Here is a 219277-nt window from a genome sequence, read left to right as displayed (position 1 = left end):
GGGCCGGCGGCCAGCAGGCGCACGTCCTGCACGCCGCGGCGCTCGCGCATGCGGGCCAGGCCCTCGGTGGGCGCCAGCGCGCGGATCAGCACGCCCGCGCCATGGCCCTCGGGGCCGCAGACGAAGTTCAGGCACCAGTGGATGCCATAGGAGCGATAGACATAGGCCCGGCCCGGCGGCCCGAACATGGCCGCATTGCGCGGCGTGGGCCCGCGGTGGCTGTGCGAGGCCGGGTCCTCGCGGTCGTAGGCCTCGGTCTCCACGATGCGGCCGCCGACGCCGTCGACCAGCACCTCGACGCCGATCAGAGATGGCGCTACCTCGTGGGCGGGGGCGAGGAAGTCGATGAAGGCAGCAGCGGGCGAGGGGGCGGTCACGGGGGCAGCGGGGCGAGGACGGATCGCACCAGTCTAGGAGGCGCGTCCCTGCACCGGCGCCGGACGAATGCCGGTGCGCCCGACAGCCCGCGCCCGGGTGCATCGCGCCAGAATCGCCGGTTCCTCGTCACCCAGCATCCGGCGCCACGCCTCGGCCGCCGTCCTCGCCTGCCATGCCCCAGCCGACCGACTTCGCCCCACTGATCCACCAGGGCGCCACCGCCTGCGCGCGTGCCGTCGCCGCGGGCGAGGCCACGGCGCTCGAACTGTGCGACGCCGCCATCGCCGCCATCGAGGCGAAGGACGGCGCCCTCAACGCCGTGGTGCTGCGCGACTTCGACCGCGCCCGCGACCAGGCCCGGGCCGCCGACGCGCGGCGCGCGAAGGGCGAGCGGCCGGCGCTGCTGGGCGTGCCGATGACGGTGAAGGAGTCCTTCAACATCGCCGGCCTGCCCACCAGCTGGGGCCTGCCGCCCTTCCGCGACTTCCGCCCGGCGACCGATGCGGCGGCGGTGCAGCGGCTCAAGGCCGCGGGCGCCGTCATCCTCGGCAAGACCAATGTGCCCGCGGCCCTGGCCGACTGGCAGACGGCCAACCCGATCCACGGCCGCACGGTGCATCCGCTGGACGCCTCGCGCACGCCGGGCGGCTCCTCCGGCGGCGGCGCGGCCGCGCTGGCCGCGGGCCTGGTGGCGCTGGAACTGGGTTCGGACCTGATGGGCTCGCTGCGCGTGCCCGCGCATTTCTGCGGCGTGTGGGCGCACAAGCCCAGCCCCGGCATCCTGCCGATGCGCGGCCAGGCCTTTCCCGGCACACCCGACACGCTGGGCCCGCCGCCCGACCTGCCCACGGTCATCGGCCCCATTGCGCGCACGGCCGACGACCTGCTCCTGGCGCTGGACGTGCTCGCCGGCCCGGAGATGCCCATGGCCCAGGCCTGGCAGCTGCAACTGCCGCCGCCGCGGCAGCCCGACCCGGCGCGCTGGCAGGTGCTGGTGCTGGACGCCCATCCGCTCGCCCCGGCCGATGCCGAGGTGCGCGGCGCGGTGGCCGAGGCGGCGCGGCGGCTGCAGGCGCAGGGCGCCCGGATCATGAGCGCGGCGGATCTGCCGCCCGGCGCCCTGCCCGACCTGGCGGTGCTGCACCGGGCCTACCAGCAGTGGGTGATGACGGTGCTCGGCGCCTTCGAGCCCGGCGCCGAGTGCGACCTGAACGCGCACGAATGGATTCGCCTGGTGGCCGACCGCGGCCGGCTGCGGGCGCAGTGCTTTGCGCTGCTGGAGCGGGTCGATGCCATCGTGATGCCGGCCTTCGGCTGCGCCGCCTTCGCGCACCAGGACGATCCGGACTGGGGGCGGCGCACCCTGCGCATCGACGGCGAGGACACCCCTTACGAGGCCCAGTCCGCCTGGGCCAGCCTCGCCTCGCTGGCCAGCCTGCCCGCCACGGCCGTGCCGGTGATGGCGGGGGCGGGCGGGCTGCCGCTGGGTGTGCAGGTGATCGGCCCGTGGCTGCACGACCGCGGGACCATCGACGTGGCGCGTCGGATTGCGGGTGCGGGCCCGCGGGCATGACGCCGGAGCGCCAAAAGAAAAGCGCGCCACGGGGGCGCGCTCTTCATCGCAGTCCAGGGGCCGCCGGGGCAGCCCGTGCGGCGCTGCTTACTTGGCGACGACGCGGGTCATCTCCAGGCACTTGTTGGAGTAGCCCCATTCGTTGTCGTACCAGCTCACCAGCTTGACGAAGGTGCCGTCCAGCGCGATGCCGGCTTCGGCGTCGAAGATGGAGGTGCGGGCATCGCCGCGGAAGTCGGTGGCCACCACCTTGTCCTCGGTGTAGCCCAGCACGCCCTTCAGCGCGCCTTCGCTCTGGGCCTTCATCTCGGCGCAGATCTCCTTGTAGCTGGCTTCCTTCGACAGCTCGACGGTCAGGTCGACCACCGACACGTCGGAGGTGGGCACGCGGAAGCTCATGCCCGTGAGCTTGCCCTTGAGTTCGGGCAGCACCACGCCCACGGCCTTGGCGGCGCCGGTGGAGCTGGGGATGATGTTTTCCAGGATGCCGCGGCCGCCGCGCCAGTCCTTGTTGGACGGGCCGTCGACGGTCTTCTGCGTGGCGGTGGCGGCATGCACGGTGGTCATCAGGCCGCGCTTGATGCCCCACTTGTCGTGCAGCACCTTGGCCAGCGGGGCCAGGCAGTTGGTCGTGCACGAGGCGTTGGAGACGATGTCCTGGCCGGCGTAGCCGCTGCTGTTGACGCCGTACACGAACATGGGCGTGTCGTCCTTCGAGGGGGCCGACATGATCACCTTCTTGGCACCGGCGGCCAGGTGCTTGCCCGCGGTTTCCTTGGTCAGGAAGAGGCCGGTGGACTCCAGCACCACGGTGGCGCCGACTTCGTCCCACTTGAGGGCGGCCGGGTCGCGCTCCTGCGTCAGGCGGATCTTCTTGCCGTTGACGATCAGCGTGTTGCCCTCGACGGCGATGTCGCCCTTGAAGCGGCCGTGCACCGAGTCGTACTGGAGCATGTAGGCCAGGTAGTCGGGCTCCAGCAGGTCGTTGATGCCCACGACTTCGATGTCGGGGAAGTTCTGAACCGCGGCGCGCAGCACGTTGCGGCCGATGCGGCCGAAGCCGTTGATACCCAGTTTGATGGTCATGCGAATGCTCCAGGAAGTTATGGAAAAACCAACTCAGTCGGCGAGGACGGCCTCGACCGTCGCCGCCACGTTCTCGGGCGTGAAGCCGAAGTGCTTGAACAGCACGCCGGCGGGCGCCGATTCGCCGTAGGTGTCGATGCCCACGACGGCGTCGACGCCGTATTTCCACCAGCCGCCGGTGCTGCCCATCTCCACGGCGATGCGCGGCAGGCCCTTGGGCAGGACGGACTTCTTGTACTTGACGTCCTGGCGGTCGAAGGTGGTGGTGCTGGGCATGGAGACCACGCGAACCGCAATCTTGCGGGCGGCCAGCAGCTCCTGCGCCTTGAGCGCCAGCTGCACCTCGGAGCCGGTGGCGATGATCACCGCCTTGGCCTTCTTCTTGAGGCCCACGCGCGAGGGCTCGGCCAGCACGTAGGCGCCGCGGCTGATGTCGGCCAGTTCGTCCTTGGGGGCGTAGTTCAGGTTCTGGCGCGACAGCAGCAGCGCGGTGGGCTGCGTCTTGTTGCGCAGGGCGCAGGCCCAGGCCACCACGGTCTCGGTGGTGTCGCCGGGACGCCAGACGTCCAGGTTGGGGATCAGGCGCAGGCTGGCCGCATGCTCGATCGACTGGTGCGTCGGGCCGTCCTCGCCCAGGCCGATGGAGTCGTGCGTGAAGACGTGGATCACGCGCTGCTTCATCAGCGCCGCCATGCGGATGGCGTTGCGGCTGTAGTCGCTGAAGGTCAGGAAGGTGCCGCCGTAGGGAATGAAGCCGCCATGCAGCGCCACGCCGTTCATGATGGCGGCCATGCCGAATTCGCGCACGCCGTAGTTGATGTGGCGGCCGATGCGGCCGTCCTCGGTGCGCACCACGGCGCCGTCGGCGGCGAAGCGCAGGTCGGGCGTGGCGGCGGTCTTGGTCAGGTTGGAGCCGGTCAGGTCGGCGCTGCCGCCCAGCAGTTCGGGCAGTTGCACCGTCAGCGTCTCCAGCGCCAGCTGGCTGGCCTTGCGGCTGGCCACGGTCTCGCCCTTGGTGTGGGCGGCCAGCACGGCGTCGACCACCACCTGGTCGAAGGCGGCGGGCAACTCGCCCTTCATGCGGCGCTCGAAGGCAGCGGCCAGGTCGGGGAAGGCCTGCGCGTAGGCGGCGAACTTCTCGTTCCAGGCGGCTTCGACGGCCAAGCCCTTGGCCTTGGCGTCCCAGTCCTGGTAGACGGCCTCGGGCAGCTCGAAGGGGGCGTGTTCCCAGCCCAGGGCCGAGCGGGTCAGGCCGATCTCGTCGGCGCCCAGCGGCTCGCCGTGGGCCTTGGCGGTGCCGGCGCGGTTGGGGCTGCCCTTGCCGATCTGCGTCTTGCAGACGACCAGCGAGGGCTTGCTGCCTTCGCCGGTCTTGGCCTGGGCGATGGCCGCGGAGACGGCGGCGGCGTCATGGCCGTCCACCGGGCCGATCACGTTCCAGCCGCAGGCCTCGAAGCGCTTGGGCGTGTCATCGATGAACCAGGGCGCGACCTTGCCGTCGATGCTGATGCCGTTGTCGTCGTACAGGGCGATCAGCTTGCCCAGCTTCCAGGCGCCGGCCAGGGCCACGGCCTCGTGGCTGATGCCTTCCATCAGGCAGCCGTCGCCCAGGAAGACATAGGTGTGGTGGTCGACGATGGCATGTCCGTCGCGGTTGAATTCGGCGGCCAGCAGCTTCTCGGCCAGCGCGAAGCCCACCGCGTTGGTGATGCCCTGGCCCAGCGGGCCGGTGGTGGTCTCCACGCCGGGGGTGATGCCCACTTCCGGGTGGCCGGCGGTGCGGCTGTGCAGCTGGCGGAAGTTCTTCAGTTCCTCGATGGGGAGGTCGTAGCCCGTCAGGTGCAGCAGGGCGTAGATCAGCATCGAAGCATGGCCGTTGGAGAGCACGAAGCGGTCGCGGTCGGCCCAGTGCGGGTTGGCCGGGTTGTGCTTGAGGTGCTCGCCCCAGAGGGCCGCCGCCATGTCGGCCATGCCCATCGGGGCGCCGGGATGCCCGGAGTTGGCTTGCTGGACGGCGTCCATCGCCAACGCGCGGATCGCGTTGGCCATCAGGGCTTGGTTGGCCATGAGAAAAGGCTTTCGGGGAGGTGTAGGAGGGGAGAACCTGGGATTTTAGCGAGGGGCGCCCGCGCCCCTCGCCGGGATGCTTCACGCAGGTCAAGCGCTGTCAGCCTTGGTACAAGGCAGGACACAATCGTGTCCAATTTGCGAATAAATCAGTCGTACACCCTCCCCGTGCCCCGCACGGGACTGCTAGAGTCCACGCATGCACGGCCTGCACCTTACTGCCGACCTTCACGATTGCCAGTGCGATGACTTCTGGCTGACGGACGGCACCATCCTCCTCGAGTGTCTGACGCGCGCCGTTGCCGTCGCCAAATTGAAGGCGGTGGGGCAGCTGGCTCATCACTTTCCCTCCACCCCTGCCGGGCGCGGCGGCGTCACGGCGGCGCTGCTGCTGGCGGAATCCCATGTGTGCATCCACACCTGGCCCGAGCAAGGCAGCGTGACCCTCGACGTGTACGTCTGCAACTTCGGCGGCGACCATTCCGACGCCGCGAAGGCCTTGCAGGAGGCGCTGATCGTCCTGTTCTCGCCGCGGCACGTCGAACGCAACGTCCTGCACCGAGGCAGCGTGTCCCGCCACCTCGTGTGACGGTGACGCCGGCCATGGTCCTCGCCGCGGGCCGCGGCGAGCGCATGCGCCCGCTGACGGACCGGCAGCCCAAGCCGCTGCTCGATGTCCGGGGCAAGCCGCTGATGCAATGGCCCATGGAGGCGCTGGCGCGCGGCGGTTTCACCCGGCTGGTGGTCAACACGGCCTGGCTGGGCGAGCAGATCGAACAGCGCTTCGGCACCGCGCCGCAATGGGGCGGGGGCCTGGGCTCGCAGATCGCCTATTCGCACGAAGGCCGTGACTTCAGCGCGGCGCTGGAGACCGCCGGCGGCATTGCCCGCGCCCTGCCGCTGCTGGACGCCGATCTCTTCTGGTGCCTGGCCGGCGACGTCCACGCGCCCGACTTCCATTTCACGCAGGCCCAGGTCCAGTCCTTCGCCGACAGCGGCCGGCTGGCCCATCTGTGGCTGGTGCCCAATCCGCCGCACAACCCGCGTGGCGATTTCGGCATCGGCCAGGACGGCGCCGCACTGAACCTGCCGGCCAACGACGCGGCGCCGCGCTACACCTTCTCCACCATCGGCCTGTACCGGCGCGAACTCTTCGCGCCGCCGTACTGCGACATCCCGCCCGGCAACCCGGCGGGCGTGAAGGCCGCGCTGGCACCGCTGCTTCGGCGCGCCATGGACAATGGCCGCGTCAGTGCCCAGCTGCACACCGGCCGCTGGACCGACGTCGGCACCCCCGAGCGCCTCGCCCAACTCAACACGTCGCCATGAACGCCAGTCCCTCCCTCTACGCCGGGCGCCGGGCCCGCCTTGCCGCCCAGCTCGGTGCCGATGGCATCGCCCTCATCCCCACCGCGCCCGAGCGCCAGCGCAACCGCGACAGCGACTTCCCCTACCGGCACGACAGCTACTTCCATTACCTGACCGGCTTCACCGAGCCCAACGCCTGGCTGGTGGTCGACGCCGCGGGCCGCAGCACGCTGTTCTGCCAGCCCAAGGACCTGGAGCGCGAGATCTGGGACGGCTACCGCCTCGGCCCCGAGGCCGCGCCCGAGCGCCTGGGCGTCGATGAAGCCTTCTCGGTGGCCGAACTCGACAGCCGCCTGCCGAAGCTGCTCGAGAACCGCGCCACCGTCTGGTACCCCTTCGCCACCCATCCCGGCCTGGAAGGGCGCGTCGACGGCTGGCTGCAGAAGGTGCGCGCCCGCGTGCGCTTCGGCGCCCTGTGCCCCGAGCAGCAGCGCGACCTGTGCGGCCCGCTGGACGAGATGCGCCTCATCAAGGACGCGCACGAGCAGGACGTGATGCGCCGCGCCGCTGACATCAGCGCCCGCGCCCACATCCGCGCCATGCAGCTGAGCGCCCGCATGCTGCGCGAGGGCCGGGACGTGCGCGAGTACCACCTCGACGCCGAGCTGCTGCATGAATTCCGCCTGGGCGGCTCGCAGTTCCCGGCCTACGGCTCCATCGTGGCGGCCGGCGCCAATGCCTGCGTGCTGCACTACCGCGCCGACGTGGCGCCGGTGCGTGCCGGCGAGCTGGTGCTGATCGATGCCGGCTGCGAGCTCGACAGCTACGCCAGCGACATCACCCGCACCTTCCCGGCCGACGGCAGGTTCACCGGCCCGCAGCGCGCGCTCTACGACCTGGTGCTGGCCAGCCAGGAAGCGGCCGTGGCCGCCACCAAGGCCGGCAACCGCTTCAACGACCCGCACGAGGCCACGGTGCGCGTGCTGTCGCAGGGCATGCTCGACCTGGGCCTGCTCGACGCCAACAAGGTGGGCAGCGTGGACGACGTGATCGAGCAGCGCGCCTACTTCCGCTACTACATGCACCGCACCGGCCACTGGCTGGGCATGGACGTGCACGACTGCGGCAGCTACGTGGAGCCGACGCAGGTGGGCGAGATCAGCGAGCGGCGCGACCCGCTTTCGGGCGAGGTGATCAAGAACCGCCCCAGCCGCATCCTCCAGCCCAGCATGGTGCTGACCATCGAACCCGGCATCTACGTGCGCGCCGGCGACGACGTGCCCGCGCAGTTCCACGACATCGGCATCCGCATCGAGGACGACGCCATCGTCACCGCCACCGGCTGCGAGCTGATCACGCGCGGCGTGCCGGTGGATGGCGACGAGATCGAAGCGCTGATGCGCGGCTGAGCGGGCGGCTTCCCGCGCGCAGACCGCCCGAGGTTCAGCCGAAGCGCTGCGCCGAGTAGGGTGCCGCATCCACCATCGTCGGCCCGCCGTCCATGAGCTCTGCCAGCAGCCGGCCGGTGGCCGGGCCCAGCGTGAAGCCCTGGTGCGCATGGCCGAAGTTGAACCACAGGCCGCGGTGCCGCGGCGCGGCGTCGATCACCGGCAGCATGTCTGCGGTGCAAGGCCGCGCCCCCAGCCAGGGTTCGCCTTCCACCGGATGCGGCAGGTCGAGCAGTTCGCGGGCATAGGTCTCGGCCCGCGTGAGCTGCCACGGCGTGGGCGCGGCATCCTGGCGGGCGAATTCCGCACCGGTGGTGATGCGGGCGCCGCGCCGCATCGGCGCGATCACGAGGCCGCGGTCCAGGTCGTACACCGGCCGGCGCAGCGTGGGGCCGCCGGTGTAGTGCCGGTGGTAGCCGCGCTTGACGAAGAGCGGCAGCCGGTAGCCCAGGGGCTTGAGCAGCCGGTCGGCCCACGGCCCCAGGGCGACCACGGCGTCCTGCGCTTCCACCGGACCGCGCGTGGTCTGCACGCGCCAGCCCTGGGCGGTCGCCGTCAGCGTGGCGGCGTCGCCTTGAACCAGCACACCGCCGAGCTGCTGGAAATGCGCGGCGTAGCGGGCCACCAGTTCGCCCGGGTCGCTCACGCACCACGGGTCCTGCCAATGCAGCGCGCCGGGCAGGCCCTGCGTCAGGGCGGGTTCTTCGGCGGCCAGGGCCGCGCCGTCGAGGGCACGCACCTGCAGGCCGTGCCGGGCCGCGGTGGCCTCGGCATCGCGGCGCGCCTGCGCAAAGCTGGCGGCGTCGCGGAACACGTGCAGGTAGCCGTCGCGCTGCACCAGGTCGTCGGCGCCGGCGGCCGCGATCAGCGGGGCATGCTCGCTCGTCGAATGTTCGATCAGGCGCGCATAGGCCGCGGCGATGGGCGCATAGCGCTCGGGCGCCGAGTTGCGCCAGTAGCGCGACAGCCCGCCCGCCACCGCCGGCAGTGCGCCAAGATGCCAGTTGACGTCGGCCCCCCGCTTGAGCGCCACGCCGGCCAGCTTGGCCAGGCTGCGCGGAAAGGCGTAGGGCGACACGGCTTCGCGCTGGATGATGCCGGCGTTGCCGTACGAGGTCTCGCGCCCCGGCAGGCCGCGGTCGACCAGGGCGACCGAATGGCCGCGCATCGCCAGATGCAGGGCGGTGCAGGTGCCGACCATGCCGGCGCCCAGGACGAGGATCTCGCGGCCCATGCGCCTCAGGCCTTCTGCTGGGCGATGACGGTCAGTTCCACCAGCGCGCCCGGCAGCATCAGGTCCGTGCGCACGGTGGTGCGCACCGGCCGCGGCTCGGCGAAGGCCGCGGCATAGACGCCGTTGAAGGCCGCGAAGTCGGCTGCATCGACCAGGTAGGCCGTCACGCTCACCACGTCCGACAGGGCCAGGCCCTGGCCGGCCAGCGTGGCGGCGATGCGCTCCAGGCACAGGCGGGTCTGCGCCTCGATGCCGGCCGGCACCGAGCCGTCGGCGGCGATGCCCAGTTCGCCGGAAAGAAAGACGAGCGGGCCGACGGTGCGGACCTTGGAGAAGGGCAGGGCGGAGGTCTGGGTCATGAACGATGCCGGCGCCGGGCGCCGGCCCTGAGGGTGGGGAAGGGGCGCCATTGAGCGCCGAAGGCGATTATTCCGCCGGCTGCGTTGCCGACCAATGTGCAGTTCGCAAGGTCACGTTGCCGCAAATGCAAGGCAGCGCATGGGGAGCGGGGCACCCGGTGGCCGCTGCCTTGCGCCCTCTCCCCTTGCGGGAGAGGGGCTCCAGGCTGCAGGTGCCGTGGAAGGCGTCACTCCAATGCCTTGCGCAGGTGGTCGATGAAGGCCCGGGCCGCATCTGGCAGGTGGCGGCCGGCCATGGTCTGCACCTCGAAGTGGCGCTCGTTCATCTCGCGGTCGCGCAGGGGGATGGCCAGCACGGTGCGGTTGTGCAGCTGCTGGCGCAGCGCCAGTTCGCCGCAGAAGGTGACGGCCTGGGTGTGGCTGACGTACTGGATCAGCGGATAGAGGTGGTCGCTGGTGATCACCGGCTGCAGGACCAGGCCCTGCCGGCTGCTGCTGATGTCCAGCAACTGCCGCAGCGTGGAGGTGCCGGCCGGCAGCGCCAGCGGCCAGGCCAGCAGCTGGGTGAGCGACACCTGCCGGCGATCCGCCAGCGGATGGGCGGGCGCCACCACCGCCATCACCGGCGAGGGATGGCGGAAGGCCACCTGCAGGCCGCTCTCCGAACTGAGGCTCACCGTCACGCCCAGGTCCACCAGCCCTTCGCGCACCCGGCGCGCCACCTCGCGCTGCACCGCCATGTCCAGCTGGAAGCGGATGCCCGGGCAGCGTGCCTGGAAGTCCGCCACCACCGCGGGCAGGAATTCGTAGGCGAAGCCCTCGGTGGCCACGATGCGCACCTCGCCCTGGCGCAGGCCGCGCAGGGCCAGGATGTCGTCGGTCACGCGCTCGATGTCCAGCCAGGCGCGGCGGGCATGGGCGGCCAGCAGCTCGCCGGCGGAATTGAGCGTCATGCCGCGGGCGCGGCGCTCGAAGAGCAGGGTGTCCAGCTCGCGCTCCAGCCGGCCGATCTGCCGGCTGACGGCCGAGGGCGCCACCTCCAGCCGGGCCGCGGCCTCGGTGACGGAGCCGGCGCGTGCCACCTCCAGGAAGTAGCGCAGGGCCACCTCCTGCAGCACGCGCTGGTTGGGATCGCGCCGCGCAGGCTTGGCGGCGGGGGTGGACGCGGGCGGGAGAGAGGCCATTGGATTGCGGTGCCGGAACATTGCCGAATCGGCAATGAAGCTTTAAGAGCCTTGTGCTTGCTGCACGGGAGGTGCGTTTCTAGCATGCGGCCATCGTCTTCCGAAAGGCCTGCGCCATGACCTTCGCGTCCATACCCGCTTTCCGTCCTGACTCGGTGTCCCGCCGTGCCGCCGTGTGCGGCCTGCTCGCGCTGGCCGCCACCGCCGGCGCGCTTCCCGCCATGGCGCAGCCGGACTATCCCAACCGTCCGATCACGCTGGTGATCCCCTTCCCACCCGGCGGCAGCGCCGACGTCATCGGCCGGCTGATGGGCCAGCGGATCTCGACCGCCCTGGGCCAGCCGGTGGTGGTGGACAACCGCCCGGGCGCCGGCACGGCCATCGCCGCTGGCTACGTGGCCAAGGCGCCGGCGGACGGCTACACGCTGCTGCTGGGCTCGCCCTCCACCTTCACGGCCAACCCGGCCATCCGCAGCAACCTGCCCTACGACCCGGTCAAGAGCTACGACCCCATCGCCATCGTGGCGCGCATCCCGCTGGTGCTGCTGGCCAACAAGGACGTGCCCATCAACACGGTGAAGGAGTTCGTCGCCGCCGCCAAGGCCTCGCCCGAGAAGTACTCGTACGCCTCCTTCGGCGCGGGCACCACCTCGCACTTCGCGGGCGAGATCATCCTGGGCGCCGTCGGCGCGAAGATGCTGCATGTGCCCTACAAGGGCAGCGCCCCGGCCATGACCGACCTGATCGGCGGCCAGGTGCCCTTCTCGGTGGACACGGTCACGGCGGCCATTCCGCAGCTCAAGGGCGGCAAGGTCAAGGCCATCGCCGTGACCACGGCCAAGCGCTCGTCGCAGCTGCCGAACGTGCCCACCTTCGCCGAGGCAGGCTACCCGGACATCAACGTCGACACCTGGATCATGCTGGTCGCGCCCAAGGGCACGCCCGCGCCGGTGCGCGAGCGGCTGGAGAAGGCCATCGAACAGATCGTCGCCTCGCCCGATGCCAAGGCCGCGCTCGCGGCCCAGGGCGCCGAGCCCGCTTTCGCCGGCCAGGCCGCGTCCGCGAAGCAGATCGAGAACGAACTCCCGCTGATGCGCGCCGTCGCCCTGCGCGCCAACATCAAGGCAGATTGATGGCCGGACTCGTCGAACTCTCCGCCGTCGAGCAGCGCCGCCTGATCGGCGCCCGCCAGCTCTCGCCCGTCGAACTGCTGGAGGCGTGCATCGCGCGCATCGAGCAGGTCAATCCCTTCGTCAATGCCGTCACCGCCACCTGCTTCGAGCGGGCGCGGGGCGAGGCCCGCGCCGCCGAGCAGGCCGTGATGCGCGGCGAGCCGCTGGGGCTGCTGCACGGCCTGCCGCTGGGCGTGAAGGACCTGGAGCCCACCGCCGGCCTGCTCTCCACCTCGGGCACGCCCAGCCTGCGCAACCATGTGCCCGCGCAGGACATCGAGCTGGTGCGCCGCCTGCGCGCGGCCGGCGCCATCGTGGCCGGCAAGACCAACGTGCCCGAGATGGGCGCGGGTGCCAACAGCCGCAACCCCGTGTGGGGCGCCACGGGCAATCCCTTCGACCCCAACCTCAACGCCGGCGGTTCCTCCGGCGGCTCGGCCGCGGCGCTGGCGCTGGACATGCTGCCGGTGTGCACCGGCTCCGATACCGGCGGCTCGCTGCGCATCCCGGCCGCCAAATGCGGCGTGGTGGGCCTGCGGCCCTCGCCCGGCGTGGTGCCCAGCGTGCGCAAGCCGATGGGCTGGTCGCCCATCTCGGTGGTCGGGCCCATGGGCCGCAGCGTGGCCGACGCCTGCCTGCAGCTGGCCGCCACCGCCGGACCGCATGCGGGCGATCCGCTCAGCCATCCGCTGGACGCCATGGCCTTCCTGGCGCCGCGCACGGCCGACCTGTCGCGCCTGCGTGTGGCCTGGACCGAGGACTTCGGCTGCTGCGACGTCGACCCCGTGGTGCGCCGCGCCTTCCGCGAGAAGATGGCCGCCATGCGCCACCTGTTCGCCGCCTGCGACGAGGTCCGCTTCGACCTGGGCGAGGTGCACCGCTGCTTCGACGTGCTGCGCGCCGAGGCCTTCGTGGCGGGCATGCGCGAGACCTACGAGCGCAATCCCGAAAGCCTGGGCCCCAACCCGCGCGCCAACTACGAGATGGGCGTGCGCATGAGCCTGCTCGACAGCGCCTGGGCCCAGACCGAGCAGACGCGCATCATCAACCGCTTCCAGAAGGTGTTCGAGGGCTACGACCTGGTGCTGTCGCCCACCACGCCGGTCTCGCCCTTCCCGTGGACGCTGCCGCATGCCGCCGAGGTGGATGGCCGCCCGCAGGAGAACTACTACCGCTGGCTGGCGCTGACCTATGTGGTCACGCTCACCACGCATCCCTCCATCAGCCTGCCCTGCGGCCGCGACGAGCGCGGCATGCCCTTCGGCCTGCAGGTGACCGGCACCTTCCGCGGCGACCTGCCGCTGCTGTCGGCTTCGCTGGCCATGGAGCAGGCCTTTGCCGCCACGCCCGTGCTGGCGCGGCCGCGGCCGGACATCGCCAAGCTGCGCCCGGCCGATCCGCCGCTCAAGAGCATCGTCACCGCCGCGCCGGACGATCCGCGGGCCAGCCGGCCGACCGAAGCGGGCGCCGCCTCGGTCGTCTGAACGCCCGGGCGCGCCGGCCGGCCTTCAGTCGAAGGCCCCCGCCGGCGCATCCGCGGCCACAGCCTCCATGTGCCGCGCGATGGCGCCGGGCGTGGTGAACCACACGCGGCCTTCGTCGCGCGCACGGGCCAGGTGGCCCAGCACCTCGCGCAGGTGCCGCAGCCGGTAGGGCTGGCCCACGATGTACGGATGCAGCGCCAGGCCCATCACCAGCGGCTGCGCCTGCGACTGGGTGAGCATCTCCTCGAAGTTGTCCACCACCATGTCGCAGAAGGCCCGCGAGTCCATCTGGCGCGCCACGATCATGGGAATGTCGTTGAGCTCCTGCGGATAGGGCACGGCCCACAGCCGCCCGCCGCCGCGGGTGCGCATGCGCAGGGGCTGGTCGTCGTGGCACCAGTTGAGGGTGTAGCCGTAGCCCGTCTGGGCCAGCAGGTCGGGCGTGAGGTGGCTCTCCGAGATCCACGGCGACAGCCAGCCGGCCGGCGCCTGGCCGCTCTCGCGTGCGATGCGGTCGCGGCAGCGCTGCAGCAGGGCGCGTTCCTCGTCCTCCGACAGCTGGCCCTGGCGCTCGGCATTGCTGTGGCCGTGGCCGATCAGCTCGTCGCCGCGGGCCGCGAAGGCCTGCACGAGTTCGGGGCAGTGGTCGTACAGGGCGGTGTTGATCAGCGTGCCCGTGGGCAGGCCCAGCTGGTCGAAGAGCTCCAGGCAGCGCCAGGCCCCCACGCGGTTGCCGTATTCGCGCCAGCCGTGGTTGAGCACGTCGGGATGCGGCGAGGCCGGGCCGATGCAGGCGCCCAGGCCGTCGCCGAAGGCGAAGTGCTCGATGTTGAAGCCCAGGTACACCGCCAGCCGCGCGCCATTGGGCCAGACGTAGTCGTGGCGGCGGGTGATGGGCCGGTAGTCGAAGCGGTCATGCCCGGGCAGGCGCTCGGGCCAGCGGGTGCGGGCGGGGTCGTGCGGTGCGGTCATCGGCAGTCGGCTCACAGCGTGGCCAGGCCGGCGCGCACCAGCAGCCATTCGGCGCTGTCGTTCCACACGTCCATCTGCACGATCAGGCCGCGGCGCACCACGTAGCGGTCCACGTAGCGGTTGCCCTCGAAGGCCGTGCCGTCGGGCCAGGCGCCGTAGAGCGTGCCCAGGCTGTAGACCACGGTCTCGTCCTCGGTGCCGCCGGCCACCGGCTCGGTGCGCTCGATCTTCTTCTTGACCCAGGCGTAGCGCTGGGCGTTGAAGGCCGAGGTGTCGCCCGGTGCCGTCATCGGACGGTTGCCGGTGAAGCGGATGCGGATGTCCGGCGCGGTGTAGCGCGAGGCCGAGGCGGGGTCGGGAATCATCACGAGTCGCAGGAACTCGTCCACGATCTCGGCGGGGGTGGTGGGCGGGGCGGTGGTCGTCATGGGGGGCTCGGTGCTTGGACGAAAAGGGGTGGGCGCGTGCAAGCCACGTGCCCGGCGGGATGAGGCAGTGTCGGGCCGCATGCGGTCCGGGTCGAGTCGTGGGCGCCTTTGCCCCCGCTCCCCCACCCTCTCCCGCGAGGGGAGAGGGTGCCGGGCCGTGCAGCGTGGCGGAACCCATGGGCGTGCCCGTGTCCACCCCTTTCCCCATCCTCTCCCGCGGGGAGAGGGAGCCAAGCCGTGCCGCGTGGCGGAACCCATGGGCGTGCCCGTGTCCGCCCCTTTCCCCATCCTCTCCCGCGGGGAGAGGGAGTCAGGCCATGCCGCGTGGCGGGACCCATGGACGTGCCCGTGTCCGCCCCTCTCCCCTCGCGGGAGAGGGGTTGGGGGAGAGGGGGCCGCCCGCCGCGCCCCTGACGCCCGCCCGGCACAATCGCCGGCTATGCGTTTCTTCCGGGATGTCAACCTGCCCGCCTTCACCGCCGGCTTCGTCGCCGTGCTGGTGGGCTTCACCAGTTCGGTGGCCATCGTGTTCCAGGCCGCGCAGGCCTTCGGCGCCGATTCCGCCCAGATCGCCTCCTGGATGTGGGCGCTGGGCCTCGGCATGGGCCTGGCCACCGCCATCCCGTCGCTGTGGCTGCGCAAGCCAGTGATGGTGGCCTGGAGCACGCCCGGCGCGGCCGTGCTGGCCACCGCCGGCGCGGGCTATTCGATGGGCGAGGCGGTGGGCGCCTTCATCGTCTGCGCCGCGCTCATCACGCTGGCCGGTGCCACCGGCTGGTTCGAGCGGGTGATGAACCGCATCCCCATGGCCATCGCCTCGGCCCTGCTGGCGGGCGTGCTGGCGCGCTTCGGCCTGTCGGCCTTCACGGCGGCGCAGACGGCGCTGCCGCTGGTGCTGCTGATGCTGGCGACCTACCTGGCGGGCAAGCGCTGGCTGCCGCGCTACGCCGTGCCGCTGACGCTGGCGGTGGCCATCGCCTATGCGGCCGTACGCGGCCAACTGGCGTGGAGCACGGTGCATTTCACGCTGGCCATGCCGGTCTTCACGATGCCGCAGTTCGGCTGGCAGGCGGCCGTCAGCCTGGCGCTGCCGCTCTTCGTCGTGACCATGGCCTCGCAGAACCTCCCGGGGGTGGCCGCCATCCGCGCCGCCGGCTACGACATGCCCATCAGCAAGCTCATCACGCTCACCGGTGTGGCCACGCTGCTGCTGGCGCCCTTCGGCGGCTATGCGCTCAACCTGAGCGCCATCACCGCCGCCATCTGCATGGGCCGCGAGGCGCATGAAGACCCGCACAAGCGCTACACCGCCGCCGTGTGCTGCGGCCTCATCTACGTGCTGATCGGCTGCTTCGGCGCGGCGGTGGCGGGCCTGCTCACCGCCTTTCCCAAGGAACTGGTGGCGGCCATCGCCGGGCTGGCGCTGCTGTCCACCATCGGCGGCGGGCTGGCCACGGCCCTGCGCGACGAGGCGCACCGCGAGGCGGCGCTCATCACCTTCCTGGTCACGCTTTCGGGCGTGACTCTCTTCGGCATCGGCTCGGCCTTCTGGGGCGTGGTGGCCGGCGCGGCCGCGCTGCTGGTGCAGCGGGCCGGCCGGCCAAAGGCCCCCGCCGGCAAGGACATCGCGCCTGCCTGCAAGATCAGGCTGGACGCCCGCCAGGGCGGCCACGACAACACGCACAAGCCATCATGAACTTCCTCTTCGTCGCCGATCCGCTCGACCTGTTCAAGACCTACAAGGACACCACCTTCTCGATGATGCGCGAGGCCCAGCGCCGCGGCCACCGCATCGCCGCCTGCCTGCCGCAGGACCTGGGCTGGCGCTCCGGCGGCGCGGTCGAGGCCGAGGTGCTGCGCATCACCCTGACCGGCGATGCCAAGGACTGGTACACGGTGGACGTGCGCGAGCGCGCGGCCCTGAAGGACTTCGACGCCGTGCTCATGCGCAAGGACCCGCCCTTCGACGCCGAGTACATCTACGCCACCCACCTGCTGGAGCAGGCCGAGCGCGAGGGCGCGCGCGTGGTCAACAAGCCCCGGGCGCTGCGCGACCACCCGGAAAAGCTGGCGATCATGGAGTTCCCGGAATTCACCACGCCCACGCTGGTCACGCGCAGCGACGCGGCGGTGCGCGCCTTCCATGCGGAGCACGGCGACATCATCCTCAAGCCGCTGGACGGCATGGGCGGCATGGGCATCTTCCGCGTCAAGCAGGACGCGCTGAACCTCGGCTCCATCATCGAGACGCTCAACAAGGGCGGCGCCGAGACGATCATGGTCCAGCGCTTCGTGCCCGAGATCAGCCAGGGCGACAAGCGCGTGCTGGTGATCGCCGGCCAGCCGGTGCCTTACTGCCTGGCGCGCATCCCGCAGGGCACGGAAGTGCGCGGCAACCTGGCGGCCGGCGGCAAGGGCGTGGCCCAGCCGCTGTCGGCCGACGACCGCCGCATCGCCGAGGCCATCGGCCCGAAGCTCTTCGCGCGCGGCCTGCTGCTGATCGGCCTGGACGTGATCGGCGGCTCGCTCACCGAGATCAACGTCACCAGCCCCACCTGCTTCCAGGAGATCCACGACCAGACCGGCTGCGACGTGCCGGCGCTGTTCGTCGACGCGCTGGAGGCGCAGGTCACCGCAGGCTGAACGGCCCCAGCCAGCCGGTGGACCCGCTGGCCCCGAGCCTGGCCTGTCCTGCGCTTGTCGAAGGGTCGAAGGGCTTGCGCCAGGCTTCGACAAGCTCAGCCCGAAAGGACTTTGGTGAACTGACGGGCGTGGGGCTGAACGGCCTTCTTCCAGGCGCTCAGACCACGCCGCGGGCGCGCAGCCTGGCGATGTCCCCGGCGCCCAGGCCCAGGCGCTCGGCCAGCACGGCGTCGGTGTGCTGGCCCAGGGCCGGCGGCGCATGGCGCAGCGTCGGCGGCGTGTCCGACAACCGCAGCGGGCTGGCGGCCGTGACCACGCGGTCCACCGCCTCGCCGTCCGGGCGTTCCCCCTCGGCATAGCGACGCTGCGTCACCGCGAGGCCGCGGGCCCGGGCCTGCGGGTCGGCGAAGGCCTGGCCGATGTCGTTGATCGCCCCGCAGGGCACGGCCTTGTCCTCCAGCAGCGCGATCCAGTCGGCCGTGGGGCGCTGGCGCGTCACGGCTTCCATCCGCGGGACCAGCGCCGCACGGTGCACCACCCGCGCCGCGTTGGTAGCAAAGCGCGGCTCCTGCGCCCAGCCGGTGCCGGCGGCGGTGCAGAAGCGGGCGAACTGCCCGTCGTTGCCGATGGCCAGCAGCATGCGCCCGTCGGCGGTCGGGAAGTCCTGGTAGGGCACCACGCTGGGATGGCTGTTGCCCAGGCGGCCCGGCACCTGGCCGCTGTTGAGGTAGCCCGCACCCTGGTTGGCCAGCACGGCCATGGCCACGTCCATCAGCGCCATGTCGATGTGCTGGCCGCGGCCGGTGCGGTGGCGCGCCTCCAGCGCGCCCAGGATGGCGGTGGTGGCGTACATGCCGGTGAACAGGTCGATCACCGCCACGCCCACCCGCAGCGGCCCGCCGCCGGGCGCGTCGTCCGGGCGGCCGGTCACGCTCATCAGGCCGCTCATGGCCTGCACCAGCAGGTCGTAGCCGGCGCGCGGCGCATAGGGGCCGGTGTGGCCGAAGCCGGTGACCGAGCAGTAGACGAGCCGCGGGTTCAGCGCCGACAGGCTGGCGTAGTCGAGCCCGTAGCGCGCCAAGCCGCCGGTCTTGAAGTTCTCCACCACCACGTCGCTCTGCGCCGCCAGCGCGCGGATCAGCTGCTGGCCCTCGGCGGTGGCCATGTCCACCGTGACCGAGCGCTTGTTGCGGTTGCAGGCGGCGAAGTAGCAGGCCTGGTCGGTGGGCTGGCCGGTCGCGTCGGCGAAGAAGGGCGGTCCCCAGCGGCGGGTGTCGTCGCCTTCGCCGGGCTTCTCGATCTTGATGACGTCGGCGCCCAGGTCGGCCAGGTTCTGCGTGCACCAGGGGCCGGCCAGCACGCGCGAGAGGTCCAGCACCCGCAGGTGCGACAGCGCGCCGGCAGGCGCTTCGGGGGCAGGCGTCGGGGCAAGGGTCATCGCAGGCTTGTCTCCACGGCGCAGGGCAGGCCGCCGGCCCATGCTACGGGCGGCGGCGGCCGGGCCGCTTCTCATTTGTGGAAGGCGGGCTTCCACCGAGGCGGGCGGGGCCGGCGCGTCCAACGCCCTTCCTAGAATGCCCGCCCATGGCCATGCACTTCGACCTGGTGGACCTGCGCCTGATGGTGCACATCGCCGACGCCAACAGCATGACGCGCGGCGCGGAGCTGTCCTTCATCTCGCTGCCCGCGGCCAGCACCCGCATCAAGAACCTGGAGGAGAGCATCGGCACCAAGCTGCTCTTCCGCACCAACCAGGGCGTGACGCTCACGCCGCCCGGCCAGGCGCTGGTGACGCATGCCCGCGCCGTGCTGGGCCAGATCGAGCACCTGCGCGGCGACATGCAGGAATACGTGCGCGGCATCAAGGGCCATGTGCGGGTGTTCGCCAACACCACCTCGCTCAGCGAATTCCTGCCGCCGGTGCTGCGGCACTTCCTGCGGCGCAACCCCGACGTCAACATCGACCTGCGCGAGCGCCTGTCGCACGACATCGTGCGTGCGGTGATGGACGGCCAGACCGACATCGGCATCGTGGCCGGCCTGGTGCGCACCGAGGACCTGGAGACGCTGCCCTACCGCCGCGACCGGCTGGTGCTGGTGGTGCCGCAGGGCCATGCGCTGCAGGCCGAGGCGCAGATCGACTTCGCCGACACGCTGGCCTTCGACCACGTGGGCCTGCACGAATCCAGTGCCATCCACGCCTTCCTGCGGCAGGCCAGCGACCAGCTTCACAAGCCCATCAAGCAGCGCATCCAGGTGGGTAACTTCGAGACCGCCTGCCGCATGATCGCCTCCGGCGTGGGCGTGGGCGTGCTGCCCGAATCGGCCGCCAGCCGCCATGCGCAGGCCATGGCCATCGGCATCGTGCCGCTGTCGGACGCGTGGTCGGTGCGCGAGATGCAGATCTGCATGCGCCGGCGCGAGACGCTGCCGGCCTTCGCGCAGGAGCTGGTGGCGCTGCTGGTGGCCGACGCGCAGGGCCGGCTCGACCCCGACTGAGGCAGCCGGCGTCGCGGTCTTCCTTCAGGCCACGCGCCCGTCCCGCGCCATGGCCCGCGCGATGATGATCTGCTGGATCTGCGTGGTGCCCTCGTACAGGCGCAGCAGCCGCACGTCGCGGTAGAAGCGCTCGATGCCGTACTCGGCCATGTAGCCCGCACCGCCCAGGATCTGCACCGCGCGGTCGGCGATGCGGCCGCAGGCCTCGGTGGCGAACATCTTGGCGCTCGACGCCTCGATGGCCACCGGCAGGCCGTCGTCGCGGCGACGCGCGGCCTCCAGCGTCATCGACTCGGCGGCGAACAGCTCGGCCTGGCTGTCGGCCAGCAGGGCCTGCACCAGCTGGAAGTCGGCCACCGGCTGGCCGAACTGCCGGCGGTCCATGGCATAGGCCAGCGCATCGCGCAGGATGCGCCGCGCCAGGCCCACCGCCACCGCCGCGATGTGGATGCGGCCCTTCTCCAGCACCTTCATGGCGGTGCGGAAGCCCTGGCCCTCGCGGCCGCCGATCAGGTTGGCGGCCGGCACCCGCACGTCGTCGAAGAGCACGTCACAGGTGTGGGCGCCGCGCTGGCCCATCTTGCGGTCGGGCTTGCCGAATCGGATGCCCGGCGTGCGCGCGTCGACGATGAAGGCCGAGATGCCGCCCGCGCCCTTGTCCTGCGGATCGGTGCGGGCCATGAGCGTGAACATGCCCGCATGCGGCGCGTTGGTGATGTAGCGCTTGCTGCCGTTGACCACGTAGTGGTCGCCGTCGCGGATGGCGGTGGTGCGCAGCGAGGCGGCGTCCGAGCCGGCCTCGGGCTCGGTCAGCGCGAAGGAGGCGATCAGCTCGCCGCTGGCCAGCCGCGGCAGCCAGTCGCGCTGCTGCTCGGGCGTGCCGTCGATCAGGATGCCCTGCGAGCCGATGCCCACGTTGGTGCCGATCACCGAGCGGAAGGCCGGCGAGGTCTGGCACAGCGCGAACAGCACCCGCGCCTCCTCTTCCATGGTCAGGCCCAGCCCGCCGTGCTGCTCGGGGATCGACAGGCCGAACAGGCCCAGCGCGCGCATGTCCTGCACGATGTCGGCGGGCACGTTGTCCGTGCGCTCCACGGTGTCTTCGGCGGGCACGAGGCGCTCGCGCACGAAGCGTTGGACGCTGTCCAGCAGCGCCTCCAAGGTCTGGGGATCGCGGATCATGGGTCTTCCTTACAGGGCGTCGGCCGTGCCCAGCACGGCGGTGGATTGGCTGGAGAGCGTGCCGCCGTTGCCGTGGACCACGGCCGTGCGGTGCGTCGCCAACTGGCGCTGGCCGGCCTGGCCGCGCAGCTGCCGCACGGCCTCGACCAGGGCGAAGATGCCGTACATGCCCGGGTGCACGCAGGACAGCCCGCCGCCGTTGGTGTTGACGGCCAGCCGCCCGCCCGGGGCGATGGCGCCGCCTTCCACGAAGGGGCCGCCCTCGCCCTTGGCGCAGAAGCCCAGGTCCTCCAGGAACAGCAGGGTGTTGATGGTGAAGGCGTCGTAGAGCTGGGCCATGTCCATGTCGGCCGGGCCCAGGCCCGCCATGGCGAAGGCCTGCGCGCCCGATTGCGCGGCGGCGGTGGTGGTGAGCACCGGCATGCACGAGATCTGCCGGTGCCACACCGCCGTGGCCGTGCCCAGCACATACACCGGCGGCTGCGGCAGGTCGCGCGCGCGGTCGGCGCGCACCAGCACCAGCGCGCCGGCACCGTCGGTCACCAGGCAGCAGTCGAGCACGCCCAGCGGGCTGGCGACGGGGCGGGCCGCCAGCACGTCGTCCACCGTGAGCGGATCGCGTCGGAAGGCTTCGGGGTTGCGCTGGGCCCAGGCGCGGGCGGCCACGGCCACCTCGGCCAGCTGGGTGCGCGTGGTGCCGAACTCGTGCATGTGGCGCGCCGCGGCCAGCGCATAGGCGGTCACGGGCAGCACCGGCTCATAGGGAAACTCGAAGGGCTGCGGATCGAGGAAGCGCCGGGCGGCCTGCATCTCCCGCCGGCCGAAGCTGGCCGAGCGCTGCGCGCTGCCGTAGCACACCAGCACCGCCCGGCACTGCCCGGCCTCCAGCGCGCGGAGGGCCGGCAGCAGGTGGGCGATGAAGCTGCTGCCGCCCAGCATGGTGCCGTCGATGTAGCTGGGGTTGATGCCCAGGTGCTCGATCACCGGCATGGCCCACATGCTGGCCGACACGCTGCAGGTGGCCAGGCCGTCGATGTCCTGCATCGTCAGGCCCGCGTCGGCCACCGCGGCATGGGCGGCGCGCACCAGCAGCGTCATGTCGTCCATGCCCGGCGACTCGCCGCAGCCGTAGGTGGCGGCACCGGCGATGGCGACGCGGCCGCGCAGGCCGCGGTTGGCGGCGGCGGCATCCAGCGCCGAGCGGGGGAGTTGTCCGGCCGTCGTCATGCGCCACCGCCTTCCTCGGGATGGAAGAGCACCAGCCCGCGGCCCTCGCGCTGCACCACGCGGGCCTTCACCCGCTGGCCGATGCGCACGGCCTCGGGCGCGATGCCTTCCACGCGGCTCATCATGCGCACGCCTTCGTCGAGGTCGATCAGCGACACGTTGTACGGCCCGCCGTCCTCCGCCTTGCGGTGGACCGTGCTGGCCGAATGGACCTCGCCGGTGCCGCGCGCCCGCACCCAGCGCAGCGGCGCCGCGCCGCAGTGGGGGCAGAGTTCGCGCGGCGTGAAGACATGGCGGCCGCACTGCGGGCAGTGCTGCAGGCAGAAGCGGCCGGCATCCAGCTCGGCCTGGTAGTGGGCGCCGGCGCCGACGTGCATGGTGGAAAGGGGGGTGCTGGACATGGCGTCAGGACACCGTGATGCCGGCCGTCTTGATGACCTTGGCCCACTTGGCCATCTCGCTGTGCAGCCGCTGGCGCAGGGCCGCCTGCGTGCCGGGGTCGGCCTCGGCACCGGCCTCCAGCAGCCGCTGGCGCACGGCCGGGTCGTTGAAGGCGGTGTTGAAGTCGGCGTTGATGCGGTCCAGCACCGGCTGCGGCGTGCGCGCCGGCGCGAACAGCGCCGCCCAGGAATAGGCCTCGTAGCCCGGCAGCCCGGACTCGGCCACCGTCGGCACCGCCGGCAGCATGGCCGAGCGCTGCGGACTGGCCACGGCCAGCACCTTGATGCGGCCGGAGCGGATGTGCGGCAGCGCCGTCGGTGCGTCGCTGAACATCAGCTGCACCTGCCCGCCGAGCAGGTCGTTCATGGCCGGCGCGCTGCCCTTGTAGGGCACGTGCAGCAGCTTCGTGCCGGCCTCCATGTTGAACAGCTCGCCCGCCAGGTGCGTGCCGCCGCCGTTGCCGGAGGAGCCGAAGCTCAGCTGGCTGCCCGGCTTCTTCGCCAGCGCGATCAGCTCGGCGATGGTGTTGGCGGGCACCGCGGCATTCGCCACCACGAACACCGGGAACACCGCCGCGAAGCTCACCGGCGCGAATTCCTTCTCGATGTCGTAGGGCAGCCTGCCCATGAGCGACGGGTTGACCGCGTGGTGGATGGCGCCCACGAACAGGCTGTAGCCGTCGGGCGCCTCCTTGGCCGCGACCGCGGCGCCCACGGTGCCGCCGGCACCGGCGCGGTTGTCGATGAGGGTGGGCGTCTTCCAGATCTCCGACAGCCGCTGGCTGGCGATGCGGGCCGTGGTGTCCACCGGCCCGCCGGGCGGGAAGGGCACGATGAAGCGCACGGGGCGGCTGGGCCAGGGCTCGGCGGCCAGGGCGCCGAACGGCCAGGCGGCGCCGGCGAGCAGGCCACCGGCCAGCAGGCGGCGGCGGGTGGAATCGGCGGGGGCGATGGGCATGGCGATGTCTCCTTCCTGTTCAGGGCGTCGGCGCCTCGGCCCATTCGCGCAGCACGCGCCGCAGGACCTTGCCGTTGGTGTTGGTGGGCAGCTCGTCCAGCGCCACGATGCGCGCCGGGCGCTTGTAGGGCGCCAGCAGCGGGCGCAGGTGGGCCTGCAGCGCGGCGGCGTCGAGCGCCGCGCCGCGGCGCAGCTCCACATAGGCCACGATGGCCTCGTTGCCGTCGTCCTCCGCGCAGCCGACCACGGCCGAGCGCTGCACGGCGGGATGCGTGTTCAGCGCCAGTTCCACCTCCGCCGGGTACACGTTGAAGCCCGAGCGGATGATCATTTCCTTCAGCCGGCCGACCACGAAGAGCGCGCCGTCCGCCGCCAGCTCGCCCAGGTCGCCGCTGGCATACCAGCCGCCCGGCCGCATCGCGGCCGCGGTGGCCTCGGCGTCGCGAAAGTAGCCGGGCATCAGGCCGCGGCCGCGGATCCACAGCTCGCCACGCTCGCCCGTCGGCAGCGGCCGGCCCGTCGCCGCATCCACCACCTGCAGCTCGGCCTCGGCCACGCGGTGGCCGGCGCTGGTGTCGTCGCGCTGCTCGCCCAGCCGGGTGATGTGCACCGAGCCCGCGTACTCGGACAGGCCATAGCCGTGGTGCAGCACCTGGCCGAAGGCCGCTTCCACGCGCCGCTTGAGCGCCAAGTCCAGCGGCCCGGCGCCGGTGTAGAGGTAGCGCAGGTGCGGCGCCTCGGGCCGGGCGATGCCCGCGTGCTCCAGGTGGGCCAGCAGGCGCGAGAACAGCGCGGGCGGCCCCTGCAGCTGCGAGACGCCCTCGTGCGCCAGCGCCTGCAGCAGGTCCTGCGGCTCGAACTGCGGCCGCATCACCAGCTGCGCGCCGGCCAGCAGCGAACTGATCAGCACCGTGCCCAGCCCGAAGATGTGGGTCATCGGCACGAAGGCATAGCTGCGGTCCTCGGGCCCCAGCCGGCGCGAGGCGCCCGACACCCGCGCGAAGTGCAGCAGCGCGTCGTGGGTGAGCATCACGGCCTTGGGCCGGCCGGTGGTGCCCGAGGTGAAGATGAGCGCGGCCACCGCGCCGCGCTCGCCGGGCATGGGGTCGGGCTCCGGCCGGGCGGTGGGGCGCACGGCGCTGCGATGCAGGCCGGGCACGGCCGACGGCACGGCGCCCATCCGCGTGGCATGGGCGGCGGCGCTGTCGCTGGCCTGGCCCGTGAAGTACACGACGCGGGCATCGGCGGTGGCGTCGAAGCCCTCCACCTCGGCCGGCGCCATGCGGGCGTTGACGCCGCAGGACCAGGCGCCGACGCGGCTGCAGGCCAGGATCAGCGCCGCATGCTCGGGGCAGTTCTCGGCCACCACCATCACGCGGTCGCCGGGCCGCACGCCCAGCGCGCGCAGCTCGGCCTCGGCCACATCGGTCAGCGCGCCCAGCTCGGCGAAGCTCAGGCTGCGGCCGTCGGGCAGGTGGATGAAGGGCCGCTGCGGCGCTTTGGCCAGCCAGCGGTCCAGGGCATGGTGAAGGCGTGTGGCCATGTCAGTCGACCACGATGCCCTGGGTGACGGTGGACCACAGGGTCCGTTCCTGCGCGGCGCGCTCGGCCAGCTTCTGCGGCGAGCCGGTCCATTCGTCGTAGCCCAGTTCCTTCAGGCGCCTGGCCAGGGCCGGCTGCGCCAGCGTGGCGGTGATGGCGCGGTTGAGGCTTTCCACCTTGGCCGCGGGCAGGTCCTTCGGTCCGTAGATGCCGTACCAGCCGCCCACGTCGAAGCCCTCCAGCCCGGCGATGCCCGATTCGGCCAGCGTGGGCACGTCCGGCAGCGTGGCATTGCGCTGCGGCGAGGTCACGGCGATGGGGCGCACCTTGCCCGCCGCGATGTAGGTGCTGGCGGTGCTGATGATGTCCATCATCATGTCGATCTGGCCGCCGATCAGGTCGGTCATGGCCGGCGCATTGCCCTTGTAGGGAATGTGATTGAGCGCGATGCCGCTGCGCTTGGCGAACAGCAGCACGCCCAGGTGGTTGGAGCCGCCCACCCCCGCCGAGCCGTAGCTCAGCTTGCCCGGGTGCGCCTTGGCATGGGCCACCAGGTCGCGCGTGGTCCTGAAGGGCTCGTCGTTGTTGGCCACCAGCACGTTGTAGTAGCTCAGCACCGGCGCCACGGGCGTCAGGTCGCGGGCCGGATCGAAGGGCATGCGCGCCATCACGTTGGGGCTGATGGTGATGGTGGGGCTGGCGGCGAAGAAGAGCGTCAGGCCATCGGGCCGGGCGCGCACCACCTCGCCGCCGGCCAGGGTGGCATTGGCGCCGGGCTTGTTCTCCACCACCACCGGCGCACCCAGCTCGCGCGCGAGGGCCGCGGCCACCAGGCGCGCGCCCTGGTCCACCGGGCCGCCGGCCGCATAGCCGACGACGAGGCGCACCGTCTGGTTGTCCTGCGCCAGGGCCGGTGGCAGCGCGAAGGCGGTGGCGAAGGCCAGCGCGGCCTGCAACAGCGGGCGCCGGGCGTCGAGCGAACGGGGGGTGGCCATGGGTTGTCTCCTTGTCTTCGAATGAATGGGGTGGCCCGCGGCGGGCCCGCGCTCAGGCGCGTTCGAACACGGCCGCGATGCCCTGGCCGCCGCCGATGCACATGGTCTCCAGCGCATAGCGGCCCTGGCGGCGCTGCAGCTCGTGCATCAGCGTGGCCAGGATGCGCACGCCCGTCGCGCCAATCGGGTGACCCAGCGAGATGCCCGAGCCGTTGACGTTGAGCTTGTGGTCGATGGCGTCCCGGTCCTGCCAGTCCCAGCCCTGCAGCACCGCCAGCACCTGGCAGGCGAAGGCCTCGTTGAGCTCGACCAGGTCCATCTGGTCCAGCGTGAGGCCCAGGCGCTGGAGCAGCTTCCGGGTGGCGGGCACCGGCCCGATGCCCATGTGCGAGGGCTCGCAGCCGGCCGCGGCCCAGCCCACGAGCGTGCCCATGGGCGTGAGGCCCAGCTCGGCCAGCCTGTCCTCGGCCACCACCAGGCAGGCCGCGGCCGCGTCGTTCTGCTGGCTGGCGTTGCCGGCCGTGACGCTGCCCTCGGCCATCAGCGGCCGCAGCCGCGCCAGGCTCTGCGCGGTGGTGTCGGGGCGGATGCCTTCGTCGCGCGCGAAGCGCAGGGGCTCGCCCTTGCGCTGCGGCACCGTCACCGGCACCACCTCGGCGTCGAAGCGGCCGGCTTCCCATGCGGCGGCGGCGCGGGCATGGCTGCGCGCGGCGAAGGCATCGGCGGCCTCGCGGGCGATGCCGTAGTCGCGCGCCAGGTTCTCGGCCGTCTCGATCATTCCGGAGATGCGGCCGAAGCGCTGCTCCGGCTGCGAGCGCTCGCGCCCGCGTTCGAGCCGGTCGTAGAAGCGCACGTTGCCCGCCCGCGCCCCCCAGCGCATGTCGGTGCTGTAGTACTCGATGTTGCTCATGCTCTCCACGCCGCCCGCCAGCACCACGTCGGCCGCGCCGCTCTGCACCATCATGGCGGCCGTTACCACGGCCTGCAGCCCGCCGCCGCAGCGCCGGTCCAGCTGCATGCCGGGCACCTCCACCGGGAGGCCGGCCTGCAGCGCGGCCCAGCGGCCCACGCAGGGCACCTCGCTGTTGGCATAGGACTGGGCGAACACCACGTCGTCGATGCGGGCCGGGTCGACGCCGCTGCGTTCGACGACGGCGCGCACCACGGTGGCGGCCAGTTCTTCGACGGGCACGGGCCGCAGGCTGCCGCCGAAGGCGCCGACGGGCGTACGCAGGGGGGTGACGATGGCGGCTCGGCGCATGGAGGCTCCTGGGGCAATGAAGGGAAAAAGGGGGTCAGGGAAGGGCGAGGGCCGCGCCGCACTGGCGCAGCAGCGCGTGCGCCTCGTCGGCCAGCGCGGCGCGATGCGCGGGCGCGGCGATGTCGATCAGGCGCTGCACGCGGCGCGACAGCGGCTGGCCGCGCAGGTCGGCCACGCCGTGCTCGGTGACGACGAGGCCGGCATCGCTGCGGGCCGTGCTCACGGGGCCGGACAGGCGGGCCACGATGCGGCTTCGGCCCTGGTGCGTGGCAGGCAGCGCCACGATGGGCAGCCCGCCGCGGCTGCGTGCGGCGCCGCGCAGGAAGTCGGCCGCGCCGCCCACCGCGCCCACGTACACGCCGCCGGCGACTTCGGCATTGACCTGGCCCGTGAGGTCGACCTCGATGGCGCTGTTGATGGCCGCGAGGCGATGGCTGTCGGCCAGCACCTGCGCATCGTGCGTGTAGCCGGTGTCGCGCAGCTGCAGGGCCGGGTTGCGGTGGGCCCAGCGCCGCAGCGCGGCCGTGCCCATGAGGATGCCGGCGATGCCCGTGCCGGTGTCGCGCGTCTTGCGGGCATGCGTGAGCACGCCGGCCTCGGCCAGCGCGGCCACGCCGTCGCCGGCCACGCCGCTGTGCAGGCCCAGGTCGCGGTGGCCGTGCAGCGCGGCCAGCACCGCCTCGGGCAGGTTGCCCACGCCCAGCTGCAGCGTGGCACCGTCTTCCACCAGGCCGGCGATGTGCGTGGCGATGGCCTGCTCGGCCGCGCCGGGTGCGCTGCGCTGCAGGTCCGGCGGGGGCTCGGTGGCCTCCACCAGCAGGTCGAAGTCCTCCCGCTGCAGCAGCGGGCCGCCGGCCGTCCAGGGCACCGCGGGGTTCACCTCGCCGATCAGCACGCGGGCGCGGGCGATGGCGGCGGGCAGGTACTCGCAGGCCAGGCCCAGGCTGAAGCGGCCCTGGGCATCGGGCGGCGGCAGCTGCAGCAGCACCACGTCCGCGGCCAGCCGGCCGTCGGCGAGCAGCGCCGGCAGCTGCGAGTAATGGCAGGGCAGGATGTCCAGCACGCCGGCCCGGGCCAGCGCGCGGTGGGCGCCGCCGGCCGAATAGCCGAAGAAGTCCAGCACGTCGGCCTGCGCCGGCTGCAGCGTGTCCGACGCCGCGATGCCCACGAACACCCGCAGCCGCCCGCCGGCCGCCAGCGCATGGCGATGCGCCACCAGCGCGCGGGTGAGCGTCAGCGGCTCGGCGGTGGCCTGGCCCCACCAGAGCGTGTCGCCAGGGCGCACCAGCGCCTGCAGCCGCTGCGCGAGCGCTGCCTGCGGGGTCGTCATGCGTCGCGGTTCCAGTCGAAGCGCAGCGGCTGCTTGTCGCGGAAGCGCTGCACCGCGTCCTGGTGGTAGGCCGAGCCGCGGCACATCGTCTGGGCATAGGCCTCCATCTCGGCCAGGGCGGCGGCGTCCTGCTCGAAGGCGCGGTTCATGATGGTCTTGGCCATGCCGATGGCGGCGGTGGAGGCTTGGCCGAAGCGCCGGGCCAGGCCCAGGGCGGCAGCCTGCAGCGCCTCGGCGTCCTCCACCACCTGGTAGACGATGCCCAGCGACTGCGCCTCCTCGGCACCGAAGCTGCGGGCGGTGAAGACCAGCTCCTTGGCCTTCTGCCGGCCCACGATGCGCGGCAGCAGGTGCATGGCGCCCAGGTCCGGCACCAGGCCGATGCGGCCGAACACGGCGCAGAAGCTCGCGCGGCGCGTGGCCAGCACGAAGTCGGCCGCCAGCGCCAGGCTCAGGCCGGCACCGAAGGCCGGGCCGTCCACCGCGGCGATGACCGGCTTCTCGAGGTTCTCCAGCGCCGGGAACCACTGGTGCAGCTGGCGCATGCGCTCGCGCCAGGGCAGGCCGGCCTGGGCCGGGTCCAGCATCTGGCCGATGTCGCCACCGGAGCAGAAGGCGCCGCCCGCGCCCTGCAGGATCACGGTGTGCACCTGCGCGTCGTCGCGCATGCGGGCGATGGCCGCGGCCAGCGCCGGGCGCATGGCCTGGCTCAGGGCGTTGCGCGTCGCGGGGCGGTTGAGCGTGAGGAGGCCCACGCCGTCCTGCACGTCGGCGAGGATGGGGCTGTCGTCGGACATGGCGGGCGCGTCAGACCGGGTCCCAGCTGAACACGTCGGCCGAGCGGTCCATCGGCACGAAGGCGGCCTTCAGCGCGGGCATGCCGTGCTCGGCGATGAACTGCGCCGACCAGCCCTCGCTGCGGTGCACCGAGCGCAGCGGCCGCGGCTGGCTCATGACGAAGATCTCGTTGTTGCGCACCGCGAAGACCTGCGCATTGACCTCGGCCGCCGCGTCCGACAGCAGGTAGACGGCCAGCGGCGCGATCTTGCCGGGCGTCATCTGGCGCAGCTTCTCGACGCGGGCCTGCTGCTCCGGCGTGTCGGTGGGAATGGAGCCGATCATGCGGCTCCACGCGAAGGGCGAGATGCAGTTGGAGCGCACGTTGAACTTCTGCATGTCCAGCGCAATGCTCTTGGACAGCGCCACCAGCCCCAGCTTGGCCGCGCTGTAGTTGGCCTGGCCGAAGTTGCCGATGAGGCCGGACGTGGAGGTCATGTGCACGAAGGCGCCGCTCTGCTGCTCCTTGAAGTGGTTGGCCGCGGCGCGGCTCATGTGGAAGCTGCCGTACAGGTGCACGCGGATCACCGCGTCCCATTCGTCCACGCTCATCTTGTGGAAGAAGCGGTCGCGCAGGATGCCGGCGTTGTTGACCACGCCGTCGATGCGGCCGAAGTGGTCCAGCGCGCACTGCACGATGCGGCCGGCGCTCGCCGCCTCGGACACGCTGTCGGTGCTGGCCGCGGCCTGGCCGCCCGCGGCGCGGATCTCGTCGACCACGCGCTGGGCCGGACCGGCGTCGGTGCCTTCGCCGGTGGTGGAGGTGCCGATGTCGTTGACCACCACGCGCGCACCCTCCGCCGCCAGCGCCAGGGCCATGTCGCGGCCGATGCCGCCACCGGCGCCCGTCACCACCACCACCTTGTCCTGCATCATCTTCTGTCCGGCCATGTCTCGTCCTTGTCGGTTCTGATGGCGCGAGCTTCGCCGCATCGGGGGCGCGGCACCATTCGCCATTGCGAAGGCCGGGCTTCGGCTGCATGGAAGGGCACGCCTTCGCGTGCGTGGAAGGGCCGCCTTCGCCGCTGCGAAAGCCCCGCTTCCACAAAGCCGGCTTGCCGCGGTGCCCGGGGCCGCCGACCATCGCGGCCATGAAGCAGAGCCTCTTCGCGGCCCCGGCCGCCGCCACGCCATGATCGACAAGACGCTGTCCGACAACCACCACGACATCCGCGATGCGGTGCGCGCGCTGTGCGCCGGCTTCCCCGACGCCTACTTCCGCGAGGTGGACGCGCAGCGCGCGTACCCCGAGGCCTTCGTCGATGCGCTCACCCGCGCCGGCTGGCTGGCGGCGCTGATCCCGCAGGAATACGGCGGCTCGGGCCTGGGCCTCACCGAGGCCAGCGTGGTGATGGAGGAGATCAACCGCTGCGGCGGCAACGCCGGCGCCTGCCACGGCCAGATGTACAACATGGGCACGCTGCTGCGCCACGGCTCCGAGGCGCAGAAGCAGCGCTTCCTGCCGCGCATCGCCAGCGGCGAATGGCGCTTGCAGTCCATGGGCGTGACCGAGCCCACCACCGGCACCGACACCACCAAGATCAAGACCACGGCCGTCAGGAAGGACGGCCGCTACGTCGTCAACGGCCAGAAGGTGTGGATCAGCCGTGTGCAGCATTCCGACTGGATGATCCTGCTCGCGCGCACCACGCCGCTGGCCGAGGTGACGAAGAAGTCCGAGGGCATGTCGATCTTCATGGTCGACCTCAAGGAGGCGCAGCAGCGTGGCCTGACCGTGCGACCCATCGCCAACATGGTCAACCACGAGACCAACGAGCTGTTCTTCGAGAACCTGGAGATCCCCGAGGAGAACCTGATCGGCCAGGAAGGCCAGGGCTTCAAGTACATCCTCGACGGGCTGAACGCCGAGCGCACGCTGATCGCGGCCGAATGCATCGGCGACGGCTACTGGTTCATCGACCGCGTGACGCACTACGTGCGCGAGCGCCAGGTCTTCGGCCGGCCCATCGGCCAGAACCAGGGCGTGCAGTTCCCCATTGCCGATGCCTTGATCGAGGTCGAGGCCGCCAACCTGATGCGCTGGAAGGCCTGCGAGCTGTTCGACGCGCACCAGCCCATGGGCGCGCAGGCCAACATGGCCAAGTACCTGGCCGCCAAGGCCAGCTGGGAGGCGGCCAACGCCTGCCTGCAGTTCCACGGCGGCTTCGGCTTCGCCTGCGAATACGACGTGGAGCGCAAGTTCCGCGAGACGCGGCTCTACCAGGTGGCGCCCATCTCCACCAACCTGATCTTCTCGTACGTGGCCGAGCATGTTCTTGGCCTGCCGCGGTCATTTTGAGACCACCCCGTTTGGACTTCCTCACTGCGTGTGGAAGTCCAATCCCCCTCAAGGGGCGCACCCCCCGGCCCGGCGAAGCCGGTTCCGCGGGTGCACTGGCATGGCCTGCTCCGCGGCCATTTGATCGTGATTGCTGAGCCGTTTCCCCTTCCCACATTGCCCGCCATGAAGAAAGACACCTCTGCCGCCGCCCACCCGCTGGCCGTCTTCGCCGCCACGCTCGACTGGCAGGACGTGCCCGTGCCGGTGCGCCGCCGCACCGAGGACCTGCTGGTGGACTGGTTCGGTTCGGTGCTGGCCGGCCAGGGCGCGCGGCCGGTGCGCAGCATCGCCGGCTTCGCGCTGGCACAGGGGCCGGAGACCGGGCCCTGCGAAGTCATCGGCCACGCAAGGGGCAGCGCGCCGCTGGCGGCCTCGCTGGCCAATGCGGCGGCCTCGCACGTGGCCGAGCAGGACGACGTGCACAACGGCTCGGTGTTCCATCCGGCTGCGGTCGTGTTCGCGCCCGCACTGGCCGTGGCGCAGCAGCAGGGCGCCCGCGGCAGCGATTTGCTGGCGGCCTGCGTGGCGGGCTACGAGGTGGGCATCCGCGTGGGCGAGTTCCTGGGCCGCAGCCACTACCGCGTGTTCCACACCACGGCCACGGCCGGCACGCTGGCCGCCGCCGCGGCGGTGGGGCGGCTGCTGCGGCTCACGCCACTGCAGATGCAGCATGCCTTCGGCTCGGCCGGCACGCAGTCGGCGGGGCTGTGGGAGTTCCTGGCCACGGGCGCCGACAGCAAGCAGCTGCACACGGCCCACGCCGCCGCCGCGGGGTTGATGGCGGCCAGCCTGGCGCAGGACGGCTTCACCGGCGCCGCGGACATCTTCACCGGCGCGCGCGGCCTGGCCGCCGGCATGTCCACCGATGCCGACCCGTCGCGGCTGGTCGACGGCCTGGGCACGCGCTGGGCCACGGCCGAGACCTCGTTCAAGTGGCATGCCTCCTGCCGCCACTCGCATCCCGCGGCCGATGCGCTGCTGCAGCTGATGCAGGCGCACGGCCTGCAGGCCAGCGACATCGCGCAGGTCAGCTGCCATGTGCACCAGGGCGCGCTGGACGTGCTGGGGCCGGTGGTGTCGCCCGTCACGGTGCACCAGAGCAAGTTCTCCATGGGCACGGTGCTGGCGCTGGTGGCGCGCTTCGGCCATGCGGGCCTGGGCGAGTTCGACGCCGAGTTCCTGGCCCCCGCGACGGTGGCCCTGCGCGAGCGCGTGACGATGGTGCTGGATGCCGAGGTGGACGCCGCCTACCCGCGCCGCTGGATCGGCAAGGTGACGCTGCACACCACCGACGGCCGCGTGCTGCAGGGCCGCGTCGACGAGCCCAAGGGCGATCCGGGCAACACCCTGTCGCGCGCGGAGATCACGGCCAAGGCCCTGCGTCTGGCCGCCTATGGCAGCCCGGCCCTGCCGGCGGATGCCGCGGCTGCGGCGGTCGAGCGCCTGTGGCGCATCGAACAGCAGCCGCGCGTGGACTGGCTGCTGGGCTGAGCCCGGCTTGCGCCTGTCGGGGGTGCGAGGGCCGGCGGGCGGCGCGATCGCCCGCGCCTCGCGTCAGCCCAGAGTGGCGCGGGCGTCCATCGTCAGGTGGCCCTCGGCGTCGCGGGCCCACAGGTGCACCGTGCCGTCCGCCTGCGGCGCACCGCAGACCTCGAAGCTGGCGATGTCGAAGGTGGGCTTCATCGCACGGAAGCTGAACTGCCGCACCGGGGCCTCGGGCCGGTGGCGGCGCAGCAGGTCCAGCAGCAGCGTGGCGATCAGCGGGCCATGCACCACCAGGCCAGGATAGCCCTCCACCGCGGTGACGTAGCGCCGGTCGTAGTGGATGCGGTGGCCGTTGAAGGTCAGGGCCGAGTAGCGGAACAGCAGCACGTCGTCCGGCGCGATGCGGCGCACCCAGGCGGCCTCGGCCGTGGCCGCCACGGGAGGCGGCGGGACTTCGCCCGGTGCCGGCATGTCGCGGTAGACGATGTCGTGGCGCTCCTCGATGGCGAGTTCGCCATCGGCCTCGACGCGGTGGTCGACGTTGACGAACACCAGCGGCCCGGTGCGGCCCTCCTTCAGGCGCACGTCGGCGATGTGCGAGCTGCGCACGAGGGCCTGCCCCACGCGCAGCGGCCGGTGGAAGCTGAGCTGGCTGCCCGCCCACATGCGCCGCGGCAGCGGCACCGGGGGCAGGAAACCCCCCCGCTGCGGATGGCCGTCGGGGCCCAGCTCGGACTGTGGCGCCGCGGGCAGGAAGTACAGCCAGTGCCACAGCGGCGGGATCGGCGCACCGGGCGCCTGGGGCGCGTCGTCGCGGTCCAGCGTGGCGGTGAGCGCGCGCAGCGGCGCGGCCGTGACCTGGTCGTGCAACTGCTCGGTGCGGCCGATCCATTGGCGAAGGTGGTCGATGTCGAGGGGCTGGGGCATGCCGGTGTCTCCTTTACGGGCCGGCGTCGAGGCGCTGGCGAAACGCCAGATTCTGGTCAGCCGGGGGCTAGCTGTGAAATACTGATTCCGGCTATCGGCTAGATGCCATCCGGCTAGCGATGGGCCGCGCCGTGCGGGGCATGGGCGCATGCAGGCCACCTGCGCATCCACATCGTGCCGGCGGTGGCCATCCAGGCCGGCCTCTTCCTCCCCGAACCCCAGGATTTCCCGCCATGGAGCTTCGCCAACTGCGCCTGTTCGTTGCCGTGAGCGAGGCGGGCAGCCTGCTCAAGGCCTCGGCCCAGGTGCACCTGGCGCAGCCTGCGCTGGGCCAGCAGATTGCGGCCCTGGAGGCCGAGCTGGCGGCGCCGCTCTTCGTGCGCTCCAGCCGCGGCATGGCGCTCACGCCGGCGGGCAGCGTGTTCCTGGAACATGCCAAGGTGGTGCTGGCCGATGCCGAGCGGGCGCGCCTGGCCGTGCGCGAGGCGCTCGACGCGCCGCAGGGCGAGGTGGCCATCGGGTTGCCCACCACCGTCGCGCTGGTGGCCACGCTGCCCCTCCTGCGCGCCTGCCGCGAGCGGCTGCCGCAGGTGCGGCTCAAGCTGGTGGAGGGCTACAGCGGCTTCGTGCGCGAATGGCTGCTGTCGGGCCGGCTGGACCTGGCGCTGCTCTACGGCGATGCCCCGGAGCCCGGCCTGGCCAAGCAGCCCCTGCTGGACGACCGCCTGGTGCTGGTGACCGGCGCGGCGCCGGGCCGGGTGCCCCGGCGCATCGGCCTGGCCTCGTTGGCGCGCTGGCCGCTGGTGCTGCCGGGCCGCGAGCATGGCCTGCGCCGGCTGATCGACGAGGCCTGCGCGCCCGCGGGCGTGCAGCTGGACGTGGTGGCCGAGATCGAGTCGCTGGGCAGCGTGAAGCGGGCGGTGGAGGAGGGCATCGGCAGCACCATCCTGGCGGCCGGCGCCGTGGCCGAGGAGGTGGCGGCGGGCCGCCTGCGCACCATCGCCATCGACAGCCCTGCCATGCGCCGCCGCGTGGTGCGCGTGCTGGGCACCGCGCGGCCACAGACGGTGGCCTGCGCCGCGGTCGATGCGCTGGTGGTGGACGTGCTGCGGGACATGGCGCGCTCTTCAGCCTGGCCAGCGACCTGGATCGGGCCCTGAACCCGCGCGCTGCTCAGAAGTCGACCGTCGCGCTCACGTTGAAGGTGCGTGGCGTGCCCTGCACCAGGTAGCCGTAGCCCGGATAGCCGCCCACCGAGGCCCAGTAGTTGCGGTCGGTGGCGTTGTCGATGCGGGCGCGGAAGGTGACGGGCCTGCCGGCCACTTCGGTGAGGTAGCGTGCGCCGACGTCCAGGCGCGTCCAGCCGGGCACGCGCAGGGTGTTGGCGGCGTCGGCATAGCTGCTGCCGTTGCGCACCACGCGGCCGGTGAGGGCCAGCCCCGGCACGCCGGGCACGTCCCATTCCAGGCCCAGGCTGCCCTGGGTGCGCGCCACGCCGATCACGCGCTTGCCGTCGGTGGTGGCGCTGCCGGTGTCCTTCTGCTCGGCGTCCAGCCAGGTCACGCCGCCCAGCACGCGCAGGCCGCGGGTGATCTCGCCGAAGGTGTTCAGCTCCACGCCCTGGTGGCGGTCCTCGCCCTGCACGCCGTAGTAGCCGTTGGCCAGGTAGGCGCGCGGTTTCTCGGTGCTGAACACGGCCACGGTGGCGCCGATGCGGCCACCGTCGTACTTCAGGCCCACTTCCTTCTGCTTGGAGACATAGGGCGCCAGTTGCTGGCCACCGTTGAGCACCAGCTGTCCGCCGGACTGGGTGGGCGCCGTGTCCCCCTGCGCCAGGCCCTCGATGTAGTTGGCATAGATCGACAGGTTGTCCTGCAGCCGGAACACCACGCCCGCCACCGGGCTGGTGCGGCTCTGGTCGTAGCCAGTGACCGCGCCACCCGCCGAGACCAGGCGGCCTGCGCTGGCGACGGTGTAGGCGATGCTGGTCGACTCGATGGTCTGGTAGCGCGCGCCCAGCGTCACGCGCAGGCGGTCGTCCAGGAAGGACAGCGTGTCGCCCAGCGCCCAGCTCCTGAGCGTGGTGGTGCCGTTGAGCGCGGGGCTGGTGAGGTCGTTGCCCAGGTAGCTCAGGCCCGGCGCAAAGCGGGTCACCGGCGTGTAGATGCTGCTGACCACCGAGGAGCCCGCCGCCAGGCCCATCGCATAGGCGTTCTTCTTCTGCAGGTCGTACCAGGAATAGCCCAGCACCCATTCATGGCCCACGCTGCCCGTGCGCAGCTTGCCGCGCAGGCCCAGCTCGGCGGTCTTCACGTCGTCCTCGCGGGTGTTGTCGAAGCGCGTGGCCGTGCTGGCGCCGGTGAAGGCGTTGTTGACGGTCGGGTTGGCCAGCGCGTTGCTCTCGGCGCTCTGGCGAGCGCCGGCGGCGGCCCAGGCGGTGATGTCGGGCGTGATGTCGTACTCGCCGCGCAGGGAGCCGAAGGTGTCGCGCTCCATCGAATAGGTCCAGGGCTGGGCGTAGTTGCTGCGGCCGTCGGGCGCGCGCGGCACCACGGTGACGGCGCTGCCCAGCGTCACGTTGGGCCGGGCGGCGTCGAGCCGATGCTCCTGGTGGCCGATGTCGGCCGACACGCGCGCATCGCGGCCGCGCCAGTCCAGGCCCACCGACAGTGCGCTCAGCTTGACCGACTCGCCATCGACGCCGGTGCCGCCGTCGCGGTGGGCGGCGTTCACGCGCACGCCCAGGCTCTGGTCCGGGCCGAAGCGCCGTGCGATGTCCGCCGCGGCATAGCCCTGCGAGCCGCTGGCGCCGCCCACCGTCAGTTGCGTCAGCGGCTCGTTGCCGGCGCGCTTGGGCAGCAGGTTGATGTTGCCGCCGATGCCGCCGCCCGAGGGCGTGGCGCCGTTGAGGAAGGCGCTGGCGCCACGCAGCACCTCCACCCGCTCGAACAGCTCCGAGGCGATGTACTGGCGCGGCAGCAGGCCGTACAGGCCGTTGTAGGCGATGTCGTCCGAATTCACGATGAAGCCGCGCATGAAGTACGACTCCTGGAAATTGCCGAAGCCGCGCGCCACCCGCACCGAGGGATCGTTCTGCAGCACGTCGGCCACGCTGCGGGCCTGCTGGTTCTGGATCAGCTCCTGCGTGTAGGCCGTGGTGGCGAAGGGCGTGGCCATCAGGTCCACGGTGCCCAGCAGGCCGACCCGCCCGCCGCGGGCGACCTGGCCCCCGGCATAGGGTTTGGCCAGGCCCTCGGCCGAGGCGTCGGCGCTGGCCTCGACGGTGATGGTGGACAGCGTGCCGGCGGCTGCAGATGCAGCGGGCGCGGCGGATGCGGCGGGAGGGGTCTGCGCCGAGGCGGCCAGCGCCTGCAGGGCGAGGCCCGTGGCCAGGGCCAGCGGCCCTGGCTTGAAGAGTCGGGTCATGGATGGAGGTTTCGGAGCGAATGCGAATTGTTATTATTAGTTAACGCATCGTGAATGCACCCCAGCATCCACAAGCCCGCCAAGGCTGCGGGGCCATCCGCGCCGTGAAATCCGTATGGCGCGGAACGGGTGCGATCCAGGGTTTGGCTCCCTCCTCCCCTCGCGGGAGAGGGCTGGGGAGAGGGGGCGGCAGCGCGTGCACGGTGCAAGGCCGTTGCAGTGCGCACTCCCCCCTCTCCCCAACCCCTCTCCCGCGAGGGGAGAGGGGCTGAAGACCGGGGGACGGGTGCGCGCGCAGGTCGCGCAGCGGAAGAGGCGGCGCCTCTGGCGGCCGCCGGAAGGCGCCTTGCGGCGTCAGCCCCTTCTTCTGCCGCCTTCGAACACCCGCAGCTCACCGGGCGCGAAGGGCACCCAGGTCTCGTTCGTGGTCAGCGGCGCCGTCACCACCACCGCCACCCGGTCGTCGGGCGTGGTGTGCTGGGCGAAGTCCATCGACAGGTCCTCGTCCGCCAGCTGCGCCAGCGTGAACGGGTGCTGGCGCTCGATGGACCAGAGATTCGTGGAGGCATGGGCCCACAGCGCCTGCCCGTTGGAGAGCAGGAAGTTGAAGGTGCCGTGCCTGGCGATGCGCGGGGCCAGCTCGCGCAGCGTGAGCGTCAGCTCGTCCACGCTGGGCACGTCGGCATGCGACTTGGCCAGCTCCTGCATCAGCCAGCAGAAGGCATGCTCGCTGTCGGTGCCGCCCACGGGGTGGAAGTTGCCGTGCAGCCGCGGGCGGAAGTCCTTCAGGTCGCCGTTGTGGGCAAAGACCCAGTAGCGGCCCCACAGCTCGCGCACGAAGGGGTGGCAGTTCTGCAGGTTGACCGCGCCCTGCGTCGCCTTGCGGATGTGGGCGATGACATTGCGGCTCTTGATGGGATAGCGGCGGATCAGCTCCGCCACCGGCGAGTCGCAGGCCGGCAGGTGGTCCACGAAGTGGCGCAGCCCGCGGTCCTCGAAGAAGGCGATGCCCCAGCCGTCCGCATGGTGGTCGGTGCGGCCGCCGCGCTGGGCGAAGCCGGTGAAGCTGAACTGCACGTCGGTGGGCACGTTGCAGTTCATTCCGAGGAGCTGGCACATGGCGGCGGCGGGGCGTTCGTGGGAAAGGGGACTCAGGCCTTGCGGCCGGGGCGGTACAGCCCGCAGAGCTTGTGGCCGTCCGGGTCGCGCACGTAGGCCAGGTGCATGCTGCCGTCGCCACGGGGGCCCGGCGCGTCCTCGATGGCGGTGCCGCCATGGGCCACGGCCACGTCGTGGAACTGCTGCAGTTGCTCGGCCGAGCCGCACTTGAAGCCGATGGTCGCGCCGTTGGCGACGCTGGGTGCCTCGCCGTTGATCGGCTCGGTGATGCCGAAGGTGTTGCCCTCGTGGCGCCAGAACACGCGCTGGTGGCCGCCGGGGCCGGTGTTGCGTACGCCTTCGGGCGCGCCCAGCACGCCGAGCACGGCGTCGTAGAAGCGCTTGGCGCGTTCGATGTCCTGGCTACCGACCATCACATGGTTGAGCATCTGCGGGATCTCCGTCTTTGTTGTCGGGCGGCTGGGGCCCGGGTTGAAAAAATCGGCCCCGATTAGACCCGAGCCGCAGCGCCGCGGCTGTCGCGCACACCGCAGTCAGAGCGAGCCGCGATGGTGCCGCTCCCGCAGCTGCAGCGCCGCCAGCAGCGCCAGCCCGCACAGCGCCGCCAGGATCAGGAAGACCTCGTCGAAGGCCGCCAGCCGCGCCGGGCTGCTCTGCAGCTGCGCCAGCGAATCGCCGTGTGCCGAAAGCCGCCATTCGAGCACCACGGCGCACAGGCTCACGCCGGCCGAGCCGCCCAGCTGCCGCAGAAAGCTGATGGCGCTGGCGCCCTGCGGGATCATGGACTTGGGCAGTGGCCGCATCGAGCCGATGTTGAGCGAGGGCAGGATGAAGCCCAGCCCGATGCGCCCGATCACCGCATACAGCGTCAGCAGCCACAGCGGCCCCGCCAGCGACAGCGTGGGCATCAGCGCGAAGCTGGCGGCCAGCAGCAGGAGGCCGGTGCTCACCAGCAGCCAGGTCGGGTGCCGGTCGGCCAGCCGGCCCACGCCGGCGATGGTGAAGGCCAGCACGATGCCGGCCGGCAGCATGATGGTGCCCACGTGCGAGGCCGACAGGTGCAGCGCCACCTGCATGAACACCGGCAGCAGGTAGGTGGAGCCGAACAGCGCCGTGCCATAGATGAAGGCCACCACCGTGCCCATGGCGAACTGCCGGTGGGTGAATAGGCGCATGTCCATCAGCGGCTCGTCGCCGCGCGCGGCCAGGCGCCGCTCCCACCACACGAAGGTGGCCAGCGCGGCGGCGGCCAGCACCAGCAGCAGCGCGGCCTGGCCGGGCGCATCGCCGCGCAGCTCCACCAGCCCGTTGAGCAGGCACAGCGTGCCCGCGGTGCCGATCAGGAGGCCGCGCCAGTCCAGCGCATGGCTGCGGCCGGCCTGGGCGCCGCCGGGCGCGGTCGGCGGCACGAACTTCCAGGCCAGCCAGAAGGCCGCCAGGCAGAAGGGCACCACCATGAAGAAGATCGAGCGCCAGCCCGCCAGGTCCACCAGCACGCCGCCGATGCTGGGCCCGATGGCGGGCGCCAGCACCACGCCCATGCCGAAGAAGCCGCTGGCGCGGCCCTGCTCGTGCGGCTCGAAGGCGCGCAGGATGATGATGGCCGGGATGGGCTGCACCACGCCGGCCGCCAGGCCTTCCATCACACGCGCGGCCAGCACCAGCGGGAACAGGTCGGCCAGCCCACCCATCAGCCCGCCGGCCAGCAGCAGCACCATGGTGCCGACATAGGTGCGCCGGTAGCCGAAGCGCGCCAGCAGCCAGGGCGTGGTGAGCATCGAGGCCGTCATCGCCACCATGAAGCCGGAGCTGACCCACTGCGCCCGCTCCTGCCCGAGGCCGAAATGGCGGCTGAGGTCGGGAATGGCCACGTTGACCACCGTGGAGGACATGATGGACGCCATCGTCCCCACCATCACCGACAGCAGCAGCAGCCAGCGGTAGCGCGGCCCGTAGCGCTGGCGCAGCGGCGAATGGACGGGGGCGGAGGCGGGGGGCTGGGGCGTGTGGGCGGTCATGGGGCAGGGGCCGTCGGGGGTCGGGCCCCGCGCCGGAGCGGGTGGGGCCGTCCGGTCCTACAAGCATACGGGGCTTCGCCCGCCGACCGGACCGAAGGGGCGGCCGAACAATGCCGGCCGTCCGGGGTGGAGCGGTGGGCGCGGGTGCCGTCAGGCACCTGCCGCATGGCGTGCGCATCCCGATTCCAGAATCGACGCACAACACGGGGAGTGCCCATGCCTGAATCCGACAGTTCTTCCGCCCAGGTGCACAGTGGCGGCTCGCTGGCCGACGAACTGGCCGCACCGGCCGTCAGCCGCGCCTACGTCTGCCAGTGCGGCCGGCCGGTCTACCTGCGCAACAGCCAATGCCTGGCCTGCGGCACGCCGCTGGGCTATGTGACCTCGCGCGTGGGCGTGCTGCCACTCGTGCCCACCGACGACCCCGAACTCTTCACCGTCTTCGGCGAGCCGGACGGGCCGCGCTACCGCCGCTGCACCAACTTCAGCACCGCCGCCGGCTGCAACTGGCTGGTGCCGGACGATCAGGAAGCCGAACCGGGCCTGGCCCATACCCATGGCCTGGCGCCGGGCCTGTGCCTGGCCTGCAGCGCCACGCGCACCATTCCCGACCTGTCGGTGCCCGAGAACCCCGAGCTGTGGCAGAAGATGGAAGCGGCCAAGCGCCGCGTGCTGTCGCAACTGCTGGCGCTGGGCCTGCCGATCAGCACCCGCCTGGCCGATCCGGACCATGGCCTGGCCTTCGACTTCCTGTCCAACCTGCCGGGCGCGCCGCGGGTGCTCACCGGGCATCAGGACGGCGTGATCACCCTCAACATCGAGGAGGGCGACGACGCCCAGCGCGAGAAGACGCGCGCCGAGATGCGCGAGCCCTATCGCACGCTGGTGGGCCACTTCCGCCACGAGATCGGCCACTACTACTGGGACGTGCTGGTCGCGCCCACGCCCTGGCTGGAGGGCTTCCGTGCCCTGTTCGGCGACGAGACGCAGGACTACGGCCAGGCCCTGCAGCGCCACTACGAGAACGGCCCGCCGGCCGACTGGGCGCTGCGCTACGTCACCAGCTACGCCAGCACCCATCCCTGGGAAGACTGGGCCGAGACCTGGGCGCACTACCTGCACATGGCCGACACGGTGGACACGGCGCTGAGCTTCGGCGTCAACGCCGTGAACGTCGAACTGACCAGCGACCTCTTCACCCGCGAGGACCTGTGGCAGCCTGACCACGAGGATGCCGACCGCTTCCTGGACTTCCTCAACGGCTGGGTGCGCCTCACCAACGTGCTGAACGAGCTGTCGCGCAGCATGGGCCAGCCCGACTTCTATCCCTTCGTGCTGCCGCATGCGGCGGTGGGCAAGCTGCAGTTCATCCACCAGCTGGTGACCGCGCAGCGCGGGCAGCCGGCCCCGGTGCGCGCCGAGGGCGGCGAGCCGGCGCCGGTGCAGGAGCCCCCGCCGGCCGGCGACCCGGTGCCGGTGCAGGATCCGCCGGCCGATCCAGCCTCGGTCGCGACCGATGTCGCCCAGCCCGATCAGGCGCCCACGCCGGACGGCGGCGCGCTGCCACCCGCGGCGAACCAGCCGGAGCAGATGCCCGGCCAGACCCTGCAGCAGCCGCTGGCGGCGTAGGCATCGCCGCGCGCTTCCGGTGGACGTCGGCTGCGCCGGACGTGGGTTGCGCCGGAGAGGATCGCCGCGCAGCCTTGCTCCCTCTCCCCTCGCGGGAGAGGGCGGGGGAGAGGGGCAGCAGCGCGTGCACGGTGCAAGGCACGTTGCAGTGCGCACCCCCCCTCTCCCCAACCCCTCTCCCGCGAGGGGAGAGGGGCTCAACCCGGGCCCATTCAGCGGGCGGTCGTGAACATCACGACGAGCATGGCGATGCCCGCCAGGAAGGCCAGCAGCCGCGCCACCCACGGGAACACCAGCCAGGCGCCGAGGACGGCCGCCAGGCGGCCGAGCAGGCCGGGCGTCACCAGACGCGGGTCGGCCGGGCGGCCGACCGCCGCGATCGGCGCGCCGCAGTTCGGGCAACTGGGCGCGCGTGGCGACACGCGTCGTCCGCAGTCGGGGCAGTCGATCAACGCCATGGGCCTTCCTTGTCCTTCGCTCATCCGCCTGCCGTGCGCGGGCCGATGACGATCTCGACGCGCCGGTTCTTCTGGCGACCCTCGGGATCGTCACGGCCGTCGGGCGTGGTGTTGGGCGCCACCGGTTCGCGCCGGCCCAGGCCTTCGGTCTGCAGCGTCCGCACCCCGGTCGCAGCGGCCAGCCGCTCGGCCACGCGCTGGGCGCGGCGCAGCGACAGCGCCTCGTTGTAGGCATCGCTGCCGCGCGCATCCGTGTGGCCGCGCACCCGCACCGGGGCCTCGGGATAGCCCTGCAGCAGTTCGGCCGCGCGAGCCAGTGCGGGCTCGGCGTCCGGCCGCAGATCGGCCTTGTCGAAATCGAAGAGCACGTCCGCCGGCAGGTCGACCACGATGGCCTTCTGCGGCGTCGGCCGGGCGTTCAGTTCGGTCAGCAGGGCGCGGGTGCGGGCCAGGCGCGCGGGCGGCACCTCTGCCAGGCGCAGCGCGCTGTCGGGCGCCGCCGCCTTGCCGAAGGTGGACCGGGCCGGCGCCGCCTGCCAGCTGCCGGTGCTGCCGGCCGGCCGCCAGTCGCTCAGGGGGGCGCCCATGGCCGGCTGCCAGCGCGTGGGCTGGCCGGCCAGGGGCTGCTCGCTGCGCCGCACCTGGTAGCCCGGTGCCGCGGCGGGCGCCTGCGCCAGGGCGGCGCAGGCGGCGAACAGCCCGGCCGCGCCGGCCATGGCCGCCGTGCGCCTCATCCGCCGGCCTTGAGCGGCAGCACCATCTCCAGGCCCGGGCTGTTGGTGTCGTCCTGCGGACTGCCTTCGTTGATGACGAGCTTGACCTGCCGCGCATCGGCCGGCACCGCGCCCAGGAAGACCAGCCGGCCTTCCATGGTGTCGCCGGTCTTGATCTTGAGGTAGCGGTTGTCCTCGGGCCGCTTGAGCATGAGCTTGTTGCCGGCCTCGTCCTGCAGGTAGGTGTCGCCGGACGCCATCTGCGTCCAGTTGGTGAGCGGGCTGGCGAAGGAGGCGCTGACGTCCAGCACGGTCGCATCGGGCCCCAGTTCCACGCCCTTCACGCGCACGGTGAGGCCGGCGCTGGCCACGCCCTGCACGGTCAGCGGCAACTGGCGTGCGCTGGTGGGCGTGGCGGCGGCGGGCGCCGGAGCGGGCGCGGGCGCGGAAGCGCTGCCCTCGGTGGGCGCCACCGCCGGTGGCACTGCGGGCGCCGGGCTGGCCATCGGCGCCGCGGCCGGTGCCGACGTGGGGGTGGAGGCTGCCGGTGTGCTGTCGCGGTCGGAGCAGGCGGCCAGCAGGCCCGCCGACAGCGCGAGGGCGGCGAGGGGAAAGGCGTGCGTGGACTTCATCGGATGTTGACGCTGTTGACGTTGGCCGCCCCACCGGCGCCGCCGGCGGCGCAGCCGACGCCGACCTTCACGTCGCGCGTGTTGCGGCCGGTGACGACGACGGTGCGGCCCTGCAGGGCGCGGCTGTCGATGTCGACGCTGTTGATGTTGGCGCCGGCCGGGGCGGCCGTGCCGTCGGCGCAGCGCACCTGCACGTTGCGGGTGCTGTTGCCGGTGACTTCGATGCGGTTGGTGCCGGGGCCGGGGCGCTCGATCATGGTGGTGGTGCCGTTGCTGCGGTCGGACACGCCGGCGGCCCAGCCGGCGCCGGCCGCGAGGCCAGCGGCGAGCGCGGCTGCGAGGCGCAGCGCCCTCCAGGGGCTGCGGGCCGGGGCGGCGAAAGGGGTGGAAGGGTTCTGGGTCATGGCGAAGGCCTCGTCACGGGATGCGCAGGGGCGGTCGATGTCCAGCGGTCAGCGCGCGGGCGCGGGCGTGGCCGGCAGCGCCTCCTGCCCCGGAAAGCCGCCGAGCGGCGAGCGGGCCGGGGCGGGTGCAGGCGCGGGCGACGCCGCGGGCGCAGCGGCCTCGGCCGCCCGCAGCGCGCCCAGTCCGGGCGGGCCGGAGAGCTTGGGCCCGGCCGGCCCCAGGGCCGCGGCCGGGGGCGGCGAGGCCGTGCCCGGCATGCCCGGCGTTCCCGATGCCGCGGCGCCGGGGGGCTGCCGCATCTGCGCTTCCAGCTCGCTGGCGAAGCGGTCGGCCAGGGCGGTCTCCTCGGCCGCCATCTCCTGGCCCAGGCTGTTGATGGTCTCGGCCGCGCCCTTGGCGTTCTGGCTGCCGGGCAGCGCCAGGCGCTGCGCCAGCCGGGCATAGCCCAGGGCCTTGATGTTGTCCTTGGGCACGCCCTGGCCGTTGCGGTACAGGTCCGACAGGCGCTGCATGGCACGCGGGTCGCCGCGCACCGCGCCCAGCAGGTACCAGCGGTAGGCCTGGCCGATGTCGGAGATGCCGCTGCGGTTGCTCTGGTACGCATCGCCCAGCAGCGTGAGCAGGGCGGGGTTCTGCGTGCGCAGCGCGTCTTCCTTCAGGCGGGCGATCTCGCTGCCGTACAGCGGCCCCTGGCAGCCGGGATTGACCATGCCGCGCTCGATGGCCTGCTGGCACGATTCGACGAAGCGCGCGCCCGCCTCGGCCGCGGCGGAGGGCGCCGTGTTGGCGCCCGCGGGCGTGACCGGCGTGGCCGCCGCCGAGCCGCTGACGATGGCGCCGGCCGCGCCGCTGCTGACGGCGGCGCCGGGGTTGCCGATCACCGTCTGCGCCCGCGCGGCCGGGGTGCCCACGGCGGCGGCCATCGCCACCAGCACCAGCGAGGCGGCCCCTGTGGCCGCGCGCGTCGCCAGCGCCGGGCAGGCCGCCCGCCGGCTCGCAAGGAAAGGCTGCGGCAGCCTCATGCGCCGGTCCTCGCGGGTGCGGCGGCCGCCGGCGGCACCGTGCCGGCCGCGGGCACCGCCGTGGCGGGCGCGGCCAGCTGGCCGTCCCACGGCATGGGCACGCCGAAGAACAGCGGCTCGAAGCCCTGCCAGCTCAGTACGTCCACCGTGTCGCCCAGCTGCGGATAGCGGCTCGAATACACGCGGCGCAGTGCCTCCTGCGTGGGCGCGTCCAGCTGCTGGTTGATGGCCACGTTCTCGCCGTACTTGCGCAGCGTCACCTGGATCAGTCCGACCTTGACCTGCGGCGTCAGCGCCTCGAAGGACTTGCGCATGTTGTCCACCACCACCGGGTCGGGCGTGCCGCCGGGAATGCAGCGCCAGTAGGGCGTGTTGGTGGCCTTGCCCATCAGCTCCAGCACGCTCAGGTCCACCAGCGTGCGGATGGCCGAATGCCGCCCTTGGAGGTACTTGCCCTCCAGCTTGAAGCCGAAGGCATCGCCGTAGAAGCCCAGACTGGCGTTGTCCTCCGAGCTGAAGTTCAGCACCTTGATCACGTTCGAGGCCTGCACGCGCGGCACCATCTGCTGGGTGCTGAAGCTCACCAGGTTCAGGTCCAGCGCCAGGGCCGAGAGGATGGCGGTGCGCTTGAAGTCGGCACCAAGGTTGGTCTCGCCCTTGCCCTTGCCGAAGTCCACGCTGGCCGAGTTGGAGCGGCCCGCGCCCGACAGCGCGCGGTCGAACTCGGTCAGCGCGCCGGTGATCAGGAAGTCGGGCATCGTCACGCCGAAGCGCGCGCCCAGCTGGGCCTGCGAAATCAGGTAGTCGGGGTGGTAGGGCACGTAGACGATGCGTGCGCCGATGCGGTTGACGGCCGTGCGGACCATCTCGGTGATGTCGCCCGGGATCTCCGAACCCACCAGCGGGTTGGAGAGGTTGGTCGCATCAAGGATGTTGCGCGTCTGCATGTAGACGACCGGGTCGCCGTCCTTGTAGACGTCGAGCATGGTGCCGAAGCGGGTGAGCGCGGCGGCGTACTGGCTCAGGTTGGCGGTGGGCAGGGACTTGGCGGCCTCGCGCTCGGCGAGCAGCTGGTCGGCGTCCTTGAGGGCGTTCTCCGTGGTGGCGCAGCCGGCCACCAGGGCAGCGGCGGCAGCGAGGGTGGCAAGGCGGGCGCTGATCCGGGCGCCGCGGGCGAGTGCGAAGGTCATGGTCGGCAAGGGCTTTGTTGTTATCGGTACGCGGTGGTGCGGCCCGCGCGGGCCGGGCCGTGCGTCAGCGGCCGTTATTGAGCACGGTGATGTTCTCCACCCCCTTGCCGTCGACGAACAGCGTCACGTTGCCGCTCACGTTGCCCTGGATCGTCGGGCTCGCGATGCGCAGCTGGCCGTCGGCCCCCTGCTGGACGTTGCTGTAGTCGGTGCGGACCACCAGGTTGGTCTGGTTGGCCGGCAGCTTGAGCGTGCCGTCGGGCTGCACCAGCGCCTGCTGGTCCACCACCTTGTTCTGCTCCAGCGCCTTGGCCACGCGGGCGCGGGCCGTGACGCCGGGCGTGACGCCGTCGATCAGCTTCACGCCCGCGTCCTTGTTGTCCTTGTAGTTGCCCAGTTGCTCGCTGTAGTTGACGAGCTGGGCCTGCGCCCCGCCGGCCAGCAGCAGGGCGGCGGCGGCGGCGGCGACAAGGGGCCACCGTGGTGTGCGTGCGTGCATGATGAAGAAGGTCTCCAGAGTGGGTTGAATCACATGTTGAGCACCGTCACCGCCGGGCCCACGGTCACGCTGCGGTTGACCACGCCGGTGGAGGGCAGGGTGATCGTCTTGCCGACGCTGGCCGCCCAGGGGGCGCCGCCAGCCACGCCCGCCGAGCCGGCCAGCACGCCCACATTGCGCACGCTGGCGGTGGTGGTGCCCATGCCGGCGCGGGCGTTGTTGCCCACGATGGTCACGCTGCCGGTGATGACGCCGCGGTTGATGACCGAGTTGGCCGTGCCGCCCATGCCGGCCGAGCCCTGGTTGCCCGCGATGGTCACCTTGCCGGCCATGGTGCCGGTGTTGACCAGGGAGTTGACCGTGCCGCCGTTGGACGCCGTGCCGCGGTTGCCCACGATGGCCACCGCGCCGCTCAGGTTGCCGCGGTTGACCACGCTGTTGACCACGCCGCCGCCGCTGGCCGTGCCCTGGTTGCCGAGGATGGTGATGTTGGCCGCCAGGTTGCCGGTGTTGCGCACGCTGTTGGCCAGGCTACCGTTGCCGCGCGCGCTGCCCGTGTTGCCGGCGATGTGCACATTGCCCGTCGCACGGCCGCTGTTGACGAAGGAATTGACCGTGCCGCCGTCCTGCGCGCTGCCCTGGTTGCCCAGGATGGTGATCTGCCCGCCGGCCAGCGTGCCGCCGTTGTCCACGCTGTTGGCCGTGCCCTTGCGCGCCACCTGGCCCTGGTTGCCGCTGATGGTCACGCGGCTGCCGGCCATGCTGCCGCGGTTGCGCACCGTGTTGGCGATGGCGTCCCCGCCATCGGCCTGCACGGTGGCGCGGTTGCCGTCGATGCCGATCTGCGCACCGCTGATGCGGCCTTCGTTGACCAGGCTGTTGGCCGCCGCCACATGGCCGCCCTGGGCCTGCACGCCCTGCGCCTGGTTGCCGCGCAGGCTGACGCTGCTGCCTTCCAGCGTCGCGTTCTCGTCCAGCAGCACGCTGTTGGCCAGCGCCAGGGCCTGGTCACCGCGCACCTGGCCGGCCATGTTGTCGGCCAGCGCCAGGCTGCTGCCCCGCAACTGGCCCAGCACCTGCACCGCGTTGGCATAGGCCTGGCCCACGCCGCCGCTGACGGCCTTGCCGAAGAGCGTGCCTTCCTTGCCGCTGCTGCGCACGTCGCTGGCCTGGTTGCCGGTCAGCGTGACCGGGCTGGCCTGGACATCGCCCTGGCCGTTGACGGCCAGCGCGTTGGCATTCACCCGGCCGCCATCGGCCTGCAGCTGGCGCGCCGTGTTGCCGCGCACCGTGAGTGGCGACGACGCCAGCCGCGCGCCGCCCTCGCCTTCGAGGTACAGGCCGTTGGCGACCAGGATGCCGTTCTTCGCCGAGCCGGCGCCCATGGCCTGGCCCGAGCCGCCGCCTGCCGTCACGTCGCTGGCCTGGTTGTCGGCCAGCGTCACCGGGCTGCCCGAGAGCTGCGAGTCGCGGTAGACGCCCAGGGCATTGACCAGCGCCGTGCCGCCCGGCGCCCTCACGTTGGACGCGCGGTTGCCCGTCACCTGCAGGGTGGAGCCGCCGTCGGCGCGCGCGTTCTGGTGCAGCACCACCGCATTGACGGCCGCGCGTGCGTTCTGGTCGGTCGAGGCCAGGCCGCCCGCGACCGCGCCCGAGGCGGCGCCGGTGGAAACCTGGCGGGCACTGTTGTCCTGCACCGTGGTGCGGGCCGACAGGCGCGATGCGCCGCCGTCGCCCTTTTCCACGCTCACCGCGTTGGCCACCAGCTTGCCGCCGCGCGACGAGAGGCCCGAGGCCTGGTTGCCGAGGATGTCGACGCGGCCCGCGTCCACCTCGGAACCCAGCACGCCCAGGCTGTTGACCAGCGCCATCGCGTTCTGCTCGCCCGAGGCGATCAGGCCGCCCGCGGCGCTGCCCTGGAAGCCGGTGGTGGCGACGTTGTCGGCCTTGTTGTCCTGGATGACCACGCTGGTGGCGCGCGTGGTGGCCTTGCTCAGCCACACGCTGTTGGCCACGGCCGCGCCGCCGTTGGCGCGCACGCCGTCTGCCACGTTGCCGCTGACCGTGTGCCGGGTGCTGCCCTCGACGCTGCCGCCCTGCACCGAGATGCTGTTGGCCAGCGCCACGGCAGCCATCTGCACATCGGCCAGCGCGCCGCCCAGCACCGAGCCGCTGCCGCCATCGGCATCGACGCGGGTGGCGCGGTTGTTGGCGATCTGCGCGCTGTACTGGCGCAGCGCGGCGCCCTGGTAGTCGGCCAGGTTCAGGCTGTTGGCCAGGGCGCTGCCGCCCGTGGCCGTGATCGATTCGGCCTGGTTGCCCTGCTGCAGCAGCCGTGCGCCTTCGAGCCGGCTGTTGGCGGCCGTCAGCGCATTGGCCGCGGCCACGCCGCTGAGTTGCGCCGAGGCGATGGCGCCCCAGCCCACGCTGGCGCTGCCGCCACCGGCGCGCACATCGCGGGCGCGGTTGTCGGTCTGGGTGATCTGCAGGTCGTCCACCGGCGTGCGGGCCAGGGTGCTGCCGTTGGCAATGGCCGCGCCGCCGAGCGAGGCCACGCCTTCGGCACGGTTGCCCGTGACGTCGGCGCGTAGGCGGCGCAGGTCGCTCTCGTCGGCCAGCAGGCCGTTGGCCGTGGCGCGCCCGGGCAGTTGCAGCGAGCCCGCGCCGAGCGCCACCGACGCCTTGGCGCCGTGGGCCTCGATGCGGCTCGCCTGGTTGTTCTGGATCTGGATGCGGCTGTCGGCCAGCGGCCGGCGGCCCTGGCCGCCCGACAGCAGCACGCTGTTGGCCGAAGCCGCGCCGCCGATGGCCCGCACGAAGCCGCTGACCTGGTTCTGCAGCACCGACACCTGCGTGTTGCGCGTGTCGAGTGCGGACAGGCCGATCATGTTGGCCTGCGAGGTGGCGATGAGCTCGGCCGAGCCGGCGATGCCGGCGCCCACCGTGGCCTTGCCGCCACCGGCCATCACCTCGCCGGTGGCGCGGTTGCCCGTGTTGCGGGCGCTGCTGCCGCTCTCCAGCGTGGAGCCGGGGCGCTCGGTGATCCAGCCCAGCCCGTGCAGCACGCTTTCCTGCGCCTGCACGCCGGTCGTCGCCAGGCCGGCCAAGCCGCCGCACACGAGGGCGAGGGCATGGACGAGGGCGGTGTTCTTCTTTCGTGGGGCCTGGGGCACGGGCACGGTCTCCATCCGGTGTCCGGGACGGCGGGCGGATCAGCCCTCCCGCCCGGTGGCCGTCCCGGCGCACCGAGCGGGGGCGTCCGCTCAGTTGATGTTGACGGAGTTGACGTTGGCGGTGCCGCCGATGGCCTTGATGGTGTCGGCCTCGTTGCCGCTCACGGTGATCTCGCTGTTGCGCACCTTCGAGCCGGTGATGTTCACGGAGTTGACGTTGGCCATGCCGGTCATGCTGACGTTGGCGCCGACCTTCATCACGCCGGCCTCGCCGCCGCCAGCCAGCACGTCGCGGGCCTTGTTGCCGCTGACGGTGATGCGGCTGTTGGTGATCTCGGAACCGGTGGATCCGCTGGCCTTGCCCACGCCCGGGATGGTGACGGCGCCGCTCTGCGCAAAAGCGGGGGCGCACAAGCCGGCCATGAGGGCGACGGCACCGGCTGCAACGAATTTCTTCATGAAAGGGACTCCTGTTGGATGCGATGAGAGATGGGTTGAAGCGCGGTCCGCTCGGGACCACGGACCGCAATCTATCGGCGTCCCGGATGTCGCTTTGACATAGATGTAAGTCGCTGTGTTGCTCACATTTTTTTGCGTTTGCTTCCAAATCCCGCGCCGGAGTGTGAAGAATTTCGCGGTCTGGACTCCGTAGGCCAAGACGCATGGGAGGCGTCGTCCTCAGCTCCCTCCGGGTCAGGTTGTGCACCAAAGTGGTCAGTTTTCGGGGCCAGCGAAGGGGTGGCGAGCCTTAACGGAAGCTGAAGGGGGTTGTCAAACCCGAAGTCGTGCCGCTGAAACGAATTCGCGGTCAGGCTGGACACAATTTGGAAACAGGCGTTCACAAACCCGGCATGGCCGTAACCGTCCGTCGGCCTTCTCTGGCGTGCGCCGGTCGATCCGGCCCGCACACTGCGGCCGTGTTCCATTGACCTTCAGACCATGTTTTTGAGAAGAACGATGCCCCGGCGCCTGCCGGTGGCGCTGGCTGCCGTGCTGGCCGGCGCGGCCCTGCTCCAGGGATGCGAGCGCAATGCGGCCGGTGGCGACATCCGCTATCCCGACGACGCCGCCATCGCGCAGGCCCTGCGTCAGAACTTTGGCGAGGACCCGGACAACACCAAGGCCCGCGAACTGATCCAGACCCTGGGCGGGGCAGAGGGCCAGCTCGACTACAAGGTGCGCCGCGTGATCTGGCGCCAGGGCAGCTTCGAGGTGCACTACGACGCCAGCCTGCGCATGGCCCAGGGCGGCGAGCAGAGCCTGCAGCGCCTGTACGCCACCATGATCCCCAAGGAAGAGGCCGCCAAGCTGCCCGACCAGAGCCTCAAGGCGCAGGAGGACTGGCTCAACGCCCAGGCCGACGCGCTGGCGCGCAGCGATGCCGCGCAGGGCCAGTCGCTCAAGGCCAGCCTGGAGAACCTGGGCCGTTGCTACCGCCAGGCCAAGGCCGGCGACACCGTGCCGCTGATGGAAGGCCTGCACGCGCTGCTGTCGCCCGCGCGCGAAGGGCTGTACGCGGAGCGCCTGCAGGCGCCCGGCGTGCAGCTCAAGTGCCTGCCGCTGTAAGCCCGCGGTAAAGGCGCGGCCTCAGGCGCCTGTCGCGTCGGATGGGCTGGCCTTGGCGACGCAGCGCTGGCAGATGCAGGCCAGTCCCTGCGCTTCGGCCGGCACCTGGACCCGCAGCGCAGGCGGGATGGCCACCGTCATGCACCAGCAGTCGGTGCACGGCTCGCCGCTGCAGCGCGCCGCTTCGGCGCCGCAGGCATTGGGCTGGCCGCAGAAGGGGCACAGACCGGCGTCGATGGGGGCGGCCGCGGCTTCAGGCATGGAGAGGCTCCTCGGCCATCGCCTCGCACTGTTCCTGCAGCATCTGGATCTGGCCCTTCCAGTAGTCGCTGCTGCCGAACCAGGGGAAGTTGATCGGGAAGATCGGGTCCTGCCAGCGGCGGGCGAGCCAGGCGCTGTAGTGCAGCAGGCGCAGGGTGCGCAGCGGCTCGATCAGCGCCAGCTCGCGGCGGTCGAACTCGCGCATCTGCTCGTAGCCGTCGAGCAGGCCCGACAGCTGCGCGGTGCGCTGCGCGCGGTCGCCCGAGAGCAGCATCCACAGGTCCTGCACGGCCAGGCCGGTGCGGGCGTCGTCCAGGTCGACGAAGTGCGGGCCGCCGCCGGGCCGGTCGGTGGGCGTCCAGAGGATGTTGCCGGGATGGCAGTCGCCGTGCACCCGAAGCCAGCGCAGGTCGCCAGCGGGTCGGCTCGTGTCCAGGGCCGTGGTGCCGATCATTGCGAGCGCCTCGTTGCAGGCGGCTTCCCATTCTTTCTGCACGTCCAGCGGAACCATGTCGTGCGCCAGCAGCCAGTCGCGCGAGGTGGTGCCGAAGCTCGCCAGGTCCAGCGCGGGCCGCTCGACAAAGGGCTTCTTGCGGCCCACGGCGTGGATGCGCGCGAGGAAGCGGCCCACCCACTCCAGCACCTCGAAGTCGTCCAGCTCGGGTGCGCGCCCGCCGCGCGAGGGGCTCACCGCGAAGGCGAAGCCGCCATGGTGGTGCAGCGTGCGGCCTTCCAGCGCCAGCGGCGCGACGACGGGGATGTCGTCCGCGGCCAGCTCGGTGGCGAAGTCGTGCTCCTCCTGGATCTGCGCGTCGCTCCAGCGGCCGGGCCGGTAGAACTTGACGACCACGTTCGAGCGGTCTTCCAGGCCCACCTGGTAGACGCGGTTCTCGTAGGAGTTGAGCGTCAGCAGCCGGCCGTCGCCGTACAGGCCGACGCTGGCCAGCGCGTCGAGCACCGCGTCCGGCGTGAGGGATTCGTAAGGGTGGCCGAGGGCCGGGGTGTCAGGCATCGAGGCATTGTCGGCCTCGTGCCGCCGCGGCACGCCGGTGGTGTCTTGCGCCGCGGTTCAGGGGGCGAGCGACACGACGTGCGCCGCGCGCGGATCGCCCCGCCCGTGCATCACCGTGGGCCACAGCGCCTGCAGCGCCGCGCCGCCCCGGTGCTGCTGCACCTGCAGCCAGGGCGCATCGGCCTGCGTGGCGCGGCCGGTGAAGGCCTGCCAGCCCTCCGCCAGCTTCTGGCCGAAGGCCTCGGCACCCCACTCGCCAGTGCGCTTCTTGATCTGTGTCGGCGCGAAGAAGAAGGTGGCGCGCGGTCCGGGCAGCGTCTTGGCCGTGCCCTCGGGTGCGCGCTGGTCCACATGCGTGTTGCCGATCACCATGCTGTAGCGCAGCTGGCCGAAGCGCTCGTGGATGGCACGGCGCAGCTCGCCGTTGCCGGCGAAGTCCACGTAGACGCAGGGCGCGTCGGCGGCGATGCGGTCCAGCTCGCCATAGGCCAGTACCTCGTCGTAGCAGCCCAGGCCTTCGCAGAAGGCACGGTTGCGGTCGGAGGTGAGGCCGACCACGCGCACGTCGGGCCGCTGCGCCAGCTGGAAGGCGGTGCCGTAGGCCGTCTTGCTCGATGCGCTGGACAGCAGCACCGTGGCCCGCCCGCCCTCGGCGGCGCCGAAGAAGGCGTTGTCGCCCAGGAAGTCGTCGATCAGCCACGAGGTGATGAACAGCGGCCGCAGCAGCGCCTGGATGTCCTCCGTGTCGGCGGTGTAGAGCGGATCGCTGGCGCAGCGGAAGTACTGGTTGTAGACCGCCGGCAGCTCGGCCCGGTGGGCCGCCATGTCGGTGAAGCGCTCTTGCGAGAGCCGCCCGGGCGTCAGCACCACCTTGGACGACGTGGGGAAGAAGCCGTACACCCGCTCGCCCACCGCCACGCCCGCGTGGGTGGACTGCAGCACCCGCGCGAAGCCCCACACCGGCACGAAGCGCGCGTCGTCCTCGCCGGTGGGAAAGAAGCGCCAGTAGCCCATGGCGTCGCCGAAGGCGGCATAGGTGACGTTGTTGGCCGTGAGCGCGAAACGGTCGATGCCCAGGCGCACCTGACCGGGTTCGAGCGGGCTGTCCTCGCGCTCGCGCAGGCGCGTCTGGCCGAGGTCGGTGGGATGGACGAGGAAGTCGGTGGTGGGCATGCGTCGGGTCTCCGGCGGGGGAGTGCGCACCTTAGCGGCTGCGCGACCGGCCTGCGACGGGACAAGCCTGGACGCCGTCGCCTGGGTGACGCCCGTGCTTCACGCGCGCCGTCGGCGCGCCCCGTTTCAGTCCCGCGGCGCGAACCGGTCGCCCGGCGTCAGCGGCACATGCCGGTAGCTGGCCGGCGTGCGGTCCAGCTTGATCGGCGAGCCCAGCCCGCGCCAGCCGCCCTCCATCTCCACCACCATGCCGCGGTGCGCCGTGTGCGGATGCCGCAGGGCCGCTTCCACGTCCAGCACCGGCGCTGCGGGCACACCCGCGGCCATCAGGTCCTCCACCAGCGCGCGGCCGTCCAGGGTGGCCATCTGCGCCTCCAGCACCGTCTTGAGCGCATCGCGGTGGGCGGAGCGGGCGCCGGCGGTGGCGTAGTCGGGCAGCTCCGACAACCCGGGCACGCCGATCACACGGCAGAAGGCCGCGAACTGCCGGTCGTTGCCCACGGCCACGAACACCGGGTCGGTGCCCGTGCGCAGCGCGTCGTAGGGGTAGATGTTGGGATGCGCATTGCCGGTGCGCTTGGGCGCGCGGCCGTCCATGAACCAGTTGGCCGCATGCGGGTGCAGCAGCGCGAGGCCGCTGTCGTACAGCGCCGCCTCCACCAGCTGGCCGCGGCCGCTGCGCTCGCGCTCCTGCAGGGCCATCAGCACGCCCAGCGCGGCATTCATGCCGGTCACCATGTCCACCACCGGCAGGCCCACGCGCAGCGGGCCGCCGTCGGCCTCGCCGTTGATGCTCATGATGCCGGTCATGGCCTGCACCGCGGCGTCGTAGCCGGGCAGCGCGCCCAGCGGGCCGTCGCTGCCGAAGCCGGTGACGCGGCACCACACCAGGCGCGGAAAGCGCTGACACAGTTCGGCCTGGCCGATGCCCCAGCGTTCCATGGTGCCGGTCTTGAAGTTCTCGATCAGCACGTCCGCCTCGGCGATCAGGGCCAGGAGCCGCTCCCGGTCCTCGGCCGTCGTCAGGTCCAGGTGCTGGATGCGCTTGTTGCGGTTGAGCCCGTGGTAGTACGAGGCCACGCCGTCGCGAAACGGCGGGCCCCAGGTGCGGGTGTCGTCGCCGCCGGGCGGCTCCACCTTGAGCACGTCGGCGCCGTGGTCGCCCAGGATCTGCCCGCAGTAGGGCCCGCCGAGGATGCGCGACAGGTCGAGCACGCGGATGCCGGCCAGCGCGCCGGGTTGGGAATGCAGCTGCATGGAAAAGAGCTCTTGCCTCAGTCGAGTTGCGCGCCGGACTGCGCGACCACGCCCTTCCACTTGGCCGTCTCCGCGGCGATGAAGCGGGCCAGCTGCTGCGGCGAGGTGTCGGGCGCGGGCTCCAGGCCCTGCGCGTCGAAGGACTGCTTGACCTTGGGCGAGGCCAGCACCTCCGCGAACTGCCGGTTGAGCAGCGCGATGCGGTCGGCAGGCGTGCCGGCCGGCGCCACGATGCCGAAGAACACGCTGACGTCGTAGCCCTTGTAGCCCTGCTCGGCGATGGTCGGCACCTCGGGCAGCGCGCGCGAGCGTGTGGCCGTGGCCACGCCCAGGGCGCGCAGCTTGCCGGCCTTGATGTAGGGCAGGGCGGTGAGGATGTCGGTGAAGGTCATGCTCACCTGCCCGCCCAGCAGGTCGTTGAGGGCCGGTCCGGTACCCTTGTAGGGCACGTGCAGGATCTCGGTGCCCGCCATGCTGTTGAACAGCACGCCCGCCAGGTGCGACGAGGCGCCGTTGCCCGACGAGGCATAGCTCAGCTTGTTGGGGTTGGCCTTGGCATAGGCGACCAGCTCCTTCACGTCCTTGGCCGGCAGCGCGGGGTTGACCACCAGGATGTTGGGCAGGTGCCCCACCTGGATGACGGGCGCGAAGCTCTTGGTGGGGTCGTAGCCGATCCTGCGGTACAGGCTCACGTTGATGGCCAGCGGGCCCGAGGTGCCGAACATCAGCGTGTGGCCATCGGCCTCGGCCCGCGCCACGTACTCGGCACCGATGTTGCCGCCGGCGCCGGCGCGGTTCTCGACCACCATGGGCTGGCCCAGGCGGGTGCTCATCTCGGCGGCCAGCGTGCGGGCCATGGCGTCGGTCGGGCCGCCGGGCGGGAACGGCACGACGAGCATGACGGGCTTGGACGGGAAGGGCGCCTGCGCGAAGGCCACGGGCATCAGCGCGGCGGCGGTGGCGGCCAGGGCGAACTGGCGGCGGCGAAGAAGGGCTGGGGTCATGGGTGTCTCCGTTTCGTTGTCGGTATCGGGGGGCGGGGGCGGAAAAGCGGTCGGGGCTGCGTGCGCCCATCGGCCTCAACGGCGCAAGAGGCGTGATGCGCGATCGGGCGCCGACCGGCGGGTGCAAGCCCGCGTCAGGCGGGCGTCTGCACGGCGGGCGCGGGCGCCGCGGCCGGCATCGTCTGCCAGCCCGCGGGCAGCGCATCCGGTGCCAGCGGGTCGCGCGGCAGCACGCGGTGCAGCAGCGCCAGCTGCGCCCAGCGCAGCCGGTCGGCCGAACCGGTGCGCACCGCTTCCCACGCCATGGCGGTGGCGCTGGTGCAGTGGTAGAGGGCCGAGGCCGCCTGCCGCGCCAGCACGTCGCCGCCGTCCTGCGTGGCCGTCTCGGCCAAGGCGCAGGCGCGGTCCATGGCCTCGCGCAGCGCCTGCACGAAGGCGGGGGCCAGCGCGTGCCCGGCCTCGGCCAGCAGGCCATCCACATGGGCGCGCAGCACCGGCAGCGAGCCCTCGCGGCGGATGGCGCGCAGCACGTCCAGCGCCACGATGTTGCTGGTGCCTTCCCAGATCGAGCCCAGGTGCGCGTCGCGCACCAGACGCGGATCGCTCCATTCCTCGATGTAGCCGCAGCCGCCACGCACCTCCATGGCGTCGCCGGTGACCTTGCGCGCGTCGCGGCAGGCGCGGAACTTGATGAGCGGTGTGAGGATGCGCAGCAGCGCATAGGCCTGCGCATCGCCGCCGTCGGAGCGCTCCAGCGTGCGCGCGGTCTGGAAGACCATCGTGCGGGCCTGCTCGGCCGGCACGCGCAGCTTGTCGAGCTGGCGCTGCATCAGCGGCATCTGCGCCAGCGTGCGGCCGAAGGCGCGGCGCTCGCGGGCGATGAACTCGGCCTCGGCCACCGCGCGGCGCATCAGGCCGGCGGCGCGCACGCCGTTGGACAGGCGCGAGTTGTTGACCATGTCGGCCATCTGCACGAAGCCGCGGCCGGCCTCGCCCACCAGGTGCGCGACGGCGCCGTCGAGCCGGATCTCGCCACTGGCCATGGAGCGCGTGCCCAGCTTGTTCTTGAGCCGCACGATGCGGTAGTGGTTGAGCGCGCCATTTGGCAGGCGCCGCGGCAGCAGGAAGAGCGAGACGCCCTTCATGCCGGCCGGCGCGCCATCCGCGCGGGCCAGCACCATGGCGAAGTCGGCGTCGGGGTTGGAGCAGAACCACTTGTCGCCCGACAGCCGCCACTGGCCGGCCTCGTCCTGCCAGGCGCGCGTCTCGGTGGCGGCGATGTCGGAGCCTGCGGCCTGTTCGGTCATGAACATGGCGCCCTGGGCCAGTTCGTCGAAGTCCAGCGAGGTGAGTCGCGGCAGGAAGCGCGCCACCAGCTCGGGGCTGCCGAACTTGCGCAGCGTGCGGGTGAGCGAGTCGGTCATCGAGACCGGGCAGCACAGCCCGAACTCGGCCTGCACGAAGAGGAAGGTCAGCGCGTACTTGACCGCAGGCGGCATCTTGCCGCGCCAGCCCAGCGTCTCCTCACGGTGCGACATGGCGCCCAGGCCGAATTCGGCCAGCGCCAGGCGCTCCATCTCCACGTAGGCCGGGTGCTTGACGATGCGCTGTTCGTCCTGGCCGGTGCGGCTGCGCAGGCTGAGCGTCGGCGGGTTCTGGTCGGCGGTGCCGGCCAGCGTGTCCAGCGGGCCGCCGGCCAGGGCGCCCAGCCGCTGCAGGTGCGGCTGCAGGTGGGCGAGCAGCGGCGCGGGCAGGTACAGCGCCAGCAGGCGCTGCAGTTCGGCGTCGGTGGTGTAGAGGTTCTGGCCGTGGCGGTCGGGAATGGCGGCGGTCGCCGCGGGCGGGCGGGTGTCGGGCATGGCGCGTGTCTCCTGGTTCGGTGGCCGGCGTCACGCGAACGGTGGGCGGGCCTTGCGCGCATTGTTGGAAGCCGATCCATGCAGGTCTAATATCGTTTGACACATGTTCCATTCGAAGGAGCTATCGATGGATCTGCGGCAGTTGCGCTACTTCGCCGTGCTGGCCGAGGAGCTGCACTTCGGCCGCGCCGCGCAGCGGCTGGCCATCTCGCAGCCGCCGCTGTCGGTGGCCATCCGCCAGCTGGAGGCACGCCTGGGCGCGCGCCTGTTCGAGCGCACCAGCAAGGCCGTGCGCCTCACGCCGGCGGGCCTCGCGCTGCAGGCCTCGGCTGCCCGGCTGCTGGCCCAGGCTGCCGAGGCCGCGCAGGAGGTGCGCGACGTGGCCGAGGGCTCCGCCGGCCGGCTGCGGGTGGGCTTCGTCGGCGCCATGCTCTACCGCGGGCTGCCCCAGGCGCTGCGGCGCTTCCAGGCGGCGCATCCGCGCGTGAAGCTCAGCCTGACCGAACTCAACTCGGCCGAGCAGACGGCGCGTCTGCAACACGACCAGCTGGACCTGGGCTTCATCCACACCAGCCGCATCCCGGACGAGCTGGCGCAGCGCCTGCTGGTGCGCGAGCCCTTCGTGTGCTGCCTGCCCAGCGGTCACGCGCTGGCGCGTCGGCGCGAGGTGGCGCTGCCGGCCCTGCGCGAGCAGACGCTGGTGCTCTTCTCGCGCGAGGCCTCGCCCGACTACCACGAGCGGATCCTCGACCTATGCGTGGCGGCCGGCTTCGTGCCCCAGGTGCGCCACGAAGTGCGCCACTGGCTGGCCGTGCTGGCGCTGGTGGCCGAAGGCCTGGGCGTGGGGCTGGTGCCGGCCGCCATGCAGCGCGCCGGGCTGCGCGGCGTGGTCTTTCGCCCGCTGGCCGATGCCTCGGGCCAGTCCGAAGCCCACGCCATCTGGCGCCGCGGTCCGCCGCATGTGCATGCGCAGCGGCTGCTGGCGCTGATGGCGGCACCGGCACCGCCAGCGCCCTGAGGCGCCAGTCCGGCAGCGCCAAAAAAAACGCCACCCGAAGGTGGCGTCTTTCATCGCAAGGCGAGCGCGGCGATCAGGCGATCGACAGCTCGACCTCGACGTTGCCGCGGGTGGCGTTGGAGTAGGGGCACACCTCGTGGGCGGCGTCGACCAGCTTCTTCTTCTGCTCGTCGTCCAGGCCCGGCAGGGTGATCGCCAGCTTGGCGGCGATGCCGTAGGCGGCGCCACCCTTGATCGGGCCCAGGGAGACGCTGGCGTCGATGCTCACGTCATCGGGCACCTTCACGCCGACCTTGGGGCCGACGGCCTTCATGGCGCCGATGAAGCAGGCGGAGTAGCCAGCCGCGAACAGCTGCTCGGGGTTGGTGCCGGGCTTGCCGGAGCCGGGGGAGCTCAGCGTCACGTCCAGGGCGCCGTCGCTGGTCTTGCTGGCACCGTCGCGGCCACCGGTGGTGTGGGCCTGGGCGGTGTAGAGCACTTTTTCGAGCTTGTGGGTCATGGTCTTTCTCCTGGGTTGGGTGGGGAAAACAAGGGAGGCAAGGAACGATCAGGCGGCGGACACGCGGTCGCGCAGCGCCTGCAATTGCCGGGTGAGCTGCGAGAGCTCCTCCAGCGAACACTGACTGGCGGCCAGCAGGCACTGCGGCACCTGCACGGCCCGGGCCCGCAGCGTCCGGCCCTCGGCCGTCAGGCGGATCAGCACGCGCCGCTCGTCGGCCACGTCGCGCATGCGGGTGAGATACCCGGTCGCTTCGAGGCGCTTGAGCAGAGGGGTGAGCGTGCCGGAGTCCAGTGACAGCCGTGTGCCGAGGTCCGACACGGTGACGCCATCGGCCTCCCACAGTGCCAGCATCACCAGGTACTGCGGGTAGGTCAACGCCAACTCGTCGAGCAGCGGCTTGTACAGCCGCGTCATGGACAGCGACGCCGAATACAGCGCGAAGCACAGCTGGTTGTCCAGGCTGAGCAGTTCGGCGGTGGTGGGCGTCTTGGGCATGGCTTGGATTGTGCGCGCAATTAAATTGCGCGCAAATCAATCGTGCACAAGACCATGCCGCGGACAGGGCCGCCGTCCCTGTCCGTGCCGCGCCCTCAGCGACCGGTGAAGCGCGCCGGCCGCCGTTCGACGAACGCGCGCACGCCCTCGGCGGCGTCCTCCGTCGTCTGCAGGCGTTGCTGCACCGGGCCGAAGTCGGCCACGGCAGCAGCCTGGCCCAGCTCGATGGCCTTGAGCACGTTCAGGCGCGTGGCGACCACCGCCTGCGGTGCCTGCGCGGCGATGCGGCGGGCGATGCCCAGGGCGACGTCCAGCACCTCGGCCGCCGGCACCACCTTCTGCACGAAGTTGCAGCGGTAGGCCTCGGCGGCATCGAACTCGTCGGCGGTGAGCAGGTGCAGCAGCGCATTGCCCACGCCGGCGCGCTCGGGCATGCGCAGCGTGGCGCCGCCGGTGGGCAGGATGCAGCGCTGTACTTCCATCTGTGAGAAGCGGCAGTCGTCGGCCGCCACCGTGATGTCGGCCCCCAGCATCAGCTCGATGCCCACCGTGTAGCAGATGCCCTTGACGGCCGCGACCATGGGCTTGGTGCGGCGGCGGTAGCCGGGCAGGCCGAAGTCGTGCGGCTCGACCAGGCCCATGGGCGCGAGCTTTTCGCCGCGGCGCAGGTGCTCCACCACCTGCGGCAGGTCCAGCCCGGCGGTGAAGTGGTCGCCGAAGGCATGCAGCACGCCCACGCGCAGATCGGGCTCGTCGTCCAGCCGCGTGTAGGCCTCGGCCAGCTCGCGGAACATGCGCGGCGTCCAGCCGTTGCGCTTGGCCGGGCGGTTGATGCCGATCAGCAGGATGTGCGTGTCGACGACTTCGCAGCTGATGCAGCCTTCGGGCGGTGGGGCGGGGGTCTGGATGTCCATGGGGCCGTGTGTCCTGGGTGTTGTCTCCAGCCGCGGAACATAGGGCATCGGCGCGCGGATGGCCGTCGCGCAGACGACGGCCGCCACCACGACCCGGATCGCCCGGATCCGCGGATGGCCACGGCCCGCACATTGGGGAAGCGCATCCCCTAGACTGCCCGTCCGCCATGCCCCTCACCATCGACCCCCGCGACATCGAGTTCAGCGCCGTCCGCGCGCAAGGGCCGGGCGGGCAGAACGTCCACAAGGTGTCGAGCGCCGTCCATCTGCGCTTCGACATCCGCCGCTCCTCGCTGCCCGACGCGGTCAAGGAGCGGCTGCTGCAGCGCCAGGATCAGCGCATCACCAAGGACGGCGTCATCGTCATCAAGGCGCAGTCCTCGCGCAGCCAGGACCAGAACAAGGCGGAGGCCGTGAGCCGGCTGGAGGAGATCGTCGCCTCGGCCGCCACCGTGCGCCGGCCGAGACGGGCGACTGCGCCGACCTTCGGGGCGAAGCAGCGCCGGCTCGCGTCCAAGGCCTTGCGGTCGACCCTCAAGTCGGGTCGCGGCAAGGTGTCGCTTCAGGGCTGAGCCAGGGCGCGGCGCGCAGCCGCCCGAAAGAATGCTCAGTCCGCGCGGCTGCCGAGGCGCTGCAGGCCCAGCCAGGCCACGTTCGCCAGGCCGAGGCCGCCCGTGGTGGTGGCGGGCTCGAAGGTGGCGCTCGAGCGCGCGTTCGGCCGCGGGAAGGCGGGGCCCGCCGCGGCGGTGGCCGAGGGCACGCCGATGTCCACCGCCGTGCCGAAGACGCGCTGCGACTGCACCGCGTAAGAGCGACCGGTGCCCTGCGCCAGGTCCAGGTTGAGGTCGGCGATGGCGGCACCCGTGGCCGTGCGCACCTGGGGCGCGGCCACGTCGGCTGGTGCTTGGGTGGCGGCCAGCGGTTCTGCTGCAGGCTCCGCGGCGAGCACGGAAGCGGCAGCGCAGGCCAGCGACAGGACCAGGACGGTTGGGCGGATCGGCAGGTTGGGCATGAGGGGTCCTTCGGAAGAGGGGATGTCCCGCGTCAGCGGGACGTCCGGCCGTGCTGCGCGGGCAGGGTGGCCGTTGTGCAAGGGTAACGGGGCGGCGGGCCAGCGGCGCCGCCGTGCGCCGGCCTGTCTAGTAGCTGTAGACGCCGCGTCCCGTCTTGCGGCCCAACTGGCCGGCCGCGACCATCTCCTTGAGCAGCGGGCAGGGCCGGTACTTGGAGTCGCCGAATTCCTCCAGGTAGACCTCCATCACGGCCAGGCACACATCCAGGCCGATCATGTCGGCCAGGGCCAGCGGGCCGATCGGGTGGTTGCAGCCCAGCTTCATGCCGGCGTCGATGTCCTCCGGCGTGGCCAGGCCCTCGGCCAGCACGAAGAAGGCCTCGTTGATCATCGGCACCAGGATGCGGTTGACCACGAAGCCCGGCGCGTTCTTCACGGTGATGGGCTGCTTGCCCAGCTTGAGGGCCAGCGCCTTCACGGCGTCGTGCGTGGCGTCGCTGGTCAGGTAGCCGCGGATCAGCTCCACCAGCGCCATCATCGGCACCGGGTTGAAGAAGTGCATGCCGATGAAGCGGTCGGCGCGCGAGGTGTCGGCCGCCAGCTGCGTGATCGAGATGGACGAGGTGTTGGACGCGATGATCACCTCGGGTGCCAGCAGCGCATCGACCTGCTTGAGGATCTTGCGCTTGAGTTCGTGGTTCTCGGTGGCGGCCTCGATGACCAACTGGGCAGTCTTGAGGTCGTCATAGTTGGTGGAGCCCTGGATCAGCGCGAGCGCGGCGGTCTTCTGCGCTTCGGTGAGCTTTTCCTTCTTGATCAGCCGGTCGAGGCTGCCCGAGACGGTGGCCAGGCCCTTGTCCACGGCGGCCTGGCTGATGTCCACCATCACCACCTTGACGCCCGACACGGCACAGGCCTGTGCGATGCCGTTGCCCATGGTGCCGGCACCGATGATGCCCACGGTCTGGATGTCCATTGATTCGCTCCTCGAGATTGGAAAAGAAGAAAGGAAAAAGAGGCGGAAGGATCAACGGGCAATGCTAACGGCCCAGGGGCGGCCGGGCTGTTGCGCAGGCGCAGGGCCACGCACTGTGCGGCCCGACGGGGCCGCACCAGGGCGCGGTCAGCGCGCCGGCCGGATGCGGTAGATGCCGTTGTCGCGGTCGGCCGAGTAGTAGATGCTGCCGTCCTCGCCCACGGCCACGCCGGTGGGCACGTAGGGGGGCGGCATGCCCGGGCTGCCCGCCATGCCGATGGGCAGGTCGTCGGCGACGGTGCGCCGGTTGCCGCTCGCCACGTCGATCTCGGTGAGGCGCCGCGCCGCCGTCTCTGCCACCACCAGGCTGCCCCAGGGCGTGAAGGCCAGGCCCTCGGGCATGGCCAGGCCCGAGGCCACCGTGGCTGGCGCGCCCCCGGGCACCAGCCGCAGCACGCGGCCGGCCGCTTCGCTCACGTACAGCTGGCCGGCCGCATCGCGCGCCAGCTGCAGCGGGCCCTGCAGCCCGCTGGCCAGCACCGTGCGCTGCGCGAAGTCGGGGCCGCTGGCGCGCGTCACCGTGCCGGCGCCCAGCTCGGTGTAGACCACGCTGCCGTCGTCCATGGGGATTGCGTCGTAGGGGGCCTTGAGGCCGTGCAGGGTGTGCAACGTCCGGCGGTTGGCGCGGTCCACGACCTGCACCGTGCCGGTGAACCACGAGGCCAGCGCGAAGCGGCTGGCCGAGACGCCCACCGCGAAGGGGTACTCCAGCGCCGGGTCGCGCTGCATGCGGAAGACGTCGCGCACCTGGCTACTGGCCGTGTCGACCTCGCGGAAGCCGAACCATGGGCCCGGGCTGCCCGCAGTCACGCGAGGGACAAGCGTCCGCTCCCCGGGTCAGTCCCGATGCCCGGGGGCGGCCGGCAGCCAGTTGCCGCAAGCGCCGGGGGCGGGCCGCTGCCTACCCTCGCAGCCACGACCGGGCCTGCAGAGCCCCGGCTTCACACCTGTTGGAGACATGTCCATGCGCCCTAGGGTAAGTCCCTCGAGCCGCCCGCTTCCAAGCGCCCAGGCACGCCACTACGATGGCGCGCGCTTCCCGTCGAACGGGCTGCCGGGTGCGGCCTTGGCGGGAGCCGCTTCGCACCCTGGCCCCGGCGCCACGGGGCCGCACCTTCTGCCAGGAGGAGACACGGGAATGCACACCAGCAGGGCAGCGCGCGCCGCAGGCGAGCGCGTGATGTGGCTGACGTCGCAGCGCGTCTTTTACGCGGGGCTGCTGGGCGCGACGCGCTCGCGCAGCCTGGGCGGTCATGCGGTGTATGTGTCGCCGCGCGGCCTGCCCAATCGTGTGAGCATCGATGGCGGCCCCTGGCAGTCGGGCGAGCTGCTGGTGGTGCCGCCGCACATGCCCCATCGCGTCGAAAGCCCCGAGCCCCAGGTCTTCAACGTGGTGGTCGAGGCGGAGTCGGTCGAGGCCGATGCCCTGCCGGCGTTGCTGCAGCACAGCGGTGCGGTGCATGACGAGGCCATGGTCCGCCGCGTGCGTGTGGCCCATGCGCAGTTGCTGGCCGCCTGCCAGGGCCAGGCCGCGGCGCCCGCCGATTTCGACCAGCTCTTCTTTGGCCAGGCGCTGGTGCCTCGGCGGCTGGACGCACGCATCGCGCAGGTCATCGCCCGCATCTGCGCCAACCCGGCCGAGTCGCTGGCCGCCGAGGCCTGTGCCGAGTCGGTGGGGCTGTCCTTCTCGCGCTTCCTGCACCTGTTCCGTGACCAGGTGGGCGTGCCCTTTCGCGTGTTCCGCGCCTGGAAGCGGGCGCGCAGCCTGCTGCGCTATGTGCACCAGGGCACGAGCCTCACCGACATCGCGCTGGAAGCCGGCTATCCCGATTCCACCCACTTCAGCCATTCGATCCGGCAGGTGTACGGCCTCACGCCCAGCGACATCGTCGCGGGCTCGCGCCGCCTGGCCGTGATGGACGCGCACGGGCCCGCGGCGGCCTGAGCGCGCGCCGCTCCCGCCTCATCCCCGCGACGACGGACGCCGCGCGCACATGCAGGTGCTGCAACTCCTGCTCTCGGGCATCGCCCAGGGCTGCATCTACGGGCTGATCGCCCTGGGCTTCGTGCTCATCTACAAGGCCACCGAGACCGTCAGCTTCGCCCAGGGCGACCTGATGATGCTGGGCGCCTTCGCGGCCTTTGCGGCCATGACGCTGCTGGGCCTGCCCTTCTGGCTGGCGGCGGTGCTGGCGGTGGCGGCGCTGGTGGCCTTCGGCGCGCTGCTGGAGCTGGTGGTGATCCGGCCCATCCTGGGCCAGCCGCAGTTCTCCATCGTCATGCTGACCATCGGCATCGGCTACGTGGCGCGCGGGCTGATCACCATGGTGCCCGGCATCGGCACCGAGACCCACACGCTGCCCGTGCCCTACAAGGACCAGGTCTGGAACCTGGGCGGCCTGGTGGTGAACGTGGAGCAGGCGGTGGTGATCGCGGCCACGGCCGTGCTGTGCGGCCTGCTCTTTGCCATGTTCCGCTACAGCAAGCTGGGCATCGCGATGCAGGCCAGCTCGCAGAACCAGTTGGCGGCGTACTACATGGGCATCCCGGTCAAGCGGCTCAACGGACTGGTGTGGGGCCTGGCGGCGGCGGTGGCCACGGTGGCGGGCATCCTGCTCGCGCCCATCACCTTCGTGCATGCCAACATGGGCTTCATCGGGCTCAAGGCCTTTCCGGCTGCGGTGGTGGGCGGCTTCGGCAGCCTGCCCGGGGCCATCGTGGGCGGGCTGGTCATCGGCGTGGTGGAGTCGATGGCGGGCTTCTACCTGCCCGACGGCTTCAAGGACACGGCGCCGTACATCGTGGTGCTGGCCATGTTGATGGTGAAGCCCAACGGGTTGTTCGGCGAGAAGCTGCGCAAGAAGGTCTGAGCCATGCGTTTCATCTTCAAGACCTCCTACGCGCAGGACATCGCGCTGGCCAAGCACGGCGGGCACCGCTTCTGGTATGCGCTGCTGGGCGTGGTGCTGCTGGCCGCGCCCTGGCTGCTGGACGAGTACTGGCTGGCGCAGCTCAACTTCGTGCTCATCTACTCGGTGGTGGGCCTGGGGCTGATGCTGCTGGCGGGCTTCACCGGCCAGTTCTCCATCGGCCATGCGGCCTTCCTGGGCACGGGGGCCTACACGCAGGGCGTGTTGGTCAACCTGGGCGTGCCCTTTCCGCTGGCCATGGTGGCGGCCGCGCTGCTGTCCGCGGCGGTGGGCGTGGTGGTGGCCATGCCGGCGCTGCGGGTCAAGGGCATCTACCTGGGCATCGCCACGCTGGCCTTCGGCTTCATCGTGGAGGAGGTGTTCGCGCGATGGGAAGGCCTCACCGGTGGCAACGCCGGCCTGCACGTGAAGTCGCCCCGGCTCTTCGGGCTGGACTTCGGCGGCGGCGAGGCCTTCTACTTCGTCTGCCTCGCCACGGCCGTGCTGTGCACGCTGGGCGTGCTCAACCTGCTGCGCGCGCCCACCGGACGCGCCTTCGTGGCCATCCGCGATTCGGAGATCTCGGCGCAGAGCATGGGCATCCACCTGGCGCGCTACAAGACGCTGGCCTTTGCGCTGTCGGCGGCACTCGCGGGGCTGGGTGGCGCGCTCTATGCGCACAAGATCAGCTTCCTCTCGCCCGACCAGTTCAGCATCCTGCAGTCCATCGACCTGCTGCTGCTGGTGGTGATCGGCGGGCTGGGCTCGGTGCACGGCGTGTTCCTGGGTGCCATCTTCCTGATCTCGATGCCGCAGCTCATTGCGCTGAGCAAGGACTGGCTGCCCGAGGCCATCGGCCAGGCGCCCGGCCTGCAGGGGCTGGTGTACGGCCTGGTGCTGATCGCCTTCGTGCTCTTCGAGCCCATGGGCCTGTACGGTCGCTGGCTCAAGGTGCGCGCTTGGCTGCAGCTCTTTCCCTTCTACCGCCGCGGCATGTTCAAGCGGCAGAAGTCCTTCACCAAGTCCGACAGGTTGAAATGAGCGACGTGCTGCTTTCCGCCCAGGACCTCAGCGTGCGCTTCGGCGGCGTGCTGGCGGTCAACCAGGTGAGCTTCGACGTGCGGCGCGGCGAGGTGTTCACGCTGATCGGCCCCAACGGTGCGGGCAAGACGACGGTGTTCAACCTCATCAGCCGCATCTACCAGCCCACCACCGGCCGCATCACCTGGAACGGCGGCGCGGCGCCGCTGACGCTGACCGACCAGCCGCCGCACGCCATCGCGGCGCTGGGCATCGCGCGCACCTTCCAGAACATCGAGCTCTTCGAGCATGCGACGGTGCTGCACAACCTGCTGATCGGCCGGCATGTGCACCGCCGCACGGGCTTCTGGTCGGAGCTCTTCTTCACGCCCGCCACCCGCGCCGCCGAGGTGGCCGCGCGCGAGAAGGCTGAGCAGGTGATCGACCTGCTGGACCTGCAGCACCACCGCGATTCGCTGGTGGCCGGCCTGCCCTATGGCGTGCGCAAGGTGGTCGAGCTGGCGCGCGCGCTGTGCACCGAGCCCCAGCTGCTGCTGCTGGACGAGCCCTCGTCCGGCCTGAACGTGGAGGAGACCGCGGACATGGCCTTCTGGATCCAGGACATCCAGCACGAGCTGGGCATCTCCGTACTGATGGTGGAACACGACATGACGCTGGTCTCCAAGGTGTCGGACCGCGTGCTCGCCATGGCCCAGGGCGAGGTGCTGGCCCTGGGCAGCGCCCGCGAGGTGCAGGCCGATGCGCGGGTCATCGAGGCCTACCTGGGCACTGCCGAGGACGTGAGCAGCCTGCGGCGGCCGAAGGTGGCGGCATGAGGCGCACCGCCGCATCGGGTGGATGTTCCGCCGCGGGTCACGAAGGAGCACGCCCATGAGCACCGGCATCGCCATCGCCTCGACCACGCTGCCGGTGCACGCCGCCATGCCGCAGGGCATGGACGCCGTTCCGGCCGAGGACGTGCTGCAGCTGCTCAACGTCGAGAGCGCCTACGGCCCCATCAAGGCCATCCGCGGCGTCAGCCTCAAGGTGCGGCGCGGCGAGATCGCCACCGTGCTGGGCAGCAATGGCGCGGGCAAGACCACCATCCTCAAGACCATCTCCGGCATCATCGATCCGCGCAAGGGCACGGTGCACTTCAAGGGCCGCGACATCACCGCGCGCGACCCCGCCTTCATCGTGCAGCAGGGCCTGTCGCACGTGCCCGAGGGGCGCGAGGTGTTCCCGTTGCTGTCGGTGCGCGACAACCTGCTGATGGGCGCCTACACCCGCCGCGATCGCGACGGCGTGGCGCGGGACCTGGAGACGGTGTTCGGCTACTTCCCCATCCTGCGCGAGCGCGCGGCGCAGGACGCGGGCTTGCTCTCCGGCGGCCAGCAGCAGATGCTGGCCATCTCGCGCGCGCTCATGGCCGCGCCCGAGCTGATCCTGCTGGACGAGCCCTCGCTGGGCCTGTCGCCCAAGCTCACCAAGGAGATCTTCGAGATCGTGGTGCGCATCAACCGCGAGCGCGGTACCACGCTGCTGGTGGTGGAGCAGAACGCCAACATGGCGCTCAACGCGGCCGACTACGGCTACGTGCTCGAGAACGGCCGCATCGTCATGGAGGACAGCTGCGAGCGCCTGCGCGAGAAGGAGGACATCAAGGAGTTCTACCTCGGCATGCAGGAGACCGGCGCCCGCGGCGAGCGGCGCTGGAAGAAAAAGAAGACCTGGCGTTGACGACGAGAGGCCCGCACCATGCGCACCACGCCCTTCCACCTCGCCCGCACCGCGACGGCCTTCCTTCGCGCCGGGCTCGATGCCTCCGCGCCGGCTGCCGCTTCTGCCGTGCCCGCCACCGGCCCCGCCCGCGTGCCCGCCGGGCTCTGGGACACGGCCCACATGGCGCCGCGCACCGACATCGTGGTGCCCGGCGAGACGCTGCCCGCCGTGTTCTGGAACGCTGCCCGCCTGCGCGGCGAGCGCGTGTGGATGCGCCAGAAGGAGCTGGGCATCTGGCGCGCCTGGACCTGGCAGCAGACGGCCGAGGCCGTGGCCGAGATCGCCCATGGCCTCATGGCGCTGGACTTCGCGCCCGGCGACTGCGCGTCGATCCTGTCCAACACGGTGATCGAATGGGTGCTGGCCGACCTGGCGGTGCTCAGCTGCGCGGGCGTCTCCAACGGCATCTATCCCACTGACGCGGCCAGCCAGGTGCACTACCTGTGCGAGGACTCGTCGACCACGGTCCTCTTCGTCGAGGACGACGAGCAGCTAGACAAGGCGCTGGCCGTGCGTGCGCAACTGCCGCGGCTGCGCAAGGTGGTGGTCTTCGACATGAAGGGGCTGCGCGACTTCCACGACCCCGACGTGATGTCGCTGCAGGACCTGCGCGCCCTGGGCCGCGAGCACCTGCGGCTGCATCCACAGGCCATCGACGAGCGCGTCGGACAGCTCAGGCCCGCCGACCTGGCCATCCTGATCTACACCTCGGGCACCACGGGCAAACCCAAGGGCGCCATGCACAGCCATGGCGGCCTGGTGTACGCCATGCGCGGCTACAACACGCTGATCGCGCAGGACGAGCGCGACGAGCGCATGTGCTTCCTGCCGCTGTGCCACGTGGCCGAGCGAATGGGCGGCGAGTACTTCGCCATGTACACCGGCTCGGTGCTCAACTTCGTCGAGAACCCCGAGACGGTGCCCGAGAACGTGCGCGAGATCGCGCCCACGGTCTTCCTGGCCGTGCCGCGGGTGTGGGAGAAGTTCTATTCCGGCGTGATGATCGCGCTCAAGGAAGCGACGCCGCTGCAGCGCGCCGCCTATGCCTGGGCCATCGGCGTGGGCGAGCGCATCGCCGACCGCGTGCTGGCCGGCCAGCCGGTCGATGGCGCGCTGAAGCTGCAGTTCCGCCTGGCGCGCGTGCTGGCGCTGGACAACGTGCGCAAGCTCATCGGCATCCACCGCGCGCGCTTCCTGGTGACGGGCGCGGCGCCCATCTCGCCCGACCTGGTGCGCTGGTACCTGGCGCTGGGCGTGCCCATGCTGGAGGTCTGGGGCATGACCGAGACCGGTGGCGCCTCCACCGGCATGCCGGCCGACCGCATCAAGCCCGGCTCCATCGGCCCGGCCACGTCGTACAACGAGGTGCGCATCGACGAAGGCACCGGCGAGATCCGCGTGCGCGGGCCCAACGTCTTCATGGGCTACCTCAACCAGCCGGAGAAGACGGCCGAGACCATCGATCCCGATGGGTGGTTGCATACGGGCGATGTGGGCACGGTGGACGCGGACGGGTTTTTCCGCATCACCGACCGCATGAAGGACATCATCATCACCGCGGGCGGCAAGAACATCACGCCCAGCGAGCTGGAGAACGAGCTCAAGTTCAGCCCGTACATCACCGACGCGGTGGTGATCGGCGATGCCAGGCCCTACCTCACGGTGATCATCATGATCGACCAGGAGAACGTCGAGAAATACGCGCAGGACCACGACGTGCCCTTCAGCAACTACGCCAGCCTGACGCGCGCCCGCGAGGTGCAGGACCTGATCCAGGGCGAGATCGACCGCGTCAACGCCAAGTTCGCGCGCGTCGAGCAGATCAAGAAGTTCTTCCTGCTCGACACCCAGCTCAGCGCTGAGGACGAAGAGTTGACGCCCACCATGAAGCTCAAGCGCAAGCTGGTGCAGGCCAAGTACGCCGCGCAGATCGATGCGATGTATGCAGCGTAAGAGGACGCACGCATGGCGCAGGCACCGATGGGCCCTGAGCCGTTCGGGCTGAGCCTGTCGAAGCCCCGCTCTGCAGTCCGCAAGCCCCCGATACCCCGACCCCCCAGGAGACAGCCATGAAGACCATCCGCCCCGCCGCGACCTCGGTCGCCCTTCTCGCGCTCGGCCTCCCGCTGGCCCATGCCCAGCAGCAGGGCGTGAGCAAGGACGAGATCCGCATCGGCACCATCCAGGACCTGTCCGGCCCGCTGGCCGGCTTCGGCAAGCAGTCCCGCAACGGCATGCAGCTGCGTGTGGAGGAGATCAACGAGCAGGGCGGCATCAACGGCCGCAAGCTCAAGCTCTACGTCGAGGACTCGGGCTACGACCCCAAGAAGGCCGTGTTGGCGGCGCAGAAGCTGGTCAACCAGGACAAGATCTTCATCATGGCCGGCCACATCGGCACCGCCCAGAACATGGCGGCCATGCCGGTGCAGTTCGACAAGAACATCATCAACTTCTTCCCGATCACGGCGGCGCGCGAGATGTACGAGCCGCTCAACCGGCTCAAGTATTCCTTCGCCGCGACGTACTACGACCAGATCCGCATGGCGCTGCCGAAGATGGTGAAGGAGAAGAACGCCAAGAAGGTCTGCACCATCTACCAGGACGACGAGTTCGGCCTGGAGGTGAACCGCGGTGCCGAGGCCGGCCTGAAGGCTGCGGGCATGGAGCTGGCCGAGAAGACCAGCTTCAAGCGCGGCGCGACCGACTTCAGCAGCCAGGTGGCGAAGATGAAGGCGGCGGGCTGCGAGGTGGTGGTGCTCGGCACCATCATCCGCGAGACCATCGGCACCATCGCCGAGTCGCGCAAGACCGGCTTCAACCCGGTCTTCCTGGGTTCCAGCGCGGCCTACACCGACCTGATCCACAAGCTGGGCGGCAAGGCGATGGACGGCATGTACGCCACCATGACGGTGCAGAACCCGTACACCGACGAGCAGAACGACAAGATCCGTTTCTGGGCCAACAAGTACAAGACCAAGTTCAACGAGGACCCGACGGTGTTCTCGGTCTACGGCTACATGATCGTGGACGACTTCGCGCAGGTGGCGCAGAAGGCGGGCGCCAACCTGACGACCGACTCGTTCATCAAGATCATGGACGCGAGCACCTTCGAGCCGGACATGTTCGGTTCGCCCAAGATGACGTTCACGGCGACCAAGCGGCTGGGCAACAACGCCTCGCGGCTGTCGCAGATCGTGGATGGCAAGTGGAAGGTGGTGTCGGACTACGTGGCGGAGTGAGGTTTGCGCGGGGGTGGTCTCGGGATTCGGGCCGGGGTGCGCGCCGGCGCCGGGCCCAGGGCGCGCGGGCTCATACGGGGTCGGTCGGCCCTGCGGGCCGACTCCGCTGCGGTGCTCGGACAGACGGGCCGCGGCATAACTCGCTACGCGCTTCGCGCTGCGCTCAGACAAACGCCGCGAGTCAGATCACGAAGCAGGCCTGTCCTTCGGCAGGCCTGCAGCCCGTCCATCCTGCGCTCCTCGCCGACCCCGAAATCGCCCACGCACCCTGAGCCCGTCACCGGCGCGTGGAGACTGGCGTGGGTGATCGACGGAGGCCAGTGCTCTCCGCGTCGATCGCGCGGCGCCTCTTGCTCCCTCTCCCCTCGCGGGAGAGGGCGGGGGAGAGGGGGACGGTGGCCCGCAAGAAGCGCAGTGGTGGTGTGACCCTCCTCTCCCCAACCCCTCTCCCGCGAGGGGAGAGGGGCTATGCGCAGCAGTCATGCCGGCTGATCACCCGCAACGCAGGCCCTGGTGCCGGTGAGGGCGTGGCGGCGCGCCTGTGGGGCGCCGAGGAGCGCAGGGCGGACGGGCTGCGGGCCTGCCGAAGGACAGGCCCGCTTCGTGAACTGACTCGCGGCATTTGTCCGAGCAGAGTGAACGCAGTGAACGTCGCGAGTTATGCCGCGGCCCGTCCGACCGAGCACCGCAGGGGCGTCGGCGAAGCCGACCGCCCCACTTGAAGCGCCGCCACGCCCTCACCGGCGCCAGGGCCGGACCATCGCCCCAAGTGCCCAAGTGCCCAAGTGCCCAAGTGCCCCAACCAGAACACAGGCCAGGTCGCGCCACCATCACGAGAGCCACTCAGTTAAGCCCCCCCGGCGCAAAAAAACGAAAAGGGGCCCATCAAGGGCCCCGGAAGGAAGCAGACATGGTGACCCATGTCCGCTCAGAAGAAGCAGCGCCTCACTCCTCGACGAAGGCCTCTTCGCGCTTGGACTTCACGGCCGGCAGCAGCACGATGGTCAGCAGCGCCAGGGCGGCGACCAGCAGGCCGGCCGAGATCGGGCGCGTGACCAGCACGCTCCAGCTGCCGCGCGACAGCAGCAGCGCACGGCGCAGGTTCTCTTCCATCATCGGCCCCAGGATGAAGCCCAGCAGCAGCGGCGCCGGTTCCACCCGCAGCTTGATGAACACATAGCCCACGAAGCCGAAGATCGCCACCATCCACACGTCGAAGGTGTTGTTGTTGGTCGAGTACACGCCGATGGCACAGAACAGCACGATGGCCGGGAACAGCAGGCGGTACGGCACCTTCAGCAGCTTGATCCACATGCCGATCAGCGGCAGGTTCAGGATGATCAGCATCAGGTTGCCCAGCCACATCGAGGCGATCAGGCCCCAGAACAGCTCGGGGTTGCTGGTCATCACCTGCGGGCCGGGCTGGATGTTGTGGATGGTCATGGCACCCACCATCAGCGCCATCACCGGGTTGGGCGGAATGCCCAGCGTCAGCAGCGGGATGAACGACGTTTGCGCACCGGCGTTGTTGGCCGACTCGGGACCGGCCACGCCGCGGATGTTGCCGCGGCCGAAGGCCACTTCACCGGGCGACATCTTCAGCTTCTTCTCCAGCGCATAGGAGGCGAACGAAGCCAGCAGCGCACCGCCGCCCGGCAGGATGCCCAGGGCCGAGCCCAGCGTCGTGCCGCGCAGCACGGCCGGGGCCATGCGCTTGAAGTCGTCGCCGGTGGGCCACAGGCCGGTCACCTTGCTGGTGAAGACCTCGCGCTCCTCTTCGCCCTGCGACAGGTTGCCGATGATTTCGCCGTAGCCGAACACACCCATCGACACCACGATGAAGCCGATGCCGTCCGTCAGCTCGGGAATGTCGAAGCTGAAGCGCGCCACGCCGGAGTTCACGTCCGTGCCCACCAGGCCCAGCAGCAGGCCCAGCACCACCATGGCGATGGCCTTGAGCAGCGAGCCGGAGGCCAGCACCACGGCACCGATCAGGCCCAGCACCATCAGGCTGAAGTACTCGGCCGGGCCGAACTTGAAGGCCAGTTCGGTCAGCGGCGGCGCAAAGGCGGCCAGGATGACCGTGCCCACGCAACCGGCGAAGAACGAGCCCAGGCCGGCGGCCGCCAGCGCGGGGCCCGCCCGGCCCTGCCGCGCCATCTGGTAGCCGTCGATACAGGTGACCACCGACGACGATTCGCCCGGCAGGTTCACCAGGATGGCCGTCGTCGAGCCGCCGTACTGCGCGCCGTAGTAGATGCCCGCCAGCATGATCAGCGCCGACACCGGTGGCAGCGCATAGGTGGCCGGCAGCAGCATGGCGATGGTCGCGACCGGGCCGATGCCCGGCAGCACGCCGATCAGCGTGCCCAGGATGCAGCCGATCAGGCAATAGAGCAGGTTGGTCCAGGTGACGGCGACGCCGAAGCCCGTGGCCAGGTTGGAGATCAGGTTGAAGTCCATGGTTGTCGTTCTTTCCCGATCAGCCCGAAATGAAGGTGGGCCACACCTGGATCTGCAGCTTGAGGGCCACGATGAAGGCCAGGTAGCTGCCCACGGCCAGCACCACCGCCAGGATCAGCGAGTCGCGCAGATTGAACTGGTTGCCCGCCATGCTGGCGATGATGGTGAGCGCGAAGATGGCGATGATCAGCCCCATCGCCGGCAGCCCGATGCTGGGCAGGCCGCCCAGCAGCACGCCGAAGGCGAGGTTGGCGCCGAGCACGAAAGCCAATGGCTTCCAGGCCCAGCGGCCGATCCTGCCCCCATCGGCGGTTTCGACCACCATGGCCTGCAGCGAGATCACCGCACCGATGAGCGCGAGCAGCACCCCCAGCATGAGCGGAAAATAACCCGGGCCCATGCGGGCCCCGTCACCGATGGTGTAGTTGGTGGAGCCGACCGCGAACGTTGCGCCCACGGCCATGAACATCACACCGGAAAAAAAGTCAGCCTGGCTTTTGATGGCCATTTCGTTGCTTCTCCTCGAGACCTTGTGTTGAAACGGGGGCGAGGGTCGTCGCCCGAGGCTGACCATTGGCTGACTTGGTGTGTAGGGATAAGCGCGTAAGCAGTCTCCACATCGATGGGAATCAAATGGGAGACGAAGCGTTGCTGAAATTGATTTTGTCGCTATGAAAGTAATAGCGTTTTTTCGTGCGCCGAGCCGTCAGGTCGGCGCTTTTTTCCTGACTGGAGACAGACTGAGATGACTGCCACCCGCCGCGACTTCGTCGCTTCCTCCCTTGCCGCCGCCGGCCTTGCGCTGGCCGGCGCCCCGGCCTTCGCCCAGTCCGACTGGCCGGCCAAGCCGATTCGGCTGATCGTGCCCTTCCCGCCCGGCGGCGGCACCGACATCCTGTCGCGCCTCGTCGCCAACAAGCTCACCGAGGTCAGCAAGTGGACCGTGGTGCCCGACAACCGCGGCGGCGCGGGCGGCACCATCGGCATCGCCGAGGCGGCGCGGGCCCAGCCCACGGGCTACGACCTGGTGATGGGGCAGAAGGACAACATGGTCGTCGCGCCCTGGCTCTACAAGAACCTGAGCTACGACCCGGTCAAGGACCTGACGGCCGTGGCCCATGTGGCCTACACGCCGGTGGTGATCGTGGTGCGCAGCGAATCGCGCTTCAAGACGCTCAAGGACGTGGTCGAGGCCGCGCGCGCCCAGCCCGATGCCGTCACCTTCGGCTCGCCGGGCAACGGCACCACCATCCACCTGGCCGGCGAGATCTTCAAGACCGCCGCCAAGATCCAGATCCGCCACGTGCCCTACAAGGGCAGCAACGCCGCCATGATGGACGTGCTGGCCGGCAACGTGGACCTGCTGGTCTCGTCGCTGCCTTCGGCCATCGCGCAGATCAAGGCCGGCAAGCTGCGCCCGCTGGCCGTGACCTCGGCCAAGCGCAGCACCTCCCTGCCCGACATCCCGACCGTGGCCGAACTCGGCTACGGCAAGGACTTCGACGTCAGCACCTGGTACGGCATCTTCGCGCCGGCCGGCACGCCCAAGCCGGTGGTCGACAAGGTCAATGCCGAGGTCAACAAGCTGCTGGCCCGCCCCGACGTGCAGGCGGCCATCCACGAGCAGGGTGCCGAGTACCAGGCCATGTCCACCACCGAGTTCGCCACGCTGGTCAAGGACGACGTCGCCAAGTGGAAGGGCATCGTCCAGGCCTCCGGCGCGCGCATCGAGTAAGCCCGGCGGGCCGGGCCGGACGCCCACGCTCCGGCGGCCAGCCCATCAGGCAGAAGCAGAAGGGGCCGCACTCGTGCGGCCCCTTCTCTTTCGTCGGCGGGGCCGGCGAAGGGTTCGGCCTTCAGCGGCCGGGGCCGTGCATGAAGAAGGAGCCGCGCGGGCCGGGATGGGGGCCGTGCCAGCCGCCGCCGAGCACCAGCCCGACGCTCAGGGCGGTCAGGCCCACCCACCAGGGGTCGACCGCATAGCCGCTGGCCACCACCACCGGCGCCGGCGCGGCGACCAGCACCGGGGCACCGCTCACCACCACGCCCGGCTCCACCGGCACTGTGGCCGGGACGGTGCTGGCCATGGCGGCAGGCGCCGACGTCACCGGCACGCCGGTCGGCGGCTGGGCCATCCAGGTGCTGTAGTCGTGGCCGCCCAGGCGGTAGCTCACGCTGTAGCCGCCGTCGGCCAGGGCCACGCAGGCGGTCACCTGCGCCTGGGGCGGCAGTGCCTGCGCCTGCGCGGGGACACCGGCGACCAGCAGGGCCGCAAGCGCGGCGCCCCCGGTCCAGCGCCGCAAGGAATGGATTCGTGAACGGGTCATGGGAGGGCTCCTTTCAGAACGATGTGCCGATCTGGAACTGGAAGCGCTGGGTGCGATCGGCCGTGATGCCGGCGGCGGTGTCTTCCTTCTGGTAGAGCACGGGCACCGCATAGGCCAGGCTCAGCGGCCCCAGCGGCGAGAGCCAGCTCACGCCCAGGCCGACCGACGCGCGCAGCTTCTGCTGCGCCTTCCACTGCGCATCCGTCAGCGACGAGGTGCGGTCGGCGAACACGTTGCCCGCGTCGAAGAAGCCGAACAGCCGCAGCGTGCGGTCGTTGCCCGCACCCGGGAAGGGCGTGCTCAGCTCCGCATTGACGATGGCCTTGCGCAGGCCGCCCAGCGCGCCGGCCGTCACGCTGTCGCGCGGGCCGAGCGAGTTGCTCTCGAAGCCGCGCACCGAGCCCAGGCCGCCGGCATAGAAGTTCTTGAACACCGGGTAGGTGTCGCCGCCCAGCGCGCGCGCCCAGCCCAGCTCGCCGTTGAGGGCGAAGGTGTACTGCTTGCTGATGGGGAAGTAGCGCTGGTACTGGTAGCTGGTCTTGAGGTAGCGGGCGCCCGAGGCCAGGCCCCATTCGGCGTTGGCGTTCTGCAGGGTGCCGCGCGTGGGCACCAGGGCGCTGTCGCGCGTGTCGCGCGACCAGCCGATGGTCAGCGGCACGCCGGTGATGGCGTCGCGCGCGCACACCACGCTGGGCGCGGTGCCCGAGCATTCGAAGTAGTCCAGGTAGGCCTGCGGCGTCGCCGTGTAGACGTAGCTGCCGTCGACCAGCGTATAGGCACCGTTGGTGCCCGGCTTGAAGGAGTAGCGCTCCAGGCCCAGGCCGAAGTACACCCGGTTGAGTTCGTCGAAGGGCACACCGAACTTCAGCGACACGCCCTGCGTGGTGAGCTTGTAGTTGCCGTCCGCGGCGTACGACGGGCGCGTGGTGTTCTGGTAGACGCTGATGATGCGCGAGATGCCGTCGGCGGTGAAGTAGGGGTCGATGGCCGAGACCGACACCGAGGTGCTGTACGAGCCGATGCTCGCGTTCAGCCCCAGGTAGTTGCCCGAGCCGAAGACGTTCTCCTGCGTGATGCCGAAGGTCAGCGTCACCTTGTCGGTGCTGGAGTAGCCCGCGCCCAGGTTCAGCGAGCCGGTGGGCTTTTCCTTCACGTCCACCATCAGGTCCACCGTGTCGGGCGAGCCGGGCACCTCCTGCGTCTGGATGTCCACGTCGCTGAAGTAGCCCAGTCGGTCGAGCCGGTCGCGCGACAGCTTGATCTTGTCGCCTTCGTACCAGGCCGATTCGTACTGCCGCATCTCGCGCCGGATCACCTCGTCGCGGGTGCGCGCGTTGCCGCCCACCAGGATGCGGCGCACGAACACGCGCTGGCGCGGCAGGCCCTTGAACACCATCGTCACGCGGCCGGTGGTCCGGTCGGCGTCCGGCACGGCCTCTACCTTGGCGAAGGCGAAGCCGAAGCGCGCGTAATGCTCGGTGAAGGCGCGCGTGGTCGCGGTGACGTCGTCGCCGTTGTAGTAGTCGCCCGGCCGCACCGTCACCAGCGACTTGAAGTCGTCCTCGCGGCCCAGGTAGTCGCCCTCCAGCCGGACGCCGGCCACCACGAAGCGCTCGCCCTCGGTGATGTTGACCGTCACCGTCACCGACTGGCGGTCCGCCGACAGCCCCACCTGCGTGGAGTCGATGCGGAAGTCCATGTAGCCGCGCGTCAGGTAGTACTGGCGCAGCGTCTCCAGGTCGGCGTCGAGCTTGGCGCGCGAATACTGGTTGGACTTGGTGTACCAGCTCATCCAGTTGCCCGCGTCCAGGTCGAACAGGCCCAGCAGCGTCTTCTCGCTGAAGGCCTTGGCGCCCACCACCCGCACCTCGGTGATGCGGGCGGATTCGCCCTCGGTCACCGTGAAGCTGATGTTGACGCGGTTGTTCTCCAGCGGCGTGGCGGTGGTCTGTACGCTGGCGCTGTAGTAGCCCTTGCCGATGTACTGGCGCTTGAGCTCCTGCTCGGCGCGGTCGGCCAGGGCCTTGTCGTAGGGCCGGCCCTCGGCGAGGCCCACCTCGCGCAGCGCCTTGGTCATGGCCTGCTTGTCGAATTCCTTGGCACCCTCGAAGTCCACGCCCGCGATGGTCGGGCGCTCTTCCACGATCACCACCAGCACGTTGCCGGAGATGTCGAGCCGCACGTCCTTGAACATGCCCAGCTCGTACAGCGCCCGGATGGCCGCCGAGCCAAGGTCGTCGGTGTAGGTGTCGCCCACATGCAGGGGCAGGGCATGGAAGATGGTGCCGGGTTCCACCCGCTGCAGGCCTTCCACCCGCAGGTCGCGGATGGTGAAGGGCTCGGCACCCCACGCGGCATGGCTGCCGGCGAAGAGGGCGAAGGCGCCGAGGGCGGCGTGCAGCGGTCGGCCGCGGAACAGAAAGCGCATGGATCGGGTCGGGGCGCCGGCGCCGGGAGCGCAGGTCGCCAGAGTGGCTTGGCGCGGATCATGGGCGGCCACTTGGGAGGAATCGTGGATGACCGCATTGCCGCGCTCCCGCCTTTGTCCGACAAGGGCGGCGCGATCGCCGCCACGCCCGGCCGCAGCCGTTGTCGTAGAGTGCTTGGCGAAGTGGCCCCTGCGCCGCCCACCGCATGGCTGTGCGCCCCGCCGCGCATGCCGACCGCCCGCCCTGCCGTCCCGACCATGAAGCACGACCTGCCCTTCCTCAACCCCTACCGCCACGGCTTCGCCCGCGTGGCCGTGGCCATGCCGCGCAACCGCGTGGCCGATCCGCTCTCCAACGCCGCCGAGACCATCCGCCTCTACCGCGAGGCCGAGGCCCAGGGCGCGGCGGTGGTGGCCTTTCCGGAGCTGGGCCTGTCGGCCTACACCTGCGACGACCTGTTCCACCAGTCCGCGCTGCTCGATGGCTGCGAAGCGGCGCTGGCCCAGGTGGTCGAGGCCTCGCGCGACCTGAATGCCGTGGCCGTGGTCGGCCTGCCGCTGCGGGTGGAGCACCGCCTGTTCAACTGCGCGGTGGTGGTCGCACGCGGCCGGGTGCTGGCCGTGCTGCCCAAGACCTACCTGCCCAACTACGGCGAGTTCTACGAGGCCCGGCAGTTCAATGCGTCCGGCAGCGCCATCACGGACCATGTGCAGCTCTTCGGCCACCGCGTGCCCTTCGGCACCGACATCGTCGTGCGCGCCCGCGAGCTGCCGCTGCTCGCGCTGCATGTGGAGATCTGCGAGGACCTGTGGACGCCCATCCCGCCGTCGAGCTTCGCGGCGCTGGCGGGCGCGACGGTGCTGGTCAACCTCTCGGCCTCCAACATCATCGTCGGCAAGTCGGCCTACCGGCACGCGCTGGTGGGCCAGCAGTCGGCGCGCTGCGTCGCGGCCTATCTCTATGCCTCGGCCGGCATCGGCGAATCGACCACCGACCTGGCCTGGGACGGCCAGTCGCTCATCTACGAATGCGGCGATCTGGTGGCGGAGAGCGAGCGCTTCGCCAACCAGTCGCACCTGCTCATGGCCGACGTGGACCTGGAGCGCCTGGCCCACGAGCGCATGCGCCTGACCAGCTTCGGCGAGACCGCGCGCCGCCACAAGGCTGAGCTGGCCACCTGGCGCACGGTGGAGTTCGACCTGGCCCCGCCCGCGCAGGTGCCCGGCGGCCTGATGCGCACGGTGGAGCGCTTTCCCTACGTGCCGGCCGACGCGCGCTCGCTGGACGAGCGCTGCTACGAGGTCTTCAACATCCAGGTGCAGTCGCTGGTGCAGCGCCTGGAGGCCTCGCGCATCGGCAAGGTGGTGATCGGCATCTCGGGGGGGCTCGATTCGACCCATGCGCTGCTGGTGGTGGCGCAGGCCATGGACCGGCTGGGCCGTCCGCGCACCGACATCCTGGCCTACACCATGCCCGGCTTTGCGACCAGCACGCGCACCCTGCAGCAGGCCCATGCGCTGATGCGCGTGGTGGGCTGCACCGCGCAGGAGATCGACATCCGCCCCAGCTGCCGGCAGATGCTGGCCGACCTGGGCCATCCCTTCGGCCGCAGCGAGCCGGTGTACGACGTCACCTTCGAGAACGTGCAGGCCGGCGAGCGCACCAGCCACCTGTTCCGCCTGGCCAACCACCATGGCGGCATCGTGGCCGGCACGGGCGATCTGAGCGAGCTGGCGCTGGGCTGGTGCACCTATGGCGTGGGCGACCACATGTCGCACTACAACGTGAATGCCAGCGTGCCCAAGACGCTGATCAAGCACCTGGTCAACTGGGTGGCGGGCAAGGGCCTGCTGGGTGACGAAGGCAGCCAGGTGCTGCAGGCCATCCTCTCCACCGAGATCAGCCCCGAGCTGGTGCCGGCCGATGCCGAAAGCCAGGGCGCCGAGCCCGCGCAGAGCACCGAGAGCGTGGTCGGCCCCTACGAGCTGCAGGACTTCCACCTGTACCACACGGTGCGCCACGGCATGCGGCCGTCCAAGGTGGCCTACCTGGCCTGGTGCGCTTGGCACGACCGCGAGAAGGGGCCGTGGCCAGACACCCTGCATGGCGAGCGCAACCAGTACACCCTGGCCGAGATCAAGAAGCACCTGGGCACCTTCCTGTTCCGCTTCTTCCAGATCAGCCAGTTCAAGCGCAGCTGCGTGCCCAACGCACCCAAGGTGGGCTCCGGCGGCTCGCTCTCGCCCCGCGGCGACTGGCGCGCGCCCAGCGATTCGGAATCGCGGGTGTGGCTGGACGAGTTGAAGACGGTGCCGGACGAGGTGTGAGGGCTGCCAGGTTCTCTTGGTGGTTTGTATTCGAGTGGATACAATTCGGCGATGCTGGACGTCCAGCTCACCACCACCTTCCAACGTTGGCTCGGCGGCTTGACCGACCTACGCGCCCGCATTGCCCTTGCGCGCCGGCTGGAGCGCTTGGCCGCGGGCAACGCGGGCGACAGCAAGTCCGTCGGCGAGGGCGTGACCGAGATGCGCGTCGACGTCGGGCCCGGCTATCGCGTGTATTACACGCGCCGCGGGTAGCAGATCGTCATCGTGCTTGCGGGCGGCGACAAGTCTTCGCAGCAACGCGACATCCAGCGCGCACAGGCCATGGCCAAGGAGTATTGAGATGCCCGACACCCTTCATGCCTTCGACATGTCCGAGATGCTCGACAGCGACGAGGCGATTGCCGAGTACCTGTCGCAGGTGATGGCGGACGGCGATGCCGACGAGCTGGTGGCCGCGCTCGGCCATATCGCACGCGCCCGGGGCATGGCGCAGATCGCACGGGATGCCGGCCTGGGCCGCGAATCGCTCTACAAGGCGCTCGCGCCCGGCGCCAAGCCCCGCTTCGACACCGTGTTGCGTGTGGTCAGGGCGCTGGGTGTGCGGCTGGAGGCCCGCCCAGCCGGTTGATCTGGCGCGGGTCAACCGCCTGGCGGGCGCCGGCCGGGCGCCCGCTTGAGCGGCGCCAGCAGCGGCCGCAGGCCGTTGTGGTCGATCTCCAGCATCAGCGCGAGCAGCCGGCCGATCTCGCCCTTGGGGAAGCCTTCGCGTGCGAACCACGCCAGGTAATTGCCGGGCAGGTCGGCGATGAGCGTGCCCTTGTGCTTGCCGAAGGGCATGGGCAGCGTGGCCAGGCGTTCGAGGTCTTCGGGCTTCATCGGGTCTTTGTCCAGGTCAGGCCGTCCTTCGAGCGGTAGGTGCCGCCTGTGGCGCAGCAGCCGCCTGCGCCGAAGGCCATGCGGCCCAGTTCGGCCGTCACGCCCTGCGCATCGGACGTCAGCGAATGGCGCTGGCAGCTGGTGAGGAGGTTGCCGGGGTAGTAGGGCTTCGGTGCCAGCACCTGCTCCCATTGCACCTGCGTGCCCTGCATCGACACGATGCGGTAGACCGCGCAGTCGTGGATCACGAGGTGGATGGGCTGGCCGTCCAGCACGCCCTGGAACACGTCGTCCGGGCCTGCGTTCTGCAGCGCGAGCGCGGCCTCGGTGGGATCGGGCGGCGGTGCCTTGCAGCCCGCCGCCATGCTGGCGGTCAGCAGCACTGCGAGAGCCGGGCGAATGGAGAAAGGCATCCGGCCATTGTGCGTTCGGACCGCCGACCGCTCGGCCCACCACCGTTCGACCCACCACCGTTCGGGCTGAGCCTGTCGAAGCCGGGCGCGGCGCTTCGACGAACTCAGCGCGAACGGCGGAGGCGGCGGCGCGTCTTTAGCGCTCAGCTTCCTGCCGCGTTCAGCGCGCCGCCCGCTTCGCGATCCCCAGCGTCTTCGCCAGGATCCCCAGCATCACCTCGTCCGCACCGCCGCCGATCGACGCCAGCCGCCCGTCGCGGTACAGGCGCGAGACGCGGTTCTCCAGCGTGAAGCCCATGCCGCCCCAGAACTGCAGGCAGGTGTCGGCCACCTGCCGGGTCAGGCGGCCGGCCTTGAGCTTGGCCATCGAGGCCAGGGTGAGCACGTCCTCACCCTGCACATGCAGGTCGCAGGCGCGGTAGGTGAGGGCGCGCAGGGCCTCCACCTCGGTCTGCAACTCGGCCAGCTTGAACTGCACCCACTGCTGGTCGGCCAGCGTGGCGCCGAACATGCGACGCTCCTGCGCCCACTGCACCGTCTCGGCGATGCACTCCTCCATGGGCAGCAGCGAGCTGGCCGCGCCCCACAGCCGCTCCTCCTGGAACTGCTGCATCTGGTAGATGAAGCCCTGGCCTTCCTCGCCGATGCGAAAGCGTTGCGGCACCCGCACTTCGTCGAAGTAGATCAGGCCCGTGTCGCTGCTGTGCATGCCGATCTTGCGGATCTTGCGCGCCTTCTCGATGCCGGGCCGGTCCATCGGCACCATCACCAGCGACTTGTTGCGGTGCACGGGGCCGTCGCTGGTGTTGACCAGCATGCACATCCAGTCGGCCTGCAGGCTGTTGGTGATCCACATCTTCTGGCCGGAGATGACGTAGTCGTCGCCGTCCTTGCGTGCGGTGCTGCGGATGGCTGCCACGTCGCTGCCGGCGCCGGGCTCGCTCACGCCGATGCAGCCCACCTGCTCGCCCGCGATGGCCGGGGCCAGGAACTCGCGCTTGAGTTCCTCGCTGCCGAAGCGCGCCAGGGCCGGCGTGCACATGTCCGTCTGCACGCCGATGGCCATGGGAATGCCGCCACAGCGCACATGGCCCAGCTCTTCTGCCATGGCCATGGCGTAGCTGTAGTCCAGGCCGCCGCCGCCGTATTCCTCGGGCTTGTTCAGGCCCAGCAGGCCCAGCGCGCCCAGGCCCTTGAAGATCTCGTGCAGCGGGGCGATCTCGGCTTCTTCCCACGCATCGACCTGCGGGTTGATGGCCTCGTCGATGTAGCGGCGCAGGGTCTTGCGGATCTCCTGGTGCTCGTGCGTGTATTGCATGGCGCGGGTGTCTCCTGTCGGCCTTCGGGCGCGCGCACGGCGGTGCGCGGCGGGCATCGCGCCACTCTAGGAGCCGGGCGCCCCGGCGGCTTGTGCCAAGTGGCTGCCTGGCCCGCGGACACGGTCGCTGGCTACCATTGCGGCCTTCTCCGTTCCCGCCCCCCGAAAGCACGCTCATGACCCGCCTCGGCACCCCCCTGTCCCCCTCCGCCACCCGTGTGATGCTCCTGGGCTCCGGCGAGCTCGGCAAGGAAGTGCTGATCGCGCTGCAGCGCCTGGGCGTGGAGACCATCGCCGTCGACCGCTACGAGAACGCCCCCGGCCAGCAGGTGGCCCACCGCGCCCGCACCATCACCATGAGCGACCCCGACCAGCTCGAAGCGCTGCTGTCGGCCGAGCGGCCGCATCTGGTGGTGCCCGAGATCGAGGCCATCGCCACCGCCAAGCTCGAAGAACTGGAAGAAGCCGGCCTGGTGCGCGTGATCCCCACCGCCCGCGCCGCTCGCCTGACCATGGACCGCGAAGGCATCCGCCGCCTGGCCGCCGAGACGCTGGGCCTGCCCACCAGCCCCTACCAATTCTGCGACTCGCTGGCCGAGCTGCAGGCCGCCATCGATGGGAAGGACGGCAAGGGCATCGGCTACCCCTGCATCGTCAAGCCGGTGATGAGCAGCTCCGGCAAGGGCCAGAGCAAGATCGACGGCCCCGCCGACGTGCAGAAGGCCTGGGACTACGCCATGGCCGGCGGCCGCGTGAGCAAGGGCCGCGTCATCGTCGAAGGCTTCATCGACTTCGACTACGAGATCACGCTGCTCACGGTGCGCGCCCTGGGCGCCGACGGCCAGGTGCAGACGCAGTTCTGCGCGCCCATCGGCCACCTGCAGGTCAGCGGTGACTATGTGGAAAGCTGGCAGCCCCACCCCATGCACCCCGAGGCACTGCGCAAGGCGCAGGACATCGCCGAGCGCGTGACGGCCGACCTGGGCGGCCAGGGCCTGTTCGGCGTGGAACTCTTCGTCAAGGGCGAGGAGGTGTGGTTCAGCGAGGTGAGCCCCCGCCCGCACGACACCGGCCTGGTCACGCTCGCCACGCAATGGCAGAGCGAATTCGAGCTGCACGCCCGCGCCATCCTGGGCCTGCCGGTGGACACCACGCTCAAGAGCCCGGGCGCCAGCGCCGTCATCTACGGCGGCGTGGATGCCACCGGCATCGTCTTCGACGGCGTGGCCGAGGCCTTGGCGGTGCCCGGCACCGACCTGCGCCTCTTCGGCAAGCCCGAGAGCTTCGCCAAGCGCCGCATGGGCGTGGCGCTGGCCCATGCGGAGGATGTGGACACGGCCCGCGCGCGGGCCAAGGAGGCGGCGGGGAAGGTCAAGCCGCGCGTGGCGGACTGATCCTTCTCGCCGCACCGAACGGGCCGCGTGGCTGGCCGGTTCATGGCCAGGTCGTGACGGTGGCGCCCGGGGCTGCGCCCGTCCTGGCGCCGACGCTCGGCGCGCCTCAGGCCGAATAGCGCAGCCGCACCTCGCCCAGCCCCGCGATGGCACCGACCACGTCGGTGTCCACGGGCGCGGCCAGCAGCCCCGTGCACGAGCCCGTGGTGACGATCTGCCCGGGCGACAGCGGCACGCCACGCTCGGTGCAATGCCGGGCGAGGCAGCCCACCAGCCGCCACACGTCCTGCGCCGGATTGCCGCCCGTGGTGCGCGCCGCCTCGGCATCGCCGAACGTAAGCGTGGCCTGCAGGGTGCGCAGATCCAGGGCCGATGGGGCGAGCGGGGCCGCATCGCCGACGACCAGCGCGCCGTGGCTCTGCAGGTCCGCCAGCCGCAGCGGCGCGGGCGCCTCGCGGCCGGCGGCCAGGCGGCTTTCCACGCATTCGATCGTGGGCACCGCGGCGTCGAAGAAGCTGGCGAGTTCGCTGGGCGTGGGCATGTCCTGCCGCACCTCCAGCAGCCTGCCCACGCGCAGGGCGGCCTCCAGCTCGACCCAGCGGGCCGCGAAACGCGCGGCCGGCAGTACAGCGCCGGAGGCAAGGATGACGGACGCGGGCAGCGGCGCGTAGTTGGGCGCCGCCTCTGCGTTGGGCGCGCCGACCTTCCAGCCGCCGATGCCGCCGCCCAGGTGCGCGATCAGGGCATCCTGCACGGCATAGACCTCGGCGGCGGTGGAGGGGAGCCAGCCGGTGGGCGTGATGCGGCGGGCGTCGGTGAAGGCGGAGGCCAGTTGCTGGCCGAGGTCGTTGATGGCGGTCATGGAAGGCGCAGTGCGAAGAGCGAAGAAGGGCAGCGCGCGAGTATGCCGGCCTGCGCCCACCCGTGTGCGCCGCTGCCTGCGATGCCCTGCAAGAGCGAGCTCAGCCCGGCGCCTCGCCGGACCATTCGGCCAGCGCGTTGGCCCGGTACTCGCGCGGCGTCATGCCCTTGTGCTTTCGGAAGAAGCGGCCGAAGTAGGCCTCGTCGCCAAAGCCCAGGCTCACGGCGATCTGCTTGATGCTGTTGGGGGTGTAGATCAGCTCGCGCTGCGCCTCGTGCAGCAGGCGCGCATTGATCACGTCCAGGCTCGACAGGCCCAGCACCTCGCGGCACAGCCGCGTGAGCTGCCCGGCGGTGATGCCCAGCAGCTCGGCATAGGCCGGCACCGGCAGGTGCTCGCGGTAGCGCGCGTCGACCAGGCGGCGGAAGGTCTCGATCTGCTCGGCGCGGCGCGAGCGCGGCCGCGCCAGGTGCTCCTTCTTCAGCCGGTGCAGCCGCGCCACCTGCACCAGCAGGGCCGTGAGCAGCGACATGCCGGCCGCGGTGTGGCCCGTGTCGGCCAGCCGGTGCTCGGCCTCGATGGCGTGGAAGAGCGGCATCAGCCGCGCCAGCTCGTCGGCCGTCAGCGGCATCAGCTGCGGCGTGCGCAGCGTCTCGCGCAGGGCCGGCATCACCAGGTCGGCCAGCGACTCCAGCGGCCGCTGCGCCGCCGTCACCACCGGGCCGTCGGTGTCGTCGGAGAAGCGGAAGCTGTGCACGGTTTGTGCGGGAACGAGGACCAGGCAGGGCGCCTCGGCCTCCAGCCGCTCGTGGTCCACCAGCACCCGCACGCGGCCCTGCTGCAGCACCAGCAGCTGGAGGAAGGCATCGTGCGTATGCGGCTGGATGTCCCAGTTGTAGGGCTTCGAGCGTTGCGGGATCCATTCGAAGTCGAAGCTCGCGAGCCAGCCGGGACTGGCCTGGTCGCCGTAGAGCGAGTAGTTGGGAATCGCGCGCGCCATGCGCCGGAATTGTCCGGGTCTTGGCTGGAATCGTCAAAACGAGGGCGGGGGGCGGCGCCCAGAATTCCCCTGGCATCACGACAACAGGAGACATCGCCATGACGGCCCTTTCCACGGCCCATCCGTCCACCGCCTCGCCTGCTGCAGCGGGCGGTGGCGGCACATCCGCCCACTGGCTGGGGCTCGCGCAGCAGGTCTGCGTGGTCAGCGGCGCGGCCAGCGGCATCGGTGCCGCCATCGCCCGTGCCCTCGCCCAGGCCGGCGCGCGCGTGGCCCTGCTGGACCGCGACGCCGAGGGCTGCGCCGCCATGGCGCGCCGGCTGCAGCAGGACTTCGATGCGCAGGCCCTGGCCATCGCCTGCGACATCGCCGACGAGGCGGCCGTCGGGGCCGCGGCCGCGCAGGTGCGCGAGGCACTCGGCCCCTGCCAGGTGCTCGTCAACAACGCCGGCCTGCTGCGCGCGGGCGGCCTGGCCGACGTGGGCCTGGCGCAGTGGAACGAGGTGCTGGGCATCAACCTGGGCGGCTACCTGCTGTGCGCACGGGCCTTCGGCGCGGACATGCGCACGGCCGGCCGCGGCAGCATCGTGAACGTGGCGTCGATCTCGGGCCGCTTTCCGCAGAGCGGCAGCGGCGCCTACAGCGCCAGCAAGGCGGGCGTGCTGCTGATGTCGCGCCAACTGGCCGTGGAGTGGGGTCCGCAAGGGGTGCGCAGCAATGCGGTGCTGCCCGGGATGATTCGCACGGCCCTGTCTGCCAGGTTCTACGAGGAGCCCGGCTTCGAGGCCCGGCGCGCCGCCATGACGGCCAGCCGCCGCATCGGCGAGCCCGAGGACATCGCCGATGTGGCGCTCTTCCTGGCCAGCCCGCGCTCGGCTTACGTCAACGGTGCGGAGATCCTGGTCGATGGCGGCATGGCCAACATGCTGATGGACATGGTCCCTCGCCCTGGTTTCAACAAGCAATGAGGAGACCTTCCATGAACAAGGATTTCGACCTGCTGGTCGTCGGCTCCGGCGCTGCCGGGCTGACCTGCGCCATCACCGCCAAGAAGCGCGGCCTGACCGTGGCCGTGCTGGAGAAGGAGCCGGTGTTCGGCGGCACCACGGCGCTGTCGGGCGGCGTGTTGTGGATCCCGCTGGGTCCGCATGGCCGGCAGCAGAACCCCGCCGACACGCGCGAGGCCGTGCGCACCTACCTGATGCAGGAGAGCGGCCGCTTCTACGACGAAGCCACCGCCCAGGCCTTCATCGAGCACGGGCCGGCCATGGTCGACTTCCTGCAGCGCGAGACGCAGATGCAGTTCGTGCCCACGCTGTACCCCGACTACCACTGCGACGCCGCGGGCGGCGCGCAGGTAGGGCGCTCGATCCTTGCCGCGCCCTACGACATCCGCGGCCTGGGCGAAGACATGGCGCGGCTCAAGCCGCCGCTGGAGACCATCACCTTCATCGGCATGATGTTCAACTCTTCCAACGCGGACCTGAAGCACTTCTTCCGTGCCACCAAGTCGCTGACCTCTGCGCTGTACGTCGCACGACGCCTGGCCACGCACCTCAAGGAGCTGGCGCTGTACCGCCGCGGCGTGCAGGTCACCAGCGGCAATGCGCTGGCCGCACGGCTGGCGCGCTCGGCGCTGGACCTGGGCATTCCCATCCTCACCAATACGCCCGTGCGCGGCCTGCTCGAAGAAGGCGGCCGCATCGCCGGCGTGCGCGTGGAAGGCGAGGGCGGCCTGCGCGAGCTGCGCGCCCGTCATGGCGTGGTGCTGGCCTGCGGCGGCTTTCCGCATGACGCCAGGCGCATCGCCCAGGCCTATCCGCATGTGCGCCGTGGCGGCGAGCACCTGTCGCCCACGCCCGAGAGCAACACGGGCGATGGCGTCAACCTGGCCGAGGCCGCCGGCGGCGTGGCCGACATCCGCTATGCCGACAGCGCGGCGTGGATGCCCGTCTCGCGCGTGCCGCTGGGCGGTGGCCGCTTCGGCGTCTTCCCGCATCTGCTCGACCGCTACAAGCCCGGCGTGATCGCCGTGCTGAAGAACGGCCAGCGCTTCTGCAATGAATCGGAGTCGTACCACGACGTGGGCGCGGCACTCACCCGTGCCTGCGAAGGCCAGAAGGAAACCGTCATGTGGCTGGTCTGCGACAAGGCCTGCCTGGCCAGGTACGGCCTGGGCTACGTCAAGCCCGCGCCCATGCCCATCGGCCCGCACCTGCGCAGCGGCTACCTGCTGCAGGGCCGCACGCTGGCCGAACTGGCCACCCAGGCCGGCATCGACCCGCAGGGCCTGGAGGCCACGGTGCGCGCCTACAACCCACCGGCCGAACGCGGCGAGGACCCGGCCTTCGGCCGCGGCAGCACCGCCTTCAACCGCTACCTGGCAGACCCGGAGCACCGCCCCAACCCCTGCGTCGCGCCCGTGGCCCAGGGCCCCTTCTATGCCGTGCGCGTCGTGATGGGCGACCTGGGCACCTTCGATGGCCTGCAGACCAGCGTGGCGGGCGAGGTGCTGCGCCGCGACGGCCAGCCGATTCCCGGCCTGTACGCAGCCGGCAACGACCGGGCCAGCATGATGGGCGGCGCCTACCCAGGGGCCGGCATCACGCACGGGCCCAACATGGTCTTCGCGTACCTCACGGCCCACCACATCGCCGACCAGGCCGATGCGCCGCATGGGGTACCAGCAGTGCGCGTGCAAGCGCAAGAAGAGGTGGCGGCATGAGTGCCCGACCGACCGCGCCGAAGGGCGTGCGTGCCGCGCGAAAGGCGGCAGCGGGCGCCGCGCCCGGCCCGCTAGCAATCGTGGCGCCGCCTGGCAGACCACTGGTGGACCACCGCATCTACACCATCGCGTTGCGCAAGATGCCGGAGTTCCTGCAGGTCTTCAATGAACTGGCCATGCCGGTGCTGATGCAGACGCTGGGCCATCCCCTGGGCTTCTGGACCAGCCTGGTCGGCCCGCAGAACCAGTTCGTGCACCTGTGGGCCTACGAAAGCCTGGCCGACTACGAACGCCGCAGCGCCGCGCGGGACGCGCACCCGGACTTCGCCCGCTACCTGGCGGCGTCGGGCCACCTGATCACGGCGCAGGAGACGCGGCTGATCCGGGCGGTGGCGATGGCGGGGTGGGCCGCCGCCCCCGTCGACACTGCGCGCTGACGCGGCAGCGTCACGAGGCCTCTTCGAACGGGTGCACCTGGATATCCCCGTCGGGAAAGGACGCCACCAGCTTCAGCTCACCCCCCAGGGCCTGGACGTAGGCACGCAAGGTGCTGACGTACATGTCCTCGCGGCGCTCCAGTTTCGACACCGCCGCCTGCTCCACATTCATGGCCTGTGCGAGTTCGACCTGGGTCACATTGCGGGACTTGCGCAGTTCCTGGAGCTGCATCTCCACGAGCAGTGCTTCGGCTCGCGCGGCGGCGCGTGCCTGGGATGCGGGCGACATCCCGGCCCGCAGTTCGCCGAATTTTCTAGCCATGGGTCTGCCCTTCCTTTCTCAAGGTCTCGAGGTGGATGTCGTACAGACGGTCAGCCAGCGGCACCTGCACCGCATACCAGCGGTCGTCGCCAGTCTTGTCCCCGCCCAGCAGCAGGATGGCGCAGCGCCGCGGATCGAAGGCGTAGAGGATCCGGTAGGGCCGGCCCTCATGCTGGATCCGGAGTTCGCGCATGTGCGGATGCCGGGAGCCCTGGATGCCGGAACTGTGAGGAAAGCCGAGATTCGGCCCTCTTGCTTCCAGCAGCCGGACCGAGGCGTCGATGGACTCCTGCTCCGCTTCGTCCAGCGTTGCCCACCAGATGCCCAGCTCGTCGGTGTACTCGACGTCCCATTGCTTCGGCATTATTCCCTCTGAGATTTATTCCTTCAAGAGAATATTTTCCGCCTCCCGTGCGCATGGTGGGTGATGGGGCGCCGCATCTTCAATGCGCAGCAAGGGCGACCGTGAAATACGCCGCATCCATCACCCCGATCTCCCCCGCGAGCCGGGGCATGAAGTCCATCTGGTCCAGCACATCGCGCTGCAGGTCCACGCCGGGTGCGATCTCGAACAGCTCCACGCCTTCGGCCGTCAGGCGGAAGCTCGCGCGCTCGGTCAGGTACAGCACCTGCTGGCCGCGCACCCGGCCCTGCGGGCCGCTGAAGGTGATCTGGTCCACGCGCTTGACCAGCTTCTTCACCGTGCCCTGCTGCAGCACGCGCAGGCGGCCGTCGCCGGTGGCCAGCTTCACGCCCTTGGCCGCCAGCGTGCCGCAGAACACCACCTTGCGCGCGTTCTGCGCAATGTCGATGAAGCCGCCCGGCCCCACGGTCACGCCGCCCAGGCGCGAGACGTTCACGCTGCCTTCCTCGTCGAACTCGCCGAAGCCGAGGAAGGCCACGTCCAGCCCGCCGCCGCCGTAGAAGTCGAACTGCGTGGCCGCATCCAGCATGGCCGTGGCATTGCGCGCATAGCCGAAGAGCACGCCGTCCATCAGCGTGCCGCCATAGGTGCCGTGCTCGATGGTCTGGTAGATGCGGTGCTGCTCGTTGCGCGCCGCGATCAGCTTGGCCACGGCGTCGGGCACGCCCACGCCGTAGTTGATGACGGGCCGCGCCTTGCCGGTGTTGAACAGCTCCACCGCGGCGCGGCGGGCCACGGCCTGGCGCTCGCCGAAGGCCTCCTGCGCGGCGGCCAGTTCGCGGGCATGGTCGGCGGCCTCGCTCTCGGCGCGGGCGGCGCCGGTCAGCTCGCCACTGAAGGCGGGGTCGAAGGGAATGTCGTAGCTGGTGCGCTGCGCCGGGTCGACCACGATCGCGTCCACCCAGGCCGAGGGAATGCGCACCTCGCGCGCCTTGAGGGCGCCGCGCGGCAGCCGCTCGGCCACCTGCACGATCACGCGGCCGCCGCTGTTGCGCGCGGCCAGCGCCAGCGAGGGCGCATCCAGGTTGGCGGCCTCGTGCTCGAAGCTGATGTTGCCGTCCTCGTCGGCCGCGCTGGCGCGCACCAGCGCCACATGGATGGGGAAGGGCTTGTAGCGCAGCCACTCGCGGCCATCGAGGGTCAGCACCTCGGCCAGATCGTCCTGGGCTGCCTCGTTCATGCGGCCACCGCCGTGGCGCGGGTCGCACACCGTGCCCAGGCCCACGTGGCTGATCAGGCCCGGGCGGCCGGCGCCGATCTCGCGCATCAGCTGGCTGCTCACGCCGCCGGGCAGGATGTAGGCCTCGATGCGGTTCTCCAGCGCCAGCTGCTGCATGGCCGGCGACCACACCCAATGGCCGCCGATCACGCGCCGCACCAGTCCTTCGTGGGCGAAGCAATTCATGCCCTTGGTCTTCTTGTCGCCGATGCCCAGCGCGTGCACCACCGTCAGGTTGCGCGGCGCCTGCGTGGCCAGGAAGCGCGCCTGCACGGCCTCGAACAGGTGCGTGGCCTCCATCAGCCCGCCGCCGCCACCCATCAGGCCCACCGTGTCGCCATCGCGGATCAGGGCCACCGCCTCGGCGGCCGTCATGAACTTGCCGTCTGCCATGGCGCGCCTCAACGGTGGATGTCGAACAGGGCCGCGCCCTTGCGCAAGGCCGACTTGGCGATCACGCCGCGATGGATTTCGCTGGTGCCGTCGAAGATGCGGTAGATGCGCGCATCGCGGTAATAGCGCTCGATGGGCAGCTCCTTGCAGAAGCCCATGCCGCCGAAGACCTGCACCGCGCGGTCCACCACGCGGCCCAGCGTCTCGGCCGCATGCACCTTGACCATGGCGATCTGCTCGCGCGCATCGAAGCCCTGGTCCAGCATCCAGGCGGCCTGGTAGACCATCCACCGCGCGGCATTGATCTCGATGACGCTGTCGGCCAGCATCTGCTGCACCATCTGGAAGTCGCCGATGCGGGTGTCGAACTGCCGGCGCTCGCCGGCGTACTGCAGCATCAGCTCGCACACATGGCTGGCCTTGCCCACCGCGCGCGCGCCCACCTGGGCCAGGCGCACCACGTTGAGGGCGCCCATCGCCAGCTTGAAGCCCTGGCCACGCTCGCCCAGCAGGGCGGCGTCTTCCAGTGCCACGTTGTCGAAGAACAGCTCCACATGCGGCGTGCCACGCAGGCCCATCATCTGCTGGTCCTTGCCGACGGTGAAGCCGGGCAGGCCCTTGTCGACCATGAACATGCTGATCTCCTTCTCACCCGTGCGGGCCGACACGAGGAAGAAGTCGCTCCATTCGCCATCGCTGATGAAGTGCTTGCCGCCGTTGAGCATCCAGCCGGTGTCGGTCTTCTTCGCATGGGTCTTGATGCCCGCGGCGTCGGAGCCCGCGCCGGGCTCGGTGATGGCGATGGCGCAGGTGCGCGTGCCTTCCACCGAGGGCCTGAGCCAGCGCTCGACCTGGTCGCCGCGGCAATGCAGCAGCGGCTCGTAGACATTGCCGAAGGCGCGGCGGATCAGCTGGTCGCTGGTGTGGCCGAACCGCTCCTCGCAGAGCACGCGGTCCAGGTTGGAGAGCCCGCCGCCGCCCAGCTCGGCCGGCATGTTGAGGGCATACAGGCCCAGCGAGCGGGCCTTGTCGTGAATGGCCTGCGCCTGCGCGCGGGGCAGGGCGCCGTGGTCTTCGAGGGTCTGCTCCAGCGGATGCAGTTCCTCGGCGATGAATCGACGGACGGTGTCGATCATCATCTTCTGTTCGTCGTTGAGGGCGAAGTCCATGGTGTCTCGCGATGAATGAATGGGCAAAGGAAGGGCCATGGCCGCTGAAGGAGGCCATCGGCCATGTGTCGGGTTTGCGCCTCTCCCCTCTGGGGAGAGGTAGGGTGAGGGGCCTGGGTGGCGGATGGGCTGTGGGGTGGATGAAGGCCGCAGCCCTCACCCCCACCCTCTCCCAGGGGGAGAGGGGGCCAGGCCCGCCCCGGGGCTAGGCACTGCTGAACCAGCGGGCGCCGAAGAAGAAGGGGAGGCGCGAGATGCGGGTTGTCGGGATCAGCATGGCGAATCGCGCGGCGCTGCGTTCAATTCAAGAAAGGCAGCGAAGCCCGCAGGCAATGCGCCGCCCATTCGGCCGGCGGCTCCTGCGCCTCGCGCGCATGGTTCGTTACCTCCACGCTCACGGGCAGGTCGGCCGGCAGGGCGGCGAACAGGCCGGGCAGGTCGATGCTGCCTTCGCCTGGCAGCAACCGGGCGCAGCGCGCGGTGTGGATCATCTCGTCGGTGCCGAAGTGCGTGCCGGCCTCGGCGTCGCAGATCTGGGCGTAGTGCAGCAGCTCGCGCGGAAGGGCGCGGATGTCCGCCAGCGTGCTGGTGCTGCGGCCGAAGTGCAGCGCATCGACCAGGATGCCCGCGTTGCCCGGCGATCCGGCGTTGCGCACCACGCGCAGCGCGGCGGCGGCATCGGGCACGCCGGTCCAGGGCATGAACTCGAGGTCGGCGGTCATGCCGAAGGGCTGCATCACCTCGCACAGGCGCGCGTAGTTCTGGGCCAGCCGGGCCTCGTCGCCGTCGTCGCCGGCCACCAGGACGGCGCGGGCGCCCAGTGCGGCGCCGATGTCGTAGAGCGCGTCCCAGCGGTGCGGGTCGAAGTCGGCGTCGATGCGGATGATCTCCAGGTCGAACACGCCGACGCCCGTATCGCGCAGGGCCGCCTGCGTCTCGCGCAGGGCGGCCGGCTGGCCGATCAGGTGCTGCTGCGGCGCGCCCGGGGCGTTGGGCCAAAGGCGCAGGCCGACGAAGCCGTAGCCGGCCTGCGCCGCCAGGCGCACCGCCTCGGCGGGCGTGCAGCGGTGGCTGCTCAGGTAGGCGAGGGACAGTGCACGGGTCACGGCGGCCCTCACTTCATCGGCGAGACGGCCGTGGGCATCGCGATGGTCGAGACCATCTCGGTCGTCAGGTGGGCCGGCCCGCCCTTGGGCGGCCAGATGCCCTGGGCCACCGCGTCCGCGCGGGCGCGGCTGCGCGCGTCCAGCGTCGGGTAGGCCCAGATGTTGGTGAAGCGCGCGGCACCGTCCAGCGCCACCATGGCCACCACGCAGGGCGAGAGCTTCTCGCGCGGCGGCAGGTATTCCTGCCACAGGTCGAGGGTGGGCTGCGTGCCGCCGGGCTTGATGCCGTAGGTGCGGATCTCGTAGACCGGGCCCTGGATGCCCGACTCGGCGCTCGGCCGGGCGGGTTTCATCCAGTCGAAGCCGCGGTAGCTGTGCTGCTCCAGCCGCTGGTAGATCTCGCCGCAGCCGAAGGGGCTGGCGCTGGCCTGCGTGCGGGCGCGCTCGGCCTGCAGCGCGTCCAGGCTGTCGAAGCCGCGCAGCACCAGCATCTGGTTGAGCACGCCGATGTCGGTGAACCAGCAGCCCAGCAACTCGCCCTGCGCCTCGGGTGCGGTGGCGAAGGCCTGGACGGCGGTGGCGGCGGCACCGGCCGTGCCCATGGGCAGGGTCAGCGTGGCGAGTTCGTAGTAGTGCATGCGATGGCTTCCTCGGTTCGGGGTTGGGGCTGCGCGGTGGGCGCAGGCGCGGGCGTGGGGGCGGGCGGCTCCAGCGGCACGCCGGCCGCGTGGTGGCCGGCGATGAAGCCGAAGGTCATGGCCGGGCCCAGCGTGATGCCGCCGCTGGGGTAGTGGCCGCCCATCAGGCTGGCCATGTCGTTGCCGGCGGCATAGAGGCCGGGCACGGGCTGGCCCTGTGCGTCGAGCACGCGGGCCTGCGTGTCCACGCGCAGGCCGGCAAAGGTGCCCAGGCTGCCGGCCACCACCCGCACGGCATGGAAGGGGCCGCGCTGCAGCGGGGCCATGCAGGCATTGGGCTGGCCGGGGCGGGCCTCGCCCTGGATGCGGTTGTAGGGTGTCTCGCCCTTGCCGAAGTCCAGGTCGCGGCCGGCGGCGGCCATGGCGTTGTAGCGGGCAACGGTGGCGGCCAGGCCTGCGGCGTCGATGCCGCAGGCAGCCGCCAGCTCGGCCAGCGTGCGGCCTTGGCGCAGGTAGCCGCTCTGGCGCCAGGCTCGCGTGGGCATCGGCCAGGGCTTGGCCGCGCCCAGGCCGAAGCGGCGGAAGAAGTCGCGGTCGCACACCAGCCAGGCCTGCACCGGCTCACCGGGGGGCGTGGCGGCCAGCAGGCCCTGCATGAAGTCGTGGTACGAGTCGGCCTCGTTGACGAAGCGCCGGCCGTCGGCCCGCACGGCGATCAGGCCGGGCTTGGCACGTTCGATCAGGTGCGGGAAATGGCCGGTGCTGCCGTCGGCGCGCGGCACCAGCGAGACGGGCGCCAGCGCCGCGGCCTGCACCAGCCCGGTGGCCATGCGGCCGCCCGCGGCTTCGCCCAGCCGCAGTCCATCGCCCGTGTTGCCCGGGCTGGCGGCGGAGTGATGGCCGAGGCCGTCGGGGCCGGCATGCGGCAGCAGCCGTGCCTTGCGGGCCGCGTCGTGCGGGAATCCACCGCAGGCCAGCACCACGCCGCGTGCGGCCTCGATGGTGAGAGGGCCCTGGGGCGAGATCACCTCGGCCCCGGCCACACGGCCGTCCTTGTCCAGCAGCCGGCGCGCGGGATGGGCGGTGAGGATCTGCACGCCGGCCTCCAGCGCCGAGGCGGCCAGCGCCGCGACCAGCGCATTGCCGTTGACCAGGCGCCGCCCACGGCCATGCAGCAGCCGGTCGCGCGCATGGGCCAGCACGCGCCGCGCCACATACAGGAAGGACGCGGGCGAGCTCGTCGCGTCCAGGAAGTGCCGCAGCTCCCGGCCCGACGCGATGCCCATGCCCCACAGCGTGGTCTCGGGCAGCGGCGGCTTCAGGTCCTGCAGCCGCGCACCCAGTCGCCGGCCGTCGAAGGGCGCGGCGCAGACCGAGCGGCCCCCCGTGCCGGCATGCGGGCTGCGGCCATGGAAGTCGGGGATCGCATTGCCGTCGATGAACTGCAGCGCGGTGCGGCGGCGGAAGAACTCCACCATGCGCGGCGCCTGCGTCAGGTAGGTGCGGGCGCGGGCCTCGTCGAACTGCGCGCCCAGTTCGTGGCGCAGGTAGGCCAGCGCTTCGTCCAGCGGCTCGTCGATGCCCGCCGCGCGGGCCAGCGGATTGCGCGGCACCCACATCCAGCCGCCGCTCCAGGCCGTGGTGCCGCCGAACTGCGGCTCCTTCTCCACCACCACCACCTTCAGCCCCAACTGCGCCGCCGTGACCGCGGTGGCCAAGCCGCCCGCCCCCGAGCCGATGACCAGCAGGTCGCAGGTCAGGCCAGGCGCCGCAGAGGATTCCAAGCGTTGCGAGGACATCTCAGCGAACGGCCGCGGAGCAGGCCATGCCAGGGCACCCGTGGAACTGGCTTTGCCAGGCCACCGGGTGCGCCCCCCTCCAAGCCGAAGGCGCCAGAGAGGGGCTGAGGGCCGCGGCTCCAAGCCTGCCAGTGCAGGCTTGGACGTGCCCGAAGAGCAGCCGCCTCTGGCGGCCGCCCGGAGCCGCGAAGCGGCATGGGGGGTGTTTCATTTCAAGCGGCGTAGATCGGCAGGCGGCCTGGCGGTCCGCCTGGTGCCGTCTTCTGGAAGAAAGGCGAGGTGCCACTGGCGGCGGCCATCTGCGCGGCCGTCTCCAGCAGTTCGGGCGCGAGGGCGCGCATGCGCTCCTCGGTGAAGCGCACGGTGGGCCCGGCGATGGTGATGGCGCCGATGGGCGGGCGGCCGGCGGGCTGCACGACGGCGCCGAGCGCGCTCAGGCCCGGCGTGTAGGTGTCGATGGTGAGGGCGTAGCCACGCTCGCGCGTGGCCTGCACCATGGCCATCATTTCCTGCACTGTGCGCGGCGCGTTGGGGCCGTAGTCCTCCGGCTGGCCCAGGCCCTGCCGGGTGGCCAGGGCGATGGCCTCGTCGTCGCTCAGCGCCGCCATCCAGGCCAGGCCGGAGGACGAGCAGGACAGCCGCGCATCGCTGCCCATGTCGGGGTCGTAGCGCAGGCCCTGGCGGGCGCCCTGGGCGCGGGCCACCCAGGTCAGGCGCTCGCCGTCGATCACCGACAGTCGCGCCAGCTCGCCCGACAACTGCGCCAGCCGGTCCAGCAGCGGCTGCGAGAAGTCGACGATGCCGCTGTGGCTGAGGAAAGAGAGGCCCAGCGACGACAGCTTGGTGGTCAGCATGTACGAGCCCAGCTCGCGCGTCTGGCGCACGTAGCCGGTGCGCGTCAGGTCGGCCAGCAGCCGGTGGGCGGCGCTGCGCGGCATGTTCAGCGTGTCGGCAATGGCGGCCAGCTCCAGCCCTTCGCCATGGCGCGAGAGCAGTTCGAGGATGCCCAGGGTTCGATCGAGTACGCCGCTCATCGGAGATGTCCTTCTCGTGGTCTTGGAATGAGGCGGGCAGCGTACAGGATGGAGGCGCGGCGCCGGATCAGCCCAGCGCGACGGTGGCACCGCGCACGGCGGCGTCATGGATGGCCAGCGTGGCGGCCAGGGTGCGCAGGCCGTCGGCGGCACTGCACAGCGGTACCGTGGCGCGGCCTTCGATCAGGTCGACGAAGTGGTCGAGCTGGCGGGTGTAGGGGTCGGCCGCATGCACGGCGGTCTGGGTGCGGGTCATCTCGGCATGCCAGCTGCGCTCGCCGGCGTAATGCCACAGCGACAGGTCGGGCAGCGAGAGCGAGCCGTGCGTGCCGGCGATGAAGTGCGAGTTGACCGGCTGGCGCGGGTACTGCGGCTGCTCGCCCGCGCAGAAGTCCCAGCACCAGGGCGCGGTGGCCGTGTCCGACACCATCACCGTGCCCACCGCGCCGCTGGCGAACTGCAGGCTGGCCACGGCCGTGTCCTCCACGTCGAAGCCGCGGGTGGCGCTGCTGGCGAAGGCCTGCACGGCCCTCACCTCGCCGAGCAGGAAGCACAGCATGTCGATGTCGTGGATCAGGTTGATCAGCACCGGCCCGCCGCCCGGCTGGCGGCGCCAAGCGGCCTCGAAATACGCGTCGGGCTTGAGGAAGGTGGCCATGGCCTGCGCGGCCACCACGCGGCCCAGCCGGCCTTCGTCCAGCAGTTGGCGGGCGCGCTGCAGGATGGGGTTGTGCCGGCGGTGATGGCCCACCAGCACCGGCACGCCGCGGGCGGCCTGCGCCTCGGCCAGCCGCCGGGCGTCGTCCACCGTGCCGGCCACGGGCTTTTCGACCAGCACCGGCACGCCCCTGTCCAGAAAGTCCAGCGCCACCGGCACATGCGTGGCATTGGGCGTGGCCACGATGGCGCCCGCGGGCCGCTCGGCGGCCAGCAGCTCGGCATGGCTGGCGAAGCAGGGCACGCCCGCCGCCTCGGCCAGCGCGCGTCCGGCCTCGGTCGGATCGGCAATGGCGCACAGCCATGCCCGGCTGCTGTGCTGCAGGCGGTCGATGTGCGTGCGGCCGATGACGCCGGCGCCGACGAGTGCGATGGGAGCCTTCTGGGGCATGGGGCGGATGTCTCCTTGGCCGCGACTGTAGGCGGGATTGAAACGAAATTCAATAGTTGAACATCGTTCCAGTCTTCGTTAGGATCGCCGCCAACGCCGCCGCATGGGTTGCCGGCCGCGCATGCACATCCAGGAGACAGCCAATGTCCGAGCCCCAGCTCAGCGGCGCCACGCGCGTCCACTTCATCGTGGGAGATCCCATTGCGCAGGTGAAATCGCCCGCGGGCGTCACCCAGGCCTTTGCCGCGCGCGGCATGGACGCCATGGTCATGCCCGCCCATGTGGCGCCGGCCGATCTCGCCACCTGGCTGGCGGGTGTCTCGCGGGCGAAGAACGTGGACGGCGTCATCGTCACCGTGCCCCACAAGTTCGCCTGCGCCGCCTTGTGCGCCACGCTGTCGGAGCGGGCCGCCTTCCTGGGCGCGGCCAACACGATGCGCCGCAATGCCGACGGCCGCTGGCATGGCGACATGTTCGACGGCCTGGGCTTCGTGGCCGCGCTGCGCGATCGCGGCGGCGCACCCGAAGGCCGCCGCGCGCTGCTGGTGGGCGCGGGCGGGGCCGGCTCGGCCATCGCGCATGCGCTGGTGATGGCGGGCGTCGCCGCGCTGGACATCCACGACGGCGACCTCGCCCGCCGCGACGCGCTGGTGGCGCGCCTGGCCGGGCTCGGCCGCTGCCCCGTCGGCGCCGGCTCCGCCGACCCGGCCGGCTACCAGCTGGTGGTCAATGCCTCGCCCGCCGGCATGGGTGCGGACGACCCGCTGCCCGTCGACGTGCAGCGCCTCGCGCCCGATGCCTTCGTGGGCTGCGTCATCACGCAGCCGGCCGTGCCGCCGCTGATCGCCGCGGCCCGTGCGCGCGGGCTGGGCACCTCCACCGGCGCCGACATGTTCGCCCGCGTGCGCGACCTCATGGTCGACTTCCTGGCGGAGCCCCGGCCGTGAAGCGCCTGCAGACGCTGGCCGAACTGCCCGAGGGCGCAGCCTTCGACCTCGTTGTCATCGGCGCAGGCGGCGCCGGCATGGCGGCTGCCCTGTTCGCGGCCCTCGACGGGCAGCAGGTGCTGCTGGTGGAGCGCACCGCCCACGTGGGCGGCACCACCGCATGGTCGGCCGGCACCTGCTGGGTGCCCGGCACGCGCGAAGGCGCCGTGGTCAACCCGGCCGACACGCTGGCCGAGGCCGCGCGCTACCTCGACAACGCCATCGGCGATCGCACGCCCGCCGCCCTGCGCCAGGCCTTCCTGGACCATGGCGCCGAGGCCGTCGCCCAACTGGCCGCGCGCACCGAGGTCAAGCTCCGCGCCTACGCCAGGCACCCTGACTACATCTCGGACCTCGAAGGCTCGACGGTGGCTGGCCGCGCGCTGGAGCCGCTGCCCTTCGACGGCCGGCTGCTGGGCGAATGGTTCGCGCTGCTGCGCCCGCCCATCCCCGAGTTCACGGTGCTGGGCGGCATGATGGTCGACCGCACCGACATCAACCACCTGCTGGGCATGACGAAGTCCTTCGCCTCGCTGTGGCATTCGGTGCGCATCCTGGCGCGCCATGGCCGCGACCGGCTGCGCCATGCGCGCGGCACGCGGCTGGTGATGGGCAATGCGCTCGTAGGGCGGCTGCTGTATTCGCTCTCGCGCCTGCCCAACGTCACCCTCGCGATGGAGACCGAGCTGATGCGCCTGCAGCGCGGCGACGCCGGCATCGACGGCGTGGTGCTGGCCCAGCGCGGCCAGCGCCGCAGCGTCGGGGCACGCGCGGGCGTGGTGCTGGCCAGCGGTGGCTTCAACCGCCACGCCGAGCGGCGCCAGGCCCTGCTGCCGGGGGCCGACATCGGCTGGTGCCCCGGCGCGCCCGGCCACACCGGCGAGGCGCATGCGCTGGCCGAGGCCGTGGGCGCGCGCTATGCCGGCAACGCCATGAGCCCGGCCTTCTGGGCGCCGGTGTCCCGCCGCACGCGCGCCGACGGCAGCACGGCCCTGTTCCCGCATTTCGTCATGGACCGCGCCAAGCCCGGCGTGCTGGCCGTCAATGCGGCGGGCGAGCGCTTCGTCAACGAAAGCACCTCGTACCACCTCTTCGGCCTGGCCATGCAGCAGCCAGGCGCGAACGGGCAGCCGTCCATCCCGGCCTTCCTCGTCTGCGATGCCGCGGCCTTGCGCAAGTACGGCCTGGGCATGGTGCGCCCGGGTGGCAAGGGCCTCGCGCCCTTCCTGGCCGATGGCTACCTCACGCAGGCCGACACGCTGGCCGGGCTGGCCCAGGCGCTGGGCATCGATGCGCAGCGTCTGCAGGCCACGGTCGAGCGCTTCAACACCCTGGCGCGCAGCGGCGTGGACAGCGACTTTCACCGCGGCGAGACCGCCTACCAGCGCAACCTGGGCGACCCGGCCTGGCCCGGCCCCAACCCCTGCCTGGGTCCGCTGGAAGACGGGCCCTTCTACGCCGTGCGCCTCTACCCCGGCGACATCGGGGCGGCCCAGGGCTTTGCCACCGACGCCAATGCGCGCGTGCTCGATGCGCAGGGCCAGCCCATCGCGGGCCTCTATGCGGTGGGCAACGACATGCACTCGATCATGGGCGGCGTCTACACGGCGCCCGGCATCACGCTCGGCCCCGGCCTCGTCTTCGCGCACCTCGCGGCGCGGCATGCGGGCCTGCGCCTGCGCGAAGTGGTCACTGCCTAGCCGCGCAACGCATCCAAGGGCGTGAGAAGGGCCGGGCAAACCCCAGCCCCTCATGCACGAAAAGTCCGGCGAATGGCCGGAAATGTCGACGCACCCCCGGGACAGGGATCGAAGAATCCACCCCCACACCAGCCATGACCGGCGGCCTCGAAAGTCCGGTTGGCGCGGGCCACGCCCGCAGCCTTGCCACCAGAGCAACGACGACAGGAGACAGACATGCCGACCCCCGGCCAACCCCATTCAACAGCCACCACGGCGCTGATCACCGGCGCCGCGGACGGCATCGGCTGGGCCACGGCGCAATGCCTGGCCGCGCGCGGCTGGCGCGTGGCGCTGATGGACCTGCGGGCCGATGCCGCGCAGGCCCGCGCGGCCGAGCTGGGCCCGCAGCACCTGGGCCTCGGTGGCGACGTGAGCGATGCCGGTTCCGTCCAGGTCACGGTGGCCGCCGCGCAGGCGGCGCTGGGCCGCATCGACGCCCTGGTCAACAACGCCGGCATCGGCGAGCAGGCCGCGCCCACGCTGGCGCAGACGGCCGAAGGCTTCGACCGCGTGCTGGCCGTGCACCTGCGCGGCAGCTTCCTCATGACGCAGGCGGTGCTCGGCTTCATGCGCGAGCAGCCGCGCGATGCGCGCGGCAACCGCGGCGCCATCGTCAACCTCGGCTCCATCGCCAGCTTCGGTGGCATCCCGGGCCGCAACGCCTACAGCGCCGCGAAGGCCGGCGTGCTGGGCATGACGCGCGCATTGGCCTGCGAGTGGGCCCGCGAGGGCATCCGCGTGAACGCGGTGGCGCCCGGCTATGTGCGCACCGCGCTGGTCGCGGCCCTGGCCGAGCGGGGCGACGTGGATGCCCGCGCCGTGGCCGAGCGCACGCCGCTGGGCCGCATGGCCGAGCCCGAGGAGATCGCCGAGGCCATCGCCTTCCTGGCCTCGCCCGCGGCCAGCTACGTGACCGGCGCCACGCTCAGCGCCGATGGCGGCTGGAGCGTGCTGGGCGCACCGGCCCATGCCCTGGCGCCGCGGGAGAAGGTGTGAACGAACCCGCCATGTCCGCTCGTCCTGCCAAAACACGCCCACTCCGCGTTGCAAATGCTCGCCATAGCCCGAGCTATGGCTGCGCTTTGCGCCTTGATTGGCCGCGTTTTCGCAGCCCGCTCGGCCACGCCGGATTCATTCACACCTTCTGACCTCCCCCGCATCCCCGACCGCACACACGACACGGAGACGACCTTCATGCTGACCATCAACCTCTTCAACGGGCTGGTCTACGGCGCCCTGCTCATCATCATGTGCTCGGGCCTGGCGCTCATCTACGGCTTGCGCCGGGTGGTGAACTTTGCGCATGGCTCGCTGTACATGCTGGGCGCGTACATCGGCTACTCGGTGGCGCTGCGCTACAACTTCTGGGCTGCGCTGGTGGCGGCCCCGGCCATCATGGCGCTGCTGGGCGTGCTGCTCGACCGCTACGGCTTTCGTCTGCTGCAGGACCGCGATCCGCTCACCGTGGTGCTGGTCACCTTCGGCCTGCTGCTGGTGATCGAGGACTTCGTGCAGACCACCTGGGGCAAGAGCAACCTGTCGGTGGAGGCGCCGGCCGTGCTGGCCACCTCCATCGACTTCTTCGGCACGCCGCTGCCGGCCTACCGCGTGGCGGTGATCGGCGTCGGCGCGCTGGTGGCGCTGGGGCTCACGGCCTGGCTGCGCTTCTCGAAGGCGGGCGTGTTCGTGCGGGCCGCCAGCACCGACCCCACCACCACCGCCATGCAGGGCGTCAACACCGATGCGCTGTCGGCCGGCGTGGTGGGCCTGGGTACCGCACTCGCGGGCCTGGCCGGCGTGGTGGCGGCGCCCTTCCTGTCGCTGTCACCGTCGATGAGCAGCGACGTGATCATCGATTCCTTCGTGGTGGTGGTCGTGGGCGGCCTGGGCTCGCTGGCGGGTGCCTTCGTCGCCGCCATGGTGCTGGGCATGGTGCAGTCGCTGGGCGCGGTGTACCTGCCCGACCTCTCGGCCATCCTGCCCTTCGTGATCATGGTCGCGGTGCTGATCTGGCGCCCCGCGGGCTTCGCAGGCAGCCGCACGTGAGCGCCGCGCACAAGAGATCAGGGAACCAGAGGAGCGCATTCATGACAAGCAATGTTCGTATCGGCCTGGCCGGCGCCGTGGCGCTGGCGGTGGGGGGCGCGGTGGCGCTGGGCGTGGGCTCGGGCACGCTGCTGTCGCTGCTCACGCAGGCGGTGATCTATGGCGTCTTCGCCTCGGGCGTGGGCCTGCTGCTGCGGCAGAACGGCATGGTCAGCTTCGGCCATGCGGTGTTCTTCGGGCTCTCGGGCTACACCGTGGGCATCGTGATGGAGCTGGGCTGGATGCCCGCCGAGCTGGCCATCGTGGCCACGCTGGCGGCGCTCATGCTCTTCGCGCTGCTGGTGGGCCTGGTGATCGTGCGCGTGCCCGGCGTGGCCTTCAGCATGATGACGCTGGCCATCGGGCAGATGTTCTTCCTCACCGCCTCGCGCTCGCGCGGGCTCACGGGCGGCGCCGACGGCATGAACATCAACTGGCCCGCCACGCTCTTCGGCGTGCCGCAGTCGCAGCTGCTGCAGCCGGCCGTGCTCTTCATGGTGTGCTGGACGGTGCTGGTGCTCACGCTGCTGGCCCTGGCGCTGCTGCTGCGCGGGCGCTTCGGCAGCGTGACCGAGGCGGTGCGCGACAACGAGGAGCGCGCCCGCTTCATCGGCCTGCGCACGCTGCTGCCGCGCGCCGCCATCTATGCGCTGTCGGCCGGCGTGGTGGCCGTTGCCGGGCTGCTGTCGGCGCTCAACACCGGCTTCGTCTCGCCCGAGGCGCTGCACTGGAGCGTCTCCGGCGTGGCGCTGATGATGGTGGTGGTCGGTGGCTACAAGTCGCTGTGGGGCCCGCCGCTGGGCGCCATCGTGTACTTCCTGTTCAAGGACGTGCTGGGCGACTGGGCCACGCACTGGATGGCCATCTTCGGCGTGGCGCTGATCACCGTCATCGTGTTCTCGCCCACCGGCATCGCCGGTGCGCTGCAGAAGCTGTGGGGCCCCAGGCGACGCGATGCGGCATCGCCCGCCGCTGCGGGTGCCGGCCACACGGCCGCCCCCGCCACGCCCGTGGCGCGCCCCGCCACCTCGGCCCGCTGAGCCGCATCGCAACCAGGAGACATCAGGCATGAGCGACTACGTGCTGCAGGCCCGCGACGTGGCCATCCACTACGGCGGCGTGAAGGCGGTGGACGGCGTGGAACTGACGCTGGAACGCGGCCAGATCCGCGGCTTGATCGGCCCCAACGGCGCCGGCAAGTCCACCGTCATCGACGCCATCACCGGCCGCCGCCGGCTCACCCGCGGGCAGGTCTTTCTGCGCGGGGAGGACGTGAGCGCCCTCGGCCCCGTGCAGCGGCGCCAGCGCGGGCTCTCGCGCAGCTTCCAGCGCACCAGCGTCTTCGGCCAGATGCGCGTGCGCCGGCAGGTGGCGCTGGCCTCGCACTGCATGAACCCCAAGGACAGCGAGGCCGATGCGCAGGCCGTGCTCGAAGAGCTCAACCTGGCCCACCGCGCCGACGACGTGGCCGAAGACCTGGGCTACGGCGAGCAGCGCCGTCTGGACCTGGCGCTGGCCCTGGTCGGCCGGCCCACCGTGCTGCTGCTCGACGAGCCGATGGCCGGCCTGTCGGTGCAGGAATCGCACGACCTGGCGCGCCACCTCAAGGCGCTGACCTCGCGCTGGAACGTGTCGGTGCTGCTGGTGGAGCACGACATGGACGTGGTGTTCGGCATCTCCGACGCCGTCACCGTCTTCGAACTCGGCCGCGTGATCGCCAGCGGCGAGCCCGCCGAGGTGCGCGCCAATCCGCGTGTGCGCGAGGCCTACCTGGGGAGCGCCGCATGAGCCAAGCCAAACAACGCAACGCCATGCACGACGGCGTCCTGCTCGAACTCGACCGCGTCGACGCCTTCTATGGCGCGGCCCACATCCTGCACGGCCTGTCGCTGCAGGTGCGCGCGGGCGAGCGCGTGGCCCTGGTGGGCCGCAACGGCGTGGGCAAGACCACGGTGGTCAACACCATCCTTGGCCTGGCCAGCCTGCGCGGCGGCCAGGTGCGCGTGGGCAGCCAGATCCTGCTGCGCCCGCGCCCCTACCAGGCGGCGCAGAACGGCGTGGTGGTGGTGCCGCAGGGCCGGCGCATCGTGGCCAACCTCAGCGTCGAAGAGAACCTGCTGCTGGGCGCCGCCACCGGCCGCCCTGGCCACTGGACGGTGCCGCGCATCTACGAACTCTTTCCCATCCTGCAGGAGCGCGCCCACACGCCGGGTACGGCGCTCTCGGGCGGGCAGCAGCAGATGCTGGCCGTGGGTCGCGCGCTCATGGCCAACCCCTCGCTCATCCTGCTGGACGAGCCCACCGAAGGGCTGGCGCCGGTCATCGTCGACCAGCTCGCGGTCATCTTCAACCAGGTGGCGGCGCAGGGCACGGCGCTGCTGCTCATCGAGCAGAACATGAGCCTGGTGGTGCGCGTGGCCGAGCGCTACTACGCCATGGCCAAGGGCGCCGTCATCGCGCAGGGCGCGGTGCACGACAGCCGCGAAAGCCTGCAGGACCTGGAAGCGCACGTGATGGTCTGAGCGCCAGGCGCAGCCCACCGCACGCCACCGGCCGAACGCCCACGACGCCGCGCGCAGCACCAGCGCGCAGGCCGACCCCGCATCGCGCAAGCAAGCAAGCAGACACGGCCGCCGGACCGTCTTCCGGCGCACATCTTCATCCACCCGAGGAGACAAAACCATGCACAACAGACAGCAATCCATCTCGCGCCGTGCCGCCACCGCCGTGGCCGCCGCCCTGGTCGCCACCGGCGCCGCCCTGCCTCTGGCCGCCTGGGCCCAGGGCAAGGAGCCGGTCAAGGTCGGCCTGGTGTCCTCCAAGTCAGGCGTGTTCGCGCAGCAGGGCGAAGAGGTGATGCGCGCCGTCAAGTTCGCGGCCGACGAGGCCAATGCGAAGGGCGGCGTCGATGGCCGCAAGGTCGAGGTGGCCGAGGCCGACGACGAGGGCACGCCCGACGCCGGCCGTCGCGTGGCCGAGAAGCTGGCGCGCGATGGCAACAACCTGCTGATCGGCTCGATTCCCTCGTCCATCTCGCTGGCCATTGCGCAGAACCTGGACCGCTGGGACGCCGCCTACTTCGTCGTCGCCAGCAAGTCCGACAAGCTCACCGGCGACACCTGCAAGCCGCGCAGCTTCCGCACCAATCACTCGGACGCGATGGACATCGCCATGATCAACGAGTGGGCCAAGGACCTGAAGGAAAGCACCTTCGCCGTGCTGGCCGCCGACTACGTGTGGGGCCGCGACTCGGGCGAATCGTTCAAGAAGGCCGTCGAGGCCAACGGCAAGAAGGTGCCGCTGTCGCTGTACGTGCCGCTGGGCACCAAGGACTTCTCGCCCTACATCGCCCAGCTCAAGAACAGCGGCGTCGAGGCCGTGTGGGTGGCCGAGACCGGCCGCGACGCCATCGCCTTCGTCAAGCAGGCCGAGGAGTTCGGGCTCATCCCCAAGACCAAGCTCATCGGCCATGCGCTGATTCAGAACTTCATGATCAACGCCACCGGCAAGGCGCTGGAAGGCACGCCCGGCAACACCGCCTACACCGCCACCATCGACAACCCGCGCAACAAGGCCTTCGTGGCCGCGTGGAAGGCCAAGTTCAACCGCGTGCCCACCGACAACGAAGGCCAGGCGTACAACGGCATGCAGGTGATGTTCGACGGCGTGAAGAAGGCCGGCAGCGTCAAGCCCGCCGACGTGGCCAAGGCGCTGCGCGGTGCCCAACTGGACACCGTCTACGGCAGCGTGACCATGCGCGCCGCGGACAACCAGCTGCTGCTGCCCAACTACGTGGCCCGCGCCAAGACGGTGGATGGCGCCATCGTGCCGGTGATCGAGCACGTCTTCCCGCCGTCGATCATTCCGGCACCGTCGCCCGCCTGCAAGATGTGAGCGAGCGGCCCATGCCCGCGCCGACCCCTGCCGACGACCACGCGCCCGACCATGCGGCGCCCACCTGGCCCACCCATGTGCTGGTCACCGGTGCGGCCGGCGGCATCGGCCGCGGCATCTGCCTGGCCCTGGCCCGCCAGGCCCGGCGCGCCGGCAGCGCCCTGCACATCAGCGCGGCGGCCAGCCAGCCCGGCGACAAGCTGGAGCGATTGCTGGATGCGCTGCGCGCCGAGGGCGTCACCGCCGGCGGCGTCACCGGCGACCTGACCCAACCCGAAGCCTGCCGCGCCGTCGTGGCGCAGGCGCAGGAAGCGGCCGGCAACCTGGGCGCCCTGGTGTGCAACGCCGGTGCCTCCGGCCCGGGCCGGCTGGCCGACCTCACGGTCGAGCAGTGGGACCAGACCTTCCACCTCAACACCCGCAGCGCCTGGCTGCTGGCCCAGGCCGCCCGGCCGCAGCTGGCGCGCACCCGCGGCAGCATCACCGCCATCGCCTCCATGTCGGGGCTGATGCCGCACCCGGGCTACGGCGCGTACTCACCGGCCAAGGCCGCGCTCGTCATGCTGTGCCGCCAGCTGGCGCAGGAATGGGCGGCCGACGGCATCCGCGTCAACGCCGTCTGCCCCGGCATGATCCGCACCCCGCTGACCGAGGCCGTCTACCAGGACGACGCCACCCACCAGGCCCGCCGCGCCCTGGTGCCCCTGGGCCGCATCGGCACCGCCAACGACGTGGGCGAGGTGGTGGCCTTCCTCACCAGCCCCGGCGCCGCCTATGTGACCGGGCAGGCACTGACGGTGGATGGGGGCGTGGCGGAGCACATGCTGGGGATGATTCCGGGGAGGCCGGGGAAGGGGGCGTAGTACGGCGGCTGAGCAGGGGCTGCGAATGCCATGGCCATCGCGTCACGCCACCGCGTTGTTCTTGATATCGAAGCTGCCGACGACGCTCCCTGCGCTGCCTCCGGATGCATTCTGCATCAGGGATTCCTGCCTGATCTTGGCAAAGGACAGGTGGATTTGTTCGAAATGACCGCCACCGCCGCCGCATGGGCTCACCTTGGTGATGAGTACGTCGGAAAGCGTGATTTTCATGAAGTCGAGTGGAAGGCCCCCTGCCTTTCTGAGCGTCAAGACGGCTTGGGCGAACCGCCGGCCGGCAAAGCAGGCCGTCATCAGCCCAGGGGACGCTCGATCAATGTTGTGGATCAGCTCCATGTCATGGGCCGTCGCTTTTGGCGCCCCGCCACCCGAGCCGCTCATCATTCGTCCCTCTTGATGAACCGCCCAGCTCCACGACGTGATGTCTATTTCTCCGAGATGCTTGGAGTCCTGCGATTCACCGGTGATGCCGTCTATTTTCAGGAAGATATCCGAGGCCATTGATTTTTCCTTTGGGTTTAGCGAAATTTTTCAAGCCAGCCGTAAAACCGGAAGGCGAGGTACACCGAAACAGGAAGCCAGAGAATGACCAGTGAATTGATCACCGTGAATTCCATCTCTTCCACGCCGATATAGTGCATCAGTCCGAAAATGTCCAGCCATTCCACGATTCGCAGCCAACCGTAAAAGGTGCTGTCTGATCGATAAATCAACCATGCGCTGGCGAGGACGCCCGCTGGCCATGCGCAAATGAAAAGCAGAGCGGCCAATAACGCACGCACGGCTGCGCGGGCCAAGATCTTCATTCGGTCACCTCGACAACGCCGTACGCGAAACCCGTTCCGCCGGATATCGGCATGCGGACGGTCGCAAGCAGGCTCTTGCGCAGCCGGATGAACGCAGCTTTGTCGGAAAGTGTGATGCACCCCTCGCTGATATTCAGACGGCCATGCGGGTGTAGTCTGAAATTTCCCCTGCGGACACCATTCACAAAAGTTTCGTCGTCGACCTTTCCATCGTCCCGGTACAAGGCGAACCACATGGAATGGTCGTTGTCGTTGACCCAGTCGACGGCGGATGTGTAGAGCCTGGAGAAGAACCCCCCGCTGCCTCTGTCAACGATGTAATACCTTCCTACTGGGAGGGGACCCACGCCTGCCCGGTCGGAGTAGTCCGGATTGTTTTTTGAAATTCCGTCCCTGCCCGAAAACGCGGCGAACTCGCCGACGCCTTCGCATCGCAGTGAAGACAGTTCACGTTTGTCCAGTTTGAATTTGCAGTTGATAGGCATGCTGGGGCCTATTCTCTGCATTGCTTTTCATCAGAAAGGGCATACCAAAAACGCCAGAGAGTTTGGGCGTTAAATATTTCCGGAAAAAACTGGAGTGATGCTGTCGAATTCGGTGCGGTAAGGGCGGGAGGGCACCGAGTGGCTGCGCCGACTCCTAGCAGCGCGCGCTGAGGCCCGTCCAGCGCGACGGCACCGGCGAAGGCGCGCCGCGTTTATCGGGCGCACGCGAGTCCTTCTTCCCAAGCCTGCGCCAGTTGCTTGTGCAGCGCCGCCGTCACGCGCGTGTCGCCCTTGGCCTCTTCCAGCGTCGCGCGCATGGCCTCTGCGATCCGGACCAACACTTCGGCGGGCTGCGCAACACCGCATACCCGGCGGCCAAAGTCCACCAACTCATCGGTCGTCGGATACGCCTTGGTCTGGTGCTTGCCCGCAAACAGCTTCAGCGCAAGGGTGCGGTCCTCCAACTCCGGTCCACCCGGCGAGCGGGCGTACTTGTAGATGGAGGTCGTGACGACATCGAACATGGGCGCCAGCCACATCTCTTCGCGGGAGCGATAGAGCAACCCGAAGTTCTTGAGGTGCGCGTCGCCGTTGCGGACCATGATGGAAAAAGCCACCTGCTCGAAGAAGCGATGCAGGTTGCTGCTGTGAAGCTGGACCTGGCGCAGCAACTCGGCGACCCGCTGGTAGCTGCCCTGGTACTTGCGGTCCGACAGAACGTCGCGCACGCGCAGCCCCGCCAGCGCCGCAATGTCCTCGAAGCCGAGCCGCTCCACGGGGCCCTCCGCGTGGACGACCAGGTCGAAGCGGTCCAGGACCAGCATCTGCCCGTCGTCGGACAAAGCAAACGACGGCACATCGATGCCGGCGCGCCGCGCAGCGGTCAGGCAAAGATATTCATTGGCTGCCAATCCGGGGTAGGCAGGACTCGCCGCCTTGACGATGAGCGATGGGATGGGCACGGTCGGCCGGTCCGGCACCATGATCTTGGGCTGCATGCCTGCAATGCCCGCGCCCGTGCTCAGGTAGGCTGCCACCAGCTCGCTGAACACCTCTGGCGTGTACTGGGTGCGCAGCAGTTCTTGCTTGCTCAGCGTGCGTGGCAAAGCGGGCTGAGCCTGATCCGGCAGGCTGTACCCGAGCCGCCCAATTCCGTTGCGCCCGACCAGCGCCAGCATGTGCATGGGCGTCATGGGCTGCTTGGGAAACAGCGCGCGGATCCTCATGAACAAGTCGCCTTCGGGAAGGTTCTGATCCATGGGCGGAAACAGGTCGCCGTCCTGCCAGGTGAGGCGCTCGCTGGGCGGCATCAGCAGGGCCACGGTTGGCTGCTCCGGCTCCGGCGACAGGTAGCGAAACTCGTACGTCGACGTCCGCAGCAAATGTCCTGCGTGGACAGCTTCTCCGATGGAGACGTCCAGCAGGCGAATCTTTTCAGGGAGCATCGTCGTCGTCCTGGAATCGCGCTGCGACTTCCCCGGCAGAGGGCAGCCCGGACCGTTCCAGCCGCAGTGCCAGACCGAGTGCGCCCAACACGGCCAGAAGGGAGGACACCGTGGAGTCTTCGCCCGCTTCGAGCCGGTAGATGACTTCGCGAACCTTGCCCGCCTTTTCGGCAAGTTCGGACTTGTTCATGCCGAGCGCTTCGCGGTGTGTGCGCAGCTGGCGTCCAAGTTCGTCAGGTAGTCTGATTTTGTCAGTCATAACTGGCATCATAGGATTGAACCCCAATTTCGTCAGTTATAGCTGACATCAGGCGCCAATGTTGGGATATGGAGCTTCCTTTGCCGCCAGCTGGCGCAGGAATTGGCGGCCGACGGCATCCGCGTCGACGCCGTCTGCCCCGGCATGATCCGCACCCCGCTGACCGAGGCCGTCTACAGGGACGACGCCACCCACCAGGCCCGCCGCGCCTTGGTGCCCTGGGCTGCATCGGCACCGCCGAAGATGTGGGCGCCTTGATCACCAGCCCCGGTGCCGCCTATGTGACTTGGCAGGCGCTGACGGTGGATGGGGGCGTAGCGGACCACATGCTGGGGATGATTCCGTGGAGGCCAGGGAAGGCTGGGTGACGGGCCGCATAGGCAGTTTCCCTGCTTCATTAGGCCGGCCAGCGGTCGTTACACGACTGACCGACAGAAAAGGTCTTTAGATGTGCTCGACACGAAACTTTTTGATGGTAGATTCGGGTCTGACGCAATCAGATGGAAGCGATTCGGCGTATGGGCCTGCATCACACCAAGAGTCAGAAAGCTCTGGAAAAACTCATCGCACGACATGTACCGCGAGATGCGTTCATGGCGTTTGAGGACGCCTACTTCGACGGGGACAGAAAGGCCCGTCTGCGCGCGGGTGAGTTTGCTCGAGGGCACAAGCGCTCGGCCGTCGGGTCAATCAAGCACTTCTACAACAACGAGACTTTCCATGAGGCCCTCGAAGCTCATGGAGCAAAGCCTGCTCCCCTCCGCAGCACGGGCTTGGTTGTTGGACGCCTCGGCATCTTCAATATTAGTCGGTTGAACGTTCCTGGCCATAAATGGACTAATTTGCGACGTAGCTCTACCCGCGCGTCGTTGGCGGAACTGAACGAACAAATTCAACGTAAATACGTCCAAGCTGACTTGTTCGCCGAGCCCCAAGATATCGCTGCGGCAACTTTGTTTGTCTTGGGAGTGATGGATGGTCAAGATGAAAACGGCTTGGCGCAACTGACGCACTGCATGGTCGCTTTGCCATCGCCTACTTTGGATTCATGGTTGTATTTGAAAACCATGAAGGAATTTTTGAAAGTGTACGACCGTGGCTTGCCCAGCGGTCAAGCTGATAAGGCAATGCCAAAACTCAAAACGACTACACGAAAGAAGAAAACGGGAACCGAAGATGACAGCGGGAATCCGTGATCTCCAGCCTGCGAGATTGGAGCAGGCTCTTTCTGCCAGAAATTTGACCAAAGGGCAATTGGCAAGTCTGGTAGGCGTAAGCGCGTCCACAGTCACAAAGTGGTGCAAAGGCGATCAATCGCCCGAGGCTGAGACGTTCGAGCGGCTCGCTAGTGTTCTTAACCTGCACCCGGAGTGGTTGACGCGGCCAATCTTAAAATCAATTACCAGTCCACTCTATAGGAAAAATTCGGCAGCACTTAAGGCTGGTCTCGCGAAGTTGCGCGCGCGGACAGAATGGGGACAGGAGGTGGCGGCGCTTCTGTCCGAGCATGTGGACTACCCTGAATTGAATTTGCCAGAGCGTAGCTTCACCGAGCCGGAGCAGATTCGCAAATCAGATATCGAGGCTGCTGCGGAAGAGTGTCGTGAACTATGGCAACTCGGACGTGCACCGATTCAGGATCTCATGCTTGCCGCAGAGGGCGCTGGGATCATCGTATTTCGTGAAGAAACGGAAGTTGCCGTAGTGGAGGGCTTATCTAGCTGGAGCGCGGAGCTAGAAGGACGGCCACTTATTCATCTCGCTGCCGATAAGGCGAATGGATTTCGCAGCCGATTTGATTTGGCACATGAGATCGGGCATCTTATCCTGCACAAGCGGATGGAGCAGAAACCCGAAGACAAAGTGCGCTACAAACTCATGGAGCGGCAAGCACACCAATTTGCCGGTGCACTCTTGCTTCCTGCCCAAACGTTTGCGAGCGACGTCCGTATACCGATTAATCTCGATAATCTTTTGATTCTGAAGCAGCGCTGGGGCGTATCAGTTGGTGCAATGCTAATGCGGCTGCACTTCCTGGGGCTTCTCGACGACGATGAAAAACTTACGCTGTTCAAGCGCCGCTCAGCTCGTTGGGGTGTAAAGGCGGAGCCGGGCGACGATGGCTGGGCACCGGAGAAGCCTCGGTTGTTAAAGAGGACCGTGGACTTGCTAGTACGGGAAGGTATTGTGCCTTTAGACCGAGTTTCCCCGTTTTTGGGCTTGTCCGCGAACGATGTAGTCCAGCTTTGTGGTCTCGATCACACTTATTTTTCTAACCCGGCGCAAGTCGTTGAGCTGGCAACTTTAAGGACCAGCCGAACGGCTCCATCGTCGGCAGTTGAATCCATCGCTTCCGTGCGAGTTGCTGAAATTCTCGCTTTTAAGCGAGGCCGGCGCGGTTAGTGGACGTTGAAAATTGACGTGGCTTTAATTGTTCGAAGAATAAAAAGAGCGCCTCAGGCGCTCTTTTTATGAAGCAATACGAGACAGCCTCAAACCAACAACGCATTCACCCTTCGCACATAAGCCGCCGGATCCTCCGGCAACCCCCCCTCGGCCAGCAGCGCCTGGTCGAACAGGATGTTCGCCAGATCATCGAAGTGCGCCTCGTCGCGCTCCAGCTTCTTGACCAGCGGGTGCTCGGCGTTCACTTCCAGCACGGGCTTGACCTCGGGGGCCTTCTGGCCGGCCTGCTTGAGCATGCGGGCCAGTTGCGTGCTCATGCCGTGTTCCTGCACGACCAGGCAGGCGGGCGAGTCGACCAGGCGGGTGGTCACGCGCACATCCTCGGCCTTGTCCTTGAGCGAGGCCTTCAGCTTTTCCAGCACGGGCTTGAAGGCTTCGGCGGCCTCTTCGGCGGCCTTCTTCTCGGTCTCGTCCTGCAGCTTGCCCAGGTCCACCGCGCCCTTGGCCACGCTCTGCAGCGGCGTGCCGTCGAACTCGGTCAGGTACGACAGCGCCCACTCGTCCACGCGGTCGGTCATCAGCAGCACCTCGATGCCCTTCTTCTTGAAGACTTCGAGCTGCGGGCTGTTCTTGGCGGCGGCCAGGGTGTCGGCGGTGATGTAGTAGATGGCTTCCTGGCCGTCCTTCATGCGCGCCTTGTAGTCGGCCAGCGAGACGGTGGCGGCATCGCTGGTGGTCGAGGCAAAACGCAGCAGCTTGGCGATGCGGTCGCGGTTGGCAAAGTCCTCGCCCAGGCCTTCCTTGAGCACCGAGCCGAACTCGGCATAGAACTTGGCGTACTTGCCAGCGTCCTCGCTGGCCTTGGCGGCATCAGCGTCGGCCGGTTCGCCTTCCTTCTTGTCGACCACGTCGGTCACGCCGTCGGCGGCTTGCGATTCGGCGGCAGGCGCAGCAGAAGCGGCGGCCTTCTTGGCCAGGTCTTCCAGCATCGACAGCACGCGCTTCGTGCTGCCTTCGCGGATGGCCTTCACGTCGCGGCTTTCCTGCAGCAGCTCGCGGCTGACGTTCAGCGGCAGGTCGGCGGAGTCGATCACGCCCTTCACGAAGCGCAGGTACGAGGGCAGCAGCGCCTCGGCCTCGTCCATGATGAACACGCGCTTCACGTACAGCTTGAGGCCGCCCTTGTTGTCGCGGCTCCACAGGTCCATCGGCGCCTTGGCCGGGATGTACAGCAGCTGCGTGTACTCGGTGCTGCCTTCCACGCGGTTGTGGCTCCAGGCCAGCGGCGCTTCGTAGTCGTGGCTGATGCTCTTGTAGAACTCGACGTACTGCTCTTCGGTGACGTCCTTCTTGGTGCGGGTCCACAGGGCGCTGGCCTTGTTGACGGGCTCCCACTCGCCGGTGGCGACCATCTCGCCGCCCTTGTCGTCCTCGCCTTCCTTCCACTCTTCCTTCTCCATCAGGATGGGCAGGGAGATGTGGTCCGAGTACTTGCTGATGACCTGCTTGAGCTTCCAGCCGTTGAGGAACTCGTCGGCGTCCTCGCGCAGGTGCAGGATCACGCTGGTGCCGCGCTTGTCGCGGGTGATGGTCTCGACCTCGAAGTCGCCGGTGCCGGTGCTGCTCCAGCGCACGCCCTGGTCGGCGGGCAGGCCGGCGCGGCGCGACTCGACCACGATGCGGTCGGCCACGATGAAGCCCGAATAGAAGCCCACGCCAAACTGGCCGATGAGCTGGGCGTCGGCCTTCTGGTCGCCCGACAGGCGGCTCATGAACTCGCGCGTGCCGCTCTTGGCGATGGTGCCCAGGTGGTCGATGGCCTCCTGCTGCGACAGGCCGATGCCGTTGTCGGTGATGGTCAGGGTGCGGGCCTTCTTGTCGAAGGCGACGCGCACTTCGAGGTTGGGCGCGTCTTCATACAGGGCCGCGTTGTCCAGGGCCTCGAAGCGCAGCTTGTCGCAGGCGTCGGAGGCGTTGGAGATCAGCTCGCGAAGGAAGATCTCCTTGTTGGAGTAGAGCGAGTGGGTGACCAGGTGCAGGAGCTGGGCCACTTCGGCCTGGAAGGAATGGGTGTTCTTGCTCATGTGGTGCTGCTAAGTGGTTGAAATGCCGCCCAAAAACGGAAACGCCCCCAAAGCTTGGGGGCGGTGGGCGGATTATCAACCCCCCTGTCGCGGCGCGAATCGGCCGGACGGGGCAGGCGTTCCGACCGGCGCCAGGGCACCGGCGGCGCGCGCAGCGGCGCTCAGTTGAGCGGCAGCGAGGTCGACTGGCCGATGGCCTCGGTGCCGGCTGGGTGCGCGGCGGCAATGGCATCGGCCTGGGCGCGGCTGCCGTCGCCCGGTTGCAGCAGGGCGGGCATCACGGTCGATTGGCCGACGGCCTCGGTGCCCACGGGATGGGCGGCGGCCATGGCGCCGGTGTTGACCTCGTCGCGCGACATCGTCGAGCTGAGCGGGGCCATGCCGGTGGACTGGCCGATGGCCTCGCTGCCGCCGCCGTTCCAGGCGGATTGGGCCCAGGCGCCCACGGTGCCGGTGGCCAGAACAGTGCCCAGTGCCAGGCCGGCGGCCAGGCGGAAGGTTGCAGGTGCGCGCATGTCGATCTCCTCGTTCACAACAACAGGGTGGGTCGCGCGCCGGCTGCGCCATGCTGGCCGGCGGACCCGCCTGGGGCCACTCTAGGTGGCGTTTCTGAGTTGGGAATGAGACGGCGACGGCATGTCGCCCAGGTGCACGCGGGCGCGCAGGCCGCTGCGGCGCTCGGTGCTGCGGCGGTTCTGCAGCTCGATGCGCAGGCCGTGCCGGCGCGCCACGCTGGCGGCGATGGCCAGGCCCAGCCCGCTGCCGCCGGCCGCCGCGCCGGGTGCGCGGTAGAAGCGGTCGAACACGCGGGGGAGCACGTCCTCGGCGATGCCGGGGCCTTCGTCCACCACGTCGACCACGGCGGCGCCCGTGGGCAGCGCATGCAGCACCAAGTCGACGCAGCCACCCGGCAGGCTGTGGCGCACGGCGTTGTCGAGCAGGTTGTCGAACAGGCTGCGCAGCTCCACCGGCGAGCCCTGCCGCTGCAGCGCCTGCAGCTCGGGCGCGGCGAGAAAGCCCAGGTCCACGTGGCGCTGCTCGGCCATCTCGGTGAACTGGGCCACGGCGTCGCGCAGCAGCGGCACCAGGGGCACGGTCTCGGGCTGCAGCGGCTCGGCCGCCTCCTGCCGCGACAGGCGCAGCAGCTGGGCCTGCAGCCGCTGCGCACGCGAGACGCCGGCCTCCAGTTGCGCAAAGCCCTGCCGGGCCGGGCCGTCGGGAATATGGGGCCGCAGGTTGTCCAGCTGCAGGCCGATGGCGGTGAAGGGCGTGCGCAGCTCGTGCGCCGCATCGGCCACGAAGCGCTGCTGCGCCTGCAGCGCGGCGCGCAGCCGGCCCAGCACGGCATTGAAGGCCTGCACCAGCGGCCGGATCTCGGCCGGCACGCGCTCGGGTGGCATGCCGCGCGGGCTGCGCTCGTCCTGCGCGGCCACCTCGCGCGCCACCGCCCTCAGCGAGCGCGAGGCGCGCCACACCACCAGCCACTGCAGCAGCAGCGCGGCCGGCAGCAGCGCCAGGATCGGCAGGCCCTCGGCCAGCGCCCGGGTGAGCGAGCGCTGCTGGCGGAAGGCGCGGCTTTGCAGCACCTGCACGCGCAGCCGGTCGGCGCCGTCGGCCGGCGCGGTGTAGACACGCCAGCGCTGCTCGGGCCGCGGGCCCGTGCGCAGCTCGGCAAAGCCGGGCGTGGCCTGCAAGGGCACGGCCAGCTCGGCGGAGGCGGCCTCCTGCCGCTGGCCGTCGGACGTCCACAGCTGCACCACCAGGGCGCCGCGCCGCGCGATGGCGTCGGCGTCGACCGTGGGCAGCTCGCGCACATGCCGGCGGCCGGCATAGGACTCGGCCATCGAGCGCATCTGCTCGTCCCGCAGGCCTTCGATGATGCGGCCATAGACCGCATAGGCGCCCCAGGTGGCCAGCAGGCCCGCCACCACGTGGAGCAGCACCAGCCAGCCGACCAGGCGACGGCCCAGCGAGGGCGCTGGGCGCATCGGCGGCGCGGTCTCAGTCGCGGCCATGGCCGGAGGTCGGCGGCGCCGCGTGGGCCAGGCCGTTGGCGGGAGCGCCCGGCGTCCCGGGCGCCTGGGTGCTCACGCGCCAGCCCAGGCCGCGCACGTTGCGGATGGCGTCGGCGCCCAGTCGGCGGCGCAGGCCGTAGATGAGCACGTCCAGCGCGTTGCTGCTCACCTCGTCGTCCCAGCCGTAGAGGCGCTGCTCCAGCTGGGCGCGCGCGAGCACGGCGCCGGGGCGCTCCAGCAGGGCGTGCATCAGCGCGAACTCGCGCGCGCTCAGCGGCTCGCGCCGGCCATCTGGCAGATGCAGCTCGCGCGTGGCCAGGTCCAGCTGCAGCTGCGGCGTCCCGATGCACGGCTGGGCCGCGCCGCCCTGTCGCCGCACCACGGCGCGCATGCGGGCCAGCAGCTCGCGCAGCGCGAAGGGCTTGGGCAGGTAGTCGTCGGCGCCCAGGTCCAGGCCGGCCACGCGGTCGTCCAGGCCGTCGCGGGCGGTGAGCACCACCACCGGCGTGCGGTCGCCGCGGGCGCGGGCGCGGCGCAGCAGGGTGGTGCCCTCCTGCCCGGGCAGGCCCAGGTCGAGCAGCACGCAGGCATAGGCGCCATCGGCCAGCGCGCGCTCGCCGCTGAGCCCGTCGGCCGCCCAGTCCAGCGACCAGCCCTCGCGCGCCAGGCCCTGGCGCAGGCTGGCCGCGATCATCTCGTCGTCTTCCACCAGCAGGGCGCGCATGGGGTGTCTCCGCGGTCGTCGTTGTGCGCGCGGATGCTGGGCGGGGCGACTTAAGGCAGGCTGATCTGTATGCCGTCCGTGCTCGACCTCGCGGACAGGTGTTCGAGAAATAAATCCTGCAGAATGGGTCTTAGACGAAAAATCAACGTTTAAAACCCAACATAATGGAATTGACGCTCAGCCCTCCCGCCGAGATCGCCCGCACCCTGTGCGCCCGGCTGCGCACCGAACGGCTGGCGCAGGGCATGACCCAGGCCGAGGTGGCGGCACGCGCCGGCGTGGCGGTCAATACCGTCTCCAACCTGGAGGCCGGTCGCAGCACCGCCTTCGAGAACGTGGTGCGCGTCGCCATCGTCCTGGGCCGGCGCGAGGAACTCGCGGCGTTGTTCCAGCCGCGGCTGGAGAGCCTGCACGACATCGCGCGCTACGAGGGCAGCGCCAAACGCCAGCGCGTGCGACGGAAGGCCGGCGATGCCTGAGCGCATCGACGTCTGGTACGAAGGCTGGGGCGAGCGCTGGCACTGGGGCTCGCTGGTGTCCTCCACCGCCATCACGGGCCGGCCGCTGATCGCCTTCGAGTACAGCGACGAGGCCCTGCGTCGCGGGCTGGAGCTGTCGGCCCACACGCTGCCGCTCAAGGGGCCGCGATTGCGCCATGGCTTTCCGGCGCACCAGTTGGGGCTGCCCGGCCCGGTGTACGACGCATTGCCCGACGGCTGGGGCCTGCTGCTGATGGACCGGCTGTTCAAGCGGCGCGGCCTCAACCCGGCCCGCATCGGCCCGCTGGAGCGGCTGGCGTACGTCGGCCGCAGCGCCATGGGCGCGCTCTCCTTCGAGCCGCCCGCGGCAGACGCCGAGACCCTGCCGGGCCAGGTGCTGCTGGGCCAGCTCGCGGCGGAGGTGCAGGAGGTGCAGCGTGGCGAAGGCGGCGCCTTCCTCCAGCGCCTGCTGCAGGTGGGTGGCTCGCCGCAGGGCGCGCGGCCCAAGGTGCTGCTGTACCGCGAGCCCGCCACGGGCACCTTCAGCACGGCCGACGCGCCGGGGTTGGATCCGTGGCTCGTCAAGTTTCCGGCGCAGCACGAGCCGGCCGAGGTCTGCGCCATCGAGGCGGCCTATGCCCAGGCGCTGCGTCACTGCGGCATCGACGCGCCGGCCACCGAGCACTTCGCGCTGCCCGGCGGGCAGGCCGCATTCGGCAGCCGGCGCTTCGACCGCGAGGCGGGCCTGCGCGTGCCCATCCAGAGCCTGGCTGCCTTCACCGGTGCCGACTTCCGTACGCCCGGTGCGCTCGATGCCGCAACCTTTCTGCGCGCCACGCTGCTGTGCACCAACGATGTCCGCGAGCGCACGCGCGCCTACGAGCGCGTGGTCTTCAATGTCGCCTTCCACAACCGGGACGACCATCCGAAGAACTTCGCCTACCGCCTCTCGGCGCGTGGGCACTGGCAACTGGCACCGGCCTTCGACGTGACCTTCTGCGAAGGCCCCGGTGGCTACCACCAGATGGACGTGATGGGCGAGGCGCTGGACATCGGCCGCGCGGCATTGCTGCGACTCGGCGAGCAGGAGGCAGAGCTGTCGCGCACGCAGGCCAGCGAAACGATCGCGCGCATCGCTGCCGTGGCCAGCGGCTTCGCGCAGTCGGCGCGGCAATGGTTCCCGGGCCTGATTGCGCCGGACACCCTGGCGCTGATCCAGCGCCGCATCGACGACAACGTGCGGCGGTTGCGCTAACCGCCAAAGCTGCACGCACGACGGGTGCGGTGCGCGCGGCAATGGCTGCAGGCCGTGGTCTGGCGGCCGCTCAGAACCGCTCGTCCGCCCCCAGGTAGCGCCACTGCCCCTGCGGCAGCTGCCCCAGCACCACGTTGCCGATGCGGATGCGCTTGAGGCCCACCACGCGCAGGCCGACAGCCTCGCACATGCGGCGGATCTGGCGCTTCTTGCCTTCCTTGAGCACGAAGCGCAACTGCTCGGGGTTCTGCCAGTCCACGCGCGCGGGCTTGAGCGGCTGGCCGTCGAGCGACAGGCCGTGGCGCAGGCGCGCGATCTGCTCGCGCGGAAAGACGGACTGCACGTCCGTCGTGCGTTCCTGGCCGCCCATGGGCCAGCTCACGCGCACGAGGTATTCCTTCTCGATGTCCGAGTCCTCGCCGATCAGTTGGCGGGCGACGCGGCCGTCCTGCGTCAGCACCAGCAGGCCGACGGAGTCGATGTCGAGCCGGCCGGCGGGCGCCAGGCCGCGCAGCTGGTCGGGCGCAAAGCGCTGGCGGCTGCCGTCGCCGCGCCAGTGGTTGCGCGGCTGCACCAGCGTCACGGCGGGCTGGTGGCCGTCCTCGGCCTGGCCGCTGACGTAGCCCACGGGCTTGTGCAGCAGGATGGTGACGCGCTGCTCCTGCTGGCCCTGGGCGCGCTTGTCGACCTCGATGCGGTCGGCCGGCCCCACCTTGACGCCCATGGCCGCCACCTGGCCATTGACCTTGACCCAGCCGCGCTCGATCCAGGCATCGGCCTCGCGCCGGGAGCACAGCCCCAGGTCGGCCATGCGCTTGTTGAGTCGGATCGGGTCGGGCGTGTCGGTCATCGTGCGGGCAACAGGGTAGGGCGGGCGGAGAGGGACCGCGGCTGGGCGTCGGGCGGTCGGGCGGTCGGGCGGTCGGGCGGTCGGGCGGTCGGGCGGTCGGGCGCCATTGTCCCCTCAGCCCAGGCCGGGGCGATCTCCCCTCTCCCCTTGCGGGAGAGGGGCTGGGGGAGAGGGGGGAGCCCGCCGCACCCATCCGCCCTCGCGCCCGTGCCGCGGCCCCCTCTCCCCAGCCCTCTCCCGCAAGGGGAGAGGGAGCAGGACACCGCCGCTCACAAGACGCCCAGCACCCCCAGCACGGCGCCGGCGCCCAGCAGCCACAGCAGGTGCACCCGTGTGCGCCACACGATCAGCCCGGCCACGCCGGCCAGCAGCCAGACCGGCCAGTGCGCATGGCCCTCGACCTCGTTGCTGCGCGCCAGCACCCAGCCGGTGGCCACCAGCAGGCCGACCGCCACCGGCGCCAGGCCCTGCTTGAAGGCCCGCACGCCGCGATGGGTGCGGTTGCGGTGCGCCCAGCGCGTGGCCAGCAGCGTCAGCACGCTGCTGGGCAGCAGGATGCCCGTCATGGTGGTGGCTACGCCCAGCAGGCCGAGCAGCCAGGCATGAAGGCCGGCCCCGATGCCGCCGCCGGCGTTCAGGCCCACGTTCCAGCCCATCAGGGCCACGAACAGAATGTTGGGCCCCGGCGCGGCCTGGGCGATGGCGACCGAGGCGTTGAACTGCACCGGGTCCAGCCAGCCCTTCTGCGCCACCAGGTAGCGCTGCATGTCGGGCAGGGTGGTGATGGCGCCGCTCACCGCCATCAGCGACAGCAGCATGTATTGGCCGAGCAGGCTCAGCCAGTCGTGCCAGTGCAGGGTGATGCTCATGGCCGCGCCGCCTCAGGGCCGCAGCCGCGTGAAGGTCCACACGCAGGCGCCGCCGCCCACCAGCAGCAGCACGCCGCCCAGCGGCACGCGGGCCAGCGCGATCAGCACGAACACCAGCGCCGCGATGCCCACGCCGGCCGCGAAGCCCAGCGGATGCGCGCGCAGCGACGGGATCAGCTTGACGCCAGTGGCGGCGATCACGCCGCCGGCCACGGTGCTCATGCCGCGCAGCGCACCGGCCACGCGCGGGTCGTTGGCATAGTGGGCATGCAGCACGGCCAGCACCAGGATGACAGCGAGCGGCAGCACCAGCATGCCGGCCAGGCCGGCGATGGCGCCGCGCAGGCCGAAATGGCGGTCGCCCAGCATCAGCGCCAGGTTGATGACATTGGGCCCGGGCAGCACCTGGGCCACGGCCCAGTCCTCGATGAACTGCTCCTTGGTGAGCCAGCGCTTGCGCTCCACCAGCTCCCGCTGCACCACGGCCAGCACGCCGCCGAAGCCCTGCAGCGCGAGGATGGTGAAGGAGAAGAAGAGGTCGGCGAGGGATTCGGGCCGGGCGGGCGCGCCCGGCGGGGCGGCGTCGGCATCGGCCCCGGGGGGCGGCAGTGGCATGGCGGCGGATTATGCGGGCGGGCCTGCGCCGCCCGGGGTGCGCGGTCAGCAGCGGCTCAGCCCAGTCGCCCAGGCGACCTGCGTGCGGCCAGGCAGTCGCTCAATTGACTGAGACGCGGCGCAGCCTGCTCCGACACTGCATGCGGTCCGGTCCTGCCGGACTGAAATCCCCAGGAGACAAGTGCATGTTCAAGACCACGGCAGCGGGCTTTGCGCTCGCCTGCGCCCTCGGCGCCCACGCGCAGCAGCAGACCCTCAAGATCGCGCTCATCGACCCGCTGAGCGGCCCGATGGCCGACGTCGGCAAGATCTTCGAGAACCATCTGCGGTTCGCGGCCGACACCATCAACGCCGCCGGTGGCATCGATGGCGTCAAGCTGGAGGTGCTGGCCTTCGACAACAAGCTGTCCACGCAGGAAAGCCAGGCCGCCTTGCAGGCCGCCGTGGGGGCGGGGGTCAAGGCCGTGTTCATCGGCGGCGGCTCGGCCACCGTCTCGGCCGTCATCACGGCCGCCAACCGCAACAACGAGCGCAATCCCGACAAGTCGGTGCTGGTGTTCAACTTCGGCGGCATCGATCCTGATCTGGTCGGCAAGAACTGCTCCTTCTGGCACTTCATGACCGAGGCGCAGGTGACGATGCGGATGAAGGCGTATGCCGACTTCGTCAAGAAGACGCCGGAGATCAAGAAGGTCTACTTCCTCAATCCCGACTACAGCTTCGGCCGGCAGTGGACGGCCTTCGGCAAGACCCTGCTGGCCGAGGCACGGCCCGACATCCAGATCGTGGGCGAGGACTTCTTCCCCACGGGCACGGTGAAGGACTTCGCCCCCTACATCGCCAAGATGCGTGCCGCAGGCGCCGACACCGTGGTGTCGGGCAACTGGGGCAACGACATGGCGCTGATGATCCGCGCGGCCGGCGACTCGGGCTACAAGCTGCGCATCCTGACGCACAGCAGCGCCAACAAGTCGACCATGATCGCGCTGGACGCGGCACCGACGGTGCGGCTCAACATGATCGGCGAGTGGTTCCCCGGCGCCGACAACCCCACGGCCGCCAAGCTCGAAAGCGCGTTCGAGGCCAAGTACAAGGAGGCCTTCTATCTCGTGCGCCTGTCCACCGCCACCGAACTGCTGGCCCAGGGCGTGCGCAAGGCCCGCTCCACCGATCCGAAGCAGATCGCGTCGGCGCTCGAAGGCATCTCGTACAAGTCCATCCTCGGCGACGTCAGCGTGCGCAAGGAAGACCATCAGTTCATGGCGCCGCAGTACGTCTATGCCAATCATCCCGTCGACGGCAAGGCGGTGAAGAAGGGCTTCGACGGCACCCACCAGGGCTTCGTCGCGGAATCGCTCACGCCGGTCAGCGCGCTGGCCGTGCCCAATCAGTGCGACATGAAGCGGCCGGCGGGGCTCTGACGCCATGACGTCCCGCCCCTGGCTGGGTAGCTATCCCAAAGGCGCGAGCTGGAGCGCGCCCCTGCATCTGACGGCGCTCACGGCGCTGCTGGGCGACGCCGAGCGCCGGTGGCCGCACCGCGTCGCCGTGCGCCAGGGCGACACGGTGCTCGACTACGCAGCACTGGCGCAGCATGTGCGGCGCGTGGCCGGCGGCCTGCGCGAGCTGGGCGTGCGGCCCGGCGTCCACGTCGGCCTGTACCTGCCCAACGTGCCGCAGTACATCGTGGCCTTCTTCGCGGTGCTGCAGGCCGGCGGCACGGTGGTGAACTACTCGCCGCTCGACGCCGGCCAGACACTGCGGCACAAGGTGGAGGACAGCCGCACCCGGCTGATGATCACCTTCGACGCGCCGGAGCTGCTGCAGAAGATGGCGCCCATCGTCCACGACGGGCTGCTGCAGACGCTGGTCGTGGCGCACGCAGACGACTTTGCGCACGCCGCCGCGCTGGCGCCGCTGCAACCCGGCCCGCGTGTCGCCTTCGCGGCCTTGCTGGCCGCCGAGCCCCTGGCCGAGCCGCATGTGCCGGCGGACATCGCGCAGGCCATTGCCGTGCTGCAGTACACCGGCGGCACCACCGGGCAGCCCAAGGGCGCCATGCTCAGCCACGCCAACCTGAGCGCCGCGGTTTCGCAGGTGTGGCACACGCTCGTGGGCTCCGGCACGCTGGCGGAGGGCGAGGAGCGCTTTCTGGCCGTGCTGCCGCTGTTCCACATCTACGCGCTGGTGGTCAACCTGCTGTTCGGACTCTCCATCGGCGCCGAGCTGTCGCTGCACCAGCGCTTCGACCTGGAGGCGACGCTGCGCGAGTTCGTCGAGCGCAAGACCACGGTCTTCCTCGGCGTGCCGACCATGTACGTGGCCTTCGTCGGCCATCCCGACATCGGCCGGCTGGACCTGTCCTCGCTCAAGTTCTGCAACTCGGGCGGCGCGCCGATCGCGGCCGAGGTCTACCAGGCCTTCGTGCGCATGGCCCAGTGCCGCCTGCAGGAGGGCTGGGGCATGACCGAGACCTGCACCATGGCCACCGCCTCGCCCGGCTTCAGCCATTACCGGCCGGGCTCGTGCGGCATTCCCGTGCCCGGGGTGGACGTCAAGGTGATCGACCTGCAGGATCAGCACGACCTGCCCGAGGGCGAGCATGGCGAGTTGTGCATCCGCGGTCCCAACGTGATGGCGGGCTACTGGAACCGGCCGGACGCCACCGCCGAGGCCTTCACGCCCGACGGCTATCTGCGCACGGGCGACATCGGCTACATGACGCCCGACGGCTTCGTCTACATCGTGGACCGCACCAAGGACATGCTGATCTGCGGTGGCTTCAACGTCTATCCGCGCAACATCGAGGAGGCGATCTACCGGCATCCGTCCGTCGAGGAGGTGATCGTGATCGGCATCCCCGATGCCTACCGCGGCCAGTCGCCCAAGGCCTTCATCAAGTTCAAGCCGGGCGCGCCGCGGCCCACGCTCGAAGCCATGAAGGCCTTCCTGGCCGACTACCTCGGCAAGCACGAAATGCTGCAGGCCATGGAAGCCCGTGACGAGCTGCCCAAGACGGCCGTGGGCAAGCTGTCCAAGAAGGATCTGCAGGCCGAAGTGGCCGCACGCGCCTGAGCGCCCCGCGAGCCGGACGCACCAAGCCTGGCCCGGGACGGGCCGGGCTCGGCGTCTCAGCGTCCGCGCCGGGCCAGCCGCAGGTGGAGCAGGCCCATGCCCACCGCCAGCGCCGCGCCCCACCAGTAGTCCACCGGCAGCCCCAGCAGCCAGTGCGGATGCCAGTGCGCATGCACCGGGTCGAGCCGCGCCCAGCCATAGGCCGGGTTGACCACGAACCACAGGCAGTCCTCGCTGACCCAGAAGGTGGCCAGGCCGCCGACCGAGAGCACGAAGTCGCTCCAGCGCCAGCGGCCGTTGAAGGCCAGCGGCATGAAGAAGACCAGCAGCATGAAGCTGAACACCCAGGCGTGGTAGCCCGTCATGGCGCGGCCGCCCCAGAAGATGTCGAGCAGCCAGTGGTGTTCGATGCGCCAGGTGGGCAGCGAGGTGGCCCAGCCCGCGCCGCCTTCGATCTGGATCTCGGCATTGGCGAAGAAGAAGCCCATCAGCAGCGCCCAGGCGTAGTAGCCGAGCACGCGACGCAGGCTGCTGGCGTGCCCTTCGGCCAGGGACGTGGCGATGGTCCAGGTCAGCGGTGCCGTAGGGGCGCGGCCTTCGGTGTGCGTGCCGCGCGGCGGTCGGATGGCGCTCATCGGCCGGCTCCTTCGATCACCTGCGTCAACACGGCGCGCGCGGCGCCCGGCCTGCCCAGCGCGCGGCTGCGCTCGGCCATGGCCCGCAACCGGGGCGTGTCGGCCATCAGGCGGGCGATCTTGTAGTCCAGCCCGATGGCGTCGTCGGTGAGCCAGGCGGCGCCTTCCTCCAGCAGGTGGATGGCGTTGTGCTCCTCCTGCCCCGGGATGGGCGAGGTCAGCAGCATCGGCCGGCCCAGCGCCATGCATTCGGAGACTGTGAGCCCGCCGGGCTTGGTCACCACCAGGTCGGCGGCGGTCATCAGCCGGTCCATCTCGGTCGTGAAGCCGATCGGCAGCAGGCGGCCGCCATGCTGCGCGGCCAGCGCCTGCAGCTGCGCATGGGCCTCGGCATTGCGGCCGGCCACGGCGATGAGCTGGAAGTCCTGCCCGGGCAGCGCCAGCACGCGGCGCGCCATGCTGGGCAGGTCGCCCACGCCCGCGCCGCCCGACACCATCAGCACCACGCCGCGCGCCGTGTCCAGCCCCAGGCTGCGCACGGCCGCCTCGCGCTCGGCGGTGGCGACGTCGAAGGCCGGCATCACCGGGATGCCCGTGACATGGATGCGCGCCGCCGGCAGGCCGCGGGCGCGCATGCGGAAGGCCACCTCTTCATTGGCGGCGAAATAACCGGCCATGCCCGGCACGATCCACATGTTGTGCAGGTCGTAGTCGGTCACCTGCAGCCACAGCGAGGCCGCGAGGCGCGCGCGCTGGCGCTCGCGGGCCAGGAGCTCCGCCGGCAGGAAGTGGGTGCAGACGATGGCGTCGGGGCGCTCGCGGGCGATCTGGCGCAGCAGCTCGCGTGCGCTCAGCCGCTCGATGCCGCGGCGCAGTCGCTGCGAGGCGGCGCTGTGCGGCGTCGCGTCGGCCTTGCCGTGCAGGTACGACCACACGTCGGGCGCGCGGTTGACGAGCTTGATGTACCAGTCGGTGTAGACCTTGCGGAAGCCCGCGGCCACATGCGCCATCGCGTCGATGTGCACGCATTGCCAGCCGGGCCAGTGCAGTTGCGCCGTGGCCGCGAGGGCCTGCGCGGCACGGACATGGCCGTTGCCTGCGCTGACGCTGAGGATGAGAAGCTTGCCGGGTTGCTGAGGTGTCATGGTTCGGTGTTCTGGCGGCGCGCCGCGCGCCGTCCCTGTGGGGCGCGTCCTCCCTGCCGCAGTGCGGGTAGGTCGAGCACCCGCAGTCCACCGTACTCTACGTGTATGACACCTTGTGACGAGAGCGCCATCAGCGACTCGTTGACCCGCTGGCGTGACAAACCCACGAGATAGGCGAGTTCCTGCTGCGTGATGCGCAGCATCTCGCCGACGCGCGGGAAGAGCACCGGGTTGAACAGCGCCGCCAGGTTGCGCGCCACGCGGGCGTCGGTGTTGTTCAGGCGGTCGATCTCCACCGCCGCGATGAACTGGCCCAGCCGCTCGTTGAGCTGGTTCATGACGAAGCGGTTGAAGCCGATCGAGTGGTCGAGCAGCCAGTGGAAGCTGTCCAGCGGCAGGCCGGCCACCACGCTGCGGCGCAGCGCGCTCACGTTGTAGCGGTAGGGCTCGCGCTTGATGGCCGTGCCCTCGCCGAACCAGCCCCCTGGCGACAGCCCGCTGTAGGTGACCTGGCTGCCGTCCGCGCGGTCGTTGCTCATCTTGAGCAGGCCCTCGATCACGCCGAACCAGTAGGTGGGCGCGCGGCCCACGCGGCAGACCTGATCGCCGACCTCGGCCTCGCCCACCACCAGCGCGGCCTCGGCGCGGCGCCGCTCGGCGGGGGCCAGCGCGTCGAGCCATGGAATGGCCTGCAGCTCGGCCTCCGTCGCGGGCCGCACCCGGTCGCGGATCCCACGCACAGTGGCCTTGGCGCTGCGTTGGCTTCGTTCGCCCATGGGGAAAGTCCCGAGAGTGGAGTCCCTAGGATTGTCGTCACAACGACACCATGGCGTCAAAGTGCCGCCTAAATTGCGCGGCGTGGAACCTCAAGCCAACACCTTCCCCCGCCTGCTGATGGCCCATGCACGCCAGCGCCCGGACGCACCCGCCGTGCGCGAGAAGGACCTGGGCATCTGGCAGACCTGGAACTGGTCGCAGGCGGCGACCGAAGTGCGCGAGCTGGCCTGCGGCCTGGCCAGCCTGGGCTTCTCGGCCGGCGCCAACCTGGCTATCGTGGGCGCCAACCGGCCGCACCTGTACTTCGCGGTGGTGGCGGCCCAGAGCGTGGGGGGCGTGCCGGTGCCGCTCTACCAGGACGCGGCCGCGGCCGAGATGGTGTTCATGCTGGACGATGCCGGCATCGAGTTCGTCTTCGCCGAAGACCAGGAGCAGGTCGACAAGCTGCTCGAATGCCGCGAGTTGCAACAGGCGGCTCAGCCGGGCAGCGCCGGCCTGCGCACCATCGTCTACGACGACCCCCGCGGCCTGCGCCACTACGACCAGCCCGGTCTGATGAGCTACGAGCAGCTGCGCGCGCTGGGCCGGGCCTTCGATGCCGCCACGCCCGGCTTCTTCGACCGCGCCGTGGCGGCCGGCCAGCCTGACGACGTGGCCGTGATCCTCTACACCTCGGGCACCACTGGCCGGCCCAAGGGCGTGTGCCAGACGCACGCCAGCTTCATGTCCGCGGGCCGCGGCGGCGTCGAGACCGACCGCCTGGGCCCGGGCGACGACATCATGAGCTACCTGCCCATGGCCTGGGTGGGCGACCACCTCTTCTCGGTGGCGCAGTGGCTGGTGGGCGGCTTCACGCTCAACTGTCCCGAGTCCGCCGCCACGGTGATGAACGACATGCGCGAGATCGGGCCCAGCTATTACTTCGGCCCGCCGCGCACCTTCGAGGGCCTGCTCACGGCGGTGTCGATCCGCATGGAGGATGCGGCCGCGCCCAAGCGCTGGATGTACGGCAAGTTCATGGCCCTGGCGCGCCGCGTGGGCGCCGACATCCTGGCCGGGCGGCCGGTGGGCTTTGCCGACCGGCTGATGTACGGCCTGGGCAACCTGATGGTCTACGGCCCGCTGCGCAACGTGCTGGGCATGAGCCGCATCCGCGTGGCCTACACCGCGGGCGCGGCCATCGGGCCCGACCTGTTCCGCTTCTACCGTTCCATCGGCGTCAACCTCAAGCAGTTCTACGGCCAGACCGAGACCTGCGCCTATGTGTGCCTGCAGCGCGATGGCGACGTCAAGCTCACCAGCGTCGGCACGGCCGCGCCGGGCATGGAGCTGAAGATCGCCGACAGCGGCGAGGTGCTGGTGCGTGGCGTCTCCGTGCTCAAGGAGTACTACAAGCGCCCCGATGCCACGGCCGAGGTGCTCGATGCCGAGGGCTACTTCCACACCGGCGATGCCGGCGTGATCGACCACGAGGGCCACCTGCGCATCATCGACCGCGCCAAGGACGTCGGACGCCTCGCGGGCGGCGCGATGTTTGCGCCGAACTACATCGAGAACAAGCTCAAGTTCTTCCCGCAGATCAAGGAGGCCGTGTGCTTCGGCCATGCGCGCGACGAGGTCTGCGCCTTCATCAACATCGACTACGAGGCCGTGGGCAACTGGGCCGAGCGCCGTGCGCTGCCCTACGGCGGTTATGTGGACCTGGCCGGCAAACCCGAGGTGCTGCAGCTGGTGCGCGAATGCATCGAGCAGGTCAACGCCGACCTGGCGGCGGAGGAGGGCATGGGCGACACGCAGATCGCCCGCTTCCTGGTGCTGCACAAGGAGCTGGACCCGGACGACGACGAGCTCACGCGCACCCGCAAGGTCCGCCGCGGCTTCATCGCCGACAAGTACGCCGTGCTGGTCGAGGCGCTCTACGCCGGCAAGACCGAGCAGTTCATCGAGACGCAGGTCAAGTTCGAGGACGGCCGCACCGGCAGCGTGAGCGCCACGCTCAAGATCGTGGAAGCGCGCTGCTTCCCACCCGTGAAGGCTGCTGCATGAGCGCCCGCCCGGCCGCCCCGAAGGGCGCTCGCACCGCAGGCGAAGCCGAAGGTAATCTATGAACGCCACCACCGCCCAGGAGCTGGCCATGGCCGCCAGCGCGCCCGTCACGGGGCGCCGCATCGGGGATGTGATCCTCGATGTGCAGAACATCACCTTGCGCTTCGGCGGCGTCAAGGCGCTCACCGACATCAGCTTCGACGTGCGCGAGCACGAGGTGCGCTCGATCATCGGGCCCAACGGCGCGGGCAAGAGCTCGATGCTCAACTGCATCAACGGCGTCTACCAGCCGCAGGAAGGGCAGATCACCTTCCGCGGCCAGACCTTCCGCCACATGAACTCGCGTCAGGTGGCCGAGATGGGCGTGGCCCGCACCTTCCAGAACCTGGCCCTGTTCAAGGGCATGAGCGTGCTGGACAACATCATGACGGGGCGCAACCTCAAGATGAAGTGCGGCCTGCTGGCGCAGGCCTTCCGCCTCGGCCCGGCCGAGCGCGAGGAGATCCGCCACCGGGAGTTCGTCGAACGCATCATCGACTTCCTGGAGATCCAGGCCTGGCGCAAGACACCGGTGGGCCGCCTGCCCTACGGCCTGCAGAAGCGCGTGGACCTGGGCCGCGCCCTGGCCATGGAGCCGCAGGTGCTGCTGCTGGACGAGCCCATGGCCGGCATGAACGTCGAGGAGAAGCAGGACATGAGCCGCTTCATCCTGGACGTGAACGACGAGTTCGGCACCACCATCGTGCTGATCGAGCACGACATGGGCGTGGTGATGGACATCTCCGACCGCGTCGTGGTGCTGGACTACGGCAAGAAGATCGGCGACGGCACGCCCGACGAGGTGCGCAACAACCCGGAAGTCATCCGGGCCTACCTGGGTGCGGAGCACTGACATGGGCTTTTTCCTCGAAACCCTTTTCGGCGGCCTCATGGTGGGCATGCTGTATTCGCTGATCGCGCTGGGCTTTGTGCTCATCTACAAGGCCAGCGGCGTCTTCAACTTCGCGCAGGGCGCCATGGTGCTGTTCGCGGCGCTGGCCATGGCGCGCTTTGCGGAATGGTTTCCCAAGCTGCTGGGCTTCGAAAGCCTGCTGCTGGCCAACCTGCTGGCCTTCGTCGCGGCCATGGGCGTGATGGTGATCGTGGCCTGGCTGATCGAGCGGCTGGCGCTGTCCAAGCTGGTGAATCAGGAGCACATCACGCTGCTCATGGCCACGCTGGGCATCACCTACTTCCTCGATGGCCTGGGCCAGACGCTGTTCGGCAACGACATCTACAAGATCGATGTCGGCATGCCCAAGGACCCGATGATGCTGTTCGAAGGCACTTTCGAGGGCGGCCTGCTGGTCAGCAAGGAAGACCTCGTCGCCGCGCTGGTGGCGGCGGCCCTGGTGCTGGCGCTGAGCCTGTTCTTCCAGAAGACCTCCACCGGCCGCGCACTGCGTGCGGTGGCCGACGACCACCAGGCGGCGCAGTCCATCGGCATCCCGCTCAACCGCATCTGGGTGATCGTGTGGTCGGTGGCCGGCTTCGCGGCCCTGGTGGCCGGGATCATCTGGGGCTCCAAGCTGGGCGTGCAGTTCTCGCTGTCGCTGGTGGCGCTCAAGGCGCTGCCGGTGGTGATCCTGGGTGGCCTCACCTCGGTGCCCGGCGCCATCATCGGCGGCCTGCTGATCGGCGTGGGCGAGAAGCTGTCGGAGATCTACCTCGGGCCGATGCTGGGCGGGGGCATCGAGATCTGGTTCGCGTATGTGCTCGCCCTGGTCTTCCTGCTCGTGCGGCCCCAGGGCCTGTTCGGCGAAAAAATTATTGATCGGGTGTAGCCATGCGGTTCATGCGACATCGTCTTTGCCAGGAATGCCGTGGAACCGGCTTTGCCGGGCCACTGGCATTGCCCCCTGCAAGGGGGTTGGCGGAGCGGAACGAAGTCCGCGAAGACTGGGGGTGTGTGTGATTTACAGAGAGAACGGACAGTTCAAGTCCAGCTACCGGGCCGACCAGCAGATCTTTCCGATCCTGCAGGATCGCGTCGCCATCCTTGCGCTGCTGGTGGTGGCCTTCGCCGCGGTGCCGGCGCTGGCCTCCGAATACTGGCTGCGCGCCATCCTCACGCCCTTCCTCATCCTCTCGCTGGCGGCGCTGGGGCTGAACATCCTGGTGGGCTACTGCGGGCAGATCTCGCTGGGCACCGGCGCCTTCATGGCGGTGGGTGCGTACGCGGCCTACAACTTCCATGTGCGCATCGAGGGCATGCCGTTGATCGCCTCGCTGCTGCTGGGCGGGCTGTGCGCCACCGGCGTGGGCGTGCTCTTCGGCATTCCCAGCCTGCGCATCAAGGGGCTGTACCTGGCGGTGGCGACGCTGGCGGCGCAGTTCTTCACCGACTGGGCCTTCCTGCGCATCCAGTGGTTCACCAACAACTCGGCTTCGGGCTCGGTGAGCGTGGCGGGGCTCAACGTGTTCGGCCTGCCGGTGGAGACGCCGGCGCAGAAGTACCTGCTGTGCCTGGCCTTCGTCAGCGTGTTTGCGCTGCTGGCCAAGAACCTCACGCGCAGCAGCATCGGCCGCGAATGGATGGCGATGCGCGACATGGACGTGGCCGCCGCGGTGATCGGCATCCGGCCTGTGTACGCCAAGCTCACGGCTTTCGCGGTCAGCAGCTTCATCGTGGGCGTGGCCGGGGCGCTGTGGGGCTTCGTGCACCTGGGTGCGTGGGAGCCGGCGGCCTTCAGCATCGACCGCTCCTTCCAGCTGCTGTTCATGGTGATCATCGGCGGCCTGGGCTCGATCATGGGCAGCTTCTTCGGCGCGGCCTTCATCGTGCTGCTGCCCATCTTCCTGAACCAGCTGCCGGGCTGGTTCGGCGTGTCGATGTCGACGGCGCTGGCCTCGCACCTCGAATTCATGATCTTCGGCGCGCTGATCGTGTTCTTCCTGATCGTGGAGCCGCATGGGCTCGCACGCCTCTGGTCCACATTCAAGGAAAAGCTGCGCCTTTGGCCCTTCCCGCATTGAACATGCTCACCCCCAGTCTTCGCGCGCTGCGCGCGCTCCGCCAACCCCCTTCAGGGGGCACCTCCAGCGGCCCGGCAAAGCCGGTTCCGCGGAGGTCGCTGACATGGCCTGCTCCGCGGCCATCTGTGCTCCGCACGCAATCCTTGTAGCCCCGCGAGATGTCCTGATCCGAGTTCACCACCAGAAGGAGACAACCATGAAGCTGAAATCCCTCGTCCTGGCCGCAGCGGCCTTCGCTGCCCTGGCCGGCACGGCCGGCCAGGCCCTGGCGCAGGCCAAGGAGCAGTTCTTTCCGCTGCTGGTCTACCGCACGGGGCCCTATGCGCCCAACGGCACGCCGTGGGCCAACGGCAAGCAGGACTACATCAAGCTGGTCAATGCCCAGGGCGGCATCAACGGCGTGAAGATCGCCTACGAAGAGTGCGAGACGGGCTATGCCACCGACAAGGGCGTGGAATGCTACGAGCGCCTCAAGGGCCGCCCCGGCGTGGCCGTGTTCGATCCGCAGGCCACCGGCATCACCTTCGCGCTGACGGACAAGGTGCCGCAGGACAAGATCCCGCTCATCACACTGGGCTATGGCCTGGGCGCGTCCCAGGACGGCAATGTCTTCAAGTGGAACTTCCCGCTCATGGGCAGCTACTGGACGGCGGCCGACATCCTGATCCAGCACCTGGGCAAAAAGGAAGGCGGGCTCGACAAGCTCAAGGGCAAGAAGATCGCGCTGGTCTACCACGACTCGCCCTTCGGCAAGGAGCCGATCCCGCTGCTGCAGGAGCGCGCCAAGCTGCATGGCTTCGACCTGTCGCTGATCCCGGTGACGGCACCGGGCGTGGAGCAGAAGTCGGCCTGGCTGCAGGTGCGCCAGCAGCGGCCCGACTATGTGCTGCTGTGGGGCTGGGGCGTGATGAACTCCACCGCCCTCAAGGAGGCCGTGGCCACCGGCTATCCGCGCGAGAAGATGTACGGCGTGTGGTGGGCCGGCGCCGAGCCGGACGTGCGCGACGTCGGCGCCAACGCCAAGGGCTACAACGCGCTGGCGCTCAACACCTCGGGCACCGAGCCCAAGGTGATCCAGGACATCCTCAAGAACGTGCACGACAAGGGCCAGGGCACGGGTCCGCGCGAGGAGGTGGGCTCGGTGCTCTACACCCGCGGCGTGATCATCCAGATGCTGACCGTCGAGGCCGTCAAGCGCGCGCAGGAGCGCTTCGGCAAGGGCAAGGTCATGACGGGCGAACAGGTGCGCTGGGGCCTGGAGAACCTGGCGCTCGACCAGAAGAAGCTGGACGCACTGGGCTTCTCGGGCGTGATGCGACCGGTCAGCACCAGCTGCCAGGACCACATGGGCTCCAGCTGGGCGCGCGTGCATACCTGGGACGGCGCCAAGTGGGGCGGCATGTCCGACTGGTACCAGGCGGACGAGGCCATCCTCAAGCCCCTGGTCAAGACGACGGCGGACAAGTACGCGGCCGAGAAGAAGCTCACGCGACGCGACGCCGCGGACTGCCAGAGCTGACCCACCCCCTGGCGCCTTCGGCGCTCCCCCTCCAGGGGGCTGCACCTGCGGGCCGGCCAAGCCGGTCCCGCGGTGTCTCCCGCCTGGCGCTGCAAGCGTCCGACCCGCCCGTCCCGTACCGACCATGAGCGACACACCACGCAACATCCTTCTCGACGTCAACGGCATCGAGGTCATCTACAACCATGTCATCCTGGTGCTCAAGGGCGTCTCGCTGCAGGTGCCCGAGGGCGGGATCGTGGCGCTGCTGGGCGGCAACGGCGCGGGCAAGACGACCACGCTGCGGGCCGTCTCCAACCTGCTGGCCGGCGAGCGCGGCGCGGTCACCAAGGGCAGCATCACGCTGCGCGGCGAGCGCATCGAGGCGCTGTCGCCGGCGGCGCTGGTCAAGCGCGGGCTGGTGCAGGTGATGGAAGGGCGCCACTGCTTTGCGCACCTGAGCATCGAGGACAACCTGATGACCGGCGCCTACACCCGCACCGACGGCAAGGCCGCGGTGGCCGAGACGCTGGAGAAGGTCTATGCCTACTTCCCCCGGCTCAAGACTCGGCGCAGCAGCCAGGCGGCCTACACCTCGGGCGGCGAGCAGCAGATGTGCGCCATCGGCCGCGCGCTGATGGCCAACCCCAGCATGGTGCTGCTGGACGAGCCCTCCATGGGCCTCGCCCCGCAGATCGTCGAGGAGGTCTTCGCCATCGTGAAGGACCTCAACGAGAAGGAGCGCGTGACCTTCCTGCTGGCCGAGCAGAACACGCGCATGGCGCTGCGCTTCGCCAACTATGGCTACATCATGGAAAGCGGCCGCATCGTGATGGACGGGCCTGCCGACAGCCTGCGCGAGAACGAGGACGTGAAGGAGTTCTACCTCGGCATGGGCGGCGCCGACCGCAAGAGCTTCCGCGACGTCAAGAGCTACAAGCGCCGCAAGCGCTGGCTGGCTTGAGGACCCGACGCCCCACCGACCTTGCTGCTGCGCCCGCCATGACCGACTTCTACGACGACCTCGAAACCCGTGCGCCCGAAGCGCGCGAAGCCGCCCTGATGGCCGCACTGCCCGCGCAGATCCGCCATGCGCAGCAGAAGGCGCCGGCCTTTGGCCGCATCCTGCAGGCGGTGGATGCCGCGGCGGTCGACGGCCGCGCGGCACTGGCCCGGCTGCCCGTGACGCGCAAGAGCGAACTGCTGGCGCTGCAGCAGGCGCAGCGGGCCGAAGACGCCTTCGGCGGCTTTTCCGCCGTGACGCGCGGCCCCGCCATGCCGCGCGTCTTTGCCAGTCCCGGCCCCATCTACGAACCGCAGGGCGCGCACGGCGACCACTGGCGGGTGGGCCGGGCGCTCTTCGCGGCTGGCTTCCGGACCGGCGAGCTGGTGCACAACAGCTTCAGCTACCACATGACCCCGGCCGGGGCCATGATGGAAAGCGGCGCGCATGCCTTGGGCTGCAGCGTGTTCCCCGGCGGCACGGGCCAGACCGAGCAGCAGCTGGAGGCCATGGCCGACCTGCGGCCCGACGGCTATGCGGGCACGCCCAGCTTTCTCAAGATCCTGCTGGAGAAGGCGGCCGAGAAAGGCATCCGCCTGCCGTCGCTGACCAAGGCGCTGGTCTCGGGCGAGGCCTTTCCGCCCAGCCTGCGCGCGCACCTGGCCGGCCTCGGCGTGCAGGGCCTGCAGTGCTACGCCACGGCCGACCTGGGCCTGATCGCCTACGAGACCGCCGCCCGCGAAGGGCTGGTGGTGGACGAAGGCGTGCTGGTCGAGATCGTGCGCCCTGGCACGGGCGACCCGGTGCCCGACGGCGAGGTCGGCGAGGTGGTGGTGACCACCTTCAATGCCGACTACCCGCTGGTGCGCTTCGGCACCGGCGACCTGTCGGCGGTGATGGCGGGCCCATGCCCGACGGGGCGTACCAACCAGCGCATCAAGGGCTGGATGGGCCGGGCCGACCAGACCACCAAGATCCGCGGCATGTTCGTGCACCCGGGCCAGGTGGCCGACATCGCGCGGCGTTTTCCGGAAATCGCGCGTGCACGGCTCGTGGTGGAGGGCGCGACGGGCGATGACCGCATGACGCTCAAGGTGGAATGCAGCCAGCCGCCCGAGGGTCTGCAGGAGCGGCTCGCCGCCGCCATCCGCGATGTGACCAAGCTACGGGGCGACGTGCTCGTTCAGCCACCAGGCAGCCTGCCCAACGATGGCAAGGTCATCGAGGACGCGCGCAGCTACGAGTGAATGCGCAAAGGCCGCCTGCGTTTCGTCAGGCGGCCCTTGCCAGCAGAACCCGGGCGGTTCTGCGGAGCGTCAGGCGTGAGCCACGGCCCCTGCAAACAGCTTCACCATTTCGCGGTTGAAGGCCGGGATGTCCTTGGGGTTGCGGCTGGTCAGCAACTGGCCGTCGACCACCGCCTCCTGGTCCACCCAGCGCGCACCGGCGCTGGACAGGTCGTTCTTCAGCGAAGGCCACGACGTCATCTGCTTGCCCTTGACAGCACCGGCGTCGATCAGCGTCCACGGCCCGTGGCAGATGGCGGCGATGGGCTTGCCTGCATCGGCAAATGCCTTCACGAGGGCGATGGCCTTGGGCTCCAGGCGCAGGGCGTCGGGGTTGACCACGCCGCCGGGCAGCAGAAGCGCGTCGAAGTCCTCGACCTTGGCGCCATCGAGCGCCACATCGACGGGGAACTTGTCGGCCTTGTCGTGGTGGTTCCAGCCCTGCACCTGGCCCTTCATGGGCGAGACGATCTGCGTCTTCGCGCCGGCCTGGTCCAACGCCTTGCGGGGCTCGGTCATCTCGACCTGTTCGAAACCGTCGGCGACGAGGATGGCGACCTTGAGGTCCTTGAGGGTGTCGGTCATGGATGTTCCTTTCGTGTGTGGGTGGGAAGTACGAAGGGTTCACCCTAGGAGGTTGCGGTCACCGCCCCATCGGCCGGGGACCGCAACCCGTGTCGGACAGGTCGACGGGCGGCAAGGGCGCAGCGCAGGTTCGTGCAGATCGCGGATGGCTCCCTCTCCCCTTGCGGGAGAGGGCGGGGGAGAGGGGGTGCGGCGAAGCCTTGGCAGGCGCTGCGTAGAGAGGGGCGCCCCCTCTCCCCAACCCCTCTCCCGCGAGGGGAGAGGGGCTTCAAGCCTTGTGGGCGCGGCCCGGAGTGTGGCGTCGAGCCCCCTGACCATGCGGGCTTTGACGCAGGCGCAAGGGGCGCCCCCTTCAATACCGCATCTCGATCAGCCGTTCGCGCATGGCCTGTAGCGCCGCGCGCATCCGGTCCACCTCCGCCGGTGGGCAGACCGACAGGATGTCGTCCGTCAGCGCGCTCACCGCCTTCTCGGCCCGGGCGTAGAGCCGGCGCCCTTTGGCCGAAATGGCCACCACCACCGCCCGCCCGTCGTGCTCGACACCGCCGCGGGTCACCAGGCCGCGCTCCTCCAGGCCATGCAGCATGCGCGTGAGCCGCGTCCGCTCATAGGCCGTCCATTGCGCCAGATCCTGCATGGCCATGGGCCCGCGGCTGTGCAGCGTGCCGAGCGTGCGCCATTCGGTGGTCAGCAGTCCGAAGGGTCGCAGCACGTCCTGCAGGGCACGGTCGCGCCGGTACACCACCTGGGTGCAGAGAAAGAAGATGTGGTCTTCGAGTTCCATGGAGCCTTGCCTCTGATCGCGGCCTCGCCAATGTAGCCGCGCCAGCGGCGCCCGGAAGCGCTTTGCGTGCAGATGCACGCAATGGCACGCTCTTTGCTCGATTTGACCTGACGACGTGTCCAGCCCAGGGTCCGTGCGCCAGATCCGTGCATGCGCACGCAGATGGCACCCGGCAAATTGAACCGCCCCGCAGCGACGGCGCCACAACCTCAACCGACTGTTTGTGGAGAAGCCACGCATGCATGACACCGCCGCCTTCCTGGCCGCGCTGGGCGATGTGCCCGCCATTTCCGATCCCGACATCGTCCGGCGCAAGAGCCGCGACATGACGGCCAACTTCAGCCCTGTGATGAAGGACGACGCGCTGCGCCACGTCGCCGACGTGCTGGTGCAGCCGCGCGACCGTGCAGACGTGCTGCGCGTGGCCTCGGCCGCGGCGCGCACCCGCATGCCGCTGGTGATGCGCGGCGCGGGCACCTGCAACTTCGGCCAGGGCATTCCGCTGGCGGGCGGTGCCATGGTCGACATGACCGCGCTCGACCGCGTGCTGGCCGTCGATGGCGCCCGCGTGCGGGCCGAGCCTGGCGCCCGCATGGCCGCCATCGACGAGGCCACGCGGCCCGGCGGCTGGGAGCTGCGCATCCATCCCTCCACCAAACGGGTGGCCACGCTGGGCGGCTTTGTCGGTGGCGGCCACGCCGGCGTCGGCAGCTGTGCCTGGGGCATCCTGCGCGACCGCGGCAACATCCTGGGCCTCGAGGTGGTGAGCGTGGAAGAAGCGCCGCGCACCGTGCAGCTGCGCGGCGATGCGGTCAACCGCGTGCACCATGCCTATGGCAGCAACGGCATCATCACCGCCATCGAGATGCCGCTGGCGCCCGCCTGGGCCTGGCGCGAGGCGGTGGTCGTCTTCCCCGAGTTCATGACGGCGGTGGAGTTCGCGCATGCGCTCTCCACCTCCGACGGCATCGTCAAGAAGCTGGTCAGCGTGCTGGGCGGGCCCATCTGGCGCATGATGCGCATGCTCAAGGACCTGAGCGGCGCGGACAACGACGGCATGGTGCTCGCCATGGTGGCCGAGCCCTTCATGGAAGCCTTCGAGGCGCTGGTGGCCGAGTTCGGCGGCCAGCTTGCGAGCGTGGCGGCCGAGGGCCAGGGCCCATACCGCGTGCCCATCTACGAGCTGGCCTGGGGCCACACCCGCCTGCATGTGAATCGCGACCATCCCGAGGTGGTCAGCAACGTGGGCCTGTACCTGGACCCGGACCTGGTGGGCGCCATCCGCCGCAGCCACCGCCGCTTCGGCCATCTGCTGGGCATGCACTTCGAGGCCAAGCGCTTCGACGGCAAGCTGAGCTTCCAGGGCTCGCCTTTCTTCCGCTACGAAGGCGACGCGCACCTGGCCGAGGTCATGCGCGGCATGGCCGAGGACGGCGCCATGGTGGCCAACAACCACACCTTCCTGGTCAAGGAAGGCGGCATGAAGTCCGTCGACGCCGAGGACCGCGCCTTCAAGCAGGCCATGGACCCGCACGGGCTGATGAACCCCGGCAAGCTGCGCTTCGACGAAGCGGCGGCCCGCGAGAGCAAGGGGGGTGATTTGCCGAGCGCAGGCTGGCGTTTCCGCGGGGCAGATGCCGCCGAGCCCGCCAATGCGTGAACGCAAGATGCGTGTCCCCCCTGAGCGCGACATGCGTGACCCCCAACCGTTCACGCTGAGCTTGTCGAAGCGCCGCGCAGGGCTTCGACAAGCTCAGCCCGAACGGTTGGGGGTGCAGGGCTTCGACAGGCTCAGCCCGAACGGTTGTGTTGATCGCCCATCCATCCAGACGCAGTCGCTCGCCATCCACCATCCACGTCCGAGAACCTTTTCCATGACCACGCCCCACACCCTCACCCGCCGCAAGACCCTGGCCGCCCTCGGCGGCGCGGCGCTCGTCTCCGGCATGCCTGCCTTCCTGCCGCGCGCCAATGCGCAGGGCCTGACCAAGGTGAGCTTCCAGACCGGCTGGCTGGCCCAGGCCGAGCATGGCGGCATGTACCAGGCGGCCGCCACCGGCATCTACAAGGAGCATGGCCTGGAGGTGGAGATCCGCCCCGGCGGCCCGCAGGTCAACACGGTGCAGCTCTTCATGGCCGGCAGCTCCGACTTCGCGGAGGCCGACGGCTTCCGCGCCTTCGCCTATGCCAAGGACAAGCTGCCTGCCGTGGCCATCGCCGCCTACTTCCAGAAGGACCCGCGGGTGCTGATGTCGCACCCGGGCACCGGCAGCGACACGCTGGCCAGCCTCAAGGGCAAGCCGCTGTTCGTGGCCACCACCGGCCGCCAGACCTACTGGCTGTGGCTCAAGGCCAAGTACGGCCTGACCGACGACCAGCTCAAGCCCTATGCCTTCAGCCTGGCGCCCTGGCTGGTCGACAAGCAGTCGACGGTGCAGGGCTACCTGACCAGCGAGCCCTTCAACGCCCGCAAGTCGGGCGTGGAGCCCGTGGTGCACCTGCTGGCCGACCAGGGTTTTGACAACTACGCCAGCGTGGCCATGGCCACGCCGAAGATGGTCAAGGAGCAGCCGGAGCTGGTGCAGCGTTTCGTCGACGCCACCGCCAAGGGCTGGAAGAGCTACCTGAATGGCGACCCCGCGCCGGGCAATGCCCTGATCAAGAAGCACAACCCGCAGATGGGCGACGACGTGATCGCCTATGCCATCGGCGCCATGCGCCAGTACGGCATCGTCGAGACGCCCGAGGCGCAGGCCGCCGGGGGCATCGGCGCGATGAGTGCGGCGCGCTGGCAACGCTTCTACGATGCGATGGTCGCCGCGGGTGCGCTGGCGCCGGGGCTGGACGTGAAGTCCGCCTACACGATGCAGTTCGTGAGCGGAAAGCGGGCGTGAAACACCCCCATGCCGCTTCGCGGCTCCCCCTCTCTTGCGCCTTCGGCTTGGAGGGGGCGCACCCCGCGGCCTGGCATAGCCAGTTCCGCGGGTGCACTGGCATGGCCTGCTCCGCGGCCCTTCGATCCTTGCGGCCATGCTGACAGCAACGGAGACTCGATCGACATGACCCACGCCTTCTTCCAGCCGCCCGAGGGCGGCACCTATGCCCTGCGCCAGGTGCGCGCTCCGCGTTGCCTGATCGACGACCCGGCGGCCGACCGCCTTGCGCCCGCGGGCGACGGCGACCTGGTCGCGATGGACCTGGCCATCGAGGCCGGCCGCATCGCCGCCATCGCCCCCGCCGGCAGCCTGGCGCCCGAGCGCGGGCCACACCTGGACGACTCGCTGGCGCTGCCCTGCTTCGTCGACCTGCACACGCACCTGGACAAGGGCCACATCTGGCCGCGCAAGGCCAACCCCACCGGCGACGGCGCGGGCGCCTCGCGCGCGACGATGGAAGACCGCACGAAGAACTGGCATGCCGAGGACGTGCGCCGCCGCATGGACTTTGCCCTGCGCACGGCGTACGCCAAGGGCGTGTCGGCCATCCGCACGCACCTCGACTCGCTGGCGCCGCAGGCCGACATCTCCTTCCCGGTGTTCCGCGAGATGCGCGAGCGCTGGGCGGGGCGCATCGCGCTGCAGGTGTCGTCCATCGCGCCGGTGGACATCTTCCTGGGCGAGGAGGGCGTGCACCTGGCCAATGTGGTGGCCGAGAGTGGCGGCAACCTGGGCTGCGTGACCAAGTCGCAGCGCCACCCGGCCGAGGCCACGCCGCCCGAGATCGACGAGGGCATCGCGCGCCTTCTGACGCTGGCCACCGAACGTGGGCTGGACGTGGACCTGCACGTGGACGAATCCACCGACCCGCGCGCCCGCTCGCTGATCCGCATCGCGAGGGTGGCACTGGCGCAGGGCTTCAAGGGCCGCATCCTGTGCGGGCACTGCACCGCGCTGGCGCTGCAGACCGACGCGTTCATCGCCGAGACCATCGCCGCCTGCCGCGAGGCCGGCATCGCCATCGTCAGCCTGCCCACCGTCAACATGTACCTGCAGGACCGCAGCCCGGAGGCCAGGCGCACGCCGCGCTGGCGGGGCGTGACGGTGATGCACGAACTCAAGGCCGCCGGCGTGCCGGTGGCCGTGGCGGGCGACAACTGCCGCGACCCCTTCTACGCCTACGGCGACCACGACATGCTGGACACCTACACCCAGGCGGTGAAGATCCTGCACCTGGACCATCCCTTCGCAGACTGGATCCGCGCCGCCAGCGCCACGCCGGCGCAGATCATGGGCCTGGACGGCTTCGGCCTGCTGCGCGTGGGCAACCCGGCCGACCTGACGGTGCTGCGCGCGCGCAGCTATTCCGAGCTGCTGGCCCGCGCGCCCTTCGACCGCGCGGTGATCCGCGCCGGCCGCGCCATCGACACCACGCTGCCCGACTACCGCGAGCTGGACGACCTCGTCATGCCGCGCTGAGCGGGGTCGACGCTGGGGCCGGGGCGCCGGCATCGCGCACGCCCGGCAGGCCGCGCAGATGGGCGGCGATGGCCTCGATGGCGTGCCGCACCTTGGCCGGCTGGCCATCGCGCTGCGGCGTCACGGCCCAGACGGGCAGGGCGGGCGGCTGCCACTGCGGCAGCACGGGCACCAGCCGGCCGGTCTGAAGGTCCTCTTCCACGTCGGCCCGCACGGCCAGCGTGAGCCCCAGGCCGCTGGCGGCCATCTGGTGCAGGCTGAGCTGGTTGTTGCTGGTCACGCGCACGGGCACGGTCTGTTCGGACTGCGCGCCGCCCGGGCCTGCCAGCGACAGCACCAGCGTGCGGCCGTCGCGCGGCGCGCCCACCCATTGGTGCGCGGCCAGGTCCTCCGGCGAGCGTGGCATGCCGGCGCTGGCGATGTAGGCGGGCGCGGCGCAGATCAGGCTCTGGAAGTCGCACAGCCGCCGCGCGGCCCAGCCCGAGTCGGGCAACCGGCCGGCGCGCAGGGCCAGGTCGATGCGCGCGTCCACCAGGTCGATCAGGGCGTCGTCCACCTGCAGCCGCAACTGCAGCGCGGCATGGGCGGCCAGCAGTGGCGCCAACGCGGGCGCCAGGTGCCGAGCGAAGCCGACGGGCGCCGAGACCCGCAACTCGCCCTCCGGTGCCTCGCGCGCCAGCGCCAGCTGGGCGCGGGCCAGTTCGGCCGCCTCGACCATGCGCTGGCAGTGAGTGGCGAAGCGGGCGCCGGCCTCGGTGAGCGCCAGCTTGCGGGTGGTGCGATGCAGCAGCGTCACGCCATGGGCCTGTTCCAGCGCGCGCAGCTGCTGGCTGACCGCTGAGGTGCTCACGCCCAGCCGGCGTGCGGCGGCGCTGAAGGAGCCGCTGCGCACCACCTCGGCAAAAAGTGCCAAGCGCTTGAGGTCGTCCATTGTGAAGCTGGGCTAAATGAAGTTGTCTGGATTCTCGGACTTCTGGCCGGATCGTGAAGTTCATAAGCTAAGGGTCATCGTCATCCACACGGTGCGGCCTGCGCGCCACGAAAGGAAAGAACCATGAACGTCGCCCTGATCGGCGCCACCGGCTTCGTCGGTGCCGCCCTGCTCGAAGAACTGCTCGCCCGCGGCCACCAGGTGCGTGCCCTGGCGCGCACGCCGTCCAAGCTGGTGGCCCGCGCGGGTCTCACGGTCGTCCAGGCCGATGTTCTGGACGCGGCGCAGGTTGCGAAGGCCGTGGCCGGCACCGAGGCCGTGGTCAGCGCCTTCAACCCGGGCTGGGAGCACCCGGACCTGTACAACCAGTTCCTGGCCGGCAGCAAGGCCATCGCCGACGGTACAAAGCAGGCCGGCGTGAAGCGCCTGGTCGCCGTCGGCGGCGCGGGCAGCCTGTTCGTGGCGCCCGGCGTGCAACTGGTGGACACGCCCGAATTCCAGAACCACGTGCCCGCCAATGTGGTGCCCGGCGCGAAGGCCGCGCGCGACGAACTCACGCGGCTGCAGAAGGAAGAGGCCGCGTTGGACTGGACCTTCGTCTCGCCCGCGCCCATGCTGGCGCCGGGCGAGCGCACGGGCCGCTACCAGTTCGGCGGCGACGCCGTGCCGATGAAGGACGGCCAGCTGGCCGGCATCACCGCCGCCGACCTGGCCGCCGCCATCGTGGACGTGCTGGAGCAGGGCCGCTACGTGCGCGAGCGCTTCGTCGCGTTCTCCTGAGCCGGCCGCGGTGCCTCAGCGCACCAGCGGATTGGGCGTGGGCGCCTCCACCCGGCGCAGCAGGTTGCGATCGGTGTGGTGGAAGGGCTCGGCCTGGCCCGCGATCTGCAGCACCGTGTCCTCCTCGTAGCCCCAGGTGCCGTCGTCGTTGATCGTCACCTTGATGCGGAATTCGGTGGTGCGGAAGGCCTCCTGCAGGAAGGGCGCGGAGCAGATGCCCCAGGTCTCCAGCCCCTGCGTGGCGACCAGCTCGAAGCTGCGCGCATCGGCCGCGACGGTGCCGGCCGCCATCGCCACCTGGCCACGCGGGATGGTCAGGGTGTGCATCACGCAGCCGGTGGCCGGCTCCCACAGCCAGTAGCCCACCTGCTCGTGGTAGGTCTTGACCTGGTCGGGCTTGGTGATGTGCGTGTGGTAGCGCAGGCCGTAGAGCAGCTGCGGGCCGTTGGTCACCGGGTCGATGGGCTGCAGGCTGATGCGTTCGACGAAGGCCTGCTTCTTCGGCCCTTCGGCCTTGGGCTTGACGTCCAGGCCGCGGGTGCCTTCCCACACGCCGGCCATGGGCCCGAGCGGGCCCAGGTTGGCCAGGGTGTGGAGGTCGACGTCGCGGGGTTCGGTGTAGATGTCGCGGGTAGGGGCGTTCATGGCGGATGTCGAGTTGCGGACAAAAGCGGCCGGCACTGTATCCCGAGCATGCGCCGTGCCCGCGCGTCGCGCCCCCAAGGCCCATCGTCAGATGGCCGCGGAGCAGGCCACGCGAGAACATCCGCGGAACCGGCTTCGCCGGGCCGCAGGATGTGCCCCCTCGCAGGGGGGCGGCGGAGCGCGAAGCGCGCAGCCTGGGGGTGGGCCTAGTTCTGTTTCCAGGGCAGGCCGCGCAGGCGCCAGCCGCCCTTGTTGCCGCGGTGGGCGTCGGCATCTGCATCGCCCTCGAAGCCTTCGAGGATGTTGTAGGCCTCGATGCCCAGCTCGGTCGCGCGCCTGGCCGCCGCCACCGAGCGCACGCCGCTGCGGCACAGCAGCACCACCTTGCCGCCCGGGGGCACGGCCGCGCGCAGCGCATCGTCGAAGCCGGCGTTCATCGCCATGCCGGGCCACTGCTTCCATGCCACGGCCACGGCGCCGGGGACGAAGCCCACCCATTCGCGCTCGGCGTCGGTGCGCACGTCCACCATCACGGCCTCGCCGCTGGCCAGCCAGCGCGCGGCCAGCTCGGGCGTCACGTCGCCGGCATAGCCCTCGGCGGGGCGGGGCTGGTTGTCATCGTGGGGGGCAGGGGCTTGGGTCATGGTCGGCGGTCCGCAAAAAGATCGGCTGCTATTGTTCCCCGAAGCCCGCGGGCCGCGCGCCCACGGTCCTTTCCGGCCAACGGCCCGGTGCCGCCGCGCGTTGAAAGCCCACCATGACCCTCCGCCCCTGCCGTTCGCTTCCGCATGCGCTGCTGGCCGTCCTGATGGCCGGGGCCGCCACCTTGGCTGCGGCCCAGAGCGCCGACACCCGCAAGCCGGGCCCCTTCGAGCGCGCACAGCAGCAGCGCTATGCCAACACGCCCTCGATGCGGGCGATCCAGCAGGGGGCGGACTTCAACACCCAGCAGCCGCCTCCACCCGTGGCGCCCTCGCGGCCTCAGTGGCATCCGCACCGGCCGCCGGTGATCGTGTACGAGGACAGCCGCTACGCGCCCTGGGGCAACGCCCCGCCGGCCGCGCCGCAGCAGCCAACGAGCCGGCAGGACACGCCGACCATCTGGTACGGCGGGCCGCTGCAACAGTAGGCCGGGCCTGTGCAGAAATGCCAGCCGGTTGACAAAGAACCGTTCGGGCTGAGCCTGTCGACGCCTGGCGCAGCCTTTCGATGAACGCAGCGCGCCATCGGGCCGCCTGAACCCCCCGCCTTGGCTACAGTGGCGCCTCCCCCCACCACGGAGACGCGCCGCATGGCCCCGTCCACCCCCAGCTACGACTTCGACCTCTTCGTCATCGGCGGCGGCAGCGCCGGCGTGCGCGCGGCCCGCATGGCCGGCCAGCGCGGCGCCAAGGTGGCGCTCGCGGAATGCGCCGAACTGGGCGGCACCTGCGTCAATGTGGGCTGCATTCCCAAGAAGCTCTACAGCTATGCCGCCGGCTATGCCGAGGCCTTCGAGGAGGCGCCGGGTTACGGCTGGCACATCGACGCCGCGCCGCGCTTCGACTGGGACCGGCTCAAGGCCGCGCGCGCCAAGGAGATCCACCGCCTCAACGGCGTCTATGCAGGCCTGCTCGACGGCGCCCGGGTCACGCTGCTGCGCGGCTGGGCCCAGCTGGTGGACGGCCATACCGTGCAGGTGGACGGCAGGCGGCACACCGCCCGTCACGTGCTCATCGCCACCGGCGGCGCGCCCTTCCGGCCCAACGTGCCGGGCAAGGAACTGGTGAATGTCTCCGACGCCATGTTCGACCTGCCGGCCTTTCCGCGCCGGCTGCTGGTGATCGGCGCAGGCTACATCGGCTGCGAGTTCGCCTCCATCTTCCGCGGCCTGGGCGCGGAGGTGACGCTGCTGCACCGCGGCGCCCACATCCTCAACGGCTTCGACCATGACGTGCGCGAGTTCCTGGCCCGCGAAATGGGCCGTGCCGGCATCGACCTGCGCCTGAACCAGGAGGCGGCCTCCTTCACCCAGGGCGAGGGCGGCGAGGTCGTCGCCACGCTGGCCCGCGGCCAGCGCGTGGCGGCCGATGCGGTGCTGGTGGCCACCGGCCGCCGGCCGCTCACCGCCGGCCTGGGCCTGGAAGAGGCGGGCGTGAAGCTCGACGAGCGCGGCGCCGTGGTGGTCGATGCCGAGTACCGCAGCAGCGTGCCCTCGGTGCTGGCCATCGGCGACGTCTCCACGCGCGTCCAGCTCACGCCGGTGGCGCTGGCCGAGGCCATGGTGGTGGTGGACCGGCTGTTCGGCGAAGGCCGCCGCACCATGGACTACGAGTACATCCCGACCGCCGTCTTCACCCATCCCAGCGTGGGCACCTGCGGCTACACCGAGATGGAGGCGCGCAGCCGGTTCGGCGAGGTGCGCATCTTCAACAGCGAGTTCAAGCCGCTGCGCCACACGCTCTCGGGTCGTGGCGAGCGCTGCTTCATGAAGCTGGTGGTGGAGTCGAAGAGCGACCGCGTGGTGGGCCTGCACATGGTGGGCGCCGATGCCGGCGAGATCGTGCAGGGCTTCGCGGTGGCCATGCGCGCGGGCGCCACCAAGGCCGACTTCGACCGCACCATCGGCATCCATCCGACGGCGTCAGAGGAGTTCGTGACGATGCGCGAGCCCACGGTCGGCTGAGGGGCGGCCGTCGCGTCATGAAGCGCTGGCATGTGCATTGCAAAATGCCCGCATGCCCTACATGCCGCCATTCATCGCCCCCACCCGCTTCACCGACCCCGACGCGGCGCTGGCCCAGGTGCAGCGCATCTACCAGGAGGGCCTGGCGCACCTGCGCGAGTCGATGCAGCGCTTCGTGGCCGGCGAGACGCTGCCCGGTCGCGTGCGGGCCTGCTACCCCTTCGTGCGGGTGCACACCCACACCAACACCCGCTACGCCACGCCCGCCACCTCGGGTCTGAGCTACGGCTTCGTGGCCGGCCCCGGCCGCTACGAGACCACGCTGAGCCGGCCCGACCTGTTCGCCCGCTACTACCGCGAGCAGTTCCGGCTGATCCTCGCCAACCACCAGATCGAACTGGAGATCGGCACCGGCAGCGAGCCGATCCCGATCCACTTCTCCTTTGCCGAGAACGAGCACATCGAGGGCAACCTGAGCGCCGAGCGCCGCGCCCTGATGCGCGACGTGTTCGACCTGCCCGACCTGGGCGCGATGGACGACGGCATCGCCAACGGCACGCACATGACGCGCCCCGGCGAGGCCGAGCCGCTGTCGCTCTTCACCGCCGCGCGGGTGGACTACTCGCTGCAGCGCCTGCGCCACTACACGGGCACGGCGCCGGAGTGGTTCCAGAACTTCGTGCTCTTCACCAACTACCAGTTCTACATCGACGAGTTCGTGCGCCTGGGCCACGAGGCCATGGAGGACGAGGCGGGCGAATACATCGCCTTCGTCGAGCCGGGCAACGTGGTCACCCGCCGCCGCGGCCTCACGGCCGAGCAGTCGGGCGACCTCGCCGAGCGCATCGGCGCCCTGCAGGGCACGCCGCCCGGGCGGCTGCCGCAGATGCCGGCCTACCACCTGGTGCGCGCCGACCGCAGCGGCATCACCATGGTCAACATCGGCGTCGGTCCGGCCAACGCCAAGAACATCACCGACCACATCGCCGTGCTGCGCCCGCATGCCTGGATGATGCTGGGCCACTGCGCCGGCCTGCGCAACACGCAGCAGCTGGGCGACTACGTGCTGGCCCATGCCTATGTGCGCGAGGACCATGTGCTGGACGAGGAGCTGCCGCTGTGGGTGCCCATTCCCGCGCTGTCCGAGATCCAGCTGGCGCTGGAGCAGGCCGTGGCCGAGGTCACCGGCTGCAGCGGCGCCGAGCTCAAGGCCATCATGCGCACCGGCACCGTGGCCACCACCGACAACCGCAACTGGGAGCTGCTGCCGGGCAACGAGCCGCAGCGCCGCTTCAGCCAGAGCCGCGCCGTCGCGCTGGACATGGAAAGCGCCACCATCGCCGCCAACGGCTTCCGCTTCCGCGTGCCCTACGGCACGCTGCTGTGCGTGAGCGACAAGCCACTGCACGGCGAGATCAAGCTGCCCGGCATGGCCAACCACTTCTACCGCGAGCGGGTGGAGCAGCACCTGCGCATCGGCATGAAGGCCATCGACATCCTGCGCGCCGAAGGCACCACGCGGCTGCACAGCCGCAAGCTGCGCAGCTTTGCGGAGGTGGCGTTCCAGTAGTCGGTCGGTTCAGGCCGGCGGCGAACGCCAGTGGCCCGTGCCTTCCAGGTACGGGGAAGGCTGAGCGGTGCTCCAGCGCAGCGGCAGCGCGCCGCGCCGACGCCAGCCGCCCTCCACCTGCAGGCGCAGCACGCGGTTGACGCCCGCGAAGCCCAGCGCTTCGGGCGTGCCCGTCAGCACCTGCGCCCGCGCCGACAGCTGCAGCAGGTCGCCCCGCTCGAAGTCCACGAACAGCAATCCCGCCCAGGGATGCAGCAGCAGATTGCCCAGGGTGTTGAAGAAGCGGTTGCCGTCGAAGTCCGGCACGGCCAGGCTGCCGTCCGCGCCGATCTGCACGAAGCCCGGCCGGCCCCCGCGGTGCGACACGTCCACGCCCTCGGCCGCCTCGGCCGAGCCGGCGGCATGCGGATGGGCGCTGGCGATGAACAGCGTGTCGGCGGCCGCGATCAGCATGCGGGCGGCATCGTCCAGTTCAGTCAAGGCCTCGGGCGCGGACGGCCTCAAGGCCGCAGTCCCTGAGAAGGCCTCCCGGGCCTGGATGTAGCGCGGGCAGTTGCCGAAGCTCTGCCCGACGGCGAGGTCGAAGCCCCGCGCATCGCGTGCCGTCACCCGGCCGTTGAGGCGGTTGCGCCGCCGCGTGTGCGGCTCGATGCCGAGCAGGCCCAGCGGCACATCCGGCCGCAGCGCCGCCGCCAGCGGGTCCCCGGCCTCGGGCAGGGCGTCGATGCGCAGGCGGCGCGCATCGGGCGAATGCATGAAACCCGGCGCACCGGTCAGCAGGCTGGCCCAGGGGCGCTGCCGCTCGTCCAGGCTGCCCACCACCACGAAGGGCAGTTGCGCGAAGAAGTCGCGGTGCTGCTGCGGCAGGTGGTCGCGGATGACCCGCGGTCCCATGGCGCCCAGTTGGGCGTCCACGCCCTCCTGGCGCTGCAGGGCGATCTCGCCGGCGTGGAAGGTCATGGCCGGTCCTTCTCAGGCGCGCAGGCCGATGGCCGAACGCGGCATGGGCAGGAAGCCGGGCAGGGCTTCGATGCGGGCCAGCCAGGCCTGCAGGTGCGGGTAGCCGTCCAGCGCGACATGGCCTTCCGGCGCATGGGCGACATAGGCGTAGTGGGCGATGTCGGCCAGCGTCGGATGCGGGGCCGCCAGGAAGTCCTGCGTGGCCAGGTGCCCGTCCATGGTCTGGAGCAGCGCATGGGCCCGGGCGATGGTGGCTTCGTCCCGGGGGCGGCCCATCAGCATGTCGATGCGGGCAGCGGCCGGACCGGAGGCCAGCGGGCCCGCGGCCAGCGACAGCCAGCGCTGCACCTGCGCGGCGCCGACCGGGTCGGTAGGCAGCCATCGGGCCGGCTGCGGCGCATAGCGGGCGTTCAGGTACACGAGGATCGCGTTGGAGTCGGCCAGCACCACGTCGCCGTCCTGCAGCACCGGCACCTGCCCGAAGCGGTTGAGCGCCAGGAAGGCGGGGCGTCGCTGCTCGCCGGCGCGCAGGTCCACCACCTTGCTGCGCCAGGGCAGGCCCAGCAGCGACAGGAACAGGCGCACGCGGTGCGCATGGCCCGAGAGCGGCGCATCGTGAAGAACCAGGGCGGGGGCGGCGTGGGGTGTGTGATCAGGCATGCGGCCATTGTTTTTTGATGCGTTCGCCGGATCAATGCGAAAGCCTGGATGACACTGCTCCGATTTCCGGTGTAATCGCCACATGGATCGACTCAAGGCCATGCAGGTGTTCGTGCGCATCGCGGAGCAGGGCAGCCTGACGCGTGCCGCGGAAGTACTGGGCAGCTCGCTGCCCGCGGTGGTGCGCACGCTGGCGGCGCTGGAGGCGCACCTGGGTGTGCGCCTCTTCCAGCGCAGCACGCGGCGCATTGCCCTCACCGAGGATGGCCGCCACTACCTCGACAGTGCGCGCGAGGTGCTGGCGGCTGCCGATGCCGCGGACCGCCTGCTGAGCCAGGAGGCGGGCACGCCGGCCGGGCAGCTCACGGTCACGGCGCCGGTGTTGTTCGGCCACATGTACGTCGCGCCGGCCATCATGGGCTTCATGCGCGCGCATCCTCAGGTGCGCTGCCGCGTGCTGCTGCACGACCGGCCGGTGAACCTGGTGGAAGAAGGCATCGACGTGGGCATCCGCATCAGCCCGCTGGAGGACTCGTCACTGGTGGCGCAGCAACTCGGCACCATCCGTCGCGTGGTGGTGGCCAGCCCCGCGCTGCTGCGCGAGCGCGGGCTGCCGCAGCAGCCGCGCGATCTGGCGGGCGCGCCGGCCGTGCGCGGCCAGCTCGACGGTGCGCCCCACTGGTCCTTCGACCAACCGGGCCGGCGCACGCCGCTGCAGGTGCCGCTGGACGTGCGGCTGGCCTTCAACCACATCGCACCGGCCGTGGAGGCCTGCGCCGCAGGCATGGGATTCGGCCGCTTCTTCTCCTACCAGGTGCTGGGCCATGTGCGGGACGGGCGCCTGCAGAGGGTGTTGGAAGACTTCGAGTCCGCACCGCGGCCGGTGAGCGTGATCTATCCGCATGCGCGCCACCTGCCGGCGCGCACCCGGGCCTTCGTCGCCTGGATGAAGAAGACGTTCGAGGGCCTTCGGCTCTGAAGCACTGACCGGCGGCGTCACCGCCGGGCCCCTCAGCTCACCGCGTCGCCGAACGCCGCCAGAAAGGCTTCCGCAAAGGCGGCGCTGCTCGTGATCGACAGGTGGAAGCTGCGCAGCGCCGGCCCTTCCTGCCGCTCTTCCAGGTCGGCGTCCCAGTCGCCGCCTTCCTCCACGGGGCCGCGCCGGCCGCGGAAGCGGCGTGCGGCCCAGGCCATCACCGCCTCGATCTCGGCGCGCACCGCGGCCTCGCGCTCGGGGCCGACGGTGGCCAGGGCCTCGAACAGGCTGCTGTCGTCGCCGCCGTCGCTGTGGTCGAAGAGCAGGTAGTCCAGCGTCATGGCTGCGTGTCCTCGGACGCAGAGGGCGCCGAGGGCGCAGCGGTGGCCGCCGCTGCGGCCGCGGGAGAGCCGCCGGCCGCCTTGGCTGCCGCGGCGCGCAGCTTGTCCTTCTTGTTCGGCCGCTTGCCCTTGATGCCGCCACCGGCCGCCGGCGCATCGGCCGGCGCGGCTTCCTGCGGCTCGAAGCCCGCGATCTGCTCGCGCGGCACGCGCAGGCCCTGGCGCTTCTCGATCAGGCGGAAGTGCGCCTCGGCTGCGGCGGGCACGAAGCTCAGGGCCACGCCGCTCGCGCCCGCGCGGCCCGTGCGGCCGATGCGGTGCACATGGTCGGTGGGCGAGCGGGCCAGGTCGTGGTTGACCACCGCCGGCAGTTGCGCGATGTCGATGCCGCGCGCCGCCAGGTCGGTGGCCACCAGCACCTGCAGCCGCCCGGCCTTGAAGTCGGCCAGCACCTGCGTGCGCTTGCCCTGGCCCAGCATGCCGTGCAGCGGCTCGGCCGCGAGGCCGCCCTTGCGCAGCTTGTCCGCCACGGTCTCGCAGGCATGCTTGGTGGCCACGAACACCAGCACCTGCGGCCAGCCCTCGGTGGCGATCAGGTGGCGCAGCAGCGCGGTGCGCCGGCTCTCGTCCACCGCGATGGCGCGCTGCGCGATCTGCGGCAGCTCGGCCACGGGCGCGGGCGCCGTCACGGCGACAGGATCGCGCAGCAGCGCATCTGCCAGTTGCACGGTGCGCGGGGCGAAGGTGGCGGAGAAGAGCAGGTTCTGCCGCTGCGCCGGCAGCTCGTCGAGGATGGCCTGCAGCTCGTCGGCGAAGCCCAGGTCCAGCAGCCGGTCGGCCTCGTCCAGCACCAGCACGGCGCAGTCCGAAAGGCGCAGCGCGTTGTGCCGCGCCAGGTCGAGCACGCGGCCCGGCGTGCCGATCACCTGGTCGGCACCGCCGCGCAGGGCCATCAGCTGTGGGTTGATCGAGACGCCGCCGATGGCGCGCACCACCTTCGGCCGCTCGGGCAGGGGCGCGGCCAGCTGGGCCACGGTGTCGGCCACTTGGGCCGCCAGCTCGCGCGTGGGCACCAGCACCAGCGTGTGCAGGGCGCGGCGCGAGCGGTGGCGCGGTGCCTCGTGCCAGCGCTGCAGCAGCGGCAGCACGAAGGCGGCCGTCTTGCCCGAGCCGGTGTGGGCCATGGCGCGCAGGTCGCGGCCCTGCAGCACCACCGGAATGGCCAGGGCCTGGATGGGCGTGGGGATGGCATAGCCCTGTTCGGCCGTGGCCTGCAGGAGTTCGGGGCGCAGGCCCAGGTCGGCGTAGGTGGGGGAGGAGGACACGATGCGAAAGGCCGGAAGAGCGCCGAGGAAGGGCTGCGGATTGTCCGCCTTCGGGCTCGGCCTGCGGGCATGTCGGCCAAGGCGCCGTGTGGGCGGCGGCGCCATGGGCCTTTGCCACAATGCCGCGTGCCTGTCGATCTGCCCCCTTCCACCGCTGCCTCGGCCGCGCCGCTGCTGCAGGTCCGCCACCTGCGCAAGCGCTATGGCGAGGCCACCGTCGTCGACGACCTGAGCTTCGAGATCGCGCCCGGCGAATGCCTGGGCGTGATCGGGCCCAACGGCGCCGGCAAGACCACCACCATCCGCATGTGCCTGGGCCTCACCGCGCCCGATGCCGGCGAGATCGAGGCGCTGGGCGGCCTGCACATGCCGCGCGACGCCCGCGCCATCAAGGCGCAACTGGGCGTGGTGGCGCAGTACGACTCGCTGGACCCGGACTTCAGCTGCGCCGAGAACCTGGTGGTGTACGCGCGCTACTTCGGCTTCTCGCGGCGTGACTTCGCGCCGCGCGTGCCGACGCTGCTGGACTTCGCGGCCCTGTCGCACAAGGCCGATGCCAAGCCCGGCGAGCTGTCGGGCGGCATGCGCCGGCGGCTGTCGCTGGCCCGGGCGCTGGTCAACGACCCCCGGCTGCTGATCCTGGACGAGCCCACCACCGGCCTCGACCCGCAGGCCCGCCACCTGATGTGGGAGCGGCTGCAGACCCTTCTGCAGCAGGGCAAGTCGATCCTGCTGACCACCCATTTCATGGACGAGGCCGAGCGCCTGTGCCACCGCCTGCTGGTGGTGGACCATGGCCGCAAGATCGCTGAGGGTCGTCCGCGCGAGCTGATCGCCGAGCACCTGGAGCCGCATGTGGTCGAGGTCTACGGGCAGGGCAGCGCCGGCTCCGCCCAGGCGCTGGCCGAGTCGCCCGCGTTGCGTGCACTGGCGCAGCGCACCGAGCTGAGCGGCGAGACCGTGTTCTTCTACACCCGCGATGCGCGGCCGCTGCTGGACGCGCTGGGCGCGCACGAGGGCCTGCGCACCTTCCACCGGCCGGCGAACCTGGAGGACCTGTTCCTCAAGCTCACGGGTCGACAGATCCGGGAAGGCGGCTGATCCCATGACCGAGAACACGAACATGCCTTCGGTGTGGTCCCCGCCAGCCGTCACGCGCCGCTGGTGGCCGGTCTTCCTGCGCAATCTGCTGGTGTGGCGCAAGCTGGCCGTGCCCAGCCTGATCGGCAACATCGCCGAGCCACTGATCTGGCTGGTGGCCTTCGGCTACGGCATGGGTGCGCTGGTGGGGCAGGTGAAGGTGGGCGGCACGGCGGTGCCCTACATCCTGTTCCTGGCCAGTGGCTCCATCTGCATGAGCGCGATGAATGCGGCCAGCTTCGAGGCGCTGTATTCGGCCTTCTCGCGCATGCATGTGCAGAAGACCTGGGACGGCATCATGAATGCACCGGTGGGGCTGGACGATGTGGTCTTCGCCGAGATGCTGTGGGCGGGGTTCAAGTCGGTCTTCACGGTCACGGCCATCCTGCTGGTGATGCTGGGCCTGGGCATCAGCCACAGCCCCAAGCTGCTGGTGGCCTGGGTGATCCTGGCGGGAGCGGGCATCGTGTTCTCGTCCATCGCGCTGATCTTCAATGCGCTGGCCAAGGGCTACGACTTCTTTACCTACTACTTCACGCTGTTCATGACGCCCATGATGTTCCTCTCGGGCGTGTTCTTCCCGTTGGAACAACTGCCGGAGGTGGTGCGCGCGGTGGCGGCCTGGCTGCCGCTGGCCAATGTGGTGGCGCTGGTGCGGCCACTGTTCATGGACCAATGGCCGACGCAGCCGCTGCTGCACCTGGGCGTGCTGGCCGTGTATGGCATCGCGGCCTTCTGGCTGGCACTGGGCCTCACGCGCCGGCGCTTCCGCAGTTGAGCCGGGGGGCATTGCGCCCCCGCCCGCTTCCTCAGCGGCTGGTGCCGCCCGAGGTTCCGCCGGTACCCGAGCCGGAGCCCATGCTTCCCGAGCCCGAGGTACCGGAGCTTCCAGAGCCCGTGCTGCCCGATCCCATGCCGCCCGTGCTGGAGCCGGTCCCCGCGCCGCCCGAGCCCGAACCACTGCCTCGGCCGCCGGGGCCGCCAGTGCCCGTGCCCGAGGGACCCTTGCCCCCGCGGTTGCCCAGGTCGCCGCTGCTGTTGCCCGCTCCGCCGGTGGTGCCGGCGTGCGCGCCCGAGGCACCGCTGCTGCTGCCCTTGCGCCGGTCATCGTCGCGGTTGCTCGTGCGCCCCGTGGTGGAACTGCCGCCGGCGCTGCTGCCGGACTGCTGCATCGTGCTGCCGCCCCACGAGCTGCCGCTGCTGCCCATGTTGCCCGACGAGGACGTCTGGGCGAAGGCCAGGCTGGCGCCGCACAGGGCGGCGGCGATCAGCATCGGACGAAGGGGGCGGAACGAAATGCGTGTGTCTTGCATGAGGGGTCTCCTTGGATGGGATGGTCGTCACCGGGTGCCGATGCCGGTTCCCAAGTCGCCCGGCAACATGCCGGCCTTGGCTTCGGAACAGCCTTCAAGCTAGGCGCGCCAGCCTCTTGCTGGGTGGGTGCGTGCCCACCGCCGCGTAGGAGCCGGGCCCAGGACGGCGCGCGAAAAGGCAGCGTCCCGTGGAGGACGTGATGACGCGGACATTCCGGCGTCCGCGCAGCTTCACGTCTACCCGGGCACGGGCAGAATCGACCGCTGCCCATGATCGAAGTCTCCCCCGCCCAAGCTGAAGAACGCATACAGGCCTTGCTCGCCGCGCCCGAAAGCCGCAGCCTCGACTTCAAGCGGATCAGCGGCAAGCAGAACCGGATGTACGAAGCCGTGTGCGCATTCGCGAACAGCGAGGGTGGCCTGCTGGTCATCGGTGTGGGCGATGCCAAGGCAGCCAAGGGAGGCAGCAAGGTGCAGAGCCGGCTGTTCGGCATCGAAGAGAACCCAGAGGGTTTCGACGACTTTCGCCGCGAGTTGCTGAACCGCTTCACCCCCCCGATCACCCGCCTGCAGTGGATGCGCCTGCCCTGCACGCTGCACAACGGGCAACCGGGGCATATCGTGATCCTGCGCGTGGAAAAAAGCGATCAGGTCCACAGCGTGGTGGGCGACGGCACATGGACGCGGATGGACGCCAGCAATCGCGAGTTGAGCGCCCCCGAGATCGCAGACCTGTTCTACCAGCGTGGCGTGAAAAGCGCGGAAACCCTGCCCATGCCGGTTGCACTGTCGCTGTTGAACACTCGGGCCTGGCGCAGCTACTGTGTGACGCGAGGGCTGACCGAGATGGATCCTGCATCGCGGCTGCCCCGGCTTGGGCTCGCCTTGCCGAACGCAGAGGGTGACCCGACGCCCTTGCTGGCAGCGGTCCTGCTTTTCGCCGATGAGCCGGGCGCTTTGCTGGCCGTCGAAGGCCGGCGCGCGGACATTCGCGTCTTCCACTACAAGTGGCCGGGCCGTTCAGCGCGGGGAGGTTCCCAATCTTCTGCTGCCACCTCGGACCATCACCGGCCCGCTGGTCGAGCAGATTGCACAGGCCCAGGCTTTTGTGCTCGAGCGCTTGGCGGTTGGGCTGACGATGGAGGGCTCGGGCTTCAGGACGCGTTATCGCTTTCCGGAGCGCGTGATCAAGGAGGCCATCACCAACGCGGTGGTGCACCGCGACTACCGGCTCAATCGCGACATCCACGTGCGCATCTTCGACGACCGGGTCGAAATCGAAAGTCCAGGCCGCCTGCCCGGCAACCTGACGCCCGCCACCATCGATAAGACGGGGTCCGTTCCCCGCAACAGCCTGCTGGCGCGCCACCTGCGCGAGTTTCCGAACCCGCCCAATGTCGATGCCGGCGAAGGCGTGCCCATGATGTTTGCACAGATGGCGCATGCCAACCTCTATGAGCCGCTGTATCGGGAGCAACTCGATGGTGCGGTGCCGACCTTGCTCGTGACACTGCTGAACGAAGAGCGTCCGCCCTTGTGGGTCCAAGTCAGCGACTGGATCGACCGCGAAGGGCCGCTCACCAACAGCAAGCTGCGCGCGATTTCGGGGCTGGACACACTGGGCGCTTCGAGGCAGTTGCGTCAGTGGGTAGCCCAGGGTGTGCTGGTGGCGTTGCCGGCGGCCTCCCGGCAGCAGGCCAGCTATACCAAGCCTGAACACGTCGGGCCTGACAAGGGGCCCGATTCATTATTTCTGGGTCTCGATAAAGACGGTTGAAAACCAGGAAAGCCGTTGTGGGTCAATGGGATGGCTGCGTTCCCATTATCTGGAACGGCCCAGGCCCGCGAGGGCGTTTGGCGGCGTCTCTTGCGACCGGTGGGCGTCGTAGGGGCCAGCGACCAGGAGCGCGCGCGGCCCTTCGACAGACAGCCCGTTCATTATTTCTGGCTTCGGATAATGAACTGCCGTTGTTGAAAAAGTATTTTCAAATCAATGGCTTAGCTTGTGCCTCATTATCGTGGCGCCCTGTGATCGGGCGGCCCCAAAGAAAACGGCGCCCCGCGGCGCCGTCTTTGCTGGCGTGAGGAGGCTCAGCCGGCCGCCTTCACCTTCAACCGCCACGCATGCAGCAGCGGCTCGGTGTAGCCGCTCGGCTGCTCGACGCCCTTGAACACCAGGTCCTGCGCCGCCTTGTAGGCGAAGGAGGTGTCGAAGTGGCCGGCCATGGGCTTGTAGAGCGGGTCGCCGGCGTTCTGCTGGTCCACCACCGCGGCCATGCGCTCGAAGGTGGCGTTGACCTGCTCCTTCGTGACCACGCCGTGCAGCAGCCAGTTGGCGATGTGCTGGCTGCTGATGCGCAGCGTGGCACGGTCTTCCATCAGGCCCACGTCGTGGATGTCGGGCACCTTGGAGCAGCCCACGCCCTGGTCGATCCAGCGCACCACGTAGCCCAGGATGCCCTGCACGTTGTTGTCCAGCTCCTGCTGCTTCTCGGTGTCCGTCCAGTTGGGCGTGGCGGTGATCGGCACCTGCAGCAGGTCGTTCAGGATGGCGTCGCGCTCGGCCTCGGCGTCGATCTTCTCCAGCTCCTTCTGCACATCGGCCACGCTGACCTGGTGGTAGTGCAGCGCATGCAGCGTGGCGGCGGTGGGCGAGGGCACCCAGGCCGTGTTGGCACCGGCCTTGGGGTGGCCGATCTTCTGCTTGAGCATGTCGGCCATCAGGTCGGGCATGGCCCACATGCCCTTGCCGATCTGGGCCTTGCCGCGCAGGCCGCAGTTGAGGCCGGTGAGCACGTTGTTGCGTTCGTAGGCGGCGATCCACTTGGTGCCCTTGATGTCGCCCTTGCGCAGCATCGGGCCGCCCTGCATGGCGGTGTGCATCTCGTCGCCGGTGCGGTCCAGGAAGCCGGTGTTGATGAAGGCCACGCGTGCGGGCGCGGCGGCGATGCAGGCCTGCAGGTTCACGCTGGTGCGGCGCTCCTCGTCCATGATGCCCAACTTGACGGTGTTGGCCGGCAGGCCCAGCAATTGCTCGACGCGGCCGAACAGCTCGTTGGCGAAGGCCACTTCGGCCGGGCCATGCATCTTCGGCTTGACGATGTAGATGCTGCCGGTGCGCGAGTTGCGGATGCCGTTCTGGCCCTTGCCCTGAAGGTCGACCATGGCGATGGCGGTGGTGACGACCGCGTCCATGATGCCCTCGGGAATCTCCTGGAGACTTTCGGAGGAGCCCCACAGGATGGCCGGGTTGGTCATCAGGTGGCCCACGTTGCGCACGAACATGAGCGAGCGGCCGTGCAGCGTGACCTGGCCTTGGCCGTCGGGCGCGGTGTAGACGCGGTCCGGGTTCAGGCGGCGGGTGAAGCTCTTGCCGCCCTTGGCCACTTCCTCGGTCAGCGTGCCCTGCTGGATGCCGAGCCAGTTGCTGTACGCCAGCACCTTGTCCTCGGCATCGACCACGGCCACCGAGTCTTCCAGGTCGAGGATGGTGGACAGGGCCGATTCCAGCACCACGTCGGCCACGCCGGCCGGGTCGGTCTTGCCGATGGGCGTGCTGCGGTCGATCTGGATGTCGAGGTGGATGCCGTTGTGCTTGAGCAGCACCGACGAGGGGCTGGCGGCATCGCCCTGGTAGCCGACGAAGGCCGACGGGTCCTTCAGGTGCGTGCTGCTGCTGTGCAGGGCGATGACGAGCTGGCCGTCCTTCACGCTGTAGCCGGTGGCGTCCTTGTGCGAGCCGTTGACCAGCGGCGCGGCCTGGTCGAGCACCTCGCGGGCGAAGGCGATGACCTTGGCGCCGCGCACCGGGTTGTAGCCCTTGCCCTTCTCCGCGCCATCGGCTTCGGAGATGGCGTCGGTGCCGTACAGCGCGTCGTACAGCGAGCCCCAGCGCGCGTTGGCGGCGTTGAGCGCGTAGCGCGCGTTCAGGATGGGCACCACCAGCTGCGGGCCGGCCTGCAGGGCCAGCTCGGCATCGACGTTGGCGGTGGTGGCCTTGACGCCCTTGGGCTGCGGCAGCAGGTAGCCGATCTTTTCCAGGTGGGCGCGGTAGGCCGGCATGTCGGCGATGGGCCCGGGGTGGGCCTTGTGCCAGGCGTCCATCTCCGTCTGGAGACGGTCGCGCTCGGCCAGCAGCGCGGCGTTCTTGGGCGCCAGGTCGGCCACGATGGCGTCGAAGCCCTGCCAGAAGGCGGCGGGCTGCAGGCCGGCGGCGGGCAGCACCTGCGACTCGATGAAGCGGTGCAGTTCGGTGGCGACTTGCAGTCGGTGGACGGTGGTGCGTTCGGTCATGCGTGTTCTCGGGGTGCGGCCAGGCCGCGAAAGGGTTGCACGGGGGCGGGCGGTCGGCGTCAACGCACAAGCATGCGGCCAACGCTCAGACTCCACTGTATTAGAGACAGGGCCGCAGATTAATCGCCGGATGAGGCGTTGATTCGTGACAGGAATGAAGGTAATCGACGCACCGGTACGCGGCATTGGACCGGTGGATTCACACGCCGCTCTGGCCCGGACGCCGCGACTTCAGGCTGAAGGAGCGGCCAGACTGGCGTCGATCCAGCCTTCGATGTCTTGGGCGCCGGCAGGCTCGGCCGTGAAGAGCAGCCGAAAGAGCAGCGGCGCCACCAGCCTGTCCATCACGCGCTCGACGGGTGGCGTGGCCACGCCGCGCGCCTGGGCACGGGCCAGCAGCACCCCGATTTGCATCGCGAGGAAGCTCGCGCACCGGCAGGACGGGGGCGCCTCCGGCGACTGCGCGGACAGCACATCGCGCAGCATGCCGCGGCCGGGCTGCGAGGACATCTCCTCGTTGTACTGCTCGGCCCAGGCCAGCAGGTCGCCCCGCAGCGAGCCGGTGTCGGCCGGTTCGCCCTCGGGCCGCATGCGCTCGACCGAGACATCGGCCAGCAGTTGGGCGAGGTCACCCCAGCGGCGATAGATGGTCGATGGCGTGACCCCCGCGCGTGCGGCCACCATCGGAACGGTGAGCGCCTCGCGGCCATGTTCCGCGGTGAGCTCGCGCGTGGCACGGTGCACCGCCTCCTGCACGCGCGCGCTGCGGCCGCCGGGGCGGGGTGCGGTGCGGTTGCCAGGGATCGACGAAGCCATGGTGCCGATATTAACGCAAAGAATTTGCGTTAATGAGTCGTGGCGCGCACAATCCGCAAACGCAAAGATTTTGCGTTAAAGGAGCTTTTCGATGCCTGCCCCCGCTCTTGCCCCGTCGGCCCCGGCCCCGGCCCCCGCTCGCCGCCTTCCGTCGCGCGCTGCCTTCGCACTGGTCGTGGCACTGGTCATCACCTTCCTTGCCGCGTCGAGCGCGCCCTCGCCGCTGTATGCGCTGTATCGGGAGGCGTGGGGCTTCTCGGCGCTGGTGCTCACCGTGGTGTTCTCCAGCTACGCATTCGCGCTGCTCGCGGCCCTGCTCGTCTTCGGCGCGCTGTCGGACCACCTGGGTCGGCGTACCGTGATCCTGGCCGCGCTGGTGCTGGAGATCGGGGCCGTCGCGCTCTTCTGGCAGGCCGGGTCGGTGGGCTGGCTGATCGCCGCCCGCGTGTTGCAGGGCATTGCCACCGGCATGGCCACGAGCGTGATGAGTGCGATGCTGCTCGACTTGAACCCGGTCCGCGGCGCGCTGTTCAACAGCCTCTCCCCCATGATCGGCATGGCGGTGGGCGCGCTGGGCGCCAGTGCGCTGGTCCAGTTCGCGCCCGAGCCCATGCACCTGGTCTACGAGGTGCTCCTCGTCGCGCTGGTGCTCCAGGCGCTGCTGGCGCTGCGCCTGCCGGACACCGTGACGCCGCGGCCGGGGGCCTGGGCCTCGATGGTGCCGCGCGCGCACGTGCCGCGGCCTGCCCGCGCGCTGGTCCTGCGGCTCATGCCGCTCAACACCGCCGGATGGGCGCTGGGCGGCTTCTACCTGTCGCTGGGGCCGACCCTGGCACGGCTCGTGACAGGCCGGGCCACGCCGCTGGCCGGCGGCGTGCTCATTGCCACGTTGGTGCTGACGGGGGCCGCCGCGATGTACGTGGTTCGCCAGCGGCCCGCGCGTCGCGTGCTGCGCGCCAGCGCCGCATTGCTGGCCGTGGGCCTCGCCGTCACCCTGTTCGGCGTGCACGCGCAGCAGGCCGTGCCCTTCTTCGGGGGCACGGTGGTGGCGGGCATGGGCTTCGGCGCCAGCTTCAATGCGGCCGTGCGCAGCCTGGTGCCGGTGGCGACGCCTCACGAGCGGGCCGGTCTCATGTCCAGCTTCTTCGTGCTGAGCTACCTGGCCTTCAGCGTGCCAGCGATCCTGGCGGGCCTGGCCGTGGGCACCTTCGGCCTGCATGCCACCACGCTGGGCTACGGCCTCGTGCTGGTGACGCTGGCGTTGCTGGCATGGAAGACGACGCACGAGCGGACCTGACCCCGGGCCGCAGCAGGAGGCCCCACGCCCGGCGCGGGCCTGCGAGCCCCGCTCCCGGCCGCTGAGCGCCGATAACATCGGCGGTTTTTCGGAGCGCGCATGAACCCCGGCCAGGTGCCCATCCACCCCATCGACACAGGCGATGGCGTGCCACGGGCCAAGGCCGCCCGCTCCGCTGCCGCCGACGCGCTGCGCCGTGTTGGACCAGGAACGACCGCATGAGCGACACCGCCCCACAGCCCTTGCCCTACACCGGGATCCGGGTCGTCGAGTTCACCCACATGGTCATGGGCCCGACCTGCGGCCTGCTGCTGGGCGACCTGGGGGCCGAGGTCATCAAGGTCGAGCCGGTGGCCGGCGACGACACCCGCCGCCTGCTCGGCGCCGGCGCCGGCTTCTACCCGGCCTTCAACCGCAACAAGAAGAGCGTGGCGCTGGACCTGAAGACGCCCGAGGGCCTGGAGGCCGCGCGGCGCCTCGTCGCCACGGCCGACATCGTGAGCGAGAACTTCCGCCCCGGCACGATGAAAAAACTGGGCCTGGACTACGAGACGCTGCGCCGCGACAACCCGCGCCTCATCTACGTGAGCCACAAGGGCTTTTTGCCCGGCCCCTACGAGAACCGCACCGCGCTCGACGAGACGGTGCAGATGATGGGCGGCCTGGCCTACATGACCGGCCGTCCCGGTGATCCGCTGCGCGCGGGCAGCAGCGTCAACGACATCATGGGCGGCCTCTTCGGCGCCATCGGCGCCATGGCCGCGCTGCGCCGGCGCGAGCAGACGGGCGAGGGCGGCGAGGTGCAGTCGGCGCTGTTCGAGAACAACATCTTCCTGGTCGCCCAGCACATGCTGCAGTACGCCGCCACCGGCGTCGCCGCCGACCCGATGCCGGCGCGCATCTCCTCCTGGGGCATCTACGACGTCTTCACGGTGAAGGACGGGCAGCAGATCTTCCTGGCCGTGGTGAGCGACAAGCAGTGGCCCGTCTTCTGCCGCGCCTGCGGGCTCGACGACCTGCTGGCCGACACCCGCCTCGCCACCAACAACGACCGCGTGCGCGCCCGCAGCTGGATGATGCCGATCCTGCGCGAGCGCCTGGCCGGCCGCAGCGCCGCCGAGCTGGCCGCGCTGTTCGAGCAGCATGCGCTGCCCTTCGCGCCCATCGCCCGGCCGCACGAACTCTTCGAGGACCCGCACCTGGTGGCCAGCGGCGGCCTGGCGCCGGTGCGCATGAACGACGGCCACATGGCCCAGGTGCCCCTGCTGCCGTTGACGATCGACGGCGTGCGTCCGCCGCTGCGCCTGCAGCCGCCCGCCATCGGCGAGCACACCCGCGAGCTGCTGCGCGCCGCCGGCTACGCCGAGGCGCAGATCGAGGCCATGCTGGCCGCAGGCGCCGCGGCCGCGAGCTGAGACCCAACGCCCGGAGGCCCGCCATGGACCGCCTCAAGCAGATGGAGACCTTCGTCGCCGTCGCCACGCGCGGCAGCCTCACGGCGGCGGCCAAGGCCGAGGGCGTGGCCGCCGCCATCATCGGCCGGCGACTCGATGCGCTGGAGGAGCGCCTCGGCGTCAAGCTGCTTTTGCGCACCACGCGCCGCCTCACGCTCACGCACGAGGGCAGCGCCTTTCTGGAAGATTGCCAGCGCCTGCTGGCCGAAGTGGCCAATGCCGAGGCCAGCGTGAGCGCGGGGGGCGTCAAGGCCAGCGGTCACCTGCGCGTGACGGCGCCGGCCGGCTTCGGCCGCCGCCATGTGGCGCCGCTGGTGCCGCGCTTTCGCGAACTGCATCCTGAGGTGACCGTGTCGCTCAACCTCAGCGACCGGGTCATCGACCTGGCGGGCGAGCATTTCGATTGCGCGGTGCGCGTGGGCGACCTGCCCGATTCCTCGCTGGTGAGCATGCGCCTGGGCGACAACCGCCGCCGCTGCGTGGCCACGCCGGCCTACCTGCGCCGGAACGGCGTGCCGCGGCATCCGTCGGACCTGGCGCGCTTCGATTGCCTCACGCTCAGCAGCGATGCGTCGCAGACGCGCGGCTGGGCCTTCCAGGTGCCGCGGCAGGATGGCGAGGGCGTGGAGGTGGTGCACCTGAAGCCCTCAGGCCCGCTGGACTGCACCGACGGCCAGGTGCTGCACGACTGGTGCCTGGCAGGCCTGGGCATCGCCTGGCGCAGCACCTGGGAGGTGGAGGCGGAGATCGACGCCGGCCTGCTGGCGCCGGTGCTCGACGAATTCGCGGCGCCACCGAACGGCATCTATGCCGTGTTCCCCGAGCGCCGGCATCTGCCGCTGCGCGTGCGGCTGTGGCTGGACTTCCTCAAGGCGCAGTACGGCCGGGCCGACTACTGGGGCCGCGTGGGCTGAGGTGATCGGCTTGACTCCCTCTCCCCTTGCGGGAGAGGGTGGGGGAGAGGGGGCTGCAGCGTTGGGCGGGTGATTGGCGCCGTCAAGGGGCTGGCGCCCCCTCTCCCCCGGCCCCTCTCCCGCGAGGGCAGAGGGGAGTGGACGCCCGGGGAAGGGGCGGGCGACCGCCTACTTCTGCTTCTGGTACGCCTCGTCCGCCGCCTGGCCGCGGTCGGTGTCCTTGCGGCCGCTTTCCAGGTCGTCCAGGGCGCGCTTGCCGCGCTCGGTGGGCTGGCCGTCGCGCGCCTCCTGGCTGTCGGCGGACTGGTCGCGCTCGTGCGGCATGCGCGGCGCGTGGCCGTGGCTCTGCTTGGTGCGGGTCTGGCCATCGCCAGCGGGATCGGGCTTTTCGGTGGGAGCGTTGCTCATGGGGCGGTCTCTTGCTTTGGCGGACGCGGTCGCGCCGCTCTTCGGCCCCGATGGTGGCGCAGCGGCCCGGCGCCGCGGTAGGACGCCCCGGCCAGCCGCTGTAGGCCGGCTCAGGCGCGGGCGGCAGGGAACGGGCCGCTCAGTCGCGGGCAGCGTTGCCCAGGCGCCGGACCTGTGCCTGGTACTCCCGCTCCACCCGCGCGATGCGGCCCTGCCGCGCGTCCTCGCTCACCCATTGCGCCAGGCGGGCATGGCGCAGCGCCAGGTCGCGCTGCATGCGCGCGGCCTCCAGCAGCGCGCTGTCGTCGGCGGGTTCGTAGCCCAGGTCGGCCTGCAGCGAGCGCAGCACCGCCCGCTCCGCGTCCGCGCCGGGCGCGCGGCCGTAGTCCAGCAGCAGGTTGCGCAGCCCGGCCTGCTGCTCGGCCGGCAGGTCGCGCCGCACGACGATCTGCGCGGGCGGGGTGGGCAGCGACGTCCACAGCACCTGCAGTCGCCCCGCCTCGGTGGGAAACAGGGCCTGGAAGCGCTCGAAATCCGTGCTGTTGGTGGTGGCCACGTCGGCATCGCCATTGGCCACGGCCAGGGCGTTGTCCTGGTGGTTGCCCACCGTCTCGGCCTTGAAGCTGGTCTCGATGTCGATGCCATGCGGCAGGAAGAGCTCCGACTGCGGCACGATGAAGCCCGACACCGAGCGCCGGTCGCCGCGCGCGATGTGCCAGCGCTCCGGGTTCTGCAGCACGGCGTCCAGCGAGGCCGGACCGCCGTTCAGGCGCCCCAGCAGCAGCGCCCGGTGCTCCACCTGCCGCGGGTCGCGCCGACGGCGCACCTGGGCCAGCACCTGCATCGGGCCGCTCGTGACGGCGTCCAGCGCCATCTTGCCGGACAGCAGCGCGAAGTCGATGCGGCCGTGCTGCAGGGCGCGGTCCAGCGTGTCGTACTGGAAGGCGCTGAACACCGTCACCGGTCGCCGCAGGGCCGAGGCGATGGCCAGCAGCAGCGGCTCCCAGCGGCGGCGGCTCTCGACCGCGTCGCCCATCGGCAGCAGGCCGAACACCAGGGCGGGGGGCGCACCGGCGCGCTCGCCGCCGGGCCGCGCACCGGCCGCGAGCGCCGACGCCCATGCCGCGCCGGCGCCCAGGGCGAGGGCACCGGCCAGCAGCCGGCGGCGGCCTTCAGCGCCCGTCATCGCGCAGGGCGGCCATCTGTTCGGCGAAGGTCGCGTCCAGCCGCTGCAGCCGTGCCTGCCGGGCTTCCTCGTTCACCCATTGCGCGGTCATGGCGTTCTGGCGCGCCAGCTGGTAGGCCAGGCGGGCGGCCGGCACCAGCGAGCTGTTGTCCGCCGGCAGGAAGCCCGCCAGGTCGTGCAGGGACTTGAGCACCGCCCGCTGCGCCTCGCCGCGCGCGCCGGGCGCCTTGCCGTAGGCCACCAGGAAGGCCTGCACCTGGCCCCGCAGCGCGGGCGGGTAGCTGTTGCGCATGACGATCTGCGCATGCGGGATCAGGTCGGATTCCCAGATAACCCGCAGCCGCCGCGCCTCGGCCGGGAACTGCAGGCGGAAGCGCTCGAAATCCGCCGTGTTGTTGGTGGCCACGTCGGCATCGCCGTTGGCCACGGCCAGGGCGGTGGCCTGGTGGGTGCCCACGGTCTCGCTGCGGAAGCGCTCCATGGCGATGCGGTTGGGCAGGAAGAGCTGCAGCTGCGGCACGATGTAGCCCGACACCGAGCGCGGCTCGCCGCGCGCCAGGCGCCAGCGCTCGGGCTCGGCCAGCAGCGCCTCCAGCGAGGGCAGGGGCCCGCCCTCGCGCACCAGCAGCAGCGCGCGGTAGCCGGGCAGGCCGTCGTGGCGCGTCACCTGCGCCAGCACGCGCATCTGGCGCAGCGTCACGGCGTCCAGCGCCATGCGGCCCGAGAGGAAGGCGATGTCCACCTCGCCGCGCTGGATGGCCTGATCCAGCGCTTCGTACGAGGTCACCGACAGCACCGTCACCGGCCGTCCGATGGCGCGGCCCATGTCCGCCAGCAGCGGCTCCCAGTCGTTGCGCGACTCGAAGGCGCCGCCCAGCGGCAGGATGCCGAAGCGCACCGGTGCGGCCGCCGGCGCCGGCGCAGTCGGGGGCAGCACCGGCTGCGCGGCCGACAGGCTGGCGGCCAGTCCGATCCACAGCGCCGCCAGCGCCTCCGCGGCCCGCCTCAGGGCGCCGCCGGCGGCAAGGCAACGGCGCCGGGGGCGCCTTAGGGGCGGGCAGTCGGGACGGGCGGCGGCGGTGGGCGCGGGCATGGCTGACTGAACGGGTTAGAGCGAATGCGCAGTCGTGGTGCAACTGCAGACAATTCACAATTAGAAAACATTCGACGTTTTTTCTGTGACGTTTCTCACATGAGCGCCCTGCCGGGCCGTTCCCCGCCCCTGCGCACGGCCGCCGAAGCCGCCGACGGTCCGCCCCGGGCCGCCGCGGCGCGGCCCGTGCCGGCGGCGCACACCGGCCCCGCCGCCAGCGCGCCACCGCCGCCGCGGCAGGGGCGCGGGGCGCGTTTCTCGCTGGCGCGGCTGTCGCTGGGCCAGCAGATGGTGCTGCTGGCCGTGCTGCCGGCCACCCTGGCCATGCTGGGGGCCATCGGCGTGCTGATGCGCCAGTACCTGGACGGCATGACCGAGCTGGTGCGGGCGAATGCCCAGACCGTGGGCCTGCAGCTGGCCACCGCCGCGCAGGCGCCGCTGGCGCAACTGGACCGCCGCGCCCTGCTGCGGCTGGCGCAGTCGGGCATCGCCCAGCCGCATGTGCAGCAGGTGCAGGTGTGGTCGGACGACGGCGAGATCCTGGCCAATGCCGAGACGCAGGACCGCGCGCGCGGTGCCGGCCTGCGCGCCGTGGTGCCGGTGCCGGCCTCGGAGGGCCACGGCTCGGGCGGGCAGGTCATGGTGGAGATGAGCCTGGACGCCGTCGGCAGTGCCCGGCGGGCCGTCTGGCTCAACGTGCTGCTGGCCCTGGGCGCCAGCCTGGCGGGCGTGGCCCTGGCGGCCGGCTGGGCGGCGCGGCGCATCAGCGCGCCCATCCGCCGCCTGGCGCGCGCCGTCGACCGGCTGGGCGCGGGCGAGGAGGCCCATGTCGCCATCGAGGGCGCGGCCGAGGTGCGACGGCTGCAGCACGGCTTCAACGCCACCGCCCATGCCCTGGCCGAGGGCCGCCGGCTGCTGCAGAGCCGCATCGAAACGGCCACGGCCGAGCTGGCCCGCAAGAACGCCCAGCTCGAAGTGGCCAGCCAGGCCAAGACCCGGCTGCTGGCCGCCGCCAGCCACGACCTGCGCCAGCCGCTGCATGCGCTCACGCTCTTCGCCGACGGCCTGGCCAATGGCGAGACCGACGCGGGCAAGCTGCAGCGCATCGCCCACATCCGCGAGTGCGTGGATTCGCTGGACCGGCTCTTCCTGGAGCTGCTGAACCTGTCGCAGCTGGACGCCGGCGTGCTGCAGCCCCAGTGGGCCGACTTTCCGCTGGATGCGGTGTTCGACGAGATCAGCCGCAACTTCCGCCCCGTGGCCGAGCAGCAGGAGCTGCGCCTGGTGGTGCGCAAGACCGACCTGTGGGTGCGCTGCGACCAGGTGATGCTCACGCGCGTGCTGTCGAACCTGGTCTCCAACTCGCTGCGCCACACGCCCGGCGGCGGCGTGCTGCTGGCGGCGCGGCGGCGCGGCCGCTCGGTGCGGGTGGAGGTGTGGGACACCGGCATCGGCATCGCGCCCGAGCACCAGTCGCGCGTGTTCGAGGAGTTCTACCAGGTCGATCCGCAGCAGTCGCGCGGCACCCGCGGCATGGGCCTGGGCCTGGCCACGGTGCAGCGGCTGGCGCGGCTGCTCAACACCCGGGCCGAGTTGCATTCGGTGCCCGGCCACGGCACGCGCGTGCGGCTGCTGCTGCGGGCGGCGCATCCGCCGGCCCATGCCGTGGTGCGCCCGGCCGCCACGATCACCCAGCCGCTCACCCTCTCGGCGCCGTCCGGCGACGTGCGGCTGGACGGCCTGCGCATCCTGGTCATCGACGACGAGGCGGGCATCCTCGAAGGCCTGCAGGTGGTGCTGGGCGCCAGCGGCGCCACCGTGATGGCCGCGCAGGGGCGCGAAGAGGCCCTGGCCCTGGCCGACGCCTGGGAGGCGCCGCCCGACGTGGTGGTCAGCGACCTGCTGCTGCGTGCCGGCGACAACGGCCTGGCGGTGCTGGAGGCGCTGCGCCGGCATCCCAAGGGCATCGGCGACGACACCGCCTGCCTGCTGGTCACCGGCGAGACCAAGCCCGAGCGCCTGCGCGAAGTCGCCTCGGCCGGCGTGGCCGTGCTCTACAAGCCGGTGTCGCCCCGGCTGCTGCGCCAGGCGATCCAGGCCCAGGTGGTGGCGCGCGGCATCGCGCCGGGCGGCCCGCCTGCGCGAGCGGTGTAGGCCATCGGATATAGCGCCGGCCGCCTGCGGCGCCGGCAGCCGGCCTCGCTAGTCCCTCCGCCTTATCGCCCTCGGGGCGGGGGCTTCGTACAGTCGGTGGCCGCCCGTTCCTGCCCCCTCCATGCCCGTCTGCCCCCCCTTCCGCCAGCGCCTGCGGTCCGCCCTGCTGGGCCTGGCCCTGCTCGCCAGCCTGGGGCCGGCGCATGCGGCCGGCTGGACGGTGCTGCTGGCCGACGACGCGCCCGGCCATGCCGAATTCGCCCGCGAGCTGCGCGTGGCCCAGCCTTCGGCCGAACTGCTGCGCCTGCCGGCGGGCGCGGCGCCGGAGCCGGCCGAGGCCGAAGACGAGCGCACCGCCGCCAATGCCGGCGTGCGCACCCGCAGCCTGCGGCCCACCGCCATGCCCGAGCGCCTGACCGTCGCCGTGGGCGCCGCGGCGGCCCGTGCGGCGCTGGACCGCGGCGGCAGCGAGCCGCTGCTGCTGGCCATGCTCAGCCGGCTGGACTACGAGGGCCTGCGCCCCTTGCCGGCCTTGCGCATGCCGGGCCGGCGAATCGGCGTGCTGCTGCGCGAGCCCTCCTTCGCCGACCAGCTGGCGCTGATCGACGCCGTGCTGCCCGGGCGCCGCCGCCTGGGCCTGGTGGCCACGGCCGAATCCGAGCCCATGCTGCGCGAACTGCAGCGCGCCGCGGCCGGCGGCGAATGGTCGCTGCAGGTGGAGCAGGCGCCCGATGCGCTGTCGCTGGCCGGCGCCCTGCGCGCCGTGCTGCCGCGCTGCGAGGCCCTGCTGGTGCTGCCCGACGCCATCGGCAGCAGCCAGGCCGCCACCCTGGCGGTACTGCATGCCGGCGCCAGCGCGGGCGTGCCCGTGTTCGGCAGCAACGAAGGCATCGTGCGATCGGGCGCGCTGGCGGCGGCCGTCTCCACCCCGGCGCTGCTGGCGCGCCAGGCCCAGGCCATGGGCCGGCGGCTGGCTGCGGCGGGCGGTGTCACGCCCGTGCCCGTGGTCGAGAGCGCCTCGCCGGCGGTGGCCCGGGTCAATCCCAACGTGGCCCGCAGCCTCGGGCTGGGGGTCCCGACGGAGCAGGCGTTGACTGAACGAATGGCCGGGCAGCGATGAGAGCACCCCCCCATGCCGCTGCGCGGCTCCCCCCCTCTCTGGCGCCTTCGGCTTGGAGGGGGGGCGCACCCAGAGGCCTGCCCTTCGGCAAAGCTCAGGACAGGACGAAGCCAGTTCCTCGGGTGCTCTGGCGTGGCCTGCTCCGCGGCCTTCTGACCATTGAGGGTGCGCGGGTGTTCGGCGCGGTGGACCGTTGAAATGATCGTGGGCTCCCTCGCCGGCGGCGATCCGCGGCCGGCTGACACGGCATCCGGCCGGCTGCTCGTGGTGCGCGGCAGCCTGCAGCGCGACCTGGTGCGGCTGGGGCTGCTGCCCTGCGCGGTGGTGGCGCTGCTGCTCACCGGCTGGCTCACCCACAGCCGGCTGGCGATGCTGGACGACGTGTTCGCGGCCGAGGGGCGGGCCATCGCGCGGCAGGTCGCCGCCATGTCGGACCTCAGCCTCTATGCCGGCGACGTGGCCGCGCTGCAGAGCGTGGCGCAGGCCGCGCTGCGCGGCGGCCAGGCCAGCCGGGTGGAGATCAGCAATGGCGCCGGCATCCATGTGGTGGCCGCCGGCGCCGATGCCACCCACCCGGACCGCCTGCGCAGCTTCACCGCACCCGTGCTGCTGCGCGAGGCCTCGCGCACCATGGCCTTCGCGCCGCCGGGCGTCACCACGGCCGGCGACCAGGCCATCGGCAGCGTGGTCGCTCTGCGCGACACCACGCAGCTGCGCCGCGCCCGCATCCAGTCGCTGCTGACCGGCATCGGCATCGGCCTGCTGGCGCTGGGCGGCGCCTGGCTGGCGGTGCGGCACATGGCGCGCGACATCGCCCGGCCGCTGCGCCGCGTGACGCAGACCGTCGCGGCCCTGCAGGCCGGCCAGTTCGACGCCCGCTGTGCCATCGCCGGGCGCACGCCGCGGCGCGGCCGGCCCCTGCACGAGTTCGCCACCCTGGCCGACGACGTCAACCGCATGGCCGAGCAGCTGCAGCGCCACAAGCAGGCCAGCGACGAGCGTGTGCGCGAGGCCACGGCCGTGGCCCTGGAGCGCATGACCGAGGCCGAGCAGGCCGCGCTGTCGCGCTCGCGCTTCCTGGCCGCCGCCAGCCACGACCTGCGCCAGCCGCTGCATGCCATGGGCCTGTTCATCGACGGCCTGCTCACCGGCGCGGCCGAGACCCAGCGGCCCGCCCTGCTGCGGCTGCAGGAGAGCACGGCCTTCATGAGCCTGCTGCTGGACGACCTGCTGGAGATCTCGCGCCTGGACGCGCGCGTGCTCACGCCCGAGGTGGTCGACCTGCCGCTGGCGCCGCTGTTCGATGCGCTGGCCGCGCAGCATGCGGCCCACGCAGCGGCCGCCCGCGTGCGCGTGGCGTGGCGGGCCCGCGGGCTGGCCGTGCGCAGCGACGGCGGCATGCTCCAGCGCGTGGTCGGCAACCTGGTGGCCAATGCCATCCGCCATTCACCGCCGGGCGGCACCGTGCTGGTCACGGCGCGGCGGCGCGGGGGCGACCGGGTGCGTATCGAGGTGCGCGACCGGGGCGTGGGCATCGCGCCCATCCACCAGCAGCGCATCTTCGAGGAGTTCTACCAGGTGGCCAACGTGGAGCGCGACCGGCGCCAGGGCTTCGGCCTGGGGCTGGCCATCTGCGCCCGACTGGCCACGCTGCTGGGCAGCCGCATCGGCCTGAACTCGGCGCTGGGCTGCGGCAGCACCTTCTCGCTGGCCCTGCCGCAGGCCCAGGCCGCCCCGCAGGCCGCGCCCGTGCCCGCCGCCTCGGTGCCGCCCGGAGAACCGTCGCTTGCCGGCCTGCGCTGCCTGCTGGTGGACGACGACGCGCACATCCGCATCGCCACGGCCGAGCTGCTGGCCCAGTGGGGCTGCGAGGCCGTCTGCCTGGCCAGCGCGCGCGACGCCGTCGCCTGCCTCGGCGCGCCGGGCGAGCGCTTCGACCTGGTGCTGTGCGACCTGCAACTGGCCGAGGGCGAGGACGGCCTGGACGTGCTGGCCGCCGCGCGCCGGCTGCAGCCCGATGCGCTGGCGGTGGTCATCTCGGGCGCCACGGGGCCGCAGGCCCTGCAGCGGCTGCGCGCCGCGGGCGCGACCGTGCTGACCAAGCCCGTGGCACCCGCCCGTCTGCGCGCCCTGCTGGCGACCTTGAAATGACGCCCCCATCCGACGAGGAGCCGACCGCATGCGCGACCCCAGCGAGCTGAGCCGCATCCGCCCCTTCATCGCCACGCCCTGCCATGGCGCGCAGGTGGGCAGCCTGTATGCGCGCAGCCTGCTCGGGCTGGCCAACCTGGCCTGGCAGCACGGCTTCGCCATGCAGACGCGGCTGCTCGACGGCGACAGCCTGATCACCCGCGCCCGCAACCGGCTGGTGGCCGAGTTCATGGCCGACACGCGCTGGACGCACCTGTTCTGGATCGATGCCGACATCGGCTTCGAGCCCGAGGCGGCGCTGCGCCTGCTGCTGGCCGGACGGCCGGTGGTGGCCGGCATCTATCCCTACCGCACCTCGGCCTGGCCGCAGCAGGGCCTGCCCCAGGCGCTGCCCGCGGGCAGCCGGCAGGCCGACTTCGACGCCCGCTACGCGCGCTATCCGCTCAACGTGGGCGACACGCCGGTCACGGCCGATGCCGACGGCTTCGTGCCGGTGCTGGACGCGCCCACCGGCTTCATGCTGATCGAGCGCGGCGTGTTCGAGCGCATGGCCGAGGCCATGCCCGAGCTGCGCTACACGCCCGACCCCGGCGACCATGCCAATGCGCACCTGCCGCACCACCGCTTCTTCGACGTCATGGCCGAGCCCGGCGGCGGCCGCTACCTGAGCGAGGACTACGCCTTCTGCCGCCGCTGGCAGCAGTTGGGCGGCACCGTCTGGGCCGACCTGCAGTCGCGCCTCTCGCACCAGGGCCAGCAGGTGCAGGTGGGCGACCTGGGGCGGGCGCTGGCGGCGCGCGCGGGGCCGACCCCGCCGCCCGCACCAGGCGACTGAAGCCGCCGCGCGTCCGTCACACCACCAGGTGCGCCTCCAGCGCCTCGCGGCCCAGGGCACGCATCTCGCCCTGCAGCACGCAGCGGCCGTGGTCCAGCACCAGCACGTCGCTGGCGATGGCCTCCAGGAAGCTCAGGTTCTGCTCGACCACGATGAAGCTGCGGCCCTCGGCCGTGGCCTCGTGGATGCACTGCGCCATGCGGTCGATGTTCTCGGGCTGCACGCCTTCGGTGGGTTCGTCCAGCATCGTGAGCGGCGCCGCCAGGGCCATCGTGCGCGCGAAGGACAGCAGCTTGCGCTCGCCGCCGCTCAGCGCCCCGGCCCGTTGCGCCAGGCGCTCGCGCAGCCGTGGAAAGCGTGCGAAGAGGGCGTCGTAGCGCGCGTCGCGGCGGCGGCCGATGTGCAGCCACAGGTTCTCCTCCACGCTCAGTTCGCCGAACACCACGTTCTCCTGCGGCGCATAGGCGATGCCGGCCGCCAGCCGCGCATGCGGGGGCAGGGCGCGCAGGTCCTGCCCGGCCCATGCCAGCGTGCCGCCGGCCACCGGCAGGAAGCCGGCCAGGGCCTTGAGCAGCGTGCTCTTGCCGACGCCGTTGCGTCCCAGGATGCCCAGCACCCGGCCGGGCGCGGTGCAGCCGGCCACGCCGCGCACCACCACCGTGTCGCCGTAGCCGCACTGCAGGTCGTTGAACTTAAGGACGGGCGGCTTCTTCATTTGCGGGCTCCGGCATAGACGGCGCGCACCGCCGGGTCGGCCTGGATGGCGGCCATGGGTCCGTGGGCCAGCAGCCTGCCCTGGTGCAGCACCAGCACGTCGCCGCCCAGGGCGGCCACGGCGGCCAGGTCGTGTTCGATCAGCAGTGCCGCCGCGCCGAGTTCATGCACCGCCTCGCGGATGACGTCGATCATGCGGTGGGTCTCGGCCGGCGAGAGGCCGGCACAGGGCTCGTCCAGCAGCACCAGCCGGGGCTCGGGCAGCAGCGTCATGACCAGCTCCAGCGCCTGCCGCTGCCCTTGCGACAGCTGGCCGGCGGGCAGCGCCTGCTGCGCCTGCAGCTCGGGAAAACGCGCCAGCAGCCGGTGCAGCAGCGGCGTGTGCCAGCCCAGCGGCGCCGCGCCCAGGGCCGCCCGGGGCGTGAGGCGACCGGCCCACAGGGCGATCTGCAGGTTCTGCGCCACGCTGAGGCCCGGGAAGACCGACGGGATCTGCAGCTTGCGGCCCACGCCGTGCCGCGCCACGCGCCAGGCGTTCAGGCCGGTGATGTCGGCATCGCCCAGGCGCACCGTGCCGCCGCGCACCGGCAGGCGGCCGGTCATGGCGTTGAAGGCCGAGGTCTTGCCGGCGCCGTTGGGCCCGATCACGGCCCGGATGCCGGGGCCCTGCAGCGACAGCGAGAGGCCGTCGAGGATGCGCACCCCCGACTGGCTGCAGCGCACCGCGTCGAAGTGCAGCGCCGGCACGCCCGCCGGGACGGCGGCCGGCGCGGCGGCCACCGGGCGCGCGGGCGCGGGGGCCAGCCAGCGATCGGTCCAGCGCGCGGCCAGGCCGGCCAGTCCTTCGGGGAGGAAGCGCACCACGGCGATGAACAGCAGCCCCACCGCCACCTCCCAGTAGGCGAAGGCGTCGCGCAGCTCCGACGACAGCCAGCCCACCGCCACCGCGCCGAGCATGGCGCCCAGCGGGCTGGCCTTGCCGCCCACCGCGGCCCAGATCACGAACTCGGTGGACAGCACGAAGCCCATCGCCTGCGGCGTGACGATGCCCTGGTGCGCCGCGAACAGCGCGCCGGCCGCGCTGGCCAGCAGCGCCGACAGCGCATAGGCCTTGGCCTTGATGCGGTCGGTGGCATAGCCGAAGAGCTGCATCCGGTCCTCGCTCTGCGCGATGCCCGACCACAGCGTGCCGACCGGCCGCCGCAGCCACCGCCCCAGCAGGCCGGTGGAGAGCACGGCCGCCGTCGCCACCAGCCAGTAGAAGTGGCCGAAGCGGTCCAGGCCCGGCAGCTCGGGGATGTCGCCCAGGCCGTTGAAGCCGCCGGTGACGCTGCTCCATTGCAGTGCCCCCAGGCTGCCCAGCATGGCCATGGCCAGCGTGATGAGCGAGAAGTAGGGCCCGCTGCGCAGGCTGCGGGCGAACAGCAGCCGTGCCACGACCCAGGCCAGCAGCGCCGGCAGCAGCAGCGCCGCGGCCAGCGCCCCCGCGCCCGCCGGCGTCGCGAGCCCGGCCTTGAGCGCGCCACCGGCCAGGTAGGCGCCCAGGCCGAAGTACAGCGCATGGCCCAGCGGCAGGAAGCCCAGCCGGCCCCAGCACAGTGCCACGCCCTGGGTGGCGATGCCGTAGATCAGGAACAGCGCCACCTGGTAGGCCAGGAAGTCGTTGCCGGCCAGCGGCAGTGCCACCAGGCCGGCGGCCAGCACGGCGGCGGGCGCGAGGCCGCCCAGGCGACCGAGCGCGGCCGGCCCCCTGCGGGCGACGGCGGAGCGGGGCGGGTCAGCGGCGAGCAAGGAGTCCATCGGGTTTGAGCCACAGGAAGAGGATCGACAACACCAGCACCACCGCATAGCCGCTGGTCTGGCCGGCGATGCTGCTGACCACGGCCTGCGTGCCGCCGATGGTGCCGACGCCCCCCAGCAGCCCGCCCAGCGAGCCCAGGCCGCCCACCACCAGCACGAAGAAGGCGTCGAGCAGGTAGTCGACGCCGATGCCGGGCTCCACGCGCACCAGCGGCGCCAGCAGCACGCCCGCCGCCCCCGCCAGCACCACGCCCACCACGAAGGTGCGCGAGGCCAGGCGGCGCGTGTCGATGCCCAGCGCCTGCGCCAGCACCGGGTTGCCCGTCATGGCGCGCACGCGCAGGCCGGCCGTGCTGCGGCGCCACCACAGCCCGATGGCGACCAGCAGCAGGGCCACCAGCACGATCAGGCCCAGGCGGTAGGCCGGGTAGGCGGTGGCGCCCAGCATCATCGGCTGCGCCAGTGGCGTGTCCAGCGTCTGGTAGCCCTTGCCCCAGATCGCCTCCACCGTCTTGCGCATCAGCATGGCCAGCGCCCAGGTGGCCAGCAGCGTGTCGAAGGGGCGGGCATACAGCGGGCGGATCAGCCAGCGCTCCACCGCCCAGCCCAGCGCGCCGCACACCACCACGGCCAGCGGGAAGGCGGCGGGCAGCGGCCAGCCCCAGCCCTGCACCGTGACCACGCAGTAGGCGCCGAGCATCACGAACTCGCCATGCGCCATGTTCATCACGCCCAGCAGGCCGAAGACGATGGCCAGCCCCAGCGTGGTGAGCGTCAGCGTGGCCAGCTCGTAGACGATGTTCAGTCCGTGGAGGACCAGGCTGCCGTCCACCGTCACACCTTGCAGCTCTGGCCCGAGGCCACGCGCGGGAAGGTCCTGACCACGCGGAAGCCCTGCGCATCCACATCGGCCAGGTAGATGTCCTGCTCCACATGGCGGTTGCGCATGGTGACCGCGCCGCGCGGGCCGCTGTAGCTGGCGCCTTCGCTGGCGGCGTCCATCTTCGCGGGGTCGAGGCCGCCGGCCTTGCGGGCGATGGCGTCCATCATGAGGAAGCCCTCGTAGGTGGATTCGGCCAGGCCGTTGAGCGCCGGTGCCTGCGCGCCGAAGCGTGCCGCGTAGGCCTGGGCGAAGGCCTTGGCGCCGGGGGTGTCGATGCGCGCGAAGTAGCCCGAGCTGGAATACAGGTTGCGCGCATTGGCCACGCCGATGCCGGCCAGCGTGTTCTCCTCGATCAGCGTGCCCAGCCGCAGCGCCTTGTCGGCCAGGCCGAAGCTGGCGAAGGCCTTGTTGAAGTTGACCGAGGCGCCGCCCACCAGCGACACCAGCACCGCATCGGCCCCGCTGTCGCGGATGCGGGCCAGCGTGGCGTCGAAGTTGTCCACGGTGAACGGCAGGTACTCGTCGCCCACCACCTGTGCGCCGGTCTGGGCGATGTAGGTCTTGGCGGTGGCGTTGGTGTTGCGGCCCCAGATGTAGTCGTTGCCCACCAGGTACCACTTGGTCGGCTTGCGCTCGGCGGCCAGCCAGGGAATGACGGGCTGCAGCTGCTGCTGCGGCGTCTCGCCGTTGACGTAGGTGGCGCGGGCGCATTCGCCGCCCTCGTAGATCGGCGTGTAGAAGTAGGGCACCTGTCCCTTGAACAGGCCGACCAGCGCGCCGCGCACGGCGCTGTCGTGCATGCCCACGATGGCGGCGGCACCCGAGCCCTTCCACAGCTTGAGCGCGGTCTGCGCGGCCTCGGCCGGCGGCAGTCCGGCATCGCCGAACAGCAGCTCCAGCTTGCGCCCGAGGATGCCGCCGCGGGCATTGAGCGTCTCGGCGGCCAGCTGGGCGCAGGCCTTGGCCGAGGGGCCGAACAGGCCGGCCGGCCCGCTCTGCGGGATGAGCACGGCTACCTTGAGCGGCGTCTCGGCCAGGGCGGGCGCCAGGGCCAGGGTGGCGCCGGTGGCGGCGCCGCTTCGGATGAAGTCTCGACGGTTCATGGAATCCTCCTCGTGAAGCCAGGGAACGGGGTGGCGCGCGATGGCCTTCTCAGGCGAGCGGCGGCACGGCGGGCGGGGGCAGCACGCGCTCGATCGCGGCGCCGATGGCGAGCAGGCGCCGGTCGCTGCCGGCCGGGCCGTCCAGCGCCAGGCCCACGGGCAGCCCGTCGGGCCCCACGCCGGCGGGCAGGCTCAGGCCGGGAATGCCGGCATTGCTGCCCGGATCGGTGTTGCGGATGTAGGTCAGGAAGGCCGGCTGCGGCGCGCCCAGGAATTCCACCTCGCCGCCCGCCAGCAGCGGTCGCGCGGTCAGCGGCGCGGTGGGAAAGGCCAGCGCCTCCACCTGCGCCTGCGCGAAGGCGTCGCGGTACATCGCCTGCAGCCGTGCGCGGGCCGCCAGGGCCTCGCGGTAGGCGGCCTCGGGCACGCCTTCCTTCAGCAGCGGCTGCAGCAGGCCGGCCACGTCGGGGCTCCCGATGCCGGCGAGCAGCGCGGGCAGGTCGACGTCGTGGCCGGCTTCTCGGAGGTAGTCCGGCATCTGGGCCATGAATTCGTAGAGCGCCACCGGAAAGCCGACGGCGGCGTTGAGTGCGTCCAGCTCGGGCAGGGCCACCTCGACCAGCACCACGCCGGCCTTCTGCAGCGCCTCCCGGGCCTGGGCCATCACGGCGGTGACCGAGGCGTCGCAGGCATCCCAGAAGCGCTGCGCCGGCAGGCCCAGGCGCAGGCCGCGCAGTGGGACGTCGGCCAGCGGCGTGGTGTCCTGCGCCATCACGGTGTCGAGCAGGGCCAGGTCGTGCACGCTGCGGGCCATGGGCCCGGCGGTGTCGCGGGTGGCCGAGATGGGCGCGATGCCCGCGCCCGGAATGCGCCCCACCGTGGGCCGCAGACCGGCGATGCCGCAGAGCGCGGCCGGCAGCCGCACCGAGGCGCCGGTGTCGGTGCCCAGGGCGGCGGGCACCAGCCCGGCGCTCACCACCACGGCGCTGCCGCCGCTGCTGCCGCCGGGGATGCAATCGGGCGCCCAGGGGTTGTGGATGCGGCCGGTGACGGCGTTGTCGCTGGAGATGCCGAAGGCCAGTTCGTGCATGCCGGCCTTGCCGGCCACGACGGCGCCCGCTGCCCGCAGGCGGCGCACCACCTCGGCATCGGCGCGCGGGCGGCGGCCGTGCAGCGCGCCCGTGCCGGCGCCGGTGGGCAGGTCGGCGGTGCCGATGTTGTCCTTGAGCGCGAGCGGGATGCCCCTGAGCGCCGGCGCGTCGCCGCGTGCCAGGGCGGCGTCGGCCTGCGCGGCCTGGGCGAGGAAGGGCGTCGGGTCGAAGTCCACATAGCCATTGAGATGGGCGAACTGCTGCGTGCGGGCGGCGAGGGCCTGCGCCAGCTCGGTGGCGCTGAAGTGCTTCTGCGCGAGGCCCTGCTGCAGCGCGGCGATGCCGAGCCGGTGGAGCGGTTGCGGGTTTTCCATAGGCGAAGGGTGGGCGCACGGGGGTGCCGCGGAAGGGCGGGCACGCGTACGCTCGAAGGAGTTGATGCAGCGGAAGGCTACCCAGCAGCCGCTTTCCAGGCACCCGTCGAGATTGACGGGACGCGCAGCGGCGAAGATGGCCGCATCTGGCACGACGGTTGCTGCATCTGCTGCCACCGGCATCGGCCGGCGCCCGACCCGCCCCCTTTCACGCCCAGCACCAGCGATGTACCTCTCGAATGACCAAGTGGCGGCACTGTCCGAGTGCTACCGGGTGCTCGCGAGCGCGGACGACCTGCACGAGCTGCGGCACCTGCTGGCCCCCGCGCTGGCGCGGGCGCTCCGGGCGCAGTCGCTGGTGTCGCGCGACTTCGATGCCGACAGCCGCCGCTATGCCATCAGCTTCGCCCACAACCTGGACGAGGCCCACGCGCAGCGCTACGAGGCGCATTTCCAGTTCTGCGATCCGATCACGCCCGTGCTCCAGCCGCTGCGCTGCGGCGGCTTCGCGCATGCCCTGCCGCGGGCGCAGCTGGTGCGCACGGAGTTCTACAACGACTTCCTGCGGCCCTACGAGATGCATCGGGGCCTCAACCTCTATGCCTGCGACGGCGATGCCTTCGTCGGCGACATGCTGGCCTTCCGCAGCGAGCGCCAGCCCGAGTTCGAGGAGGGCGAACTGGCCATCCTGCGCATGCTGGAGCCGTCGTTCACGGCGGCGCTGCTGCGCCTGCGCAAGGCCCGCGCGGCGCCGCCGGCGGCCGTGGTGGACGACGCGGCGCTGCTGGGCGTGCTGGCCCGCCAGTCGCTGACGCCGCGCGAGGCGGAGGTGGCGCTGCTGGTGTTCCGCGGCTGTGCCGACAAGGAGATCGCACGCAGCCTGCAGCTGCAGCCGACCACGGTGCGCTACTACCTCAACAACGCGGCCGACAAGCTGGGCGCCCGGGGCCGGGCGCGGCTGGCCCACCGTGTCTCGCAGCTGGCCGCGGCACCGGTGGCGGCCAGCGTCCGGACGCACTGACGCCAGCGCTGCAGGTACGCGTGCGTGCCCGGGGCAGGCCCCGCCCGCAGGCGGCGAGGTCTTGCGCCCGCCTCGCCCGGCGCTTCACGGGCCCCTTCCATAATCGGCCGGATGCCGACCCCGCCCGCCGACGACCTGCTCCGCATCCACACCTACGCCGCCATCGAACCCGGCCCCCGGCTGCTGGTGATGGGCGGCGTGCACGGCGACGAGACGGGCGGCACCGTCGGCATCGAGCGCCTGAAGGCCGAACTGGACAGCGGCGCGCTGGGCCTGGCGCGCGGCCGGCTCACGCTGGTGCCGGTGGCCAACCCCATGGCGCGGCGGCTGCTGCGGCGCGAGGGCGAGCGCAACCTCAACCGCGCCTTCCGCCCGCGCGCCGAGCCGCGCGACTACGAGGACCGGCTGACCAACCTGCTCGCGCCGGTGATCGCGCAGCACGAGGTGCTGCTGGACCTGCATTCCTTCGAGAGCCCCGGCGAGGCCTTCGCCATGATCGGCCCGCGCGACAACCCCGGCCCGCTGGAGCCCTTCGCGCGCGCCGAGGAGGAGGGCCGCCTGGCGCTGCACATCGGCACGCCCACCATCGTGGAAGGCTGGCTGGACATCTATGCCGCCGCCATCGCGCGGCGTGCGGGTGGTGCCATGCCGTCGGAGGACGAGATCGACTACGGCCGCGGCACCAACGAGTACATCCGCAACTGCGGCGGCTACGGCGTGACGCTGGAATGCGGCCAGCACCGCGACCCGCAGGCGCCCGAAGTGGCCTGGCAGGCCATCCGCCGCACGCTGGCGCTGCTGGGCATGGCGCCGCTGCCCGAGGGCCTGGCTGCGCATCCGCCCGCGCGTCCCCGCCTGCTGCGCCTGCGCGACGTGACCGACCGGCTGCACGAGGGCGACACCTTCGTGCGCGAGTGGGCCACCTTCGACACCGTGGCGGCGGGCGAGCTCATCGCCCGCCGCCACGACGGCAGCGAGGTGCGGGCCGCGGCGGACGGCCACATCGTGTTCCCCAACCCGCTCGCGCGGGTGGGCACCGAGTGGTTCTACTTCGCCACGCCCAGCGAGCGCGTGCTGGGCTGACCGGCGTGGGGCAGGTGGCGCAATGCCGGACAGTGAATCAAAGTCCGTTCGGGCTGAGCTTGTCGAAGCCTGGCGCAAGCCCTTCGACCCTTCGACAACCGCAGGGCAGGCCAAGCTCAGGGCGAACGGCTTGACGGACTGGCACTGGGCGGGCGGCGGACGCTGTTGGTCCGCGCCATGGCGAACATGGCTGTGGCCAGCGTTCAGTCCGCCGGCCGCAGCCGCGTCACCAGCGTCTGCAGCGCATGCCGCACCGTCGCCGCGCGCACGGCGGCGCGGTCGCCGGTGAAGAGGCGCCGCTCGGCCCAGCATTGCCCGTCCAGCGACCAGCCGAACCACACGGTGCCCACCGGCTTCTCGGCCGAGCCGCCGCCCGGGCCGGCCACGCCGGTGACGGCGACGGCCGCCTGCGCGAGCGAGTGCGCGAGGGCGCCTTCGGCCATGGCCCGCGCGACGGGTTCGCTCACCGCGCCATGGGCGGCGATGAGGTCGGCCGGCACGCTCAGCATCTGCGTCTTGGCCTCGTTGGAATAGGTGACGAAGCCACGTTCGAACCAGGTGCTGGAGCCGGCCAGGTCGGTGCAGGCGCCGGCGATCAGCCCGCCGGTGCAGCTCTCGGCGGTGGCCAGCATGCGGCCGCTGGTGCCCAGCAACTCGGCCAGTTGGCGCACCAGCGCGGGCAGGTCGGGCGCCTCGTCGGCGGCGGGCGGGACGGGGGCGATGATCATGGTCGGGGGCTGGAAGTCGGAATGCGGGGAACCGGCGCGATCACCAGAACGCGCGCGCCAGGGCGATCACCAGCAGCGTGCAGAAGGCCGCCACCAGGTCGTCCAGCAGGATGCCCAGGCCCGACAGGGCCCAGCGCGGCGCCGTGGGGTCGTGGGGGATGAGCCGGTCGGCCCAGCCCACCGGGCCGGGCTTGGCAGCGTCGAACAGGCGGAAGAGCGCAAAGGCCACGATCTGGGCCAGCAGCCCCGCCGGCAGCACCAGCCACAGCACGAGCCAGATGGCCGCGATCTCGTCCCAGACCACGGCGCCGGGGTCGGGCACGCGCAGGTCGCGGGCGGTCACCGTGCAGGCCCACCAGCCCAGGGGCCAGGCGGCCAGCGTCACCACGCCGAGCGCGAAGGGGGAAAGCAGCTGCGACAGCACGACGAACACGGCCCAGCCCCAGAGCGTGCCGGCCGTGCCCGGCGCCAGGCGCGAGAGGCCGGAACCGAAGCCAAGGGCGATGGCATGCGCCGGATGGGCGCGCAGGAAGGCCCAACTGGGCCGCACCGGCGGCAGGGGCAACGCGCCGGCAGGGGCAGTGGAGAAGGCGGGCGACTCGGGGGGAGAAGACGGAGCAGCGGACATGAGCCGCCGATGGTAGACCCGGCCTTGCGGGATGCCCAGCCTGTCGCCGCGCCCCAGGACTGGCGCCCTCTCCCCTTGCGGGAGAGGGCGGGGGAGAGGGGGCTGCGGCGATGGTGGGGCGCCAGGTCATGGGCAGGGCCGCGCCCCCTCTCCCCCACCCCTCTCCCGCGAGGGGAGAGGGGCTCTCGATCCGCAGACTGCGCGTGACGGCCCGGGCGGCGGCCCGCTCAGCCCGCCGCCACGGTCTGCGCGCTGCGGCCGGCCAGTTGGGCCAGCAGCGCGCCGGGGTCGGCCGGTAGCCGGTCGCCGCGCCAGGCCACGTGCTGGTCGGTGCGCACCAGCAGCAGCGCATGGGCATAGGCGGCGGGCAGCGGGCCGGCGGCCACCGGGTCCACCACCGTCAGCGGCATGCCCAGCGCGTCGGCCGCGGCCTGCAGCGGCGCCACGTCCACCGCCGGGTCCAGCCGCAGCAGCGTGTAGCCCGTGCCCAGCAGGTCGTAGAGCGAGCGGCCGTCCGCCAGCCAGAAGTGCGGCGTGCGGCAGCCGGGCACCGTCGAGGGCGTGAAGTCGCCCATCGAGTAGGCCGGCGGCTGGGCGCCGTCGTCCACGATCAGCGGCGAGCCGGCGTAGAAGTAGCCGAAGTTCAGGCCCGCGCAGCAGAACTGCTGCACGTTCAGGTCGTAGGCCTCGCGGCCCACGCGCGCGCGCTCGGCGTCGGCCTCGGGGCCCTGGGCTTCGATGTTGGGCGGCACGGCACCGCGGGCGCGGATCATCTTCTGCGCATGGTCCATGGCGAAGTGCGACACCTGCTCGGTAATCGGCTGGCGCTCGGCCTGGTAGGCGTCGAGGATGGCCTCGCCCCCCCAGCCGTGCAGCCGGGCCGACAGCAGCCAGGCCAGGTTCACCGCATCGGCGATGCCCGCGTTCATGCCGTAGCCGGCGTAGGGCACCCACAGGTGCGCCGCATCGCCGGCGATGAACACGCGGCCCGCGCGCAGCCGGTCGGCCACCAGGCGGCGGCCCACCCAGTCCTCGCGGCTGATGACCTCGTACTCGAAGTCGGGGCCCACGCCCAGGATGGCGCGGATCGCCCAGTCCCGGTCCACCGCGTCGAAGTCGACTTCGTGCGGATGCAGATGGTTGTGCACCAGCCAGTCCTGCTGGCCGTCGATGGCGAAGACGGTGCCGCAGCGTTCGGGGTTGACGGCATAGCAGCACCAGGCGTCCTTGTCCGTCAGCAGGGCCTTGAGCCCCGGCGCGCGGATGAAGGTGGACTGCACGCGCTGGATCACCGGCGTGCCTTCGAGCTTGGCGCCCATGGCCTTGCGCACGCCGGAGCTGCCGCCGTCGCAGCCGACCAGGTAGCGGGCCCGGAGCTGGCGCGTGGCGCCGCTGTCCAGGTCGAGCAGCGTGGCGGTCACGCCGTCCTCGTCCTGCACGAACTCGGCCACCTGCGTGCGGTTGAACAGCTGCACGCCGGGCTGCGCCGCCGCGTGGTCGAGCAGGATGGGCTCCAGGTAGATCTGGTTGATGCGGTGCGGCGGCTCTGGCGTGGGCCACCAGCCGTCGGGGCCGGCGGTGTCGGTGTAGCGCGTGCTGCGGCCCGGGATGGGGATGCGCGTGAGTTCGGTGCCGGTCACGCGGGTGCGGAACACCACGTCGTTCGGGTAGTCGGCCGGCAGCCCGGCATCGCGCAGACGCGCGGCCACGCCCAGGCGCCGCAGCTGTTCCATGGAACGGGCCGAGACATGGTTGCACTTGACGCTGGGCGGCTCGCCATAGCGGCGCAGCTCGGCCACGGCCACGCGATGGCCGCGCTGGGCCAGGTCGGTCGCCAGCGTCAGGCCGACGGGACCGCCGCCGACGATGAGCACGTCGGCGTCGAAGGGAGCGGAGGATCGGGAAGAAGTCATGGTCTGGGTTCTGTCAATCAAGCTTGATTTGCGCCGTGCGGATCACCTGGCCCCACTTGCGCGTCTCGCTCTGGATGTAGCGCTCGAAGGCCTGCGGCGTGTCCGGCGCCGGCTCCACGCCCTGGGCGCGCATGGCGGCCTGGTTCTGCGGATCGCGCAGCGCAAAGTTGATGGCCTCGTTGAGCTGCGTGACGATGGCCGTCGGCGTCGCAGCCGGCGCCACCACGCCGAACCAGCCGGTGGCGTCGTAGCCGGGCAGGCCGGCCTCGGCCAGCGTGGGCACCTCGGGCAGCGAGGGCAGGCGCTGCGGGCTGGTCACGCCGAAGGCGACCAGCTTGCCGGCGCGGATCTGCTGCAGCGCGGCCGGCAGGTCGACCATGGCCAGCGGCACCTGGCCGGCGATGGCATCGATGGCCGCCGGGCCGGAGCCGCGGTAGGGCACGCCCACCACCTTGGCCTCGGCCATCTGCTCGAACAGGGCCGTCGCCATGTGCATCGCCGTGCCGTTGCCGCCATGGCCCACGGAGAGGCCGCCCGGCTTGGTGCGGGCCAGCGCGATCAAGTCGCGCAGGTTGCGCGCCGGCACCGAGGGGTGGCCCACCAGCACGAAGGGAATGGCGGCCAGCATGCCCACAGGCTTGAGGTCCTTGAGCGGGTCGAAGGGCATCTGCGCATACAGGCTGGAGTTGGCCGACAGCGCGCCCGCTGCGCCCACGCCCAGCGTGTAGCCGTCGGCCGGCGCCTTGGCCACCAGCGTCAGGCCGACGTTGCCGCCTGCGCCGGGCCGGTTGTCCACCACTACCTGCTGGCCCAGCTTCTCGTTGAGGCGCGGCGTCAGCAGGCGCACCACCGCGTCGCTGCTGCCGCCGGGCGGGAAGGTGACGACGAGGCGGATGGGCTTGTCGGGCCAGTTGCCCTGGGCGCGGGCGGCCAGCGGCGCGGCCAGCAGCGCCGCCAGCGAGGCCAGGCCCGCGCGCCGCGTCAGGCCGGCGGCATGTTCTGTCGTCATCGATCTGTCTCCTGTTTTTGTCGAGGCCGCATTGAAGCGCGTCAACATTCATTCGTAAATCGAGAAATTCGAATGAAAATTTCAGGTCTCCTGATGAATCGCTCGTTCACGCCCTCCATCCGCCAACTGCGCGCCTTCGTCGCCGTCTACCAGTCGCGCCGGCTGGGCACGGCGGCGCAGCGGCTGTTCGTCACCCAGTCGGCCGTGAGCATGCTGCTGCGGCAGCTGGAGGACGGCCTCGACACACGCCTCTTCGACCGCACCACGCGCTCGCTGCAACCCACCGCCGCCGCCACCGACATGCTGCCCACGGCCGAGCGCATCCTGCGCGATGTCGATGCGCTGGCCGGCGGCTTCCGCGACCTGGCCACGCTGGAGCGTGGGCGCGTCGCGGTGGCCATCACGCCCACGCTGGCCGGCTTTCTGCTGCCGGAGGTGGTGCGCCGCTTCGGCGAGTCGCACCCCGGCGTGCGGGTGGTGGTGGACGACTGCGCGCCCGACCAGTTCGTGGCGCGCGTGCTGGGCGAGCATGTGGACTTCGGCCTGGGCACGCCCGAGCGGCCCGGCGCCGACATCGAGACCGAACCGCTGCTGCGCGACCACCTGGCCTTCGTCTGCCGCCGCGACCATCCGCTGGCCGGCCGCCGCAGCATCCGCTGGACCGACCTGGCGGGCCATCCGGTCATCACCTCGCGCGGCGGCTACGGCGTGCGCCAGACGGTGGACGTGACCGCCGCGCGCGCCGGCGTGGCGCTGGAGGTGGCGGGGGAGGTGAGCTTCCTGTCGACCGCGCTGTGGATGACGGCCAGCGGCCTCGGGCCGTCGGTGATGCCCTCGGCCTTCGCGCGGGCGCGCGGCGATGCGGACCTGGCGGTGATCCCGCTGTCGGCGCCGCGGGTCTCGCGCGACATCTCGGTGGTGACGCGCCGCGGGCGCTCGCTGTCGGCGGCCAGCCGCAGCTTCATCGAGATGCTGCGGGCGGAACTGGGCTGAGGCGCGGCCGCGAGGACTTCTCCCCTCTCCCCTCGCGGGAGAGGGGTCGGGGGAGAGGGGGAGCCGGTAGCACCCGGGATGCCCATCTCGCCAGCGCCCTCGCCCCCTCTCCCCAATCCTCTCCCGCGAGGGGAGAGGGCGTTGTGGCCGCCTTGCCGCTGTGGGCCGATCGGCCTCGACGGCCGGTCCGGCGCGCCGGGGAGGGAAGGCTCTTCAGCCGAAGTGGTCGAAGGACGCGAAGCGCTGGTCCACCGGCCGGCCTTGCGCATCCACCACGCGCAAGCCGGGCTCGGTCTCGATGCTGCCGATGCGCGTCACCGGCACGCCGGCTGCACGCGCCGCGGCTTCGACGTCGGCCGATCGATCCGTCGGTGCCGTGAAGGCGAGTTCGTAGTCGTCCCCGCCGGCCAGCGTGAGGCTGCGTTGCATGGCCGCGTCCAGCGCCACGGCGCCGCGAGCGGCCAGCGTGCCGGCCACGGCGTCGGCGTCGAGCATGGCGCCCACGCCGCTGGCGCGCAGTACATGGCCCAGGTCGCCGGCCAGGCCGTCGCTGATGTCGATGGCGCTGGTGGCGATGCCGCGCAGCGCCAGGCCGAGCGCGACGCGCGGCGTGGGCTGCTCCATGCGGGCACGCGCCGCGGCGAACACCGCCTCCGGCACCGACAGCCGGCCGCGGAACACTTCCAGCGCCAGCCGCGCATCGCCCAGCGTGCCGCTGACCCAGAGGTCGTCGCCCGCCCGCGCGCCGCTGCGCAAGAGGGCGCCGCCGCGAGGCACCTCGCCGAAGACGGTGATGCACAGGTTGAGCGGCCCGCGCGTGGTGTCGCCGCCCATCAGCTGGCAGCCGTGCGCATCGGCCAGCGCGAACAGGCCCCGGGCCAGGCCGGCCAGCCAGGCCTCGTCCACCGAGGGCAGCGACAGCGCCAGGGTGAAGGCCAAGGGGCGTGCCCCGCAGGCGGCCAGGTCGCTCAGGTTGACGGCCAGCGCCTTGTGACCCAGCAAGGCCGCGTCGACGGTGGCGAGGAAATGCCGGCCCTCGACCAGCATGTCGGAGGACACGGCCAGCTGCATGCCCGGCGCCAGGTCCAGCAGCGCGCAGTCGTCGCCCACGCCCAGCGCCACCGCGCCCCCGGGCACGGCGGGGCGCTGGAAGAACTGGCGGATCAGATCGAATTCACCCATGGCGCTCAGCCCACCGGCGTGCGAAAGCGCTCCGCCGCCTGGCGCACCACCTCGGCCAGCAGCCGCTCGCGGCCCTGGCGCTCGCGCAGCCAGCGGGCGTCGTTCTCGCTGGCTTCGACCGAGCTGCGCAGGCGGCCGAAGGCGCGGGTGGCGTCGAGCACGGCGGCATGCGGCTCCAGCATGGTCATGGTGCGCAGGATGTGCTCGCGCAGCGGCATGTGCTCGCCGTTGGACGGGTCCACGTACACCGCGTCCAGGCCGAAGCGGCAGGCCTGGAAGCGGTTGTAGGTGTAGACCAGGTAGTCGTCCTCGCTGGGCACGAAGGGCTGCTCCTGCAGGAAGTACGCGGCCAGCGTCTGCACATAGCCGGCCAGCGCCGCAGCGCGCTCCACCGTGAGCGGCGTGTCGAAGACGCGGATCTCGATCGTGCCGTACTCGGGCTTGGGCCGGATGTCCCAGTAGAAGTCCTTCATGCTCTTGACCACGCCGGTGCGGGTCATGCGCGCGAAGTAGCCTTCGAACTCCTTCCACGACAGCGTGAAGGGCGCGCGGCCCGACAGCGGGAAGGCGAAGACGGAATTGAGCCGCGCCGAGTCGAACTGCGTGTCCTGCCCCTGCACGTAGGGGCTGGAGGCCGACAGCGCGATGAAGTGCGGGATGTAGCGGCTCATGCGGTGCAGCATCAGCAGCGCCGAGTCGGCGTCGGGGCAGCCCACGTGCACATGCTGGCCGAAGATGGTGAACTGCTTCGACAGGTAGCCGTACAGCTCCGACAGCTGGCGGAAGCGCGGCTTGTCGTAGATGCGCTGCTCGTGCCACTGCTGGAAGGCATGCGTGCCGCCGCCCAGGACCGCGATGTTGAGCTTGCCCGCCACCTTGACCAGCGCGTCGCGCAGCGGCCCCAGCTGCTGCAACACCTCCTCGGCGGAATGGCAGACGTCGGTGGAGATCTCGATCATGCTCGAGGTCATCTCCGGCACCACGCTGCCGCGCAGGTCGAACTGGGCCATGCCGCGCAGCATGTCCTCGGCATAGGGCGCGAGGTCGTAGTCGTGGGTGTTGACCAGTTGCAGCTCCAGCTCGACACCCAGCGACAGCGCCTTGGAGCTGCGGAAGGGCTCCAGCGGCACCACGCGGGCATCGGCTTCGCGCTGGGCGCGCGTCGGCTCGGCGGTCGGGGGCGAGAAGGGCGAAGGGGGGTTGTCCAGGGGGCTCATGGCTGTTCCTTCGGCGTCGAAGCGGCCGGGCGGGCGCTCATCGCTGCGTGTCCTCGGGGGCGGTGAAGGCCTCGGGGGCCCAGGGCCGCGAGCTTTCTTTGGCGCCGTAGAGGGCCACGGTGGCCAGCACCGCGCCCAGCACCTCCATCAGCAGGATGGCCGGCAACGCGACCTGCGTGATCAGGTGGCCCAGCAGCGGCGAGGCGGTGACGAAGCCCGACGCGATCAGCAGCGCGATGGACGACAGCGGCGCCATCGCGCAGCCGATCCACAGCGCCTGGCGCCAGCTGGTGCCGCTGCCCGGATTGGCCAGCGCCACGCCGGCGATCTTGGCCACGGCGCGCGCACCGATCAGCGCCAGCACCACGGTGGCCACGGTGAGGTTCCATTCCGCCTGCGCCGCGACGATGGAGACCAGCACGAACATCAGCATGGTCACCAGCGACGCCGCCGTGCCCAACTGGCGCGGCCAGACCCAGGGCCGCGGGTTCAGCCCCTTGAGCAGCACGCCACCGATCAGCGCCGCCAGCGGCGCCGCGCCGCCCCAGGCGCTGGCCACGGCCGCGCCGGCACCGATGATCGCCAGCAGCAGGATCGAGGTGTTCTCGCTGGTCGGGCTCATCACCCGCAATGCCGAGCGCAGGGCCAACGCCATCACCGCGCCCACCACGAAGGACAGGCCCAGCACCGTCAGGATCGGGTGGAAGTTCTCCATGAAGCCCTGCGGCGAGTTCTCGAGCCGGCCCGCGAAGACATAGGCCAGCGTCAGCGCATAGAGCGTGTTGAGCGTGGACAGCGCCAGCGCCCGTTCCGTGACGGGGCCGGAGGCGCGGATGTCGATCACCACCCGCGACAGCACCGCCGGCGAGGCCGCTACGGCGATCAGCGCCAGCGGCGCGATCACCGAGGGCGGCACGTCGAAGGCGCGCAGCGTCCACCAGACGGCGGCGAAGGTCAGGCCCGACTCGGCAATGCTCTGCGCCAGCACCATCGGGTTGCGGCGGAACCAGCCCAGCGGCAGGCGCCCGCCCGCCTCGAAGAGCACGATGGCCACGCCCAGCTCCATCAGGTAGAGGGCCGTGCCCTGCAGCGGCCAGATGGCACCCTCGAAGCCGGCCAGGCCCACCACGGTGCCCACCAGCGAATAGCCCACCACCTTGGGCAGGCCCATGTAGCGTTGCACGAGATGGCCGGCGGCGGCGGCTGCGGCGATCAGCAGGGCCCACCACACGGTGGGCAGGCCGGCTGTCGGTCGCATCCAGCTGGACAGGAAGCCCAGCAGGTCGGAAGGAAGAAGATTCATCGGGCTGGCAAAGGTCTGCGAAGGGCCGGACGGCATCGGCACCGCGCAGCGGCGTCCTGGTCGTCCGTTCCTTCTGACTGGGCCCGCGGCGCCAGCGCGCGGTCGGGTCCCGGGGTCATCGGCGCCGCAGCGCCGGGCGATCCTCAGTGCAGGATGCGCGGGCCGGGGTCGGAACCCGTTCCGGCGTCGAGCACGAAGGCGGCGATGGGCACGTCGAAGCGTTCGGCGTCCTCGCTCACCACGAAATAGCTGCCGCGCATCGTACCGCTGGCCGCCTTGAGCTGGCAGCCGCTGGTGTAGCGGAAGGACTGGCCAGGCGACAGCAGCGGCTGGCGCCCCACCACGCCCAGGCCGCGCACCTCCTGCACATGGCCGGAGATGTCCTCGATCACCCAGTGGCGGGCGATCAGCTGGATCGGGAACAGCGCCACGTTGGTCACGGTGATCGTGTAGGCGAAGGCGTAGAGCCCCGTCTCCGGCGAGGACTGCTCGGGCAGGTAGCGAGGCTCGACCTCGACGCGCATCGGGTGCTGGGGCATGGCGCGGAATGTTAACAACGCGGGTCTTCCGGCAAGGCCCGCGGGTCAAGGGCGGGCCTGCGGCGAGAATCCGCGCCCATGACGACGAGCCGCCCCACGACCCACCGCATCGCCCCGTCCATCCTCTCGGCCGACTTTGCCCGGCTGGGCGCCGAAGTGAGCGACGTGATCGCCGCCGGCGCCGACTGGATCCATTTCGACGTGATGGACAACCACTATGTGCCCAACCTCACCTTCGGCCCGATGGTGTGCGAGGCGCTCAAGCCTCACGCCAAAACGCCCGACGGCCAGCCGGTGCCCATCGACGTGCACCTGATGATCCAGCCGGTCGACGCGCTGGCCGCCGCCTTCGCCAAGGCGGGTGCCGACTACATCAGCTTCCACCCCGACGCCTCGCCGCATGTGCACCGCAGCATCCAGGCCATCCGCGCGGCCGGCTGCAAGCCCGGGTTGGTGTTCAACCCGGCGGCCTCGCTGGAGGTGCTGGACTGGACGCTGGACGAGATCGACCTGGTGCTGATCATGAGCGTCAACCCCGGCTTCGGCGGCCAGAGCTTCATCGACTCGGCGCTGCGCAAGATCGAGCGGGTGCGCCAGCGCATCGACGCCAGCGGCCGCGACATCCGGCTGGAGGTGGACGGCGGCATCAAGGCCGACAACATCGCCCGCGTGGCCGCCGCCGGCGCCGACACCTTCGTGGCCGGCAGCGCGATCTTCAACGCGCCCGACTACCGCACGGTGATCGACACCATGCGCGCCAACCTGGCCGGCTGACCGCCTTTCATCTCCGGAGCCCGCCGTGACGCTCGAAGCCATCCTGGCCTACCTGCACCTGCTCGCCATCCTGACGATGGTGGTGTTCATCTCCAGCGAGGCGGCGCTGTGCCGCATCGAATGGCTCAACGCCAAGGCGGTGGAGCGGCTGGCCAAGGTCGACCTGATCTACGGCATCGCCGCCATCGCCGTGCTGGCCACCGGCCTGGTGCGCACCTTCCTGGGCGTGAAGGGCAGCGCCTGGTACTGGACCAACCCGCTGCTGCACGTGAAGGTGACGCTGTTCGTGATCGTGGGGCTGATCTCGATCTTCCCGACGCTGACCTTCCGCCGCTGGCTGCGCGCCCAGCGCCGGGGCGGGGCCCTGCCGGGCGCCGAGGAGGTGCGGCGCACGCGCCGGCTGGTGATGGTGCAGGCGCACCTCATCGCGCTGATCCCACTGTTCGCCGTCTTCCTGGCGCGCGGCTTCGGCAAGTAGCAGGGCGGGCGGCGCCGCGCCGCCGCGAGGCGTCCAGCAAAAAAGCCCGGCGTCGACCGGGCTTCGTCTTTGGCGCGCGAGGATCTGTCTCAGGCCGCCTTGGCGCTCAGGCATTCCTTCATGAAGGCCTTGCGCTCGTCGCCCTTGAGGGCCTTGGCCTTGGGGTCGGCGTTGCAGCTCTTCATCTTGTCCTGCTGCGTGGCGGCCTTGGCTGGCTTGGCCGACAGGCACTGCTTCATGAAGGCCTTGCGCTCGTCGCCCTTCTTGTCGCCGGCGTTGGCGTTGCAGGTCTTCATCTTGCTCTGCTGCGCGGTCGGCGCCTTCTCGGCGGCCGCTGCCGCCGGGGCGGGCGTCTGGGCGAAGGCGTTGAACGACAGGGCGGCGCCCAGGGCGATCAGGGAAGCGAGCTTTTTCATGGGTGGTTGTCCTTCCGGCTCAAGCGGCGCCCCTCGGGCACCGGCCCGGCGGCGCCAGGCTTTCATGCAACGCGGTTCACAAAGGTTGCGATGACGACGAGCGGTGAAACCAAAGTTTGCAGTCGCGCCGGCGCGAGGCGGAGCGCGGCGAGTCGCGCGGCCAGGCATGCCGCCGGGTCAGCCCGCGCCGGTCGATCCGCCTGCGCCGGCCGATGTCGTTCCGCGGCCGATGGCATGCGCCCATTCCAGGGCCTCGGCCTGGGCCTGGTTGAACAGGGCCGGCGAGAGGTCGGGATGGGCCTGCAGGGCCTGGGCCAGCCCTTGCAGGTTGCCGCTTTCGCTGGCCTGCGCCAGGGTCAGCAACTCGCCCAGCAGGCCGGCGCCGTCGCGCAGCGCCCGGTCGATGGCCGGGGCCAGCCGCAACGGGCCGAGGATGTCTTCCATGGCCAGCCCCACCACGGCGGGCATGAGCGACATCATCCCCACCATGAAGGCGCCATCTGCCAGGCCCGCATCGCGCGGACGCAGCAATTGGGCCGCCGATTCCATGAGCCGGCCGCGGGTGGCGGCCATCAGCAGCAGGGGGCTGGCCGCGCCACCCCGGGCATCGGCGGCAAACAGCAGCAGTTGCACCCAGCGCTGCAGGTGGCGGCGGCCCAGCACCTGGATCACGTCGCGCAGCGAGGTGACCGCGCGCGTGGCCCCGGCGCCGGCGGCGTTGGCCATGCGCAGCAGGTTCATGGTCAGGCCGGGCTCGGGCTTGAGCGTTTCCTCCAGCGCGCCGCTGTCGGCGTCGGCGCCCAGCTGGCCCATCAGCCGGATCAGCGTGTGCTGCGAATGACCCAGGCGGCGGCCGGCGATGATCGTCGGCCGCGCGAAGTGGTAGCCCTGGAAGAGCGAGAAGCCCAGCGCCAGGCAGGCGTCGAACTGCTCGCGCCGCTCCACCTTCTCGGCCAGCAGCAGGACCGCCGGCGACGCCGCGCGGAGGCGCCGCACCAGCGGGGCCACGGCATCCGCGGCGAGGGGCAGCAGGTCGACCTTGACCACGCGCGCCAGCGGCAGCAGGGCGGCCGTGCGGGCATCGAAGTCCACCACGTCGTCCAGCGCCAGCGTGAAGCCCGCCTCGCGCAGGTGCAGGCAGCGCTGCAGCACGGCCGGCGTGGCGGGCACCGACTCCAGGATCTCCAGCACCACCGCCTGGCGGGGCAGCAGCTCCAGCACGTCGCTGAAGAGCAATTGGGTGTCGACGTTGATATAGGCGGGATGGCCGTCCAGCGCATGGGCCATGCCCAGTTCGGCGAAGGCGTTGACGATCACCGTGGCCGTGGCCTGAGCGCCGTCGAGCACCTGGGCACCCGCGGCATGGCCACTGCGGAACAGCAGTTCATAGGCGTGCAGTTGCTGGTTCCGTCCGAGGATGGGCTGGCGGCCGATGTAGAGGGCCTCCGCGGCGTCGTGGCGCATTTTTTTAGTTAATTCTTCTTAATGGATCGTAAGCGCTTGCGCCCGGGCGTTCTGGCATGCCCGCCTAAAATCCTTCGATGCTTACCGTCAAACAGGACCTTCTGGCGGCGCTGGCCCAGGTGCTCGATCAATTCGAGCCGGGCGCCGGCAGCCGGGCGGCCTTCGAATCCCCCAAGGTCGCCGCCCATGGCGACCTGGCCTGCACCGCGGCCATGCAACTGGCCAAACCCCTCAAGAAGAACCCCCGCCAGCTCGGCGAAGAGCTGCGCAATGCGCTGCTCGACACGCCCGCCTACGCCCGCTGGGTCGATGCCATCGAGATCGCCGGCCCCGGCTTCCTCAACATCCGCCTCAAGGCGGCGGCCAAGCAGCAGGTGGTGCACGAGGTGCTCGATGCTGGCGCCGGCTTCGGCAGCCAGCCGGTGCGCCCGGACGAGAAGGTGCTGGTCGAATTCGTCTCGGCCAACCCCACCGGCCCGCTGCACGTGGGCCACGGCCGCCAGGCCGCGCTGGGCGACGCCATCTGCAACCTGCTGGCGACGCAGGGCCAGGCCGTCCACCGCGAGTTCTATTACAACGACGCGGGCGTGCAGATCGAGACGCTGACCAAGAGCACGCAGCTGCGCGCCAAGGGCTTCAAGCCGGGCGACGACTGCTGGCCCACCGACCCCGAGAACCCGGCCAGCAAGGCCTTCTACAACGGCGACTACATCCAGGACATCGCCGACGACTTCCTGGCCAGGAAGACCGTCCGCGCCGACGACCGCGAGTTCACGGCCAACGGTGACGTCGACGACACCGAGAACATCCGCCAGTTCGCCGTCGCCTACCTGCGCAACGAGCAGGACAAGGACCTGCAGGCCTTCAAGCTGCGCTTCGACCAGTACTACCTGGAGTCCAGCCTGTACACCAGCGGCCGGGTCGAGGCGACGGTGAACAAGCTGATCGACGCCGGCAAGACCTACGAGCAGGACGGCGCCCTGTGGCTGCGCTCCACCGACTACGGTGACGACAAGGACCGGGTCATGCGCAAGAAGGACGGCACGTACACCTACTTCGTGCCCGACGTCGCCTATCACATCGCCAAGTGGGAGCGCGGCTTCCACAAGGTGGTCAACATCCAGGGCACCGACCACCACGGCACCATCGCCCGGGTGCGTGCCGGCCTGCAGGCGGCCAACGTCGGCATTCCCGAGGGCTACCCCGACTACGTGCTGCACACCATGGTGCGCGTGGTGCGCGGCGGGCAGGAGGTCAAGATCAGCAAGCGCGCCGGCAGCTACGTGACGCTGCGCGACCTGATCGAATGGACCAGCACCGACGCCGTGCGCTTCTTCCTGCTCAGCCGCAAGCCCGACACCGAATACACCTTCGATGTCGACCTGGCCGTGGCCCAGAACAACGACAACCCGGTCTTCTACGTGCAGTACGCCCATGCGCGCATCTGCTCGGTGCTGGACAAGGAAGGCGTAGACGCCGCAGCGCTCAAGGGCACCGACCTGGCGCCCCTGGCCACCGACGCCGCCCAGCCGCTGATGCTGCTGCTGGCCAAATACCCCGAGATGCTGGCCGCCGCTGCGCGCGACTTCGCGCCGCACGACGTCACCTTCTACCTGCGCGAACTGGCCGCGGCGTACCACAGCTATTACGACGCCGAGCGCATCCTGGTGGACGACGTGCCCACCAAGCGCGCCCGCCTGGCGCTGGTGGCCGCGTGTGCGCAGGTGCTGGCCAACGGCCTGGCCGTGCTCGGCGTCAGCGCGCCGCGCAAGATGTGAGAGCCCGCACAATCCCACCCCGGCGCGCCGGTGGCGCTGCAGCAGCAAGGCAATCCATGAGATCCAGACAACAGGGCAATTTCGCCATCGGCCTCATCGTCGGGCTCGTGCTCGGCCTGGGCGTGGCGCTCGGCGTGGCGGTGTACGTCACCAAGGTGCCGATCCCGTTCATGACCAAGACCCAGCCGCGGGCCGCCGACCAGGACGAGGCCGAGGCCCGCAAGAACCGCGACTGGGACCCCAATTCGCCCCTGTACGGCAAGCAGCAGCCCAAGCCGCCGGCCACGCCCGGTGCCCCTGCCGGCGGCAATCCGCCCGTGACCACCGCCCCGCCGGTGCCGGCCATCGCCGCCCAGCCTGGCACCCCGCCCCAGGCCGCCACGCCGCCGACGGCCGTCACGCCGGCCATGCCGCGCGCGCCGCAGGCGGCCAATCCGCCGCCTTCGGCCGATCCGCTGGGCGACCTGGCCCGCGCGCGCGCCGGCCTGCCCGCCAGTGGCGGCGATGCGGCGTCCGACCCCTTCGTGTACTTCGTGCAGGCGGGTGCCTTCCGCACCAGCGACGACGCCGAGGCCCAGCGCGCCAAGCTGTCGCTGATGGGCGTGGAGGTGCGCGTCACCGAGCGCGAGCAGGCCGGCCGTCCCGTCTTCCGGGTGCGCGCGGGTCCGTACAGCAAGAAGGACGACGCCGACCGGCTGAAGGAACGACTGGACGGCGCCGGCTTCGACGCCGCCCTGGTGCGCGTCCAGCGCTGAGCGCCTTGCCCTGTTGCCGTCGGGCGCGGCAGATCGCCGGAACTCGCCGCCGCCCGCCGTGCTCTGTGTCTGCATCCCTGTTGGAGAAATCGCTTGAAACGTCGTGACTTTTCGCTGGCCGCCGCGGCCGTGACGCTGGCCCCCCTGGCGGCCCATGCCCAGACCCCCGCCTCCGCCTTCAAGGCCGGCAAGGACTACGTGACGCTGGGCAAGCCGGCCCCGGTCGATGCGCCGGCCGGCAAGGTCGAGGTGGCCGAGTTCTTCTCGTACAACTGCCCGCACTGCGCCGCCTTCGAGCCCAAGCTCGAACCCTGGATCAAGAAGCTGCAGCCCTACGTGGCCTTCCGCCGCATCCCGGTGCCCTTCGTGGGCAACGACGTCGAGACCAAGCAGAAGCTCTACTACACGCTCGAGGCCATGGGCAAGGTCGACGAGTTCCAGATGAAGATCTTCCAGGCCATCCACGTCGAGCGCCAGCGCATCTTCGGCGACGCCGCCGTGATCGAGTGGGCCGGCAAGCAGCCCGGCCTGGACGCCAAGAAGTTCGAGGAAACCTTCAAGTCCTTCGGCGTCGCCGGCAAGGCCAAGCGCGCCAGCCAGATGACCGAGGCCTACCAGGTGGCCGGCGTGCCTGCCTTCGGCGTGGCCGGCCGCTACTATGTGGACGGCGACCTGGCCGGTTCGCTCGACCGGGCCCTGCAGATCGTGGAGGCCCTGGCAGCCGAATCGCGCAAGGGCTGAGCCGGCGCCACGCCCCGGCGCTTGGCGTCCAGGCCCGCTTCGGCGGGCCTTTTCATTGCGGGTGTGCCGCGCGCCCTGCCGACGGTGCGCGCTACCGGAATGCAAGCGCGGGACATTCACCGCGGCCGCTGGTTTGAGACAAAGCCGGGCCTACAATCAAGAGCAAGTTCCGTGCCTTTATGACCCATCCCTCGCACTCCACGATCTCCCTTCCCTGGCGCCGCCTCGGCCGTGCCATGGTCCTCGTGGCCGCGCTGGGCCTGGCCGCTGCGGCCCAGGCCGAGAAGGCCGACCGCAACCAGCCGATGAACATCGAGGCCGACTCGCTGCGCTACGACGACCTGAAGCAGACCAGCATCTTCACGGGCCGGGTGGTGGTCACCAAGGGCACGCTGCTCATCCGCGGCACCCGCGTCGAGGTCCGGCAGGACCCGGAGGGCTACCAGTACGGCGTGGTCACCGCCGACCCGGGCCAGCGCGGCTACTTCAAGCAGCGCCGCGATGGCGGCAACGACGAGTGGATCGAGGGCGAGGGCGAAGTCATCGAATACGACGGCCGCGCCGACACCGTCAAGTTCATCCGTCGCGCCGTCATGCGCCGGCTGACCGGCACCACCGTCACCGACGAGACCTCCGGCCCGCTGATCACCTACAACCAGACCAACGACACCTTCACCGTCAATGGCGCCCCGCCGCCGCCGGGCGGCACCCCGCAGCCGGGCGGCCGCGTGCGGGCCATCCTGTCGCCGCGCAGCACCGAGCCCACGCAGGTGCCCGCGCCCGGCCCGCGCACCGGCGCGCCGCTGCGCCAGAGCGGCTCGCTGTCGGGCCAGAACGGGGGCAGCCGGTGAGCGTCGCGGTGCCGGCCGGCGGCAGCCGGCTGCAGGCGCGTGGCCTGCAGAAGAGCTACGGCAGCCGCAAGGTGGTCAAGAACGTCTCGCTCGACGTGCAGAAGGGCGAGGTCGTCGGCCTGCTGGGCCCCAACGGCGCGGGCAAGACCACGTCCTTCTACATGATCGTGGGCCTGGTGCGGGCCGATGCCGGCCAGATCAGCATCGACGGCGAGGCCGTGGAGCACATGCCCATCCACCGCCGCGCGCGCATGGGCCTGTCGTACCTGCCGCAGGAGGCCTCGATCTTCCGCAAGCTGACGGTGCAGGAGAACGTGCGCGCCGTGCTCGAACTGCAGGAAGAGCCGGACGCCCGCGGTCGCATGGCGCCGCTCTCGCGCGACCGCATCGAGCAGCGCCTGTCCGAACTGCTGGCCGATTTGCGTGTCGACCACCTGCGCGACTCGCCGGCCCTGGCCCTGTCGGGCGGCGAGCGGCGCCGGGTGGAGATCGCCCGCGCGCTGGCCACGCAGCCGCGCTTCATCCTGCTGGACGAGCCCTTCGCCGGCATCGACCCCATCGCCGTGATCGAGATCCAGCGGATCATCAGCTTCCTCAAGGAGCGCGGCATCGGCGTGCTGATCACCGACCACAACGTGCGCGAGACGCTGGGCATCTGCGACCACGCCTTCATCATCAGCGACGGCCAGGTGCTGGCGCAGGGCACGCCCTCCGAGATCGTCGACAACGCCGAGGTGCGCCGCGTGTACCTGGGCGAACACTTCCGGATGTAGCCAGGGTGCCTGTTTCCGCGTTCCGTCCTTCCGGCGCCCCTCCCGTCCTGCCCGTGGCTGCGCACACCGTGGGAGGCCGCCCATGAAGCAGGGCCTGTCGCTGCGCGTCTCGCAGCATCTGGCGCTCACGCCGCAGCTGCAGCAGTCGATCCGGCTGCTGCAGCTCTCGACGCTGGAGCTGAGCCAGGAGGTCGAGCAGATGCTCGACGACAACCCCTTCCTGGAGCGGCTGGCCGAAGAGGCGCCGCGCGAGGAGTTCGGCCTGGAGGCGGCCGACGCCCCTGTGCCCCGCGACGAGCGCGAGGACGGCACCGACTACGCCGCCACGGCCAGCGCCAGCAGCACGTCGAGCAGCAGCAGCGACACCGCCGTGGCCGAGGCCGAGGCGCCCGCCACCGAGAGCTTCGACGCCGAGCCCGACTGGGACGGCGACGGCACGGTGGAGTTCTCGCCCGACGACAGCGAATGGGGCGGCGACGCCCCGGCGCGCAACAACAGCAGCAGCCAGGACGACGACGAGCGCGCCGACGCCACCGAGCTGGCGCGCAGCCAGGAATCGCTGCAGGCCCACCTGCACCGCCAGGCGCTGTCGCTGCGCCTGGCGCCCGAGGATTCGGCCGCGCTTCGCTTCCTGATCGAATCGCTCAACGACGACGGCTACCTGGAGGATTCGCTCCCGGCCCTGGCCTCCGCCCTGGCCGGCGACGACAACGACGAGTTCGACGAGCTGATCCACCACTTCCAGGTGGCGCTGGGCCTGCTGCAGAGCCTGGACCCGCTGGGCGTGGGTGCGCGCGACCTGGGCGAATGCCTGGCCATCCAGCTGCGCGCCGGCGCTGCCGAGGACGACAGCGACGAGGAAGACCAGGTCCGCAAGGTCGCCCTGGCCATCTGCAAGCAGCCCATGGACCTGCTGGCCAAGCGCGACTTCAAGCGCCTGGCCGTGCTCACCCGCAGCAACGAGGACCTGGCGCGCCAGGCTTCGCAGCTGATCGCGCGGCTGGAGCCCAAGCCCGGGCGGCGCTTCGTCGACGTCGAGCGGCATGTGATCGTGCCCGACGTCATCGTCACCCGCAGCGGGCGCGGCAGCAACATCAAGTTCCGCGTGCAGCTCAACCCCGACGTGATGCCGCGGCTGCGCGTGCACGACATCTATGCCGGCGCGCTCAAGTCGCACAAGGGCGAGGGCAGCCAGGCCCTCTCCCAGCGGCTGCAGGAGGCGCGCTGGTTCATCAAGAACATCCAGCAGCGCTTCGACACCATCCTGCGCGTGTCCAACGCCATCGTGGAGCGGCAGAAGAACTTCTTCATCCACGGCGAGCTGGCCATGCGCCCGCTGGTGCTGCGCGAGATCGCCGACGAACTGGGCCTGCACGAATCCACGATCAGCCGGGTGACCACCGCCAAGTACATGTCCACGCCCTTCGGCACGGTGGAGCTGAAGTACTTCTTCGGCTCTGCCCTGGGCACCGAGACCGGTGGCAATGCCTCCAGCACCGCGGTGCGGGCGCTGATCAAGCAGTTCGTCGGCTCGGAGAACGTCAAGAAGCCGCTGTCGGACAGCCAGATCTCGGACATGCTCAAGGAGCAGGGCATCGAATGCGCGCGCCGCACGGTGGCCAAGTACCGCGAGGCGCTGCGCATCGCGCCGGCCAACCTGCGCAAGGCGCTCTGAGGGCGGGCGGCCCGGCGGCCTCTGCGATGGCCGGGGCTTCCGATCGGCGCGCCGGCCATCCGCGGTGGCCGGCCACCACAATTTTTCGGACGATGAAGCCGTGAACGAACTGATCCTTTTCCTGCCCTGCGCCGCCGGCGTGGAAGACCTCCTGGCCGCCGAGGTGCATGCCATCACCGGCCGCAGCGGCGACGACCTGCGGGTGCTGCGCGGCGGCGTGCGGGTGATGGGCGCCTGGCGCGACGTGCAGGCGCTCAACCTCAAGAGCCGGCTGGCGCAGCGGGTGCTGGTGCAGCTGGCGCACCGGCCCTATCGCAACGAGGCCGACCTGTACGAAGCCGCCTCGGGCATCGCCTGGGAGATGTGGTTCCAGCCGCGGCAGACCTTCAAGGTCGAGCTCACGGCGCAGGGCAGCCCGCTCCAGAGCCTCAACTTCGCCACGCTCAAGATCAAGGACGCCATCGCCGACCGCTTCCGCGCCCGCGCGGGCGGCGTGCGGCCGAGCGTGGAGACGCGCTTTCCCGACGTGCGCGTCTTCGCCCACCTGACGGCCGAGGACGTGACGCTCTACATCGACACCAGCGGAGAGCCGCTGTTCAAGCGTGGCTGGCGCGTGGACAAGGGCGATGCTCCGCTCAAGGAGACCCTGGCCGCCGCCATGCTGGCCGCCAGCGGCTGGTGGGATCCGGAGACCGGTGCCGTCTCGGACCAGCCGCTGTACGACCCCTGCTGCGGCAGCGGCACCATTCCCATCGAGGCCGCGCTGCTGGCGGCCGGCGTGCCGGCCGGGGCCTCGCGACGCTTCGGCTTCGAGGCGCTGCTGCTGCACCGCGCCGAGCTGTGGCGCGCGATGCGCGAGGAGGCGCTGGCTGCCGCCGATGCGCGCGCTGCGGGCCCGGTGCGGGTCTTCGGCAGCGATGTGTCGCACCGCATGGTCGACTTCGCGCAGCGCAATGCCGAGCGCGCCGGCGTGGCCGACCGGCTGCAACTGCGCGGCGGTGACGCGCTGCAGCGCATGCCCCCGGTCGAGGGCGGCGGCGTGATCCTGCTCAACCCGCCGTATGGCGAGCGTATCGCCGTCGGCGGCGTGGCCGGCTCCAATGCCGGGCGGCGCGGGCCGGGCGGGCGCGAGGTGGCGCAGACCGAATCCGGCACCGACGGCGGCGACGACTTCTTCCCGCAGCTGGCCACACACTGGAAGCGCAACTTCGCCGGCTGGACGGCCTGGGTGCTCACGCCCGACATGAAGCTGCCGCAGCGCATGCGCCTGAAGGAGTCGCGCCGCGTGCCGATGTGGAACGGGCCCATCGAATGCCGGCTGCTGCGCTTCGACATGGTGGCGGGTTCGGCGCGCACGGCGCCGGCGGCATGACGCCGTGTCAGGGACGCGGGCGGTGAGCCGCATGGCGGCGGACCTGGGCGGGCCGGTCTCGTCGGCGGCGGGCGGTGCCGAGGTGGATGCCGCTGCGCAGCCCGAAGTGACCGCCGTGGTCATCGACACCAACGTCGTGCTCGACCTCTTCGTCTTCGACGACGCTGCCGCCAAGCCGCTGCGTGCGGCGCTGGAGGCCGGCCAGCATCGGTGGCTGGCGACGGCCCCGATGCGTGTCGAACTGGCCCGCGTGCTGGACTATCCGCAGATCGCGCCGCGGCGGGCCTTCTACGGCCTGTCGGTGGACGACGTGCTGGCCTGCTTCGACCGGCATGCGCAGCTGCAGCCGCCTGCGGCCAAGGCGCCCTTCACCTGCGCCGACCCGGACGATCAGGGCTTCATCGACCTGGCCGTGGCGCACCGGGCGCGGCTGCTGAGCAAGGACAAGGCCGTGCGGGCGATGCGCAAGCGGCTGGCGGGGCTGGGCGTGGAACTCTGGCCCTGAGTCGCTGAGTCGCCGAGCCGCTCCGCTGGCTGCGTGGCTGTGTGGCTGTGTGGCTGTGTGGGTTTCGTCAGATGTGTGGGTCGTTGTGCGTATGCACCTGCGATCGGGGTGCTAACCCGGCAGAGGGCGCCGGCATGCGCGCTCCCGGTGCACGCTCGCGCTGACCGGCTTGCCTCACCAGACGGGTGCCCGCTCTCCACCGACGCGCTTTGGGCACTGCACGGCGCCGCGAATGGCACCTCCGCACGCACACCGGCACCCTCCGCCTGGACGCTGCGCGCGAACCGGGAGCGCGCATGCCGGCGCCCTCTGCCGGGTTACCGTCCCGCCCGCCGATCCCGCCGATCCCGCCGATCCCGCCGATCCCGCCGATCCCGCCGATCCCGCCGATCCCGCCGATCCCGCCGATCCCGCCGATCCCGAAAGGACCGCGGGTGCTACCCGGACGCTGCCAAGGCTCTCGAACGGCCGACCTCAGAGCAGCACCGGCAGGTCCGGCAACTCATTCATGCGCCGCGGCGCCTCGGCCCCGCCGTCGGCGGGAAAGTGCGCCACCAGCAGCGCCGACACCTCTTCCAGCGCCTGCGTCAGCCCGTCCTCGAAGCGGCCCTCGCGGAAGGCGCCCTTCATGCGCTGCGCCATGGCCGCCCATTCGGCGGCGTCCACATGGGCGTCGATGCCGCGGTCGGCCAGGATCTCGATGGCGTGGTCGGCCACCAGCAGGTAGATGAGCACGCCGTTGTTCTGGGCCGTGTCCCACACCCGCAGCTTGCCGAACAGCGTGACGGCGCGGTCGCGGGCACTGGCGCTGCGGCGGATGTAGCTCCAGGGCAGGCCGGCCTCGACGCAGATGCGCACTTGGCCCGTGTGGCGCGCCTCGCTGGCCGCCACGCGCCGGCCCAGGCGCTCCACGGCCTCGGGCGGCAGCAGGCGCCGGACGTCGTGCTCGTCGTGCCAGCGGTGGCGCCACAGGCGCGCAAGGCGGGCCATGAGGCCGGGGCGCGGGGTCTGGGAGGTGTTCGTCGTCATCACCAGTCTCCCGAGGCGCCGCCGCCACCGAAATCGCCCCCACCGCCCGAGCTGAAGCCGCCGCCGGAACTGCCGCTGCTCCAGCTGTCGCCGCCGCCTCCACCACCGGACCAGCCGCCCGACCAGCCGCCGCTGGAGCCGCCGCCGCCGCCCAGGCCGGGCCCTGCGCGGTGGCCCGTCACGAAGGCGAGCACCAGCGCGGCGACCGTCGCCAGCGCGGCCACCACCAGGCTGGTGGTGACGATGAACACCGCCACGCCAGCCAGCCCGCCGGTGGCCAGCGGCCCCAGCTTGTTGCCCAGCAGGCTGCGCAGGATCGGGCCGCCCAGCACCACGCCGAAGAAGACAAAGACCGCCAGGTCCTCCCAGTCGACGTCCAGCAGGCCTTGCTTCTGCACCGTGTGCGACTGGGGCATCGGGAGCGGCAGGGCCTCGTTCTCGATGCGCGCGATCAGCGCATCGGCGGCAGCCTCCAGGCCGCCAGCGAAGTCGCCGGTGCGGAAGGCCGGCTTCATCTGCTGGTCGACGATGCGGGCCGCCGCCAGGTCGGGCACGGCGCCTTCCAGCGTCTTGGCCACCTCGATGCGCATGCGGCGCTCGTCCTTGGCCACGATCACCAGCACGCCGTCGCCCACCTCGCGGCGGCCGATCTTCCAGGTGTTGGCCACGCGGTTGGCAAACGCCGCGATGTCCTCGGGCGCCGTGGCCGGCACCATCAGCACCACGATCTGCGAGCCCTTGCGCTGCTCGAACTCTGCGAGCTTGGCGTCCAGCGACTGCACCTCTGCGTCGGTGAGCGTGCCCGCCTCGTCGATCACGCGTGCCGTGAGCGCGGGCACCGGCAGCAGGCCCTGCGCCCAGACGGCCGCCATGAACGCCATGTTCAGGCACAGCGCGGTCAGTGCCGCCAAGAAGACGCGACAGACCGCTGCGCCCCGGAGGGGCGCACGGTATGCGGGAAGCACCGCGGAACCGGCCTTGGCCTTCCCTGAGCCCGTCGAAGGGCCGGGCCGCGGGTGTTGCCCCCTCGAAGGTGTTTGGTTTAGCGACACAGAGTGCGCGAAGGTTGGGGTGAGCCTATTTCTTGTTGAAGTCCACCACAGGCGGCTTGGAGATCTCCGCCTCGTTCTGCACGCTGAAGTTGGGCTTGGGCGCGTAGCTGAAGACCTTGGCCGTGAGGTTGGTGGGAAAGCTGCGTGCCAGCACGTTGTAGTCCTCCACCGTCTGGATGTAGCGGTTGCGGGCCACGGTGATGCGGTTCTCGGTGCCTTCGAGCGTCACGCGCAGGTCGCGAAAGCCCTGGTTGGCCTGCAGTTGCGGGTAGCGCTCGGCCACCACCATCAGCCGCGACAGGGCGCTGGAGAGCTCGCCCTGCGCCTGCTGGAACTTGTTGAAGGCCTCGGGGTTGTTCAGCGTCTCGGGCGTGACCTGGATCGAGGTGGCCTTGGCCCGCGCCTCGACCACGCGCGTGAGCGTCTCCTGCTCGAAGTTGGCCTCGCCCTTGACCGAGGCCACGATGTTGGGCACCAGGTCGGCGCGGCGCTGGTACTGGTTGAGCACCTCGCTCCAGGCGGCCTTGCTGGCCTCGTCCAGGCGCTGGAAGTCGTTGTAGCCGCAGCCCGAAAGCAGGGTGGTCGCGGCAAGAAGCAGGGCGCAAAGCCAACGGGTCATCGAACCTCCTTGAAGAGCATGAGCGGGGGTGCCGCTGGGCGGACGTCAACAAAGACGCCCGCGTTGCGCACCCCGGTGGAGCGGCGACAGTAGCATAGGCCGATGGCCCTCGACCCCCTCCAAGCCCTGCAGGCCGCCAGTCGGCCGATGGCCCGTCCGCCTGCCCTCCAGACACTGCTGATCGCCGGCGCCACCGGTCTGCTGGGGGCGGAGCTGGTCCATCGCCTGGGCGGCGGGGGCGGCTACGCCCGCGTGGGCGTGCTGGCCGGCCAACCCCTGCGCGAGGGGCTGCGCGGCGTCCAGCCGGTGGTGGTGCCGGGCGACCGCCCGCCCGCCGAATGGCCGTGCGTGCCGGTGGACATCGGCATCGTCGCCTTCGACCCGCCGCGGCTGCACCATGGCCGCGAGCGCGCGCTGTGGGCGGCCGACCCTGCACAGCTGCTGGCCATCGCCACCTGGCTGCGCGCCTGCGGTGCGCACACGCTGGCCGTGGTGCAGCCGCACGACGCGGGCCGGCTGCCCGATGCGCTCAAGCGTGGCCTGGCCAACCTGGACGAGCATGCGCTGGCCGGGCTCGGCTTCGAGCGCCTGCTGCTGTTCCGCGCCGCGCGCAAGCCGGCGGACTTGGTGCGCGGCCTGCTCCCCGGCCTGGCGCACTGGATGCTGTCCAGCCTGCGCTTCATGGTGCCGGCCACCGACCGGCCGGTGCGCGCCATCAAGGTGGCCGAGCTATTGGACGAGGCGCTGCGCATCGCGCCGCCCGGCGTGCATGTGGCCGCGCCGGAGGTGGTGTGGGCCGCCTCGCAGCAGGACGCGCGCACCGTCGCCGCACGCTGGCTGCTGGGCGAGGCGCCCGATGGCAGCGAGGCACCGCGGCCCGCCCCCGACGCCTGGAAGGCGCCCTAGTCAGGCGCAGCTGCCCGACAAGCGCCTCAGCCGAAGCGCAGCGTGCGCAGTCCCACGCTGCGGTCGATCCACACCACCGCCGCCAGCGTCAACACGATGCTCACCGTCGACACGGCCGCAGCCGTCGGGTCGAAGTCCCAGCGCAGGTAGTCGAAGAGCTGCAGCGGCAGCGTGGTCATGCCCACGCCCTTGAGCAGCAGCGACATGTTGAACAGGTCGAAGGAGATCACGAAGGCGAACAGCGCGCCGGTGATCAGCCCCGGCTTGATGAGCGGCAGCGTCACGCGCGCGAAGGCCCGTGCGGGCGAGGCGCCCAGGCTGCGCGCCGCCTGCTCCAGCGAGGCGTCCTGGTTGTAGAGCGCCGAGGCCACGTTGGTGAAGACGTAGGGCAGGGTCACCAGCACATGGCCCACCACCAGGCCGAACACGGTGCGCGTGCCGATGCCCGTCGCGTACAGGAAGAACAGCAGCGCGATGGCGGTGAGGATCTCCGGCAGCATCAGCGGCATCATGAGCAGCAGGCGCAGCGCCTCGCGGGTGCGCGTGGCATGGCGCACCACGTACAGCGCCGCGCCGGTGCCGATCAGCGTGGCGCCCACGGTGGCCGCCGCCGCCAGTGCCAGCGAGGTGCCCATGGCCCGCATGAAGCCCTCGTTGGCAAAGAGCGCGCCGAACCAGCGCAGCGACAGGCCCTGCGGCGGAAAGGTGAGGAACTCGCCCGCGTTGAGCGACATGAGCACGATCACCACGATCGGCAGCAGCAGGAAGGCATACACCGCGCCGATGAACACGCGCAGCAGCGTGTCCATCGCGCGGTCGGCCACCATCGATCCGTTCATGCCAGTCCCCTCGAAAGCCGGCGCGTCAGCCGCGCATAGGCGGCCACGGCGAGCATGCCGCAGGCCGTGAGCACCAGCGCCTGCGCGGCACCCGCCGGCCACTGGAAGTTGTCGATCAGGCTCTGCACCACCAGCACCGACACCGTCTTGACCTGTGCCCCGCCCAGCATCACCGGCGTGACATAGGCGCTGAGCGTGAGCACGAAGACCAGCACCGTGCCAGCCTGGATGCCGGGCCACGACAGCGGCAGCGACACGCGCAGGAAGGCGCGCAGCCGCGAGGCGCCCAGCGAGCGCGCGGCGGCCTCCAGGCTCGGGTCGATGCCCTGGATCACGCCCACCAGCGGCAGGATCATGAAGGGCAGGAACACATGCACCAGCGCGATGGTCACGCCCAGGCGGTTGTTCATCAGCTGCAGGCCGGTGTCGATCCAGCCCAGGTCGATCAGCGCGCGGTTGATCACGCCGTTGCCCGACAGCAGGATCAGCCAGCCGAAGCTGCGCACCACCACGCCCACCAGCAGCGGCGAGAGCACCAGCACATACAGCAGCCCCGCCCAGCGCGAGCGGCTGCGCGCCAGGTGGAAGGCCACCGGATAGCCCAGCAGCAGGCAGATGGGCGTCACCGTCAGGCCCAGCAGCAGCGTGTCGCCCAGCACGCCGAGCAGGTAGCCGTCGGTCAGTGCGCGCGTGTAGTTGCCCAGCGTGAAGCCCGCGCCGTAGGGCGCGCCAACGGCCGGCGGGCGCAGGCTCATCAGCACGATGTTCAGGTAGGGCAGCAGCAGGAAGACGCCCAGCAGCACCAGTGCCGGGGCGATCAGCCAGATGGCGCGACTGCGCGGCGCGGACGCCGCGGTGGCGGCGGGCAGCGCGGTGGGCGCGGCGAGCGTGGAGGCGTTCATCCCGGAATGACCCAGGCATGCCCGGGCTCGAAGGCCAGGCCGCATTGCGCGCCTTCGGGCAGGCGTCCGCCGGGCGGTGTCTGCACCAGCAGCGTCTGGCCGCCGGCGGCCTCGACCACATGCTCCACCGTGCTGCCCAGGAAGTAGCTGCGTGCCACGCGACCGGCATAAGGCCCGTCGGCGCGGAAGTGGATCGCCTCGGGCCGCAGCGTCACCTGCACGGCCTGGCCGGGTTCGAGCGCTTCGTGGAAGGCGGCCTCGACCGGGCCCAGCGCGGTGTCGACCGCATGCACCGGCCGCGGACCGGGCCCGGGCACGATGGCGCGCACGCGCCCTTCGATGAGGTTGGAGCGGCCGATGAAGCGCGCCACCTCCACGCTGCGCGGGCGCAGGTAGATGGCCTCGGGCACGTCGAACTGCTGCAGCTGGCCGCCCAGCATCACGGCCACGCGGTCGGACATGACCATCGCCTCGGCCTGGTCGTGCGTCACGTAGAGCGTGGTGATGCCCACGCGGCGCTGCAGGTCGCGGATGAACACGCGCATGTCCTCGCGCAGCACGGCGTCCAGGTTGGCCAGCGGCTCGTCCAGCAGCAGCAGGCGCGGCTCGATCACCAGCGCCCGAGCCAGCGCCACGCGCTGCTGCTGGCCGCCGGAGAGCTGGCGCGGAAAGCGCTCGGCCAGCGCGCCCAGCTGCACCATGCCCAGCACCGCCTCGACGCGGCGCCCGATCTCGGCGCGCGGCACGCCGCGCATCTCCAGGCCGAAGGCCAGGTTGCGCCGCACCGTGAGGTGCGGGAAGAGCGCGTAGTTCTGGAACACCATGCCGATGTCGCGCTTCTCGGGCGGCAGGCCGGTGATGTCCTCACCGTCGATGCAGATGCGCCCGGCCTCTGGATGCTCGAAGCCGGCCACGCAGCGCAGCGTGGTGGTCTTGCCGCAGCCGCTCGGGCCCAGCACCGAGATGAATTCGCCCTCGCGCGTCGCCAGGTCCAGCGAATGGATGGCCACATGGCCCGCATAGCGCTTGTGCAGGCCTTCGATGGACAGCCGCGTGGTGCGCCGCGCGGCCGTGCGGACCGTGGGCATGGCGGCCTCGGGCGGCGCGGACAGGACCGCGCTCACTTGATCTCCCGGTTCCAACGGTCGGTGATGGCCGGCAACTGCGGGTTCACCTTGGCCCAGTCGAACTGCACGATGGAGGACATGGCCTTGCCGCTGATCGGCACGTCGGCCGCCAGGGCCGGCTCCAGCTTGACCTGCGTGTTGGTGGGCGAGGTGAAGAACTCCTTGGCCATCGACTCCTGCACCTCGGGCCGCAGGATGAAGTTGAGGTACTGGTACGCCGCTTCCTTGTCGGGCGCGTGCTTGAGGATGTTGAAGGACTGCTCGAAGGCCACCACGCCTTCGGTGGGCACCACCATCTCGACCGGCACGCCCTTCTTCTTGAGTGCCACGATCTCGGGGAAGTCGATCACGGCCACGGTGACGTCGCCGCGCGTGAGCATGGTCGACAGCGTGCCGCTCCAGTCGGCCTGCTGGAAGGGCAGCAGCTTCTTGATCTCGACGAAGGCGCGGTCGATGGCGTCCTGCGAGCCGCCGTAGATCTTGGCGGTCATCAGCAGGAACAGCATGGCCGCCGTGTTGCCGATCTGGTAGAGGCCGATCTTGCCCTTGAACTCGGGGTTGTTCCAGAGATCGGCCCAGGACTTGGGCGGCGTCTTCACCAGGTCCTTGCGGTAGCCGATGCCGATGGTCGAGACGATGCCGCGCACGCCGTTGTCGCCGGGGTTGCGCAGGTTGGGGTACACGTGGGCCAGGTTGGGCACCTTGGCCGGCGGGATGGGCTCGAAGTAGCCCTCGGCTCGCACCACGCTGGCGATGTTCTCGTTGACCATCAGGACGCTGTAGGGCGGCTTCTCGATGCCGGCGGCCCGCAGGTTGGCGATGAAATTCTTGCCCAGGCCCACGTCCAGCGTGGGCTTGACGCCGCTGATCTTCTCGAAGGCCGGCATCAGGTCGGTGCGCCAGAACTTCTCCCAGCGCCCGCCGTAGGTGTTGATCACCAGCGGCGCGGCCGCGAGCGAAGGCAGCGCGGGCAGGCCGAGGGCGGCGGCGGTGCCGAGGCCACGGGCCAGCAGGTCGCGGCGGTTGAGCGGAAAGGTCATGGCAGCACTCCGGAATGGTGAGGAAGAAGGGGGCGCGGCATCAGGCCGCGGGCGCGCTGGCCGCCTCGGCGGGCTTGCGGTAGTCGTAGTTGCGGTTGAGCCGCTCGAGCAGGTAGTCGCCGTAGCGCACCGGCGGGTGCTGCGGTGGATGGTCCGCGTCGGTGCAGGTGGGCAGGCATTCGACGAGCGTGTCCATCGACGGATCGAGGAAGTAGGGCAGCGAATAGCGGTCGCCGCCCGAGCGGTTGATGACGCGGTGCGGCGTGGAGACCAGGCGCCCGTTGGTCCAGCGCGCCAGCATGTCGCCCACGTTGAGCACATAGGTGTCGGGGATGGGCGGCGCCTCGATCCAGTCGCCGCCGCGCGGGCGCACCTGCAGGCCGCCGGAATCGTCCTGGGCCAGCAGCGTGATGATTCCGTAGTCGGTGTGCGGCGCGGAGCCGATCTGCTCGTCCTCGGCCGGCGGCTGCGGCGGATAGTGCAGGGCGCGCAGGAAGGTGGTGGGATGGTCGAAGTGGTGGTCCAGCGCCGTGGCCGGCAGGCCCAGCGCCAGCGCGATGAGGCGCACGATGTGCCGGCCCAGCGCATCCACCTCGCGCACATAGGCCAGCATGGCGGGCTTGAAGCTGGGCAGCCAGTCGGGCCACTGGTTGGGCCCCTGCATGGGCAGGCCGGCGAGCAGGCCCGGGTCGTCGGGCGGCAGCTCGTGCATCAGCATCAGCGACTCGCTCATGTTGGGCCGCGTCACCTTCGCCACACTGGAGGTGACGATGGTGGAGCTGGCCATGCCCATGTAGCCGCGGTGGAAGGCATTGATGGCCAGCGACTGCTTCTGCGCCAGCGTGGAGGCATGAAAGTCGCGCGACGCGGCGAAGGCGGCCTCGCGCGTGGCGGGCGCCACGCTGTGGCCGGCGATGTAGGCGAAGCCGATCTGGCTCAGGGCCGCGAACAGTTCGCGCGCGCTCTGCTGCGCGGCGGGGGCCGTGGCGTCGAGGCTGCCCTGCAGGTCGACGATGGGAATGTGCTTCATGACAGGGTCTTGTTCGAAGGGTTGAGGGCGTGCTGGCGCCACACGGCCAGCAGCTCGGTCGAATCCATCACCAGCCCCAGGTGCAGCGACACCATGGCCAGCGCCGCCTGCTCCAGCGGTTCGTCGGTGCCGCGCACCAGGTCGCGCAGCACGATCACGCGGTAACTGCGGTTGTTGGCGTCGAAGGCGGTGTTGAGCACGCAGCAGTCGGTGAAGCCGCCGTCCAGCACCACGGTGTCGATGCGCTGGTTGCGCAGCAGGAAGTCCAGGTCGGTGGGATAGAAGGCCGACAGGCGGCGCTTGTTCTCCACCTTCAGGTCGCCCGGCTCGACGCGCGTGACCCACTCGGTCCAGGGCGAGCCTTCGATGGCATGCGCATCGGCATTGGGGATGGGCCCGACGTGCAGGGGGAAGGTGCGCCGCCAGGCGGCCGGGATGCCGCCGATGTCGTCGGCACCGCCCTCGCGCAGCACCGACTTCACGTGCACGATGCGCCCGCCCAGCGCACGCACTTCGTCGTGGAAGGTATCGATGGGCGCCACCACGTCGCGCGCCCGCGGGGCCGGGCAGGGACAGTCGGGCGAATCGTCCAGGTGGCCGCGGTGCATGTCGATGGAGACGACGGCGGTGCGCGACAGGTCCAGGTAGTCGGCGAACTGGCCCGGGTCCAGATCGCGCGGCTGGTTGTAGACATAGGCGCGCATCAGCGTCGCTCCTCTCGCAGATAGGGTTGGCCCAGGGCGCCGGGCTCGTCGTGCACGGCTTGGCCGCCGCGGCGCGCCAGGGCCACCCACACCATCACGCCCAGCGTGACGACGTAGGGCGTCATCAGCACGAAGTACTGCGGCAGCTGCACGCCGGCGGCGGCCAGCTGCGGGATCAGCGCCTCGATGCAGCCGAAGAGCAGCGCACCCACCAGCGCCCGCCAGGGCGACCAGCGCGCGAAGATCACCAGCGCCACCGCGATCCAGCCGCGGCCGCCCGTCATGCCCGCGATCCACAGCTTGGTGCCCACCACCGAGATGTAGGCCCCCGCCAGCCCCACCAGCGCCGAGCCCGCCACCACCGCGCCGAAGCGCCACAGCGGCACCGAGATGCCGGCCGCATCGGCCGCCTGCGGGTTCTCGCCCACGGCCCGCAGGCGCAGACCGGGCGTGCTGCGGTTGAGCCAGTGCACCACGGCCCAGAACAGCAGCGGCACCAGATAGACGATCAGGTTCTGGTTGAAGAGGCGGCCCACCAGCGGCAGCTCGGACAGCAGCGGGATCGGCAGTGCGCCGAAGCTGCTCACCGGCTTGTTGGTCCAGTCGAACACCGTGCCCAGCAGGCTGGTCAGGCCCTGGCAGAAGAAGACCAGCGCCAGCCCGGCGATCACCTGCTGGATGCGCAGCACGATCACCATGAAGGCGAAGAGCAGCGACACCACCGCCGCGGCCAGCATGGCCAGCGGCAGCGCGATGGCCGCGTCGTGGAAGGCCAGCATGGCGCCGATGCCGGCCAGTGCGCCCACCAGCATCAGGCCCTCGGCACCCAGCGAGAGCACGCCCGCGCGCTCGCTGAGGATCAGCCCCAGCGCGGCCAGCGCATAGGGCACCGCGAAGTCGGGCGCATTGCCCAGCCAGTTGGTGGCGATGGAAAGCAGGTTCATGTCAGCCTCCCTGTCCCCGGGCCACGCGCCGCAGGCGGTGGCGGATGAAGAAGTCCGACGAGGCGACGCAGATGACCAGGATGGCCTGGATCAGCTGCACCATCGCGAAGGGGATCTGGTAGAAGACCTGCAGGTTGCGGCCCGCCACGAAGAGCATGGCGATCAGCACCGCCACCACGCTCGCGGCCAGCGGGTTGTTGCGCGCCAGGAAGGCGATCAGGATGCCCGAGAAGCCGTAACCCACGTAGAAGGCCTGCGTGAGGCGGCCCTCCTGCCCCGTCACCACGACGAAGCCCGCCAGCCCCGCCAGCGCGCCCGACAGCAGCACCGCCGTGAGCACCATGCGCCCCACCGGCACGCCCAGGGCGCGGGCCACGCGCGGGTTGGCATCGACGAAGCGCAGGTACAGGCCCGCGCGGCTCAGGCCCGTGAACCAGGTGGCCAGCAGCGCCGCCAGCACGGCCAGGCCGATGGCCGCGGTGCTGACGTTGCCGAACCATTCGGGCAGCCGCTCGAAGGCGCGGAACTGCGGCGAGTAGGGAAAGGAATCCTTCGGGTCCTTCCAGGCGCCGTAGACCAGGTGCAGCAGGAAGTTGCCCGCCACGTAGTTGAGCATCAGCGAGGCGATGATCTCGTTCACGGCCAGGCGCAGCTTGAGCAGCGCCGGCGCCAGCGCCCAGAGCATGCCCATCGCCATGGCCACCGCGCCCATCAGGGGCAGCCGCAGGGCCGCCGGGCCGATGTCGAACATCGACACCGCCGTCGCGCCGATGGCGCCGAAGATCATCTGGCCTTCCAGCCCCAGGTTCCAGAAGCGGGCACGGAAGGCGATGGCGGCGCCGATGCCCACCAGGATCATGGGCGCGGCCTGGAAGAGCACGGCCAGCAGGCTCTGCCGGTCCACCAGCGTCTGCATGATGAACTCGTTGAGCAGCTCGTCGGCCGGGACGCCCGCGGCCACCAGGATCGCCGCCGAGATGGCCAGCCCGACCCCCACCGCCAGCGCGAGGATCAGCGCCTGGCGGGGCAGGCCCATCTGCTGGCGCAACTCCAGCGTGTAGCGGCGCGCGAAGAGGGGCACGTGCTTCGCGCGTGCTTCCGGGGCGGCAGCGTCGAGCGCGGTATCAGTCATGCGCGACCATGGCTTGGCCGACCTCTTGGCGGTCGGCGGGTTGATCGAACTCGGCCACGATGCGTCCGCGGGCCATCACGCCCACGCGGTCGGCGAGGGCGAGCACCTCGTCCAGGTCCTCGCTGATGAGCAGCACGGCGGCGCCGGCATCGCGCGCGGCGCGCAGGCGGGCATGCACCTCGGCACCGGCGCGCACGTCCAGCCCGCGGCTGGGGCTGTGGGCCAGCACCAGGCGCGGCGCGCGGCCGAACTCGCGCGCCAGCACCAGCTTCTGCGCATTGCCACCCGACAGCAGCGCGGCCTTCTGGTTGAGGTGGCGCACGCCCTGCACGTCGAAGGCCTGCACGGCCTCGCGCGTGTCGGCGGCCATGCGGGCGCGGTCCAGTCGCCAGGCGGGGCCGTAGCGGCCGGTCTGCACCTGGCCGATGCCGAAGTTCTCCACCACCGACAGGCCGCCCGCGAGCGCGAGGCCATAGCGGTCGGCCGGGATGGCGGCGAAGTGCGGCAGGCGGCCCTGCACCGGACCTTCCTCGCCGGCCAGCGCGATGGTGCCTTCCAGGCCTTCGGCCATGCCCATCAGCGCCTCTGCCAATTCGCCCTGGCCATTGCCGCCGACGCCGGCCAGGCCGTAGATCTGGCCGGCGTGCAGCGTCAGGTCCACGCCGTCCAGCGCCTGGCGGCCGTTGGCGTGCAGGCGCAGCCCGCGCACCGTCAGCAGCGGCGCACCGCCCATCGCGGGCTCCGTGGCCGCCTCGCTGGCCGCGACCGACTGGCCGACGGTCAGGCGCACCAGATCTTCGATGGGCGTGGCCTTGGGGTCCACCGTGGCCACCGTGCGGCCGCCGCGCATCACCGTCACGCGGTCGGCCCAGGTCTTCACGTCGGACATCTTGTGCGTCACCAATGCCACCGCCGCGCCCTGGCGCGACAGCGCATGCACCGTGGCCAGCAGGCGCTCGGCCTCCTGGTCGGTGAGCACGGCCGTGGGCTCGTCCAGGATCAGGATGCGTGCGCCCGCCAGCAGCACCTTGAGGATCTCCACCCGCTGCTGCTCGGCGATGGACAGGCGTTCGATGCGGGCCCGCGGGTCGATGGCGAAGCCCAGCTCGGCGGCCCGTGCCGTGATCTGTTCCTCCAGCTGCGCCATGCGCCGCCGGTGGCTGCCTTCGGCCTGCGCGAGCGGGTGGCCCAGCAGGATGTTCTCGGCCACGGTGAACGGCCGCACCAGCTTGAAGTGCTGGTGCACCATGCCGATGTGCAGCGCCGCCGCCGCGCGCGGCCCCGCCAGCCGCACCGGGTTGTCATCCACCAGCAGTTGCCCTTCCTCGGGCGCATAGAGGCCGGCGGCGATGTTCATCAGCGAGGACTTGCCCGCGCCGTTCTCACCCAGCAGCGCATGCACCTCGCCCCAGCGCGCAGCGAAGTGCGCGTCCGTCAGTGCCTTGAAGCCATCGAAGGACTTGTGGATACCCGAGAGGCGCAGTGCGTCAACCGTCATCGCCATGTCCAAAGAGAAGGTGCCGCAAGCAGCCGCCGCGGAACTGGCTTCGCCAGGCCGCAGGCGGCGCCCCCGGAAGGGGGTTGGCGGAGCGCGAAGCGCGCAGCCTGGGGGAGAGTCATTTCCGCGCGGAGCCTGGGGGAGAGCTACTTTTGCGTTACGACGCCCTTGACGAACCAGTCCATCTTCCAGAGGTCGGCATCCGACAGCACGGCGCCCGCGGCCACGCGCTCCTTGCCATCGCGGTCCTTCAGCGGGCCGGCGTAGACCTGCTTGCCCTTCAGGATGGCCTCGCGCTCGGCCTGGATCACCTTGACCTTGTCGGCCGGCACGGCGGGGCCGAAGCCGGCGATGTCGGTGCCGCCGCCGCTCATCGGGATGAAGGCGCCGTAGGGCTCGGGCTTCCAGTTGCCCGCGATGATCTTCTTGAGCTCGGGCACCAGGAAGCGGTCCCACACCCACACCGACGAGCACAGCGTGGCCTTGGGCGCGAACTGCCGCAGGTCGCGGTGGTGGCCGGTGCCGTACACGCCGCGCTCCTGCGCCACGATCTGCGGCGTGGGCGAGTCCACGTGCTGGCCGATCACGTCGGCGCCCTGGTCGATCAGCGCGGTGGCGGCGGCGCGCTCCTTGACCGGGTCGTTCCAGGTGCCGGTGTAGATCACGTTCACCGTGGCGTTGGGGTTCATCTTCTGCGCGCCGAGCGCGAAGGCGTTGATGGTCCAGTTCACCACGCCGAAGGGGTTGGCTGCCACGAAGCCCAGCTTGCCCGTCTTGCTGGCCGCGCCGGCGGCCATGCCGCACAGGTACTGGCTCTCGTAGGTGCGGCCGTAGAAGGATTCGAGGTTCGGCCCGTTGGTGGTGCCCGAGCCGTTGAGGAAGGCCACCTTGGGGTACTTGGCCGCCAGGTCCTTCATGGCGTCGGACTGGCCGAAGGCGGTGCCGATCACGATGTTGGCGCCGCGCGAGATGAAGCGCTCGGCCGCCGGCTTGATGACCGAGGCGTCCTCGCCCACGTTCTCCACGAACTGGATCTTCTGGCCCAGCGCGGCCTCGATCTTCACGCGGGCCTCGTCGAAGGCCTGCGTCCAGCCGCCGTCGTTCTTGGGGCCGTAGTACAGCATCGCGATGACGGGCTTGCCGCTCAGGCTGAAGCCGGCCTGGGCATGGGCGGCGCCCGCCGACAGCAGCACGGCAGCGCCGGCCAGGGCCACGCTCATGCGGGGAAAGCGCTTGGACAACATGGAGACCTCCAGGAGGAAGGAAGAGGGGAGAGGAAGGAAGGAAACGGGAAGCGTGAAAAAGCACGAACAGTGCCGCCCTGCGCCTGCCGGCCGGGCGGCGGGCGCGTCACATCATGAAGTTGATGCGGAAGACGTTGCCTTCGGGATCGAGCAGCACCGCCTGGTACCAGTTGTAGTACGTGACGTAGGGCGGCTTGATGAGCGTGGCACCGGCCTCCAGCGCGACGGGCACCATGCGGTCCACGTCCTCGCGGCTGTCGACGTCGATGTTGAGCAGGAACTTGACGCCTTTGGTGTCCGAAAACTCGGCCAGGTGCAGCAGCTCGTAGGCATCCAGCGCATTGAAGCCCAGGCTGCTCTTGCCCGTGTCCAGTCCGCGGAAGATGGG

Annotated in this window: 208 protein-coding genes and 1 pseudogene (2 of these 209 running past the window's edge); 87 read left to right on the top strand and 122 right to left on the bottom strand. The window is 70.9% G+C overall.

All coding sequences use genetic code 11. The annotated features are described in order from the left end of the window. Nucleotides 1-377, bottom strand: partial view of a DNA-3-methyladenine glycosylase gene (locus L0984_RS08935; protein ID WP_234193348.1) — the 5' portion only. 211 nt of this gene lie to the left of the window's left edge; the window shows 377 of its 588 coding nt (coding positions 1-377); the start codon lies at nucleotides 375-377; the stop codon falls past the left edge of the window. 173 nt (nucleotides 378-550) lie between these two features. On the opposite strand from L0984_RS08935, the gene L0984_RS08930 reads away from it, so the two are divergent. Continuing rightward, nucleotides 551-1951 (top strand): amidase family protein, encoded by a 1401-nt coding sequence (locus L0984_RS08930; RefSeq protein WP_234193347.1) that lies wholly within the window; start codon nucleotides 551-553, stop codon nucleotides 1949-1951. Between the two features lie 87 nt (nucleotides 1952-2038). Here the strand turns inward: L0984_RS08930 and gap are convergent, their stop codons facing one another. Then, nucleotides 2039-3037, bottom strand: a complete 999-nt coding sequence (gap, locus tag L0984_RS08925; RefSeq protein WP_017759352.1) for a type I glyceraldehyde-3-phosphate dehydrogenase — start codon at nucleotides 3035-3037, stop codon at nucleotides 2039-2041. Between the two features lie 33 nt (nucleotides 3038-3070). Continuing rightward, nucleotides 3071-5104, bottom strand: a complete 2034-nt coding sequence (tkt, locus tag L0984_RS08920; protein ID WP_234193346.1) for a transketolase — start codon at nucleotides 5102-5104, stop codon at nucleotides 3071-3073. A gap of 199 nt (nucleotides 5105-5303) precedes the next feature. On the opposite strand from tkt, the gene speD reads away from it, so the two are divergent. From speD to L0984_RS08905, 3 genes are read left to right on the top strand one after another with little or no spacing between them, the layout of a single operon-like run. Further along, entirely contained in the window at nucleotides 5304-5693 is a 390-nt protein-coding gene (speD, locus tag L0984_RS08915; RefSeq protein WP_017759350.1) for an adenosylmethionine decarboxylase, read from the top strand. A gap of 14 nt (nucleotides 5694-5707) precedes the next feature. Continuing rightward, the gene (locus L0984_RS08910; RefSeq protein WP_234193345.1) at nucleotides 5708-6433 is read left to right on the top strand and encodes a nucleotidyltransferase family protein; all 726 of its coding nucleotides are present in this window, start codon (nucleotides 5708-5710) and stop codon (nucleotides 6431-6433) included. Further along, entirely contained in the window at nucleotides 6430-7821 is a 1392-nt protein-coding gene (locus L0984_RS08905; protein ID WP_234193344.1) for an aminopeptidase P N-terminal domain-containing protein, read from the top strand. The genes L0984_RS08910 and L0984_RS08905 overlap by 4 nt, the downstream gene beginning before the upstream one ends. 34 nt (nucleotides 7822-7855) lie before the next feature. Here the strand turns inward: L0984_RS08905 and L0984_RS08900 are convergent, their stop codons facing one another. From L0984_RS08900 to L0984_RS08890, 3 genes are all read right to left on the bottom strand, one after another. After that, the gene (locus tag L0984_RS08900) at nucleotides 7856-9094 is read right to left on the bottom strand and encodes an NAD(P)/FAD-dependent oxidoreductase (protein WP_234193343.1); all 1239 of its coding nucleotides are present in this window, start codon (nucleotides 9092-9094) and stop codon (nucleotides 7856-7858) included. A gap of 5 nt (nucleotides 9095-9099) precedes the next feature. Further along, nucleotides 9100-9453: a RidA family protein gene (locus L0984_RS08895; RefSeq protein ID WP_234193342.1), complete on the bottom strand. Its 354-nt coding sequence runs from the start codon at nucleotides 9451-9453 to the stop codon at nucleotides 9100-9102. A gap of 227 nt (nucleotides 9454-9680) precedes the next feature. Further along, nucleotides 9681-10637: a LysR family transcriptional regulator gene (locus tag L0984_RS08890; protein WP_234193341.1), complete on the bottom strand. Its 957-nt coding sequence runs from the start codon at nucleotides 10635-10637 to the stop codon at nucleotides 9681-9683. A 116-nt stretch (nucleotides 10638-10753) separates the two neighbouring features. Between L0984_RS08890 and L0984_RS08885 the strand changes: the two genes are divergently transcribed. Together L0984_RS08885 and L0984_RS08880 are read left to right on the top strand one after the other, a co-directional pair. After that, the gene (locus tag L0984_RS08885; protein WP_370645915.1) at nucleotides 10754-11770 is read left to right on the top strand and encodes a Bug family tripartite tricarboxylate transporter substrate binding protein; all 1017 of its coding nucleotides are present in this window, start codon (nucleotides 10754-10756) and stop codon (nucleotides 11768-11770) included. Beyond that, nucleotides 11770-13293, top strand: a complete 1524-nt coding sequence (locus tag L0984_RS08880) for an amidase (RefSeq protein ID WP_234193340.1) — start codon at nucleotides 11770-11772, stop codon at nucleotides 13291-13293. The genes L0984_RS08885 and L0984_RS08880 overlap by 1 nt, the downstream gene beginning before the upstream one ends. A 24-nt stretch (nucleotides 13294-13317) precedes the next feature. Here L0984_RS08880 and L0984_RS08875 read toward each other — a convergent pair whose 3' ends face one another. Both L0984_RS08875 and L0984_RS08870 read right to left on the bottom strand, forming a co-directional pair. Further along, nucleotides 13318-14265: a polysaccharide deacetylase family protein gene (locus L0984_RS08875; RefSeq protein ID WP_234193339.1), complete on the bottom strand. Its 948-nt coding sequence runs from the start codon at nucleotides 14263-14265 to the stop codon at nucleotides 13318-13320. Nucleotides 14266-14276: 11 nt separating this feature from the next. Beyond that, nucleotides 14277-14693 (bottom strand): nuclear transport factor 2 family protein, encoded by a 417-nt coding sequence (locus tag L0984_RS08870; RefSeq protein WP_234193338.1) that lies wholly within the window; start codon nucleotides 14691-14693, stop codon nucleotides 14277-14279. Between the two features lie 439 nt (nucleotides 14694-15132). Here L0984_RS08870 and L0984_RS08865 point away from each other — a divergent pair, with 439 nt between their 5' ends. Further along, on the top strand, nucleotides 15133-16389 hold the full coding sequence (locus tag L0984_RS08865; protein WP_234193336.1) for a benzoate/H(+) symporter BenE family transporter: 1257 nt from the start codon (nucleotides 15133-15135) through the stop codon (nucleotides 16387-16389). Further along, entirely contained in the window at nucleotides 16386-17336 is a 951-nt protein-coding gene (gene gshB / locus L0984_RS08860) for a glutathione synthase (RefSeq protein ID WP_234193335.1), read from the top strand. Before L0984_RS08865 ends, gshB begins: the two co-directional genes overlap by 4 nt. Nucleotides 17337-17493: 157 nt before the next feature. Here gshB and L0984_RS08855 read toward each other — a convergent pair whose 3' ends face one another. Next, on the bottom strand, nucleotides 17494-18774 hold the full coding sequence (locus L0984_RS08855) for a CaiB/BaiF CoA transferase family protein (RefSeq protein WP_234193334.1): 1281 nt from the start codon (nucleotides 18772-18774) through the stop codon (nucleotides 17494-17496). 146 nt (nucleotides 18775-18920) lie between these two features. Here L0984_RS08855 and L0984_RS08850 point away from each other — a divergent pair, with 146 nt between their 5' ends. After that, nucleotides 18921-19835: a LysR family transcriptional regulator gene (locus L0984_RS08850; protein WP_234193333.1), complete on the top strand. Its 915-nt coding sequence runs from the start codon at nucleotides 18921-18923 to the stop codon at nucleotides 19833-19835. 24 nt (nucleotides 19836-19859) lie between these two features. Here L0984_RS08850 and L0984_RS08845 read toward each other — a convergent pair whose 3' ends face one another. Genes L0984_RS08845 through L0984_RS08800 form a run of 10 tightly spaced genes read right to left on the bottom strand, consistent with a single transcriptional unit; the run spans nucleotide 19860 to nucleotide 30483 of the window. Next, the gene (locus tag L0984_RS08845; protein WP_234193332.1) at nucleotides 19860-21017 is read right to left on the bottom strand and encodes an acyl-CoA dehydrogenase family protein; all 1158 of its coding nucleotides are present in this window, start codon (nucleotides 21015-21017) and stop codon (nucleotides 19860-19862) included. Between the two features lie 9 nt (nucleotides 21018-21026). Then, on the bottom strand, nucleotides 21027-22244 hold the full coding sequence (locus tag L0984_RS08840; RefSeq protein ID WP_234193331.1) for a thiolase: 1218 nt from the start codon (nucleotides 22242-22244) through the stop codon (nucleotides 21027-21029). Then, nucleotides 22241-22621, bottom strand: coding sequence for a Zn-ribbon domain-containing OB-fold protein (locus L0984_RS08835; RefSeq protein WP_234193728.1), 381 nt, complete (start codon nucleotides 22619-22621; stop codon nucleotides 22241-22243). The genes L0984_RS08840 and L0984_RS08835 overlap by 4 nt, the downstream gene beginning before the upstream one ends. Nucleotides 22622-22649: 28 nt before the next feature. Next, on the bottom strand, nucleotides 22650-23642 hold the full coding sequence (locus tag L0984_RS08830; RefSeq protein WP_234193330.1) for a tripartite tricarboxylate transporter substrate binding protein: 993 nt from the start codon (nucleotides 23640-23642) through the stop codon (nucleotides 22650-22652). A 19-nt stretch (nucleotides 23643-23661) separates the two neighbouring features. Further along, complete coding sequence (locus L0984_RS08825) at nucleotides 23662-25185, bottom strand: class I adenylate-forming enzyme family protein (RefSeq protein WP_234193329.1); 1524 nt, start codon at nucleotides 25183-25185, stop codon at nucleotides 23662-23664. Between the two features lies 1 nt (nucleotide 25186). Continuing rightward, nucleotides 25187-26179 carry a Bug family tripartite tricarboxylate transporter substrate binding protein gene (locus L0984_RS08820; protein WP_234193328.1) on the bottom strand — a complete coding sequence of 331 codons (993 nt, stop codon included), beginning with the start codon at nucleotides 26177-26179 and terminating at the stop codon, nucleotides 25187-25189. 52 nt (nucleotides 26180-26231) lie between these two features. Then, the gene (locus L0984_RS08815; protein ID WP_234193327.1) at nucleotides 26232-27440 is read right to left on the bottom strand and encodes an acetyl-CoA C-acetyltransferase; all 1209 of its coding nucleotides are present in this window, start codon (nucleotides 27438-27440) and stop codon (nucleotides 26232-26234) included. Nucleotides 27441-27474: 34 nt separating this feature from the next. Next, nucleotides 27475-28770, bottom strand: a complete 1296-nt coding sequence (locus tag L0984_RS08810; protein ID WP_234193326.1) for an acetyl-CoA hydrolase/transferase family protein — start codon at nucleotides 28768-28770, stop codon at nucleotides 27475-27477. After that, the gene (locus tag L0984_RS08805; RefSeq protein ID WP_234193325.1) at nucleotides 28767-29567 is read right to left on the bottom strand and encodes an enoyl-CoA hydratase/isomerase family protein; all 801 of its coding nucleotides are present in this window, start codon (nucleotides 29565-29567) and stop codon (nucleotides 28767-28769) included. The genes L0984_RS08810 and L0984_RS08805 overlap by 4 nt, the downstream gene beginning before the upstream one ends. A 10-nt stretch (nucleotides 29568-29577) precedes the next feature. After that, nucleotides 29578-30483 carry an SDR family NAD(P)-dependent oxidoreductase gene (locus tag L0984_RS08800; RefSeq protein ID WP_234193727.1) on the bottom strand — a complete coding sequence of 302 codons (906 nt, stop codon included), beginning with the start codon at nucleotides 30481-30483 and terminating at the stop codon, nucleotides 29578-29580. A 256-nt stretch (nucleotides 30484-30739) separates the two neighbouring features. Here L0984_RS08800 and L0984_RS08795 point away from each other — a divergent pair, with 256 nt between their 5' ends. Both L0984_RS08795 and L0984_RS08790 read left to right on the top strand, forming a co-directional pair. Continuing rightward, on the top strand, nucleotides 30740-31906 hold the full coding sequence (locus L0984_RS08795; RefSeq protein WP_234193324.1) for an acyl-CoA dehydrogenase family protein: 1167 nt from the start codon (nucleotides 30740-30742) through the stop codon (nucleotides 31904-31906). A gap of 165 nt (nucleotides 31907-32071) precedes the next feature. Then, the gene (locus tag L0984_RS08790) at nucleotides 32072-33439 is read left to right on the top strand and encodes an MmgE/PrpD family protein (protein ID WP_234193323.1); all 1368 of its coding nucleotides are present in this window, start codon (nucleotides 32072-32074) and stop codon (nucleotides 33437-33439) included. Nucleotides 33440-33502: 63 nt separating this feature from the next. Here L0984_RS08790 and L0984_RS08785 read toward each other — a convergent pair whose 3' ends face one another. Beyond that, nucleotides 33503-34360: an FAS1-like dehydratase domain-containing protein gene (locus L0984_RS08785; RefSeq protein WP_234193322.1), complete on the bottom strand. Its 858-nt coding sequence runs from the start codon at nucleotides 34358-34360 to the stop codon at nucleotides 33503-33505. 233 nt (nucleotides 34361-34593) lie between these two features. On the opposite strand from L0984_RS08785, the gene L0984_RS08780 reads away from it, so the two are divergent. Continuing rightward, a complete protein-coding gene (locus L0984_RS08780) occupies nucleotides 34594-35520 on the top strand; it encodes a LysR substrate-binding domain-containing protein (RefSeq protein WP_234193321.1) in 927 nt (308 codons plus the stop codon). A 13-nt stretch (nucleotides 35521-35533) separates the two neighbouring features. Here L0984_RS08780 and L0984_RS08775 read toward each other — a convergent pair whose 3' ends face one another. The 4 genes from L0984_RS08775 to L0984_RS08760 all read right to left on the bottom strand — a co-directional run bounded on the left by L0984_RS08775 (nucleotide 35534) and on the right by L0984_RS08760 (nucleotide 40923). Further along, nucleotides 35534-37786, bottom strand: a complete 2253-nt coding sequence (locus L0984_RS08775; protein WP_234193320.1) for a TonB-dependent receptor — start codon at nucleotides 37784-37786, stop codon at nucleotides 35534-35536. 354 nt (nucleotides 37787-38140) lie between these two features. Continuing rightward, the gene (locus tag L0984_RS08770; RefSeq protein WP_234193319.1) at nucleotides 38141-38905 is read right to left on the bottom strand and encodes a class II glutamine amidotransferase; all 765 of its coding nucleotides are present in this window, start codon (nucleotides 38903-38905) and stop codon (nucleotides 38141-38143) included. 32 nt (nucleotides 38906-38937) lie between these two features. After that, nucleotides 38938-39333 carry a VOC family protein gene (locus L0984_RS08765; RefSeq protein WP_234193318.1) on the bottom strand — a complete coding sequence of 132 codons (396 nt, stop codon included), beginning with the start codon at nucleotides 39331-39333 and terminating at the stop codon, nucleotides 38938-38940. Nucleotides 39334-39438: 105 nt separating this feature from the next. Next, nucleotides 39439-40923 carry a DHA2 family efflux MFS transporter permease subunit gene (locus L0984_RS08760; protein WP_234193317.1) on the bottom strand — a complete coding sequence of 495 codons (1485 nt, stop codon included), beginning with the start codon at nucleotides 40921-40923 and terminating at the stop codon, nucleotides 39439-39441. Nucleotides 40924-41139: 216 nt separating this feature from the next. On the opposite strand from L0984_RS08760, the gene L0984_RS08755 reads away from it, so the two are divergent. Next, nucleotides 41140-42552 (top strand): zinc-binding metallopeptidase family protein, encoded by a 1413-nt coding sequence (locus tag L0984_RS08755; RefSeq protein WP_234193316.1) that lies wholly within the window; start codon nucleotides 41140-41142, stop codon nucleotides 42550-42552. A 212-nt stretch (nucleotides 42553-42764) separates the two neighbouring features. Here the strand turns inward: L0984_RS08755 and L0984_RS08750 are convergent, their stop codons facing one another. From L0984_RS08750 to L0984_RS08710, 9 genes are all read right to left on the bottom strand, one after another. Continuing rightward, a complete protein-coding gene (locus L0984_RS08750; protein WP_234193315.1) occupies nucleotides 42765-43010 on the bottom strand; it encodes a zinc ribbon domain-containing protein in 246 nt (81 codons plus the stop codon). Between the two features lie 20 nt (nucleotides 43011-43030). After that, entirely contained in the window at nucleotides 43031-43744 is a 714-nt protein-coding gene (locus L0984_RS08745) for an OmpA family protein (RefSeq protein ID WP_234193314.1), read from the bottom strand. Then, nucleotides 43741-44355: a hypothetical protein gene (locus L0984_RS08740; protein WP_234193313.1), complete on the bottom strand. Its 615-nt coding sequence runs from the start codon at nucleotides 44353-44355 to the stop codon at nucleotides 43741-43743. The genes L0984_RS08745 and L0984_RS08740 overlap by 4 nt, the downstream gene beginning before the upstream one ends. Beyond that, nucleotides 44352-44759 (bottom strand): hypothetical protein, encoded by a 408-nt coding sequence (locus L0984_RS08735; RefSeq protein WP_234193312.1) that lies wholly within the window; start codon nucleotides 44757-44759, stop codon nucleotides 44352-44354. Before L0984_RS08735 ends, L0984_RS08740 begins: the two co-directional genes overlap by 4 nt. Nucleotides 44760-44807: 48 nt before the next feature. Beyond that, nucleotides 44808-45782, bottom strand: a complete 975-nt coding sequence (locus L0984_RS08730) for a sel1 repeat family protein (RefSeq protein WP_234193311.1) — start codon at nucleotides 45780-45782, stop codon at nucleotides 44808-44810. Beyond that, entirely contained in the window at nucleotides 45779-46972 is a 1194-nt protein-coding gene (locus tag L0984_RS08725) for a hypothetical protein (RefSeq protein ID WP_234193310.1), read from the bottom strand. Before L0984_RS08725 ends, L0984_RS08730 begins: the two co-directional genes overlap by 4 nt. A gap of 64 nt (nucleotides 46973-47036) precedes the next feature. Continuing rightward, nucleotides 47037-47504 carry a hypothetical protein gene (locus L0984_RS08720; protein WP_234193309.1) on the bottom strand — a complete coding sequence of 156 codons (468 nt, stop codon included), beginning with the start codon at nucleotides 47502-47504 and terminating at the stop codon, nucleotides 47037-47039. Next, a complete protein-coding gene (locus L0984_RS08715; protein ID WP_234193308.1) occupies nucleotides 47501-50659 on the bottom strand; it encodes a beta strand repeat-containing protein in 3159 nt (1052 codons plus the stop codon). Before L0984_RS08715 ends, L0984_RS08720 begins: the two co-directional genes overlap by 4 nt. A 75-nt stretch (nucleotides 50660-50734) precedes the next feature. Next, nucleotides 50735-51103, bottom strand: coding sequence for a hypothetical protein (locus L0984_RS08710; RefSeq protein ID WP_017757875.1), 369 nt, complete (start codon nucleotides 51101-51103; stop codon nucleotides 50735-50737). Nucleotides 51104-51601: 498 nt separating this feature from the next. Here L0984_RS08710 and L0984_RS08705 point away from each other — a divergent pair, with 498 nt between their 5' ends. After that, complete coding sequence (locus tag L0984_RS08705; protein ID WP_234193307.1) at nucleotides 51602-52210, top strand: hypothetical protein; 609 nt, start codon at nucleotides 51602-51604, stop codon at nucleotides 52208-52210. A 21-nt stretch (nucleotides 52211-52231) separates the two neighbouring features. Here the strand turns inward: L0984_RS08705 and L0984_RS08700 are convergent, their stop codons facing one another. The 6 genes from L0984_RS08700 to L0984_RS08675 form a co-directional block, all read right to left on the bottom strand. Then, the gene (locus tag L0984_RS08700; protein WP_234193306.1) at nucleotides 52232-52471 is read right to left on the bottom strand and encodes a cysteine-rich CWC family protein; all 240 of its coding nucleotides are present in this window, start codon (nucleotides 52469-52471) and stop codon (nucleotides 52232-52234) included. Next, nucleotides 52464-53483, bottom strand: a complete 1020-nt coding sequence (locus L0984_RS08695; protein WP_234193305.1) for a serine/threonine protein kinase — start codon at nucleotides 53481-53483, stop codon at nucleotides 52464-52466. Before L0984_RS08695 ends, L0984_RS08700 begins: the two co-directional genes overlap by 8 nt. A gap of 57 nt (nucleotides 53484-53540) precedes the next feature. After that, on the bottom strand, nucleotides 53541-54656 hold the full coding sequence (locus L0984_RS08690; RefSeq protein ID WP_234193304.1) for a DUF2855 family protein: 1116 nt from the start codon (nucleotides 54654-54656) through the stop codon (nucleotides 53541-53543). A gap of 126 nt (nucleotides 54657-54782) precedes the next feature. After that, nucleotides 54783-55913, bottom strand: a complete 1131-nt coding sequence (locus L0984_RS08685) for a CaiB/BaiF CoA transferase family protein (RefSeq protein WP_234193303.1) — start codon at nucleotides 55911-55913, stop codon at nucleotides 54783-54785. Nucleotides 55914-55930: 17 nt separating this feature from the next. After that, a complete protein-coding gene (locus L0984_RS08680; protein ID WP_234193302.1) occupies nucleotides 55931-56917 on the bottom strand; it encodes a Bug family tripartite tricarboxylate transporter substrate binding protein in 987 nt (328 codons plus the stop codon). A gap of 134 nt (nucleotides 56918-57051) precedes the next feature. After that, the gene (locus tag L0984_RS08675) at nucleotides 57052-58776 is read right to left on the bottom strand and encodes an acyl-CoA dehydrogenase family protein (protein ID WP_234193301.1); all 1725 of its coding nucleotides are present in this window, start codon (nucleotides 58774-58776) and stop codon (nucleotides 57052-57054) included. A 127-nt stretch (nucleotides 58777-58903) separates the two neighbouring features. Here L0984_RS08675 and L0984_RS08670 point away from each other — a divergent pair, with 127 nt between their 5' ends. Next, on the top strand, nucleotides 58904-59794 hold the full coding sequence (locus L0984_RS08670) for a LysR family transcriptional regulator (RefSeq protein WP_234193300.1): 891 nt from the start codon (nucleotides 58904-58906) through the stop codon (nucleotides 59792-59794). A gap of 73 nt (nucleotides 59795-59867) precedes the next feature. Here L0984_RS08670 and L0984_RS08665 read toward each other — a convergent pair whose 3' ends face one another. From L0984_RS08665 to L0984_RS08655, 3 genes are all read right to left on the bottom strand, one after another. Continuing rightward, on the bottom strand, nucleotides 59868-60293 hold the full coding sequence (locus L0984_RS08665) for an organic hydroperoxide resistance protein (RefSeq protein ID WP_234193299.1): 426 nt from the start codon (nucleotides 60291-60293) through the stop codon (nucleotides 59868-59870). A 48-nt stretch (nucleotides 60294-60341) separates the two neighbouring features. Then, nucleotides 60342-60791, bottom strand: coding sequence for a MarR family winged helix-turn-helix transcriptional regulator (locus L0984_RS08660; RefSeq protein ID WP_234193298.1), 450 nt, complete (start codon nucleotides 60789-60791; stop codon nucleotides 60342-60344). A gap of 95 nt (nucleotides 60792-60886) precedes the next feature. Then, the gene (locus L0984_RS08655) at nucleotides 60887-61705 is read right to left on the bottom strand and encodes a crotonase/enoyl-CoA hydratase family protein (protein ID WP_234193297.1); all 819 of its coding nucleotides are present in this window, start codon (nucleotides 61703-61705) and stop codon (nucleotides 60887-60889) included. A gap of 167 nt (nucleotides 61706-61872) precedes the next feature. On the opposite strand from L0984_RS08655, the gene arfB reads away from it, so the two are divergent. Continuing rightward, the gene (gene arfB / locus L0984_RS08650) at nucleotides 61873-62277 is read left to right on the top strand and encodes an alternative ribosome rescue aminoacyl-tRNA hydrolase ArfB (RefSeq protein ID WP_234193296.1); all 405 of its coding nucleotides are present in this window, start codon (nucleotides 61873-61875) and stop codon (nucleotides 62275-62277) included. A gap of 35 nt (nucleotides 62278-62312) precedes the next feature. On the opposite strand, the gene L0984_RS08645 is transcribed toward arfB, so the two are convergent. From L0984_RS08645 to L0984_RS08635, 3 genes are all read right to left on the bottom strand, one after another. Continuing rightward, nucleotides 62313-62717 carry a hypothetical protein gene (locus L0984_RS08645; RefSeq protein WP_234193295.1) on the bottom strand — a complete coding sequence of 135 codons (405 nt, stop codon included), beginning with the start codon at nucleotides 62715-62717 and terminating at the stop codon, nucleotides 62313-62315. Between the two features lie 127 nt (nucleotides 62718-62844). After that, nucleotides 62845-63693: a 3-hydroxybutyryl-CoA dehydrogenase gene (locus L0984_RS08640; RefSeq protein WP_234193294.1), complete on the bottom strand. Its 849-nt coding sequence runs from the start codon at nucleotides 63691-63693 to the stop codon at nucleotides 62845-62847. Between the two features lie 147 nt (nucleotides 63694-63840). After that, on the bottom strand, nucleotides 63841-64563 hold the full coding sequence (locus L0984_RS08635) for a hypothetical protein (protein ID WP_234193293.1): 723 nt from the start codon (nucleotides 64561-64563) through the stop codon (nucleotides 63841-63843). A 328-nt stretch (nucleotides 64564-64891) separates the two neighbouring features. Between L0984_RS08635 and L0984_RS08630 the strand changes: the two genes are divergently transcribed. From L0984_RS08630 to L0984_RS08600, 7 genes are all read left to right on the top strand, one after another. Further along, nucleotides 64892-65698: a helix-turn-helix transcriptional regulator gene (locus L0984_RS08630; RefSeq protein WP_234193292.1), complete on the top strand. Its 807-nt coding sequence runs from the start codon at nucleotides 64892-64894 to the stop codon at nucleotides 65696-65698. A 49-nt stretch (nucleotides 65699-65747) separates the two neighbouring features. Further along, a complete protein-coding gene (locus L0984_RS08625) occupies nucleotides 65748-66623 on the top strand; it encodes a branched-chain amino acid ABC transporter permease (protein WP_234193291.1) in 876 nt (291 codons plus the stop codon). Between the two features lie 3 nt (nucleotides 66624-66626). Further along, nucleotides 66627-67703 carry a branched-chain amino acid ABC transporter permease gene (locus tag L0984_RS08620; protein ID WP_234193290.1) on the top strand — a complete coding sequence of 359 codons (1077 nt, stop codon included), beginning with the start codon at nucleotides 66627-66629 and terminating at the stop codon, nucleotides 67701-67703. Continuing rightward, nucleotides 67700-68518, top strand: a complete 819-nt coding sequence (locus L0984_RS08615; RefSeq protein ID WP_017760361.1) for an ABC transporter ATP-binding protein — start codon at nucleotides 67700-67702, stop codon at nucleotides 68516-68518. Before L0984_RS08620 ends, L0984_RS08615 begins: the two co-directional genes overlap by 4 nt. Nucleotides 68519-68636: 118 nt before the next feature. After that, on the top strand, nucleotides 68637-69422 hold the full coding sequence (locus L0984_RS08610; protein ID WP_234193726.1) for an ABC transporter ATP-binding protein: 786 nt from the start codon (nucleotides 68637-68639) through the stop codon (nucleotides 69420-69422). Nucleotides 69423-69584: 162 nt separating this feature from the next. Further along, on the top strand, nucleotides 69585-71417 hold the full coding sequence (locus L0984_RS08605) for an AMP-dependent synthetase/ligase (RefSeq protein WP_234193725.1): 1833 nt from the start codon (nucleotides 69585-69587) through the stop codon (nucleotides 71415-71417). Between the two features lie 116 nt (nucleotides 71418-71533). Beyond that, nucleotides 71534-72703: an ABC transporter substrate-binding protein gene (locus tag L0984_RS08600; RefSeq protein ID WP_234193289.1), complete on the top strand. Its 1170-nt coding sequence runs from the start codon at nucleotides 71534-71536 to the stop codon at nucleotides 72701-72703. A 945-nt stretch (nucleotides 72704-73648) separates the two neighbouring features. Here the strand turns inward: L0984_RS08600 and L0984_RS08595 are convergent. Next, nucleotides 73649-75166 (bottom strand): tripartite tricarboxylate transporter permease, encoded by a 1518-nt coding sequence (locus tag L0984_RS08595; protein ID WP_234193288.1) that lies wholly within the window; start codon nucleotides 75164-75166, stop codon nucleotides 73649-73651. A 19-nt stretch (nucleotides 75167-75185) separates the two neighbouring features. Then, nucleotides 75186-75674, bottom strand: coding sequence for a tripartite tricarboxylate transporter TctB family protein (locus L0984_RS08590; protein WP_234193287.1), 489 nt, complete (start codon nucleotides 75672-75674; stop codon nucleotides 75186-75188). Nucleotides 75675-75911: 237 nt separating this feature from the next. On the opposite strand from L0984_RS08590, the gene L0984_RS08585 reads away from it, so the two are divergent. Next, on the top strand, nucleotides 75912-76901 hold the full coding sequence (locus tag L0984_RS08585) for a Bug family tripartite tricarboxylate transporter substrate binding protein (RefSeq protein WP_234193286.1): 990 nt from the start codon (nucleotides 75912-75914) through the stop codon (nucleotides 76899-76901). A 121-nt stretch (nucleotides 76902-77022) separates the two neighbouring features. Here the strand turns inward: L0984_RS08585 and L0984_RS08580 are convergent, their stop codons facing one another. Continuing rightward, nucleotides 77023-77493 (bottom strand): hypothetical protein, encoded by a 471-nt coding sequence (locus tag L0984_RS08580; RefSeq protein ID WP_234193285.1) that lies wholly within the window; start codon nucleotides 77491-77493, stop codon nucleotides 77023-77025. Between the two features lie 13 nt (nucleotides 77494-77506). Next, entirely contained in the window at nucleotides 77507-79921 is a 2415-nt protein-coding gene (gene bamA, locus L0984_RS08575) for an outer membrane protein assembly factor BamA (RefSeq protein ID WP_234193284.1), read from the bottom strand. A 258-nt stretch (nucleotides 79922-80179) separates the two neighbouring features. On the opposite strand from bamA, the gene L0984_RS08570 reads away from it, so the two are divergent. From L0984_RS08570 to L0984_RS08560, 3 genes are all read left to right on the top strand, one after another. Then, a complete protein-coding gene (locus L0984_RS08570) occupies nucleotides 80180-82249 on the top strand; it encodes an NAD(+) synthase (protein WP_234193283.1) in 2070 nt (689 codons plus the stop codon). Between the two features lie 51 nt (nucleotides 82250-82300). Beyond that, entirely contained in the window at nucleotides 82301-82504 is a 204-nt protein-coding gene (locus L0984_RS08565) for a type II toxin-antitoxin system RelE/ParE family toxin (RefSeq protein WP_370645913.1), read from the top strand. 88 nt (nucleotides 82505-82592) lie between these two features. Continuing rightward, on the top strand, nucleotides 82593-82880 hold the full coding sequence (locus L0984_RS08560; protein ID WP_017759720.1) for an addiction module antidote protein: 288 nt from the start codon (nucleotides 82593-82595) through the stop codon (nucleotides 82878-82880). A gap of 11 nt (nucleotides 82881-82891) precedes the next feature. On the opposite strand, the gene L0984_RS08555 is transcribed toward L0984_RS08560, so the two are convergent. The 3 genes from L0984_RS08555 to L0984_RS08545 all read right to left on the bottom strand — a co-directional run bounded on the left by L0984_RS08555 (nucleotide 82892) and on the right by L0984_RS08545 (nucleotide 84859). After that, entirely contained in the window at nucleotides 82892-83128 is a 237-nt protein-coding gene (locus tag L0984_RS08555) for a DUF3820 family protein (RefSeq protein WP_234193282.1), read from the bottom strand. Continuing rightward, the gene (locus L0984_RS08550) at nucleotides 83125-83541 is read right to left on the bottom strand and encodes a hypothetical protein (protein WP_234193281.1); all 417 of its coding nucleotides are present in this window, start codon (nucleotides 83539-83541) and stop codon (nucleotides 83125-83127) included. Before L0984_RS08550 ends, L0984_RS08555 begins: the two co-directional genes overlap by 4 nt. A gap of 160 nt (nucleotides 83542-83701) precedes the next feature. After that, complete coding sequence (locus L0984_RS08545; RefSeq protein WP_234193280.1) at nucleotides 83702-84859, bottom strand: acyl-CoA dehydrogenase family protein; 1158 nt, start codon at nucleotides 84857-84859, stop codon at nucleotides 83702-83704. A 176-nt stretch (nucleotides 84860-85035) separates the two neighbouring features. Here L0984_RS08545 and purT point away from each other — a divergent pair, with 176 nt between their 5' ends. Next, on the top strand, nucleotides 85036-86253 hold the full coding sequence (purT, locus tag L0984_RS08540) for a formate-dependent phosphoribosylglycinamide formyltransferase (protein ID WP_234193279.1): 1218 nt from the start codon (nucleotides 85036-85038) through the stop codon (nucleotides 86251-86253). Nucleotides 86254-86359: 106 nt separating this feature from the next. On the opposite strand, the gene L0984_RS08535 is transcribed toward purT, so the two are convergent. After that, nucleotides 86360-87115: a fumarylacetoacetate hydrolase family protein gene (locus tag L0984_RS08535; protein ID WP_234193278.1), complete on the bottom strand. Its 756-nt coding sequence runs from the start codon at nucleotides 87113-87115 to the stop codon at nucleotides 86360-86362. 100 nt (nucleotides 87116-87215) lie between these two features. Next, on the bottom strand, nucleotides 87216-88115 hold the full coding sequence (locus L0984_RS08530; protein WP_234193277.1) for a helix-turn-helix domain-containing protein: 900 nt from the start codon (nucleotides 88113-88115) through the stop codon (nucleotides 87216-87218). A 98-nt stretch (nucleotides 88116-88213) separates the two neighbouring features. On the opposite strand from L0984_RS08530, the gene L0984_RS08525 reads away from it, so the two are divergent. From L0984_RS08525 to L0984_RS08515, 3 genes are read left to right on the top strand one after another with little or no spacing between them, the layout of a single operon-like run. Further along, nucleotides 88214-89083, top strand: coding sequence for an SDR family NAD(P)-dependent oxidoreductase (locus tag L0984_RS08525; protein WP_234193276.1), 870 nt, complete (start codon nucleotides 88214-88216; stop codon nucleotides 89081-89083). Nucleotides 89084-89094: 11 nt separating this feature from the next. Further along, nucleotides 89095-90840 (top strand): FAD-dependent oxidoreductase, encoded by a 1746-nt coding sequence (locus L0984_RS08520; RefSeq protein WP_234193275.1) that lies wholly within the window; start codon nucleotides 89095-89097, stop codon nucleotides 90838-90840. Then, a complete protein-coding gene (locus L0984_RS08515; protein WP_370645912.1) occupies nucleotides 90837-91277 on the top strand; it encodes an NIPSNAP family protein in 441 nt (146 codons plus the stop codon). Before L0984_RS08520 ends, L0984_RS08515 begins: the two co-directional genes overlap by 4 nt. A gap of 10 nt (nucleotides 91278-91287) precedes the next feature. Here the strand turns inward: L0984_RS08515 and L0984_RS08510 are convergent, their stop codons facing one another. The 9 genes from L0984_RS08510 to L0984_RS08470 all read right to left on the bottom strand — a co-directional run bounded on the left by L0984_RS08510 (nucleotide 91288) and on the right by L0984_RS08470 (nucleotide 100489). Continuing rightward, on the bottom strand, nucleotides 91288-91599 hold the full coding sequence (locus tag L0984_RS08510; RefSeq protein WP_234193274.1) for a helix-turn-helix domain-containing protein: 312 nt from the start codon (nucleotides 91597-91599) through the stop codon (nucleotides 91288-91290). After that, nucleotides 91592-91963, bottom strand: a complete 372-nt coding sequence (locus tag L0984_RS08505; protein WP_234193273.1) for a type II toxin-antitoxin system RelE/ParE family toxin — start codon at nucleotides 91961-91963, stop codon at nucleotides 91592-91594. The genes L0984_RS08510 and L0984_RS08505 overlap by 8 nt, the downstream gene beginning before the upstream one ends. Nucleotides 91964-92042: 79 nt before the next feature. Next, nucleotides 92043-93635, bottom strand: a complete 1593-nt coding sequence (locus L0984_RS08500; protein ID WP_234193272.1) for an acyl CoA:acetate/3-ketoacid CoA transferase — start codon at nucleotides 93633-93635, stop codon at nucleotides 92043-92045. A gap of 8 nt (nucleotides 93636-93643) precedes the next feature. Next, nucleotides 93644-94804 (bottom strand): acyl-CoA dehydrogenase family protein, encoded by a 1161-nt coding sequence (locus L0984_RS08495; protein WP_234193271.1) that lies wholly within the window; start codon nucleotides 94802-94804, stop codon nucleotides 93644-93646. Nucleotides 94805-95103: 299 nt separating this feature from the next. Then, entirely contained in the window at nucleotides 95104-95910 is an 807-nt protein-coding gene (locus L0984_RS08490; RefSeq protein WP_234193270.1) for a sugar phosphate isomerase/epimerase family protein, read from the bottom strand. 8 nt (nucleotides 95911-95918) lie between these two features. After that, on the bottom strand, nucleotides 95919-96548 hold the full coding sequence (locus L0984_RS08485) for an NIPSNAP family protein (RefSeq protein ID WP_234193269.1): 630 nt from the start codon (nucleotides 96546-96548) through the stop codon (nucleotides 95919-95921). Beyond that, nucleotides 96521-98347 carry an FAD-dependent oxidoreductase gene (locus L0984_RS08480; RefSeq protein ID WP_234193268.1) on the bottom strand — a complete coding sequence of 609 codons (1827 nt, stop codon included), beginning with the start codon at nucleotides 98345-98347 and terminating at the stop codon, nucleotides 96521-96523. Before L0984_RS08480 ends, L0984_RS08485 begins: the two co-directional genes overlap by 28 nt. A gap of 212 nt (nucleotides 98348-98559) precedes the next feature. Continuing rightward, nucleotides 98560-99381: an IclR family transcriptional regulator gene (locus L0984_RS08475; protein WP_234193267.1), complete on the bottom strand. Its 822-nt coding sequence runs from the start codon at nucleotides 99379-99381 to the stop codon at nucleotides 98560-98562. A 67-nt stretch (nucleotides 99382-99448) separates the two neighbouring features. Then, nucleotides 99449-100489 carry a Gfo/Idh/MocA family protein gene (locus L0984_RS08470; protein WP_234193266.1) on the bottom strand — a complete coding sequence of 347 codons (1041 nt, stop codon included), beginning with the start codon at nucleotides 100487-100489 and terminating at the stop codon, nucleotides 99449-99451. A 143-nt stretch (nucleotides 100490-100632) separates the two neighbouring features. Between L0984_RS08470 and L0984_RS08465 the strand changes: the two genes are divergently transcribed. The 9 genes from L0984_RS08465 to L0984_RS08425 all read left to right on the top strand — a co-directional run bounded on the left by L0984_RS08465 (nucleotide 100633) and on the right by L0984_RS08425 (nucleotide 110059). Next, nucleotides 100633-101436 (top strand): shikimate dehydrogenase family protein, encoded by an 804-nt coding sequence (locus tag L0984_RS08465; RefSeq protein ID WP_234193265.1) that lies wholly within the window; start codon nucleotides 100633-100635, stop codon nucleotides 101434-101436. After that, the gene (locus L0984_RS08460; RefSeq protein ID WP_234193264.1) at nucleotides 101433-103175 is read left to right on the top strand and encodes an FAD-dependent oxidoreductase; all 1743 of its coding nucleotides are present in this window, start codon (nucleotides 101433-101435) and stop codon (nucleotides 103173-103175) included. The genes L0984_RS08465 and L0984_RS08460 overlap by 4 nt, the downstream gene beginning before the upstream one ends. Before the next feature lie 216 nt (nucleotides 103176-103391). Next, nucleotides 103392-104213 (top strand): SDR family NAD(P)-dependent oxidoreductase, encoded by an 822-nt coding sequence (locus tag L0984_RS08455; RefSeq protein ID WP_234193263.1) that lies wholly within the window; start codon nucleotides 103392-103394, stop codon nucleotides 104211-104213. Between the two features lie 198 nt (nucleotides 104214-104411). Continuing rightward, a complete protein-coding gene (locus tag L0984_RS08450; protein ID WP_234193262.1) occupies nucleotides 104412-105263 on the top strand; it encodes a branched-chain amino acid ABC transporter permease in 852 nt (283 codons plus the stop codon). Nucleotides 105264-105304: 41 nt separating this feature from the next. Continuing rightward, entirely contained in the window at nucleotides 105305-106342 is a 1038-nt protein-coding gene (locus L0984_RS08445) for a branched-chain amino acid ABC transporter permease (protein ID WP_234193261.1), read from the top strand. A 28-nt stretch (nucleotides 106343-106370) separates the two neighbouring features. Continuing rightward, nucleotides 106371-107090, top strand: coding sequence for an ABC transporter ATP-binding protein (locus L0984_RS08440; RefSeq protein ID WP_114801515.1), 720 nt, complete (start codon nucleotides 106371-106373; stop codon nucleotides 107088-107090). After that, complete coding sequence (locus tag L0984_RS08435; RefSeq protein WP_234193260.1) at nucleotides 107087-107824, top strand: ABC transporter ATP-binding protein; 738 nt, start codon at nucleotides 107087-107089, stop codon at nucleotides 107822-107824. Before L0984_RS08440 ends, L0984_RS08435 begins: the two co-directional genes overlap by 4 nt. Nucleotides 107825-107984: 160 nt before the next feature. Next, nucleotides 107985-109196, top strand: coding sequence for an ABC transporter substrate-binding protein (locus L0984_RS08430; RefSeq protein WP_234193259.1), 1212 nt, complete (start codon nucleotides 107985-107987; stop codon nucleotides 109194-109196). 11 nt (nucleotides 109197-109207) lie between these two features. Then, entirely contained in the window at nucleotides 109208-110059 is an 852-nt protein-coding gene (locus L0984_RS08425; protein WP_234193258.1) for an SDR family NAD(P)-dependent oxidoreductase, read from the top strand. 42 nt (nucleotides 110060-110101) lie between these two features. Here L0984_RS08425 and L0984_RS08420 read toward each other — a convergent pair whose 3' ends face one another. The 5 genes from L0984_RS08420 to L0984_RS08400 form a co-directional block, all read right to left on the bottom strand. Then, the gene (locus L0984_RS08420; RefSeq protein WP_234193257.1) at nucleotides 110102-110578 is read right to left on the bottom strand and encodes an Hcp family type VI secretion system effector; all 477 of its coding nucleotides are present in this window, start codon (nucleotides 110576-110578) and stop codon (nucleotides 110102-110104) included. 17 nt (nucleotides 110579-110595) lie between these two features. Beyond that, a complete protein-coding gene (locus L0984_RS08415; protein WP_234193256.1) occupies nucleotides 110596-110883 on the bottom strand; it encodes a hypothetical protein in 288 nt (95 codons plus the stop codon). Then, complete coding sequence (locus tag L0984_RS08410) at nucleotides 110880-111368, bottom strand: DUF2778 domain-containing protein (protein WP_234193255.1); 489 nt, start codon at nucleotides 111366-111368, stop codon at nucleotides 110880-110882. Before L0984_RS08410 ends, L0984_RS08415 begins: the two co-directional genes overlap by 4 nt. Nucleotides 111369-111580: 212 nt before the next feature. Continuing rightward, complete coding sequence (locus tag L0984_RS08405; protein ID WP_234193254.1) at nucleotides 111581-112813, bottom strand: type II toxin-antitoxin system HipA family toxin; 1233 nt, start codon at nucleotides 112811-112813, stop codon at nucleotides 111581-111583. Further along, complete coding sequence (locus L0984_RS08400) at nucleotides 112803-113072, bottom strand: helix-turn-helix domain-containing protein (protein WP_234193253.1); 270 nt, start codon at nucleotides 113070-113072, stop codon at nucleotides 112803-112805. The genes L0984_RS08405 and L0984_RS08400 overlap by 11 nt, the downstream gene beginning before the upstream one ends. A gap of 102 nt (nucleotides 113073-113174) precedes the next feature. Here L0984_RS08400 and L0984_RS08395 point away from each other — a divergent pair, with 102 nt between their 5' ends. The 3 genes from L0984_RS08395 to L0984_RS08385 all read left to right on the top strand — a co-directional run bounded on the left by L0984_RS08395 (nucleotide 113175) and on the right by L0984_RS08385 (nucleotide 115475). Beyond that, nucleotides 113175-113330: an SDR family oxidoreductase gene (locus tag L0984_RS08395; protein ID WP_234193252.1), complete on the top strand. Its 156-nt coding sequence runs from the start codon at nucleotides 113175-113177 to the stop codon at nucleotides 113328-113330. A gap of 242 nt (nucleotides 113331-113572) precedes the next feature. Continuing rightward, entirely contained in the window at nucleotides 113573-114268 is a 696-nt protein-coding gene (locus L0984_RS08390; protein ID WP_234193251.1) for a hypothetical protein, read from the top strand. After that, nucleotides 114249-115475 (top strand): XRE family transcriptional regulator, encoded by a 1227-nt coding sequence (locus L0984_RS08385; RefSeq protein ID WP_234193250.1) that lies wholly within the window; start codon nucleotides 114249-114251, stop codon nucleotides 115473-115475. Before L0984_RS08390 ends, L0984_RS08385 begins: the two co-directional genes overlap by 20 nt. Before the next feature lie 89 nt (nucleotides 115476-115564). Here L0984_RS08385 and htpG read toward each other — a convergent pair whose 3' ends face one another. From htpG to L0984_RS08365, 4 genes are all read right to left on the bottom strand, one after another. Next, the gene (htpG, locus tag L0984_RS08380; protein WP_234193249.1) at nucleotides 115565-117562 is read right to left on the bottom strand and encodes a molecular chaperone HtpG; all 1998 of its coding nucleotides are present in this window, start codon (nucleotides 117560-117562) and stop codon (nucleotides 115565-115567) included. 161 nt (nucleotides 117563-117723) lie between these two features. Then, entirely contained in the window at nucleotides 117724-118077 is a 354-nt protein-coding gene (locus L0984_RS08375) for a hypothetical protein (protein ID WP_234193248.1), read from the bottom strand. Nucleotides 118078-118158: 81 nt separating this feature from the next. Next, nucleotides 118159-119577, bottom strand: coding sequence for an ATP-binding protein (locus tag L0984_RS08370; protein ID WP_234193247.1), 1419 nt, complete (start codon nucleotides 119575-119577; stop codon nucleotides 118159-118161). Further along, complete coding sequence (locus tag L0984_RS08365) at nucleotides 119564-120301, bottom strand: response regulator (protein ID WP_234193246.1); 738 nt, start codon at nucleotides 120299-120301, stop codon at nucleotides 119564-119566. The genes L0984_RS08370 and L0984_RS08365 overlap by 14 nt, the downstream gene beginning before the upstream one ends. Before the next feature lie 164 nt (nucleotides 120302-120465). On the opposite strand from L0984_RS08365, the gene L0984_RS08360 reads away from it, so the two are divergent. Then, the gene (locus tag L0984_RS08360) at nucleotides 120466-120780 is read left to right on the top strand and encodes a helix-turn-helix domain-containing protein (protein ID WP_234193245.1); all 315 of its coding nucleotides are present in this window, start codon (nucleotides 120466-120468) and stop codon (nucleotides 120778-120780) included. Further along, nucleotides 120773-122035, top strand: a complete 1263-nt coding sequence (locus L0984_RS08355) for a type II toxin-antitoxin system HipA family toxin (protein WP_234193244.1) — start codon at nucleotides 120773-120775, stop codon at nucleotides 122033-122035. The genes L0984_RS08360 and L0984_RS08355 overlap by 8 nt, the downstream gene beginning before the upstream one ends. A 70-nt stretch (nucleotides 122036-122105) precedes the next feature. Here the strand turns inward: L0984_RS08355 and L0984_RS08350 are convergent, their stop codons facing one another. The 3 genes from L0984_RS08350 to L0984_RS08340 all read right to left on the bottom strand — a co-directional run bounded on the left by L0984_RS08350 (nucleotide 122106) and on the right by L0984_RS08340 (nucleotide 124369). Next, nucleotides 122106-122885, bottom strand: a complete 780-nt coding sequence (locus L0984_RS08350; RefSeq protein WP_076507259.1) for a pseudouridine synthase — start codon at nucleotides 122883-122885, stop codon at nucleotides 122106-122108. Between the two features lie 269 nt (nucleotides 122886-123154). After that, nucleotides 123155-123754 carry a chromate transporter gene (locus L0984_RS08345; RefSeq protein WP_234193243.1) on the bottom strand — a complete coding sequence of 200 codons (600 nt, stop codon included), beginning with the start codon at nucleotides 123752-123754 and terminating at the stop codon, nucleotides 123155-123157. Between the two features lie 12 nt (nucleotides 123755-123766). After that, nucleotides 123767-124369, bottom strand: a complete 603-nt coding sequence (locus L0984_RS08340; RefSeq protein WP_234193242.1) for a chromate transporter — start codon at nucleotides 124367-124369, stop codon at nucleotides 123767-123769. Between the two features lie 185 nt (nucleotides 124370-124554). Here L0984_RS08340 and L0984_RS08335 point away from each other — a divergent pair, with 185 nt between their 5' ends. Beyond that, nucleotides 124555-125790, top strand: a complete 1236-nt coding sequence (locus L0984_RS08335) for a branched-chain amino acid ABC transporter substrate-binding protein (protein WP_234193241.1) — start codon at nucleotides 124555-124557, stop codon at nucleotides 125788-125790. Nucleotides 125791-125794: 4 nt separating this feature from the next. Next, nucleotides 125795-127444 carry a long-chain-fatty-acid--CoA ligase gene (locus L0984_RS08330; protein WP_234193240.1) on the top strand — a complete coding sequence of 550 codons (1650 nt, stop codon included), beginning with the start codon at nucleotides 125795-125797 and terminating at the stop codon, nucleotides 127442-127444. Nucleotides 127445-127500: 56 nt separating this feature from the next. On the opposite strand, the gene L0984_RS08325 is transcribed toward L0984_RS08330, so the two are convergent. The 3 genes from L0984_RS08325 to L0984_RS08315 are packed head-to-tail and all read right to left on the bottom strand — an operon-like array spanning nucleotide 127501 to nucleotide 130000. Then, on the bottom strand, nucleotides 127501-128079 hold the full coding sequence (locus tag L0984_RS08325) for a hypothetical protein (RefSeq protein ID WP_234193239.1): 579 nt from the start codon (nucleotides 128077-128079) through the stop codon (nucleotides 127501-127503). Then, complete coding sequence (locus tag L0984_RS08320; RefSeq protein ID WP_234193238.1) at nucleotides 128076-129224, bottom strand: MGDG synthase family glycosyltransferase; 1149 nt, start codon at nucleotides 129222-129224, stop codon at nucleotides 128076-128078. The genes L0984_RS08325 and L0984_RS08320 overlap by 4 nt, the downstream gene beginning before the upstream one ends. Continuing rightward, nucleotides 129221-130000, bottom strand: a complete 780-nt coding sequence (locus L0984_RS08315) for a Crp/Fnr family transcriptional regulator (protein WP_234193237.1) — start codon at nucleotides 129998-130000, stop codon at nucleotides 129221-129223. The genes L0984_RS08320 and L0984_RS08315 overlap by 4 nt, the downstream gene beginning before the upstream one ends. 118 nt (nucleotides 130001-130118) lie before the next feature. Here L0984_RS08315 and L0984_RS08310 point away from each other — a divergent pair, with 118 nt between their 5' ends. The 7 genes from L0984_RS08310 (at nucleotide 130119) to L0984_RS08280 (ending at nucleotide 138810) form a co-directional block, all read left to right on the top strand. After that, entirely contained in the window at nucleotides 130119-132047 is a 1929-nt protein-coding gene (locus tag L0984_RS08310) for an AMP-dependent synthetase/ligase (RefSeq protein WP_234193723.1), read from the top strand. Nucleotides 132048-132105: 58 nt separating this feature from the next. After that, nucleotides 132106-132939 carry an ABC transporter ATP-binding protein gene (locus L0984_RS08305; protein ID WP_234193236.1) on the top strand — a complete coding sequence of 278 codons (834 nt, stop codon included), beginning with the start codon at nucleotides 132106-132108 and terminating at the stop codon, nucleotides 132937-132939. 1 nt (nucleotide 132940) lies between these two features. Next, nucleotides 132941-133870 carry a branched-chain amino acid ABC transporter permease gene (locus L0984_RS08300; protein WP_234193235.1) on the top strand — a complete coding sequence of 310 codons (930 nt, stop codon included), beginning with the start codon at nucleotides 132941-132943 and terminating at the stop codon, nucleotides 133868-133870. A 127-nt stretch (nucleotides 133871-133997) separates the two neighbouring features. Next, nucleotides 133998-135062, top strand: a complete 1065-nt coding sequence (locus L0984_RS08295; protein WP_234193234.1) for a branched-chain amino acid ABC transporter permease — start codon at nucleotides 133998-134000, stop codon at nucleotides 135060-135062. A gap of 196 nt (nucleotides 135063-135258) precedes the next feature. Then, nucleotides 135259-136581, top strand: coding sequence for an ABC transporter substrate-binding protein (locus tag L0984_RS08290; RefSeq protein WP_234193233.1), 1323 nt, complete (start codon nucleotides 135259-135261; stop codon nucleotides 136579-136581). Between the two features lie 124 nt (nucleotides 136582-136705). Next, nucleotides 136706-137524: an ABC transporter ATP-binding protein gene (locus tag L0984_RS08285; protein ID WP_234193232.1), complete on the top strand. Its 819-nt coding sequence runs from the start codon at nucleotides 136706-136708 to the stop codon at nucleotides 137522-137524. 38 nt (nucleotides 137525-137562) lie between these two features. Beyond that, a complete protein-coding gene (locus L0984_RS08280; RefSeq protein ID WP_234193231.1) occupies nucleotides 137563-138810 on the top strand; it encodes a phenylacetate--CoA ligase family protein in 1248 nt (415 codons plus the stop codon). 69 nt (nucleotides 138811-138879) lie between these two features. Here L0984_RS08280 and L0984_RS08275 read toward each other — a convergent pair whose 3' ends face one another. Beyond that, nucleotides 138880-139434 carry a type 1 glutamine amidotransferase domain-containing protein gene (locus L0984_RS08275; protein ID WP_234193230.1) on the bottom strand — a complete coding sequence of 185 codons (555 nt, stop codon included), beginning with the start codon at nucleotides 139432-139434 and terminating at the stop codon, nucleotides 138880-138882. Nucleotides 139435-139786: 352 nt separating this feature from the next. Continuing rightward, nucleotides 139787-140218, bottom strand: coding sequence for a MarR family winged helix-turn-helix transcriptional regulator (locus L0984_RS08270; protein WP_234193229.1), 432 nt, complete (start codon nucleotides 140216-140218; stop codon nucleotides 139787-139789). 238 nt (nucleotides 140219-140456) lie between these two features. Between L0984_RS08270 and L0984_RS08265 the strand changes: the two genes are divergently transcribed. The 3 genes from L0984_RS08265 to L0984_RS08255 all read left to right on the top strand — a co-directional run bounded on the left by L0984_RS08265 (nucleotide 140457) and on the right by L0984_RS08255 (nucleotide 144633). Then, entirely contained in the window at nucleotides 140457-141878 is a 1422-nt protein-coding gene (locus tag L0984_RS08265) for an FAD-binding oxidoreductase (protein WP_234193228.1), read from the top strand. A 214-nt stretch (nucleotides 141879-142092) separates the two neighbouring features. Further along, a complete protein-coding gene (locus L0984_RS08260) occupies nucleotides 142093-143112 on the top strand; it encodes an ABC transporter substrate-binding protein (RefSeq protein ID WP_234193227.1) in 1020 nt (339 codons plus the stop codon). Nucleotides 143113-143277: 165 nt separating this feature from the next. Beyond that, nucleotides 143278-144633 (top strand): cytosine deaminase, encoded by a 1356-nt coding sequence (locus tag L0984_RS08255; protein ID WP_234193226.1) that lies wholly within the window; start codon nucleotides 143278-143280, stop codon nucleotides 144631-144633. Here the strand turns inward: L0984_RS08255 and L0984_RS08250 are convergent. Then, entirely contained in the window at nucleotides 144620-145564 is a 945-nt protein-coding gene (locus tag L0984_RS08250; protein ID WP_234193225.1) for a LysR family transcriptional regulator, read from the bottom strand. The two genes, L0984_RS08255 and L0984_RS08250, sit on opposite strands and share 14 nt — an antisense overlap. Before the next feature lie 123 nt (nucleotides 145565-145687). Here L0984_RS08250 and L0984_RS08245 point away from each other — a divergent pair, with 123 nt between their 5' ends. Then, nucleotides 145688-146344: an NAD(P)-dependent oxidoreductase gene (locus L0984_RS08245; protein ID WP_234193224.1), complete on the top strand. Its 657-nt coding sequence runs from the start codon at nucleotides 145688-145690 to the stop codon at nucleotides 146342-146344. Between the two features lie 15 nt (nucleotides 146345-146359). Here L0984_RS08245 and L0984_RS08240 read toward each other — a convergent pair whose 3' ends face one another. Then, nucleotides 146360-146989: an FABP family protein gene (locus L0984_RS08240; RefSeq protein WP_234193223.1), complete on the bottom strand. Its 630-nt coding sequence runs from the start codon at nucleotides 146987-146989 to the stop codon at nucleotides 146360-146362. A 206-nt stretch (nucleotides 146990-147195) separates the two neighbouring features. Next, nucleotides 147196-147633 carry a rhodanese-like domain-containing protein gene (locus L0984_RS08235; protein WP_234193222.1) on the bottom strand — a complete coding sequence of 146 codons (438 nt, stop codon included), beginning with the start codon at nucleotides 147631-147633 and terminating at the stop codon, nucleotides 147196-147198. A 113-nt stretch (nucleotides 147634-147746) separates the two neighbouring features. Here L0984_RS08235 and L0984_RS08230 point away from each other — a divergent pair, with 113 nt between their 5' ends. The 3 genes from L0984_RS08230 (at nucleotide 147747) to L0984_RS08220 (ending at nucleotide 151224) form a co-directional block, all read left to right on the top strand. Further along, entirely contained in the window at nucleotides 147747-148118 is a 372-nt protein-coding gene (locus tag L0984_RS08230) for a hypothetical protein (protein WP_234193221.1), read from the top strand. 162 nt (nucleotides 148119-148280) lie between these two features. Then, nucleotides 148281-149654: a glutathione-disulfide reductase gene (gene gorA / locus L0984_RS08225; protein ID WP_234193220.1), complete on the top strand. Its 1374-nt coding sequence runs from the start codon at nucleotides 148281-148283 to the stop codon at nucleotides 149652-149654. Nucleotides 149655-149706: 52 nt separating this feature from the next. After that, entirely contained in the window at nucleotides 149707-151224 is a 1518-nt protein-coding gene (locus L0984_RS08220) for an AMP nucleosidase (RefSeq protein WP_234193219.1), read from the top strand. Nucleotides 151225-151233: 9 nt separating this feature from the next. Here L0984_RS08220 and L0984_RS08215 read toward each other — a convergent pair whose 3' ends face one another. Continuing rightward, a complete protein-coding gene (locus L0984_RS08215) occupies nucleotides 151234-152184 on the bottom strand; it encodes a pyridoxamine 5'-phosphate oxidase family protein (protein ID WP_234193218.1) in 951 nt (316 codons plus the stop codon). A gap of 12 nt (nucleotides 152185-152196) precedes the next feature. After that, the gene (locus tag L0984_RS08210; protein ID WP_234193217.1) at nucleotides 152197-152844 is read right to left on the bottom strand and encodes a glutathione S-transferase family protein; all 648 of its coding nucleotides are present in this window, start codon (nucleotides 152842-152844) and stop codon (nucleotides 152197-152199) included. A gap of 82 nt (nucleotides 152845-152926) precedes the next feature. On the opposite strand from L0984_RS08210, the gene L0984_RS08205 reads away from it, so the two are divergent. Beyond that, complete coding sequence (locus L0984_RS08205) at nucleotides 152927-153823, top strand: LysR family transcriptional regulator (protein WP_234193216.1); 897 nt, start codon at nucleotides 152927-152929, stop codon at nucleotides 153821-153823. Nucleotides 153824-153855: 32 nt separating this feature from the next. Here the strand turns inward: L0984_RS08205 and L0984_RS08200 are convergent, their stop codons facing one another. Both L0984_RS08200 and L0984_RS08195 read right to left on the bottom strand, forming a co-directional pair. Beyond that, complete coding sequence (locus L0984_RS08200; RefSeq protein WP_234193215.1) at nucleotides 153856-154161, bottom strand: hypothetical protein; 306 nt, start codon at nucleotides 154159-154161, stop codon at nucleotides 153856-153858. Continuing rightward, on the bottom strand, nucleotides 154158-155486 hold the full coding sequence (locus tag L0984_RS08195) for a DEAD/DEAH box helicase (RefSeq protein WP_234193214.1): 1329 nt from the start codon (nucleotides 155484-155486) through the stop codon (nucleotides 154158-154160). Before L0984_RS08195 ends, L0984_RS08200 begins: the two co-directional genes overlap by 4 nt. Nucleotides 155487-155555: 69 nt before the next feature. Here L0984_RS08195 and L0984_RS08190 point away from each other — a divergent pair, with 69 nt between their 5' ends. Together L0984_RS08190 and L0984_RS08185 are read left to right on the top strand one after the other, a co-directional pair. Next, nucleotides 155556-156587 carry an ATP-binding cassette domain-containing protein gene (locus L0984_RS08190; protein ID WP_255697238.1) on the top strand — a complete coding sequence of 344 codons (1032 nt, stop codon included), beginning with the start codon at nucleotides 155556-155558 and terminating at the stop codon, nucleotides 156585-156587. 4 nt (nucleotides 156588-156591) lie between these two features. Then, nucleotides 156592-157404 (top strand): ABC transporter permease, encoded by an 813-nt coding sequence (locus L0984_RS08185; RefSeq protein ID WP_234193212.1) that lies wholly within the window; start codon nucleotides 156592-156594, stop codon nucleotides 157402-157404. A 31-nt stretch (nucleotides 157405-157435) separates the two neighbouring features. Here L0984_RS08185 and L0984_RS08180 read toward each other — a convergent pair whose 3' ends face one another. After that, nucleotides 157436-157939, bottom strand: a complete 504-nt coding sequence (locus L0984_RS08180; protein ID WP_234193211.1) for a hypothetical protein — start codon at nucleotides 157937-157939, stop codon at nucleotides 157436-157438. Between the two features lie 270 nt (nucleotides 157940-158209). On the opposite strand from L0984_RS08180, the pseudogene L0984_RS29945 reads away from it, so the two are divergent. Next, nucleotides 158210-158590: pseudogene (locus L0984_RS29945) on the top strand (AlbA family DNA-binding domain-containing protein); the annotation flags it as partial. Between the two features lie 292 nt (nucleotides 158591-158882). Next, the gene (locus L0984_RS08170; RefSeq protein ID WP_234193209.1) at nucleotides 158883-159716 is read left to right on the top strand and encodes an ATP-binding protein; all 834 of its coding nucleotides are present in this window, start codon (nucleotides 158883-158885) and stop codon (nucleotides 159714-159716) included. A 314-nt stretch (nucleotides 159717-160030) separates the two neighbouring features. Here the strand turns inward: L0984_RS08170 and L0984_RS08165 are convergent, their stop codons facing one another. Beyond that, entirely contained in the window at nucleotides 160031-162232 is a 2202-nt protein-coding gene (locus tag L0984_RS08165) for a malate synthase G (protein ID WP_234193208.1), read from the bottom strand. Nucleotides 162233-162463: 231 nt separating this feature from the next. Next, nucleotides 162464-163048, bottom strand: coding sequence for a TetR/AcrR family transcriptional regulator (locus tag L0984_RS08160; protein ID WP_234193207.1), 585 nt, complete (start codon nucleotides 163046-163048; stop codon nucleotides 162464-162466). Between the two features lie 91 nt (nucleotides 163049-163139). Between L0984_RS08160 and L0984_RS08155 the strand changes: the two genes are divergently transcribed. From L0984_RS08155 to L0984_RS08145, 3 genes are all read left to right on the top strand, one after another. After that, nucleotides 163140-164345, top strand: a complete 1206-nt coding sequence (locus tag L0984_RS08155) for an MFS transporter (RefSeq protein WP_234193206.1) — start codon at nucleotides 163140-163142, stop codon at nucleotides 164343-164345. Between the two features lie 218 nt (nucleotides 164346-164563). Beyond that, nucleotides 164564-165760, top strand: a complete 1197-nt coding sequence (locus L0984_RS08150) for a CaiB/BaiF CoA transferase family protein (protein ID WP_234193205.1) — start codon at nucleotides 164564-164566, stop codon at nucleotides 165758-165760. Nucleotides 165761-165783: 23 nt separating this feature from the next. After that, a complete protein-coding gene (locus L0984_RS08145; RefSeq protein ID WP_234193204.1) occupies nucleotides 165784-166713 on the top strand; it encodes a substrate binding domain-containing protein in 930 nt (309 codons plus the stop codon). A gap of 168 nt (nucleotides 166714-166881) precedes the next feature. On the opposite strand, the gene L0984_RS08140 is transcribed toward L0984_RS08145, so the two are convergent. From L0984_RS08140 to phnD, 3 genes are all read right to left on the bottom strand, one after another. After that, nucleotides 166882-167121: a hypothetical protein gene (locus L0984_RS08140; RefSeq protein WP_234193203.1), complete on the bottom strand. Its 240-nt coding sequence runs from the start codon at nucleotides 167119-167121 to the stop codon at nucleotides 166882-166884. Between the two features lie 139 nt (nucleotides 167122-167260). Further along, nucleotides 167261-168307, bottom strand: coding sequence for a phosphate/phosphite/phosphonate ABC transporter substrate-binding protein (locus tag L0984_RS08135; protein ID WP_234193202.1), 1047 nt, complete (start codon nucleotides 168305-168307; stop codon nucleotides 167261-167263). After that, nucleotides 168294-169400, bottom strand: coding sequence for a phosphate/phosphite/phosphonate ABC transporter substrate-binding protein (gene phnD / locus L0984_RS08130; RefSeq protein WP_234193201.1), 1107 nt, complete (start codon nucleotides 169398-169400; stop codon nucleotides 168294-168296). The genes L0984_RS08135 and phnD overlap by 14 nt, the downstream gene beginning before the upstream one ends. Before the next feature lie 99 nt (nucleotides 169401-169499). Between phnD and L0984_RS08125 the strand changes: the two genes are divergently transcribed. From L0984_RS08125 to L0984_RS08110, 4 genes are all read left to right on the top strand, one after another. Then, entirely contained in the window at nucleotides 169500-171554 is a 2055-nt protein-coding gene (locus L0984_RS08125; RefSeq protein ID WP_234193200.1) for an ATP-binding response regulator, read from the top strand. 121 nt (nucleotides 171555-171675) lie between these two features. Next, nucleotides 171676-172674: an ABC transporter substrate binding protein gene (locus L0984_RS08120; RefSeq protein WP_234193199.1), complete on the top strand. Its 999-nt coding sequence runs from the start codon at nucleotides 171676-171678 to the stop codon at nucleotides 172672-172674. 198 nt (nucleotides 172675-172872) lie between these two features. Next, entirely contained in the window at nucleotides 172873-174825 is a 1953-nt protein-coding gene (locus L0984_RS08115; RefSeq protein ID WP_234193198.1) for an ATP-binding response regulator, read from the top strand. Between the two features lie 28 nt (nucleotides 174826-174853). Beyond that, a complete protein-coding gene (locus L0984_RS08110) occupies nucleotides 174854-175660 on the top strand; it encodes a hypothetical protein (protein WP_234193197.1) in 807 nt (268 codons plus the stop codon). Between the two features lie 16 nt (nucleotides 175661-175676). Here the strand turns inward: L0984_RS08110 and L0984_RS08105 are convergent, their stop codons facing one another. Genes L0984_RS08105 through iaaH form a run of 5 tightly spaced genes read right to left on the bottom strand, consistent with a single transcriptional unit; the run spans nucleotide 175677 to nucleotide 181625 of the window. Beyond that, nucleotides 175677-176375, bottom strand: coding sequence for an ABC transporter ATP-binding protein (locus L0984_RS08105; RefSeq protein ID WP_234193196.1), 699 nt, complete (start codon nucleotides 176373-176375; stop codon nucleotides 175677-175679). Then, nucleotides 176372-178174, bottom strand: a complete 1803-nt coding sequence (locus L0984_RS08100; protein ID WP_234193195.1) for a branched-chain amino acid ABC transporter ATP-binding protein/permease — start codon at nucleotides 178172-178174, stop codon at nucleotides 176372-176374. Before L0984_RS08100 ends, L0984_RS08105 begins: the two co-directional genes overlap by 4 nt. Further along, a complete protein-coding gene (locus L0984_RS08095) occupies nucleotides 178152-179006 on the bottom strand; it encodes a branched-chain amino acid ABC transporter permease (protein ID WP_234193194.1) in 855 nt (284 codons plus the stop codon). The genes L0984_RS08100 and L0984_RS08095 overlap by 23 nt, the downstream gene beginning before the upstream one ends. 2 nt (nucleotides 179007-179008) lie before the next feature. Continuing rightward, nucleotides 179009-180160: a substrate-binding domain-containing protein gene (locus L0984_RS08090; RefSeq protein WP_234193193.1), complete on the bottom strand. Its 1152-nt coding sequence runs from the start codon at nucleotides 180158-180160 to the stop codon at nucleotides 179009-179011. Nucleotides 180161-180209: 49 nt separating this feature from the next. Next, complete coding sequence (gene iaaH, locus L0984_RS08085) at nucleotides 180210-181625, bottom strand: indoleacetamide hydrolase (RefSeq protein WP_234193192.1); 1416 nt, start codon at nucleotides 181623-181625, stop codon at nucleotides 180210-180212. A 226-nt stretch (nucleotides 181626-181851) separates the two neighbouring features. On the opposite strand from iaaH, the gene L0984_RS08080 reads away from it, so the two are divergent. After that, entirely contained in the window at nucleotides 181852-182646 is a 795-nt protein-coding gene (locus tag L0984_RS08080; RefSeq protein ID WP_234193191.1) for a helix-turn-helix transcriptional regulator, read from the top strand. A gap of 111 nt (nucleotides 182647-182757) precedes the next feature. Further along, entirely contained in the window at nucleotides 182758-183729 is a 972-nt protein-coding gene (locus L0984_RS08075) for a succinylglutamate desuccinylase/aspartoacylase family protein (protein ID WP_234193190.1), read from the top strand. 203 nt (nucleotides 183730-183932) lie between these two features. Here the strand turns inward: L0984_RS08075 and L0984_RS08070 are convergent, their stop codons facing one another. The 4 genes from L0984_RS08070 to L0984_RS08055 form a co-directional block, all read right to left on the bottom strand. Then, a complete protein-coding gene (locus L0984_RS08070) occupies nucleotides 183933-184457 on the bottom strand; it encodes a CinA family protein (RefSeq protein ID WP_234193189.1) in 525 nt (174 codons plus the stop codon). A 40-nt stretch (nucleotides 184458-184497) separates the two neighbouring features. Beyond that, complete coding sequence (locus L0984_RS08065) at nucleotides 184498-185085, bottom strand: phosphatidylglycerophosphatase A family protein (protein WP_234193188.1); 588 nt, start codon at nucleotides 185083-185085, stop codon at nucleotides 184498-184500. 227 nt (nucleotides 185086-185312) lie between these two features. Then, nucleotides 185313-186998, bottom strand: coding sequence for an FAD-dependent oxidoreductase (locus L0984_RS08060; RefSeq protein ID WP_234193187.1), 1686 nt, complete (start codon nucleotides 186996-186998; stop codon nucleotides 185313-185315). 13 nt (nucleotides 186999-187011) lie between these two features. Further along, entirely contained in the window at nucleotides 187012-188007 is a 996-nt protein-coding gene (locus L0984_RS08055) for a tripartite tricarboxylate transporter substrate binding protein (RefSeq protein WP_234193186.1), read from the bottom strand. A gap of 93 nt (nucleotides 188008-188100) precedes the next feature. Between L0984_RS08055 and L0984_RS08050 the strand changes: the two genes are divergently transcribed. Beyond that, on the top strand, nucleotides 188101-189000 hold the full coding sequence (locus L0984_RS08050) for a LysR family transcriptional regulator (protein WP_234193185.1): 900 nt from the start codon (nucleotides 188101-188103) through the stop codon (nucleotides 188998-189000). A 213-nt stretch (nucleotides 189001-189213) separates the two neighbouring features. Here L0984_RS08050 and thiL read toward each other — a convergent pair whose 3' ends face one another. The 4 genes from thiL to apaG form a co-directional block, all read right to left on the bottom strand. Further along, the gene (thiL, locus tag L0984_RS08045) at nucleotides 189214-190182 is read right to left on the bottom strand and encodes a thiamine-phosphate kinase (RefSeq protein ID WP_234193184.1); all 969 of its coding nucleotides are present in this window, start codon (nucleotides 190180-190182) and stop codon (nucleotides 189214-189216) included. A gap of 5 nt (nucleotides 190183-190187) precedes the next feature. Beyond that, the gene (locus L0984_RS08040; protein ID WP_234193722.1) at nucleotides 190188-191312 is read right to left on the bottom strand and encodes a YbdK family carboxylate-amine ligase; all 1125 of its coding nucleotides are present in this window, start codon (nucleotides 191310-191312) and stop codon (nucleotides 190188-190190) included. Nucleotides 191313-191436: 124 nt separating this feature from the next. After that, entirely contained in the window at nucleotides 191437-192702 is a 1266-nt protein-coding gene (locus tag L0984_RS08035; RefSeq protein WP_234193183.1) for a cation:proton antiporter, read from the bottom strand. 143 nt (nucleotides 192703-192845) lie between these two features. After that, nucleotides 192846-193241, bottom strand: a complete 396-nt coding sequence (gene apaG, locus L0984_RS08030) for a Co2+/Mg2+ efflux protein ApaG (RefSeq protein ID WP_017762174.1) — start codon at nucleotides 193239-193241, stop codon at nucleotides 192846-192848. 78 nt (nucleotides 193242-193319) lie between these two features. Here apaG and rpe point away from each other — a divergent pair, with 78 nt between their 5' ends. Both rpe and L0984_RS08020 read left to right on the top strand, forming a co-directional pair. Next, the gene (rpe, locus tag L0984_RS08025) at nucleotides 193320-194015 is read left to right on the top strand and encodes a ribulose-phosphate 3-epimerase (protein ID WP_234193182.1); all 696 of its coding nucleotides are present in this window, start codon (nucleotides 193320-193322) and stop codon (nucleotides 194013-194015) included. A 25-nt stretch (nucleotides 194016-194040) separates the two neighbouring features. Beyond that, nucleotides 194041-194493, top strand: a complete 453-nt coding sequence (locus L0984_RS08020) for a DUF2214 family protein (protein WP_234193181.1) — start codon at nucleotides 194041-194043, stop codon at nucleotides 194491-194493. Between the two features lie 89 nt (nucleotides 194494-194582). On the opposite strand, the gene L0984_RS08015 is transcribed toward L0984_RS08020, so the two are convergent. Both L0984_RS08015 and L0984_RS08010 read right to left on the bottom strand, forming a co-directional pair. Beyond that, nucleotides 194583-194909: a PsiF family protein gene (locus L0984_RS08015; protein WP_234193180.1), complete on the bottom strand. Its 327-nt coding sequence runs from the start codon at nucleotides 194907-194909 to the stop codon at nucleotides 194583-194585. 177 nt (nucleotides 194910-195086) lie between these two features. Then, nucleotides 195087-196373 (bottom strand): EAL and HDOD domain-containing protein, encoded by a 1287-nt coding sequence (locus L0984_RS08010; protein ID WP_234193179.1) that lies wholly within the window; start codon nucleotides 196371-196373, stop codon nucleotides 195087-195089. A 77-nt stretch (nucleotides 196374-196450) separates the two neighbouring features. Here L0984_RS08010 and argS point away from each other — a divergent pair, with 77 nt between their 5' ends. From argS to L0984_RS07970, 8 genes are all read left to right on the top strand, one after another. Further along, nucleotides 196451-198151 carry an arginine--tRNA ligase gene (argS, locus tag L0984_RS08005; RefSeq protein ID WP_234193178.1) on the top strand — a complete coding sequence of 567 codons (1701 nt, stop codon included), beginning with the start codon at nucleotides 196451-196453 and terminating at the stop codon, nucleotides 198149-198151. A 56-nt stretch (nucleotides 198152-198207) separates the two neighbouring features. Next, on the top strand, nucleotides 198208-198906 hold the full coding sequence (locus L0984_RS08000) for an SPOR domain-containing protein (RefSeq protein WP_234193177.1): 699 nt from the start codon (nucleotides 198208-198210) through the stop codon (nucleotides 198904-198906). Between the two features lie 93 nt (nucleotides 198907-198999). Next, the gene (locus tag L0984_RS07995) at nucleotides 199000-199647 is read left to right on the top strand and encodes a thiol:disulfide interchange protein DsbA/DsbL (RefSeq protein ID WP_234193176.1); all 648 of its coding nucleotides are present in this window, start codon (nucleotides 199000-199002) and stop codon (nucleotides 199645-199647) included. A gap of 179 nt (nucleotides 199648-199826) precedes the next feature. Beyond that, nucleotides 199827-200498: a lipopolysaccharide transport periplasmic protein LptA gene (gene lptA, locus L0984_RS07990; RefSeq protein WP_114801452.1), complete on the top strand. Its 672-nt coding sequence runs from the start codon at nucleotides 199827-199829 to the stop codon at nucleotides 200496-200498. Further along, entirely contained in the window at nucleotides 200495-201271 is a 777-nt protein-coding gene (gene lptB / locus L0984_RS07985; protein WP_234193175.1) for an LPS export ABC transporter ATP-binding protein, read from the top strand. The genes lptA and lptB overlap by 4 nt, the downstream gene beginning before the upstream one ends. Nucleotides 201272-201353: 82 nt before the next feature. After that, nucleotides 201354-202946, top strand: a complete 1593-nt coding sequence (locus L0984_RS07980; RefSeq protein WP_234193174.1) for an RNA polymerase factor sigma-54 — start codon at nucleotides 201354-201356, stop codon at nucleotides 202944-202946. A gap of 100 nt (nucleotides 202947-203046) precedes the next feature. Further along, nucleotides 203047-204318: a THUMP domain-containing class I SAM-dependent RNA methyltransferase gene (locus L0984_RS07975; protein ID WP_234193173.1), complete on the top strand. Its 1272-nt coding sequence runs from the start codon at nucleotides 203047-203049 to the stop codon at nucleotides 204316-204318. A gap of 31 nt (nucleotides 204319-204349) precedes the next feature. Next, nucleotides 204350-204823, top strand: a complete 474-nt coding sequence (locus L0984_RS07970) for a PIN domain-containing protein (RefSeq protein ID WP_234193172.1) — start codon at nucleotides 204350-204352, stop codon at nucleotides 204821-204823. A 474-nt stretch (nucleotides 204824-205297) separates the two neighbouring features. Here L0984_RS07970 and L0984_RS07965 read toward each other — a convergent pair whose 3' ends face one another. The 3 genes from L0984_RS07965 to L0984_RS07955 all read right to left on the bottom strand — a co-directional run bounded on the left by L0984_RS07965 (nucleotide 205298) and on the right by L0984_RS07955 (nucleotide 207523). Next, nucleotides 205298-205852, bottom strand: coding sequence for a TPM domain-containing protein (locus L0984_RS07965; protein ID WP_234193171.1), 555 nt, complete (start codon nucleotides 205850-205852; stop codon nucleotides 205298-205300). Then, complete coding sequence (locus L0984_RS07960) at nucleotides 205852-206733, bottom strand: TPM domain-containing protein (RefSeq protein WP_234193721.1); 882 nt, start codon at nucleotides 206731-206733, stop codon at nucleotides 205852-205854. Before L0984_RS07960 ends, L0984_RS07965 begins: the two co-directional genes overlap by 1 nt. Before the next feature lie 196 nt (nucleotides 206734-206929). Continuing rightward, nucleotides 206930-207523 (bottom strand): LemA family protein, encoded by a 594-nt coding sequence (locus L0984_RS07955; RefSeq protein WP_076507396.1) that lies wholly within the window; start codon nucleotides 207521-207523, stop codon nucleotides 206930-206932. A gap of 102 nt (nucleotides 207524-207625) precedes the next feature. Here L0984_RS07955 and L0984_RS07950 point away from each other — a divergent pair, with 102 nt between their 5' ends. After that, nucleotides 207626-208429: a hypothetical protein gene (locus tag L0984_RS07950; protein ID WP_234193170.1), complete on the top strand. Its 804-nt coding sequence runs from the start codon at nucleotides 207626-207628 to the stop codon at nucleotides 208427-208429. 26 nt (nucleotides 208430-208455) lie between these two features. Here the strand turns inward: L0984_RS07950 and L0984_RS07945 are convergent, their stop codons facing one another. From L0984_RS07945 to L0984_RS07890, 11 genes are all read right to left on the bottom strand, one after another. Further along, nucleotides 208456-209268, bottom strand: coding sequence for an ABC transporter permease (locus tag L0984_RS07945; protein ID WP_076507401.1), 813 nt, complete (start codon nucleotides 209266-209268; stop codon nucleotides 208456-208458). Next, nucleotides 209265-210170, bottom strand: a complete 906-nt coding sequence (locus L0984_RS07940) for an ABC transporter permease (protein ID WP_234193169.1) — start codon at nucleotides 210168-210170, stop codon at nucleotides 209265-209267. Before L0984_RS07940 ends, L0984_RS07945 begins: the two co-directional genes overlap by 4 nt. Next, nucleotides 210167-211294, bottom strand: a complete 1128-nt coding sequence (locus L0984_RS07935) for an ABC transporter ATP-binding protein (protein WP_234193168.1) — start codon at nucleotides 211292-211294, stop codon at nucleotides 210167-210169. Before L0984_RS07935 ends, L0984_RS07940 begins: the two co-directional genes overlap by 4 nt. Beyond that, complete coding sequence (locus tag L0984_RS07930) at nucleotides 211291-212337, bottom strand: ABC transporter substrate-binding protein (protein WP_234193167.1); 1047 nt, start codon at nucleotides 212335-212337, stop codon at nucleotides 211291-211293. Before L0984_RS07930 ends, L0984_RS07935 begins: the two co-directional genes overlap by 4 nt. A 40-nt stretch (nucleotides 212338-212377) precedes the next feature. Further along, the gene (locus tag L0984_RS07925) at nucleotides 212378-213367 is read right to left on the bottom strand and encodes an isopenicillin N synthase family dioxygenase (protein ID WP_234193166.1); all 990 of its coding nucleotides are present in this window, start codon (nucleotides 213365-213367) and stop codon (nucleotides 212378-212380) included. After that, nucleotides 213364-214071 carry a cysteine hydrolase family protein gene (locus tag L0984_RS07920; protein WP_234193165.1) on the bottom strand — a complete coding sequence of 236 codons (708 nt, stop codon included), beginning with the start codon at nucleotides 214069-214071 and terminating at the stop codon, nucleotides 213364-213366. The genes L0984_RS07925 and L0984_RS07920 overlap by 4 nt, the downstream gene beginning before the upstream one ends. After that, complete coding sequence (locus L0984_RS07915) at nucleotides 214071-215015, bottom strand: ABC transporter permease (RefSeq protein ID WP_234193164.1); 945 nt, start codon at nucleotides 215013-215015, stop codon at nucleotides 214071-214073. The genes L0984_RS07920 and L0984_RS07915 overlap by 1 nt, the downstream gene beginning before the upstream one ends. A 1-nt stretch (nucleotide 215016) precedes the next feature. Continuing rightward, a complete protein-coding gene (locus L0984_RS07910; RefSeq protein WP_305079909.1) occupies nucleotides 215017-216147 on the bottom strand; it encodes an ABC transporter permease in 1131 nt (376 codons plus the stop codon). Next, nucleotides 216140-217645, bottom strand: a complete 1506-nt coding sequence (locus L0984_RS29890; protein ID WP_305079908.1) for an ABC transporter ATP-binding protein — start codon at nucleotides 217643-217645, stop codon at nucleotides 216140-216142. The genes L0984_RS07910 and L0984_RS29890 overlap by 8 nt, the downstream gene beginning before the upstream one ends. 146 nt (nucleotides 217646-217791) lie before the next feature. Continuing rightward, nucleotides 217792-218865, bottom strand: a complete 1074-nt coding sequence (locus L0984_RS07895; protein ID WP_370645936.1) for a BMP family ABC transporter substrate-binding protein — start codon at nucleotides 218863-218865, stop codon at nucleotides 217792-217794. A gap of 130 nt (nucleotides 218866-218995) precedes the next feature. Continuing rightward, a protein-coding gene (locus L0984_RS07890; RefSeq protein WP_076507423.1) for a VOC family protein crosses the window boundary here: on the bottom strand, nucleotides 218996-219277 show its 3' portion. It continues 105 nt past the right edge of the window; only the last 282 of its 387 coding nucleotides appear in the window; the start codon falls outside the window, past its right edge — the gene reads right to left on this strand; its stop codon occupies nucleotides 218996-218998.

Source organism: Pseudacidovorax sp. NFM-22 (assembly GCF_021401245.1).
Classification (GTDB): domain Bacteria; phylum Pseudomonadota; class Gammaproteobacteria; order Burkholderiales; family Burkholderiaceae_C; genus Xenophilus.
This window is presented reverse-complemented; position numbering and strand designations above follow the sequence as displayed.

What these genes read in the sequence shown, in the direction of transcription:
- L0984_RS08495 (WP_234193271.1), bottom strand. Translation starts at nt 94,804, where the DNA reads ATGGACTTCGCCCTCAACGACGAACAGAAGATGATGATCGACACCGTC.
- L0984_RS08560 (WP_017759720.1), top strand. Translation starts at nt 82,593, where the DNA reads ATGCCCGACACCCTTCATGCCTTCGACATGTCCGAGATGCTCGACAGC.
- L0984_RS08415 (WP_234193256.1), bottom strand. Translation starts at nt 110,883, where the DNA reads ATGAAGATCTTGGCCCGCGCAGCCGTGCGTGCGTTATTGGCCGCTCTG.
- L0984_RS07965 (WP_234193171.1), bottom strand. Translation starts at nt 205,852, where the DNA reads ATGACGACGAACACCTCCCAGACCCCGCGCCCCGGCCTCATGGCCCGC.
- L0984_RS08070 (WP_234193189.1), bottom strand. Translation starts at nt 184,457, where the DNA reads ATGATCATCGCCCCCGTCCCGCCCGCCGCCGACGAGGCGCCCGACCTG.
- L0984_RS08745 (WP_234193314.1), bottom strand. Translation starts at nt 43,744, where the DNA reads ATGAGGCGCACGGCGGCCATGGCCGGCGCGGCCGGGCTGTTCGCCGCC.
- L0984_RS08125 (WP_234193200.1), top strand. Translation starts at nt 169,500, where the DNA reads ATGAGCGCCCTGCCGGGCCGTTCCCCGCCCCTGCGCACGGCCGCCGAA.
- L0984_RS08855 (WP_234193334.1), bottom strand. Translation starts at nt 18,774, where the DNA reads ATGACCCTTGCCCCGACGCCTGCCCCCGAAGCGCCTGCCGGCGCGCTG.
- L0984_RS08840 (WP_234193331.1), bottom strand. Translation starts at nt 22,244, where the DNA reads ATGACGACGGCCGGACAACTCCCCCGCTCGGCGCTGGATGCCGCCGCC.
- L0984_RS08730 (WP_234193311.1), bottom strand. Translation starts at nt 45,782, where the DNA reads ATGAGGCTGCCGCAGCCTTTCCTTGCGAGCCGGCGGGCGGCCTGCCCG.
- L0984_RS08350 (WP_076507259.1), bottom strand. Translation starts at nt 122,885, where the DNA reads ATGACCGACACGCCCGACCCGATCCGACTCAACAAGCGCATGGCCGAC.
- thiL (WP_234193184.1), bottom strand. Translation starts at nt 190,182, where the DNA reads ATGGGTGAATTCGATCTGATCCGCCAGTTCTTCCAGCGCCCCGCCGTG.
- L0984_RS07945 (WP_076507401.1), bottom strand. Translation starts at nt 209,268, where the DNA reads ATGAACGGATCGATGGTGGCCGACCGCGCGATGGACACGCTGCTGCGC.
- L0984_RS08215 (WP_234193218.1), bottom strand. Translation starts at nt 152,184, where the DNA reads ATGACCTTCCACGCCGGCGAGATCGCCCTGCAGCGCCAGGAGGGCGTG.
- L0984_RS08595 (WP_234193288.1), bottom strand. Translation starts at nt 75,166, where the DNA reads ATGGACTTCAACCTGATCTCCAACCTGGCCACGGGCTTCGGCGTCGCC.
- L0984_RS08705 (WP_234193307.1), top strand. Translation starts at nt 51,602, where the DNA reads ATGCCCCGGCGCCTGCCGGTGGCGCTGGCTGCCGTGCTGGCCGGCGCG.
- L0984_RS07920 (WP_234193165.1), bottom strand. Translation starts at nt 214,071, where the DNA reads ATGCGCGCCTATGTCTACAACCAGCCGCGCGATCTGGACCCGGGCCAG.
- L0984_RS08290 (WP_234193233.1), top strand. Translation starts at nt 135,259, where the DNA reads ATGAAGCTGAAATCCCTCGTCCTGGCCGCAGCGGCCTTCGCTGCCCTG.
- L0984_RS08640 (WP_234193294.1), bottom strand. Translation starts at nt 63,693, where the DNA reads ATGGACATCCAGACCGTGGGCATCATCGGTGCCGGCACCATGGGCAAC.
- L0984_RS08660 (WP_234193298.1), bottom strand. Translation starts at nt 60,791, where the DNA reads ATGCCCAAGACGCCCACCACCGCCGAACTGCTCAGCCTGGACAACCAG.
- L0984_RS07895 (WP_370645936.1), bottom strand. Translation starts at nt 218,865, where the DNA reads ATGAGCGTGGCCCTGGCCGGCGCTGCCGTGCTGCTGTCGGCGGGCGCC.
- L0984_RS08080 (WP_234193191.1), top strand. Translation starts at nt 181,852, where the DNA reads ATGTACCTCTCGAATGACCAAGTGGCGGCACTGTCCGAGTGCTACCGG.
- L0984_RS08060 (WP_234193187.1), bottom strand. Translation starts at nt 186,998, where the DNA reads ATGACTTCTTCCCGATCCTCCGCTCCCTTCGACGCCGACGTGCTCATC.
- L0984_RS08160 (WP_234193207.1), bottom strand. Translation starts at nt 163,048, where the DNA reads ATGGCTTCGTCGATCCCTGGCAACCGCACCGCACCCCGCCCCGGCGGC.
- apaG (WP_017762174.1), bottom strand. Translation starts at nt 193,241, where the DNA reads ATGCCCCAGCACCCGATGCGCGTCGAGGTCGAGCCTCGCTACCTGCCC.
- L0984_RS08520 (WP_234193275.1), top strand. Translation starts at nt 89,095, where the DNA reads ATGAACAAGGATTTCGACCTGCTGGTCGTCGGCTCCGGCGCTGCCGGG.
- L0984_RS08255 (WP_234193226.1), top strand. Translation starts at nt 143,278, where the DNA reads ATGACCCACGCCTTCTTCCAGCCGCCCGAGGGCGGCACCTATGCCCTG.
- htpG (WP_234193249.1), bottom strand. Translation starts at nt 117,562, where the DNA reads ATGAGCAAGAACACCCATTCCTTCCAGGCCGAAGTGGCCCAGCTCCTG.
- L0984_RS08505 (WP_234193273.1), bottom strand. Translation starts at nt 91,963, where the DNA reads ATGCCGAAGCAATGGGACGTCGAGTACACCGACGAGCTGGGCATCTGG.
- L0984_RS08420 (WP_234193257.1), bottom strand. Translation starts at nt 110,578, where the DNA reads ATGGCCTCGGATATCTTCCTGAAAATAGACGGCATCACCGGTGAATCG.
- L0984_RS08015 (WP_234193180.1), bottom strand. Translation starts at nt 194,909, where the DNA reads ATGAAAAAGCTCGCTTCCCTGATCGCCCTGGGCGCCGCCCTGTCGTTC.
- L0984_RS08605 (WP_234193725.1), top strand. Translation starts at nt 69,585, where the DNA reads ATGGCGCCGCGCACCGACATCGTGGTGCCCGGCGAGACGCTGCCCGCC.
- L0984_RS08480 (WP_234193268.1), bottom strand. Translation starts at nt 98,347, where the DNA reads ATGTCCTCGCAACGCTTGGAATCCTCTGCGGCGCCTGGCCTGACCTGC.
- L0984_RS08435 (WP_234193260.1), top strand. Translation starts at nt 107,087, where the DNA reads ATGAGCCAAGCCAAACAACGCAACGCCATGCACGACGGCGTCCTGCTC.
- arfB (WP_234193296.1), top strand. Translation starts at nt 61,873, where the DNA reads ATGCCCCTCACCATCGACCCCCGCGACATCGAGTTCAGCGCCGTCCGC.
- gorA (WP_234193220.1), top strand. Translation starts at nt 148,281, where the DNA reads ATGGCCCCGTCCACCCCCAGCTACGACTTCGACCTCTTCGTCATCGGC.
- gshB (WP_234193335.1), top strand. Translation starts at nt 16,386, where the DNA reads ATGAACTTCCTCTTCGTCGCCGATCCGCTCGACCTGTTCAAGACCTAC.
- L0984_RS08140 (WP_234193203.1), bottom strand. Translation starts at nt 167,121, where the DNA reads ATGAGCAACGCTCCCACCGAAAAGCCCGATCCCGCTGGCGATGGCCAG.
- L0984_RS07915 (WP_234193164.1), bottom strand. Translation starts at nt 215,015, where the DNA reads ATGAACCTGCTTTCCATCGCCACCAACTGGCTGGGCAATGCGCCCGAC.
- L0984_RS08710 (WP_017757875.1), bottom strand. Translation starts at nt 51,103, where the DNA reads ATGAAGAAATTCGTTGCAGCCGGTGCCGTCGCCCTCATGGCCGGCTTG.
- L0984_RS08345 (WP_234193243.1), bottom strand. Translation starts at nt 123,754, where the DNA reads ATGAGCATCACCCTGCACTGGCACGACTGGCTGAGCCTGCTCGGCCAA.
- L0984_RS08510 (WP_234193274.1), bottom strand. Translation starts at nt 91,599, where the DNA reads ATGGCTAGAAAATTCGGCGAACTGCGGGCCGGGATGTCGCCCGCATCC.
- L0984_RS08865 (WP_234193336.1), top strand. Translation starts at nt 15,133, where the DNA reads ATGCGTTTCTTCCGGGATGTCAACCTGCCCGCCTTCACCGCCGGCTTC.
- L0984_RS08230 (WP_234193221.1), top strand. Translation starts at nt 147,747, where the DNA reads ATGACCCTCCGCCCCTGCCGTTCGCTTCCGCATGCGCTGCTGGCCGTC.
- speD (WP_017759350.1), top strand. Translation starts at nt 5,304, where the DNA reads ATGCACGGCCTGCACCTTACTGCCGACCTTCACGATTGCCAGTGCGAT.
- L0984_RS08355 (WP_234193244.1), top strand. Translation starts at nt 120,773, where the DNA reads ATGCCTGAGCGCATCGACGTCTGGTACGAAGGCTGGGGCGAGCGCTGG.
- L0984_RS08400 (WP_234193253.1), bottom strand. Translation starts at nt 113,072, where the DNA reads ATGACTGACAAAATCAGACTACCTGACGAACTTGGACGCCAGCTGCGC.
- L0984_RS08815 (WP_234193327.1), bottom strand. Translation starts at nt 27,440, where the DNA reads ATGCGCCGAGCCGCCATCGTCACCCCCCTGCGTACGCCCGTCGGCGCC.
- L0984_RS08600 (WP_234193289.1), top strand. Translation starts at nt 71,534, where the DNA reads ATGAAGACCATCCGCCCCGCCGCGACCTCGGTCGCCCTTCTCGCGCTC.
- L0984_RS08570 (WP_234193283.1), top strand. Translation starts at nt 80,180, where the DNA reads ATGAAGCACGACCTGCCCTTCCTCAACCCCTACCGCCACGGCTTCGCC.
- L0984_RS08075 (WP_234193190.1), top strand. Translation starts at nt 182,758, where the DNA reads ATGCCGACCCCGCCCGCCGACGACCTGCTCCGCATCCACACCTACGCC.
- L0984_RS08820 (WP_234193328.1), bottom strand. Translation starts at nt 26,179, where the DNA reads ATGGCCACCCCCCGTTCGCTCGACGCCCGGCGCCCGCTGTTGCAGGCC.
- L0984_RS08000 (WP_234193177.1), top strand. Translation starts at nt 198,208, where the DNA reads ATGAGATCCAGACAACAGGGCAATTTCGCCATCGGCCTCATCGTCGGG.
- bamA (WP_234193284.1), bottom strand. Translation starts at nt 79,921, where the DNA reads ATGCGCTTTCTGTTCCGCGGCCGACCGCTGCACGCCGCCCTCGGCGCC.
- L0984_RS08165 (WP_234193208.1), bottom strand. Translation starts at nt 162,232, where the DNA reads ATGACCGAACGCACCACCGTCCACCGACTGCAAGTCGCCACCGAACTG.
- L0984_RS08145 (WP_234193204.1), top strand. Translation starts at nt 165,784, where the DNA reads ATGGACCGCCTCAAGCAGATGGAGACCTTCGTCGCCGTCGCCACGCGC.
- L0984_RS08550 (WP_234193281.1), bottom strand. Translation starts at nt 83,541, where the DNA reads ATGCCTTTCTCCATTCGCCCGGCTCTCGCAGTGCTGCTGACCGCCAGC.
- rpe (WP_234193182.1), top strand. Translation starts at nt 193,320, where the DNA reads ATGACGACGAGCCGCCCCACGACCCACCGCATCGCCCCGTCCATCCTC.
- L0984_RS08780 (WP_234193321.1), top strand. Translation starts at nt 34,594, where the DNA reads ATGGAGCTTCGCCAACTGCGCCTGTTCGTTGCCGTGAGCGAGGCGGGC.
- L0984_RS08135 (WP_234193202.1), bottom strand. Translation starts at nt 168,307, where the DNA reads ATGACGGGCGCTGAAGGCCGCCGCCGGCTGCTGGCCGGTGCCCTCGCC.
- L0984_RS08500 (WP_234193272.1), bottom strand. Translation starts at nt 93,635, where the DNA reads ATGGCAGACGGCAAGTTCATGACGGCCGCCGAGGCGGTGGCCCTGATC.
- L0984_RS08315 (WP_234193237.1), bottom strand. Translation starts at nt 130,000, where the DNA reads ATGGGCGAACGAAGCCAACGCAGCGCCAAGGCCACTGTGCGTGGGATC.
- L0984_RS08365 (WP_234193246.1), bottom strand. Translation starts at nt 120,301, where the DNA reads ATGCGCGCCCTGCTGGTGGAAGACGACGAGATGATCGCGGCCAGCCTG.
- L0984_RS08385 (WP_234193250.1), top strand. Translation starts at nt 114,249, where the DNA reads ATGACAGCGGGAATCCGTGATCTCCAGCCTGCGAGATTGGAGCAGGCT.
- L0984_RS08665 (WP_234193299.1), bottom strand. Translation starts at nt 60,293, where the DNA reads ATGACCCACAAGCTCGAAAAAGTGCTCTACACCGCCCAGGCCCACACC.
- L0984_RS08270 (WP_234193229.1), bottom strand. Translation starts at nt 140,218, where the DNA reads ATGGAACTCGAAGACCACATCTTCTTTCTCTGCACCCAGGTGGTGTAC.
- L0984_RS08655 (WP_234193297.1), bottom strand. Translation starts at nt 61,705, where the DNA reads ATGGACATCCAGACCCCCGCCCCACCGCCCGAAGGCTGCATCAGCTGC.
- L0984_RS08310 (WP_234193723.1), top strand. Translation starts at nt 130,119, where the DNA reads ATGGCCCATGCACGCCAGCGCCCGGACGCACCCGCCGTGCGCGAGAAG.
- L0984_RS08675 (WP_234193301.1), bottom strand. Translation starts at nt 58,776, where the DNA reads ATGCCCGACACCCGCCCGCCCGCGGCGACCGCCGCCATTCCCGACCGC.
- L0984_RS08305 (WP_234193236.1), top strand. Translation starts at nt 132,106, where the DNA reads ATGAACGCCACCACCGCCCAGGAGCTGGCCATGGCCGCCAGCGCGCCC.
- L0984_RS08885 (WP_370645915.1), top strand. Translation starts at nt 10,754, where the DNA reads ATGACCTTCGCGTCCATACCCGCTTTCCGTCCTGACTCGGTGTCCCGC.
- L0984_RS08680 (WP_234193302.1), bottom strand. Translation starts at nt 56,917, where the DNA reads ATGACCCCAGCCCTTCTTCGCCGCCGCCAGTTCGCCCTGGCCGCCACC.
- L0984_RS08280 (WP_234193231.1), top strand. Translation starts at nt 137,563, where the DNA reads ATGACCGACTTCTACGACGACCTCGAAACCCGTGCGCCCGAAGCGCGC.
- L0984_RS08905 (WP_234193344.1), top strand. Translation starts at nt 6,430, where the DNA reads ATGAACGCCAGTCCCTCCCTCTACGCCGGGCGCCGGGCCCGCCTTGCC.
- L0984_RS08775 (WP_234193320.1), bottom strand. Translation starts at nt 37,786, where the DNA reads ATGACCCGACTCTTCAAGCCAGGGCCGCTGGCCCTGGCCACGGGCCTC.
- L0984_RS08735 (WP_234193312.1), bottom strand. Translation starts at nt 44,759, where the DNA reads ATGACCCAGAACCCTTCCACCCCTTTCGCCGCCCCGGCCCGCAGCCCC.
- L0984_RS08580 (WP_234193285.1), bottom strand. Translation starts at nt 77,493, where the DNA reads ATGACCCGTTCACGAATCCATTCCTTGCGGCGCTGGACCGGGGGCGCC.
- L0984_RS29890 (WP_305079908.1), bottom strand. Translation starts at nt 217,645, where the DNA reads ATGACGGTTGACGCACTGCGCCTCTCGGGTATCCACAAGTCCTTCGAT.
- L0984_RS08260 (WP_234193227.1), top strand. Translation starts at nt 142,093, where the DNA reads ATGACCACGCCCCACACCCTCACCCGCCGCAAGACCCTGGCCGCCCTC.
- L0984_RS08440 (WP_114801515.1), top strand. Translation starts at nt 106,371, where the DNA reads ATGAGCGACTACGTGCTGCAGGCCCGCGACGTGGCCATCCACTACGGC.
- L0984_RS08475 (WP_234193267.1), bottom strand. Translation starts at nt 99,381, where the DNA reads ATGAGCGGCGTACTCGATCGAACCCTGGGCATCCTCGAACTGCTCTCG.
- L0984_RS08430 (WP_234193259.1), top strand. Translation starts at nt 107,985, where the DNA reads ATGCACAACAGACAGCAATCCATCTCGCGCCGTGCCGCCACCGCCGTG.
- L0984_RS08785 (WP_234193322.1), bottom strand. Translation starts at nt 34,360, where the DNA reads ATGCCCCAGCCCCTCGACATCGACCACCTTCGCCAATGGATCGGCCGC.
- L0984_RS08585 (WP_234193286.1), top strand. Translation starts at nt 75,912, where the DNA reads ATGACTGCCACCCGCCGCGACTTCGTCGCTTCCTCCCTTGCCGCCGCC.
- L0984_RS08035 (WP_234193183.1), bottom strand. Translation starts at nt 192,702, where the DNA reads ATGAATCTTCTTCCTTCCGACCTGCTGGGCTTCCTGTCCAGCTGGATG.
- L0984_RS08235 (WP_234193222.1), bottom strand. Translation starts at nt 147,633, where the DNA reads ATGACCCAAGCCCCTGCCCCCCACGATGACAACCAGCCCCGCCCCGCC.
- L0984_RS08115 (WP_234193198.1), top strand. Translation starts at nt 172,873, where the DNA reads ATGATCGTGGGCTCCCTCGCCGGCGGCGATCCGCGGCCGGCTGACACG.
- L0984_RS08670 (WP_234193300.1), top strand. Translation starts at nt 58,904, where the DNA reads ATGGATCTGCGGCAGTTGCGCTACTTCGCCGTGCTGGCCGAGGAGCTG.
- L0984_RS08100 (WP_234193195.1), bottom strand. Translation starts at nt 178,174, where the DNA reads ATGGACTCCTTGCTCGCCGCTGACCCGCCCCGCTCCGCCGTCGCCCGC.
- L0984_RS08335 (WP_234193241.1), top strand. Translation starts at nt 124,555, where the DNA reads ATGTTCAAGACCACGGCAGCGGGCTTTGCGCTCGCCTGCGCCCTCGGC.
- L0984_RS08805 (WP_234193325.1), bottom strand. Translation starts at nt 29,567, where the DNA reads ATGTCCGACGACAGCCCCATCCTCGCCGACGTGCAGGACGGCGTGGGC.
- L0984_RS08120 (WP_234193199.1), top strand. Translation starts at nt 171,676, where the DNA reads ATGCCCGTCTGCCCCCCCTTCCGCCAGCGCCTGCGGTCCGCCCTGCTG.
- L0984_RS08320 (WP_234193238.1), bottom strand. Translation starts at nt 129,224, where the DNA reads ATGACACCTCAGCAACCCGGCAAGCTTCTCATCCTCAGCGTCAGCGCA.
- lptA (WP_114801452.1), top strand. Translation starts at nt 199,827, where the DNA reads ATGACCCATCCCTCGCACTCCACGATCTCCCTTCCCTGGCGCCGCCTC.
- L0984_RS08240 (WP_234193223.1), bottom strand. Translation starts at nt 146,989, where the DNA reads ATGAACGCCCCTACCCGCGACATCTACACCGAACCCCGCGACGTCGAC.
- L0984_RS08700 (WP_234193306.1), bottom strand. Translation starts at nt 52,471, where the DNA reads ATGCCTGAAGCCGCGGCCGCCCCCATCGACGCCGGTCTGTGCCCCTTC.
- L0984_RS07925 (WP_234193166.1), bottom strand. Translation starts at nt 213,367, where the DNA reads ATGAAGCACATTCCCATCGTCGACCTGCAGGGCAGCCTCGACGCCACG.
- L0984_RS08250 (WP_234193225.1), bottom strand. Translation starts at nt 145,564, where the DNA reads ATGGACGACCTCAAGCGCTTGGCACTTTTTGCCGAGGTGGTGCGCAGC.
- L0984_RS08470 (WP_234193266.1), bottom strand. Translation starts at nt 100,489, where the DNA reads ATGCCCCAGAAGGCTCCCATCGCACTCGTCGGCGCCGGCGTCATCGGC.
- L0984_RS08875 (WP_234193339.1), bottom strand. Translation starts at nt 14,265, where the DNA reads ATGACCGCACCGCACGACCCCGCCCGCACCCGCTGGCCCGAGCGCCTG.
- L0984_RS08180 (WP_234193211.1), bottom strand. Translation starts at nt 157,939, where the DNA reads ATGCAAGACACACGCATTTCGTTCCGCCCCCTTCGTCCGATGCTGATC.
- L0984_RS08105 (WP_234193196.1), bottom strand. Translation starts at nt 176,375, where the DNA reads ATGAAGAAGCCGCCCGTCCTTAAGTTCAACGACCTGCAGTGCGGCTAC.
- L0984_RS08890 (WP_234193341.1), bottom strand. Translation starts at nt 10,637, where the DNA reads ATGGCCTCTCTCCCGCCCGCGTCCACCCCCGCCGCCAAGCCTGCGCGG.
- L0984_RS07955 (WP_076507396.1), bottom strand. Translation starts at nt 207,523, where the DNA reads ATGACCCGTTGGCTTTGCGCCCTGCTTCTTGCCGCGACCACCCTGCTT.
- L0984_RS08750 (WP_234193315.1), bottom strand. Translation starts at nt 43,010, where the DNA reads ATGGCGTTGATCGACTGCCCCGACTGCGGACGACGCGTGTCGCCACGC.
- L0984_RS08530 (WP_234193277.1), bottom strand. Translation starts at nt 88,115, where the DNA reads ATGGCGCGCGCGATTCCCAACTACTCGCTCTACGGCGACCAGGCCAGT.
- L0984_RS08110 (WP_234193197.1), top strand. Translation starts at nt 174,854, where the DNA reads ATGCGCGACCCCAGCGAGCTGAGCCGCATCCGCCCCTTCATCGCCACG.
- L0984_RS08725 (WP_234193310.1), bottom strand. Translation starts at nt 46,972, where the DNA reads ATGACCTTCGCACTCGCCCGCGGCGCCCGGATCAGCGCCCGCCTTGCC.
- L0984_RS08795 (WP_234193324.1), top strand. Translation starts at nt 30,740, where the DNA reads ATGATCGACAAGACGCTGTCCGACAACCACCACGACATCCGCGATGCG.
- L0984_RS08050 (WP_234193185.1), top strand. Translation starts at nt 188,101, where the DNA reads ATGAATCGCTCGTTCACGCCCTCCATCCGCCAACTGCGCGCCTTCGTC.
- L0984_RS08245 (WP_234193224.1), top strand. Translation starts at nt 145,688, where the DNA reads ATGAACGTCGCCCTGATCGGCGCCACCGGCTTCGTCGGTGCCGCCCTG.
- L0984_RS08790 (WP_234193323.1), top strand. Translation starts at nt 32,072, where the DNA reads ATGAAGAAAGACACCTCTGCCGCCGCCCACCCGCTGGCCGTCTTCGCC.
- L0984_RS07910 (WP_305079909.1), bottom strand. Translation starts at nt 216,147, where the DNA reads ATGACTGATACCGCGCTCGACGCTGCCGCCCCGGAAGCACGCGCGAAG.
- L0984_RS08590 (WP_234193287.1), bottom strand. Translation starts at nt 75,674, where the DNA reads ATGGCCATCAAAAGCCAGGCTGACTTTTTTTCCGGTGTGATGTTCATG.
- L0984_RS08220 (WP_234193219.1), top strand. Translation starts at nt 149,707, where the DNA reads ATGCCCTACATGCCGCCATTCATCGCCCCCACCCGCTTCACCGACCCC.
- L0984_RS08370 (WP_234193247.1), bottom strand. Translation starts at nt 119,577, where the DNA reads ATGGCCGCGACTGAGACCGCGCCGCCGATGCGCCCAGCGCCCTCGCTG.
- L0984_RS08390 (WP_234193251.1), top strand. Translation starts at nt 113,573, where the DNA reads ATGGAAGCGATTCGGCGTATGGGCCTGCATCACACCAAGAGTCAGAAA.
- L0984_RS08555 (WP_234193282.1), bottom strand. Translation starts at nt 83,128, where the DNA reads ATGAAGCCCGAAGACCTCGAACGCCTGGCCACGCTGCCCATGCCCTTC.
- L0984_RS08910 (WP_234193345.1), top strand. Translation starts at nt 5,708, where the DNA reads ATGGTCCTCGCCGCGGGCCGCGGCGAGCGCATGCGCCCGCTGACGGAC.
- L0984_RS08760 (WP_234193317.1), bottom strand. Translation starts at nt 40,923, where the DNA reads ATGACCGCCCACACGCCCCAGCCCCCCGCCTCCGCCCCCGTCCATTCG.
- L0984_RS08870 (WP_234193338.1), bottom strand. Translation starts at nt 14,693, where the DNA reads ATGACGACCACCGCCCCGCCCACCACCCCCGCCGAGATCGTGGACGAG.
- L0984_RS08900 (WP_234193343.1), bottom strand. Translation starts at nt 9,094, where the DNA reads ATGGGCCGCGAGATCCTCGTCCTGGGCGCCGGCATGGTCGGCACCTGC.
- L0984_RS08210 (WP_234193217.1), bottom strand. Translation starts at nt 152,844, where the DNA reads ATGCCTGATCACACACCCCACGCCGCCCCCGCCCTGGTTCTTCACGAT.
- L0984_RS08155 (WP_234193206.1), top strand. Translation starts at nt 163,140, where the DNA reads ATGCCTGCCCCCGCTCTTGCCCCGTCGGCCCCGGCCCCGGCCCCCGCT.
- L0984_RS08065 (WP_234193188.1), bottom strand. Translation starts at nt 185,085, where the DNA reads ATGTCCGCTGCTCCGTCTTCTCCCCCCGAGTCGCCCGCCTTCTCCACT.
- L0984_RS08830 (WP_234193330.1), bottom strand. Translation starts at nt 23,642, where the DNA reads ATGCCCATCGCCCCCGCCGATTCCACCCGCCGCCGCCTGCTGGCCGGT.
- L0984_RS08445 (WP_234193261.1), top strand. Translation starts at nt 105,305, where the DNA reads ATGACAAGCAATGTTCGTATCGGCCTGGCCGGCGCCGTGGCGCTGGCG.
- L0984_RS08265 (WP_234193228.1), top strand. Translation starts at nt 140,457, where the DNA reads ATGCATGACACCGCCGCCTTCCTGGCCGCGCTGGGCGATGTGCCCGCC.
- L0984_RS08090 (WP_234193193.1), bottom strand. Translation starts at nt 180,160, where the DNA reads ATGAACCGTCGAGACTTCATCCGAAGCGGCGCCGCCACCGGCGCCACC.
- L0984_RS07930 (WP_234193167.1), bottom strand. Translation starts at nt 212,337, where the DNA reads ATGACCTTTCCGCTCAACCGCCGCGACCTGCTGGCCCGTGGCCTCGGC.
- L0984_RS08300 (WP_234193235.1), top strand. Translation starts at nt 132,941, where the DNA reads ATGGGCTTTTTCCTCGAAACCCTTTTCGGCGGCCTCATGGTGGGCATG.
- L0984_RS08200 (WP_234193215.1), bottom strand. Translation starts at nt 154,161, where the DNA reads ATGACGCTGGACTACCTGCTCTTCGACCACAGCGACGGCGGCGACGAC.
- L0984_RS08360 (WP_234193245.1), top strand. Translation starts at nt 120,466, where the DNA reads ATGGAATTGACGCTCAGCCCTCCCGCCGAGATCGCCCGCACCCTGTGC.
- L0984_RS08800 (WP_234193727.1), bottom strand. Translation starts at nt 30,483, where the DNA reads ATGATGCAGGACAAGGTGGTGGTGGTGACGGGCGCCGGTGGCGGCATC.
- L0984_RS08425 (WP_234193258.1), top strand. Translation starts at nt 109,208, where the DNA reads ATGCCCGCGCCGACCCCTGCCGACGACCACGCGCCCGACCATGCGGCG.
- L0984_RS08625 (WP_234193291.1), top strand. Translation starts at nt 65,748, where the DNA reads ATGCAGGTGCTGCAACTCCTGCTCTCGGGCATCGCCCAGGGCTGCATC.
- L0984_RS08930 (WP_234193347.1), top strand. Translation starts at nt 551, where the DNA reads ATGCCCCAGCCGACCGACTTCGCCCCACTGATCCACCAGGGCGCCACC.
- gap (WP_017759352.1), bottom strand. Translation starts at nt 3,037, where the DNA reads ATGACCATCAAACTGGGTATCAACGGCTTCGGCCGCATCGGCCGCAAC.
- L0984_RS08630 (WP_234193292.1), top strand. Translation starts at nt 64,892, where the DNA reads ATGCACACCAGCAGGGCAGCGCGCGCCGCAGGCGAGCGCGTGATGTGG.
- L0984_RS08690 (WP_234193304.1), bottom strand. Translation starts at nt 54,656, where the DNA reads ATGCCCACCACCGACTTCCTCGTCCATCCCACCGACCTCGGCCAGACG.
- L0984_RS08755 (WP_234193316.1), top strand. Translation starts at nt 41,140, where the DNA reads ATGCCTGAATCCGACAGTTCTTCCGCCCAGGTGCACAGTGGCGGCTCG.
- L0984_RS08185 (WP_234193212.1), top strand. Translation starts at nt 156,592, where the DNA reads ATGACCGAGAACACGAACATGCCTTCGGTGTGGTCCCCGCCAGCCGTC.
- tkt (WP_234193346.1), bottom strand. Translation starts at nt 5,104, where the DNA reads ATGGCCAACCAAGCCCTGATGGCCAACGCGATCCGCGCGTTGGCGATG.
- L0984_RS08850 (WP_234193333.1), top strand. Translation starts at nt 18,921, where the DNA reads ATGGCCATGCACTTCGACCTGGTGGACCTGCGCCTGATGGTGCACATC.
- L0984_RS08275 (WP_234193230.1), bottom strand. Translation starts at nt 139,434, where the DNA reads ATGACCGACACCCTCAAGGACCTCAAGGTCGCCATCCTCGTCGCCGAC.
- L0984_RS08525 (WP_234193276.1), top strand. Translation starts at nt 88,214, where the DNA reads ATGACGGCCCTTTCCACGGCCCATCCGTCCACCGCCTCGCCTGCTGCA.
- L0984_RS08695 (WP_234193305.1), bottom strand. Translation starts at nt 53,483, where the DNA reads ATGCCTGACACCCCGGCCCTCGGCCACCCTTACGAATCCCTCACGCCG.
- L0984_RS08740 (WP_234193313.1), bottom strand. Translation starts at nt 44,355, where the DNA reads ATGAAGTCCACGCACGCCTTTCCCCTCGCCGCCCTCGCGCTGTCGGCG.
- L0984_RS08515 (WP_370645912.1), top strand. Translation starts at nt 90,837, where the DNA reads ATGAGTGCCCGACCGACCGCGCCGAAGGGCGTGCGTGCCGCGCGAAAG.
- L0984_RS08170 (WP_234193209.1), top strand. Translation starts at nt 158,883, where the DNA reads ATGAGCCGGGCGCTTTGCTGGCCGTCGAAGGCCGGCGCGCGGACATTC.
- L0984_RS08285 (WP_234193232.1), top strand. Translation starts at nt 136,706, where the DNA reads ATGAGCGACACACCACGCAACATCCTTCTCGACGTCAACGGCATCGAG.
- purT (WP_234193279.1), top strand. Translation starts at nt 85,036, where the DNA reads ATGACCCGCCTCGGCACCCCCCTGTCCCCCTCCGCCACCCGTGTGATG.
- L0984_RS08340 (WP_234193242.1), bottom strand. Translation starts at nt 124,369, where the DNA reads ATGCCACTGCCGCCCCCCGGGGCCGATGCCGACGCCGCCCCGCCGGGC.
- argS (WP_234193178.1), top strand. Translation starts at nt 196,451, where the DNA reads ATGCTTACCGTCAAACAGGACCTTCTGGCGGCGCTGGCCCAGGTGCTC.
- L0984_RS08150 (WP_234193205.1), top strand. Translation starts at nt 164,564, where the DNA reads ATGAGCGACACCGCCCCACAGCCCTTGCCCTACACCGGGATCCGGGTC.
- L0984_RS08715 (WP_234193308.1), bottom strand. Translation starts at nt 50,659, where the DNA reads ATGGAGACCGTGCCCGTGCCCCAGGCCCCACGAAAGAAGAACACCGCC.
- L0984_RS07960 (WP_234193721.1), bottom strand. Translation starts at nt 206,733, where the DNA reads ATGGCGTTCATGGCGGCCGTCTGGGCGCAGGGCCTGCTGCCGGTGCCC.
- L0984_RS08765 (WP_234193318.1), bottom strand. Translation starts at nt 39,333, where the DNA reads ATGCTCAACCATGTGATGGTCGGTAGCCAGGACATCGAACGCGCCAAG.
- L0984_RS08325 (WP_234193239.1), bottom strand. Translation starts at nt 128,079, where the DNA reads ATGAGCGCCATCCGACCGCCGCGCGGCACGCACACCGAAGGCCGCGCC.
- L0984_RS08565 (WP_370645913.1), top strand. Translation starts at nt 82,301, where the DNA reads ATGCTGGACGTCCAGCTCACCACCACCTTCCAACGTTGGCTCGGCGGC.
- phnD (WP_234193201.1), bottom strand. Translation starts at nt 169,400, where the DNA reads ATGCCCGCGCCCACCGCCGCCGCCCGTCCCGACTGCCCGCCCCTAAGG.
- L0984_RS08845 (WP_234193332.1), bottom strand. Translation starts at nt 21,017, where the DNA reads ATGATCCGCGATCCCCAGACCTTGGAGGCGCTGCTGGACAGCGTCCAA.
- L0984_RS08485 (WP_234193269.1), bottom strand. Translation starts at nt 96,548, where the DNA reads ATGCACTACTACGAACTCGCCACGCTGACCCTGCCCATGGGCACGGCC.
- L0984_RS08375 (WP_234193248.1), bottom strand. Translation starts at nt 118,077, where the DNA reads ATGCGCGCACCTGCAACCTTCCGCCTGGCCGCCGGCCTGGCACTGGGC.
- L0984_RS07940 (WP_234193169.1), bottom strand. Translation starts at nt 210,170, where the DNA reads ATGAACGCCTCCACGCTCGCCGCGCCCACCGCGCTGCCCGCCGCCACC.
- L0984_RS08645 (WP_234193295.1), bottom strand. Translation starts at nt 62,717, where the DNA reads ATGCCCAACCTGCCGATCCGCCCAACCGTCCTGGTCCTGTCGCTGGCC.
- L0984_RS07970 (WP_234193172.1), top strand. Translation starts at nt 204,350, where the DNA reads ATGGCGGCGGACCTGGGCGGGCCGGTCTCGTCGGCGGCGGGCGGTGCC.
- L0984_RS08895 (WP_234193342.1), bottom strand. Translation starts at nt 9,453, where the DNA reads ATGACCCAGACCTCCGCCCTGCCCTTCTCCAAGGTCCGCACCGTCGGC.
- L0984_RS08825 (WP_234193329.1), bottom strand. Translation starts at nt 25,185, where the DNA reads ATGGCCACACGCCTTCACCATGCCCTGGACCGCTGGCTGGCCAAAGCG.
- L0984_RS08620 (WP_234193290.1), top strand. Translation starts at nt 66,627, where the DNA reads ATGCGTTTCATCTTCAAGACCTCCTACGCGCAGGACATCGCGCTGGCC.
- L0984_RS08610 (WP_234193726.1), top strand. Translation starts at nt 68,637, where the DNA reads ATGGACGCCGTTCCGGCCGAGGACGTGCTGCAGCTGCTCAACGTCGAG.
- L0984_RS08535 (WP_234193278.1), bottom strand. Translation starts at nt 87,115, where the DNA reads ATGACCGCCATCAACGACCTCGGCCAGCAACTGGCCTCCGCCTTCACC.
- L0984_RS08010 (WP_234193179.1), bottom strand. Translation starts at nt 196,373, where the DNA reads ATGCGCCACGACGCCGCGGAGGCCCTCTACATCGGCCGCCAGCCCATC.
- L0984_RS08880 (WP_234193340.1), top strand. Translation starts at nt 11,770, where the DNA reads ATGGCCGGACTCGTCGAACTCTCCGCCGTCGAGCAGCGCCGCCTGATC.
- L0984_RS08405 (WP_234193254.1), bottom strand. Translation starts at nt 112,813, where the DNA reads ATGCTCCCTGAAAAGATTCGCCTGCTGGACGTCTCCATCGGAGAAGCT.
- L0984_RS08685 (WP_234193303.1), bottom strand. Translation starts at nt 55,913, where the DNA reads ATGCAGCTGCATTCCCAACCCGGCGCGCTGGCCGGCATCCGCGTGCTC.
- L0984_RS08055 (WP_234193186.1), bottom strand. Translation starts at nt 188,007, where the DNA reads ATGACGACAGAACATGCCGCCGGCCTGACGCGGCGCGCGGGCCTGGCC.
- L0984_RS07980 (WP_234193174.1), top strand. Translation starts at nt 201,354, where the DNA reads ATGAAGCAGGGCCTGTCGCTGCGCGTCTCGCAGCATCTGGCGCTCACG.
- L0984_RS08205 (WP_234193216.1), top strand. Translation starts at nt 152,927, where the DNA reads ATGGATCGACTCAAGGCCATGCAGGTGTTCGTGCGCATCGCGGAGCAG.
- L0984_RS08455 (WP_234193263.1), top strand. Translation starts at nt 103,392, where the DNA reads ATGCCGACCCCCGGCCAACCCCATTCAACAGCCACCACGGCGCTGATC.
- L0984_RS08330 (WP_234193240.1), top strand. Translation starts at nt 125,795, where the DNA reads ATGACGTCCCGCCCCTGGCTGGGTAGCTATCCCAAAGGCGCGAGCTGG.
- L0984_RS08770 (WP_234193319.1), bottom strand. Translation starts at nt 38,905, where the DNA reads ATGTGCCAGCTCCTCGGAATGAACTGCAACGTGCCCACCGACGTGCAG.
- L0984_RS08190 (WP_255697238.1), top strand. Translation starts at nt 155,556, where the DNA reads ATGTCGGCCAAGGCGCCGTGTGGGCGGCGGCGCCATGGGCCTTTGCCA.
- L0984_RS08615 (WP_017760361.1), top strand. Translation starts at nt 67,700, where the DNA reads ATGAGCGACGTGCTGCTTTCCGCCCAGGACCTCAGCGTGCGCTTCGGC.
- L0984_RS08410 (WP_234193255.1), bottom strand. Translation starts at nt 111,368, where the DNA reads ATGCCTATCAACTGCAAATTCAAACTGGACAAACGTGAACTGTCTTCA.
- L0984_RS08545 (WP_234193280.1), bottom strand. Translation starts at nt 84,859, where the DNA reads ATGCAATACACGCACGAGCACCAGGAGATCCGCAAGACCCTGCGCCGC.
- L0984_RS08450 (WP_234193262.1), top strand. Translation starts at nt 104,412, where the DNA reads ATGCTGACCATCAACCTCTTCAACGGGCTGGTCTACGGCGCCCTGCTC.
- L0984_RS07950 (WP_234193170.1), top strand. Translation starts at nt 207,626, where the DNA reads ATGGCCCTCGACCCCCTCCAAGCCCTGCAGGCCGCCAGTCGGCCGATG.
- L0984_RS08835 (WP_234193728.1), bottom strand. Translation starts at nt 22,621, where the DNA reads ATGCACGTCGGCGCCGGCGCCCACTACCAGGCCGAGCTGGATGCCGGC.
- L0984_RS08465 (WP_234193265.1), top strand. Translation starts at nt 100,633, where the DNA reads ATGTCCGAGCCCCAGCTCAGCGGCGCCACGCGCGTCCACTTCATCGTG.
- iaaH (WP_234193192.1), bottom strand. Translation starts at nt 181,625, where the DNA reads ATGGAAAACCCGCAACCGCTCCACCGGCTCGGCATCGCCGCGCTGCAG.
- L0984_RS08810 (WP_234193326.1), bottom strand. Translation starts at nt 28,770, where the DNA reads ATGACGACCCCGCAGGCAGCGCTCGCGCAGCGGCTGCAGGCGCTGGTG.